At 59.0% G+C, this 229208-nt stretch carries 201 protein-coding genes, 1 tRNA gene and 4 pseudogenes (1 of these 206 running past the window's edge); 112 read left to right on the forward strand and 94 right to left on the reverse strand.

Features of this window, described 5'->3' with window-relative positions:
- Positions 1–34: 34 nt before the first annotated feature.
- Together rnt and pyrC are read right to left on the reverse strand one after the other, a co-directional pair.
- Entirely contained in the window at positions 35–712 is a 678-nt protein-coding gene (gene rnt / locus PMI27_RS01210) for a ribonuclease T (RefSeq protein ID WP_008155580.1), read from the reverse strand.
- Entirely contained in the window at positions 709–1755 is a 1047-nt protein-coding gene (gene pyrC, locus PMI27_RS01205; RefSeq protein WP_008155578.1) for a dihydroorotase, read from the reverse strand. Before pyrC ends, rnt begins: the two co-directional genes overlap by 4 nt.
- Positions 1756–1914: 159 nt before the next feature.
- On the opposite strand from pyrC, the gene PMI27_RS01200 reads away from it, so the two are divergent.
- Positions 1915–2823 carry a flagellar protein MotY gene (locus PMI27_RS01200; protein ID WP_008155576.1) on the forward strand — a complete coding sequence of 303 codons (909 nt, stop codon included), beginning with the start codon at positions 1915–1917 and terminating at the stop codon, positions 2821–2823.
- A 129-nt stretch (positions 2824–2952) separates the two neighbouring features.
- Positions 2953–4170 carry an argininosuccinate synthase gene (locus PMI27_RS01195; RefSeq protein ID WP_008155574.1) on the forward strand — a complete coding sequence of 406 codons (1218 nt, stop codon included), beginning with the start codon at positions 2953–2955 and terminating at the stop codon, positions 4168–4170.
- A 155-nt stretch (positions 4171–4325) separates the two neighbouring features.
- Here the strand turns inward: PMI27_RS01195 and PMI27_RS01190 are convergent, their stop codons facing one another.
- Complete coding sequence (locus PMI27_RS01190) at positions 4326–4958, reverse strand: hypothetical protein (RefSeq protein WP_008155572.1); 633 nt, start codon at positions 4956–4958, stop codon at positions 4326–4328.
- A 579-nt stretch (positions 4959–5537) separates the two neighbouring features.
- Here PMI27_RS01190 and PMI27_RS01185 point away from each other — a divergent pair.
- On the forward strand, positions 5538–6164 hold the full coding sequence (locus PMI27_RS01185) for a response regulator transcription factor (RefSeq protein ID WP_008155570.1): 627 nt from the start codon (positions 5538–5540) through the stop codon (positions 6162–6164).
- An 87-nt stretch (positions 6165–6251) separates the two neighbouring features.
- Here PMI27_RS01185 and PMI27_RS01180 read toward each other — a convergent pair whose 3' ends face one another.
- From PMI27_RS01180 to metG, 8 genes are all read right to left on the reverse strand, one after another.
- Positions 6252–6431, reverse strand: a complete 180-nt coding sequence (locus PMI27_RS01180; RefSeq protein WP_007898493.1) for a PA3496 family putative envelope integrity protein — start codon at positions 6429–6431, stop codon at positions 6252–6254.
- A 106-nt stretch (positions 6432–6537) separates the two neighbouring features.
- A complete protein-coding gene (gene nth / locus PMI27_RS01175; RefSeq protein WP_008155568.1) occupies positions 6538–7176 on the reverse strand; it encodes an endonuclease III in 639 nt (212 codons plus the stop codon).
- A 25-nt stretch (positions 7177–7201) separates the two neighbouring features.
- Positions 7202–7789, reverse strand: a complete 588-nt coding sequence (locus PMI27_RS01170; RefSeq protein WP_008155566.1) for an Rnf-Nqr domain containing protein — start codon at positions 7787–7789, stop codon at positions 7202–7204.
- A complete protein-coding gene (locus PMI27_RS01165; protein ID WP_008155564.1) occupies positions 7782–8393 on the reverse strand; it encodes an RnfABCDGE type electron transport complex subunit G in 612 nt (203 codons plus the stop codon). Before PMI27_RS01165 ends, PMI27_RS01170 begins: the two co-directional genes overlap by 8 nt.
- Positions 8390–9382 (reverse strand): RnfABCDGE type electron transport complex subunit D, encoded by a 993-nt coding sequence (locus PMI27_RS01160; RefSeq protein WP_008155562.1) that lies wholly within the window; start codon positions 9380–9382, stop codon positions 8390–8392. The genes PMI27_RS01165 and PMI27_RS01160 overlap by 4 nt, the downstream gene beginning before the upstream one ends.
- On the reverse strand, positions 9369–10379 hold the full coding sequence (gene rsxB / locus PMI27_RS01155; RefSeq protein WP_008155560.1) for an electron transport complex subunit RsxB: 1011 nt from the start codon (positions 10377–10379) through the stop codon (positions 9369–9371). Before rsxB ends, PMI27_RS01160 begins: the two co-directional genes overlap by 14 nt.
- Positions 10376–10945 carry an electron transport complex protein RnfA gene (locus PMI27_RS01150; protein ID WP_008155558.1) on the reverse strand — a complete coding sequence of 190 codons (570 nt, stop codon included), beginning with the start codon at positions 10943–10945 and terminating at the stop codon, positions 10376–10378. The genes rsxB and PMI27_RS01150 overlap by 4 nt, the downstream gene beginning before the upstream one ends.
- Positions 10946–11130: 185 nt before the next feature.
- Positions 11131–13182, reverse strand: a complete 2052-nt coding sequence (metG, locus tag PMI27_RS01145; RefSeq protein ID WP_008155556.1) for a methionine--tRNA ligase — start codon at positions 13180–13182, stop codon at positions 11131–11133.
- A 366-nt stretch (positions 13183–13548) separates the two neighbouring features.
- On the opposite strand from metG, the gene apbC reads away from it, so the two are divergent.
- The gene (apbC, locus tag PMI27_RS01140; protein WP_008155554.1) at positions 13549–14643 is read left to right on the forward strand and encodes an iron-sulfur cluster carrier protein ApbC; all 1095 of its coding nucleotides are present in this window, start codon (positions 13549–13551) and stop codon (positions 14641–14643) included.
- A gap of 117 nt (positions 14644–14760) precedes the next feature.
- On the opposite strand, the gene PMI27_RS01135 is transcribed toward apbC, so the two are convergent.
- On the reverse strand, positions 14761–15519 hold the full coding sequence (locus tag PMI27_RS01135; RefSeq protein ID WP_008155553.1) for an SDR family oxidoreductase: 759 nt from the start codon (positions 15517–15519) through the stop codon (positions 14761–14763).
- Positions 15520–15687: 168 nt separating this feature from the next.
- Here PMI27_RS01135 and PMI27_RS01130 point away from each other — a divergent pair, with 168 nt between their 5' ends.
- The 4 genes from PMI27_RS01130 (at position 15688) to groL (ending at position 19197) form a co-directional block, all read left to right on the forward strand.
- Positions 15688–16419, forward strand: a complete 732-nt coding sequence (locus PMI27_RS01130) for a HugZ family pyridoxamine 5'-phosphate oxidase (RefSeq protein WP_008155551.1) — start codon at positions 15688–15690, stop codon at positions 16417–16419.
- Positions 16420–16485: 66 nt separating this feature from the next.
- A complete protein-coding gene (locus tag PMI27_RS01125) occupies positions 16486–16962 on the forward strand; it encodes an FxsA family protein (RefSeq protein WP_008155548.1) in 477 nt (158 codons plus the stop codon).
- Between the two features lie 248 nt (positions 16963–17210).
- Positions 17211–17504, forward strand: a complete 294-nt coding sequence (locus tag PMI27_RS01120; RefSeq protein WP_008155545.1) for a co-chaperone GroES — start codon at positions 17211–17213, stop codon at positions 17502–17504.
- Positions 17505–17553: 49 nt separating this feature from the next.
- Complete coding sequence (gene groL / locus PMI27_RS01115; protein ID WP_008155543.1) at positions 17554–19197, forward strand: chaperonin GroEL; 1644 nt, start codon at positions 17554–17556, stop codon at positions 19195–19197.
- Between the two features lie 176 nt (positions 19198–19373).
- Here groL and PMI27_RS01110 read toward each other — a convergent pair whose 3' ends face one another.
- Both PMI27_RS01110 and PMI27_RS01105 read right to left on the reverse strand, forming a co-directional pair.
- Positions 19374–20117 carry a phosphatase PAP2 family protein gene (locus PMI27_RS01110; protein ID WP_008155541.1) on the reverse strand — a complete coding sequence of 248 codons (744 nt, stop codon included), beginning with the start codon at positions 20115–20117 and terminating at the stop codon, positions 19374–19376.
- Positions 20118–20171: 54 nt separating this feature from the next.
- Positions 20172–22121, reverse strand: a complete 1950-nt coding sequence (locus tag PMI27_RS01105) for an LTA synthase family protein (RefSeq protein WP_008155539.1) — start codon at positions 22119–22121, stop codon at positions 20172–20174.
- A gap of 204 nt (positions 22122–22325) precedes the next feature.
- Here PMI27_RS01105 and colR point away from each other — a divergent pair, with 204 nt between their 5' ends.
- The 5 genes from colR to PMI27_RS30870 all read left to right on the forward strand — a co-directional run bounded on the left by colR (position 22326) and on the right by PMI27_RS30870 (position 26055).
- Positions 22326–23009 (forward strand): two-component system response regulator ColR, encoded by a 684-nt coding sequence (gene colR / locus PMI27_RS01100; protein ID WP_008155536.1) that lies wholly within the window; start codon positions 22326–22328, stop codon positions 23007–23009.
- On the forward strand, positions 22999–24276 hold the full coding sequence (locus PMI27_RS01095; RefSeq protein WP_008155534.1) for a sensor histidine kinase: 1278 nt from the start codon (positions 22999–23001) through the stop codon (positions 24274–24276). Before colR ends, PMI27_RS01095 begins: the two co-directional genes overlap by 11 nt.
- Positions 24277–24438: 162 nt before the next feature.
- Entirely contained in the window at positions 24439–25107 is a 669-nt protein-coding gene (locus PMI27_RS01090) for a class I SAM-dependent methyltransferase (protein ID WP_033053711.1), read from the forward strand.
- Positions 25108–25111: 4 nt separating this feature from the next.
- On the forward strand, positions 25112–25825 hold the full coding sequence (locus PMI27_RS01085; RefSeq protein WP_008155530.1) for a lipopolysaccharide kinase InaA family protein: 714 nt from the start codon (positions 25112–25114) through the stop codon (positions 25823–25825).
- A gap of 2 nt (positions 25826–25827) precedes the next feature.
- Entirely contained in the window at positions 25828–26055 is a 228-nt protein-coding gene (locus PMI27_RS30870; RefSeq protein ID WP_081757450.1) for a hypothetical protein, read from the forward strand.
- Between the two features lie 155 nt (positions 26056–26210).
- Here the strand turns inward: PMI27_RS30870 and PMI27_RS01080 are convergent, their stop codons facing one another.
- From PMI27_RS01080 to PMI27_RS01050, 7 genes are all read right to left on the reverse strand, one after another.
- Positions 26211–29237: a multidrug efflux RND transporter permease subunit gene (locus PMI27_RS01080; RefSeq protein WP_008155528.1), complete on the reverse strand. Its 3027-nt coding sequence runs from the start codon at positions 29235–29237 to the stop codon at positions 26211–26213.
- A gap of 13 nt (positions 29238–29250) precedes the next feature.
- Positions 29251–30399 (reverse strand): efflux RND transporter periplasmic adaptor subunit, encoded by a 1149-nt coding sequence (locus PMI27_RS01075; RefSeq protein ID WP_008155527.1) that lies wholly within the window; start codon positions 30397–30399, stop codon positions 29251–29253.
- Between the two features lie 190 nt (positions 30400–30589).
- Positions 30590–31687, reverse strand: a complete 1098-nt coding sequence (locus PMI27_RS01070) for a DUF1513 domain-containing protein (RefSeq protein WP_008155525.1) — start codon at positions 31685–31687, stop codon at positions 30590–30592.
- A gap of 14 nt (positions 31688–31701) precedes the next feature.
- Positions 31702–32766, reverse strand: a complete 1065-nt coding sequence (locus PMI27_RS01065; protein WP_008155522.1) for an imelysin family protein — start codon at positions 32764–32766, stop codon at positions 31702–31704.
- Between the two features lie 26 nt (positions 32767–32792).
- Positions 32793–34220 (reverse strand): di-heme oxidoreductase family protein, encoded by a 1428-nt coding sequence (locus tag PMI27_RS01060; RefSeq protein ID WP_024164603.1) that lies wholly within the window; start codon positions 34218–34220, stop codon positions 32793–32795.
- Positions 34221–34543: 323 nt separating this feature from the next.
- On the reverse strand, positions 34544–35890 hold the full coding sequence (locus tag PMI27_RS01055) for an imelysin family protein (RefSeq protein ID WP_008156808.1): 1347 nt from the start codon (positions 35888–35890) through the stop codon (positions 34544–34546).
- 209 nt (positions 35891–36099) lie between these two features.
- The gene (locus PMI27_RS01050) at positions 36100–38151 is read right to left on the reverse strand and encodes a putative bifunctional diguanylate cyclase/phosphodiesterase (protein WP_008156811.1); all 2052 of its coding nucleotides are present in this window, start codon (positions 38149–38151) and stop codon (positions 36100–36102) included.
- A gap of 1146 nt (positions 38152–39297) precedes the next feature.
- Between PMI27_RS01050 and PMI27_RS01045 the strand changes: the two genes are divergently transcribed.
- Positions 39298–39561, forward strand: a complete 264-nt coding sequence (locus tag PMI27_RS01045) for a DUF6124 family protein (protein WP_008156086.1) — start codon at positions 39298–39300, stop codon at positions 39559–39561.
- A 171-nt stretch (positions 39562–39732) separates the two neighbouring features.
- Here PMI27_RS01045 and PMI27_RS01040 read toward each other — a convergent pair whose 3' ends face one another.
- The 3 genes from PMI27_RS01040 to PMI27_RS01030 form a co-directional block, all read right to left on the reverse strand.
- Positions 39733–40329, reverse strand: coding sequence for a superoxide dismutase (locus PMI27_RS01040; protein ID WP_008156084.1), 597 nt, complete (start codon positions 40327–40329; stop codon positions 39733–39735).
- A 176-nt stretch (positions 40330–40505) separates the two neighbouring features.
- Complete coding sequence (locus tag PMI27_RS01035; protein ID WP_008156083.1) at positions 40506–41108, reverse strand: LysE/ArgO family amino acid transporter; 603 nt, start codon at positions 41106–41108, stop codon at positions 40506–40508.
- 7 nt (positions 41109–41115) lie between these two features.
- Positions 41116–41517, reverse strand: coding sequence for an ACT domain-containing protein (locus tag PMI27_RS01030; RefSeq protein ID WP_008156081.1), 402 nt, complete (start codon positions 41515–41517; stop codon positions 41116–41118).
- Positions 41518–41613: 96 nt separating this feature from the next.
- On the opposite strand from PMI27_RS01030, the gene PMI27_RS01025 reads away from it, so the two are divergent.
- The 4 genes from PMI27_RS01025 to PMI27_RS01010 all read left to right on the forward strand — a co-directional run bounded on the left by PMI27_RS01025 (position 41614) and on the right by PMI27_RS01010 (position 45563).
- Positions 41614–42507: a LysR family transcriptional regulator ArgP gene (locus PMI27_RS01025; protein WP_008156078.1), complete on the forward strand. Its 894-nt coding sequence runs from the start codon at positions 41614–41616 to the stop codon at positions 42505–42507.
- 67 nt (positions 42508–42574) lie between these two features.
- Positions 42575–43567: an NAD-dependent epimerase/dehydratase family protein gene (locus PMI27_RS01020; RefSeq protein ID WP_008156077.1), complete on the forward strand. Its 993-nt coding sequence runs from the start codon at positions 42575–42577 to the stop codon at positions 43565–43567.
- 119 nt (positions 43568–43686) lie between these two features.
- A complete protein-coding gene (locus PMI27_RS01015; RefSeq protein WP_008156075.1) occupies positions 43687–44562 on the forward strand; it encodes a hypothetical protein in 876 nt (291 codons plus the stop codon).
- A gap of 152 nt (positions 44563–44714) precedes the next feature.
- Complete coding sequence (locus PMI27_RS01010; RefSeq protein ID WP_008156073.1) at positions 44715–45563, forward strand: cache domain-containing protein; 849 nt, start codon at positions 44715–44717, stop codon at positions 45561–45563.
- Positions 45564–45698: 135 nt separating this feature from the next.
- Here PMI27_RS01010 and PMI27_RS01005 read toward each other — a convergent pair whose 3' ends face one another.
- Together PMI27_RS01005 and pobA are read right to left on the reverse strand one after the other, a co-directional pair.
- Positions 45699–47216, reverse strand: coding sequence for an MDR family MFS transporter (locus PMI27_RS01005; protein WP_008156071.1), 1518 nt, complete (start codon positions 47214–47216; stop codon positions 45699–45701).
- An 80-nt stretch (positions 47217–47296) separates the two neighbouring features.
- The gene (pobA, locus tag PMI27_RS01000; RefSeq protein WP_177327891.1) at positions 47297–48481 is read right to left on the reverse strand and encodes a 4-hydroxybenzoate 3-monooxygenase; all 1185 of its coding nucleotides are present in this window, start codon (positions 48479–48481) and stop codon (positions 47297–47299) included.
- A gap of 188 nt (positions 48482–48669) precedes the next feature.
- Between pobA and PMI27_RS00995 the strand changes: the two genes are divergently transcribed.
- The gene (locus tag PMI27_RS00995; protein WP_008156068.1) at positions 48670–49566 is read left to right on the forward strand and encodes a helix-turn-helix domain-containing protein; all 897 of its coding nucleotides are present in this window, start codon (positions 48670–48672) and stop codon (positions 49564–49566) included.
- 8 nt (positions 49567–49574) lie between these two features.
- On the opposite strand, the gene PMI27_RS31920 is transcribed toward PMI27_RS00995, so the two are convergent.
- Both PMI27_RS31920 and PMI27_RS00990 read right to left on the reverse strand, forming a co-directional pair.
- Positions 49575–49751, reverse strand: coding sequence for a hypothetical protein (locus PMI27_RS31920; protein WP_008156066.1), 177 nt, complete (start codon positions 49749–49751; stop codon positions 49575–49577).
- Positions 49752–49972: 221 nt separating this feature from the next.
- Positions 49973–50878, reverse strand: coding sequence for a LysR family transcriptional regulator (locus PMI27_RS00990; protein ID WP_081757451.1), 906 nt, complete (start codon positions 50876–50878; stop codon positions 49973–49975).
- Positions 50879–51086: 208 nt separating this feature from the next.
- On the opposite strand from PMI27_RS00990, the gene PMI27_RS00985 reads away from it, so the two are divergent.
- Complete coding sequence (locus PMI27_RS00985) at positions 51087–51968, forward strand: MBL fold metallo-hydrolase (protein ID WP_008156062.1); 882 nt, start codon at positions 51087–51089, stop codon at positions 51966–51968.
- Between the two features lie 108 nt (positions 51969–52076).
- Positions 52077–52691, forward strand: coding sequence for an NAD(P)-dependent oxidoreductase (locus PMI27_RS00980; protein ID WP_008156060.1), 615 nt, complete (start codon positions 52077–52079; stop codon positions 52689–52691).
- A gap of 203 nt (positions 52692–52894) precedes the next feature.
- Here PMI27_RS00980 and PMI27_RS00975 read toward each other — a convergent pair whose 3' ends face one another.
- On the reverse strand, positions 52895–53776 hold the full coding sequence (locus PMI27_RS00975; RefSeq protein WP_008156058.1) for a LysR substrate-binding domain-containing protein: 882 nt from the start codon (positions 53774–53776) through the stop codon (positions 52895–52897).
- 159 nt (positions 53777–53935) lie between these two features.
- Between PMI27_RS00975 and PMI27_RS00970 the strand changes: the two genes are divergently transcribed.
- The 6 genes from PMI27_RS00970 (at position 53936) to PMI27_RS00945 (ending at position 61307) form a co-directional block, all read left to right on the forward strand.
- Positions 53936–55573, forward strand: coding sequence for a 5-guanidino-2-oxopentanoate decarboxylase (locus PMI27_RS00970; protein WP_008156056.1), 1638 nt, complete (start codon positions 53936–53938; stop codon positions 55571–55573).
- Positions 55570–57018, forward strand: coding sequence for an aldehyde dehydrogenase family protein (locus tag PMI27_RS00965; protein WP_008156054.1), 1449 nt, complete (start codon positions 55570–55572; stop codon positions 57016–57018). Before PMI27_RS00970 ends, PMI27_RS00965 begins: the two co-directional genes overlap by 4 nt.
- Positions 57019–57235: 217 nt before the next feature.
- Positions 57236–58339 carry an ABC transporter substrate-binding protein gene (locus PMI27_RS00960; protein ID WP_008156052.1) on the forward strand — a complete coding sequence of 368 codons (1104 nt, stop codon included), beginning with the start codon at positions 57236–57238 and terminating at the stop codon, positions 58337–58339.
- A 143-nt stretch (positions 58340–58482) separates the two neighbouring features.
- The gene (locus PMI27_RS00955; protein ID WP_008156051.1) at positions 58483–59391 is read left to right on the forward strand and encodes an ABC transporter permease; all 909 of its coding nucleotides are present in this window, start codon (positions 58483–58485) and stop codon (positions 59389–59391) included.
- Positions 59388–60236, forward strand: coding sequence for an ABC transporter permease (locus tag PMI27_RS00950; RefSeq protein ID WP_008156049.1), 849 nt, complete (start codon positions 59388–59390; stop codon positions 60234–60236). Before PMI27_RS00955 ends, PMI27_RS00950 begins: the two co-directional genes overlap by 4 nt.
- Before the next feature lie 15 nt (positions 60237–60251).
- Positions 60252–61307, forward strand: coding sequence for an ABC transporter ATP-binding protein (locus PMI27_RS00945; RefSeq protein ID WP_008156048.1), 1056 nt, complete (start codon positions 60252–60254; stop codon positions 61305–61307).
- 113 nt (positions 61308–61420) lie between these two features.
- Here the strand turns inward: PMI27_RS00945 and PMI27_RS00940 are convergent, their stop codons facing one another.
- Positions 61421–62350: an AraC family transcriptional regulator gene (locus PMI27_RS00940; protein ID WP_008156046.1), complete on the reverse strand. Its 930-nt coding sequence runs from the start codon at positions 62348–62350 to the stop codon at positions 61421–61423.
- A gap of 335 nt (positions 62351–62685) precedes the next feature.
- On the opposite strand from PMI27_RS00940, the gene PMI27_RS00935 reads away from it, so the two are divergent.
- Entirely contained in the window at positions 62686–63039 is a 354-nt protein-coding gene (locus tag PMI27_RS00935) for an antibiotic biosynthesis monooxygenase family protein (RefSeq protein ID WP_008156044.1), read from the forward strand.
- Positions 63040–63080: 41 nt separating this feature from the next.
- On the forward strand, positions 63081–63311 hold the full coding sequence (locus PMI27_RS00930) for a hypothetical protein (RefSeq protein WP_008156042.1): 231 nt from the start codon (positions 63081–63083) through the stop codon (positions 63309–63311).
- Here the strand turns inward: PMI27_RS00930 and PMI27_RS00925 are convergent, their stop codons facing one another.
- The 7 genes from PMI27_RS00925 to PMI27_RS00895 form a co-directional block, all read right to left on the reverse strand.
- Entirely contained in the window at positions 63312–63941 is a 630-nt protein-coding gene (locus PMI27_RS00925; protein WP_008156040.1) for a flavin reductase family protein, read from the reverse strand.
- Between the two features lie 246 nt (positions 63942–64187).
- Positions 64188–65507: an MFS transporter gene (locus tag PMI27_RS00920; RefSeq protein WP_008156039.1), complete on the reverse strand. Its 1320-nt coding sequence runs from the start codon at positions 65505–65507 to the stop codon at positions 64188–64190.
- Positions 65508–65902: 395 nt separating this feature from the next.
- Positions 65903–67234: a sigma-54-dependent transcriptional regulator gene (locus PMI27_RS00910; protein ID WP_008156035.1), complete on the reverse strand. Its 1332-nt coding sequence runs from the start codon at positions 67232–67234 to the stop codon at positions 65903–65905.
- Positions 67228–68994: a sensor histidine kinase gene (locus PMI27_RS00905; RefSeq protein WP_033053703.1), complete on the reverse strand. Its 1767-nt coding sequence runs from the start codon at positions 68992–68994 to the stop codon at positions 67228–67230. Before PMI27_RS00905 ends, PMI27_RS00910 begins: the two co-directional genes overlap by 7 nt.
- Positions 68995–69099: 105 nt before the next feature.
- On the reverse strand, positions 69100–71841 hold the full coding sequence (locus PMI27_RS0229960; protein ID WP_008156030.1) for an RHS repeat domain-containing protein: 2742 nt from the start codon (positions 71839–71841) through the stop codon (positions 69100–69102).
- On the reverse strand, positions 71838–76376 hold the full coding sequence (locus PMI27_RS00900) for a SpvB/TcaC N-terminal domain-containing protein (RefSeq protein WP_008156027.1): 4539 nt from the start codon (positions 76374–76376) through the stop codon (positions 71838–71840). Before PMI27_RS00900 ends, PMI27_RS0229960 begins: the two co-directional genes overlap by 4 nt.
- Before the next feature lie 235 nt (positions 76377–76611).
- Positions 76612–78135, reverse strand: coding sequence for a fumarate hydratase (locus PMI27_RS00895; protein ID WP_008156025.1), 1524 nt, complete (start codon positions 78133–78135; stop codon positions 76612–76614).
- A 362-nt stretch (positions 78136–78497) separates the two neighbouring features.
- Between PMI27_RS00895 and PMI27_RS0229965 the strand changes: the two genes are divergently transcribed.
- From PMI27_RS0229965 to PMI27_RS00880, 4 genes are all read left to right on the forward strand, one after another.
- Positions 78498–78698, forward strand: a complete 201-nt coding sequence (locus tag PMI27_RS0229965; RefSeq protein ID WP_033053704.1) for a hypothetical protein — start codon at positions 78498–78500, stop codon at positions 78696–78698.
- Between the two features lie 156 nt (positions 78699–78854).
- Entirely contained in the window at positions 78855–79961 is a 1107-nt protein-coding gene (locus tag PMI27_RS00890) for a GGDEF domain-containing protein (RefSeq protein WP_008156245.1), read from the forward strand.
- Entirely contained in the window at positions 79954–80889 is a 936-nt protein-coding gene (locus PMI27_RS00885; protein WP_008156243.1) for an iron-sulfur-binding ferredoxin reductase, read from the forward strand. Before PMI27_RS00890 ends, PMI27_RS00885 begins: the two co-directional genes overlap by 8 nt.
- A 27-nt stretch (positions 80890–80916) precedes the next feature.
- The gene (locus PMI27_RS00880; RefSeq protein WP_008156241.1) at positions 80917–81666 is read left to right on the forward strand and encodes an enoyl-CoA hydratase-related protein; all 750 of its coding nucleotides are present in this window, start codon (positions 80917–80919) and stop codon (positions 81664–81666) included.
- A gap of 191 nt (positions 81667–81857) precedes the next feature.
- On the opposite strand, the gene pyk is transcribed toward PMI27_RS00880, so the two are convergent.
- Both pyk and PMI27_RS31705 read right to left on the reverse strand, forming a co-directional pair.
- Positions 81858–83309: a pyruvate kinase gene (pyk, locus tag PMI27_RS00875; RefSeq protein WP_008156240.1), complete on the reverse strand. Its 1452-nt coding sequence runs from the start codon at positions 83307–83309 to the stop codon at positions 81858–81860.
- A gap of 75 nt (positions 83310–83384) precedes the next feature.
- Complete coding sequence (locus tag PMI27_RS31705; protein WP_150113586.1) at positions 83385–83672, reverse strand: hypothetical protein; 288 nt, start codon at positions 83670–83672, stop codon at positions 83385–83387.
- A gap of 392 nt (positions 83673–84064) precedes the next feature.
- Here PMI27_RS31705 and PMI27_RS00865 point away from each other — a divergent pair, with 392 nt between their 5' ends.
- Together PMI27_RS00865 and PMI27_RS00860 are read left to right on the forward strand one after the other, a co-directional pair.
- A complete protein-coding gene (locus PMI27_RS00865; RefSeq protein WP_008156235.1) occupies positions 84065–84451 on the forward strand; it encodes a tetratricopeptide repeat protein in 387 nt (128 codons plus the stop codon).
- A gap of 238 nt (positions 84452–84689) precedes the next feature.
- Entirely contained in the window at positions 84690–85049 is a 360-nt protein-coding gene (locus PMI27_RS00860; protein WP_008156233.1) for a PilZ domain-containing protein, read from the forward strand.
- Between the two features lie 287 nt (positions 85050–85336).
- On the opposite strand, the gene PMI27_RS00855 is transcribed toward PMI27_RS00860, so the two are convergent.
- Positions 85337–85708: a DUF6124 family protein gene (locus PMI27_RS00855; RefSeq protein WP_008156232.1), complete on the reverse strand. Its 372-nt coding sequence runs from the start codon at positions 85706–85708 to the stop codon at positions 85337–85339.
- Between the two features lie 455 nt (positions 85709–86163).
- On the opposite strand from PMI27_RS00855, the gene PMI27_RS0229970 reads away from it, so the two are divergent.
- From PMI27_RS0229970 to PMI27_RS00835, 5 genes are all read left to right on the forward strand, one after another.
- Positions 86164–89301, forward strand: coding sequence for a hypothetical protein (locus PMI27_RS0229970; protein WP_008147460.1), 3138 nt, complete (start codon positions 86164–86166; stop codon positions 89299–89301).
- A gap of 139 nt (positions 89302–89440) precedes the next feature.
- The gene (locus PMI27_RS00850; RefSeq protein ID WP_008147457.1) at positions 89441–93052 is read left to right on the forward strand and encodes a Tc toxin subunit A; all 3612 of its coding nucleotides are present in this window, start codon (positions 89441–89443) and stop codon (positions 93050–93052) included.
- Between the two features lie 71 nt (positions 93053–93123).
- Positions 93124–97227 (forward strand): neuraminidase-like domain-containing protein, encoded by a 4104-nt coding sequence (locus PMI27_RS00845; RefSeq protein ID WP_008147453.1) that lies wholly within the window; start codon positions 93124–93126, stop codon positions 97225–97227.
- On the forward strand, positions 97224–98984 hold the full coding sequence (locus tag PMI27_RS00840) for a hypothetical protein (RefSeq protein WP_024164605.1): 1761 nt from the start codon (positions 97224–97226) through the stop codon (positions 98982–98984). Before PMI27_RS00845 ends, PMI27_RS00840 begins: the two co-directional genes overlap by 4 nt.
- Positions 98985–99007: 23 nt before the next feature.
- Entirely contained in the window at positions 99008–101872 is a 2865-nt protein-coding gene (locus PMI27_RS00835; protein WP_024164606.1) for an Ig-like domain-containing protein, read from the forward strand.
- A 66-nt stretch (positions 101873–101938) separates the two neighbouring features.
- Here PMI27_RS00835 and PMI27_RS00830 read toward each other — a convergent pair whose 3' ends face one another.
- The 6 genes from PMI27_RS00830 to PMI27_RS00805 all read right to left on the reverse strand — a co-directional run bounded on the left by PMI27_RS00830 (position 101939) and on the right by PMI27_RS00805 (position 108786).
- Positions 101939–103270, reverse strand: a complete 1332-nt coding sequence (locus PMI27_RS00830; RefSeq protein ID WP_008147449.1) for a DUF58 domain-containing protein — start codon at positions 103268–103270, stop codon at positions 101939–101941.
- A gap of 130 nt (positions 103271–103400) precedes the next feature.
- On the reverse strand, positions 103401–104399 hold the full coding sequence (locus PMI27_RS00825; protein ID WP_008147446.1) for an AAA family ATPase: 999 nt from the start codon (positions 104397–104399) through the stop codon (positions 103401–103403).
- A complete protein-coding gene (locus PMI27_RS00820; protein WP_008147444.1) occupies positions 104396–105559 on the reverse strand; it encodes a DUF4350 domain-containing protein in 1164 nt (387 codons plus the stop codon). Before PMI27_RS00820 ends, PMI27_RS00825 begins: the two co-directional genes overlap by 4 nt.
- Positions 105556–107100 carry a DUF4129 domain-containing protein gene (locus PMI27_RS00815; protein WP_008147443.1) on the reverse strand — a complete coding sequence of 515 codons (1545 nt, stop codon included), beginning with the start codon at positions 107098–107100 and terminating at the stop codon, positions 105556–105558. Before PMI27_RS00815 ends, PMI27_RS00820 begins: the two co-directional genes overlap by 4 nt.
- Positions 107087–108064, reverse strand: coding sequence for a stage II sporulation protein M (locus PMI27_RS00810; RefSeq protein WP_008147441.1), 978 nt, complete (start codon positions 108062–108064; stop codon positions 107087–107089). The genes PMI27_RS00815 and PMI27_RS00810 overlap by 14 nt, the downstream gene beginning before the upstream one ends.
- A complete protein-coding gene (locus tag PMI27_RS00805) occupies positions 108061–108786 on the reverse strand; it encodes an RDD family protein (protein ID WP_008147438.1) in 726 nt (241 codons plus the stop codon). The genes PMI27_RS00810 and PMI27_RS00805 overlap by 4 nt, the downstream gene beginning before the upstream one ends.
- A 183-nt stretch (positions 108787–108969) precedes the next feature.
- Here PMI27_RS00805 and sbcB point away from each other — a divergent pair, with 183 nt between their 5' ends.
- Positions 108970–110400 carry an exodeoxyribonuclease I gene (sbcB, locus tag PMI27_RS00800; protein WP_008147436.1) on the forward strand — a complete coding sequence of 477 codons (1431 nt, stop codon included), beginning with the start codon at positions 108970–108972 and terminating at the stop codon, positions 110398–110400.
- A 99-nt stretch (positions 110401–110499) separates the two neighbouring features.
- Here sbcB and mvaT read toward each other — a convergent pair whose 3' ends face one another.
- Positions 110500–110877, reverse strand: coding sequence for a histone-like nucleoid-structuring protein MvaT (mvaT, locus tag PMI27_RS00795; protein WP_007933316.1), 378 nt, complete (start codon positions 110875–110877; stop codon positions 110500–110502).
- A gap of 339 nt (positions 110878–111216) precedes the next feature.
- On the opposite strand from mvaT, the gene purU reads away from it, so the two are divergent.
- Entirely contained in the window at positions 111217–112065 is an 849-nt protein-coding gene (gene purU / locus PMI27_RS00790) for a formyltetrahydrofolate deformylase (RefSeq protein WP_008147434.1), read from the forward strand.
- Between the two features lie 86 nt (positions 112066–112151).
- A complete protein-coding gene (locus tag PMI27_RS31925; RefSeq protein ID WP_008147433.1) occupies positions 112152–112328 on the forward strand; it encodes a hypothetical protein in 177 nt (58 codons plus the stop codon).
- Positions 112329–112399: 71 nt separating this feature from the next.
- On the opposite strand, the gene PMI27_RS00785 is transcribed toward PMI27_RS31925, so the two are convergent.
- The 6 genes from PMI27_RS00785 to PMI27_RS00760 all read right to left on the reverse strand — a co-directional run bounded on the left by PMI27_RS00785 (position 112400) and on the right by PMI27_RS00760 (position 118588).
- The gene (locus tag PMI27_RS00785) at positions 112400–113395 is read right to left on the reverse strand and encodes a lysylphosphatidylglycerol synthase transmembrane domain-containing protein (protein WP_008147430.1); all 996 of its coding nucleotides are present in this window, start codon (positions 113393–113395) and stop codon (positions 112400–112402) included.
- Positions 113392–114168 carry a DUF2334 domain-containing protein gene (locus PMI27_RS00780; RefSeq protein WP_008147428.1) on the reverse strand — a complete coding sequence of 259 codons (777 nt, stop codon included), beginning with the start codon at positions 114166–114168 and terminating at the stop codon, positions 113392–113394. The genes PMI27_RS00785 and PMI27_RS00780 overlap by 4 nt, the downstream gene beginning before the upstream one ends.
- Positions 114161–115282, reverse strand: a complete 1122-nt coding sequence (locus PMI27_RS00775) for a glycosyltransferase family 4 protein (RefSeq protein WP_008147425.1) — start codon at positions 115280–115282, stop codon at positions 114161–114163. The genes PMI27_RS00780 and PMI27_RS00775 overlap by 8 nt, the downstream gene beginning before the upstream one ends.
- A gap of 161 nt (positions 115283–115443) precedes the next feature.
- Positions 115444–116277, reverse strand: coding sequence for an IS3 family transposase (locus tag PMI27_RS00770; protein WP_008147424.1), 834 nt, complete (start codon positions 116275–116277; stop codon positions 115444–115446).
- Positions 116274–116570 carry a transposase gene (locus PMI27_RS00765; protein WP_008147422.1) on the reverse strand — a complete coding sequence of 99 codons (297 nt, stop codon included), beginning with the start codon at positions 116568–116570 and terminating at the stop codon, positions 116274–116276. Before PMI27_RS00765 ends, PMI27_RS00770 begins: the two co-directional genes overlap by 4 nt.
- Before the next feature lie 128 nt (positions 116571–116698).
- Entirely contained in the window at positions 116699–118588 is a 1890-nt protein-coding gene (locus PMI27_RS00760) for a methyl-accepting chemotaxis protein (protein WP_008147420.1), read from the reverse strand.
- A 189-nt stretch (positions 118589–118777) separates the two neighbouring features.
- Here PMI27_RS00760 and PMI27_RS00755 point away from each other — a divergent pair, with 189 nt between their 5' ends.
- Positions 118778–120265 carry a helicase HerA-like domain-containing protein gene (locus PMI27_RS00755; protein ID WP_033053716.1) on the forward strand — a complete coding sequence of 496 codons (1488 nt, stop codon included), beginning with the start codon at positions 118778–118780 and terminating at the stop codon, positions 120263–120265.
- Between the two features lie 107 nt (positions 120266–120372).
- Here PMI27_RS00755 and PMI27_RS00750 read toward each other — a convergent pair whose 3' ends face one another.
- Positions 120373–120828, reverse strand: coding sequence for a DUF721 domain-containing protein (locus tag PMI27_RS00750; RefSeq protein WP_008147416.1), 456 nt, complete (start codon positions 120826–120828; stop codon positions 120373–120375).
- A gap of 307 nt (positions 120829–121135) precedes the next feature.
- Between PMI27_RS00750 and secA the strand changes: the two genes are divergently transcribed.
- The 4 genes from secA (at position 121136) to PMI27_RS00730 (ending at position 126929) form a co-directional block, all read left to right on the forward strand.
- Positions 121136–123871 carry a preprotein translocase subunit SecA gene (gene secA, locus PMI27_RS00745; RefSeq protein ID WP_033053706.1) on the forward strand — a complete coding sequence of 912 codons (2736 nt, stop codon included), beginning with the start codon at positions 121136–121138 and terminating at the stop codon, positions 123869–123871.
- Between the two features lie 122 nt (positions 123872–123993).
- Positions 123994–125211, forward strand: coding sequence for a bifunctional glutamate N-acetyltransferase/amino-acid acetyltransferase ArgJ (gene argJ / locus PMI27_RS00740; protein WP_008147411.1), 1218 nt, complete (start codon positions 123994–123996; stop codon positions 125209–125211).
- A 138-nt stretch (positions 125212–125349) separates the two neighbouring features.
- Positions 125350–125982 (forward strand): glutathione S-transferase, encoded by a 633-nt coding sequence (locus PMI27_RS00735; RefSeq protein ID WP_033053707.1) that lies wholly within the window; start codon positions 125350–125352, stop codon positions 125980–125982.
- On the forward strand, positions 125979–126929 hold the full coding sequence (locus PMI27_RS00730) for a Nudix family hydrolase (protein ID WP_008147407.1): 951 nt from the start codon (positions 125979–125981) through the stop codon (positions 126927–126929). Before PMI27_RS00735 ends, PMI27_RS00730 begins: the two co-directional genes overlap by 4 nt.
- 105 nt (positions 126930–127034) lie before the next feature.
- On the opposite strand, the gene PMI27_RS00725 is transcribed toward PMI27_RS00730, so the two are convergent.
- From PMI27_RS00725 to PMI27_RS00715, 3 genes are read right to left on the reverse strand one after another with little or no spacing between them, the layout of a single operon-like run.
- Positions 127035–127616, reverse strand: coding sequence for a cob(I)yrinic acid a,c-diamide adenosyltransferase (locus tag PMI27_RS00725; RefSeq protein ID WP_008147405.1), 582 nt, complete (start codon positions 127614–127616; stop codon positions 127035–127037).
- A 2-nt stretch (positions 127617–127618) separates the two neighbouring features.
- Positions 127619–129655 carry a sensor histidine kinase gene (locus PMI27_RS00720; protein WP_033053718.1) on the reverse strand — a complete coding sequence of 679 codons (2037 nt, stop codon included), beginning with the start codon at positions 129653–129655 and terminating at the stop codon, positions 127619–127621.
- Positions 129656–129700: 45 nt separating this feature from the next.
- Positions 129701–130618, reverse strand: coding sequence for a putative 2-dehydropantoate 2-reductase (locus PMI27_RS00715; protein ID WP_033053708.1), 918 nt, complete (start codon positions 130616–130618; stop codon positions 129701–129703).
- Positions 130619–130759: 141 nt separating this feature from the next.
- Between PMI27_RS00715 and PMI27_RS00710 the strand changes: the two genes are divergently transcribed.
- Together PMI27_RS00710 and PMI27_RS00705 are read left to right on the forward strand one after the other, a co-directional pair.
- On the forward strand, positions 130760–131245 hold the full coding sequence (locus PMI27_RS00710) for a YajQ family cyclic di-GMP-binding protein (protein ID WP_007906601.1): 486 nt from the start codon (positions 130760–130762) through the stop codon (positions 131243–131245).
- A gap of 137 nt (positions 131246–131382) precedes the next feature.
- Positions 131383–132225, forward strand: coding sequence for a mechanosensitive ion channel family protein (locus PMI27_RS00705; protein WP_008147399.1), 843 nt, complete (start codon positions 131383–131385; stop codon positions 132223–132225).
- 64 nt (positions 132226–132289) lie between these two features.
- Here the strand turns inward: PMI27_RS00705 and PMI27_RS00700 are convergent, their stop codons facing one another.
- Together PMI27_RS00700 and PMI27_RS31820 are read right to left on the reverse strand one after the other, a co-directional pair.
- Positions 132290–133618 (reverse strand): OprD family porin, encoded by a 1329-nt coding sequence (locus PMI27_RS00700; protein WP_008147396.1) that lies wholly within the window; start codon positions 133616–133618, stop codon positions 132290–132292.
- Between the two features lie 94 nt (positions 133619–133712).
- Positions 133713–134075, reverse strand: a complete 363-nt coding sequence (locus tag PMI27_RS31820; protein ID WP_160171641.1) for a hypothetical protein — start codon at positions 134073–134075, stop codon at positions 133713–133715.
- Positions 134076–134532: 457 nt separating this feature from the next.
- On the opposite strand from PMI27_RS31820, the gene PMI27_RS00695 reads away from it, so the two are divergent.
- Together PMI27_RS00695 and PMI27_RS00690 are read left to right on the forward strand one after the other, a co-directional pair.
- A complete protein-coding gene (locus PMI27_RS00695; RefSeq protein ID WP_008147394.1) occupies positions 134533–134958 on the forward strand; it encodes an HIT domain-containing protein in 426 nt (141 codons plus the stop codon).
- Positions 134959–134961: 3 nt separating this feature from the next.
- The gene (locus PMI27_RS00690) at positions 134962–135168 is read left to right on the forward strand and encodes a SlyX family protein (protein WP_008147392.1); all 207 of its coding nucleotides are present in this window, start codon (positions 134962–134964) and stop codon (positions 135166–135168) included.
- 70 nt (positions 135169–135238) lie between these two features.
- On the opposite strand, the gene PMI27_RS32300 is transcribed toward PMI27_RS00690, so the two are convergent.
- Positions 135239–135841, reverse strand: a complete 603-nt coding sequence (locus PMI27_RS32300) for a cold-shock protein (RefSeq protein ID WP_008147390.1) — start codon at positions 135839–135841, stop codon at positions 135239–135241.
- A gap of 464 nt (positions 135842–136305) precedes the next feature.
- On the opposite strand from PMI27_RS32300, the gene PMI27_RS00680 reads away from it, so the two are divergent.
- The 18 genes from PMI27_RS00680 to nadA all read left to right on the forward strand — a co-directional run bounded on the left by PMI27_RS00680 (position 136306) and on the right by nadA (position 150765).
- The gene (locus PMI27_RS00680) at positions 136306–136644 is read left to right on the forward strand and encodes a ribbon-helix-helix domain-containing protein (protein WP_008147387.1); all 339 of its coding nucleotides are present in this window, start codon (positions 136306–136308) and stop codon (positions 136642–136644) included.
- A gap of 136 nt (positions 136645–136780) precedes the next feature.
- A complete protein-coding gene (locus tag PMI27_RS0229975; protein WP_010457489.1) occupies positions 136781–137002 on the forward strand; it encodes an FmdB family zinc ribbon protein in 222 nt (73 codons plus the stop codon).
- A 122-nt stretch (positions 137003–137124) separates the two neighbouring features.
- Positions 137125–138900 (forward strand): aspartate--tRNA ligase, encoded by a 1776-nt coding sequence (gene aspS / locus PMI27_RS00675; RefSeq protein ID WP_008147383.1) that lies wholly within the window; start codon positions 137125–137127, stop codon positions 138898–138900.
- 123 nt (positions 138901–139023) lie between these two features.
- Positions 139024–139770, forward strand: coding sequence for a YebC/PmpR family DNA-binding transcriptional regulator (locus PMI27_RS00670; protein WP_008147381.1), 747 nt, complete (start codon positions 139024–139026; stop codon positions 139768–139770).
- A gap of 169 nt (positions 139771–139939) precedes the next feature.
- The gene (ruvC, locus tag PMI27_RS00665) at positions 139940–140464 is read left to right on the forward strand and encodes a crossover junction endodeoxyribonuclease RuvC (protein WP_008147379.1); all 525 of its coding nucleotides are present in this window, start codon (positions 139940–139942) and stop codon (positions 140462–140464) included.
- Between the two features lie 116 nt (positions 140465–140580).
- Entirely contained in the window at positions 140581–141195 is a 615-nt protein-coding gene (gene ruvA, locus PMI27_RS00660; protein ID WP_008147376.1) for a Holliday junction branch migration protein RuvA, read from the forward strand.
- Complete coding sequence (gene ruvB / locus PMI27_RS00655; RefSeq protein WP_008147374.1) at positions 141196–142257, forward strand: Holliday junction branch migration DNA helicase RuvB; 1062 nt, start codon at positions 141196–141198, stop codon at positions 142255–142257.
- A 127-nt stretch (positions 142258–142384) separates the two neighbouring features.
- On the forward strand, positions 142385–142852 hold the full coding sequence (ybgC, locus tag PMI27_RS00650) for a tol-pal system-associated acyl-CoA thioesterase (protein ID WP_008147372.1): 468 nt from the start codon (positions 142385–142387) through the stop codon (positions 142850–142852).
- Positions 142842–143537 carry a protein TolQ gene (gene tolQ, locus PMI27_RS00645; protein ID WP_008147369.1) on the forward strand — a complete coding sequence of 232 codons (696 nt, stop codon included), beginning with the start codon at positions 142842–142844 and terminating at the stop codon, positions 143535–143537. Before ybgC ends, tolQ begins: the two co-directional genes overlap by 11 nt.
- 23 nt (positions 143538–143560) lie before the next feature.
- The gene (gene tolR / locus PMI27_RS00640; RefSeq protein WP_161807482.1) at positions 143561–144013 is read left to right on the forward strand and encodes a protein TolR; all 453 of its coding nucleotides are present in this window, start codon (positions 143561–143563) and stop codon (positions 144011–144013) included.
- Positions 144013–145092, forward strand: coding sequence for a cell envelope integrity protein TolA (gene tolA, locus PMI27_RS00635; protein WP_008147366.1), 1080 nt, complete (start codon positions 144013–144015; stop codon positions 145090–145092). Before tolR ends, tolA begins: the two co-directional genes overlap by 1 nt.
- A 17-nt stretch (positions 145093–145109) precedes the next feature.
- A complete protein-coding gene (tolB, locus tag PMI27_RS00630; protein WP_166675809.1) occupies positions 145110–146390 on the forward strand; it encodes a Tol-Pal system beta propeller repeat protein TolB in 1281 nt (426 codons plus the stop codon).
- 52 nt (positions 146391–146442) lie between these two features.
- Entirely contained in the window at positions 146443–146940 is a 498-nt protein-coding gene (pal, locus tag PMI27_RS00625) for a peptidoglycan-associated lipoprotein Pal (RefSeq protein WP_003178634.1), read from the forward strand.
- Between the two features lie 6 nt (positions 146941–146946).
- Positions 146947–147786 carry a tol-pal system protein YbgF gene (gene ybgF / locus PMI27_RS00620; protein WP_024164607.1) on the forward strand — a complete coding sequence of 280 codons (840 nt, stop codon included), beginning with the start codon at positions 146947–146949 and terminating at the stop codon, positions 147784–147786.
- A 167-nt stretch (positions 147787–147953) separates the two neighbouring features.
- The gene (queE, locus tag PMI27_RS00615) at positions 147954–148601 is read left to right on the forward strand and encodes a 7-carboxy-7-deazaguanine synthase QueE (RefSeq protein WP_024164608.1); all 648 of its coding nucleotides are present in this window, start codon (positions 147954–147956) and stop codon (positions 148599–148601) included.
- 1 nt (position 148602) lies between these two features.
- A complete protein-coding gene (gene queC / locus PMI27_RS00610; RefSeq protein ID WP_008146916.1) occupies positions 148603–149295 on the forward strand; it encodes a 7-cyano-7-deazaguanine synthase QueC in 693 nt (230 codons plus the stop codon).
- Between the two features lie 63 nt (positions 149296–149358).
- A tRNA-Lys gene (locus PMI27_RS0229980) sits at positions 149359–149434 on the forward strand.
- Positions 149435–149706: 272 nt separating this feature from the next.
- Positions 149707–150765 (forward strand): quinolinate synthase NadA, encoded by a 1059-nt coding sequence (nadA, locus tag PMI27_RS00605; protein WP_008146918.1) that lies wholly within the window; start codon positions 149707–149709, stop codon positions 150763–150765.
- Positions 150766–150899: 134 nt separating this feature from the next.
- On the opposite strand, the gene PMI27_RS00600 is transcribed toward nadA, so the two are convergent.
- From PMI27_RS00600 to PMI27_RS00565, 8 genes are all read right to left on the reverse strand, one after another.
- A complete protein-coding gene (locus tag PMI27_RS00600) occupies positions 150900–151388 on the reverse strand; it encodes an RDD family protein (RefSeq protein WP_008146921.1) in 489 nt (162 codons plus the stop codon).
- Positions 151389–151484: 96 nt separating this feature from the next.
- Positions 151485–151697 carry a cold-shock protein gene (locus PMI27_RS00595; RefSeq protein WP_003175786.1) on the reverse strand — a complete coding sequence of 71 codons (213 nt, stop codon included), beginning with the start codon at positions 151695–151697 and terminating at the stop codon, positions 151485–151487.
- 402 nt (positions 151698–152099) lie between these two features.
- Positions 152100–153224: a glycine cleavage system aminomethyltransferase GcvT gene (gcvT, locus tag PMI27_RS00590; protein ID WP_008146923.1), complete on the reverse strand. Its 1125-nt coding sequence runs from the start codon at positions 153222–153224 to the stop codon at positions 152100–152102.
- 38 nt (positions 153225–153262) lie between these two features.
- Entirely contained in the window at positions 153263–154639 is a 1377-nt protein-coding gene (locus tag PMI27_RS00585) for an L-serine ammonia-lyase (RefSeq protein ID WP_008146925.1), read from the reverse strand.
- Positions 154640–154818: 179 nt separating this feature from the next.
- Positions 154819–157671: an aminomethyl-transferring glycine dehydrogenase gene (gcvP, locus tag PMI27_RS00580; RefSeq protein WP_024164609.1), complete on the reverse strand. Its 2853-nt coding sequence runs from the start codon at positions 157669–157671 to the stop codon at positions 154819–154821.
- A gap of 11 nt (positions 157672–157682) precedes the next feature.
- Positions 157683–158066 (reverse strand): glycine cleavage system protein GcvH, encoded by a 384-nt coding sequence (gene gcvH / locus PMI27_RS00575; protein ID WP_008027813.1) that lies wholly within the window; start codon positions 158064–158066, stop codon positions 157683–157685.
- Between the two features lie 473 nt (positions 158067–158539).
- Positions 158540–160048: a sigma-54-dependent transcriptional regulator gene (locus tag PMI27_RS00570; RefSeq protein ID WP_008155836.1), complete on the reverse strand. Its 1509-nt coding sequence runs from the start codon at positions 160046–160048 to the stop codon at positions 158540–158542.
- Positions 160049–160326: 278 nt separating this feature from the next.
- Positions 160327–160692: a DUF5064 family protein gene (locus PMI27_RS00565; RefSeq protein WP_008155838.1), complete on the reverse strand. Its 366-nt coding sequence runs from the start codon at positions 160690–160692 to the stop codon at positions 160327–160329.
- A gap of 179 nt (positions 160693–160871) precedes the next feature.
- Between PMI27_RS00565 and PMI27_RS00560 the strand changes: the two genes are divergently transcribed.
- Positions 160872–161735 (forward strand): DNA-3-methyladenine glycosylase family protein, encoded by an 864-nt coding sequence (locus tag PMI27_RS00560; protein ID WP_008155840.1) that lies wholly within the window; start codon positions 160872–160874, stop codon positions 161733–161735.
- Positions 161736–161922: 187 nt separating this feature from the next.
- Here the strand turns inward: PMI27_RS00560 and PMI27_RS00555 are convergent, their stop codons facing one another.
- The 5 genes and pseudogenes from PMI27_RS00555 to gap form a co-directional block, all read right to left on the reverse strand.
- A complete protein-coding gene (locus PMI27_RS00555; RefSeq protein ID WP_008155841.1) occupies positions 161923–163266 on the reverse strand; it encodes a CoA transferase in 1344 nt (447 codons plus the stop codon).
- 206 nt (positions 163267–163472) lie between these two features.
- Positions 163473–164228: a methyl-accepting chemotaxis protein gene (locus PMI27_RS32600; RefSeq protein ID WP_443200792.1), complete on the reverse strand. Its 756-nt coding sequence runs from the start codon at positions 164226–164228 to the stop codon at positions 163473–163475.
- Between the two features lie 102 nt (positions 164229–164330).
- A pseudogene (locus tag PMI27_RS32605) lies at positions 164331–165611 on the reverse strand (PDC sensor domain-containing protein); the annotation flags it as partial.
- A 338-nt stretch (positions 165612–165949) separates the two neighbouring features.
- A complete protein-coding gene (locus PMI27_RS00545; protein WP_008155845.1) occupies positions 165950–166414 on the reverse strand; it encodes a methylglyoxal synthase in 465 nt (154 codons plus the stop codon).
- 160 nt (positions 166415–166574) lie between these two features.
- A complete protein-coding gene (gene gap, locus PMI27_RS00540) occupies positions 166575–167576 on the reverse strand; it encodes a type I glyceraldehyde-3-phosphate dehydrogenase (RefSeq protein WP_008155846.1) in 1002 nt (333 codons plus the stop codon).
- A gap of 220 nt (positions 167577–167796) precedes the next feature.
- Between gap and edd the strand changes: the two genes are divergently transcribed.
- The 11 genes from edd to PMI27_RS00485 all read left to right on the forward strand — a co-directional run bounded on the left by edd (position 167797) and on the right by PMI27_RS00485 (position 181507).
- A complete protein-coding gene (edd, locus tag PMI27_RS00535; RefSeq protein ID WP_008155848.1) occupies positions 167797–169623 on the forward strand; it encodes a phosphogluconate dehydratase in 1827 nt (608 codons plus the stop codon).
- Complete coding sequence (locus PMI27_RS00530; protein ID WP_008155850.1) at positions 169620–170570, forward strand: glucokinase; 951 nt, start codon at positions 169620–169622, stop codon at positions 170568–170570. The genes edd and PMI27_RS00530 overlap by 4 nt, the downstream gene beginning before the upstream one ends.
- 184 nt (positions 170571–170754) lie before the next feature.
- Positions 170755–171486 carry a response regulator gene (locus PMI27_RS00525; RefSeq protein WP_008155851.1) on the forward strand — a complete coding sequence of 244 codons (732 nt, stop codon included), beginning with the start codon at positions 170755–170757 and terminating at the stop codon, positions 171484–171486.
- Positions 171476–172945, forward strand: a complete 1470-nt coding sequence (locus PMI27_RS00520) for an ATP-binding protein (protein WP_008155853.1) — start codon at positions 171476–171478, stop codon at positions 172943–172945. Before PMI27_RS00525 ends, PMI27_RS00520 begins: the two co-directional genes overlap by 11 nt.
- A gap of 302 nt (positions 172946–173247) precedes the next feature.
- Positions 173248–174507, forward strand: a complete 1260-nt coding sequence (locus PMI27_RS00515; RefSeq protein ID WP_008155855.1) for a D-mannose isomerase — start codon at positions 173248–173250, stop codon at positions 174505–174507.
- Between the two features lie 117 nt (positions 174508–174624).
- Positions 174625–175932 carry an ABC transporter substrate-binding protein gene (locus PMI27_RS00510; RefSeq protein WP_008155858.1) on the forward strand — a complete coding sequence of 436 codons (1308 nt, stop codon included), beginning with the start codon at positions 174625–174627 and terminating at the stop codon, positions 175930–175932.
- A 158-nt stretch (positions 175933–176090) separates the two neighbouring features.
- The gene (locus PMI27_RS00505) at positions 176091–176999 is read left to right on the forward strand and encodes a carbohydrate ABC transporter permease (protein WP_008155860.1); all 909 of its coding nucleotides are present in this window, start codon (positions 176091–176093) and stop codon (positions 176997–176999) included.
- Positions 176992–177837 carry a carbohydrate ABC transporter permease gene (locus PMI27_RS00500; RefSeq protein WP_008155862.1) on the forward strand — a complete coding sequence of 282 codons (846 nt, stop codon included), beginning with the start codon at positions 176992–176994 and terminating at the stop codon, positions 177835–177837. Before PMI27_RS00505 ends, PMI27_RS00500 begins: the two co-directional genes overlap by 8 nt.
- 4 nt (positions 177838–177841) lie before the next feature.
- Positions 177842–179002 (forward strand): ABC transporter ATP-binding protein, encoded by a 1161-nt coding sequence (locus tag PMI27_RS00495; protein ID WP_008155863.1) that lies wholly within the window; start codon positions 177842–177844, stop codon positions 179000–179002.
- A gap of 196 nt (positions 179003–179198) precedes the next feature.
- A complete protein-coding gene (locus PMI27_RS00490) occupies positions 179199–180545 on the forward strand; it encodes a carbohydrate porin (RefSeq protein WP_008151103.1) in 1347 nt (448 codons plus the stop codon).
- A gap of 107 nt (positions 180546–180652) precedes the next feature.
- On the forward strand, positions 180653–181507 hold the full coding sequence (locus tag PMI27_RS00485) for a D-hexose-6-phosphate mutarotase (protein ID WP_008151105.1): 855 nt from the start codon (positions 180653–180655) through the stop codon (positions 181505–181507).
- Positions 181508–181602: 95 nt separating this feature from the next.
- Here PMI27_RS00485 and PMI27_RS00480 read toward each other — a convergent pair whose 3' ends face one another.
- The gene (locus PMI27_RS00480; protein ID WP_177318169.1) at positions 181603–182463 is read right to left on the reverse strand and encodes a MurR/RpiR family transcriptional regulator; all 861 of its coding nucleotides are present in this window, start codon (positions 182461–182463) and stop codon (positions 181603–181605) included.
- Positions 182464–182705: 242 nt separating this feature from the next.
- Here PMI27_RS00480 and zwf point away from each other — a divergent pair, with 242 nt between their 5' ends.
- The 4 genes from zwf (at position 182706) to PMI27_RS00460 (ending at position 186541) form a co-directional block, all read left to right on the forward strand.
- Positions 182706–184175, forward strand: a complete 1470-nt coding sequence (zwf, locus tag PMI27_RS00475) for a glucose-6-phosphate dehydrogenase (protein ID WP_008151108.1) — start codon at positions 182706–182708, stop codon at positions 184173–184175.
- Positions 184162–184875 (forward strand): 6-phosphogluconolactonase, encoded by a 714-nt coding sequence (pgl, locus tag PMI27_RS00470; RefSeq protein ID WP_008151110.1) that lies wholly within the window; start codon positions 184162–184164, stop codon positions 184873–184875. The genes zwf and pgl overlap by 14 nt, the downstream gene beginning before the upstream one ends.
- Positions 184876–184892: 17 nt before the next feature.
- Positions 184893–185558 (forward strand): bifunctional 4-hydroxy-2-oxoglutarate aldolase/2-dehydro-3-deoxy-phosphogluconate aldolase, encoded by a 666-nt coding sequence (locus PMI27_RS00465; RefSeq protein ID WP_008151112.1) that lies wholly within the window; start codon positions 184893–184895, stop codon positions 185556–185558.
- A 257-nt stretch (positions 185559–185815) separates the two neighbouring features.
- Entirely contained in the window at positions 185816–186541 is a 726-nt protein-coding gene (locus PMI27_RS00460; RefSeq protein WP_008151114.1) for an intradiol ring-cleavage dioxygenase, read from the forward strand.
- Between the two features lie 2 nt (positions 186542–186543).
- Here PMI27_RS00460 and PMI27_RS00455 read toward each other — a convergent pair whose 3' ends face one another.
- On the reverse strand, positions 186544–187725 hold the full coding sequence (locus tag PMI27_RS00455; RefSeq protein WP_008151115.1) for an aminotransferase class V-fold PLP-dependent enzyme: 1182 nt from the start codon (positions 187723–187725) through the stop codon (positions 186544–186546).
- Between the two features lie 36 nt (positions 187726–187761).
- Positions 187762–187998, reverse strand: a complete 237-nt coding sequence (locus PMI27_RS00450; protein WP_007949456.1) for a DUF3820 family protein — start codon at positions 187996–187998, stop codon at positions 187762–187764.
- Positions 187999–188201: 203 nt separating this feature from the next.
- Here PMI27_RS00450 and PMI27_RS00445 point away from each other — a divergent pair, with 203 nt between their 5' ends.
- The 4 genes from PMI27_RS00445 (at position 188202) to PMI27_RS00430 (ending at position 191949) form a co-directional block, all read left to right on the forward strand.
- Positions 188202–188669 (forward strand): ferritin-like domain-containing protein, encoded by a 468-nt coding sequence (locus PMI27_RS00445; RefSeq protein ID WP_008151117.1) that lies wholly within the window; start codon positions 188202–188204, stop codon positions 188667–188669.
- A gap of 227 nt (positions 188670–188896) precedes the next feature.
- Complete coding sequence (locus PMI27_RS00440; protein ID WP_008151118.1) at positions 188897–190885, forward strand: FUSC family protein; 1989 nt, start codon at positions 188897–188899, stop codon at positions 190883–190885.
- Complete coding sequence (locus PMI27_RS00435) at positions 190872–191078, forward strand: DUF1656 domain-containing protein (RefSeq protein WP_008151119.1); 207 nt, start codon at positions 190872–190874, stop codon at positions 191076–191078. Before PMI27_RS00440 ends, PMI27_RS00435 begins: the two co-directional genes overlap by 14 nt.
- A gap of 10 nt (positions 191079–191088) precedes the next feature.
- Positions 191089–191949, forward strand: a complete 861-nt coding sequence (locus PMI27_RS00430) for an efflux RND transporter periplasmic adaptor subunit (protein ID WP_008151120.1) — start codon at positions 191089–191091, stop codon at positions 191947–191949.
- A gap of 103 nt (positions 191950–192052) precedes the next feature.
- On the opposite strand, the gene PMI27_RS00425 is transcribed toward PMI27_RS00430, so the two are convergent.
- Both PMI27_RS00425 and PMI27_RS00420 read right to left on the reverse strand, forming a co-directional pair.
- Positions 192053–192523 carry a MaoC family dehydratase gene (locus PMI27_RS00425; protein WP_008151121.1) on the reverse strand — a complete coding sequence of 157 codons (471 nt, stop codon included), beginning with the start codon at positions 192521–192523 and terminating at the stop codon, positions 192053–192055.
- A 40-nt stretch (positions 192524–192563) separates the two neighbouring features.
- Positions 192564–193508, reverse strand: coding sequence for an alpha/beta hydrolase (locus PMI27_RS00420; protein ID WP_008151122.1), 945 nt, complete (start codon positions 193506–193508; stop codon positions 192564–192566).
- A 246-nt stretch (positions 193509–193754) separates the two neighbouring features.
- Between PMI27_RS00420 and fadD2 the strand changes: the two genes are divergently transcribed.
- Both fadD2 and fadD1 read left to right on the forward strand, forming a co-directional pair.
- Complete coding sequence (gene fadD2, locus PMI27_RS00415) at positions 193755–195443, forward strand: long-chain-fatty-acid--CoA ligase FadD2 (protein WP_008151123.1); 1689 nt, start codon at positions 193755–193757, stop codon at positions 195441–195443.
- 361 nt (positions 195444–195804) lie between these two features.
- Positions 195805–197505 carry a long-chain-fatty-acid--CoA ligase FadD1 gene (fadD1, locus tag PMI27_RS00410; RefSeq protein ID WP_008151124.1) on the forward strand — a complete coding sequence of 567 codons (1701 nt, stop codon included), beginning with the start codon at positions 195805–195807 and terminating at the stop codon, positions 197503–197505.
- 160 nt (positions 197506–197665) lie between these two features.
- On the opposite strand, the gene PMI27_RS00405 is transcribed toward fadD1, so the two are convergent.
- Positions 197666–198043, reverse strand: coding sequence for a hypothetical protein (locus PMI27_RS00405; RefSeq protein WP_008151125.1), 378 nt, complete (start codon positions 198041–198043; stop codon positions 197666–197668).
- A 198-nt stretch (positions 198044–198241) separates the two neighbouring features.
- Between PMI27_RS00405 and PMI27_RS00400 the strand changes: the two genes are divergently transcribed.
- From PMI27_RS00400 to def, 3 genes are all read left to right on the forward strand, one after another.
- The gene (locus tag PMI27_RS00400) at positions 198242–198433 is read left to right on the forward strand and encodes a CsbD family protein (protein ID WP_008151126.1); all 192 of its coding nucleotides are present in this window, start codon (positions 198242–198244) and stop codon (positions 198431–198433) included.
- Positions 198434–198604: 171 nt separating this feature from the next.
- On the forward strand, positions 198605–199561 hold the full coding sequence (locus tag PMI27_RS00395) for a YihY/virulence factor BrkB family protein (RefSeq protein ID WP_008151127.1): 957 nt from the start codon (positions 198605–198607) through the stop codon (positions 199559–199561).
- On the forward strand, positions 199558–200097 hold the full coding sequence (gene def, locus PMI27_RS00390) for a peptide deformylase (protein ID WP_008151128.1): 540 nt from the start codon (positions 199558–199560) through the stop codon (positions 200095–200097). Before PMI27_RS00395 ends, def begins: the two co-directional genes overlap by 4 nt.
- A 54-nt stretch (positions 200098–200151) precedes the next feature.
- On the opposite strand, the gene PMI27_RS00385 is transcribed toward def, so the two are convergent.
- Entirely contained in the window at positions 200152–200631 is a 480-nt protein-coding gene (locus PMI27_RS00385; RefSeq protein WP_008151129.1) for a GNAT family N-acetyltransferase, read from the reverse strand.
- A 335-nt stretch (positions 200632–200966) separates the two neighbouring features.
- On the opposite strand from PMI27_RS00385, the gene PMI27_RS00380 reads away from it, so the two are divergent.
- From PMI27_RS00380 to PMI27_RS00365, 4 genes are all read left to right on the forward strand, one after another.
- Positions 200967–201908: a fatty acid desaturase gene (locus PMI27_RS00380; protein WP_008151131.1), complete on the forward strand. Its 942-nt coding sequence runs from the start codon at positions 200967–200969 to the stop codon at positions 201906–201908.
- Between the two features lie 8 nt (positions 201909–201916).
- A complete protein-coding gene (locus PMI27_RS00375) occupies positions 201917–202708 on the forward strand; it encodes a phosphate/phosphite/phosphonate ABC transporter substrate-binding protein (RefSeq protein WP_008151132.1) in 792 nt (263 codons plus the stop codon).
- 225 nt (positions 202709–202933) lie between these two features.
- Complete coding sequence (locus PMI27_RS00370) at positions 202934–203476, forward strand: sigma-70 family RNA polymerase sigma factor (protein ID WP_008151133.1); 543 nt, start codon at positions 202934–202936, stop codon at positions 203474–203476.
- Positions 203473–204486, forward strand: a complete 1014-nt coding sequence (locus tag PMI27_RS00365) for an ABC transporter substrate-binding protein (RefSeq protein ID WP_008151134.1) — start codon at positions 203473–203475, stop codon at positions 204484–204486. Before PMI27_RS00370 ends, PMI27_RS00365 begins: the two co-directional genes overlap by 4 nt.
- Positions 204487–204628: 142 nt before the next feature.
- Here PMI27_RS00365 and gstA read toward each other — a convergent pair whose 3' ends face one another.
- The gene (gene gstA, locus PMI27_RS00360; protein WP_008151135.1) at positions 204629–205231 is read right to left on the reverse strand and encodes a glutathione transferase GstA; all 603 of its coding nucleotides are present in this window, start codon (positions 205229–205231) and stop codon (positions 204629–204631) included.
- Between the two features lie 99 nt (positions 205232–205330).
- Between gstA and PMI27_RS00355 the strand changes: the two genes are divergently transcribed.
- From PMI27_RS00355 to PMI27_RS32615, 3 genes and pseudogenes are all read left to right on the forward strand, one after another.
- Positions 205331–206203, forward strand: coding sequence for a LysR family transcriptional regulator (locus PMI27_RS00355; protein ID WP_008151136.1), 873 nt, complete (start codon positions 205331–205333; stop codon positions 206201–206203).
- A gap of 522 nt (positions 206204–206725) precedes the next feature.
- Positions 206726–207397 (forward strand): annotated as a pseudogene (locus PMI27_RS32610) (PAS domain-containing protein); the annotation flags it as partial.
- A gap of 111 nt (positions 207398–207508) precedes the next feature.
- A pseudogene (locus tag PMI27_RS32615) lies at positions 207509–207940 on the forward strand (methyl-accepting chemotaxis protein); the annotation flags it as partial.
- Positions 207941–207998: 58 nt separating this feature from the next.
- On the opposite strand, the gene PMI27_RS00345 reads toward PMI27_RS32615, so the two are convergent.
- The 4 genes and pseudogenes from PMI27_RS00345 to PMI27_RS00335 all read right to left on the reverse strand — a co-directional run bounded on the left by PMI27_RS00345 (position 207999) and on the right by PMI27_RS00335 (position 210729).
- On the reverse strand, positions 207999–208553 hold the full coding sequence (locus PMI27_RS00345) for a hypothetical protein (protein ID WP_008151138.1): 555 nt from the start codon (positions 208551–208553) through the stop codon (positions 207999–208001).
- 206 nt (positions 208554–208759) lie between these two features.
- Complete coding sequence (locus PMI27_RS00340) at positions 208760–209392, reverse strand: glutathione S-transferase family protein (protein ID WP_008151139.1); 633 nt, start codon at positions 209390–209392, stop codon at positions 208760–208762.
- Positions 209393–209486: 94 nt separating this feature from the next.
- Positions 209487–209570, reverse strand: a pseudogene (locus PMI27_RS32620) (PACE efflux transporter); the annotation flags it as partial.
- Between the two features lie 127 nt (positions 209571–209697).
- The gene (locus tag PMI27_RS00335; protein ID WP_008151140.1) at positions 209698–210729 is read right to left on the reverse strand and encodes a LacI family DNA-binding transcriptional regulator; all 1032 of its coding nucleotides are present in this window, start codon (positions 210727–210729) and stop codon (positions 209698–209700) included.
- A 213-nt stretch (positions 210730–210942) separates the two neighbouring features.
- Here PMI27_RS00335 and PMI27_RS00330 point away from each other — a divergent pair, with 213 nt between their 5' ends.
- Positions 210943–211476 (forward strand): gluconokinase, encoded by a 534-nt coding sequence (locus PMI27_RS00330; protein ID WP_008151141.1) that lies wholly within the window; start codon positions 210943–210945, stop codon positions 211474–211476.
- A gap of 82 nt (positions 211477–211558) precedes the next feature.
- The gene (locus PMI27_RS00325) at positions 211559–212911 is read left to right on the forward strand and encodes a GntP family permease (protein ID WP_008151142.1); all 1353 of its coding nucleotides are present in this window, start codon (positions 211559–211561) and stop codon (positions 212909–212911) included.
- Positions 212912–213035: 124 nt separating this feature from the next.
- Here the strand turns inward: PMI27_RS00325 and alaC are convergent, their stop codons facing one another.
- Entirely contained in the window at positions 213036–214247 is a 1212-nt protein-coding gene (alaC, locus tag PMI27_RS00320; RefSeq protein ID WP_008151144.1) for an alanine transaminase, read from the reverse strand.
- A 139-nt stretch (positions 214248–214386) separates the two neighbouring features.
- Between alaC and PMI27_RS00315 the strand changes: the two genes are divergently transcribed.
- The 3 genes from PMI27_RS00315 (at position 214387) to PMI27_RS00305 (ending at position 216405) form a co-directional block, all read left to right on the forward strand.
- Positions 214387–215049, forward strand: a complete 663-nt coding sequence (locus PMI27_RS00315; RefSeq protein WP_008151145.1) for a LysE family translocator — start codon at positions 214387–214389, stop codon at positions 215047–215049.
- 67 nt (positions 215050–215116) lie between these two features.
- The gene (locus PMI27_RS00310; RefSeq protein WP_008151148.1) at positions 215117–215602 is read left to right on the forward strand and encodes a GyrI-like domain-containing protein; all 486 of its coding nucleotides are present in this window, start codon (positions 215117–215119) and stop codon (positions 215600–215602) included.
- Between the two features lie 314 nt (positions 215603–215916).
- Positions 215917–216405, forward strand: a complete 489-nt coding sequence (locus PMI27_RS00305) for a GNAT family N-acetyltransferase (protein WP_008151152.1) — start codon at positions 215917–215919, stop codon at positions 216403–216405.
- A 138-nt stretch (positions 216406–216543) separates the two neighbouring features.
- Here the strand turns inward: PMI27_RS00305 and PMI27_RS00300 are convergent, their stop codons facing one another.
- Together PMI27_RS00300 and PMI27_RS00295 are read right to left on the reverse strand one after the other, a co-directional pair.
- Positions 216544–217149, reverse strand: coding sequence for a pyridoxamine 5'-phosphate oxidase family protein (locus tag PMI27_RS00300; RefSeq protein WP_008151155.1), 606 nt, complete (start codon positions 217147–217149; stop codon positions 216544–216546).
- Between the two features lie 7 nt (positions 217150–217156).
- A complete protein-coding gene (locus PMI27_RS00295) occupies positions 217157–217642 on the reverse strand; it encodes a GNAT family N-acetyltransferase (protein WP_008151158.1) in 486 nt (161 codons plus the stop codon).
- Positions 217643–217783: 141 nt separating this feature from the next.
- Here PMI27_RS00295 and PMI27_RS00290 point away from each other — a divergent pair, with 141 nt between their 5' ends.
- The 3 genes from PMI27_RS00290 (at position 217784) to PMI27_RS00280 (ending at position 219875) form a co-directional block, all read left to right on the forward strand.
- On the forward strand, positions 217784–218209 hold the full coding sequence (locus PMI27_RS00290; protein WP_008151160.1) for a YybH family protein: 426 nt from the start codon (positions 217784–217786) through the stop codon (positions 218207–218209).
- Between the two features lie 80 nt (positions 218210–218289).
- Positions 218290–218640, forward strand: coding sequence for a YciI family protein (locus tag PMI27_RS00285; RefSeq protein ID WP_008151161.1), 351 nt, complete (start codon positions 218290–218292; stop codon positions 218638–218640).
- Positions 218640–219875, forward strand: coding sequence for an RNA polymerase sigma factor (locus tag PMI27_RS00280; RefSeq protein ID WP_008151164.1), 1236 nt, complete (start codon positions 218640–218642; stop codon positions 219873–219875). The genes PMI27_RS00285 and PMI27_RS00280 overlap by 1 nt, the downstream gene beginning before the upstream one ends.
- 120 nt (positions 219876–219995) lie before the next feature.
- Here PMI27_RS00280 and PMI27_RS00275 read toward each other — a convergent pair whose 3' ends face one another.
- On the reverse strand, positions 219996–220850 hold the full coding sequence (locus PMI27_RS00275) for a LysR family transcriptional regulator (protein WP_008151166.1): 855 nt from the start codon (positions 220848–220850) through the stop codon (positions 219996–219998).
- A 91-nt stretch (positions 220851–220941) separates the two neighbouring features.
- Between PMI27_RS00275 and PMI27_RS00270 the strand changes: the two genes are divergently transcribed.
- Entirely contained in the window at positions 220942–221379 is a 438-nt protein-coding gene (locus PMI27_RS00270; protein ID WP_008151169.1) for a multidrug/biocide efflux PACE transporter, read from the forward strand.
- Between the two features lie 143 nt (positions 221380–221522).
- On the opposite strand, the gene PMI27_RS00265 is transcribed toward PMI27_RS00270, so the two are convergent.
- Positions 221523–223136, reverse strand: coding sequence for an inorganic phosphate transporter (locus PMI27_RS00265; protein ID WP_008151172.1), 1614 nt, complete (start codon positions 223134–223136; stop codon positions 221523–221525).
- A 199-nt stretch (positions 223137–223335) separates the two neighbouring features.
- Positions 223336–224358 carry a transporter gene (locus PMI27_RS00260; RefSeq protein WP_008145929.1) on the reverse strand — a complete coding sequence of 341 codons (1023 nt, stop codon included), beginning with the start codon at positions 224356–224358 and terminating at the stop codon, positions 223336–223338.
- A gap of 328 nt (positions 224359–224686) precedes the next feature.
- On the opposite strand from PMI27_RS00260, the gene PMI27_RS00255 reads away from it, so the two are divergent.
- Positions 224687–226309 (forward strand): methyl-accepting chemotaxis protein, encoded by a 1623-nt coding sequence (locus PMI27_RS00255; RefSeq protein WP_008145930.1) that lies wholly within the window; start codon positions 224687–224689, stop codon positions 226307–226309.
- 63 nt (positions 226310–226372) lie between these two features.
- On the opposite strand, the gene PMI27_RS00250 is transcribed toward PMI27_RS00255, so the two are convergent.
- From PMI27_RS00250 to PMI27_RS00240, 3 genes are all read right to left on the reverse strand, one after another.
- The gene (locus tag PMI27_RS00250; protein ID WP_008145932.1) at positions 226373–227557 is read right to left on the reverse strand and encodes a GAF domain-containing sensor histidine kinase; all 1185 of its coding nucleotides are present in this window, start codon (positions 227555–227557) and stop codon (positions 226373–226375) included.
- Positions 227558–227692: 135 nt separating this feature from the next.
- Positions 227693–227998: a PepSY domain-containing protein gene (locus PMI27_RS00245; protein ID WP_008145934.1), complete on the reverse strand. Its 306-nt coding sequence runs from the start codon at positions 227996–227998 to the stop codon at positions 227693–227695.
- Between the two features lie 109 nt (positions 227999–228107).
- On the reverse strand, positions 228108–229208 hold the 3' portion of the coding sequence (locus tag PMI27_RS00240) for a glycerophosphodiester phosphodiesterase (protein WP_008145937.1). It continues 27 nt past the right edge of the window; the window shows 1101 of its 1128 coding nt (coding positions 28–1128); its start codon lies beyond the right edge, outside the window — the gene reads right to left on this strand; it ends in the stop codon at positions 228108–228110.

Raw genomic sequence — 229208 nt, forward strand, 5'->3', positions numbered from 1 at the left:
TTTTTTATGGGCGGGGTAAACCCAGCGACCGGGATCAGTCGTTGAAGTCTTCCCAGCCGCCCATTTGTTTCCAGCGATTGACGATGCCGCAGAACAGCTCGGCCGTCTTCTCGGTGTCGTAGCGAGCCGAGTGAGCCTCACGACCGTCAAAGTCGATGTCTGCTGCCTGGCAAGCCTTGGCCAGTACCGTTTGACCGTAAGCCAGACCGGCCAGGGTCGCGGTATCGAAGCTCGAGAACGGATGAAACGGGTTGCGTTTCATGTCCAGACGCGCGACAGCGGCGTTGAGGAAACCCAGATCGAAGCTGCTGTTGTGCCCGACCAGAATCGCCCGTTTGCAGCCGTTGGCTTTCAGGGCCTTGCGGATGCCGCGGAAGATATCGGTCAGGGCCGTTTCTTCGCTCACCGCCATACGCAGCGGATGATCGAGTTTGATCCCGGTGAATTCCAGCGCGGCCGCTTCAATGTTCGCGCCTTCAAAAGGCTCGACGCGGAAGAAATAGGTGTGATCGGGATACACAAACCCTTTTTCATCCATTGCGATAGTGGTTGCGGCAATTTCCAGCAGGGCGTCAGTGGCAGAGTTGAAACCACCGGTTTCAACGTCGACAACGACTGGCAGGTATCCACGGAAGCGCTCAGCCATCGGGTGGCGCGAACCACCTCCGCCGCCTTGACCGTCCTGTTCGTCGTCGAAATGGTCTTCACTCACGCGTGTTCCTCCAGCAGGCGCCAGCGCAGTTTTTCACCGGCGCGCAGCGGGATTACGGTCAGCTCGCCAAATGGCAGGCTGGTTGGGGCGGTCCACTCTTCGCGGACCAGGGTGATGCGATCGGTGTTCACCGGCAGGCCGTAGAAACGCGGGCCGTTCAGGCTGGCGAAGGCTTCGAGCTTGTCCAGCGCGTTGCGCTGTTCGAAGGCTTCGGCATACATCTCGATCGCTGCATAAGCGGTGTAGCAACCGGCACAGCCGCAAGCGGCTTCTTTGGCGTGCTGGGCATGGGGCGCCGAGTCGGTGCCGAGGAAGAACTTGTCGCTGCCGCTGGTGGCGGCGTCGAGCAGGGCTTCCTGATGGGTGTTGCGCTTGAGGATCGGCAGGCAATAGAAGTGCGGCCGAATCCCGCCCACCAGCATGTGGTTGCGGTTGTACAGCAGGTGATGCGCGGTGATGGTCGCGCCAACATTGGCCGAAGCCTCGTTGACGAACTGCACGGCGTCGGCGGTAGTGATGTGTTCGAACACCACTTTGAGGCTCGGGAAGCGCTCGACCACACGACGCATGTGCTCATCGATAAAGATTTTTTCGCGATCGAACACGTCGACATCGCCACGGGTGACTTCACCGTGAACCAACAAGGGCATCCCGACTTCGGCCATGGCCTCAAGTGCAGGGAAAATCTTGTCGATGCTGGTGACGCCAGAGTCCGAGTTGGTGGTCGCGCCGGCCGGGTACAGCTTGGCAGCGTGAATGAAGCCGCTGGCCTTGGCCTCGCGAATTTCTTCGGGCTGGGTGCGGTCGGTCAGGTACAGCACCATCAACGGTTCGAAGCGGCTGCCAGCCGGGCGTGCAGCGAGAATCCGCTGGCGATAGCCGTCGGCTTCAGCGGTGTTACGCACCGGAGGTACCAGGTTGGGCATGATGATCGCGCGACCAAAGGTGCGCGCGACATCCGCGACTGTATTGGGCAACACAGCACCATCGCGAAGATGAATATGCCAGTCGTCGGGACGCAGCAGGGTCAGGCGGTCGGACATGAGGGGATTCCAGGCGGGTCAAACTGAGGGGAATGCTACCGGAAAAGACTCTTCCAGGCACTCGCTATCAAGTTTTGCAGGAAGCTTCCGATATCCAACAGGTATGCCGTAAACATCTGTGTGTCGGTCTTTTTGTTGTAGAAGCCAGTGGAGCCTCCCGTGCGCCAGCGTTATTTAGCCTTGCTCAGCGTGTTTGCCAGCCTTCCTGCGATGGCGCTCACTTTCCAGACCCGTCTGGAGAGCATTGAGTGGACGGTCGAAGGAGACAAGTTCGAGTGCCGCCTGACTCAACCGATCACCGATTTTGGTTCGGGTGAATTCGTGCGTCGCGCTGGCGAGCAAGCGACATTCCGTCTGAAGGCCTATAACTCGATGATCGGCGGCGGCTCGGCCACCTTGCTGGCGGCGGCTGCACCCTGGCAGCCGGGGCGTGGCGACATCAACCTCGGTTCTGTGCGAATCGGCAGCGGCAATGTGTTGTTCAACAGTTCGCAAGTTCAGGCGGGCCGTTTGATCAGTGGCCTGATGGATGGCCGCAGTCCGGTCGTTCGACATTCCTCGGGCGATGGCCGGGTGTCGGAAGTGCGTCTGTTGCCCGTCAAGTTCAGCAAGGCGTTTAACGACTATCAGGGCTGCGTGGCGAAGCTGCTGCCGAAGAATTTCGAGCAGGTCAAGCAATCGCAGATCGGCTTCCCCGGCGAAGGCATCGATCTCGACGCGCAGGCCAAGGCGCAATTACAAGTGATGCTGGAGTTCATGAAGGCTGATCCGACGGTCAACCACATCGAGCTCGATGGCCACTCCGATAACAGCGGCAACCGCCTGACCAACCGTGACCTGTCGCGGCGTCGGGCCCTGGCCGTCATGGAGTTCTTCAAGGCCAACGGCATTCAGGAATCGCAGATCACCGTGCGCTTTCACGGCGAGCGTTATCCACTGGCGCCCAATACCAATTCCGCCAACCGGGCGAAGAACCGTCGGGTCAATGTACACCTCGCGCGCGTTGCGCCCACCGAAAAGCCGGCCCCTCAGGCCACTGCATCGGCGAGCGCCGCGTCGACCTCCTGAACCCGCTGTTATCGTCGCTCACTCGACATAATCTGTCGCTTCGTCGTCATAAGCTGTCGCGCCTCTGTAAATTATCCTGCATGACCGGTAGACTTGACGGCTTTCCGTAGAACCCCGTGGAGTGATGGCATGGCGGACGTAAACAAGGTCGTTCTGGCGTATTCCGGCGGCCTGGACACTTCGGTGATCCTCAAGTGGCTGCAGGATACTTATAACTGTGAAGTCGTGACCTTCACCGCTGACCTGGGTCAGGGCGAAGAAGTCGAACCTGCACGCGCCAAGGCACAGGCCATGGGCGTGAAAGAGATCTACATCGACGACTTGCGCGAAGAATTCGTGCGCGATTTCGTTTTCCCGATGTTCCGCGCCAACACCGTTTACGAAGGCGAGTACCTGCTGGGTACTTCCATCGCTCGTCCGTTGATCGCCAAACGCCTGATCGAAATCGCCAACGAAACCGGCGCTGACGCCATTTCCCACGGCGCCACCGGCAAGGGTAACGACCAGGTTCGTTTCGAACTGGGCGCCTACGCCTTGAAGCCAGGTGTGAAAGTGATCGCTCCGTGGCGCGAATGGGACCTGCTCTCCCGTGAAAAGCTGATGGATTACGCTGAAAAGCACAACATCCCGATCGAGCGTCACGGCAAGAAGAAATCCCCGTACTCGATGGATGCCAACCTGCTGCACATCTCCTATGAAGGCGGCGTGCTGGAAGACACCTGGACCGAGCACGAAGAAGACATGTGGAAATGGACCGTCTCCCCGGAGAAGGCTCCAGATAAAGCGCAATACCTGGAACTGACCTACCGCAACGGCGACATCGTGGCACTGGACGGCGTCGAAATGACCCCGGCCACCGTGCTGGCGACGCTGAACAAGATCGGTGGCGAACACGGTATCGGCCGTCTCGACATCGTTGAGAACCGTTACGTGGGCATGAAGTCCCGTGGCTGCTACGAAACCCCAGGCGGCACCATCATGCTGCGCGCCCACCGTGCGATCGAATCGATCACCCTGGACCGCGAAGTGGCTCACCTCAAAGACGAGCTGATGCCTAAATACGCCAGCCTGATCTACACCGGTTACTGGTGGAGCCCTGAGCGTCTGATGCTGCAACAGATGATCGATGCATCCCAGGCCCACGTGAACGGCGTTGTGCGCCTGAAGCTGTACAAGGGCAATGTGATCGTCACCGGTCGCAAGTCCGACGAATCGTTGTTCGATGCCAACATCGCGACCTTCGAAGAAGATGGCGGCGCCTACAACCAGGCCGACGCAGCGGGCTTCATCAAGCTCAACGCGTTGCGCATGCGTATTGCGGCAAACAAAGGCCGGAAGCTTTTCTGAGATCTTTGAAACCGTAGAGTTGTGGCCTTGTCGGTGACAAGGCCACAATTTCTGAATAGGGGGGGAGTTTTCCTGCCGGACATCGTGTTATCAGCGCTCTTTTTGTATCTGTAATACCTTCCTTCTGTTTCCTCTCTCTGAATGCTCTTCAAGCGTTACCTGCTTCGTGTCAGGTAAAAAGAGTGATCAAGAATCGTCAGACCGTGTGAATTCAAATTGTAAGCAATGCAAAGCGTTGGGCCGTTGCGATTCTTTGCCTGTTTTGAATGCTTGCTTGCGCTTTCCTTCAGTAATGCCTCCGAATCGGTACAGGTGAGAAATACGATCACTTGTGCAGGGCTTCCCTGTGGGTGACGGTTTTTTTCAATCCAAGCGCCGAACTCCATTTTCTTGTTTAGCCACCGCGCATCGACGATGTGCAGGTTTTTTAGCTGCTCGGCCATGCAAACGTGCTGTAGAGCCGAGAGTCCCGTCTGAATACTGATCCCGGCGGGAGGATCCTTCAGGTTATCGGGCCGCTGACCGCGTTCAGCGTTGTCCATCACTTTTATAAATTGCTTTCCCTTGCCGTAATCGGATGGCGCGTACAGCGACCGGTAGTTGAAATTGAGAGTGGCGAAGAAAAGAAAAAGCAAATAAAAAGGGAAACTGATCAGGAACCAGACATAGAGCTCCCGCTCCTTGTTGTCGAGAAAGGGCAGTGAGACGGCGGCCGATGTTTCAGAAATAGCGGCAAATATCGCAATGACTGTCATGGGGTTGATGATTTTTTTCTTTTGTTTGTTCATGTTTTTTGCTCATAAAGTATTGTCTTTTCTCGAATTATTAGTGTTTTTGGTTTTGATTTTAATAACTAAGTGGTCGGTGTTTATATTGGTGTGGTACTCCTTTTTAAGTTTTGAATTTCGAAGGTTTGATAGTAACGGTATTGAGTGTGTGGCGGGTACCTCTGTTGTTGGGTTTTGGGAGGTGATGGGTTTGGTTTGTTGTTGAAGTGTTGCCTGGTGTGATTTTTTATTACAACCTTGATGTGCGGTGTTTGTGGTGTGGGGTTTCAAGTGGTAAATATCAGTTACTTTTAATGGTAGCTCAAGAGTCAGTATTCGTTGGATCGTCTTGCGACGAACCCTGCTATTTGGTTTTCTGGTTGTAAACAGAAACAAAAAACTGCGAATAATCGAAATGTTTTCAGGTTGATAAAGTTTTTACCCTGCCGGTATTTTTGGGAATTTTGTAAGACTATTCTCTAATGTCTGTAGGGAATGTCTCTCGGTGTGGGTGGCCGAGGGGGGCGGCATGCCATGGGTGAAACGACTAGGCTATCGTGCGGGCTCTAAAAATTCGAACAGCGAAAATTGGACTTGCCCATGAATAAAGTGCTGATCGTGGATGATCACCCCGTCATTCGTCTTGCGGTACGTATGCTAATGGAGCGTCACGGCTACGAGGTTATTGCAGAGACAGATAATGGCGTGGATGCGTTGCAACTTGCCCGTGAGCATATGCCGGATATTGTTATCCTGGATATTGGAATACCAAAACTTGATGGGCTGGAAGTCATAGCGCGTCTGACATCGACAGCAATGCCCATGAAAGTACTGATACTAACTTCTCAGGCGCCCGGGCATTTTTCTATGCGTTGCATGCAATCGGGTGCTGCAGGCTATGTCTGTAAGCAACAGGATCTCACCGAGTTGCTCAGTGCAATAAAGGCAGTATTGTCGGGCTACAGTTACTTTCCGAATCAAGCCTTGCATACCGTACGTTCCAGTTTGGGGAACGCCAGTGAAGCCGATATGGTGGATCGGCTGTCGGGACGGGAAATGATGGTCTTGCAGCAATTGGCCCGGGGCAAGACCAACAAGGAGATTGCCGATGGAATGTTCCTCAGCAACAAGACTGTCAGTACTTACAAGACGCGTCTGTTGTTGAAGCTCAATGCCCGCTCCCTGGTCGACCTGATCGAATTGGCTCAACGCAATGGTCTGGTGTGACGGTCCCGGCGTTTGACGAGACGCGATGACCGGGGGGCATCAAGCGGCACTTAGTAAAAAGCCTCCGTTTCGGGAGGCTTTTAGGTGTCATAGGTCAAAATCGTAATCGGCCAATTGCTTTTGCAGTCGGCGCTCCTCCAGCAGATTGTCGATGGTACGGCGTTTGCTCAGGTTGGTCTTCGCCACTTCAACCACTGGTTCAGCATCATCAGCCTCAACAGGGGTGAAGTCGTCTTCTACGTCCAATTGCTCTTTGCCAGTGCTCATAGTGTTACTCCAGGCTAAGGCTGCCTTTGGCGCTCCTTATATCGATAATCTCCCGGCGGGTAAAAAAGATTTTTTCAATCGATAAATTGAAAAACCTAATAGCGCCTCAATCGTCCGACGTCTTTTGCTTGTATTCGCACAAGTCTTCGATCCGACAGCTGCCGCAGCGAGGCTTGCGGGCCAGGCAAACGTAGCGTCCGTGGAGGATCAGCCAGTGATGGGAGTCGAGCAGATATTCCTTCGGCACGAACTTCATCAGTTTTTGCTCAACCTCGACCACATTTTTGCCGGGAGCAATGCCGGTACGGTTGCTGACCCGGAAAATATGCGTGTCCACGGCCATGGTCAGCTGACGGAATGCGGTATTGAGCACCACGTTGGCAGTCTTGCGGCCGACGCCGGGTAACGCCTCCAGCTCTTCACGGGTTTGCGGTACTTCGCCTCCATGACGTTCCATCAACAAGCGACAGGTCTCGATCACGTTTTTTGCTTTGCTGTTGAACAGGCCGATGGTCTTGATGTATTCCGACAGTCCCTCGACACCCAAGGCATAAATCGCCGCCGGTGTATTGGCCACCGGATAGAGTTTCGCGGTGGCCTTGTTGACGCCGACATCGGTCGACTGCGCCGAGAGAATCACGGATATCAGCAATTCGAACGGCGAGGAGTAGGCCAGTTCGGTCTTCGGTTCCGGGTTGTCTTCGTGAAATCGGCGAAAAATTTCCAGACGTTTTGCGGCATTCATGGGCAGTGCATTTCCTCGAAGGCGGTCAGTGTGAGGGCGTCGAGCGGGTCCAGGCCTGACGTGCGGCGATCAGCAGTCCCAGTAGAATGAATCCACCAGGGGCCAGGGTGGCCAGGCGCAAGCCACCGTCGGCAGTCAGCACCCAGCCTTGCCAGTCCGCTTGCGCAGTGCCAGCCAGCCATGGCAGATGGCTACCGAATGTTCCGTTGCCGATGAATTCGCGCAGCACGCCAAGGCCCGCCATCAACGCGCCGAACAGGCCACACAGGCGCAGGCGATCACGCCAGGCGCTCTGGAGAAAACCGGTGTGTTCCAGCACAACACATTGCAAGGCAATCAATCCTGCATAGAACCCTACATGGTGGTGCCATTGCAGCGACCATATTTGCACTGCGAATTCCGTGCAACTGGTCAGTGTGGCCGCTAGCAAGACGCTGGCAAGCAAACGTGTCTCTGGGACAAGTCGGGATCGCAAGGCGGCCATGCTCACTCCAAAGGCACTGATCACCACGATGAACATCAGCCACAAGCCCAGAGCGGACACCAATGAATCTGTGGCACCGATCAGCGGTGCAAGCATCAGCGAATTCTGCAGCGTCGATGACTTATTCATGAGCGCTGCTCCCGATCAACTGTTGTTGATGTTCGTCGAAATAGCGCAACGCGTCATGGATGGCGTTGATGACCGCTCGGGAAGTAATGGTCGCCCCCGCCATTTGATCGAATTGCCCCTGATCCTTTTTCAAGGCCCAGCCATTGTCGGCAGGTTCGGTTCGGGACTTTCCGGAAAAAACCTGAAGCCAGGCATTGGGCCAGTCGGCGAGTCGACCGCCCAGCCCCGGAGTTTCCGATTGCTTGAGCGTTTTGACGCCCAGCACCTTGCCGTTTGCGCCGATGGCGATCAGCAATTCGATGGAACCCTCGTAACCCAGGGTCTGGCTGCGCAGCAACACGGCGCTGGTCTGGCCTGTCTTGGTTGCCAGGTAGCCACCCAGCAGCGTGCTGTTGGCCAACCCAGTGTTGTCGAGGGCGAGTGGCTGTTCCAGTGGCTGATTGTCGTAGCTTTCAGCAGGGAGCAGGTCCAGCAGGTTACGAGTGTCGATCAGGCGCTGTTCGGCCGCAATGCGCGGCGCGCTGGTGTGCTGCACGAGGTAAGTCGCGCCAATCCCCAGGCCTGCCAGCACCACCAGAATCGCAACGCTCGACGCTCGGCTCATGGCGTCCCCCGTTCCTGTCTTGAGGTGGCAAACCGCTCCAGTGCCGGCACGCAGAGGTTCATCAACAGCACGGCAAAGGCGACGCCGTCCGGATAACCTCCCCAGGTACGAATCAAGTACGTCAGCAGCCCGACGCCCGCGCCGAACAGCAGTCGCGCGGCGGGGCTTTTTGCGCCGGACACCGGTTCCGTGACGATGAAGAATGCACCCAGCATGCTCGCGCCCGTGAGCAGATGAAACAGCGGCGAGCCATGGGAGTCGGAGCCCGAGCCGTTCCAGCACAGCAGGCTGATGACGAACAGACTGGCCAGCATGCCGACCGGCGCATGCCAGCTGAACACCCGTCGTTGCAGCAGAAACGCGCCACCTGCCAGAAAAGCCAGGTTGACCCATTCCATGCCGCGGCCGCCGAAATGACCGAACGCCGGGTTAGCGGTAAACAGTTCATCCATGGTCAGGCTTTTGTTGATCCGCAGGCTGTCCAGCGCCGTGGCCTGGACCCAGGCATCTGGAGTCTGGTTGAGGCTGAACCCAAACACCTGCTGCAAACCGCCGAGCAGGTCCAGTCCATGGGACGACGGCCAGTGGGTCATCTGTTGGGGAAAGGTCACCAGCACCAGGGCGAAACCGAGCATTGCCGGGTTGAACGGGTTCTTGCCAACGCCGCCATACAGGTGTTTGCCGAACACCATCGCGAACGCCGCGGCACAGACCGTCAGCCACCACGGGCAATAAGGCGGCAAGGCCAGCGCCAACAGCGTCGCGCTGACCAGTGCGCTGCCGTCGCTCAAGGTCGGCTTGAGCGGTTGCTTGCGCAAGCGCAACACAGCCGCTTCAACGGCCAGTGCGCTAACACCGGTCAGAACCAGGTTGATCAACACGCCCCAGCCATACAGCCAGAAAAACATCAGCATCCCCGGCACGGTGGCCAGCAATACCAGCTTCATGGCCTGCTGAAGACGCTCGTCGACCGATTCAAGGGGCGGCATAGGCATCCACCTGACGCTCGGCTTCATTCACCGCGAGTTCCAGGGCTTCAATCTGCTCAGCCGGCGCTTCGCTGGCTTGGGCTTTCTTGAGTTCGGCGCGGCGCATGGCCAACTGGATCTTTGCCCGATTCAGCTGCGCATTTTTCGCCGGAACGACGGGGGCTGCGACTGGCGGTGCAGTGCTTTCCAGTTGCGCCAACGCCTGTTCGGCAGCCTCGAATTGCTGTTGCAAGACGATCAGTTGCGACTGCTGTTCGAAGGTCGGCGGATGCCCGAACGCCTTGAGTGACTTGTTCAGTTGCGCCCGACTCATCGCCAGCTCGATCTTGGCCTTTTTCAACGCCGCATCGGCATTGGCTGCCTTCTGTGCGCGGACTCGCTCAAGAGCGGCCTGAACCGGGTCGAGTGTCGCTACCTCGCTGTGCTGGACGGCGCGCTGGGCCCGGGCCTGACGTTCGGCGATTTTCTGTTCTTCTTCGCGATGCAGGCGAGCATTGCGCTGTTCAAATCTGCGCCGTGCGTGATCGCGCTTGGCCGCCCGGGCGCGTTGTTCCTCAAGGCTGAACGCCAGGCCGCCGACAATCGGTAGCACCGTGTCCAGCGGCAACGGCCGCATCTCGATGCAATCCACCGGGCAGGGAGCCACGCACAGGTCGCAACCGGTGCATTCATCGATGATCACCGTGTGCATCAGTTTCGCCGCGCCGACAATGGCATCCACCGGGCAAGCCTGGATGCACTTGGTGCAACCAATACACTCGGCTTCACGAATATAGGCGATCTGCGCCGGGGCCGAACCGCGACTGACGTCCAGTTCCAGCACCGGCACTTTCAACAGCTCGGCCAGGGCGGCGATGGTTTCGCTGCCGCCCGGCGGGCACTTGTTGATCGGTTCGCCGCTGGCAATGCCTTCGGCGTACGGTTTGCATCCGGGGTGGCCGCACTTGCCGCATTGGGTCTGCGGCAAGAGGGCATCGATGCGTTGAATCAGACTCATGTTTTGATCAGTCCGCTGAATCCGAGAAAGGCCACTGCAATCAGTCCTGCGCCGATCAGGTCGATGGGCAGGCCGCGAAAGGGCAGGGGGATATCATTTTCGAGGGTGCGTTGGCGCAAGTCGCTGAACAGGCTCAATACCATCCAGAATCCCAGCCCGGCGCCTAGGCTCAGGGCCATGGCGTGGAAGAAGCCTTTGTCGTCCTGAACGTTGAGCAGCGTCAAGCCAAGCACGCCAGCATTGCCCAGCAGCAAGGGCCAGAGGCCATCGAACGCAAATTTTGGAAGTGACCGGGAAAGCACTTTCAGCAGCGGGCCAATCAGCAGAACGCTTAATGGCAGGAAGACGAAAAGGCGCAGCGACGTCAGCTCCAGCGGGACCAGCAACCAACGGTAGACCGAGTAGCCCAGCGTGCCGACGATCAGCATCAAACTCGTGGTCGCAAGGCCCAGCGCGTGGACTTGCCGATGCTCGTTGCCCAGCAGCGGATCGACGCCCAGCGGCCAGTGCAACACGAGGTTGTTGATCAGGGCAGTGCTGATAAGCGTAAGAAGCAGTTCGGTCATGATCTGTCTACCTGAAGCATCCGTATCCACACATCGTTGGGTTGCTGGGTAAATCTGTAGGAGCAGCCTCGTTTCACTCGACAGCTCCTACAAGGTGAGGCTGCAGTTGAGAGATAGTATGGGCCAGACATGAAAATCCCACAGTCGCGCCAGGCACGACTGTGGGATCGGTTTACTGCAGAACCTTACTTGATGCGCTGACCTGGCTTGGCGCCGCTGTCAGGGCTGAGCAGGTAGATTTCTTCACCGCCAGGGCCGGCCGCCATCACCATGCCTTCGGAGATACCGAACTTCATTTTCCGTGGCTTGAGGTTGGCGATCATCATGGTCAGGCGACCATTGAGCTTGGACGGGTCCGGATAAGCGCTCTTGATCCCGGAGAACACGTTGCGTTGCTCGTCACCGATGTCCAGGGTCAGGCGCAGCAGTTTGTCGGCGCCTTCCACGTGCTCGGCCTTGAGGATCAGTGCGACGCGCAGGTCGACAGCAGCAAAGGCATCGAACTCGATTTCCGGCGACAGCGGATCCTTGGCCAGTTCGCCATTGCCGGCAGGCGCAGCGTCGCCGGTGTCGGTAGCGCTGGCGGTCAGGTCTTCTTTCGAGGCGTCGCTCATGGCTTGCACTTTTACCGGGTCGATACGGGTCATCAACGGTTTGAACTCGTTCAACTGATGGTTGCTGAGCAAGGTCGCGTGATCGTTCCAGGTCAGCGGCGCGACGTTCAGGAACGCCTCGGCGTCGGCGGCCAGCAGCGGCAGCACCGGCTTGAGGAAGATCACCAGATGGCGGAACAGGTTGACGCCCAAGGCGCAGATGGCCTGGACTTCGTCTTGCTTGCCTTCCTGTTTGTTCAGCGACCACGGCGCCTTGTCGGCGATCCAGGCATTGGCACGGTCGGCCAGGCCCATGATCTCGCGCATGGCGCGGGCGAAGTCGCGAGCCTCGTAGGCTTCGGCGATGCTCGGCGCAGCGGCGAGGAAGGCTTCGGTCAGTTCCGGCGCGGCATTGCCCGCCACCAGTACACCGGCGTTGCCTTTGTGGATGAAACCGGCGCAACGGCTGGCAATATTGACGACTTTGCCGACCAGGTCGGAGTTGACCTTCTGCACGAAGTCTTCGAGGTTCAGGTCCAGGTCATCGACGCCACGGCTCAGCTTCGCCGCGTAGTAGTAGCGCAGGTATTCCGGCGACAGGTGGTCGAGATAGGTCCGGGCCTTGATGAAGGTACCGCGGGATTTGGACATTTTCTGACCGTTGACGGTCAGGTAGCCGTGTACGTTGATACCGGTCGGTTTACGGAAACCGGCGCCTTCGAGCATGGCTGGCCAGAACAGGGCGTGGAAGTTGACGATGTCCTTGCCGATGAAATGGTACAGCTCGGCGGTGGAATCCTTGCCCCAGAACGCATCGAAATCAAGTGTAGGCGTGCGGTCGCAGAGGTTCTTGAAGCTGGCCATGTAGCCGATCGGTGCGTCGAGCCAGACGTAGAAGTACTTGCCTGGCTCGTCGGGGATTTCGAAACCGAAGTACGGCGCATCGCGGGAGATGTCCCACTGTTGCAGGCCGGCGTCCAGCCATTCGGCGATTTTGTTCGCCACGGCTTCTTGCAGGGTGCCACTGCGGGTCCAGGCTTGCAGCATTTCCTGGAAGTCCGGCAGCTTGAAGAAGAAGTGCTGGGAATCCTTGAGCACCGGAGTGGCGCCAGAGATCGCCGACTTCGGATCCTTCAGATCAGTCGGGGCGTAGGTCGCACCACATTTTTCGCAGTTGTCGCCGTATTGGTCTTCGGTGCCGCATTTCGGGCAGGTGCCCTTGATGAAGCGGTCGGCCAGGAACATTTTCTTTTCCGGGTCGAAGTACTGAGTGATCGAGCGCGTGGCAATGTGCCCGGCGTCGCGCAGCTTCAGGTAGATCTGGCTCGACAGCTCACGGTTTTCTTCGGCGTGAGTGGAGTGGAAGTTGTCGAAGTCCACCAGGAACTCGGCAAAGTCGGCGCTGTGTTCAGCCTGGACGTTGGCGATCAGTTGTTCCGGGGTGATGCCTTCCTTTTCCGCGCGCAGCATGATGGCCGAACCGTGGGCGTCGTCGGCGCAGACATAAATGCATTGATTGCCGCGGTGCTTCTGGAAGCGCACCCACATATCGGTCTGGATGTATTCCAGCATGTGGCCAAGATGGATCGAACCATTGGCATAGGGCAGGGCGCTGGTGACGAGGATCTTGCGTGGCTCGGACATGGGGCTCGGCTACTTGATGAAACGGAGGTCGGCCACTATAAAGCGCCAGCGCATATTTTTCACCCCCGCGGCCCAAGGGCTTGTTGTTACAAACGTGCTTTTGTGGGAGGGGATTTATCTGTGGCGAGGGGATTTATCCCCGTTCGACTGCGCAGCAGTCGTAAAACCATCGAACACAATGTGCCGATATGCCGATGTAGACCATTTTTGGGGCGGCTTCGCCACCCAACGGGGATAAATCCCCTCGCCACAGATAAGTCCCCTCACCACAGGCAAGCTCTCCAGCCACAGTAATCTGTTCGCCACAAATGTGTGTCCGGCGTAGGATACCTGCCTGATTTTCCAGTCTTGCTATCGGAGTTGCCCATGAGCGCCGTCAATCGCGCAGCGGTGGAAGCCGTCCTTCGCCAATACACCGACCCTTATTTGAACCAGGACCCGGTCAGCGCCGGGTGCGTACGCGGCATCGACATTCAGGGGGATCGCGTCAGCGTCCAGTTGGAGCTGGGTTACGCCGCCGGCCTGTTCAAGAGTGGCTGGGCGCAGTTGCTGCAAATGGCCATTGAAGGGCTGGACGGCGTGACCATCGCGCACGTCGAGATCACCAGTGTCATTGCCGCGCACAAGGCTCAAGCGCAGATCCCGGGGCTGGCCAACGTCAAGAACGTGGTGGCCGTGGCGTCCGGCAAGGGCGGTGTGGGCAAATCAACCACCGCCGCCAACCTGGCGTTGGCCCTGGCCCGCGAAGGCGCCAAGGTCGGGATTCTCGACGCGGACATTTACGGACCGAGCCAGGGCATCATGTTCGGCATCCCCGAAGGCACCCGACCCCAGGTCAAGGATCAGAAGTGGTTTATTCCGATCGAGTCCCATGGTGTCGAAGTCATGTCCATGGCGTTCCTGACCGATGACAACACGCCGATGGTCTGGCGTGGACCGATGGTTTCCGGCGCCTTGTTGCAACTGGTCACTCAAACCGCCTGGGACGATCTGGACTATCTGGTCATCGACATGCCACCGGGCACCGGCGACATCCAGCTGACCCTGGCGCAGAAAGTCCCGGTGGCCGGCGCGGTGATCGTTACCACGCCGCAAGATCTGGCATTGCTGGACGCACGCAAGGGCGTGGAGATGTTCCGCAAGGTCAACATCCCGGTGCTGGGCGTGGTGGAAAACATGGCCGTGCACATTTGCTCCAACTGCGGGCATGCCGAGCATCTGTTCGGTGAGGGCGGTGGTGTGAAGCTGGCCAACCAGTACGGCGTCGAGCTGCTGGCTTCGTTGCCGCTGGCGATGGCCATCCGCGAACAGGCCGACGGCGGCAAGCCAACGGTGATCGCCGAGCCTGACAGCCCGATTGCAATGGTTTACCAGGAACTGGCCCGTCATGTCGGCGCGCGGATCGTGTTGCAGGAAGCGGCGACACCGGCGATGCCGAACATCACCATCAGCGACGATTGATCTGAGTCGACTGTTAAAAGATCGCAGCCTCGTTTCACTCGACAGCTCCTACAGGGGAATGCATAAGCCATGTAGGAGCTGTCGAGTGAAACGAGGCTGCGATCTCTTGATCTTGCTTTAGATCCGCAACCCGCCATCCAGCTCCAGAATCCGACCGCTGATGTAGTCGTTCTCGAAGATGTACGCCGCCGAATGGGCAATCTCTTCAGGCGTGCCCATGCGCTTGAGTGGAATCACGGACGTTATCTTCTCCAGCGCTTCAGGCTTCATGCTCAGCGTCATTTCGGTTTCGATAAAGCCCGGTGCAATGCCCGCCACACGAATACCGTAGCGTGCCAATTCCTTCGCCCAGGTCACGGTCATCGCGGCGACACCGGCCTTGGCGGCGGAGTAATTGGTCTGGCCGGCGTTGCCAGCACGGGAGATCGACGAGATATTAATGATCGTGCCGCTGTTGTTCAGCTCGATCATTTTGGCCGCGACTTCACGCGTGCACAGGAATACGCCGGTCAGATTGACGTCGATGACCGACTGCCACTGGGCCAGACTCATCTTGGTCATCTCGCCGTCCTTGACCTTGATGAGCAAGCCATCGCGCAGGATCCCGGCGTTGTTGATCAGGCCATGGATCGCACCGAAGTCCTCGGCCACCTGGGCGGCCATATGGGTCACTTGCTCTTCATTGGCGACATTGCACAGATAAGCGCGAGCCTCGACGCCTTTAGCCTTGCAAGCGGCGACGGTGTCGTCGAGCTTTTCCTGGTTCAGGTCCACCAGCGCCAGCTTCGCGCCTTTACCGGCGAAATACTCGGCCATGGAACGCCCTAAACCCTGGCAACCGCCGGTGATAATGATTACTTTGTCAGTGAGTTGCATTCGCATGCCCCCAATAGCAGGTCAGAGGAGTGGTTTCCTTTTAGAGAGTAGCCTCTCGATCTGCACCTGATGGCCTGGCTGCACATGAGAACTGCCCCGATGGCGTACTGGAACTTATTCCCAGGCGCCTGTCCGTTTTTATGACGGATTCTAATAAGGAGTCATAAATTGAGCGTTGAAGCGGCCAAGAATGCCCGAGAATTGCTTCTCAAGGAATACCGTGGAGTGCTCTCGACGCACTCCAAGGCGATGCCCGGTTTCCCGTTTGGCTCCGTGGTTCCGTACTGTCTGGACGAACAGGGTTGGCCGCTGATCCTTATCAGCCGCATCGCCCAGCACACACATAACCTGCAGAAGGATCCAAAATGCTCACTGTTTGTGGGTGAGCGCGGGGCCGAAGATGTGCAAGCCGTTGGTCGCCTGACCTACCTCGCCGAAGCAGAAAAGCTCGAGGACGAGTCAGCCATTGAAGCGGCGGCTGAGCGTTACTACCGCTATTTCCCGGATTCGCAGAGCTACCACAAGGCCCACGATTTCGATTTCTGGGTGCTCAAACCGGTACGTCACCGTTACATCGGCGGCTTCGGTGCGATTCACTGGGTCGATCAGTTAACGCTGGCCAACCCGTTCGCCGGCAAAGCCGAAGCGAGCATGGTCGAGCACATGAATGCCGATCACGCCAAAGCCATCGCCCATTACGTCGAACTGGCGGGCCTGCCGAAAACCGAGCCGGCGCAACTGGCGGGTATCGACACCGAAGGCATGCACCTGCGCATTGGTCAGGGGCTCTATTGGTTGCGGTTTCAAGCGCCGTGTAATACGCCGACACAAGTGCGCGAAGCCTTGGTTTTCCTGGCTCACGCCGAACATTGGCCGAAAAATGAAGTGGCCGACGCTTGAATTCACGAATCGGCGACGTCATCTAGGGAAGACTGGCAAGGCATTCTTGCGTTGAGGAACCATTTGATGCGCCCTTTTTTATTGCTCTTTGTACTGTTTCCGGTGTTGGAGCTGTTCGTATTCGTCAAGGTCAGCGGGGCGATCGGGTTTTTCCCGGCCCTGCTGCTGGTCATTCTCGGCTCGATGCTCGGCGTGTTCGTGCTGCGTATCGCTGGTCTGGCAACCGCATTGCGTGCTCGTGAAAGCCTGAACCGCGGCGAATTGCCGGCCCAGACCATGCTCGAAGGTTTGATGCTGGCGCTGGCGGGTGGTCTGTTGATCCTGCCGGGCTTCGTCACTGACGTGCTGGGTCTGATCATGTTGCTGCCGATCTCTCGTCGACTGTTGGCCAATAAAATGCGCCAGCGTGCCGAAGAGGCGGCAATCCGCCAGCGTGCATTCGCCGACGACCTTCAGCCTCGTGGCGGTCCTGCTCCACGCGAGCCGCTGGGCCGTGAGCCCAACGTGATCGAAGGCGAGTTCGAACACCGCGATACCAAGTAATCCGCACTACCGGCACGGCACCTTCGGGTGCCGTGTTCGTTTGTGGGGCAGCAACCTGAAAAAATTTGCTTCCTCACCCTTGTAATAAGCTTATGCGCCCTTATGTAACGGTCACCGCAAGGTTTCTGGCGATTGCGCCAGACAGACTTCCGCGGTTCGCTCGACGAACCGCACCCGGCACCGCCGGATTTGTTAAACCCGCCGGGAATACACCGGCCGATGAAAACCACAATTAGGAGAGATCGACAATGAAGCTTCGTCCTCTGCATGACCGCGTCGTCGTCCGTCGCAGCGAAGAAGAAAAGAAAACCGCTGGCGGTATCGTCCTGCCAGGTTCGGCTGCTGAAAAGCCAAACCAGGGTGAAGTTCTCGCCGTAGGTCCAGGCAAAGCACTGGAAAACGGTGAAGTGCGTGCACTGGCTGTGAAAGTGGGTGACAAGGTTGTGTTCGGCCCGTACTCCGGCAGCAACACCGTGAAAGTCGACGGCGAAGACCTGCTGGTAATTGGCGAGAGCGAAATCCTCGCCGTTATCGAAGGCTGATTCCCCGCTCATTTTCCCGCTACTACAAAGTATTTAAGGAATATCGATCATGGCTGCTAAAGAAGTTAAATTCGGCGATTCCGCCCGCAAGAAAATGCTCGCCGGTGTCAACGTCCTGGCTGACGCAGTAAAAGCGACCCTGGGCCCTAAAGGCCGTAACGTGATCATCGAGAAGAGCTTCGGCGCTCCGACCATCACCAAGGACGGCGTGTCCGTTGCCAAAGAAATCGAGCTGAAAGATCGCTTCGAAAACATGGGCGCGCAGCTGGTCAAAGACGTTGCCTCCCGTGCCAACGATGACGCAGGCGACGGCACCACCACCGCTACCGTTCTGGCTCAATCGATCGTCAACGAAGGCCTGAAAGCCGTCGCTGCCGGCATGAACCCGATGGACCTGAAGCGCGGCATCGACAAAGCGACCATCGCTATCGTCAAAGAGCTCAAAGCCCTGTCCAAGCCTTGCGCTGACACCAAGGCCATCGCTCAGGTCGGCACCATCTCGGCCAACTCCGACAGCTCCATCGGCGACATCATTGCCGAAGCCATGGAAAAAGTCGGTAAAGAAGGCGTGATCACCGTTGAAGAAGGCTCGGGCCTGGAAAACGAACTGTCGGTTGTTGAAGGCATGCAGTTCGACCGTGGCTACCTGTCCCCGTACTTCGTCAACAAGCCAGAGACCATGACTGCCGAGCTGGACGGTCCGCTGATCCTGCTGGTCGACAAAAAGATCTCGAACATCCGCGAAATGCTGCCAGTACTGGAAGCCGTTGCCAAAGCCGGCCGTCCACTGCTGATTGTGGCCGAAGACGTTGAAGGCGAAGCCCTGGCGACTCTGGTTGTGAACAACATGCGTGGCATCGTTAAAGTCGCAGCCGTCAAGGCTCCAGGTTTCGGCGACCGTCGCAAGGCCATGCTGCAGGACATCGCTGTTCTGACTGGCGGTACCGTTATCTCCGAAGAGATCGGTCTGAGCCTGGAAAGCACTACCCTGGAACACCTGGGTAATGCCAAGCGCGTGATCCTGTCCAAAGAAAACACCACCGTGATCGACGGTGCCGGCGTTGAGGCTGACATCCAGGCTCGCGTTCTGCAGATCCGTCAGCAAGTGGCCGACACTTCGTCCGACTACGACCGTGAAAAACTGCAAGAGCGTCTGGCCAAACTGTCCGGCGGCGTTGCAGTGATCAAGGTTGGCGCTGGTTCTGAAGTTGAAATGAAAGAGAAGAAAGCCCGCGTTGAAGACGCCCTGCACGCTACCCGTGCAGCCGTTGAAGAAGGCGTGGTACCTGGCGGCGGCGTGGCACTGGTTCGCGCTCTGCAGGCAATCTCCGAGCTGAAAGGCGACAACGATGACCAGAACGTTGGCATCCAGTTGCTGCGTCGCGCTGTTGAAGCGCCACTGCGCCAGATCGTTGCCAACTCCGGTGACGAGCCAAGCGTAGTAGTCGACAAGGTCAAGCAGGGTTCGGGTAACTACGGTTACAACGCTGCTACCGGCGAATACGGCGACATGATCGAAATGGGTATCCTGGACCCGGCTAAAGTGACTCGTTCGGCTCTGCAAGCGGCTTCGTCGATTGCCAGCCTGATGATCACCACCGAAGCCATGATCGCTGAGATCAAGGAAGACGGTCCAGCTGGCGGCGGCATGCCAGACATGGGCGGTATGGGCGGCATGGGCGGCATGATGTAAGCCAGCCTTACCCCGTACGAAAAAACCCCGCCTGCGCTAAGCAGGCGGGGTTTTTTATTGCCCGGCATTTACCCTATGCCTGTAGGAGCAAAGCTTGCTCGCGATGAACGATAACGCGGTGTAACTGATACACCGCGGTGCCTGAATCGCGAGCAAGCTTTGCTCCTACAGGTTCTTCAGGCGCTGACTGGCTCTGTCTCGGTCACGCGATCTGTCTTGGAAGCTGGGCGATACAGGATGTAGTAATACGCCCCCAGACAAATCAGCCAGCAGAAAATCGCCGTCCACACGTTGTGCGAGAAGAAGTGCGCCCCTTGCATCATCCGGCTGATGGAAAACACCGTGCCCAAGGCGAAAGCGAATACAAATGCCTTGCGCGCCAGACGCGGACGACGGTCACGCAGGACAAAGAACAGCGCAAACAGGGTGAAACCCGTCGCCGCATGACCGCCGGGCCAGCAACGGCCGGGTTTATCGGTGTGCGGGCGAGGGCTGAGCAGTTCGCTATAGGTTTCGTGACCACCGAACTGCTCAAGGCTCCACGGGCATTGAACGGCTGTCACCGCTTTGACTGGCGTGACAAAGGAGGTTGCCAGCGCCAGGGACAGCACCAGGCAGCCCAGTTCCCGTTTGATCGGTTTGAGCCTCTCCATGAAAAAGGAGGCGATGAAGCCGAAGATGGCCAACACCGAGAAGGCGATGACCACCTGCTTGGCGCGGTCATGCAGGATGTCTTCCAGGAAGTAACTGTGCCGCCCGATGAAATCCCCCGTGATCGGGTCATAGAGCAGTTTGGCAAGATCCATGTCCAGGGACGTCAGTTCGAGCAGCACCAGAACGATCGCCGCGAAGACGGGAACGCCCAGGCACACCCAGAAATTGAGTGGTCGGGAGGCGGGGCGGACAGCAATTGATGACATGGAGGATCCTGAACAAAGGAAAAAGCCCCGGGGCATCAGCCCGGGGCGATTCGATTAATGTGCGCTGACTTGGTCGGTGCCCTCCATGGGCGTCTTCCAGCCAAGTAGCTGTTGCTTGAAGCCATAACTGGCGGTTTGGTAATAGGTGATCGCACGGACAATAAATGGATCGCTGGCGGTGGCCTGGGATTCGCGGCTCTCGGTCAGTGCATCATCATGGCGCCGCAGCCCTTGGCGAGGGCTCAGGATCGCCAAATTCTTACCGTCGAACAAACCCAGATGCTGGTAATTACCAACGACCACGCGGGGCGGCAGTGGGTTGTCCTGCAGCAAGTTGCGGCCGAAGAAGGTCGATTGATAATCCAGGTTCAGCAAACCGAGCAAGGTTGGCGCCAGGTCGATCTGGCTGGCCAGTTGCGCGGTTTCCCGTGCCTCGATCAGCTTCGGTGCATAGATGAACAGCGGAATCTGATAGTTGGCGATCGGCAAGTCTTCCATGCCGGCGCTGCCGGCCGTGTGGTCGGCGACGAAGACAAAGATTGTATTGTCAAACCACGGCTTTTGGCGCGCCTGATCGAGGAACTGACCAATGGCATAGTCGGTGTACTTCACCGCACCGTCACGACCGTTGCCGGATTTGATGTCGATCCGGTTTTCCGGGTAGGTATAAGGACGATGGTTGGAGGTGGTCATCAATTGCAGCAGAAACGGCTGCTGTTTCGCGTAGTCAGCGTCGGCCAGTTTGAGGGTTTGTTTGTAGAGGTCTTCGTCAGCCATGCCCCAGGCATTTTTAAAGTGGATCTCTGATTCATCGACGCTGCTCTGGTCTACCACCCGGTAACCGTTGCCACTGAAGAACGCGTTCATATTGTCGAAGTAGCCGCGTCCGCCATAGACGAACACGCTGTCGTAACCCACAGCGCTGAGTTGCTGGCCAAGGCTGGCGAAACCGCTTTCACGCCCCACACGCTTGACGATCGAACGCCCTGGAGTTGGCGGGATCGCCAGGGTAATGGCCTCAAGGCCGCGATCGGTGCGGGTGCCGGTGGCATAGAAGTTATTGAAGTACAGGCTCTGTTTGCGCAAGGCATCGAGATTGGGTGTCAGGTTACGGGCGTCGCCGTTACTGCCCATGTACTTGGCGCTGAAGCTTTCAATCGTCACCAGCACAATGTTGGGTTTGCGCACAGTGCCCGGGTTGTCGATCATCCGGCGAATGTCCTGCGGATCCTCGCCGATGAAATGCGCGTTGGGTTCACTCAGTTCGGCACGAATTTGCTGAGCAACAATTGCCGGCGGCAGGCTGCTGTAGAACTGCGAGTAATCCAGTTCGTTGTTACGGAATGCAGCAAAGAACTGATAGGGCCCATTGCTCGCCAGTTCGTTCTGATAGGCGTTACCGCCCTGGGCGCGCGGCGAATCCTGGCTGAGCAGTTGCAAGCTCAGGCCTGCGACAATCAACAGGCCCAGCGCATTCAGCAGACGCTTGCGCAATGGCGGCAACGGTGCGTCCAGCGCGGCATTGAACGGTTTGCGCAATGCAACGCTCAGGGCGATGGCCAACACGGCGAGGATGCTCAGCAGTGTGCCGATCGGGTAGGACTCAAGGAGGTTGTTCAGCACTTCATCGGAATACACCAGGTAATCGACGGCGATGAAGTTGAATCGCACACCAAACTCATCCCAAAACAGCCATTCGGCCACGGAAGTGAACAACATGGCGAACAGGCTGACGGTCAGCAGCCCCTGAAGGAGCCAGCGGTGGCCACGGCGACGCCACAAGGCCGGTGGGCAGAGCAGCAAGTAAAGGCCCATCGGCAGCGCTGCATAGGCAATGAAGCCCAGGTCGTACAGCAGGCCGATGCCAAACACCGACAGAAATCCGCTACCGGCCTCGTCCAGATGGGTGAGCAGCAACACCGTACGGGTCAGCAAGAAAATGACCAGCCATGCGCCGGTCACGAGCAGGAGAAAGCGCATTGGCGCGGTCTTGAAGAAGTCCATTGTGTGTACATTCCTTAACAACAATTGCGCGGGATTTTCGCCCCACCCCTGTAGTCGGCGTGTGAATCGATAGTGAAAAACTTGTTAAGTCTATCATTTGGTTGAGCGGATTGATTCCAGGCACCGTAATCCTAGCCCTGAGCCACACTTGGCCTTAAGCTGCGCGGGCCAAGACGGCCGTTACTGTGTAGGCAGGAGATAACCATGCGAATTCTATTGGTTGAAGACAACCGCGATATCCTGGCCAACCTGGCCGACTACCTGGGGCTCAAGGGTTATACCGTGGATTGCGCGCAGGACGGTTTGTCAGGCTTGCACCTGGCCGCCACCGAGCATTACGACTTGATCGTGCTCGACATCATGTTGCCAGGCATCGACGGTTACACCCTGTGCAAACGCCTGCGTGAAGACGCGCGCCGCGACACACCGGTGATCATGCTCACCGCCCGCGATCAATTGGACGACCGGCTGCAAGGTTTCAAATCCGGCGCCGATGATTACCTGATCAAACCCTTTGCCCTGTCTGAATTGGCGGCGCGCATCGAGGCGGTCATGCGTCGTACCCAGGGTGGTGGTCGCCGTACGTTGCAGGTTGGCGATCTGAACTACGACCTCGACACCCTGGAAGTCACCCGCGAAGGTCGTCTGCTCAAACTCAACCCGGTAGGCCTGAAGTTGCTGGCCGTGCTGATGCAGAAAAGTCCCCATGTCCTGCGCCGCGAAATTCTCGAAGAGGCGCTGTGGGGGGATGACTGCCCGGACAGCGACAGCTTGCGCAGCCACGTCCATCAGTTGCGCCAGGTGATCGACAAGCCGTTCGCCAAACCGTTGCTGCAAACCGTGCACGGTGTGGGTTATCGCTTGGCCGAGGGCCGTGATGGAGTTTAAGCAGAGCCTTGCTCAACGGATCATCATCGCCTTTGCGTTGATGAGCGCACTGGTCGCGGGAACCTTTGCCATGGGCATTGTGGCGACTGTGCACCTGGTGGAAGAAAAACTGATTTCGGCAGGTCTGGGGGGCGATTTACAACGGCTGTTGCTCATGGACAGTGTCACGGACTGGAGCCATCGCCCTGAGCCGGACCAGCTGTTCTATTTCAGTGGCGGGCCGGGCGATTTTCAGTTGCCCAAGGATTTACGCCATCTGCAGCCGGGTTTTCACGAAGTGTTTCGCGATCACCTGTCGTATCACGCGATGGTCGAAGTCGTCGACGGCCGGCGTTATGTGCTGTTGCAGGATCAGAGCGATTTCGAAGAGCGTGAACGGGTGCTGTTTGCCGTGGTGCTGGTGGGCTTCGTCCTGAGTCTGGCGTTGGCGGTGCTTCTTGGCTGGGTACTGGCGCGCAAAGTGATGGCGCCCGTGGTGCGACTGGCCCGCCAGGTCCGTCACCGTGACCAATTGTTAGGTCTGGCGCCACCCCTGGCGCCGGATTACGCCGCTGATGAGGTGGGCGAGTTGGCCGTGGCCTTCGACGCCACTCTAGGGCGCTTGCGCCAGGCGTTGACCCGCGAACGGTTGTTCACCAGTGACGTCAGCCACGAGCTGCGCACGCCATTGATGGTGCTGGCCAGTTCCTGCGAGCTGTTGCTGGAAAACCCGGGCATTGATCAGCGTGGACGTGCTCAGGTCGAGCGTATCTCCCGCGCCTGTGAAGAGATGCGCGAGCTGGTGCAAACCTTCCTGATGTTGGCCCGCGCACAACGTGAAGACGCCAGCATGTCGCCCCAGCAGACCCTGAACCAGGTCGCCGATGGACTGCTCAATCAGTGGCGCGAGCCGATCGAGGAGAAGGGGCTGGCGCTGATCTTTGAACCGGGAAATCCGGCCAACACGAGCTACAACGCAACCCTTCTGCACGCGGTCATGGGCAACCTGTTGCGTAATGCGCTGCATTACACCGAGCGCGGGTTTATTCGCCTGACGCTGACGGCCACCGGTTTCATGGTCGAGGACAGTGGCGTGGGCATTCCCGAGGACAAACGCGAGGCAATGTTCGAGCCCTTTGTGCGGGGCAGTGAGAAACGCGGCGAAGGTCTGGGCCTGGGTCTGTCGCTGGTGCAACGGATCTGTGAAAACCAGGGTTGGAGCGTCAGCCTGACGAACATGGAACCCAACGGCTGTCGTTTTCAGGTGGAGTTGTCAACGAACAACTGATCGCCTTGTTGAAACGCATTAACCCGGTGCATTCGTTTTCGTCCTGTCAGTCCTCGAAACAATTCGGGGTTTTACATGACATATTTTTCACAACGGCATGACCTGTCGCTGACACGGCGCTACCTATCGTGGGGGCTATCAGCAGCTCAGGAAATCTTGATGATGGACGGCCCGGTCAAACTTGAATTTTCCGAAAAATACGACGATCAACACGCTCAACAATACCTGCTCAAACACAAGGATGGCCTTGGCCGCCGCCTGTCCCACTGGCGTGACGAGCAACTGGCACGCAAGGCGCTGGCACTGGCCGGTGACCCGGGGCTGATCCTCGATTTGCCCTGTGGTGCGGGACGTTTCTGGCCATTGCTGGCGGAAAAAACCAATCGTGCGATCATTGGCGCCGACAACTCCGAAGCCATGCTGAAGATTGCCATGCAGGCGCAACCTGCCGAGGTGGTGAAACGGGTACAACCCTTGCACACTTCTGCATTCGACATCGCTTTGCCTGATAACGCCGTCGACAACATTTTCTGCATGCGTTTGCTCCATCACATCGGTGAAGCCGAGCATCGACTGGCTATTTTGCGTGAATTCGAGCGCGTCACGCGTGATAGCGTGATCCTTTCCCTGTGGGTGGACGGCAATTTCAAAGCGTGGAAACGCAAGCGCCTCGAGAAAACCCGTGAGCAGGGAGGTTACCAAAATCGATTTGTGTTACCGGCTGCTACGGTTGAAAAGGAATTTGAGCAGGCGGGTTTTCTCATTCAGGAACAACTGGACTTTTTACCGCTCTATGCCATGTGGCGGGTCTACGTATTACGCAAGAGGTAACAGAATGGCAGTGCAATGTGCAGCAGAAACGGACGTCGCTCCTCAGGATCGCTTCGACTATTTCTGGAATCAGCGCGGTGAGTGGGTAGAAGAACCCAACGTCCGTCGCGGTGGAGAAAGTGGCGTACAGCGCGTCGTGAGCAGCAATGGACAGTTGCTTTACGTTAAACGTCAGACCGGGCATATCTATCGCAGCTTGCTGCACCCGTTCGGTCGGCCGACGGTGTTGCGCGAGCGCGATGCGCTCATCGGCCTGAACCTGCTCAACGTTTGCGTTCCGGAAATCGTTTTCTGCGGTGCACAGCGCGATCCGGTGCATAAATGGCGCGCATTGCTGATCACCAAGGCGCTGGACGGCTTCGAGGAAATCGAACACTGGTACGCTGGCGGCGGTCGTGAGCGTCACGGTGAGGCTGTGCATGATCGAGTGTTGAAGGAACTGGCCGAGAGCCTGGCCCGGATGCACAAGGGCCGCTGGCAGCACGGCTGCCTCTACTTCAAGCACGTATTCGTGGGCATCACCGGCGAAGGCGAGGCTTGCAAGGTTGAAGTGGCCTTGATCGATCTGGAGAAAGGCCGGCAGCGTTTGACCGCCCGGCAGGCGGCGACTCATGACATGAAGCAATTGCGTCGCCACTCGTCGTTCAGCACGACGGACTGGCAGAAACTCGTCTACTTTTATAAGACGGCGTTTGGCAGCGCTATCAAGGGTTTATAGCAATGAAACTCGAAATTGCACGAGGTGTATTTTTAATAGGAGCCTTGGCAGTTGCTTCACTAGCGGTGGCGGCTTGGGAGCAGCCCCGCACGCAAGTCCTCAGTTCAGTGAATGGCGACGCGCACTGTCCGTTGCCACGTGTTGCGAAGGCATCCGTGGCATCCCAACCCGATCATGATTTATTGCTGTTCATGTTCGGACTTTCTCAAGGATTGAGGCCACAAAGTTGAACAGATTGAAGCCAAAATAAAAGGCCTCGCTAATGCGAGGCCTTTTTGTTTTTCAACGGCAAAAGATCGTCCGAACGCGGCCCGAACCTTCGGCAGCTCCTACAGGATGTACCCCATTCAATGTAGGAGCTGCCGAAGGCTGCGATCTTTTGATCTTAGGGTTTATCGGGTTTAGCCAGCAACGTGTACACGCACGGCAGCACAAACAACGTAAACAACGTCCCGATCGACATCCCCGTGGCGATCACCATGCCGATGTCGAACCGGCTGACGGCGCCCGCCCCCGTGGCGATGATCAGCGGCACCATACCGAACACCATCGCAGCGGTGGTCATCAACACCGGACGCAGACGAATGGCCGCCGCTTCCTCCACGGCCTCGCGCGGCGTCAGGCCTTTGTCCTTGCGTAACTGGTTGGCAAATTCGACGATCAGGATTCCGTGTTTGCTGATCAGCCCGATCAACGTCACCAGGCCGACCTGGGTGTAGATGTTCATGCTCGACCAACCCAGGAACAGCGGGATCAACGCGCCACAGATTGATAGCGGCACGGTCACCAGAATCACCAGTGGATCGCGGAAGCTTTCGAACTGGGCCGCCAGCACCAGGAAAATGATCGCCAGCGCCAGGGCGAAGGTGACCCACAGCGCACTGCCTTCCTGGACGTATTGCCGTGAAGCGCCGGCATAGTCGAAGGCATAACCCACCGGCGCCTCTTCGTGAGCGATCTGGCGCACGGTGTCGATGGCTTCACCCATGCTGACCAGCGGCACCCCAGACAGAATGGCCGAGTTGAGTTGCTGGAACTGGTTCAACTGCCGTGGGCGCGCCCGGTCGGTCACGGTGATCAGGGTCGACAGGGCCAGCAGTTCGCCTTGGGTGTTCTTGACGTAATAATTGTTCAGCCAGTCGGGGTTATCCCGGAAGGGCCGTTCGACCTGCGCGATGACTTTGTAGCTGCGACCTTCAATGGTGAAACGGTTGATCTCCGACTCACCCAGCAATGTCGCGAGCGTCCCGCCCAGGACCTGCATGGAAACACCCATCTGTGCGGCCTTGGCGCGGTCGATATCGACCACCACTTCCGGTTTGTCGAAGGCCAGGTCGACGTCGACGAAGGCGAACTTGCCGGATTCCATCGCACGTTTTTTCACCCGGTCGGTCACTTGCAGCAGCGACTCGTAATCCTTGGCGGAGTTGATGACAAACTGAAACGGCAGCCCCTCGCCGGTACCGGGCAGGGAGGGCAGGTTGAAGCCGAAGATTTGCAATCCGGAAATGCTCTCCAGTTTGGCCTGTACCTCGGGCAGGATTTGCATCTGAGTGCGGCTGCGTTCGTTCCACGGCTTGAGCAGGAAGCCGCCGATCCCCGATTGCACGCCGTTGAAGCCATTGATCTGGAACGACGAGTAGTACTCGGGAAACGTCTTGAAGATCGTGACGAACTCGTCAGTGTAGGCGCTCAGGTAGTCGAGGTTGGCCGGTTGCGGGGCGTTGGCCATCATGAAAATGATGCCCTGGTCCTCGTCCGGCGCCAGTTCCGACTTGGTGAATTTGAGCAGCACTGGAATCAGGCACAGCACGATCACCGCGAACACCAGCACCACCGGCCGGGTGTTGAGGGTGCCGTGGAGTATGCTTTGGTAACGGCGCTTGAGGCCTTCGAAAATCAGGTCCAGGCGATGGGCCAGACCGCTGGGATTTTCGTCGTGACGCAGCAGGAAGGCGCACATCATTGGCGACAGGGTCAGGGCGACGATGCCCGAAATCACCACCGCGCCGGCCAAGGTCAGGGCGAACTCCTTGAACAGCGCCCCGGTGAGCCCCGTCAGGAAGCCGATCGGCGCATAGACCGCCGCCAGCGTGATGGTCATCGAGACCACCGGCATGGCGATTTCCCGGGCGCCTTCGATGGCCGCATCCAGCGGCGTCTTGCCTTCTTCGATGTGCCGGTGGATGTTTTCCACCACCACAATGGCGTCGTCCACCACCAGACCGATGGCCAATACCATCGCCAGCAACGTCAGCAGATTGATCGAGTAGCCCATCATCTGCATGAAGAACATCACGCCGATCATCGACAGCGGGATGGTGACGACCGGGATCACCACCGAACGCAGCGCGCCGAGGAACAGGAACACCACCACGATGACGATCAGCACCGCTTCGAACAATGTTTTGATCACCTCGTTGATCGAGGCCTGGATAAACAGCGTGGCGTCGTAGGCGATTTCACCTTTGAGGTTCGGCGGCAGCTGGGCTTCCAGGTCCGGCATGATCTTGCGCACTTCCTTGATCACGTCCAGCGGGTTGGCGCCGGGCGTGGCCTTGATGCCGATGTACACCGAAGGGGTGCCGCCGAAGGAGCTGATCGAATTATAGTTTTCCGCACCCATTTCAACCCGCGCCACATCGCTGAGCAGCACGCGACTGTCGCCCTCGACCTTGAGCGGAATCGCGGCAAAGGCTTCGGCGGACTTGAGCTCGGTATTGGCGTTGATGCTGGTGACGACGTACTCGCCTTTCACTTCGCCGGCGGCGGAGAGGAAGTTGTATTTGCGCACGGCATCGGTCACGTCGCTGGCACTCAGGCCGAAACCGGCCAGCTTGACCGGGTCCAGCCACAGGCGCATGGCAAATACCTGGTTGCCGAGAATCTCGGCTTCAGCCATGCCCGGCAGGGTCGCCAGTTTCGGCTGGATCACCCGCGACAGGTAGTCGGTAATTTGCGGGTTGCTCAGTTCCTTACTGAAGAAGCTGATGTACATCAGTGCCGAGGCGTCGGCGGCTTCCTTGCTCAGCACCGGGTCTTCGGCGTCCTGAGGCAGTTGGTTTTTCACCTCGTTGGCTTTGGCCAGCAGTTCGGTGAACAAGCGGTCGCTGTTGGAGCCGATGCGCGCGTAGATCGAGATCACCGAGAAGTTCTGGCGACTGACCGAGGTCATGTAGTCGATGCCCTCGGCGCTGGCCAGACTTTGCTGCATCGGTTGGGTGATGTAGCCCTGAATGGTTTCGGCGTTGGCCCCGGGATAAGCGGTGGTCACCGTGATCAGGGCGTTTTCCATTTGTGGATATTGGCGCAGCGGCAACTTGCTCCAGGCCTGGAAGCCCAGCAGCACAATCAACAGGCTGACCACGGTGGCGAGCACCGGGCGGCGGATGAACGGGTCGGTAAAAGCCATGGGGATTCCTTGATCAGTCCGCGCGCGGCGGGCTGTTCTTCTCGGCTAAGGTCTTGTCGTCGCTGATCGCAATGTGTGCGCCGTTGTCCAGTTTGATCTGGCCGGCGGTGACCACTTTTTCGCCGTTCTGCACACCTTTGGTGATCATCACTTGCCCATCGCGGCGCTCGCCGGTTTCGATGAAACGCCGTTCGGCGATCAGGATCGGTTGTCCCTTGTCGTCCTTTTCAACGCTGCCGTCTTCGGCTTTTTTCTGCGCGACGACATAGACCGAGTTGCCGTACAGCGTGTAAGTGATCGCGCTTTCCGGCACGACAATGCGCGGCTGCGGGTCGGGCAACAACACTTGCAGGCTGGCGAACATCCCCGGCAGCAGTTTGCCGTCGGGGTTGGCCAGGGTCGCGCGAACCTGGACGTTGCGCGTGCTGTTTTCGACTTTAGGGTTGATCGCACTGATGGTGCCGGGGAAGGTTTGTGTCGGGTAGGCCGCGACAATGATCTGCACCGGTTGGCCGAGGGCGATTTTCGGTACCGACTGCTCGGGCACGAAGAAGTCTACATAGAGGCTGCTGAGGTCTTGCAGGGTGGCAATCATGGTGCCGCTGGCGAGATAGTCACCGATGTCCACCTGACGAATGCCGATGGTCCCGCTGAAGGGTGCGAGCAAGCGTTTTTTGGCCAGCGCCGCCTTGAGCTGATTCACCGTGGCCCGGCTCTTTTTCAACACGGCAGAGAGCCGGTCGAATTCGCCTTTGGAAATGGCTTGGCTGCCCACCAGTTGACTGCCGCGACCGTAATCGAGCTGCGCCAGTCCCAGGTCGGCCTCAGCGGTTTCGAGCAGGGCGGTTTCTACCACGCTATCAAGCACAAGCAGCGGTTGGCCGACCTTGACCTTCTGACCTGACTCGAACTGCAAATCGATGACGGTGCCGTCGGTCTCCAGGCTCAGGTCCACGCCTTGCAGCGCCTTGAGCGTGCCGACGGTGGGCAGGCGGGCTTGCCACGGCCGTTCGGTGGCAGTGGCCACGGCGACACTGATCGCTGGTTTCGGCACGGCAAAGCCCTGAATCATCGTATAGATGGAGAAGGCTTTGTAACCGGCCAGGACCAGCACGATCAGCAAAACAACACCCAACATGATCAGCATGCGGCGACGCAGCATATTTCCACTTCCTTGGAGAAAATCAGGTGAGACAGTCGGGCACATTACTCCGAGTGTGCCGGGGATTCCAACTGGCAAGCGCAAAACCTGTAGGAGCTGAGCTTGCTCGCGATAGCGGCTGCACATTCGACATCGCGGTGACTGACACACCGCTATCGCGAGCAAGCTCGGCTCCTACAAAGGACCGTGGTTAGATGAGGTGAAGATGGTTGTCCCAGAGACCTGCCGGTAGATCGAGGGGTTTTGCAACAAGGCTTGTCTGGCGGCAGTCGTAGAACCGGCAACGCCCCTGACCCGAGGTCACGACAAAGCCATCGGCTACCGCGCCGACCCCGGCGCAATCGGGAAGCGGCGCGTCCAGGCGCACTTCACCGCTGTCCAGGTCCCAGATGAAAAAGCGGTTGCCCCGTGGCGCGGTCAACGCCACCAAACGCAGTTCGCTGTGCACCGCGACACTGGCGGTGTAATGCCCCATGGCCTGCAACTGATGCTCAGGCACCGGGAAGGCCACGAACGGCTGGCCGGGACGCTTGATCGCCAGCAGCTCCGACGACTCGTGAGACGGCCCCATGAACTGCTGGCCGGCGACGATGGTGCCGTCGCTGGCAATCCCCAAATGACGCACGCTGTTCATCTGCTGGGCCAGGGTTTCCTTGCTCAGCAGGGTGCCGTCGCGTTGCATCAGGACCAGGCTCGGTTCCATGGCGTTGAGGTTCATCTCGACGCGGCTTTCGGCCTCGGTGCGAATGCCGCCGTTGGCCACCACCAGGGTTTCGCCATCGGGCATCCACGACACCTGATGCGGGCCGACACCGTGGGTCGAAATCTCGCCGCTGTGCACCAGCCGCTCGCCTTCGAACTTATACACACCGAGCAAGCCGCGACCCGGATCGGAGGTGTCGTTCTCGGTGGCGTACAGCCAGTCGCCGCTCTGGTGAATCACCGCGTGACCGTAGAAGTGCCGGTTCGGCAGCGAGCTCACGGTTTGCAGCAGCGTGCCGTCGCGCAGGTCGATCAGGTAACTCTCGGTGCCGGGACGACGGGCGACGAACAGCGCAATCGGCAGCGTCGGGTGGTTGATGATGTCGTGGCAACGCTGGCCGACCTGGGTGGCAAACACCCGGGTGCCGTCCAGCCGGTAACCGACGGCGTAGTGCTTGCCGTCGGTATCGTCCCGCGCCGAGAGCAGCAGCGGGCTTTTGTCCTTCTGCTTGAACAGCGTCCAGCCGCCCAGTGTCACCGCACCCAGCAGCAAACTACCTAACGTCAGAGCCTGGCGTCGCAGCATGGAACTTGCCCTCATCAGTCACCGTCGTTGGCGTTGAAGCCCAGTTGGATGCCCAGCGCCTTGGCCAGTTCGCCTTCGTGCAGGCGGTGGACGGCGTTGAGGCTGTCATAGATGTCGTTGAGTTGCTGGCGACCGGCATCGTCGTTGAGCATCTCGGTCAGCGAGCGCTGGTTGCTGGCGAACAGTTTCAGGGACGCGGCATAAGCGGCGTCGATCTTGTCGGCCAACGGTTTCTGCTCGTTCGGCAACAGACCGCGCAGGCCTTTGTTGTCGACGCCTTCCCACACCGTTTTGGCGGCGGCGAGGCTGGCTTCCAGGCCAGTCAGGGACGACTGGCTGCGCCATGCATCGGCCTGGAACGGTTGCGGCACACCCTTGGTCTGACGACCCATCGGCGTACCGAGTTTTTTCTTCAGGCTGTCGAGGGCGGTGACTTGCACGCGCAACAGATCGGCGATGGCTTCGTGGGAATCGGCGTAACGCTGGTTCGGGAATTTGCTCATCTGCGCGAGCATGCCGTCGGTGTTGTTCCAGCTTTTCAGAATCTCTTCAGCCAGTTGTTTCTGACGCTCGCCAATCGCGATCAGCAGCGGGCAGTACTTGGCTTTCTGTTCGGCGTTGGCCACATCAGGCTTGCTGTCGAACAGGATGTATTCGTAGGCGGAAAGGCCTTGAACCACAACGCTGGACTTGGCCAGGGCAGCGGCATCGATCTGCGGCTGTGCGGTGACCAGTTGCTCGACCTGACGGCCGACGAGGTTTTTCTTGTCCGGCCAGAACTGCACCTGCCAGGCGCGATTGCCTTCGGCCAGCGGCCCGATCAGCAACGGTTGCAGCTCGGCCCAGGCTTTCTGCGCATGCAGGAAGTCGGCGCGGGCGGTGTCGAGGTTTTCCTTGCCTTCGCAGTAGGCCAGGGCGCTGACGGCCAGTTGGCGGTCGGCTTCAACCCAGCGCGTGTAGGTCGGCAGGATCACCGACTTGGCGATGGCTGCTGACGTAACGGCCTGCGGATCCTGCGGCGAACAGGCACCCAAGGCTAGTGCGGCAAGGCTGGTGAACAACAATTTGGGACGGAACATGTCGGGCTCCCGCTATGGAATACGTATTAAAGGGAATTCAAGAACGCCAGCAACGCAGCGCGCTGTTCGGCATTGAAAGACAAAACCTGTTGCTGCGCCGCTGCGGCTTCCCCGCCATGCCAGAGCACGGCTTCGAGCAGATTGCGGGCGCGGCCATCGTGCAAAAACTGGGTGTGGCCACTGACCGCCTGCGTCAGGCCGATGCCCCACAACGGCGGGGTGCGCCAGTCGCGGCCACTGGCCTGGAATTCGCTACGGTGGTCGGCCAGACCGTCGCCCATGTCATGCAGCAGCAGATCGCTGTAAGGGCGAATCACTTGATTGGCCAGTTCAGGTTCTGCGGCGTTGGCGGCGGTGGTGTATTTCGGGGTGTGGCAGGACTGGCAACCGGCCTGAAAAAACAGAGTCTTGCCGGCCAGCACTTCGGGGGCGCTGACATCGCGGCGGGCCGGGACGGCGAGGTTACGGCTGTAGAACAGCACCAGACGCAGGATGTTATCGCTGACTTCCGGCTCGCCATCCGGGCCATTGCCGTTGGGCGCTTGCTTGCAAGCGGTTTGCGCGTCGGTGCAGTCATCGACGGGGCGCAGACTGGTGGTGAGGCCCATGTCGCCGGAGAACGCATGGACGTTCTGTTGATTGAGGTTGGGTTGGCCGGCCTTCCAGCCGAATCGCCCGAGAACGGTTTTTTGCTGTGCATCATCCCAGACCCGGTTCGGGCGTCCAGCGATCCCGTTCTTCGCTTTTGCCTGAGCCTCGGCATTGGCCAGGATCGCCTCGTCAGGGATCGCTTCGAGCAGGCCCAGGCCAATCATCGGCGGTGCGACCCTGGCCGAGAAACGCGTGTCAGGGTGCATCGGGCCGTAGCCGAGCTGGGTGATCTGCAACGTCGGCTTGCGCAACTCGACTTCGGTGCCGTCCTTGAAGCGAATCGGAACGGGCGTGTAATCGACGCGCACTTTGCCTTCCGGCACGACACCCGGCACGGACATGTCCTGGAATTGTCCGCCGTAGACCGGTTCCGGGACGACACCGAGCTGCTCGATGACCTTGGCATAGGCCGGCGCATCGGGAATCGACAGGCGTACCAGCATCGACACGGCGTTCTGCGCATCAGGCGCGGGCGGATGACCGCGGCCGTCCTTGATGTGGCAGCCCTGGCACGCGTTGGTGTTGAACAACGGCCCGAGGCCATCCCGGGCGGTGGTGGTCGACGGGGCGATCACCCAGGGATTACGGAAAAAGCTGTTGCCGACACTGAAGTCCACGCGCCGTGACGGCGGCAGGTTGGCGGACGGCAGGGAAAATGAGTTCTGATCGGTCTTGCGCACGGTTGCGCTGCCACCGGACCGGGCTTCACCGGGTTCGGCCTGGGTAAAACGCGGGGCGTCATCGCAGGCACTCAGGCCCAGGGCCAGAAACAGTGCGGACAAGCGAAGAGGCAGCGAGGGCATCAGACATCCTGCAAGACGAGCAAAACAAGGGGCGCAAAGTCTAACAGGGCAGGGGAGATTGAATAAGAGGAATTATCGTTTGGTTGATTTGGCGCAGTCTTTCACGTGAGACCGAGTCGCGGCCATCGCGGGCAAGCCACGCTCCCACAGGTTCAGCGCAACCCAATGTGGGAGCGAGCCTGCTCGCGATGGCGTCATCACAGTCGACATTGATGTTGAATGTACGACCGCTATCGCGAGCAGGCTCGCTCCCACAGGGGACCGCATCAGGCAGGTATGAAAAAGGCGACCCGAAGGTCGCCTTTTTATTCAGCCAGCGTTGATCAGAACTCGTGATCAGCGTTGTCCGGGTTCAGGTCGCTGATGCCCAGTTTGCCAGCGGCGGCTTCGATCGAACCGGTCTGCTTGACCAGGGAAGCGATAGCGTCACGGACGATCTGGTTGCCAGCGGTGTTGCCGGCGGCGATCAGTTGGTCGTAGTGCTCACCCTTGTTGGCGTGATCGACCATGATCTGGATTTTGGCTTCGGTGGCGGCCAGGTCGGCTTTGAGCGCGGTGTCGGCAGCCGGGTCGGCTTTGGCCACCAGGGACGACAGGCTGGCGCCGGTCATTTTGGTGCCGTCGACGCGGGTGTATTCGCCCAGGTACACGTTACGAATGCCTTTGGCATCGTAGAAGTGCGAGTTGTGGGTGTTGTCGCTGAAGCAATCCTGTTCGTCTTCCGGGGAGTTCGCTTCCAGGGAAACCTTCATGCGCTCGCCCGCCAGTTCGCCCAGGGACAGGCTGCCCATGCCGAACAGCATTTTGCGCAGGCCGGATTCAGCTGGCTCGGCTTCCAGGGTGGCGCGGTAGTTGTCGGCCACGTTCGGCTTCCAGTTACCGACCATTTCTTCCAGGTCGCTGACCAGCAGTTGGGTCACGGACTTCAGATAAGCGCGACGACGATCGTTATGACCGCCGGTGGCGCCTTTGCCTTCCAGGTAGTCGGAAGCTGGACGGTTGCCGGCACCAGGGCCGGTGCCGTTCAAGTCCTGGCCCCAGAGCAGGAATTCGATAGCGTGGTAGCCGGTGGCGACGTTGGCCTCGGAACCACCCAGCTCGTTCAGGCTGGCAAGTTTTGCCGGGGTGATATCTTTCACGTCGACCTTGTCTTCGCCGACCTGAACCTGGGTGTTGGCGATGATGTTGGCCGTGGCGCCCGGGTTACCCAGTGCGTGCTCGTAGGATTTGTCGACGTAGTCGATCAGGCCTTCGTCCAGCGGCCAGGAGTTCACCTGACCTTCCCAGTCGTCGATGATGGTGTTGCCGAAGCGGAACACTTCGCTCTGCAGGTAAGGAACGCGGGCAGCGACCCAGGCAGCCTTGGCCGCTTTCAGGGTGTCGGCGTTCGGCTTGGCGAGGAAGGCGTCGACGGCGGTTTGCAGGGTCTTCGCGGTAGATTCGGCATCGCTGTAAACGGCGAAGACGATGTCGGCGTAATGCGCGACAACGGCTTTGGCGGCGGCCTCGTCGACTTTGCTGGCAGCGGCGGGTGCAGCAGCCGGGGCCGTGGTGCTGGCGGCCGGCGTCGGTGCTTGCGCAGCGACAGCTTTGTCTTTGCCTTCGCCACAACCGGCGAGGGAAATAGCGATGGCCAACAGACTGGCGGTAGCCAGAGGCATACGAATCATGGCGAACATCCTGCTTCGAGAGAGGTGGAAAGGCGCAGCAAGCGCGCAAAACTGCGACATAATGCAAATCTTTCGCATTATCTGTAAAGGGTTGTACCTGGAAATATTTCTTGTTCAGGCGGGGCATGGATCAAAAGATCGCAGCCTCGTTTCACTCGACAGCTCCTACTGTCCTACCGAGTGAAACGAGGCTGCGATCTTTTGATTTTTTACAAAATAGCCGCGTTACTGCGCTGGGCCTGTTTCAGATACGCGCTCAATTCCCGCGCCGGCAGCGGCTTGCTGTAGAGATAGCCCTGACCTTCGTGACAGCCCTCGGAGATGATGTAGGCCTCTTGCTCGGGGGTTTCCACGCCTTCGGCAATCACCTGCATGCCCAGGCTCTTGCCCAGCTGGATGATGGCCCGAACGATGGTCGCATCGTCGTCGTCATCGAGCAGGTCCTGTACGAAGCTCTTGTCGATCTTGATCTTGTCCAGCGGCAGGCTTTTCAGGTAGCTCAATGACGAGTAACCGGTGCCGAAGTCGTCAATCGCGATCAGCGCACCGGAGCGGCGCAGGCTCAGCAGATGCTGGGCAGCCGTGCTGATGTCTTCCATCAGGCCGGTTTCGGTGACTTCCAGCTCCAGGCTGCGCGGTGGCAGGCGGTACATCTGCAGCAGGTTGTTGACCACCCGTGGCAACTCGGCGTGGTGCAGCTGCACCGTGGACAGATTCACCGCCATGCGCAGATCAACGAAACCCTGGTCATGCCAGTCGCGCAATTGCTTGCACGCCTGATCCAGCACCCATTCGCCGATGGCGATGATGGTGCCGTTCTGCTCGGCCAGGGGAATGAACAAGTCCGGCGGAACCAGCCCGTGCTCGGGATGCTGCCAGCGAATCAGCGCCTCGACACCGACCACCCGGTGATCGCGATAGCTGATCTGTGGTTGGTAGACGAGGTAGAACTGACCACGGATCAGGGCGTCGCGCAGGTCTTTTTCCAGCTCGCGACGGCGGCGCATCTCGGTGTCGACGCTGGCGATATAGAACTGATAACGGTTGCGCGAGCGAGTCTTGGCCAGGGTCATGGTCTGCTCGGCTTTTTGCAGCAGCTTCTCGGTGCTGTCACCGTCCTCGGGGAACAGGGTGATGCCGATGGTGGCGCGCAGGCGAATCTCCTGATGATCGAGGGCAAATGCCGCTTCCAGGTCATCGAGAATGCTTTGGGCCAGTTCGGCCGCTTCGTAGGGTTGTTCGATATCGGCCTGAACCAGGGCGAACTGGTCGCCGCCGAGGCGGGCGAGGGCGCCAAGGCGTCCGCTGTGAGCTCGCAGGCGATCGGCCAGGGCCAGCAGCAGTTGGTCGCCGGTCTGGTAGCTGAATTGTTCGTTGATGCCCTTGAAGTCGTCCAGGCCGACCACCAATACCGCGACCCGACGTTGCAACTTGCCGGCGTCTACCAGGATTTTGTCCAGTTGCTGCTGTAATTGCTGGCGGTTCGGCAGGCCGGTGAGGAAGTCGTACTGGGCCATGCGTAGCAGGCTGTTTTCTGCTTCGTGGCGCAAATGGGTGTTGCGCTCGATGGACTCGAGCAACTGGTTGGCGGTGTTGATCCAGATTCCCAGTTCGTTCTTTTCATGCCCCTTGAGCAGCGGGATTTTGTGTGCGCTGGGGCGATCCGGATTGATTTCCGTGAGGTGTTCGATGATCCGCGACAGCGGCTTGGTCAGCAGCCAGTGATAGACCAGGTACAGCACCAGCCCCATGGCCATCGCACGCAACACGCCGGAGATGAAGATGATCACCGAACTGACGATGAAACCCTGGCCGTAGGTGGCGGTGTCGAGGGTGATGCTCAAGTCGCCGTAATATTCGCTGTAAGGGCCGCGACCCACCAGCTGGGTGGTGAAGGTGCGTTCCTTGCCGAGGATCAGGTCGGTCAGCCAGCGACTGTCGGAATGCTGCAGCTCGCGGGTCTTTTGCGCGAGCATGGCTTCGTTGGGATGGCCAATGGAGGCCTTGCGCACAGCATCGTCCTGAAACAGGCCTTCGATCACCTGCATACCCATTTCCCGGTCCAGGCTGTAGACGGCCTGGGTCGAGGGGTCGCGGAACATGTCGAGGATGCGTTGGGCATCGCTGGCCACGGCCTGGCGTGTTTTATAGGCATCGAAAACGATCTGCGCGCAGCTCAAGACCACGCCAACGATCAATGCCGACAGGAGCACGACCCGGAGCAACTTCACCGACAAGCTGTTCTTGAGTTCCAGCTTCAAAGAGTCATTCCTTGTTCCGTGCGGGTAGCGTCAAGTTGCCATGAGTATTGGCAATCCGGTGATGGCAGTCAAAGGGACAATCAATCACATGGGGTTTTGCCTGTAGCTTGGCCGAAATGCTGGCGTTTGGACTATTTGCGCTGTTTGTACTGTGTCGGTTGTTGGGGCCTTCAACTTGAGGGGGATTTGGACATATTTTCTGTTTGGTTGATGTTAGACGGCTGTGGCGTTGGGGCAAGGGTTCGCTGGGGGGATTTGGTCTGGTGTGTATATCCATTTCTGCGGTAACGGCTGCTTATGGTTTCGCCCTTACGGCGACTCCCTTTGGCAAACGCCGGAGTGCCGGCCCAGCCCAAAGGAAGCAAAGGTCTCGCCCCGAGCGTCCGGCCCCTCGCTTAGGCTCGGCGTTCCTTCGCTCCGGTATTCATCTGGGGGCATCGCCTCCGGTCGGCTTCGCTTCGACCTCCTCTCGATGTGTTCGACTGCGTCGAACGGCGCTGCGCGCCTACCCCCCAGATGAACACCTCCACTCAGCCTGCCGAAGGGGCGGGTGGATCAAGATCAAGAGCTGCAGGCGAGCTAACGCTCGGCCTGTTGAGTGGTGAGGAGCGAAAGGCGAACACCGATCCCTTGTGGGAGTGAGCCTGCTCGCGATGGCGGCCTGACAGCCGACCAATCTCTTCCTGCCAAACATCCAATCCCTGTGGGAGCGGGCTTGCCCGCGATGGCGGCCTGACAGCCGACCAATCTCTTCCTGCAAACATCCAATCCCTGTGGGAGCGCCTGCTCGCGATGGCGGCCGCACAGGCAACGGATGCGTTCGTTTAAACAGCAGTAAAAAAACCAGACCTTTCCCACGAGGTTTTCAGGTTGCCCGTAGGAAGCGGGTTCAATTACCTTTTGGCTGTCGCTGAAAATCAGCGATCGGGAGTGAGATCCCCGTCTAAGCAATTGGAAACCAGCGCTAGGCCCCCCATAATTGCCGCCAGCTCCAGGCTGTCAGCAATTGTTTTATGGCGGCTGTGTGCGGGCGGACTTCGGTCCGGCCGGGTTCCTTTTGCCGGTGATCTCACCCTGCACATAGCTGCCACCTCTTCTTCGAGTGAGATCGGGAATCGATGGCTCTAAACTCAAAAGGAAATGTAAGTGGATAAGTTAATCCCCGATCCCCCCTTCAACACCACCAAACCCTACAGTCCCAACACTATGTTCATGATCGCCCCCGACATGGATACCGAATCCCTCCTGGCCCACGCCTGTGAGTCATTGGCCTCGGCAAGTGTTCTGGCCAGTGATTTCGCCACCTACCTGACCGGCTCCCAGCGCAGTACGGCGTTGGCCATTGCGCAGATCGTCATGTTGGCGGACTTGGCCGTTAATCGGGCGTTGGATATCGTCGACCCGCAGTAGTCTGCAGGCTGACTGCGTTATCGTTCTTCGCGAGCAAGCCCGCTCCCACAAGGGGAATACATTTCAAATGTGGGAGCGGGCTTGCTCGCGAAGGCGGCCGGCCAGGCATCACATTTCCAGCGGCCATAAAAAAACCCGGCAAAAGCCGGGTTTTTTTGACTGGCGTCGATCTTAAGCGGTGAAGGTTTTGCCTTCGAACTGCTCAGCCACGAATTTCCAGTTGACCAGGTTCCAGAACGCTTCGACGTATTTTGGACGAAGGTTGCGGTAGTCGATGTAGTAAGCGTGTTCCCAGACGTCGCAGGTCAGCAGCGGGGTGTCGCCGTTGGTCAGCGGGTTGCCGGCGCCGATGGTGCTGGCCAGGGCCAGGGAACCGTCAGCCTTTTTCACCAGCCAGCCCCAACCGGAACCGAAGGTGCCGATGGAAGTCTTGCTGAATTCTTCCTTGAACTTGTCGAACGAACCGAAGGCTGCGTTGATAGCCTCAGCCAGTGCGCCGGTTGGTTGACCGCCGGCGTTTGGCGCCAGGCAGTTCCAGTAGAAAGTGTGGTTCCAGACCTGAGCGGCGTTGTTGAAGATGCCGCCCGAGGAAGATTTGACGATTTCTTCCAGAGTCTTGCCTTCGAACTCGGTGCCTGGCACCAGGTTGTTCAGGTTCACGACATAGGTGTTGTGGTGCTTGTCGTGGTGGTATTCCAGAGTTTCCTTGGAAATGTGCGGCTGCAGGGCATCGTGTGCGTAAGGCAGCGGCGGCAATTCGAAAGCCATGATGATTCTCCTAATCAGGTCAGTTGCGGTGAGCGCAAGGCCGATCACGGGCGGCCAGACAAGCGCCGGGGAGTTTGTACTCTTTGCGGCGCATCGGATCGGATCATAGCACCGGGGGTGCGGCATAACCACGCAACAACTGTGTGGAATAGAGGTTCCAGAGCCTTTTGGAATAATCAACCGGCGACGATTAATTGAAAGGCCACTGCAAACATCATGACCGCCACCAACAGATCAAGGATTCGCCAGGTACTTGGCCGCGCCAACCATGGCGCTAACCACGCCGCGCCGAGTGCCAGGGTGAAGAACCACAGCAACGACGCACTGGCCGCGCCCACGACATAAGCGCCGGGCTCGGTTTGTTGGGCGCCGAGGGAGCCAATCAGCAACACGGTATCCAGATAAACGTGCGGGTTAAGCAGCGTTACGGCCAAAGCACTGAGCATCACCGCGCGCAGCGAGCGCACGGTCTGGTTTTCACCTTGTTGCAGGCTCTGTTTCGAGCAGGCTCGGCGCAGTGCCTGGCTGCCATACCAAATCAGAAATACGGCGCCACCCCAACGGGCGACTGCCAATAAAGTCGGGTTCTGCGCCAGCACCGTCGCCAGGCCGAATACTCCGGCGGCCACGAGCAAGGCATCGCAGGTCACGCACAGTGCCGCCACGGGCAGGTGATGTTCGCGCCGAAGGCTCTGGGCCAACACGAACGCATTTTGAGTACCGATCGCCATGATCAGCCCCGCGGCCACCAACAGGCCGTTCACGTAGCTTTGCCACATAAGATGTTTACTCCGCGTTGGCCGCCAGATCCCGCAGCACGTGCAGGGCGCGTTCGGCATCGGCCTGGCCGACGAATAAATGGTCGTGGTAATAGCCGGCGATCACGTTGCAACTGATGCCAGCCTGGCCTAATGCCGTGGCGAACGCGGCGGTCAGGCCGACGGCTTCGAGGGCCGAATGCACGTTCAAGGTGATCCAGGCCGCGACGTAATCGAAACTGAAACCGGCCTTCTCGGCGTGGGAACGTTCCAGAATCACCGTCAGACCTTCCTGCTCGCGGAAACTGCCGACGATCTCCAGGCCTGCCGGCAACTTGCCGTCGCGCAGGGTGCAGAACACGTATTCGCCGGCGTTGAGTTGCGGGCTCATGCTGCGCAGCAGAGTTGCCAATGAAGTTTCGCCAGCCATGTCGGTGATCCTTGTTCAAGAGTTCTTGCTGGCCATTCTCCGGTGTCAGGCTGTATAAGAAAAACCAATCATGCTGATCGCTCATTAGGAAAACTGATGTTCGACTATAAATTGCTTTCTGCCTTGGCCGCGGTGGTCGAGCAGGCCGGGTTCGAACGTGCGGCTCAGGTGCTCGGCTTGTCGCAATCGGCGATCTCCCAGCGCATCAAATTGTTGGAGGCGCGGGTCGGCCAACCGGTGCTGGTGCGGGTGACTCCGCCGGCCCCGACCGAAATCGGCCGACGGCTGCTCAACCATGTGCAGCAGGTGCGTTTGCTTGAACGGGACCTGCAAACACTGGTGCCGGCACTCGACGAAGAAGGTCTGCCGGAACGTCTGCGCATCGCCTTGAATGCCGACAGCCTCGCCACGTGGTGGGCCGTGGCGGTCGGGGATTTTTGCGCGGAACAGCATTTGCTGCTCGATCTGGTGGTCGAAGACCAGACTGTCGGCCTCAAACGCATGCGCGCCGGTGAAGTCGCGGCGTGCGTCTGCGCCAGCGAGCGACCGGTGGCTGGCGCGCGCAGCGTTTTGCTGGGGGCCATGCGCTACCGTGCGTTGGCCAGCCCGGCATTTATCGCCCGGCATTTTCCTGAAGGTGTGCGCGCCGATCTGTTGTCGAAAACGCCCGCGTTGGTGTTTGGCCCGGACGATTTCCTACAGCATCGCTACCTCGCGTCCCTCGGCGTCGATGGCGGATTCGAACACCATCTATGCCCCTCGTCCGAAGGCTTCATCCGTCTCACGGAAGCGGGACTCGGTTGGGGCCTGGTGCCTGAACTGCAGGTGCGCGAGCAACTGGAGCGCGGTGTATTGGTAGAGCTTTTGCCCGATAAGCCGATCGATGTGCCGCTGTACTGGCATCATTGGCGCAATGGTGGTCAGTTGCTGGGGTTACTCACTGATCAGTTGGTGCGTTCGTCGAAGCAATGGCTGGTGCCGTTGGACTGACGGGCAGCGTCAAGACCTCACGCCTTACGCAATATGCAAACGCAAAACGAAATATTCGGAGCAATTCATGAAGATTCTGGTTACCGGCGCAAGCGGCTTCATCGGCGGACGCTTTGCGCGTTTTGCCCTGGAGCAGGGCCTGGACGTGCGGGTCAACGGTCGCCGGGCCGAAAGTGTGGAGCATCTGGTGCGCCGTGGCGCCGAGTTCATCCAGGGTGACTTGAGCGACCCGGAACTGGCACGCGACCTGTGCTCAGACGTTGAAGCCGTGGTGCATTGCGCCGGTGCGGTCGGTTTGTGGGGGCGTTATCAGGACTTCCATCAGGGCAACGTGCAGGTTACCGAAAACGTGGTCGAGGCCTGTCTGAAACAGCGGGTTCGGCGACTGGTGCACTTGTCGTCGCCGTCGATCTACTTTGATGGCCGCGATCACCTGGGGTTGACCGAAGAACAGGTGCCCAAGCGCTTCAAGCATCCCTACGCCGCGACCAAATACCTGGCCGAGCAAAAGGTTTTCGGCGCTCAGGAGTTCGGCCTCGAAACCCTGGCCCTGCGCCCGCGTTTCGTGACGGGGGCTGGCGATATGAGCATCTTTCCGCGGCTGCTGAAAATGCAGCGCAAAGGACGGCTCGCGATCATCGGCAACGGCCTGAACAAGGTTGATTTCACCAGCGTGCAAAACCTCAATGAAGCGTTGCTCAGCAGTTTGCTGGCCAGTGGTTCGGCGTTGGGCAAGGCCTACAACATCAGCAACGGCACGCCGGTGCCGTTGTGGGACGTGGTCAATTACGTGATGCGCAAGATGGATGTCCCACAGGTCACGCGCCACCGTTCCTACGGTTTGGCCTACACCGTGGCGGCACTCAACGAAGGGGTGTGCAAGCTGTGGCCGGGCCGCCCCGAGCCGACCCTGTCGCGCCTGGGCATGCAGGTGATGAACAAAAATTTCACTCTGGACATCAGCCGCGCCCGGCATTATCTGGACTACGATCCCAAAGTCAGTCTCTGGACCGCCCTCGATGAATTCTGCGGTTGGTGGAAGGCCCAGGACATCCGCTGACGCGCGGGTTGGCGCGGCAACACTGAACCGAGTTCGGGGTTGAGGGTCAATCGATGCGGCAGTGGGGGGTTATACTGCGCTGCATCAAGCCATCACCGCGTTCCACAAAGGTTGACTCAATGTCCATGCGTAACGATGCCAACGACGACTTCGATGTACCGAGCCTGCGTGCCGACAGCCTCGACGACGATGATTTTCCGACCACGGCTCGCACCTCCGTGCATTCGCGGACCACGCCAGTCGTCAAAGTCAAAAGCCCGAGCACCGGCCCGCTGTGGGCGCTGGTCGGCGCCTTGTTCTTTGCGTTCGCAGGCCTTGCCTGGTGGAGCTTTCAGCAGCTCTCGCTGATGGAACAGCAATTGGTGGCGACTCAGGAAAGTTTCGCGCGTATCAGTGAGGAAGCGGCGGGGCGCTTGCAGGACATTTCCGGCAAGGTTGTCGCCAGTCAGACCAACGTCAACAGCGACAGCGAAGCCTTGAAGCTGCAAATCAAGCAGCTGGAAAGCAAACTCCAGGATCAAGGCAAACAGCAGCAAGGCGTTGTCGGCCAGACCACCGATCTGGACAAACGCCTGGCGCAGATGAGTGCACAGACCACCGAGCTGGATAAGCGCCTGGCGCAGATAACCGAGCAAGGCACCGAACAACAGACCGCCACCATTCAATTGCAGGCTCAGGTCAAAGTCTTGAACAGCGATGTAGCCGTGCTGAAAAGCAACCTGACGGACACAGACAAATTCGACGCGCAACTTAAAAGCCTTGGCTCCGACATCGTTGCCCTGAAGAAACAAGGCAACCCGAGCGCCGCCATCGAGCGCCTGGAGCAGGACGTCATTATCCTCAAGAGCCAACAGGACAATCGCTCGGCCGCGACGTCAGGCGGGACCAATACCGCCGAATTCGACGCCTTCCGTAGCCAGGTCACCCGCACCATCAACTCCCTTCAGGCGCAGATCCAGAATCTGCAACAGCAGCTGCGCACCCGGGGGCAATAGTCCGGATACCCAATACCTGTGGTGAGGGGGCAAGCCCCTCACCACAAAAGCCCCTTCACATCACGACCCCGTCGCCACTGTTTCCTGAATATTCATACATATCCCCAAGCCGTCTACGCTCTTGAAACACCAACAAGAACGAGGGATGCGCAATGGGGTTTTTGCATAGGTTGGCCTTGCTGGGCGTGATGCTTTTGCTGTGCCTGGGCCAGGTTCAAGCCGCCGGCACGGAAAAGGACGACAGCCAGGCGGCCAAAGCCTTGCTGGAAAAAGCCCTGGCGTACTACCACGACCATGGCGACAAGGCCTTCGCTGCTTTTAGCCGTCAGGGCGAGTTTGTCGATAAGGATCGTTACGTGTTCGTGGTCGACACCAAAGGCGTGATGCTCGCCAGCGGCGGGCCGTCTTCGGCGTTGATTGGCCGTGATGTGTCCGATGTGCTCGGGCCGGATTTGCAGAAAGCCTTCAAAGACGCCTTGAAAGTGCCGGAGGGCAATGGCATCCAGCAGGCCGAATATCGCTGGCAGAACTGGTCCGACGGCAAGGTCGAACGCAAGCATGTGTTCTACCAGCGCGTCGGTCAGCGGATCCTGGCGGTCGGTTACTACTTGCCACGGGCCTCAGCGGAACAGGCGATGGCGTTGCTGAACAAAGCGGCGGCCGATCTGGCCAAGGACGAGAAGGGCACGCTCACGGCCATCAACTCCCTCAAGGGCGGTTACTTGCAGGATGACCTGTACGTCTTCGTCGTCGACCTGGATAACCAGCGTTATGTCGCCCATGGCACCAACCTGCGGTTGATCAATACCGATTTCAGCAAGATCAAGGATCCGGAAGGCAAGCCGGTTGGGGAGCCGATACTGGCGCTGATGGCCAAGCAGGACGACGGCGAATACGAGTACCGCTGGAAAAACCCGGTGACTGGCAAGGTCGAGGACAAGCATGCCTACCTGAAAAAGGTCGGGCATTTTCTGGTGGCTGTCGGGTATTACAGCCCTTGAATAGTGGTGCCTGACACACCGTAATCGCGAGCAGGCTCGCTCCCACATTGGATCTGCGTCGTACACAAATGCTGTGATCACTGGAGATCTACTGTGGGAGCGAGCCTGCTCGCGATTGCAGGCGACGCGGTCCTTCTACCGAACCTTATCCTCGCGCCCACGCAATATCCTATCCGGCATGGCAACCGCCGCCGCCAGCCCCAGCAGCGACACCGCCGCACTGACCATCAGCAAATGCCGGAACGTCAGCAGCAGCTCAGCGCGCAAGGCGTTCTGCGCATCCCCCGGCGCGGCGTTCAAACCATCGAGCAAGACATTCCCCGAACTGCCCTCGGCAATCATCGAAGAGCCGGCCAGGTGGGCAAAACTTGAGTCCTGCAACAACGCCAGCAGCAGTGCCGACATCAACGCCACACCCACCGCACCACCCAGTGAGCGGAACAGGTTGGTGGTGCTGGTGGCGACACCGATGTCCCGTTGTGCCACCGAGTTCTGCGTTCCGACCAGGGACGTCGGGAACTGCATGCCGCTGGCAATCCCGCTGAGCAACATGAACAGACTACTGAGTACAAATGCCTGGGGAGGACTGAACGCCATACCGAGAATCGAGATCGGCATGAGCAGGGCGCCGGTCAGGATCATGGGCTTGTAGCGCCCGGTCACCGAGGTTCGGCGGCCGGCGAAATACGCGCCAATCGGCAAACCCATCGCCAGCGGCAACAGGTGCAACGCGGCGCTGTCGGCCCCGGCGCCGGTCACGCTCTGGAAGCGCAACGGCATCAATACAATCAGCGAGATCGCCTGAAAACTGGTGAAGAAGATCGTGCACCAGCACAGGATCGCATTGCGATTGGCGAACAAATGCATCGGCAGCAGCGGCTCCCGCGTGCGGCGTTCATGCCAGACGAACAGCGCCAGTACCAACACCGCACAACCGAGCAGGCCCAGCACGTCGGCGCTTTGCCACGAATGGCCCTGGCCGACCTGGGTGATGCCCAGCAACAAGGCGGTCAAGCCGATGATCATCAGCACCGTACCGAGGTAATCGATGATTGGTTTGCGCTGTGGCACTGGCAAACCCACCAGCGTTCGATTGGCCACAAGCCAGGCACCGAGGCCCAACGGCAGGTTGATCAGAAATACCCAGCGCCATGACAGGTACTCGGTCATGTAACCGCCGAGTACCGGGCCGGCCACGCTGGCCACGGCGTACATGCTGCTGAAATAGCCTTGATAGCGGCCACGTTCCCGGGGCGGCACGATGTCGCCAATGATCGCCTGGCTGACCGAAATCATCCCGCCAGCACCGATGCCTTGAAGAATCCGCGCCAGCACCAGCTGTTCCATGCTCTGGGCCATGCCGCAGAAAAACGAAGCGACCGTGAACAACCCCATGCCAAACAGCATCAACGTGCGGCGACCGTACAGATCGCCCAATTTGCCGTAGATCGGCACGGCCACCGTCATCGCCACCATGTAGCCGGAAATCACCCAGGCCAGCAGGCTGACGTCCTTGAATTGTGCGGAAATGGCCGGCATCGACACGGCGACGATGGTCTGGTCCAGCGCGCCCAGAAAGATCGCCAGCATCAGGGCGATCAACACGCTGCGAATGGCCGGTTTTGGCGTTTCAGGCTGGTTGAGATTGGTCACGGGTTTGAACCTGCGGACAGTGATTGACCCGCAAGGAGCAAGGCGAGCGGGGATGCTCGCCAGTGTAAGTCGGTAGCAGGCTATTCGATAGCCTCGTATGGAAGGCCGACGTAATTTTCTGCAATGGTTTTTCGACCGGCCTCGGAGTCGACGAAGTACCCCAGTTCTGACTCGGCAATCCGCTGGCTGAAGGCGTCGTGATCATCGAAACGGTGCAGCATCGAGGTCATCCACCAGGAAAACCGCTCGGCTTTCCATACCCGACGCAGGCAGACCTCGGAGTATTTCTCCAGCAAATCCACACGGCCTTCTCGGTAAACCTTCAGCAGAATGTTGAACAACGTACTGACGTCGCTGGCCGCCAGGTTCAGGCCCTTGGCGCCGGTGGGCGGGACGATGTGCGCGGCGTCGCCGACCAGAAACATCTGCCCGTACTGCATCGGTTCGACGACAAAACTGCGTAACGGCGCGATGCTTTTTTCGATGGAAGGCCCCGTGACCAACGACGCTGCCAACGCGCCTGGCAGACGGGATTTGAGTTCATCCCAGAAGCGCTGATCAGACCAGTTCTCGACGTGCTCGTCGGCCGGCACCTGGAGGTAATAGCGAGTGCGGGTGGCCGAACGCATGCTGCACAGGGCAAAACCGCGCTCATGCCTGGCGTAGACCAGCTCTTCGTGCACTGGCGGCGTGTCGGCGAGGATGCCGAGCCAGCCAAACGGATAGACCCGCTCGAACACTTTCAGGCACTCGGCAGGAATCGACTGCCGGGCCACGCCATGGAAACCGTCGCACCCGGCGATGTAGTCGCAATCGAGTCGATACAGCTCGCCGTCCTTCTCAAAAGTCACGAACGGCTCTTCGGTTTTCATCCCGTGAGGAACGACGTTGCGTGCCTCGTAAATCGTCTGCGCACCGGCCTCCCGACGAGCGGCCATCAGGTCGCGGGTGACCTCGGTCTGACCGTAGATCATCACCGTTTTGCCACCGGTCAGGGCTTGCAGATCGATGTGTACGCGGCGTCCGTCGAGGGCCAGTTCGAAGCCTGTGTGGACCAGCCCTTCGGCGTCCATCCGCTGTCCCACCCCAGCCTGGCGCAACAGCTCTACCATGCCTTGTTCGAGGACACCGGCACGGATTCGACCGAGCACATAGTCCGGGGCCTGGCGTTCGAGAATGAGGGTGTCGATGCCGGCGTTGTGCAGCAATTGGCCGAGCAGTAAACCGGACGGACCGGCGCCGATGATGGCGATTTGGGTTTTCAGCATTTTCATTGTTTTTATGACTCGCAAGCTTCACACGACCGGGGCCTGTGAATAATTTTTATGGATCGAGTGCTTGCATTTTTCTCTCGCGAGTCTGTCAATTGAAGGGGAAAACTGAGCCGATACCTGTACATTCTGCCAATCGGTGCGATTATCGCCCGTCTACCTCTGAGGCCTGGATTGAAGTGATGAACAAGCCTGACCTACCTTCGATTCCAGTGTTCAAGCTCTACGGTGAAAGCCTGGATTGGCCGACCCCGGACTTGCTGCACTGTGAAACCATTTCCAAACGTAGCCGCGAACACCAGTGGGAAATCAAACCCCACCGCCACGCCGATTTGTGTCAGTTGCTCTTCGTATTCAAAGGTCAGGCAGAGCTTGAAATCGAAGGCAAACGTACGCAGCTGACCGAGCCGGCGATCCAGATCCTGCCACCGCTGTCCGTTCACGGTTTCCGCTTTTCCGAGGACGTCGAAGGGTTTGTCGTGACCCTTGCCGCACCGCTGGTTGCTCATCTTCAGGCGCAACTGGGCAACTCGGTGAACGCCCTGGCCCAGGCCGAAAGTTATCCGGCGGGCAAGGAAGGCGAATACCTCAACAGCCTGTTTTCAGCGCTGCAAGACGAGTACACCGGCCACCAGCCGGCTCGCGAAATGCTCATGCATTCGCTGGTCAGCGTGATCATGGTGTGGGTCAGCCGCCAGGTGATTTCCCGCCGCAACGCCAGCCAGCGTCCGCAACGTGCCCGGGAATACCTCAACGGTTTTATCCAGCTGGTGGAAGAGACCTATCGCCAGCACGTCAAGGTCGAGGACCTGGCCCATCGACTGGGGATTTCCGTGTCCCACCTCAACGGCACCTGCCGTGAGCTGGCGGGACAACCGGCGTTGCAGATCATGCACGAGCGTCAATTGCTGGAGGCCAAGCGCTTGCTGACCTACACCAGCATGACCATTTATGAAATGTCCGACGTGTTGGGGTTCTCTGATCCGACCAACTTCACGCGCCTGTTCCGGCGTCGAGTGGGGATCTCGCCCAAGGCATTTCGCGACCGCTTGAAGGCCGATCAGGACAACGAGGCCTGATCCCTTAGTTACTTGAGGGCGTTGAGGGTCGCGTTGTGGGGAATGCAGCGTTCGAAGTTGCAGCTTGCGTATTCACGGGGTACTTGTCGCAACTGCTCAACGCGCCAGGCCGCGGTGCCATACAGCGCGAGCGTGGCCGCGCAGGTGATGAAAATCGCGAGGTATCTTCTTGTTTTGATGTTCATGGCGTTGACCTCTGAACGAATACCCTTCGGTACTACTTTCAGCATAGGTCAGCGCCAGTGAGTTGCCAGCAACGCGGCTTGCGTATGTACCCCGGTATTCAGAGCACTGATGAACCCCTGTGGGAGTGAGCCTGCTCGCGAATGCGGTGGGTCAGTCGACATCATTGTTGGATGATCGACCGCTTTCGCGAGCAGGCTCGCTCCCACATTTTTTGATCCGGTTACAGGCCAATATCCCACTCCGGCTCCTCGGGGAATCTGAGCACCAGAAAATCCAGCATGCTGCGCAACGCCGCCGGCATGTGTTTACGTGAGGCATACACCGCGTAAACGTTCATCTGCCGGGGTTCGGCGTGGGGCAGCAGGCGGATCAGTTCGCCGCTGTGGATATGCACGCCGGCCTGATAACTGGGGAGCATCGCCACCCCTGCACCGGCCATCGCCGCACGCGCCAACGTGCTGGCTTCGTTGGCGCTGATGTTGCCCTGCACCGGCACTGACACCTGCTCACCGTCCTCCTCGAAATGCCAGAGGCTTTTGCCGAAGTAGGAGTGGGTCAGGCAATTGTGCTGGCTCAGGTCTTCGACCCGCAGCGGTGTCGGGTGTTCGAGCAGATACGCGGGGGAGGCGCAGATCACCGAGCGGCAGACCGTCAGCCGTCGCGCGATCAGGTTCGGGTCCAGGTCGTTGCTGGTGCGGATCGCCAGATCGATGCGCTCATCCACCAGGTTCACCGTGCGGTCGAGCATCTGCAGGTCGATGCTGACGCCGGGATAACGTTTGACGTAAGCGGCCATGGCATCCGCCAGTTGGGCCTGACCGAACGAAGTGCTGACGCTGATCCGCAACAGGCCGCGCGGTGCATCGTCCGGTTCGCTGACGGCGGCTTGCATGTCCGTGGACAGGTCGAGCATCTGCCGACATCGAGGCAGGATTTCACTGCCGGCGGCGGTCAGGCTTAACTTGCGCGTGGTGCGGTGCATCAGGCGTGCGCCGACCCAATCCTCCAGCTCCGCCAGATAGCGCGAAACCACTGGCCGTGACAGGTCCAGGTGATCGGCGGCGGCCGACTGGCTGCCGAGATCAACCACCGTGACGAACACCCGCATTGCTTGTAGACGATCCATGATTTGCCCGCTTTCAGAAACAAACTATGTTCCAGCATCGCATTTTTTGTACTGAGTCATGCAACTAAGCTCTGTCCCCTGTAGGAGCTGACGAGTGAAACGAGGCTGCGATCTTGTAAAGGCAAGATCAAAAGATCGCAGCCTCGTTTCACTCGACAGCTCCTACAGAACCATCGCCAAGCACGGCATTCGGACAACGGAGCAACAGATGATCGGCTTCACCTCGCTTAAACGTATTTTGCTGGCCACCGCCACCCTCGGTTTCGCCGCCCACGCAGCGGCTGCCTCGACCCTGACCCTGGACGTCTACAACCCGGGCGACAAGGCGATCTTCCCGGTAACCTCGGTGTTGGTCAGCGGCGAGAAAGACGCGATTTTGGTGGATGCGCAATTTGGCAAATCCCAGGCCGAGCAAGTGGTCGAAAAGATCCGCGCCAGCGGCAAGCAACTGACCACCATCTACATCAGCCACGGTGACCCGGATTACTACTTCGGCCTCGACACCCTGACCGCCGCATTCCCCAACGCCAAAGTGCTCGCTTCGCAGCCGACCGTGGACCACATCCAGAAAACCGTCGACGGCAAACTGGCGTTCTGGGGGCCGAAGATGGGAGCCGACGTGCCAGCCAAAACTATCGTGCCGGATGTACTCAAGGGCGACAGCCTGATGCTCGAAGGGCAGAAATTGCAGGTGGTGGGGCTGGACGGCAAGCAGCCGGATCGCAGCTTTGTCTGGATCCCGTCGATCAAGGCTGTGGTCGGTGGCGTCGTCGTCGCAGAAAACATTCACGTGTGGATGGCCGACACCCAGACGCCGCAGTCCCACGCCGATTGGCTGACTACGCTGCATTCCATTGAAACCCTGAAACCGAAAACCATCGTGCCGGGTCATTACCTCGGTGAGAGCGCCCGTTCGCTGGCCGCCGTGCAGTTCACCGCCGATTACATCAAGGCCTTCGACGAAGAAACCGCCAAGGCAAAAGACGCTGCTGCGCTGATCGCCGCGATGAAAAAACGCTACCCGACGCTGGGTGAAGAAAGCTCGCTTGAACTGAGCGCCAAAGTCGCCAAGGGCGAGATGAAGTGGTAACCCGCCGTACCTGAAGCTGAAGAGGCTTTTGTGGTGAGGGGGCAAGCCCCCTCGCCACAGCTCACTAGCTGCAAACCTCAGATACACCCAAGCCAACTGGAGAACGTCATGAGCAAAATTGCAATCATTGGTGCCACCGGTCGTGCCGGTAGCCAACTGCTGGAAGAAGCCCTGCGTCGTGGTCACAGCGTTACCGCGATCGCCCGCGACACCTCGAAGATCGGTCAGCGTGCCGGTGTGGTCGCCAAGAATGTCGATGCCCTCGATGCCGAAGCGTTGCAAGCGGCAGTCGCAGGCCATGACGTGGTGATCAGCGCTGCGCACTTCGCGACCCTGCCTGCCGGCGCTGTGATCGGACCGGTGAAACAGGCCGGCGTGAAGCGTCTGCTGGTGGTGGGCGGTGCCGGTTCGCTGTTGCTGCCGGACGGAACCCGCGTCATCGACAGCGAGGGTTTTCCGCAGGCATACAAGGCTGAGGCCAGTGCCGGTGCGCTGTTCCTGGAAAACCTGCGGCAGGAAAAAGAGCTGGACTGGACCTTTGTGTCGCCGTCGGCAGAGTTTGTCAAAGGTGAACGCACGGGGACGTTTCGGGTTGGCAAGGATGATTTGCTGGTCAGCAGTGCAGGGCGGAGTTGGGTTACTTTTGCTGATTATGCGATTGCGATGATCGATGAAGTGGAAGCGCCGAAGCATTCTCGGCAGCGGTTTACAGTCGGGTATTGAGCTGAAAACCACCCCTCACCCCAGCCCTCTCCCCAGAGGGGAGAGGGGGAAAGGGGGCAGATCCGGGGCTGTTCAAAACTGGAGTTCGACTCGATATCTCAGGTCGCAAAATTTCCACCAGACACTCGGTCAGTCCCCTCTCCCCTCTGGGGAGAGGGTTAGGGTGAGGGGGGGATCTAACTGACACACCTCGCCACACACATTCACCGCGCCTGAGCCTGCTCCACCAACCACCCCATCAATTCGCGCAACTTCGGCGAAGGCCCGGGTTTCTCGGGGAAAACCAGGTAATACGCCAACCCGGTCTTCACCTTCAATTCAAACGGCATGACCAGCCGCCCCGCACTCAAATCATCGCCGATCAACGACCAATCCCCGATCGCCACGCCTGTCCCTTGGGACGCCATCGACATCGCCAGGTCCAGCGTTTCGAAATGCTGACCCTTGCCGACATTGCTCAAGCGAATATCCGCAGTGGCCAGCCAGGCCTTCCAGTCCCGTTCATCCCGTGTCGGGTGCAGCAGCATGTGCTGTTCCAGATCCTCCGGCGTCATCAGCGGCACTGGACCTTCCAGCAGAGGTTTGGAGCAGACCGGCGTCAATTGCTCATCGAACAAATGAAAAGAGGCCAGCGCGCTGTCCGGCGGTGCGCCGTACATCACCGCTGCATCGAACTGCTCGCGATGAAAATCCACCCCGTGCTTGACCGTGGTGGTCAATTCCACCGGCACATCCGGGCGCTCCCGTTGCCACTGCAACAACCGCGGCAACAACCAGCGCATGACACACGTCGGGGCCTTGAGTTGCAGGGTTTCGCGCTTCTCGCCGATCTGCTCCACGGCTTCGTCGATCAAGCCGAAAATCTGCTGGACCCGTGGCAGCCATTCCCGTCCTTCGGCCGTCAGGTCAAGGCCGCGGGCCTGGCGAATGAACAGTTCATAACCCAGATGTTCTTCCAGCCCGGCGATCTGCCGACTCACCGCACCTTGGGTGATGTACAGCTGTTCGGCAGCGCGGGTGAAGTTGCAGCACTGCGCGGTAATCAGAAAAGTGTGCAGCGCCGGCAGGGGAGGCAATCGTTTCATTGGGATCCAAGGTATGACGTGAGGACATGGCTAGTATGACTTTTTATCCATTGTTGCGGCTACGTGTCGCCCGTTCCAATGAGGCCATCCCTGGACCTGCCCACTCATCATAAACACTGCGCAGGTCCGGCGTCTCAAACGAACAAGAAGGGCAAAGACATGGCGACGTGCGGCGAAGTATTGGTCAAGTTACTCGAAGATTACGGAGTTGAGCAGGTGTTCGGCATTCCCGGGGTTCACACCGTGGAGCTGTATCGCGGGCTGGCCCGTTCGAGCATCAACCACGTCACTCCACGTCACGAACAGGGCGCCGGTTTCATGGCCGACGGTTACGCTCGCACCAGCGGCAAACCGGGTGTGTGCTTCATCATCACCGGCCCTGGCATGACCAACATCACCACCGCCATGGGCCAGGCCTACGCCGACTCTATCCCGATGCTGGTGATCTCCAGCGTGCAATCGCGCAGCCAGTTGGGCGGCGGTCGCGGCAAGCTGCACGAGCTGCCAAACCAGAGCGCATTGGTCGGCGGCGTTGCAGCGTTCTCCCACACCTTGATGTCGGCGGCTGAATTGCCGGGCGTCCTGGCTCGCGCTTTTGCGCTGTTCCAGGCCGGCCGTCCGCGTCCAGTGCATATCGAAATTCCGTTGGACGTGCTGGTCGAAGAGGCCGATGACCTGCTCGCCAGCGTACCGGTGAACATCGACCGCGCCGGTGCCTCGCCGAGCGCAATCAGCCGCATGACCGCGTTGCTGGCCGGTGCCAAGCGCCCACTGATTCTCGCCGGTGGCGGCGCCATCGATGCGGCCGCTGAATTGACTGAACTGGCCGAACTGCTGGACGCCCCGGTGGCCCTGACCATCAACGCCAAAGGCATGCTCGAATCCAATCACCCGTTGCTGATCGGCTCGACCCAAAGCCTGGTCGCGACTCGTGCTTTGGTGGCTGAAGCTGACGTGGTGTTGGCGATTGGCACCGAACTGGCCGAGACCGATTACGACGTGACCTTCGCCGGCGGTTTCGAGATTCCAGGCGTGCTGCTGCGTGTGGACATCGACCCCGACCAGACCGTGCGCAACTACCCGCCGAAAGTCGCATTGGTAGCCGACTCGCGCAACGCCGCCCAAGCCTTGCTGAGCGAACTGTCCCACCACTCGCTGGCCGAGCGCCGTAACGATTGGGGCCAGGTCCGTGCCGCACGCTTGCGCGACGAACTGGCCGCCACCTGGGACGCGCCGACCCTGGCCCAGACCCGTTTCCTGGAAACCGTCTTGCACGAACTGCCAAACGCAGTCTTCGTTGGCGATTCGACCCAACCGGTGTACACCGGCAACCTGACCTTCAACCCGGAACGCCCGCGTCGCTGGTTCAACTCGTCCACCGGTTACGGCACCCTCGGTTACGCCTTGCCGGCTGCCATCGGCGCCTGGCTCGGCGGTAGCGTTGAAAACGGCGCACGTCCTCCGGTGGTGTGCCTGATCGGCGACGGCGGCCTGCAATTTACCCTGCCGGAACTGGCCAGCGCCGTTGAAGCGCGCACGCCGGTGATCGTTCTGCTGTGGAATAACCAGGGCTACGAAGAGATCAAGAAATACATGGTCAACCGCGCCATCGAACCGGTCGGCGTCGACATCTACACCCCGGACTTCATCGGTGTGGCCAAGGCGCTGGGCTGTGCAGCCGAAGCCATCTGCGGTGTCGAGCAACTGCGCAGCGCACTGCGCGCCGCCACCGATCGCCAGGGTCCGACCCTGATTGAAATCGATCAGACTGTTTGGATGAAGGCGGTGTCGAAATGACTTTCCCTACGACTCTGGATGGCCTGTTCATCGACGGCCAATGGTCTGCCGGCAACGAACACCTGCGCGTAATCAACCCGGCCACCGAAGCCCTGTTGACCACCGTGAACGGCGGCGATGAACGCGCAGTCGAGCAAGCCGTTACTGCCGCAACCAACGCCTTCGCCGACTGGTCGAAAACCACCGGCGCCGAGCGCGGCGCGATCCTGCGCAAAATCGCTGCGGGCGTGCAGGCCGGTCGCGAACAGTTGATGCATTTGCAATCGAGCAACAACGGCAAGCCGCTGTTTGAAGCCGCCATCGATGTCGACGACGTGATCGCCACCTTCGAGTACTACGCAGGTTTAGCCGAAGGCCTCGATGCCAAGCAAGACAGTAACGTCGAGCTGCCAACCGACGACTTCAGCGCTCGTGTGCGCCGTGAGCCGTGCGGTGTGGTCGGCCTGATCGTGCCGTGGAACTTCCCGATGGTCACCACCGCCTGGAAACTCGCCCCGGCCCTGGCCGCCGGTTGCTGCGTGGTGCTCAAGCCGTCCGAAGTCACGCCGCTGCCGGAACTGGAACTGGCGACGATCATCGCCGAGGCCGGCCTGCCCAACGGCGTGTTCAACCTGGTCTGCGGCACTGGCCTGGCGGTCGGTGCGCCGTTGTCGGCCGACCCGCGCATCGCCAAGATTTCCTTCACCGGCAGCAACGCGGTCGGTGTTCAAGTCATGCAACGTGCCGCAGAAACCGTGAAGGGCGTGAGCCTGGAACTGGGCGGTAAATCCTCGCTGCTGGTGCTCAAAGACGCAGACATCGAACTGGCCGTGGAAGTGGCCTGTGGTGGCGGCTTCTTCAACGCCGGGCAGATGTGTTCGGCCACCAGCCGCGTGCTGGTCGCCGATGAACTGGCGGACGAATTCCTCACCCGTTTGAAGGCCCGCGCCGAAGCCATTCGCGTGGCCGACCCGTTCGACCCGAACGTGGAAATGGGCGCACTGGTCAATCAGGCGCAATACCAACGCGTGCTCGGTCACATCGATCGCGGTTTGAGTGCCGGCGCCAAACTGGTTTGCGGCGGCAATCGTCCGGCAGACCTGCCACGCGGTTATTTTTTGCAGCCGACAATTTTCACGGACGTGCCCCCAGGCAGTGCGCTGTGGTGTGAAGAGATTTTCGGCCCGGTGATCTGCGTGCGCAGTTTTGCCACCGAGGCCGAGGCGATTGCCCTGGCCAATGACAGCCAGTTCGGTCTGGTGGCCAGCGTGGTCACCCGCGACGCCGAAGCGGCAGATCGGGTCGCCAACGCCTTGCAGGCGGGGCTTGTGTGGATCAACGCGCCGCAAGTGATCTTCCCGCAGACCGCTTGGGGTGGCTACAAACAGAGCAGCATCGGTCGCGAATTGGGGCCGTGGGGCTTGCAGGCTTTCCAGGAAATCAAACACGTGATTCGAGCGGTCTGACGGCACGAAAAAGGTGAGCGCATGCCTCGTGATGAGGCATGCGCTGGCGTCATGGCTTCAATGAGTTTTTATCGATAGTCAGGTGTTTTACACGACCTCAGGATGAACTCGCTGGCTCAGCCAAACCCCCGAAAATACGGGGGCTAATGCTGAATCGGTCGCGCGGATGCAACAGTTTCGACCTGCCTTATACCTACAAAAACAAAGGGAGTCCGTAATGGGCGAACATGATCTGAACAGACGTCAATTCATCAAGACCGTAGGCGTAGCCTCGGTGGCAGCGGCCGCCATGAGTTTGCCCTTCGTCAAGGCCAATGCCAGCGACACACGCTTCCAGGGTAAAACCCTGCGCTTGCTGACCTGGTCCGATGACACGGGCCTGGCCGCACTGCGTAACATCGCGGCAACCTTCGAAGACAAATACGGCTGCAAGGTCATCGCTGACCGCACTGGCAGCACCTCGGAAATGGTCGCCAAACTCAAGGCCGGCGGTGATCGTCCGCAGTACGACATCATCACCCTGGCAGGCGTCGGCGCCGAAGGTCTGGCCGCCGCCAACCTGCTGGAAAAACCCGACCTCAACCGCATTCCCAACCTGGTCGACGTACCGGAGAAATACCGCACCGGCGCCAATGGCCACGGCATCGGTTACCTGCTCTGGTGCAACAGCCTGGTCTACAGCACCCGCACCATCAAGGAAGCGCCGGACAGCTACGCGTCGCTGTGGGATCCCGAGCTGGCGCCGAACATCTTCCTGCCGCCGCCGAACTGGACCGAAGCGATGGACCTGATCATCATCGCCGCCAAACTGGCCGGTGGTGACGAACACAACATCGAACCGGGCTTCAAGAAACTCGCCGAGCTGAAAAGTCGCGTAGTGACCCTGGGTGAAAACCCGAACCAGATCGCCGAACTGTTCCGCACCGGCTCGCTGGACATGGGTGGCCTGTACGCTCCTGCGTTTTTCCCGAAACAGATCCGCGACCCGGCTTACGGTCTGGGTGCCACGTTCGGGATGAAGGAAGGTTTCTACACCGACCTGATGCTCTCGGTGATGCCGAAGAATCGTCCGGGCGATACCGACCTGGCCTACGCCTTCATCAACCACTCTCTGGACCCACTGGTGCAGGGCAAGATGGCTGAGGACATCTACAACGGTCCGGTCAACGCCAAGGCGATCATCTCCGCCGAAGCGCGCAAGAGCCCGTACATCCTCACGCCTGAGCAGATTGCCGAGAAGGCGATCATGCACGACAACGCCTTCCTGGCCTCCGTGCATGACCAATGGATTCGTCGTTACACGGAAATCTTTTCTTCCTGATCTGAATCGCCGGGAGGTTCTTCGAACCTCATCGCGGGCAAGCCATGCTCCTACAGGTAAGGCGCTGCTCTTGTAGGAGCAAGGCTTGCCCGCGATCGAGTGCGCAGCACTCGCCAAGATCTTCCATTGACGAGACCCTTGCTATGGAACACCAACCTCTGACTCATCCGGTCGTCGCCGCTCCAGTGCGCACCAATCGGGGTGTTTCGCCGACGACGCGTGCCTGGATTTTCCTCTCGCCGTCGATGCTGTTTCTGGGCGTACTGATCGCCGCCAGCCTGCTGGTACTGCGCATGAGCGTGGGCACCAAAGGCGCGGAATGGACCGGGTTCAGCCTGGCCAGTTACGCCCAACTGCTGGAACCGTATTACCTCAAATCCTTGCTGCTGACCCTGCGTCTGGCGCTGATCAGCGCGGTGATCGCGGTTGTGTTGGCGATCCCGGTGGCCTACACCATGTCGCGGCTGACCTCACCGTTTGTGCGCCGGATCTTCCTCGCTGCGGTGCTGCTGCCATTGCTGGTCAACCTGTTGCTGCAAAGCTATGGCTGGCTGGTAATTCTTGGCCCGGGCGGGATGCTCAATCAGGCGCTGATGGGCCTGGGCCTGATCAAGCGTCCGATCATGCTGCTCTACAACCAGAACGGCGTACTGATGGGCCTGGTGCAAACCGCGTTCCCATTGGCCGTGCTGCCGATTGCCAGCGCCATGCGCGGCGTCGCCCGGACTTATGAAGAAGCCGCTGCAACCCTGGGCGCCAGCCGTTTTCAGGTGTTCCGCCAAGTGGTGCTGCCGATGAGCATGCCGGGGATCATTACCGGTGCGACGTTGGTATTCGCCTACAACGCCAGCAGCTTCGTGGTGCCATTGCTGCTCGGTGGCCGACGCGTGCCGATGCTGGCCGTGATGGTCCATGACCAGATCGCCCCGCTGATGAACTGGCCTGCCGCCTCCGCTGCCGGTGTGGTGCTGATTGTCACTACGCTCGCGATCATGACCTTGTCCGAATACATCACTGGCCGTCGTCGGCGCATGCTGGAGGCTTCCCAATGAGCACCCTGATCAAGAAACGTTATGGGCTGCTGCCCGGCGAGACCGGCAAGTTTGCCGGCATCCTCTCGGGCTTCATCCTGCTGCTGGCGGTGTTGCCGATCCTGACCATGATCGTGATGTCGTTCAGCGGTGCGTCGAACCTCGACTTCCCGCCGAGCAGCTACAGCCTGCAATGGTACAAGGCCGCCTGGAACACCTTCGTGTCGCCGGATTCCAGCGATGTGCTGAGCCTCGGCAAAGCGATGACCACCAGCCTGATGGTGGCGTGCCTGACCATGGTGTTTGCGACGATTGTCGCGGTGCCGGCAGCCTATGCCCTGACCCGTTGCGAGTTCCGCGGCAAAGCCGTGGCGCTGCAACTGATGTCGCTGCCATTGGTGTTCCCGATGGTGGTGTTGGGGCTGGCGTTATTGCTGGTGTTTGACAGCCTGCCTTTTCAAATCACAACGTCGCGACTGGTGATTGCCCACGTGATCCTGGCGCTGCCGTTCGTGGTGAAAAACTGCACCGCCGCGATGCTCTCCATCGGCAGCGAAGTCGAAGAAGCCGCGCAGATGCTTGGCGCTTCGCCGACCCGGGCGATTATCGATGTGGTGGTGCCGTTGATGAAGTCGGGGATTCTGGCGGGGATGCTGCTGGCGTTCATCGTCTCGTTCAACGAATTCACCGTGACCTACTTCCTCTACACCATCGACGTCATGACCGTGCCGATCTGGATGTACAGCCGCACCGTGTCTTCGCTCGACCCAACCGTATTTTCGTTTGCCGTGCTGATCGTGCTGATCGACTTCGTCCTGATCTGGGCGTTGGAGAAGCTGGTTGGTGAAGGTGGCGTTTCGTTCTGATTCTTGAGGTGCAACATGACTGGTCTGATTCTGGAAAACGTCGAGAAACATTACGGCTCGGCCTGCGCGGTAAAGGATGTAAACCTGCATTTGCCTGAGGGCAAACTGGTGTGTTTTCTCGGCCCTTCGGGCTGCGGTAAAACCACCTTGCTGCGAATGATTGCAGGGCTCGAAACCCTGAGCGGCGGCGAGATTCGCCTGGACGGTGAAGACATTGGCCACACGCCGGCGCATCAACGTAATTTCGGTATGGTGTTTCAATCCCTGGCGCTGTTCCCACACATGACGGTGGGGGAGAACATCGCCTATCCGCTGAAACTGCGTGGTGTCAGCAAGGCTGATCAGCAGGCGCGGGTGGTGGAGTTGCTCGAACTGATTCAGCTGAGCGAGATGATTGATCGCCCGGTGGCCAAACTCTCCGGTGGTCAACGTCAGCGCGTTGCGATTGCCCGGGCGATTGCCTCGCGGCCGAAAATCCTCCTGCTCGACGAACCGCTGTCGGCACTGGACGCCAAGCTGCGTGAATCGATGCAGGTGGAGATCCGTCAGCTGCAACAACGCTTGAACATCACCACCATCATGGTGACCCACGACCAGCGTGAAGCCATGACCATGGCGGATATCGTCGTGGTATTGGGTGAGCATCGGGTGCAGCAAGTGGGCACGCCGATTGAGATTTATCGTCACCCGGCCAATGAATTTGTTGCGGACTTTATTGGCTCGGGCAATATTTTCCCGGCCACGGCGCTGGGCAACGGAAAGGTTGGGTTGCCGGGTGGCGATGCGCTGGAAGTGCCGATCTGCAGCAGCATTGTGGTCGGTGAGAAAGTGAAGATGCTAATTCGCCCTGAGGACCTGCAACTGTCGCATCCGCAGGCGACGGCGGGGAATCGGTTGCTCGGTAAGGTGACGTTCGTGCGTGATATTGGCGCGACGATTGAAACGACCGTGGAGTGTTCCGGGGTGTCGTTTACGGCGTTGAGTACGCCGTGTCAGGGGTTTGGGTTGAGCATTGGCAACCCGGTGTCGGTGACATTGCCGGCTGAGGCTTGCCGAGTACTCGGCGCCTGAAAACACCACCGTACCTGTAGGAGCAAGGCTTGCCCGCGATGAACGATGACTGGGTGTAACTGATACACCGCATCAAGCCAATCGCGGGCAAGCCTTGCTCCTACAGGGGGCTGTCAAACCGACAACCGCAACCGCGCCAAATCCCTTAACGGCGGAGCCCCAAACAATCGGCTGTACTCCCGGCTGAATTGCGAAGGACTTTCATACCCGACCCGATACCCCGCCGCCGAAGCCTCCAAGCCTTCCGCCAGCATCAACCGCCGCGCTTCTTGCAGGCGCAGTTGCTTCTGATACTGCAACGGACTCATCGCCGTCATCGCCTTGAACCGGTGATGCAACGTCGACACACTCAGGTTCACTTCCTTCGCCAGATCATCGATGCGCAACGGCTGTTCATAGTTGCCGTTGAGCCATTTGATCGCCTGGCTGATGCGATGGCTCTGGCTGTTGGCGATAGCGATTTCGTACAGCCGATGGCCCTGCTGACTGCGCAACAACCGATACAGAATCTCCCGGCGAATCAGCGGCGCGAGCATGGCGATGTCTTTTGGTGTGTCCAGCAAACGTGCCAGACGCAACACCGCATCGAGCATCGCGGTGTCGATCCGTTCGACATACAAGCCGCGTCCCGTCGGCCGGGTGGGCACACCGAGAGGACCGGCATCGGCAATCAGCGCGGAGATTTCCGCCGGGTCGATATCCAGCCGTACCGCGAGGATTGGTTCTTCAGACGTGACGTTCACCACTCGTCCGCTCAATGGCATTGAGACGGAGACCACCAGGTAATTCAGCGGATCGTAATTGAAGTATTCATCGGCCAGCCTGACCTCTTTACGGCCCTGCGCCATGATGCACAGCGCAGGTTGCGCCAGTACCGGGGCAAACTCATGGGACTGGCTATGGCGAGACATGAAGAGCGAGCCGACGGCAGTGGCATAAGTGCCATCCTCCGCCGTGTTATGGCGAATGATAGCGGCCAGTTCCGCGCGCTGTTTCTCCATGTCGGCGTCCAGCGGGGCTTGAAAATGATCGAGCGACGACATGCAAGGCATCCTCGGTGGGGCGTCAGTAATGAGGTGAGCTTAAGTTTGTGCAAGACGAAGCGGTAGACACATCCTGCCTCAACCTTGCCTGATTCTGCACAGAGTGGATTAACGGCGCCTCTATGACAGGCCAACCCAAGGAAAACTTGCTTGAAAGCCCTGTTTCATTGGCACCAAAGCTTTAACAGGTTGTTACAGGCTTTTCGAGAAGCCGCGCAGGATTGTGCAATAAGCCGGCAGGAATCGACTAACCGCGCTTCCACCGGCGCGCTTAACCTTGGATCCTGTCGCAGCCCGTCCCACGGCTGCCACTCGAGTACTTGGGAGGGTTGAACATGTCTACGCAGATCCCCGTCAGTCATATGGCCTTTGTCCGCGCCCGCGCCGGGCGTTCGACGGAACTCGGTGCGCGCCTCAGCGCCTTGATCGAGCCGTCCCGCAGCGCACCGGGTTGCCTGAGCTTTGCCTTGCAGCATTCGCAATGCGATCCGGAGTTGTGGCTGGTGTCCGGCTTCTGGATGAACCAGCAGGCGATGACCGCTTACTTCAGCACCCCGGCCATGCAGATTTTTGCCGGGTTGGTGCAAGACCTGGTGGTCAACAGCCTGGATTTTCATACCTTCAAGGACGTGTCGGCTGCCCAGGCGCAGGGGCAGTCCCAGTCGTGGGTACACAAAATGGCGGGTTGAGGGTTTAATGGCTCAATTCTCCATTCAGCAGGATCCGCGACATGGCACGCAAAGCCTTTGAAACCTTCGAAGCCGTATCTGCCGTAGTACCCCGTGAGGGCGGATATCACGCCGCAATTGCCACCAAGGCCATCGGTGGTTCGGGCGCACCGCGCTTTCACAAGCTGCTCGAAGAACAGACCTTTAAAACTGCCCATGAGGCCGATGAGGCCGCAGCCAAGGAACTGACCCGTCTCAGGGACGTCAGCGAAGACGGCGACCTGATCTGGTAATTACCTTTTCGCCCCCGGGCGATACATCTTGAACAACGCCTCAGGCCCCAGCTGGAAATAATCCGCTGGCCCGCCGCCGCGCAGAATCGGTTCTGCCGCGGCGGTGTCGTACACCCCATCCTTCAACAGCCACTTGGCGATATGCACGGCGACCACTTCGCCGAGAATCAGCCAGCTCGGCACCACGTTGCCATCGGCCCGCTGCAACTGAATGATCTGCGTGACCTTGCACTCGAAGGACACCGGGCTTTCGGCGACGCGCGGCACCTGAATGATTTTCGACGCTGCCGGGGTCAGCCCGGACAACTCGAACTCGTTGACCTCAGGCTCGACCATGGCAGAGCACTGGTTCATCTGTTCGGCCAGCGGACGGGTCGCCAGGTTCCAGGCGAACTCGCCGGTTCGCTCAATGTTATTCAGGCTGTCTTTGCGCCCGACACTGGAAAATCCAATGATCGGCGGAATGTAGTTGAAGGCGTTGAAGAAGCTGTAGGGTGCCAGGTTCAGGCGGCCATCGGCATCCTGGGAAGAAATCCAGCCAATGGGGCGCGGGCCGACGATGGCGTTGAACGGGTCATGCGGCAGGCCGTGGCCGTTGGCGGGTTCGTAGAAGTGGATGTCGTCGGGCATGGAAGGCTTTCCTGGGGCTTATTCGGAGATCGCGTCATAGTGCTGGGACGAATGGATAATTTCCAGCGATGAGATCCGAATAATGTGGGAGTGAGCCTGCTCGCGATAGCGGTGTGTCAGGCAACCAATTTGTTGTCTGACACACCGCTATCGCGAGCAGGCTCACTCCCACAGGGTTTGGGTTGAGGCAAATAAAAAGGGGCAGACCCGTTAAGGCCTGCCCCTGTTTTTATTGCGCGGGCGGACTTAGTCCGTCTCGATCCGCGAATGTTTGCGGGTGTCTTTCATGGTCACGTAGACCAGCAACGACACGGCAATACACGCGGTGACATACCAGTAGTAACCGGTTTCCATGCCGATGCTCTTGAACCACAGTGCGATGTATTCAGCGGTGCCGCCGAAGATCGACACGGTCAGCGCGTACGGCAGGCCGACGCCCAGCGCACGGATTTCGGTCGGGAACAGTTCGGCTTTGACCACCGCGTTGATCGAGGTGTAGCCGCTGACGATGATCAGTGCCGCCATGATCAGGAAGAACGCGCCCCACCAGGTCTGCACGGTGTGCAGGGTGGTCAGGATCGGCACGGTGAACAGCGTCCCGAGAATACCGAAGGCAATCAGGATTGGCCGACGACCGACTTTATCCGACAGCCCGCCAATGATCGGTTGCAGGCACATGAACAGGAACAGCGTGGCGGCCGAAATAGTGGTGGAGTCGGAGATGCTCATGCCGACGGTGTTCACCAGGTATTTCTGCATGTACGTGGTGTAGGTGTAGAACGCCAGGGTGCCGCCCATGGTCAGGCCGACCACGGTCATCAGTTCCTTCGGATGGCGCATCAAGGTGCGCATCGCGCTTTCCTTGGCCTTCTCTTTCTTGGTGAACGACTCGGTTTCTTCCATGCCACGACGCAGGTACAGCGCGACCACGGCACACAGCGCGCCAATGGCGAACGGGATGCGCCAGCCCCAGGCATACAGCTGCTCGGTGGTCAGGGTCTGTTGCAGCACGATCAGCACTGCCAACGCGATGAGCTGGCCGGAGATCAGGGTCACGTACTGGAAGCTGGAGTAGAAGCCGCGACGATCCTTGGTCGCCATCTCGCTGAGGTATGTTGCCGAGGTGCCGTACTCGCCACCGACCGACAAACCTTGCAGCAGGCGAGCGAAAATCAGCAGGATCGGTGCGCCAATGCCGATGGTTTCATAACCAGGGCTCAGGGCAATCAGCAGCGAGCCGAAACACATCAAATACACCGAAGCCATCAGTGCTTTCTTGCGACCGGCCTTGTCGGCGTAGAGGCCCATCAGCCAGCCACCGATCGGGCGCATCAGGAAGCCCACGGCGAAGATCGCGGCGGTGTTCAGCAGTTGTGCGGTGGTGTCGCCTTTGGGGAAAAAGGCCTTGGCGAAGTACAGGGAGAAGGCGGCGTAGACGTACCAGTCGTACCACTCGACCATGTTGCCGACAGAGCCGCTGAAGATCGATTTGATGCGACTGGCAGTGGTTCTTTCTTTGGCAGGCGCAGCTGCCGACCCAAGAGGCAGGGTTTGTGAGTTATCCATGACGGATCCTTCATTTAATTGTTTTTGTGGAGCGCGTTGAAACGCAGCCTGCTTGGGCTATAGCAGGAGATGTGCCAAGGGGAGGAGGGCCGGTTTAGAGGGGGTGACGGGAGTTTGTGAGCGGATGTTTGCTTACGGGGTGCGGGGGCGTGAGCGGAAATCCGCTTACTCAGGGAGAGCCACCCCTCACCCTAACCCTCCCGAAACGTCGGACCGCCCCAGGGGGGAGAGGGGACTGACCGAGGTGTTCTCTCGAGGTACATCGACCTGGAAAATCGAGTCGAACTCAGGTTTGAAAAGCATGGAGATCGGCTCCCTTTCCCCCTCTCCCCAGTGGGGAGAGGGCTGGGGTGAGGGGATGGATTTCAGCATCACTGAAAATCCAGAGTGAAAACTCACTCCCCCAAAAACATCTCGCGGGTCAGGCCATGCCGCTGCATCTTTTCATTGAACGTCCGGCGCGGCAGTTGCAGCTCTTCAAGCACCGCTTTCACATCGCCCTTATGCCGGGTCAACGCCGCGCGCAAACAATGCGCTTCAAACGCTTCCTGCTGCGCCGCCAGCGATTGCCCCGGGTCAATCCCCACCGGTTCCGGCTCACCTAGCCCCAACACTTGCCGCTCAGCGACGTTCGCCAATTCGCGCACATTGCCCGGCCAGTCGTGGCTCAGCAGATGGCTCAACTGCGGGCCGCTCAGCGGTGGAAAAGTGCGGCCCAAACGCTCGGCGGCATTTTGTGCAAACGACTCGAACAACAGCGGAATGTCTTCACGCCGCTCGCGCAACGGTGGCAGGCGCAACTCGGCCACGTTTAACCGATAGGCCAGATCCTCGCGAAAGCGTCCGGCCCGGGCTTCGTCCAGCAAGTCGGGTTTGGTCGCGGCGATGATTCGCAAATCCACGCGGATACTCTGATTGGAGCCCAACCGCTCCAGCTTCTGCTCCTGCAATACCCGCAGCAATTTCACCTGCTGGGCCAGCGGCATGCTTTCGATTTCATCGAGAAACAGCGTGCCGCCATCGGCGTATTCGAGCTTGCCGATGCGTTTGCCCGAGGCGCCGGTGAACGCGCCGCTCTCGTGACCGAACAGCTCGGCCTCGAACAACTGCTCGGGGATCGCCGCACAGTTCAATGCCACAAACGGTTTGTCGGCACGCGGACCAAAGTCGTGCAGGCAACGGGCAACCAGTTCCTTGCCGCTGCCGGTTTCACCGCGAATCAACACATTGACCGGCAGCGTCGCCAGGTCCAGCACTTGCCGACGCAGCGTCTGCAAACCACGGGACACGCCCAGCAACGTCGCATCGAGTTTGGCGCGGTTGTCCGCTTGCTCGTGCAGGGCGCGGTTTTCCAGCACCAGCCGGCGCTTGTCCAGCGCGCGGCGCAGACTGCCGAGCAGGGTTTCGGGGCTGAAGGGTTTTTCAAGGAAGTCGTACGCGCCATCGCGCATCGCTTCGACCGCCATCGGCACATCGCCGTGACCGGTCAGCAAAATCACCGGCAAGTCGGCATCGCGGCGCTGAACCTCGGCCAGCAGTTCCAGGCCGGTCATGCCTGGCATGCGCACGTCGCTGAGGATCACCCCGGGGAAATGCTTCGGCAGCTGCGCCAGGCACTCATCGGCGCGGCTGAACAACTGCACCTCGAAACCCGACAGGCTCAGCCATTGTTCGACGGCACTGCGAATACTGCTTTCGTCGTCGACCACCATCACTGAATTCAGCATGAGCCAGGAGCCTCCAGGTCGATGGGCAAGGTCACGGTGAACACCGCGCCGTTTGCATGATTGTCGGCGCTCAGGCGTCCGCCCGATTCGTGAACGATGGCAAAGGATACGGCCAGCCCGAGGCCCAAGCCATCACCCACCGGTTTGGTGGTGAAAAACGGATCAAACACATTGGCCAAGTGCTCTTCGGCAATGCCGCCACCGTTATCGGCGACGGTCAGGCGCCAGAGTTGTTCGTCGGCTTCGAGACGGATTTCCAGGCGTTTGCAGGGTTTGTCCTGCATGGCGTCCAGGGCATTGCGCAGCAAATTGATCAGTACCTGTTCCAGACGAATCGCATCGCCACGCACCCAGGCCGGGCGCGTCAGGTGCAGCACGGTGCTGATGTGTTCGTCACGCAGGCGCGCATCCAGCAACTGCAATGATTGGTCGACCACCGCCGCCAAATCCAGGCGTTCGCGCAGGCCGCTGGGGCTTTTGCGGGCGAAGGTTTTCAGGTGGCCGGTGAGGGCGGCCATGCGCGTCAGCATGTCATCCACCGGTTTGAGCGCCTTGTAAGCGTCGTCGACCCGACCGTGATCGAGCAGCAGCCTCAGCGTAGCAAGCTGCATGCGCTGGGCGGTCAGCGGTTGATTGATTTCATGAGCCAGCGCGGCAGACATCTGGCCGAGGGCGGCGAGTTTGGCCGACTGCACCAGGCCATCCTGAGCGGTGCGCAGGTCGCGGGTGCGTTCTTCCACCAGTTGTTCCAGCTCTTCGCGACTGCGCTGTCGCAGTTTGGCCAGACGCCAGCGCTGATTGAGGAACAGCAACAAAAACACCACGGCCAGCCACAACCCGGCGGCGGCGAGCCCGGCGTTGCGGCTGTCTTCGAACGCGATTTGCGGGCGGCGCAGCAGGTGCAACGTCCAGCCTTCAGTGCTCAGCGGCAGCGATTCCCACAGGTAATTGGCCGTCCCGTCAGGCCCCACGACCCGCGTCAGATCACTGTTGTCGTCGAAGCGCCGCACCGATTGATATTCGAGCGGTGTCAGCGGTTGTTTGTCGTATTGGCGGGTGGTCTTGAGTTCGGCGTGATCGCTGTCACTCAGCGGTTTCAACAGGCGATAGCGCCAGCCCGGCTGATTGGCGATGAAGATAATCCCGCGTGCATCGCTGACCAGCAGCGTGTCGCTGCCCTGACGCCACTCGCGCTCCAGTTCCGGAAATTCGAGCTTCACTACCATTGCGCCGAGGAACTGACCGTCGTCACCGGTGACCGCGCTGGACAGGAAGTAACCGGGAATCCCGCTGGTCACACCCACCGCGTAAAAACGCCCGGTACCCTGGGTGCGTGTTTCGCTGAAATAGGGGCGGAAGCCATAGTTGTGGCCGACGTAGCTGCTGGGCAAACGCCAATTGCTGGCGGCCACCGCCAGACCGGTGTGGTCGAGCAGTTCCAGGGTCGAGGATTGCGCCGCGCCGTTGATCTTTTCCAGTTTGCGGTTCAGTGCGTCCTGCTGTTCAGCAGATACCGAACCCTTGAGCGCGGCACGTAAATCCGGGTCCAGCGCGAGCACCGCCGGCAGGGCGCGGTAGCGATCGATCAGGGTGTGCAGGGAGTTGGCGTAGAGAGCCAATTGCTGATTGGCGCGGGCGGCGTCTTCCACCAGAGCCTGACGTTCTGCGTGACGAATGGCCAAACCGGCCGCGAGGGCCGCGCCGGTGAGGATCAACAGGGTATACAACGACAAGCGAACGGTACGGGAAGTCGGCAGCATGCTGGCGCAAACAGGTAGAAAGTCGGGCGGGCACCATAGCATGGCGTGCCCGCCGTAAGAGAAAAGGGAAACCAGAAGTTCTGGAGTCCCGAATGCTCTATTTTGTTATTCACGCGCGCTATGCATTGAACTGTTACTGGAGAGCCGCCGGGTCCGGTTTAGTTGTCTTTGGCGAAGGCTGTCATTAATGGAGGCTTGAGAGAAAGCCGAGCTTCGACGTGAGGACGCACCGCTCGCACTGTCGATTGCAGGCCTCAGTTTTTGAATTTTCTCGAGCATCTCCATGGTGTTCCACGTAATGCCGATCAAGCTTTCGACTTCCAGCACCTGCTCATGAAGCGAGTCCTGCGCCTTCTGGGTCACGTTCTCTAACAAACGTTGCTCGGCAATTAGTTTATTGATATTGGTGCTCATCTCACCGGCCTTGGCTTTTTTTTCAGCTTTTGCCTTTGTACCTCTGAGCTCGTCGACATAACCGCCGACTATCGGGCCCAGAATAGTCCCGGCCACCGCAAAGAAAGCGGTTACACCGATAGTGGTCATATTAAATATACTTTGGGTATTCTGGGTCACGTCTTTGTGAGGGATAGAGCCATCCCCGGTTGAATTCCAAGAACCAGGTGGTGACCAATTCGGGTTAAACAGAGTTGCGGACATTGAGAACTGTACGGCGGCGGTGAGAACCGTCGAAACGACCAATGCGCTAGCAGGACTCGAGGTCGCAACCGGAGACAAGGCTAACCCGACTTTCGAGTTAACAGCCCACAAAGTAGCTCGCTTCAACAGTGAACCCTCAGGCGCAGGTTCAGGCGGTAGCTTGCCGGGGGGATTTTCTCCCGGTTCGAATACCAGCGCATGGGAGCCAGAGGAACTCATCATATTGCTTTCGATTGAGGGATTACTGGACGACGACGAGGAGCCCATCGGAATGATGGTTTGTTGATGCTTTTGTAAAGCTGGGCTCATCATTCCCCCTTGGTCATCAACAAAGTTGATCGGGTTGTTCCCCACCATCCGGTACAGATTCAACCCGTCCACAGCCCCCAGCGGGTCCGGATTGATCCACCGCTGTAACCATGGCGCGTAATAGCGCAGCCCGTAGTAGTAAAGCCCGCTGTCATCCATTTCCTTGCCCGAATAGCGGATGGTTTTGTAGTCGACATCCACCTCTCTGCCCCGCGCATACCAGGCCGTGGCGCCGAACGGGTAATAACCTTCCTGGCTGATCACCTGTGCATTTTGATCGAGCTCCAGCGCGCAGGAACCCAGATGATCGTCGAGGCTGTAGCGCGCTTGATCGGCAGCGATGTTGACGGGTTTGCCAGTGACCCAGTGCAGGCAACGCACGCTGCCGTGTCCGCCGGGCAGGGTGATCACGTGCAGTTCTTCGCCGTTGTCGCGGGTGCGGATTTCCAGCCCCGGCAGGTAGACCACTTCCTGGAAATGAGTCAGCGAGGACGTGTGGGTTTCATGGCGTTTGTACACGCGAACGCCTTGGCTATAGCGGTAGAACTCTTCGTCATTGGCGGCGTTGGTGCGTTTGACCAGCGTGACCGATTCCAGTTGGTCCAGGCTGTTCCATTGCAAGGCTTTGCCCGGCTGCAAGTGCTGGAGGTTGCCATGAACGTCGAACAACTCGGGGAAAACCGGGGCAGGATCTCCGTCTTTCCAGCGCACGCCGCGATTGCTGGTGGGGTCGATGATCATCTTGTTGGTGTGAGAAGCACCCGCCCGCACGTGCCGCAGTTCGATCAGGTTACCGCCGTGATCGTAATCATAGTGTTGTTGGTAGTTGAGCCGATTGTTCGGGTCGCCGGGTGAAGGCCGGCCCGGAACATCCGACGGCAGCGCATCGTCGTAACCGCTGGCGCGGGTCAGCCGGTACAGCGAGTCATAGGTGAAATCGCGGTGGCCGTCGACGAGCTGGTTGGCGAAATAAATCGGCTGGAAGGTGTGGTCTTCGAGGCGGGTGATATTGCCGACGCGATCGTAGAAATATTGCAGGTCCTGCAGCGCCGGCTCGGCGGTTTTTTGTGCCCGTTGCATGCACAGGCGCCCATCGGCCGGGTCGTAGGTCCAGGTGCTAAGCACGTCATTGCCGGCCCGTTGTTCGGTGATCTGGCCAGCGGCGTTGTACTGCGCATCTTTGAGCACCGGCTGCCAGTTCGGGCTGCCTTTGATCCGCAACTGAACCTGCTTGAGCTGCCCGGCGATGTCGTAACGCGACTGTTGCTGGTGCTCACCGGCATCGGTCTGGCTCAACACTGTTCCGATTGGGCTATACATTCGGCTGCTGACGTAAGGCTTGCCCTCGGCCAGGGTTCGGGTTTCGCGCAGGGGTTGTCCGAGCAGGCTGTAGCTGTCGAAGCTCAAGGTGCCGGAGCGGTCGAGTTGCCTGGTCAATTGTCTGCGCAGGTTAAACGCGGGATCGGCAGCGGCATCGGCGTAGGTAAAGGTTTCGACGTTGGGTTCACCGTTTTCCTCGATGGCAATCGGGCGCAACAGAAGGTCGTAGGTGGTGCGCCAATGATTGCCGCGTTGGTCCCAGCGTTGCAGTGCTTCACCGGCTGGCCCTGGCAGGCTCAAACGCCAGCCGGCATCCACAGAGGAAACTTTAAGCGGCTCACCGGAGAGTCGGTAGACGGTGGCGAGGTTGGGGACGCCTCCGACCAGTCGCGGGTCCGATTGCTCGAACAGTCGCCCGGCGGCGTCGTAGCGCTGGCGGCCGATCAGGGGTTCCACGGGGCCGGCAGCGACCTTGCGCAAGTACCCGACCTGGCGAATCGGCAAGCCCCGACTATCGATGACTGTCAGGTTCGGGGTGCGCCAATTAACCGAAGTCGTCATGGCTTGCCTGCCTTCAACCCACTTTCAGGCGGCGCAACGTAGGTGTCATTGAAGTCCAGGCTGGAGGTGTACCAGGGATGGATGATCTCGAGCGCGACATCGCCTTTGGCGTTGATGACTTTGTTCTGGCGACCCAGCACGTCGTAAAAGTTCTGATCGTGATGGCCGAACTCACGGAAGGAATGGTCATTGATATAGCGATGACCATTGGCGAAGTAAGGGCGAAATGCCCGAACAGGCAGTCCTTTGTTGTTGTATTCCACACGTTCGCTGACACGCCAGCGCGGGTCGGCGTGCGCGACCTTGGGCTTGCCGTCTTCAATCACCAGCTCACCGTCTTCCACCACGAAAGCCTGCCCCGGCTCGACCAACTGTTTGGTCTGCAATGGCCGGCCGAAACCATCCACAAAGGCTTTGACGATCTGGATTTGTTGCAGCTCATCATCCCAATAGCGGTCGGCGGTGAGGACGACGCTGTGCACCGGTTCGCGGGGAACGGTGTTGATCAGGTCGAGCAGCGCTTGTTCAGGTGCGGTCAGGGATTTGAGCCGGGACAGGCGACGGCGGGCGCTGGCGCAAATGTGCAGGCTGGGTAGCACGTCACCCTGCGCGATCCAGGTGGCCAGCCAGTCAGGTGTCTGCCTGACGGAATCAGGGAGTTCGCCCATCCAGCTGAACAGGTCCTGGCGCAATACGCTGGCTGCATTTTTCAGGGCGCCTTTGGGATCTTCGATGGCAGTGTCGGGACGATGGTCAATGGGACGATCTTGTTCACTGAGGGGGCAAAAACCCACTTCTATGCCGTCTTCAGTGCCATAAAAACTGATGGCAAGGGGGTCTCCGGACGGCTCGTAAAGGGCTTCCTCGACATTGTCATTGGCATCGATGCTGCGCATGAGTTGCAGCGCGTGATAGTCATATTCGAAACGGGCTTCGCACAAGTCCGGCTGCGTGATGCTTTTGGGCAGCAGACAGTAGGCATCGTACTGGGCTGTCGTGATGCCATAACTGGTCGTTTCGTTGTACTCCATCACTTTGTAAAAACTATCGAGCTGGCCGTACCTGGCAAAACCATAGCGGGACGACCATAGGTTTCTCTCCTTGTCCTCTTCCTTGTCTGCCGCCTCGTCTACCCCCAGCACCAGAGGCATGGCCGAATAGCCGATTTTTTCCAGTTCTTCCCGAATATCCAGCGACTGCACCGTGTCGTAGGCTTGCAGTGCTGTCTTGTCCAGTTGTGCGAGTTCCAACGGTGCCCGCAGTGCCTCGAAATCGGCCTTGCCGTCGTCAAGCGGTGCTCGGCCGTCAGTCTTGACGTAGCGATACACCGACTGCGTGGTCAGTAGCCTCTGAGCGACCCATTCGGGCGTGGCGTACAGCTCGAGCAACCGTTCATGGGAGATATCTGCCGGGGTCAGTCCTGCGGGTGCCGTTCCCTTGGGCAAGACCATTGCGTTGCCCCGTTGCCGATAGGGCAGACCCAGTCGCCAGCCTTGCAGGTCCTCCTGCAAATGAATGTACTCGGCGCGGGTTTCGTTCAGGTAATAGGACTGTTGCGCCGGGTCATGGGCATCAAACCACCACTTTTTTTCATCAACGTCATCGAACGGTGGTTCGTCATTATCCGGGTTTCTGCGCCGGGCATAACTGATCGTGATGGCATGCACAGGCAGACCGAATTCGTCATGGCCCAAGGTGATTTCATGTCGGCACAGCGGGTCATTCTCGAAGCGTTCGTACTGGTAGCTGATCGTTTCCAGTTGCAAGGGCAGCATGATCGGGTAGGCGTCATGGTCTGCCTTTTTGCGCAGCTCGCGGACCTTGTAACGACTTTCCTCCACCGCGAACGGCACCGCCGTGGACAGGTCATCGTCGGCGGCGTAGGTCTCCACGCGCAACACCGAACCTGCAAGGGCGCGGGCGATTTCGTGGGCGGTGGCTTCGTCGGCGGGAGGGACGGGATCATCAAAATGATCGTTGCGGTGGTAGTGGCAAAACAGCGTGGGTTTCAAGGCAAGGGCTTCGGGATCGCGATTGAAATAGCCATCGCGAGGCAGGTCGATCAGCCGTCCGGTGTGAAACCAGGTGCAGACCAGCGCCGGGGCGGTAAAGCCGATGTCGTCTGCCCGTGCGGCCGTTTCGCTGTCGGTCTGGCGCAGCAGGCCAAAGCCGCGAAACTCGCGGTTCCGGCCATCGTAGTAACCCTGCGAATACTGGAAAAACTGGTTCAGGCAGTTGCCGGTGATTTCATCGAGCTGGCTTTGTTGCTTGACCACGGGTACCGGGAACGGCAGGTAGGAAATCGGCAAACGTTTGAACTTGAGTATCCGATTCTTTTCATCCAGCCATTCCTGCGCCGAACTGCGATACACCACCTGGGTGCTGCAGCCCATGTTGTTGTTACTGGCGACCAGCATGTAAGGCTTGGCGCTGACGAAATCGTAGCGCCAGTGTCGTGGCTTCATGTGCGGCACGGTCAAAATCAGGCTCGCGCACCCCAGGCCTTGCAGGTCGGCGAGGGTGACCTGGCACAGGTTGTCGTAACGAATGCCGTCGGGCCACGGGACCGTGACGGGGGGTTGCTCCAGACCATTGCCGCCGTGATTGAAATAGATCTCGAAACAATCGGACTTCAGATAAATCAGTGCCGGTGCGCCGGAGCCGTCGAGGTCGGCAATCCGCACCCGCGCCGCGTCGAATGTCGCGTAGTCGAAGGGCAGGGCACTCATGACAAAACCCTTGCCGAACCGACCGTGACCGAGGTTCGGCCAGCATTTGATTTCGTCGTGCCGGATGCGGCACAGCTCGGTCATGTCGCTGCCCAGCAAGTTGCCGAGCAACACCAGTTCGCTGCGTGAGTTGCTGAACAGTGGCAGGCGATCGCTGTCCGGTGTGTGCTCGACGTCCTGACCGGGGGCGAATCCTTCCTCACGCCGATTGGCGTACAGGCGTACGCTGCGCGGGCCGATCAGCGCCATCGAGCTGAGCCCGTCGCCCATCAAGTCGCCAGACTGTGAAAGCGTGTGGAAAAACTCTACCGGGAGTGCGGTAAAGGGAATGAACCCTGACCAGCTGCGATCGGGGTTTAGGGTGTGGAAACCACTCATGCCGGGTGAGGCGAGGATCCAGTCGAGCCGACCGTCGCCGGTCATATCGGTCAACGCCTGATAGGTCGGTTGATTGCGATCGGCCACGGGGATTCGGGACAGTTCTGTCCATGGACCGTAGTGGATGTCATCGATCCCCGTCAGTGCGCGCAAGGGTTCGCGGTAATACCAGCTCTGGTCGTAACGACAGAGAAACCCCGGCACGCCTTCACCGAACAAATCAACGCATTGATGGAGCGCGCCGTCCTCGATACCGGGCATGTTTTCGAACGGGAAAAACGGGCTCGACTGTTTGTTGAGTTCGAACTCTGAATAGTCGAACTCCACCGGCGGTATGTCTTCCACGGCGCCGCTGGCGTCATACGCCTGATAGTGCGCTTTTGCCAGTTGGGTGTACTCCAGGGGAGTCGTCTGGTATTGCAGCAACAATCGACGAACCAGCACAGGTTTCGGTCCCAACTGCTCGGGGAAATGGTGAAACATCAAGACCTGATGGCACAGGCGTCGGGTGCCCAGTTCGAATCCGTAGGTGTAACTGTGGAAGGGGTCGCTGCGCAGTTGCCACTCGCCATAACCCTCGCCGGTCGCATCGAATGGCGGGCCGTAGAGCGGTTTCTTTTCCAGATCGAGGGTGCGTTCGCCGTAGTCGAACACCAGGTGGAAATGCCACGAAGGCGGTGCCAGCTTCAGTACGTTCCAGCCATACAAGTGGCTGCTTGCCTCGAAGTTGCCATAAAGCACGCGGTGCAAGTAACGCTGAGCGCTGTAGTCATGTGCATTGCCTTGATCATGAGGGGCTTCTGGTTTGTACTCGAAGCACATGTGCTCGCCATGAGCATTCATGCTTTCCTGCAGAAGCCAAACGCCTACCCGGTCTTCGTCCTGAGGGTCTGCCCGCCGGGATGCTGCATTTTTGCCATAAAGATGCAGGCTTCCGTCGGCACCGTGCACCAGCCAGAATCCTTGAGGGTTGGCGTCTGAATTCCACAGCTCGATCAGATCGAACGAACTCTCTACACGTGGCCAGTAGCGCACAACATCGTGCTCACCAATGGGGAGGTCGCGATACCGGGTTTCTTTTCTGGACCTTGGCTTGCCCTCGTCATCCAGCTCGGGCATCAAATCCTCGCCACCGGGGCCGACCATGATGTCGGTGGCGAGGTAATCGGGCACGCCCTTGCTGGTCCGGCGAGTGATGGCACGGGTGCCCGATTGCCAGCCAATGCCGAACGGACCGTTACCGCCCTGGCTGTCATAGCCCAGCGCCATGGCGGGGTCGAAACCGCGCCCTGCTGAAAGGGGCAGCGGCAACTCGAACGAGGCACTGCCCGTCACGCCGATCGATCCCCAGCTTTTGCCAATCGTGGCAATGGAAGCACTCTTGGCGATGGAGGGTTCAGTAATGCTCAGGGAGGCTTGCTCTTCCATGGGGCTGATCCTGTGTCGGCTTTGCGCTCTCCCGTAGCAACGGTGTCGCGTGATAGAGCGACGCTAACAAAATCAGGGGAAGGTGTGACCTGTCAGATGTGACAGGTCAGGCCGGTATTTTTAGACCGAATAAGATGGACGACACGACGCTTTATAGCGAATGGGAAAAGTGGCACGCAAAAAAACGGCCGGGTCATCTGAAAGACGACCCGGCCGTGTTGGCAAGCTGAAGCGTTTACTGCACTTCTACCGCCAGGCTTTCACTGATCTTTTTCTGCCAGATGGCAGGACCGGTGATGTGTACCGACTCACCCTTGCTATCAACCGCCACGGTAACCGGCATGTCTTTCACGTCGAACTCGTAGATCGCTTCCATGCCCAATTCGGCGAAAGCCACCACGCGGGATTTCTTGATGGCTTGTGCCACCAGGTAAGCCGCGCCGCCGACTGCCATCAGATAAACGGCTTTGTGGTCCTTGATCGCTTCGATCGCGGTCGGGCCGCGCTCGGATTTGCCGATCATGCCCAGCAGGCCGGTTTGCTCGAGGATCTGACGGGTGAACTTGTCCATCCGCGTCGCGGTAGTTGGACCGGCAGGGCCAACCACTTCTTCGCGCACTGGATCAACCGGGCCGACGTAGTAGATGAAGCGACCTTTCAGGTCCACCGGCAGGGTTTCACCCTTGTTCAGCATCTCGACCATGCGCTTGTGCGCGGCGTCGCGACCGGTGAGCATCTTGCCGTTGAGCAGGACAGTTTCGCCCGGCTTCCAGCTCTGCACGTCTTCCGGGGTCAGGGTGTCGAGGTTGACGCGACGGGCCGATGGGCCGGCTTCCCAGACGATTTCCGGGTAGGCGTCCAGCGGTGGCGCTTCCAGGGAGGCCGGGCCGGAACCGTCGAGCACGAAGTGCGCGTGACGGGTGGCGGCGCAGTTCGGGATCATGCACACCGGCAACGAAGCGGCGTGGGTCGGGTAATCCATGATCTTCACGTCGAGCACGGTGGTCAGGCCACCGAGGCCCTGGGCGCCGATACCCAGTTGGTTGACCTTCTCGAACAGCTCCAGACGCATCTCTTCGATACGGTTGGACGGGCCGCGCTTTTTCAGCTCGTGAATGTCGATGGATTCCATCAACACTTCCTTGGCCATCACCGCGGCTTTCTCGGCGGTGCCGCCGATGCCGATGCCGAGCATGCCCGGTGGGCACCAGCCGGCGCCCATTTCCGGAACGGTTTTCAACACCCAGTCGACGATCGAGTCGGACGGGTTGAGCATCGCCATTTTCGACTTGTTCTCGGAACCGCCGCCCTTGGCCGCCACGTCCACTTCCACGGTGTTACCCGGAACGATGGAGTAGTGGATAACGGCCGGGGTGTTGTCCTTGGTGTTTTTACGAGCGCCCGCCGGGTCGGCGAGGATCGAGGCACGCAGGACGTTTTCCGGCAGGTTGTAAGCCCGGCGCACGCCTTCGTTGATCATGTCGTCCAGGCCCATGGTGGCGCCATCCCAACGTACGTCCATGCCCACGCGAACGAAGACGGTAACGATGCCGGTGTCCTGGCAGATCGGGCGGTGGCCGGTGGCGCACATCCGCGAGTTGATCAGGATTTGCGCCATGGAGTCACGGGCCGCTGGCGATTCTTCGCGCAGGTAGGCTTCGTGCATCGCCTGGATGAAGTCAACGGGGTGGTAATAGGAAATGAATTGCAGGGCGTCGGCAACGCTCTGAATCAGGTCGTCTTGCTTGATCACGGTCATGAGTCGCGCTCCTCTAAAAGACGGGAACATTCAATAAGGTGCTTGCAGCTTGGGTGCATCGGTCGGTTGCAAGCACCTTTACAAGGCACGCCGGGGCTGCTGGCGCGACGCTAAAAAGGCGCGGCAGTATAACGCGCCTCGGTTCCGGGCACACCCGCCGGTAGTCAATCGTTGGTCGCATAGGATTGGGGGTGGTTGGGGAGATCCACCCCTCACCCCAACCCTCTCCCCACGGGGGAGAGGGGGAAAGGGAGCAGATCGTGGGCTATTCAGATCCTGAGATCGACTCGGTAATTCAGGTCGATGTAGAGCTTTAATCACCTCGGTCAGTCCCCTCGCCCCTGGGGGGAAGGGAGCAGATCGTGGGCTTTTCAGATCCTGAGATCGACTCGGTAATTCAGGTCGATGTAGAGCTTTTAATCACCTCGGTCAGTCCCCTCGCCCCTTGGGGAAGGGAGCAGATCGTGGGCTTTTCAGATCCTGAGATCGACTCGGTAATTCAGGTCGATGTAGAGCTTTTAATCACCTCGGTCAGTCCCCTCGCCCCTTGGGGAGAGGGCTAGGGTGAGGGGAAATGGTTTGCACGCGGAGTCACGGCATTGACGCCAGTTTTCCGCGCTTAAAATTGAATGGTCATTTATCAGGCGCGCTACTAAAGTGGCATTCGGTCTGTAGAGTAGGACACTCAAGCAGCCTCCCTTCGCACGGTGAGTCAACGATTGACCCATAACGCCATCCAGCGCTTGTTGCTCAAACGCTTCGCCCTCGCAGCCGGCACCTACGCTCTGGCTTTGTTACTGTTGTGGCTGGCGTTTTTCACCGGTCATTACGATGAATCCCTGTCCAACGTGGCCATCGGCAGTGCGTTGGTGGTCATCAGCCAGGCCGCGTTGTTCGCGGTGTTTTACAGCGGCTGCAACCTGCGTTTTTCCGACCCCAGCCTGACTGAAGTACAAGTGTTGCTGGGGTTGGGTTGGCAAACCTGGCTGATCGCCCATCTGGACGAAGCACGCGGCGCGTTCCTGGTGTTCTACGTGCTGATTCTGCTGTTCGGCTTGTTTCACCTTTCGCGCTTTGCCTTCTTGCGGTGCGCGCTGTTGGTGTTCGTCAGTTTCAGCGCTATCACGCTGTGGGAGGGTTACCACTTCCAGTTACCCGACCCGGCACTGGCCGCGTTGCAGGTGTGTGTGCTGCTCATCGTGTTGGTCTGGCTGGAACTTTATGCCCGTCACGTCCAGGCCTCCCGTCAACGCATGCGTCAGCGCCGATTTGCCTTGCAGGCGCATCAGGACACCCTGCGCGGGATGATGCGTCAGCTCGAAGACCTGGTGGCCACCGACGAACTGACCGGGCTGTTCAATCGCCGGCATTTCCTGCGTCTGGCCTCCCGTGAGCTGAAGGCCATGGACGTCGATGTCATGCATGGCCTGGCGCTGATCGACCTCGACCATTTCAAACGCATCAACGATGTACACGGCCATGCCGCCGGTGATCAGGTGCTGCAAGCCTTTGCCGCCGTGGCCACCGCCTGCTTGCGCGATGGCGATGTTCTGGCCCGTTACGGTGGCGAAGAATTCGTCGTGCTGTTGCCCGATTGCAACCCCGAGCGCTTGACCTCCTGCTGCGAGCGGCTGCGCATTGCGTTCACCGATGTACAACTGATCGGACTCGACGTCGCCCATCTCAGCTTGTCGGCGGGCATGACGTTGCTCGAACTGGGCGACGATCTCGATGAAGCCTTGCAGCGCGCCGATCAGGCGCTTTATCGCGCCAAGCGTGACGGCCGCAATCGTTGCGCGGCCGCGTGGGAGAACGTCGATGCCTGAGTTACGGGTCGGCGAACGCCAATGGTCGGTGGCGGCGGGCAGCAACCTGCTCGATGCGTTGAATCAGAACGGCGTGTCTGTGCCCTACAGCTGTCGCGCCGGCAGTTGCCATGCCTGTCTGGTGCAATGTGTCCAAGGGCTGCCGAGCGACAGCCGCCCCGATGCCCTGAGCGCAGATCAACGACAGCAAGGCTGGCGCTTGGCGTGTCAGTGTCAGGTGGTCGAAGACTTGCAGGTGCACACCTTCGATCCTCAGCAGGATGGCCGCCCGGCCGAGGTGGCGGCTGTCGATTGGCTGAGTGCCAGCGTGTTGCGTTTGCGCCTGATCCCCGAGCGTCCGTTGCGCTACAGCGCCGGGCAGCATCTGGTGTTGTGGGCGGGCAACGTGGCGCGGCCGTATTCATTGGCCAGCCTGCCAGAAGAAGACCGCTTTCTGGAGTTCCACCTCGATTGTCGCCAGCCGGGTGAATTCAGCGACGCAGCCCGTCAGCTGAAAATCGGTGATTCGATCCGCCTCGGCGAACTGCGCGGCGGAGCGTTGCATTACGACCCGGACTGGAACACCCGACCGCTTTGGCTGATGGCCGCCGGCACGGGTTTGGGTCCGTTGTTCGGGATCTTGCGTGAAGCGCTACGGCAAGATCACCAAGGTGCCATTCGCGTCATTCACCTGGCCCATGATGCCGAGGCGCATTACCTGGCCAAACCCCTGCAGGCCATGGCCGCCAGCCGCCCTAACCTGAGTATTGAGCTGTGGACAACGGCCGAGTTGCCAGAGGCTTTGGCGCAACTGCGGCTTGTTTCACGGCAAACCCTGGCCTTACTCTGCGGGGCCCCTGACAGCGTCGACGCCTTTGCCCGGCGCTTGTACCTGGCGGGATTGCCGCGCAATCAACTGCTGGCGGACGTCTTTGTTCTGCGCGGTTGAGCGCTGATTTTCGATGCGAGACCGACCATGAGCGATGCCATCCAGTTTGAACGTGAGTGCGGCCTGCTGACCCTGCGCCTCAACCGCCCCGACAAGAAAAACGCCCTGACCCGCGCCATGTACAGCCACTTGGCCGAAGCGCTGAAACTGGCGGATTCCGACCCTGAAATCAACGCCGTGCTGATCACCGGTTCTACCGAGTGCTTCACCGCTGGCAACGACATCGCCGACTTCATCCAGCAACCGCCGAGCAACCTCGACAGCCCGGTGTTTCAGTTCATGCTCACCCTGCTCGAATGCCGCAAACCGGTGATCGCCGCTGTGGCCGGTGCAGCCGTGGGCATTGGCACGACGATGCTGCTGCATTGCGATCTGGTGTATGTCAGCCGCGATGCGCGCCTTCGCATGCCGTTCGTTAATCTCGGATTATGCCCGGAGTTTGGTTCCAGCCTGATCCTGCCACGACTGCTCGGGCAGGCCAAAGCGGCGCAATTGTTACTGCTGGGCGAAGGCTTCAGCGGTGAACAAGCCGCGCAGTGGGGCATTGCCACCGAAGCCTTGGACAGTGGCGAAGCGGCGTTGGCCAAGGCGCGGGAGATGGCGTTGCGTTTCGAGTCGCTGCCACCGGAAGCGGTGCGCATCAGCAAGCAATTGATGAAAGCTGCGGACCGCGAACAACTGCGCATGGCCATAGAAGAAGAGAGCGCACAGTTCACCCAACGGCTGCGCTCGCCGGAAGCGATTGCGGCGTTGACCGGGTTCATTAAACGGCATTGATTCTGCCGTGCCTGGGCGGGCCTCATCGCGAGCAGGCTCGCTCCCACATTGGATCTGTGGCGTGCACAAAACCAATGTGGGAGCGAGCCTGCTCGCGATGGGGCCCGGCCAGACAACACATCTTCCGGATCAGAAAGCAAAAAGCCCCGCCATTCACAGGGCGGGGCTTTTGTTTTTCAGCAACCGGTCATTCAGACCATCTTGTCGCCAACGTGCAGGATTTTCATCCCGTTGGTGCCGCCGATGGTGTGGTAGCTGTCGCCCTTGGTCAAGATGACCCAGTCGCCTTTCTCCACAACACCGAGTTTTAGCAACTCATCGATCGCGGCCTGGCTGACTTGCTCAGGTGGCAGTGATGCCGGGTCGAACGGTACGGTGTAGACGCCACGGAACATGGCCGCGCGGGCCTGGGTTTCGCGGTGCGGGGAGAACGCATAGATCGGAATCGAGGAACGGATGCGCGACATGATCAACGGCGTGTAGCCACTTTCGGTCAGGGCGATGATCGCCTTCACGCCCGGGAAGTGGTTGGCGGTGTACATGGCCGCCAAGGCGATGCTCTGGTCGCAGCTTTCGAAGACCTTGCCGATGCGGTGGCTGGAGGTCTTGCTGGTCGGGTGCTTTTCAGCGCCGATGCAGATGCGCGCCATGGCTTGCACCGCTTCCAGCGGGTACAGGCCGGCAGCACTTTCAGCCGAGAGCATCACGGCGTCGGTGTAGTCGAGTACGGCGTTGGCTACGTCGGACACTTCGGCGCGGGTCGGCATCGGGTTCTGGATCATCGACTCCATCATCTGGGTCGCCACGATCACAGCCTTGTTGTGGCGGCGTGCGTGCAGAATGATTTTCTTCTGAATGCCCACCAGCTCGGCGTCGCCGATTTCCACACCCAGGTCACCACGAGCCACCATGACGGCGTCGGAAGCCTTGATCAGCGCGTCGAGGGTTTCGTCGTCAGCCACGGCTTCGGCGCGTTCGATCTTCGCCACCAGCCAGGCAGTACCGCCGGCTTCGTCGCGCAGTTGACGGGCGTATTCCATGTCGGCGGCGTCACGCGGGAAGGACACGGCGAGGTAATCGACTTGCATCTCGGCAGCGAGCTTGATGTCGGCCTTGTCTTTTTCAGTCAGGGCCGGAGCGGTCAGGCCGCCACCGCGACGGTTGATGCCTTTATGGTCGGACAGCGGACCGCCGATCAGCACGGTGCAATTCAGTTCGGTGGCATTGGCGGTATCAACGCGCATCACCACGCGGCCGTCGTCGAGCAGCAGCTCGTCGCCTACGCCGCAGTCTTTAACCAGGTCCGGGTAGTCGATGCCGACGACGGTCTGGGTGCCTTCGGTCAGAGGATGGCTGGTGGAGAAGGTGAAGTGATCACCGATCTTCAGCTCGATCTTCTTGTTGGCGAATTTGGCGATACGGATTTTCGGGCCTTGCAGGTCACCCAGCAGGGCGACGAAGCGGCCGTGCTTGGCCGCGAGGTCACGCACCAGCTTCGCGCGAGCCTTGTGCTCGTCGGGGGTGCCGTGGGAGAAGTTCAGGCGGGCGACGTCCAGGCCAGCCAGAATCAGCTGTTCGAGAACTTCCGGCGAGTTACTGGCCGGGCCAAGGGTAGCGACGATTTTGGTGCGACGGACGGACATGCATAGACTCCTGAGTTCAAGCGCTGAGTGAGGCTACTATGGTCTCCGGTTGTAGTCATTGTTCATGTGCACTACTTATTCGTTTGTTTCTTGAAACGAACAATCCCGAAAGTTTTCAGCCGCGCGGATTTCAATAGACCTACCGTTTGTCGGCACTGTTAGTTCTATCAGGTAGGCAGGCGCTTGAGGGCGGGATTGAATGCGCTGGAGCTTCGTCAAATGGTGACGAGTCAGGGAGATGACAACATGACTATAAACACTCAGGAACTGGCGGCGCCGGTAATCGTTGAACCGAAAGAGCGCGACAGAGTAGATAACCAATTCAGATTCAGGGGGACCGGCGTTCCAGGTGCCATCGTTCATGTTGTATCGGTATTCGACAACAGTCCGGTATTGCGTGTCCCCGTAGCGTCGGACGGTACTTGGGCAAGTGGTCCTTCTGATCCCCTGCCTAATGGTCCGAATAAGGTTCGGTCATTCCAGATGCTTAACCAGGAGCGTTCGCATGATTCGCCGGAACTAACCTTCACAGTCCAATGACCGGAACGTCTTCGCTCATTTGCAAGCCCACTGAGCCTTGGTGGCTCAGTGGTTTTTTTCGCTCGGTCATGACGTTGAGTGCCACCTTGCGCCAATACTCAGAAGCGGGTGATTCGTTACCTCTTGTCTTATGCTGCTACACGCTCATTCCTGCACCCGATCATTGAAGATTTTCGTCAACGGGTCGATACAGAGCTCAAGACAGGAGAACCCCCATGCGATTCGTGCTCATTGCCGCCCTTGCCATCAGTGCCCTCAGCGTCACGGGCTGCACCCGTTGGTCGATGAACCATCATTTGAATAACGCCTACAGCGCCTATGACCGCGGCAACTGCGAGCAGGTCATGCTCGAATTGTCCAAAGTCGAACGCGCCAGCCGAGCTCGGCCTTACGTGTGGCCGGAAGCATCGATGATGCGCGGGTTGTGCCTGGAACGGCAGAAACTGTTTGTCGATGCGGCGCAAACCTACCAGTTCATCATCGCCGCGTACCCGCAAAGTGAATACGCCTACCGCGCCCGCGCCCGCCTGGAAACCTTGCAGTCGCTGGGCCACTATCCGCTGCGCAGTGCGGCTGCGGTCGTGCGCCCGACCCGGTTCTGATTGTCCTGGTCGTGCAAAGGCTGGCTCACCGGCGGTGGTGAGCTATAGTCGAATAGATCGGTTGAGAGCCTTGCCTCCAATCGACGCAACACCTGTGATCGGCAGGCGTAAGCGACAGCGGCTTTATGGACTGTCGCACCGGGATCGGGGAGAGCGCGCCTCCAGCCTTTATTAAAGGCAGGCCCGTTCCGAAGCATTAGTGCGACCCTGCTTAAGGGCCTTGCTGGGCCAATTGCGTATGTTCACTGACCGCCGGATCGAGCGGCATCAACTGCCGTATTTTCTAAGAGTGTTCAACAGCGTCACCGACAAACCCATCGGCTTTCTGGGCAACGTGTCCGAAGACGGGCTGATGCTGATCAGCCAGTTGCCGATGATGATCGGCGCCGATTTCGATTTGCGCCTGAAAATCCCCGCCAGCGATGGCTGCCTGCAGGTCATTGATCTTCAGGGGTGTTGTTTGTGGTGCCATGAAGACACGACCCCTCACCATTACGACGCCGGGTTCAGCCTGCAACGGGCACCGCCGGAGTATGGGCAACTGGTCAGCGCCTTGAAGCAATACTTCAGTTTTCAGCCGTTGCCTGCCTCTGCCTGAAGTGTAGGAGCACAGCTTGCTGGCGATGGCGATCTTGAGTCCGCCATCGCCGGCAAGCCGTGCTCCTACAGTCGCTATTAACATCAGTTTTCAGCCGTTGCCTGAAGTGTAGGAGCACAGCTTGCTGGCGATGGCGATCCTGAGTGCACCATCGCCGGCAAGCCGTGCTCCTACAGTCGCTATTAACATCAGTTTTCAGCCGTTGCCTGACGTGTAGGAACACAGCTTGCTGGCGATGGCGATCCTGAGTGCGCCATCACCGGCAAGCCGTGCTCCTACAGTCGCTATTACGTCGTCTTGATCGCCATCTCGTTCGCCAGCGACCGCTCCACCAGCATCAACCCCAACTCACTCAACTGATAAATCGCCATCGCCAGATGTCGCGGCTTGTCGTCCAGGCTTTCGGCCAGGTCTAGCAGCAGAATGCTGACCGACGAAAAGGTCTCGAAGGTTTCGATGGTCAAGGCTTCAGGATTGGCATCGGGGACAACGGTGAACATTTTCATGGCACGGTCCTGGGAAGAGCGGAGGTGGTTGGTGTCGGGTTTGAGGTAATGGTCCAGCGCCTTGTCGGCGGCGGCGTGGAGCTTTCTTGAATCGAGGGTGGCGTAGGGGGAAACCGGGTCGGTTTCGGGGGGATTGGGTGTTGCCTTGAACATGATCATTGTTCCTTTTAGTGGAGCTGCCACCGTCTCGCGACTAAACGAGGGGTGGCGGCTGTACGCAGGTTAGTCGACCGGGAGGAACATGAAAAAACCGGCGCGCCCGAGGGCGCCCTGCGCACAGCCACCATTGAGTGCGGGGATAGGGAATACCCGACTGAATGACGCTTATGCACCTTCATGTTACCTACCGGGCGACTAAACCCGATCGCTGATTGGCAGCGATGTGGATCAAGTTACGGGGCAATACCAAGGCGCACAAGCCGGCGGATTCTGGCGGATGTGTAGGCAAAGGCGCAAGGTGCTGTAGCCGCGGACTGAAGTCTTGAGGACACAGGGGGAAGTGATGGGGGGGGGGGGGGTTACCGTTTGTCGGGACTGTCAGTTTTTACAGGTGTCAGGCTTCGGAATAAGCAGTGATATTAGCTCATCAAAAAAAGGAGGCGGGAGTCATGAGCGACGATCTTGAGGCATCAACCGAACCCAAAATGCCGACACCCTATATGATTAGTCCCCTTCAGGGAAAAGGATATGTTCTTCCTTTGAAAGTTGAGGGTCTCGCGGATTTTGCATCGGTGGGCAGCGTCACCGCTACGTTCGAGGCCGCTTTCTACCCTGATTATCAGCCCTTCAGGGGTGGAGTCGGTCCCAGCCGTGTATTTGGCTTCTCTGTCGCAAGTTTGCCGCTGGGACGGAATTACTTACATTTGCGTTATAGCTGGATGGACACGTCGGTATGGCCTCCTGGAACCGGCCAGTCTAATTGGTATAACACGGGAAACTTCTATGTAATGACCAAACCGGTTATCCAGTCTCCAAGTACTGGACAAAATATCTTTACTAAACGTCCGGTAGTTAGTGGGAGTGGGCATGGAGGTACTTCGCTCAGGGTGGTAAAGGCAGACAGTCCTGGCACGGTATTGAGCACTACAATTACGATACCCAGCACAAAAAATTGGAGCGTTACGATCAATCAGGATTTACCTGGCGGCAGTAACTCGATTGTGGTTGAACAATCTGTTGCCGGTTATTCAGCCGTTCACTCTGATCCTGTGACATTTACGGTGGTCTATCCAGCCACTATCACTCAGCCGAGAACGAACGACGTAGTACGCGAGCGCAGACCGGAAGTCTCAGGAACGGGCTCTAACGGTACAACCGTCACGGTATATCGGCAGGGCGGCGTCGGCGGGGCCTATGGCAGCACTACGGTCGCCAGTGGTATTTGGAAAGTAAGGCTGACCAAAGACCTGCCTGAGGGTCCGTTTGTTTTTCATGCTGAAACAAAGATCGGCACGCAGCTTGTTGGCTGGTCAGACCCGGTACCCGTCACCGTGCGGCATCCGGCCCCCAATGCCCCGGTTATTACCGCACCAGGGGAAAACTCGGTACAGGATCAAACGTTTACGATTTCAGGAACGGGCGGTGCGGCAGGTGCCACGGTCGCGATTCTTAAGGATTTCGAGAACATCGTTCTTGACACCGGTTTAGTGAAACCTGGTGGAAGCTGGGACGTCACTCTCACTAAGCCCGTACCACCGGGACCTGCTCTCCTGGCGGCGAAGCAGTACATTGGCAGCGGTGACCATTCCGGGCGCACGCGGCGCGACTTCAATATCCGCCCACCCAGGGCCGTACTGCAGGAAGTCAAGGCTGACGACCTTGGCACCGTCACCATCAAAGGCGCAGGTTATGTCGGTGCGGAACTGGAAATTTTTTATGTAAATGATTCGAACTATTTGCACACGTTCAGGGTCACCGAAACGCCCTGGACCAAAACCTACCCTGACTGGTTACCGGGTAGCTACAGCATTAAGGCCCGTCAGTGGGTCTCGGGGATCGCGAACCAGAAAATCTATTCCGAGTGGACGCAGAGGGCTGTCGACTTTGTTGTAAAGGTCCCACCTCCCACGCTCACACCTCAAGTCGGTACCGACCAGAAACCGAAGTTTTCCGGCTCCGGTACCCGTTGGGCTGGCCACGCGCCGGCCAAAGTCGAACTGCGGATCACCAGTTTCTCGAACCCCATACTTCCTTCGATGCCGATCGTCGAAGTGAAAAGCAATGGTAGTTGGAGCAACGATGCGATTGAGCGGTGGGACCCGGGCACCTATTTTGTTGAGGCGCGGCAGCTGTTCACGCCCACCGGAAAACCACAACTCTCGTCGGAATGGACGGCGTCTGCGCAAGTGGTCATCAAGGCCCCGTTGCCCTCGATCGACACCATCGTCGAAAACGGCCTATCGCCGGACATCACCGGCACTTGCTGGAAGGGCGCAGTGGTCACGCTCATCTTCAGTGATGCCAACACAATGCCCCATTCCGTATCCGACAGCGACAAAGACGGTAAATGGATCTTCCGCCGCCCGGCGCTTTTCAAACCAGGTTCCTACACCGTCAAGGCGACCCAAACCTTCGGGGGACAGACCTCCAACGAGGTGACCAAACCCTTCACCGTGGCTGTTCCAAAGCCTGTCGTCACTCCACTGACACCGCCGGTAGGCTATGAGCCGAGCATTGCAGGCAGTGGCGGATATGTCGGTGCCGAGATGACGATTTACAATTACAGGACCGACCGGGTACTGGGCAAGGCGATGGTGATTGGAGAGGCTTGGTCGGTGCAGCTTCCGGAACTCGAGTTTCGCGACTATCAGATTTACGCCGTACAGTCGTTCGGCGCACTGCTTTCTGCCAACAGTGAGCGAATCAGCTTTGAAGTGGTGTTGTTGCCGCCCACGGTCGACACGCCGAAACCGGTAGATACGGTTGCCCGCACGTTCCGAATCGAAGGTCATGGCAGCCGCGCGTCGGGTTCGGACGTGGCGCAGGTGTGGGTGTGGCGGGAGGAGGATACGGAGCCTTGGGCCCGGATTTCAGTGAAGTACGACGGCACTTGGTACTACGACGCGACCTTGCCGTTGGGGACCGAAACTTTGCGGTTCAAACAGTTCTTCAAGGAGCAGGCGTCTGAATTCACGCTGGATCATGTTCTCGGCGTCGTGCCTGCTCAGCCGGTGATCGAAACACCGGCCAGCGGTGAAGCCATCGAGTCACGTGTGGCGATTTCCGGTTTTGGCTACTGGGGCGATAAGGTCAGCGTTGCCTTCGCTGACGCCCTCGAAGTGAACCTCGGTACCACGGAGGTCCTGGAAAACGGCACCTGGTCGCTCTGGCTGTTGCTTGACCGGCCGGCCGGTCATCCCTCGCTCGTGGTTCAACAACGCTTCGGGGACTATCTCTCTGGATGGACCGCGCCGCGACCGGTTGAACTACGGACCCGGCCACCGCAGTTTACCGCGCCGCTTCGCGGCCGATGGGTCAAATCCCAGCCGACGTTTGCCGGCACGGCAAGGCCGGGGGCAGAGATTCGGCTGCAGGCCTGGTCCAACCCGGACATAAACCTGATCACATCCCCTGCTGTCGGCCAAGACTGGGAAGCGATACCGCCGAACGAGTTACCCCAGAGCGAGCACTGGGTATGTGCGGTGCAAAGCGTGGAACAGGGTGGGGGACGGGTATCCGCCACAGCTGACAGCTCTCGATTTGAAATCATGCCCGCTCAGGACGGCGACGCCGATCTGAACCTCTAATTCCCCGACAAACGGTAGCGTCTACTGTCATTTGTGACAGTAGACGCTACGCCAGTCATGCCACCTAATAAAGCCATAGGGAATGACAGGCCCGTCATTCGTTTCATGTCGATGATGCCCAGGACACAGGAGTAACAGCATGACCCACTCCCCCATTCAAATCGCTCGACAGATGTACGAACAACTCTTCGACGGGCCTTTGCGCCAACAATTTTCAGTACTCGGTGAGTATCTGGAGAAAGAGGGTTCGGTGTGCGTTCTGGCGCAAAAGGGCGTGGGTGGACTGGTGTCCGAGTACGGGATGAGCGTTCAGCAGGCTCGCGCTTTTCAAGAGCGAATCAACGGTCTGGCGACGCAGGTTGTACGCCGGTTTATCGAGTACCGGCTGGCCGATGAAGAAGCACCGGTGCAACCGTCTGCAGGGCTCAACAGTGGTCCGAATTATTCGCTGTTGTTCAATCCCAAATTCCACGAAATGTGCCCACCCAGTGCTATTGAAGCGATTCATTCGCCCGCGGCTTATCTGGTTTGTCTGATGCATTGGGCGCTGCATCGGCTGGGGGCCGTGGATGGTACGGCGTTACCCCTGACAGAGCGGCGCCCTGACCTGGAGGCGCTGTGGGTTGACACCATAGCGGTCAATGGCACGGTGTCTTCGGTGGAGGTCATTACTCGCGTAATGGAAGCTTTCATCGAGAGCAAGAGCGGTGCGACGCAAAACATCGACAAGGACTTGAGCGAACGCTTTTTCCCCAATACCTTGCCGTTTCACACCCCTTGGGAAACGCTCGATTATGTAACGCGGCGATGTGCCGAGTCGGTCGGCAGTGTCGTGCGCCTGTGTGATCCGTCGTTTCCGTATTTCATTCGCCCGATACCTTGGGGTACCGGGTACGACAAGGCATTCACCCAGGCCGCGAGGCTTAGCCCTGCGCAGCAGGTAATACTGACCGAGGCGATACACGAGGGCGAGGACGGGATCGAGAGATTTTATCCGCGCTACTTTGGGCTATCGCAGTTGTTGGCAGGCAACCTCAGGCACGTGAGTGTGTTCAACGAGCGAACGAAGCTGGACTATGAGCGCCTGGAAGCGTTGTTGTCGATTGAGGGATTTTCTACCGGTTTGTCTGAGAACGTGTCAGGCCCCGGTTTCATGGACACATTCATACTGCCTGTATCGGGGGTGCATGCCGGATCGGTCTTCATTCATAAGGGAATCAATCCCCCTATATCCATTAAGTATGGAGAACAGGGTCAGCCGGATATTTTCAATTTCTTCGAGAACGTAACTCTCGACCGTTTTGACCGCATGAACCGAAAACTGCGTCTGGATACCTGGCTGGAATTACCCAGCCACGAAGTCGATGCCGTGATCGTCGCAGCCATGAACGCTGAAGAGAGATCCGTTGCTGCCCCAACGTACGAGATGACGGCCAACACCATTCGGGCACTGGGTCTGTTCCAGGAGTTGCGCGAGCAGTTTGCCTGTACAGCCGAGGATTTTGCGGCGTTCTTCGGGGTCATCTCGATTTTCGGTCGGGGCACTGAAAAGGCTCAGTTCGATCGCATTTTCAACGAGCACGCGGGTTTCCCGAAGCCTTTCAAAATCGACGATGTCGAGTTTCCGATCATCCCGGTATCTGATGCAGACTGGCTCACGGTCAAGCAGTTAAGGAGGGGGCTGGGCATCGACCTGGAGACCTATTTCTACCTCGCGTATTTTGTGGCCGGTGCCCATGAAGTCTCAAAGCTTGCGCGCAGTTTGCCGATAGTTTCCAGTTTCTATCGAATGGCCCGGTTACCGCGCCTGCTGGGGATTACGCCCATTCAGGGCGTCCTGCTGCTTGGCATTCTCGGCGGCGAAACCTGGGTCGCTTCGCTGGCCGGCGCCCCCCGGACTAACACTAATCGAAGTGTAGCAACACCGGATGCACTCACCGTGATTCACGGCCTCATGGACTGTGTTCGTTGGTGTCGCGACGCCGAGTTGCCGGTGCACTGGGTCATCGAGCAGGTGACGCCGATCATGGCGTCAGCACTACCGACAGACGCGCAACTCAACCTGTTTACCCAATTGCAAGTCCAGCTCCTGCCCGTGTTGTTTACCGAGCAAGCACTGATCATGGTGGGTGTACCGACCCTGTCGAATAATCGCCAATGGCTGGACGTGTTGCGGGCGCTGGTGGATAAGCACGGGCTGATCGTTCACTTCGCCGAAACGCCGGAACAATCGTATGAGTCCTATGCCCGGGAAATGATCGATCGAGCCGTGTCAGCCGCTATTGGCGGTATCGACGACGACGCGCGACTGATCATCGTCGAGAAAATCCTCGCGGTGATCCTGCGCAGCGAGGCCGGCCAGCGCAATGTCGTGCAAGGAAGCCTGGGCGCGCATGCCGAGCTTGCCTCGGAACGGGTCCTGCCGGTGCTGACATGGTCCGGGTCAACGGTGTACGGCGTATTGACCGAGGTGCTTACACGTTTGCCGGTCGCCGCAGACAGCACCACCCGCCGGCAGGCCGCCGAGGTACCGGGCGATCCGTTCCTGAGTATGCTGGCCGAGTTTGCGCGACGCAGTAACGTGGCCACGACGCTGGAGCTGAGTGCGGGTTTCCTCATGCATTTCACACAGGTGGGTTACCAGCGATGGTTCGGGTTGCAGGCTGTGCAGGAATTCTCCCTCTCGACCCTTTATTACCTCACGGTCTACAAGCGTGCGGTCAAGGCGGTCACGTTGACCGGCCAGTCGGAGGAAAAACTGCTCGATTACCTGACGCGCGTCAACGCTTTGCCCGACAACCTTGATGGCGACGGGAAAGTGCTGGTTCAGGAACGGGCGGCGAAAATGCTGGCGGAGCTTTTGGCCTGGAGTGTCCAGGAAGTGCGCGCCTGCGCGAACCACGTGAATCCAACCGAAGGTTTTATCCGCACATTGGCGCAGCTTGACGTGCTGACCCGTATTCGAGCGTTCGCGCGGCGAAGTGGTCTGGACGCCGAAACCATCCTGGACGTGGCCGGGCTGAACCCGGATAGCGCTTTCGAAGTTTACGAAAGCGTTGCGGATCGAGTCAGTGCCAGTTTGTCCGAAAGCGCCGACCCGACCCTGGCCGATGACGTCGAAGCGATAGACCTGGATGTGCAAGTCGAGTGCGTCGTTTCCAAACCACAGTTGGTGGCGAACCATCCTACAGATTTCGCCACGTACACCGTGACGGTACAGAACCGTGCGGGCGCGAAGCAGAAATCCGTCAATGTGCATTGGCGCTCCGGGCTGGGTCGATTTGAGTCGCCGATGGTTACCACCGACAACCTGGGAGTCGCGACGGTGAAATTTTACCCCGGCCCGCAGATGGGCACGGCTGTTCCATCGTTGGAGCTGGAACTGGAACTGGGTCTGGGCCAGGCCAAAAAACGCGTTGCGCCGAACGTCGTGATCGGTCCGGAACGGAGTTCGCTGGATCTTGATACGGACAACCCTTTTCCGGAGCCTCCCGGCCCTGTGCTGCTCGGAACACGGGTTACCTATAGAGCAACGGTGATGGACCAGTATAAGAACCGTTTTGTGGGTGAGCGGGTGGGCTGGAAAGTTGATCCCATTGCTCAAGTACCCATCGAAATTTTGACCAACAGCCAGGGTGTCGCTGAACTGACATTCACCAGTGACGAAGAAGCTGAAGTGAAGGTCGAGGCCAAGGTGGGAAACGCTTCCCTCTATTTCTGGCCCATTAAATTTGTTCAAGAGCTTCCTTAACCCGAATGAGTTCACTGGCTTGCTGCTAGCCATGGCGAACCGTGAAAACTTAACACTGAAAGGAGATGGTGATGGCCAAGCAATCGTTCGGTGAACTGGCGGCTCTGCGGCGCAATGCATTGATTGACCTCAGTTTGAATGCGAAACATACCGAGGAATACTTTCCCTATCCGATGGGGCTGCAAACGGCTGATGACTTGTTCGCATGGTTACGCTCAGACCCTCTGGATAGCGAGCAGGTCAACACTTCTTGGGTGGCGGAAGCCGTGAGCTGCCTGCAACAGTACATCCATGCGGTTTATCAAAAGCTCGAACCGGGCTACAGCGGCCGCCAATTTGACCCCGATGATCTGCAAGAGTGGGACATCGCCAGCAGCTACGGCCCCTGGTCGGCGAGCCAATTGCTCAAGTGCACACCGGAAGATTACATCACGCCTTTTGTGCGCATTGGCAAAAGCGAGTTGTTCAGGAAACTTGAGGGTCATCTGAATCAGGCACGCCTGACCGCAGACTCAGTGCAGCAAGGGGTGCAAGAGTACCTGCGCACCTTTGAGGAAACCTGCAATTTGAATGTGCTCACCTGTTATATGGACGGCTCCAACCCGCTGACGAGTGATTATTACTTTGTTGGCAGGGAACGTATCGCGCCCCATCGTTATTTTTGGCGCAAGGCCGCCATAAAGCTTGACGTCAACTCGCCCGCGGTGAACCCCACGGCGTGGGGAGAGTGGCAACAGGCGGACATCCCCACCGACGAGAGCGTACTGGACAGCCGACTGGTGTTCTGGGAAGGGCGTTTGTGCATGGTCTGGGCCGAATGGCGCACTGCGCTGATTGACAGGTCTGCGGACGGGGCTATGCACAAGCCTCATGAACTGGAAATCAAAGTGGCGTTTATTGCGTTGAATGGACGCTGGTCACCCCCCATCCGGTTACACCTGTCTCAGTTGGACAAGGACGTATCAAAGGACTGTCGGTTGGTGGCGGTGGTTTTGCGAGATGCACAGGACACCCGATACCCCGAAGGCCGGCTGGCCGTGCATGTCACCAATGGTACGGCAGTCGCGACGACGAAGCAGGACGGTTCCGTTGCGATCTACGAAACCCGTGATCTGCTGCTGCGCAAACTGCCGGACGAAGGGCCTGTCATGGATTATCTGGTCAATGTGTTGTTTGCCGAGCCTCTCAGCGTTCAGCGAAAGATAGTGCCAGGTGATTTTCCTTCTCTTTCCAGTGCCACCGCCACAGGTAAATTAGCCGATTATCTTGGTATCAAGGCTTACATCGTTGCTTTCGGTAACGAGTACAAATTGCGCGTTCAGGGGCATTGTGCACTTGTGGAACCTGGCAAAACGGGGAGCAAGGTGCCTTTCACGCTGACGGTGAAATACGCGACAGAAAACGAACTTCCAATCACCGAAACGCACTCCAGCAACGGAGGTTGGTCGACGAATTGGCTAGAATTGAAGAGGCCTTCGTTTACCAATGCCACGATTACTTGCACACTAACGAGTGCCACTCTTGGGGGGAAAACCGTTGTTTTGAAGCTCCCTGACACACTGCCTGCGCAGGGGCCCCTGCCAAGCATTCATAAACCCCAGGCAGGTGCGGAGGATAAAGGCGCGCAGTTTCTGGCCTTCAACCAACCGGAGTCTGTACTCAGGCTCAAGTACGTTCGGCTGAACACGCTGATCGGCGCCGACCTGGTGTTCCGTTCCAATATATCAATGGGGGCGGTGCTCGACTGGTCGACCCAGTTCCCGAACGAGCCAACGATTCCAGGTTTGACTGAACCGAACGGCCCGTTCGACAGCAGCAACGGTCGGTATTTTTGGGAGCTGTTCTTCCATTTGGCGCACTTGGTGGCGTGTCGCTTGCGTGATGAGAATCGTTTTCTCGAGGCCCAGCAGTGGTTGCATTACCTGTTCGACCCTCAGGCGCCCGCCAAGGCGGCTGAGGGGCAGCCTGCTTACTGGCGATGCCGGCCGTTGGCGGTGGGGCAGAGCACGATCGAGTACGAAGCCTTTGCGCCGACCGACCCTGACGCGATTGCCTACTCATCGCCCCGGCATTATCAAATCGTGATCTTTCTCGACTATGTGAACACCATCATTGCCTGGGGCGACTGGCTGTACCGCCAGCTGACGCGCGACAGCCTTGTGGCGGCCAAGTTGCAATACGTGCGGGCCCTGAACTTGATGGGCCGAGTGTCTGACAGCCGAACCCGCTACGAATGGTCACCCCAGTCACTGAAGGATCTGGTGTCTGAGCTCGAAACTCGATCGGCACTGGCTGACTTTGAAAAAACACTGTCACTGGAACCCGACCAGTTGCCCGTCACGACTGCCCGATTCGTGCATCCCGGCGTGTACGGCACGACATCCTTCAAATTGCCGGTGAGCTCGCGTTTGCTCGAGTCCTACGACCTGCCAGCCAAACGCATCTATAACCTGCGACATAACCTGACTATTGACGGCAAGGCTTTGTCGATTCCGTTGTTCACTGCTATGGACCCTAGAGCATTGTTGAACCATCTGGCGGCTGGCGGTACGGGAACCGTACGACCGATGGGCGGCCAATTGCGGGTGCCGGCGTTCCGCTGGCGAGTGTTATTTGAAGTGGCAATGCGTTCGGTGCAATTGCTACAGGAGTTTGGCAACGAGGTGCTGCGCTTGATCGAGCAACAGGATCGTGTCGAGCAGGAGGAAATACAGCAGCGGCATCTGACCGAACTGGGCGATTTTGCCCGCCAGGTGCAAGAAGAATCCCTTGCCCAACTGGAGGCCAGTCTGACCGCATTGCAGAGCAGTCGGACAATGGTCGAGGAGCGTCACTTACATTTCAAAGAGCTGTGTGAGGGAGGGGTCTCCGAAGACGAGTATGAAGTAATGACGTTAGTCGATGTGGCCATCGGTCTGGCGAGCGGCTCTACCGGATTCAGGAGCGTAGCGAGCATCTTTGACGCACTTCCCAACGTTTTTGGGCTTGCAAACGGCGGCCAAAGGCTGGGAGGTGTACCCGAGGCTGTCGCTTTGGGCCTCCAGATTGCAGCAGATGGCGTACGCCATGCCGCCGATAAAATGGCGACGTCCGAAAGCTATCGTCGTCGCCAGCAGGAATGGGGGTTGGCACGGGACCAGGCCAGCGCCGAAATAAATGCGATCAATGCTCAAATCACTGCTCAGGAGCGAGCCATCGATTCGGCCCAGGCCAGTCTGGATCAAACCCTCAAGGCCAATGCTCAGGCGCTGAGCCTCTTCAATTTCCTGAAAACACGGGCCACCAACCTGGAGTTGTATCGCTGGTTGATCGGCCAAATGAAGACCTTGCACTTTCAGGCCTACGACGCTGCTGTGTCGTTGTGCCTGAGCGCACAGGGGGCGCTCCAGGCAGAAACGTGTGAATTCACGTCAAGCACCATCCGGCCAGATGTCTGGCTCGATCAGCGTCACGGTTTGACGGCCGGCGCCTCATTGCGGGCGGACCTGTTGCGGATGGAGTCTGATTATCTGCAGCGTTATGAGCGACGCCAGGAAGTGGTCAAGACAATCTCCCTGAAACAGTTGTTCGATGACCCCACCAGCGGCCAAACGGGTCCCCGATCCTGGCTTGAAGCGTTCGATGAGTTGAAAGCAGAAGGCGTCCTGAACTTTGAGCTGCGTCAGTTACTGTTCGATCGTGACTACCCGGACCACTACTGTCGGCAGATCAGTTCCGTCGAAGTCACGCTGCCGGTGCTCAAATCCGCTTACGAGGATGCCAGGGCCACGCTGTTGCAGGTGGGCAGCTTCACGGCCACACAACCGTCGTACGAATCGCTGGATTACTTGCACGGTCATCGCGACGGGGTGGCGCCTGCGGATGTGCTGATCAACTTGAGCAGCGGTCAGCAAGTCGCCTTGTCTGTCGGGCTGGACGACAACGGCATGGCCGTCTTCAAGCCCGATGAAGGCTTGCTCAACCCGTTCGAGAACACTGGCGCGGTGTCGCGATGGAAACTGACTTTCCCCTGGCACAAGCGACCCCAACAAGCCGCCATGCTGGCCTCGATGACAGACATCGTAATCAAGATCAGTTACGCAGCCAAATTAGGCGACGCTGCGTTTGCCAACAGAGTCCGGGAGTTGGTGATCGCGGCCGATCCGAAGCTCGAACCGGGGGTGGAGCCATCATGAATACGCGACCAATCAACACGAACAGCAATCTGGTGCTCAATGGAGATTTTAAAGAGCCCTACACTATCTGGGAGGTAAATGGGCGAGATTACAGGGTGAAAGGAGGTGAGTGGGAGGGGAATCTCATCAACTATGCTCAACTCTGGAACGAGACTTCGAGTTTTCAAACGCTGAAAGTTGAGGTCGAACCCGCAGAGGGCGCGCGTTACCACCTCGGTTTTCTATACGCAAACACGCACACGGCAGCGCTGGGCAGAGTACTGATCGGCAAAAAAGGTGCTGAGGATAAAGATAAGCTGAGCATCGACTTGCCTCCCACGGGAGGGGCCAGCGACGCGGAGCTCAAATTACGCGAAGGGGGAGCCTATTTGCCGCTCGACCTCGACCTTCATAAGGGCGACGACCTTGACGTTACCCTGATCAGTCCGAGGAGAACGTCGAACGACCCCAATGCGGACATACGAATTACCCGCATTGAACTTCATGTAGAACTGCTGCCGTTGCAATTGCTGAAGTTGGTCAATGACACTCAGCGGATTGATCCTGGCCAAGTGCTGTATCTGTGTCTGGGGGCTACACGGGAACAACGTCATAAATTGAGTTTTGAAGTCCATTCCGACAGCCATTGGGTGGACACCGACGCTGCACTATGGGCCGATGACAACCCGCAGGAGGCAATGATTGCATCGCCCGAATTGGGGATTAACCAGCGGGTCGAACTTCCATGGTTGCTCGATTGTCCTGAGCTGGAAGGTGGGGGGCCTTACCCGTTCGAATTGAATATCTACAGTAAGTACACCGCCGATCCTTATCCGATTGCGGTATCGCTGGGGCACCATCGGTTGAAGCTGAACGTACTCAAAGGTGCCACCTTTTGGCCGGTTCTGGAACATGGCCAGACGGTGCCGCTGGAGGTCCAGGTGTTGTCGCACTACACCGGCAAGCCGGTTTCGGGTGTGGATGTTACCTGGCGCCTGGGTGAGAACGTTCTGCATATCGCCCCCTCCGATGGCGAAGGGAAAGCGGATTTCGACTACACACCCGACGGTGACGGGCTGCAGACAATTGAAGTATCGGTATCGAGTCCTTACTACGAAGACCTTACAGTGCAGGAGTTGCTTGAGGTCCGTGTGCTGAAGGACGATCCATTGAAGGCGGTGCAGGTCCGGTTTGAGGGGGGCGAAGCCGTTGTCTGGGGCGAAAAAACCGGCTATCCCGACCGTGGCAGTATCTACTCGGTTACCTTGATCATTCCAGCGGGTAGCCCGTTATTGGACACTCAAATTGCCGTGGGGTGGCGCGAGGGTGGGTACGGACCTGAAGACCTGGAGATTACTTCGGTGCCTGACTTTGGCGAGCTGAGGGATGTCCCGGGCACCGAGCTTGAATGGACGCTTGATTGCGGCGATGTGCTGGACGCGCCGTTCGGTCTGTTTCTCTCAAGTCCAATGCTTTTGCGCGACTCGCGTGATAATGCAATGTCGCTGGCACACAACAACCTCAAGATTGGCGAAGTGCGGGAGGCCAACAAGTCACCGGCGGTGGATGAGGGCGATAGTGTGTATTGCATGGTGCAGGTACTGACGCTCAAAAATAAACCGGTACTCAATATTCAGGTGGACTGGGTCTGGCCCCAAGGCAGCGTCACCACTTACACCGGCATCGACGGCTGGTCCAGTGCCTTCGATAAACCGACTAAGGCTGACTCGTACGAGATGGTGGCACATATCAAAGTACGGGAAGATGCCCCCCCCTGACACGTTCATTCCCGATCGTTGCGTTGGCTACCAGCGAGTGGAAGGATGACATTGATTTCTTTTTGGATACCAAGCCAATCGAGAACCAAAGGGCGGGCATTTTGTGCTGGCGCGGCAAACTCCATACCTTTGGCATTACCCCGAAACAGCTGGGCAGCCCGTTCATTGGCAAAATGATTACCCTGAATTGGCGGAACGGCGTCGACCCGGATCTGGGCCTGGTTTTCGATCCACCCCTGGGGAGTCCTGTTTTGCTGACCAACGAGGGTTTGCAATGGGCAATCACCTCCGGCAGCGAACGTAGCGGCATTTTTGAGCTGGAGGTTGAAAGCGCCTATCTGCCGCGCAAACGGGAACTGACAGGCCGTTTGATGGCTGAGAATTTCGATGATGAAGTGACGCTGGTGTTTGATCAAATGCCTTCGCCAATCGGTCGCAGCCCTCTATATCCTTGCATTGGTGCGATTCACCAGTTGACTCTGTTACCCAATGCATTCAGTCCGTTGCAGGGGATTGAAATGTTGTGGAGCAAGTCAATCACTGAGCCATTGCCGCAAAAGATAGAGATTACTCCAAACACTCAAACGTCCGCACTTGTCACGGCAGGCGGCGTGCGATACGCGTTTGACTGTTCAAAAAGTTCGGGAAAGGCACATTTCAAGCTTGTGTTCCATTCGCTCTGGATTTCTTCCTATGAGTCTTCTGAGCAGCTTTACCAACTGGATCACAACAAACTCAAGGTGGGTGCTGTGCGTCAGGCGGCGATTGATCCCGTGTTGAGTAAAGGTGAGCGCGCCTGGCTGGAGGTTCAGTACCTGTCATGGTTCAGTGGCTTGCCGGCCTCGGGAATGCCTGTGCAGTGGAGCGATTCGAAATCCCTACGGATGCAGTCCGAGACTGATGCGGATGGATGGGCTGGTCATGACTATGAACCGCTGGAACCTGAACTGATCCCTGTTGAGGCGCGGGTAGTGAACCTCTATGACGGTGGTTCTGCCAGTCAGGACTTCGAGGTCTTTGCTTTGGATCACGATCCCTGGCAGGACCTTGACGTTCAGACCGCGGACAACCCTGGCGCTCGTACATGGGCAGAGACGACGTTCTTCCCTCGACGCAACAGCCAGTTCGATTTTGTTCTATCGGCGAACGAGAACAGCTACCTGCGGAGTCAGCAACTGGCGCTTGGACTCGTGGGAACAGGGCCCGCTGAACTGGCGTTAACAATGGGCCCGGTTACGTTCGGCCAATGGCGGCCGTTGCAGGATAAATTGCCTTTCACGCTGACCGCCGGTGACGAGAAGGACGGAGGTTTTTCCTTCCGGCTCGCGGCCTCGCGACTGCTGGCGCTTTCGCCACTTAATGCAGTGTCACTGGGGGCGGGGTCGAGAGTTATCAAAATGTCCGCCATCAACAGCAGCTTCCAGGTGATTGACTGGGGTTCCGTGTTTGAGGCTGAGGTAACGGTTGTGTCTGCCTTGTCAGGCAAGCCGATCGTGGGGATGGCCGTTGTCTGGGAAGGTTCCGATCTGGAGCCTGTTTCTACCACCACTAATTTCTATGGTGTGGCCAAAGTCCGTCTTACACCGACAATCGTCGGGTTGGGGCAAGTGACTGCCACAGCCGGTGATGACTCTGCGTTGCAATCAAAGTCCCTTTCATACACCTTGAATGGACCACGGGAAATCCTCGAGATGGTCAGTCCTGATCTGGACGGTTACCCGGGCGATGAAGTCAGTGCATCTGTCATTGTGGTGAATAGTCAAACCGGTCAACTGCTGGAAGGTGTGGAAGTCGACTGGCGATTCAAGGGTTTAGAGCTGTTGCCTACCCTGACCGATAGTCAAGGGTTAGCAAGTATCAGCTTCAAGTTGCCACTGCTGGTGGGCGATTATGCTTTAACAGCTTCGGTACGTGGCGGTGAGTGGGGGCACAGTGCACAGCGGTTGATATTTACCGTGCTGGCCGACGAGAGCACCTGGTTACGGGAGTTCACGCTTTGGCTGGATGGCAAGCAAGTGGATCTGGCCGAGGGGAAGTTGAGCCTGCTGCACGAGAAATCCTATGATCTGGAGTTGAGGGCCAATTTAAATAACTCGTTGATTGGCCGGACCAGTATTGCTCTGGAAGACGTGTCAGGAGCTGAGGCGTTAGGCCTGGGATTTGTTCCTCCCCTGAAAGAGCAGCAGCCGTTGATGGAAGGGCCATTGCACTGGTCAATTTCTACCAATGCAGAAGAAAGCGGTGTTTTCGAATTGAAGTTCAGCAGCCCGGATCTGCCGGACCGGTCGTTGCCGGGACAGATCATTTCCGTTGCTAAGGAGTTGGTGCTTCACTTCGACAGTTTCCCGATGAGCTTGGGAAGCGATATGGCATATCCCTGTCATGGTACGACGCACACCCTCACATTGCGGCCAACACCCACCAGCTTGTTTTTGGGTATGGACGTAAGACTGTTATGGAGTGGTGAGGCAGCCGGAGATCTGGGTGTAGTGATAACGCCTGATCTGAATGAATGGAAGCCCTTGGGCCTGGAAGGATTGACGTGGTCGCTGAATTGCCTCAAGAGTCTCAAAGACGGGGACTTTTCATTGAAGCTGATGTTACGGGATTGGGAAGTGAATTTGTCGCCATTGCCTATGTCTTTGGGGCATAACCTGGTAACGGCTGAACATTGGAAAACGGGGCCACATTGGGCATTTCCAGATTTGGAGTATTTTATTATGTATGTTCGTGCCACCTCCGTATTTTTGAAGACCCCTGCACCTGGCGTTAAAGTAACATTCTACGATGGCAATCCGTCTGATACAGTTACTGGTAAGGACGGTGAGGCCCGTGCACGTGATAGATCTATGAAGATTGTCAATCGATACGACGGAAGTGTTGTCTGATATCCGCTTCTTGTTTCACTAAACAAAACGCCTTTTTTCAATGAGAAAAGGCGTGTTCCCCGCAACTTATAAATCTCCCGCTCTCTTCCATGCCAGATACCGCGTCACCAATTTAGCCCCCAACTCCCCGGGCCGAGCATCCACCACCGGCACTCCATGAGCACTCAACCGCTCATGGAGTTCGGCCCGTTCATTCAAGTAATCCACCGTCCCGCAATAGGCCAGCGCCTCCGGCAAGGTTTGCACCGGCGCATGCCGCAGATTGTCGAGCAAGTCTTCGCGCAGGCTCGCCACCAGCACCCGATGCTGTTTGCCCAGGCGTTTGACCGCGGTGAGCAGTTCTTCATCGTCTTCATCGCGCAAGTTAGTCACCAGCACCACCAGCGCCCGGCGTTTTTGTCGGGCCAGTAACTGGTTGGCGGCGGCCTGGTAATCAGCGGGGCGTTGGGTGCTGTCGAGGTCGTAGACGGTGTTGAGCAGGACCTTGAGTTGTTCAGTGCCTTTGACCGGGGCGAGGTAATGCGGCCGATCGCTGGCGAAGGTGCTCAGGCCTACCGCGTCGCCTTGGCGTAGCGCCACGTAGCTGAGCAGCAGGCAGGCATTGAGCGCATGGTCGAAGTGCGACAGTTCATCATCCTGGCTGCGCATCCGTCGCCCGCAATCGAGCATGAAGATGATTTGCTGGTCGCGCTCGTCCTGGTACTCCCGGGCAATGGGAGTGCGTTGGCGGGCGGTGGCTTTCCAGTCGATCTGGCGCAGGCTGTCGCCTTCGCGGAATTCCCTTAATTGATGGAATTCAAGGCCCAACCCGCGACGCTGGCGTTGGCGCACGCCGAGCTGGCTGAGCCAGTTGTCCACCGCCAGTAATTGGCCGCCGTAGAGGCGGGCGAAGTCCGGGTAGACGCGGGTGTTGTCGGCCACGTTGAGCAAGCGTTTGTCAGACCACAGGCCTAATGGGCTGGGCAGGTTGATTTCGCAGTGTTCGAAGGTGAAGTGGCCGCGCTTGAGCGGGCGCAATCGATAACCGATCTGGCTGTGCTGGCCGGGTTGCAGTTCGACCGACAGGGGCAGGTTTTCGAAGCTCAGGCCGTCCGGCACGTGGTCGAAGAGCTGAATGTGCAGGGGGTGGGCAAAGTCATGCTCGACCTCCAGTCGCACTTCACCCCATCGACCGAGTGCAAGGCTGCCGGGCATTTGTCGGTGGAGTCGGGGCGAGGGCAGTCGTTTGAGACGGACGGCGTCGAGTATCGCCAGGGCCAGCAGCGCCAGCAGCAACCCCCAGTTGATCGCGTGCAGGCTGGATGGAACCTCGATGTCCAATGCCCGCAACGCGCCCAGCACGATGCCGATGGCTAGCAGGATCGCGAGCCAGATCAGCAGAAGCCGGGATGGTTTCATGGCGTGACACCGTGTGGTCTGTTGAAAAGATCGCAGCCTTCGGCAGCTCCTACGCCGAGCGCGGGCCCCCGTAGGAGCTGCCGAAGGCTGCGATCTTTTCTGCTGTCGACGTGAATTTTGACCACGGCGTTCACACTCTTGGCGCCGGCACTTGATCGAGCAGTTGCTTGAGCACTTGATCGACGTCCAGCCCTTCGATGTCCAGCTCCGGGGCAATTCGCACCCGGTGGCGCAGTACCGACAGTGCGCAGCCTTTGATGTCATCGGGAATCACAAAATCGCCGCCACGCAACAAGGCGCGGGCTCGGGCGCAACGTACCAGGGCGATTGACGCCCGTGGCCCGGCGCCGAGGGTCAAGCCCGGCCACGTCCGGGTGGTGCGGGCCAGGCGTACGGCGTAATCGAGCACCTGATCGTCCAGCGGCAGATCGCTGGCAATGCGCTGCAAGGCCAGCACGTCCTTGGCTTGCAGGACGGTGCGCAGCGGTTGCACGTCGAGCATGTCGGCGCGGGTCGAGCGGCTGACCTGGCGCACCATGTTCAGCTCCTGATCGGCATCGGGGTAGTCCATGCGCACCTTGAGCATGAAGCGATCGAGCTCGGCTTCCGGCAGCGGGTAAGTGCCTTCCTGTTCGATGGGGTTTTGCGTGGCGAGCACCATGAACGGTTGCGCGATCGGCAGGGCGCGGCCTTCGAGGGTGACCTGGCGTTCCTGCATGGCTTCGAGCAGTGCGGCCTGGGTTTTCGCCGGAGCGCGGTTGATCTCGTCGGCCAGCAGCAGGTTGGTGAACAACGGCCCTTTGCGCAGTTTGAATTGCTCGGTTTGCAAGTCGTACACCGCATGCCCGGTGACATCGCTGGGCATCAGGTCCGGGGTGAACTGGATGCGCGCGAATTCACCGCCGAAGCAGCGAGCGAGGGCGCGCACCAACAACGTCTTGCCCAACCCCGGCACACCTTCGAGCAATACGTGGCCGCCAGCAATCAACGCGGTCAGGACGTCGTCGATCACGCTGTTCTGGCCGATCACGGCTTTCTGTAATTCGGTCCGTACCGCTTGGGCCAGCTGACTGGCGCGTTGGCGCTGCTGGGCGGCGTGGGTCTGTGTGCCGGGCTCGATCTCACTCATAAGGCGTTCCTCAAGGTTTGCAGGTGGGCGACCTGACGGCTGAATTCAGCGCTGGACAGCCGCTGCTTCGGTCGCGGGCTCATGGCCTGGCTGATAGCGCGTGTGGGTTGGCCGGTCAGGCGTGCGAGCACCAGCCATTGTTCGGCAACGCCGAGTTGTTCGAAACCGGGATGACTGCGCCGCACACGCCGCAAGATGTCGTGCTGCAAGGCGTGCACCAGGTGCTGCTGACCGTTGCGGCGCAGCATGAAATCGGCGCTGGCGCGCAGGTGTTCCTGAAGTTGACGGCGGGCTCTCGGGGCCGGTTCCAGCAGCGGACCCTGACGCACGCCGACGTGCCAGAAGCCAAGGCCGATCAGGGCAAGAAGGGCGACCAATGCTTGGGGGAAATAGCGCAGGAGCAAGGTCAGCAGACTGTCGTGATCGGTGTTGAACAGCAGGGTCACGTTCGTGTCCGCGGTCAGGTACCAGAGCAGCCAGGCGTTGTCGTACTGGTCGATGGCCGGGGTTTTCCACAGGTCGGCGTCGGTGACCACGGTGATCGAACCGAGCCCGTGATTGAGCTGCATCATGTGCGTGGCCTTGCCGCTGTTGGCCCAGGCCTGGGCGAGATTTTTCGGGTCTTCGAGGTGGAATGCGGTATCAAAACCGGCGTAGGCCGGCGCGTTTTCGTCTTCCAGATACAGCTTGGTCAGCTTGGGGTAAGGATCGTCATCGATAGCGGGCGGCGGGTCCTTGAGATCCTTGCTCAGCGACTGGTGCAGCTGCACCCGGTCAAGCAACAGGTCATTGCTTTGGCCGGTTTTTTCATCCCACAGCGACTGGGCAATAAACAAAAGTCGCCCGCCGGCCCGGGTCCAGTTCAACAGCTGATCGACCTGACGTGGGGTCATGTTGTAGCGGTCCCCGAGCAACAACAGACTGTGCTGACGCGGCTCCAGGGTGGGCAGGATGTCGAGGCTGTTGGCGTGGTTCACCGACAGGCTCTGTTTGCGCAGAAAATGCTCGGCAGCGAGGTAAGGATTGGCCTGGGCTTCGGGCGAGGGACCGTGATCGATGTCTGCCTGATAGGGCGTCGCCTTGACGTACAGATAAACACTCAGCGCGATCAACAGCACGGCGATGAACACGCCGATCGCCCGCCAGCGTTGCCGGTTCAATGCAACGCTCCCGGGCCGAACAGGGCTCGCCAGCCGTCACAGAGTTCCTGTTGCAAATGCGCGGGAGGCAGGCGATGCCCGTAGGCCATGTTCTGCCAGTGCCCGGTCAGGCTTTTACTGAAGGCCAGCAAGGCAGGTTGTTGCAGGTGTTCGATGCGCTCCAGGACCTGGCCTTCGGTGTCGGCGGGTTTGAGCAACAGGTTGAAGTCGTGCAGCAAATGGCTGAGCAGGCCGCGATAGAGCAATCCGAGGGCCTCGCGAGGGTGGGTTTGCCAGAGGCGTTCGGCGCTGGCGGCGATGTCGGCGGGCAGGGTTTCGCGGTTGAGGTCCAGGCCGAAAGCCTGTTGCGGTAACGGCCGCGCGACTTTGCTGTTCAAGGCCGGTCGACGCCTGACGAAGGCTTGCAACCAATCACGGTAATGCCAGATCAATAAACCAATGGCACTGATCACGACACTCCACAACAGCACTTCAATCAGCGTGGCCGCTGCGCCGAAGCGTTGGTTGTCCAGAAGCTTGAGCAGCGCCTCCAGCCATTCGGTTGTTCGGTCATCGTCCGCCGTGTCGGCGACGGGTTGGTCCTCGCCAAACCGATAGCGCGTGACCGATTCCTTGTTCTTGAACGGAGGCTGGTCGAGGATCGCCTTGATGCTGTCCCGGGACGCCTGACTGGTCAGTGGCTGGTCCAGCAGGCGTGGGCTGTCGGGTGAAATGACTGGCTCGGCGGCCCACACGGTTTGCGCTGTCGGCATCAACAGGAAGGCTGCCAGCAGCAGGGGGACGGCGGCGCTGCTCAAGCGTTGGCGCATGCGGCGGAACACCAGCTCGATATCCCAGGCCTCCAGCACCGTGCGCCGATTCAGATAAAGGCTGAAGCCGCAGGCGACATAAACCGGTTCCCAGGCAATCAGCACCAGTGCGTAAAAGGCGTTGGTCAGGTGTTCCAGCCATCGCCAGTCCTGTGTGGCGGCGGTGATCAAGGTCTGCCAGCTCCAGTCGAGTTCGACCTGTTGCGGCAAGAACATATAGAACAGCACCATCAGGCCGATCCATAACGCGCTTTCCAGGTGTACGCCGATGATGGTCAGCCACCGCGCGGCACCGGCGTTGCGCTGCAACAGCACCTGCAAGCGCTGTTGTCGTGGCTCACCACTCAGCCCTTCGAGTTGCACCACCGGCATCAGGAAACTGCGACTCAGGCTAAGGCGCCGCCAGGTCAGGCTCACCAGCAGTTGCGGTTGGAGCAGCCGCGGAAATTGGCGCAACGCCTGATTCAGGGTGGGCGTTTCGCCGAACATGGCTTTGGACAGGATGTACAGCGGCAGGCGGTCGAACGCCGGTTTCAGCCACCAGAAAATAAACACGGCGAGGGAGGGCGAATCCCACAGCACCCAGCTGAGCAGGACGAAAACCGGCAAGGTCACGATGGCCCAACTGGTCATCAGCAGACGCCGGTGTCGCTGGCTCAGCAGGACGCCCAGGTCCATGGCTTCCCAGGTTGTGCGCGGGCGGATGACAGCCGTGGCATCACTCAGGCGCATGGCGGGTCCGTCCGGCAAACAGCAGATAAGTCGCCACCAACAACCAGAGCGCTGTACCGACCAGGTATTTGGTCATGGGCGCGACCCCGATCGTGGACGACCAGTAAGCTTCGATAAACGCCGCAATCAGCAGAAACAGCATGACCCCGCAAATCAGCAATACGCTCTTGCGTGCCGCCAATCGCAGGGCTTCGGAGCGTGGCAGGCGTCCCGGCGCGATCAATGCCCAACCCAGTTGCAGGCCGGCGGCACCGGCCAGTGCGATGGCACTCAGTTCGAAGGCGCCGTGGCCAACCACGAATGACCAGAAGGTTTGCCCGTAGCCGATGTGCGTCAGGTGCCCGGCCACCGCACCAATCATCAAACCGTTGAAGAACAGGAAAAACGCGCTGCCCAGGCCAAACAGCAAACCGCTGGCGAAGGTCTGAAAGGCGATGCCGATGTTGTGCATGATGTAGTAACCGAACATCACCCAGTCTTCACTGGCCGCCCGTTCTGCCGAACGCCCCAGGTGACCGGCCTCGGGGTCGTACATGCCTTGCATCTCACTGACCTGCTCGGCCGGGATCAGGTTGTAGACCAGGTCCGGAAACAGATACACCAGCAACGCGAAGCCAATCAGGCTGCCAAAAAACATCAGGCTGGCGGCGAGCACGAAGCGCCACTGTTCGCGCACCAAGCGCGGGAAGTCAGCCAGGATGAAGCTCAGCACGTTGGCCCCCAGTCGACTGCGGTGGCGATAAAGCTGTTGATGCCCGCGCAGGACCTGTTGCTGTAATGAATCGATCAGAAAGCTGCTGTAACCCCGTTCCTGGGCCAGCGCCAGATGCTGGCAGAGACGACGATAATCGCTGGGGAAACCGGCAACTCGCTGTGCTTCCTTGCCTTGCTCCAGCTGTTCAAGCACGAGGGTAAATTGCTCCCATTCGGCCTTGTGGCGAGTTTCGAAAAGGCTTTGCTTCATGTGGGGCCCAACAAGCCGCGGGCGATGCCATTGAGTTCGTCCACGGCCCCTGGCGCTGACACCTGCAGCGGGTGCGAGAGTATCGCCGCCAGCTCTTTGACCCGTGCAGCAGAGAGTTCACCCTGACGCTCGGCAAACCCGAGGATGGCGCGTTGTTCGGTCAGCGTCAGCGCAAAGGCCGGGCGCCGGGGCTGGATGTCAGGCAGTGGTGGTCGGGCGAGCGGCTGTTCGCGGTAGATCACCAGCGTGCCGGCGGCCAGATCGCCGAGGCGCTTGAAGGTGGGATGTTGAAGGCAACTGATGGCCCCGAGGAAATAGCCGAACGGCAGCATGTCGACAAATCGCAGCAGGTTGCGCAGCAGCGAAGCAGACCAGCCGATCGGCGTGCCATCGTCCTGCACCACTCGCAGGCCCATCCATTGCTTGCCTGGCGAACGACCCTGGTTGAGCACTTCGAACAGCACCATGTACCACCAGCTCACCACGAACAACAGAATCGAGCCGAGCCCTGCACCGAGTTTCCCGAGGAACGCCAGGACAATAAACAGCAGGCCGACGATCAACCCGCGCAACCCGAGGTCGATGGCGAACGCCAGCGCACGAACCATCAACCCGGCCGGGCGCAGTGGCAGGTCGATGCCTTCCGGCGTTTCGACTTGATACCGCGTATCCAGTGGCGGGGCCAGCGTCGCTTTCCTTGGCAGTGCTGTGGTCTCGAGCATGGGCAACCTTGATGTGGCCTGTTCGGGATTCGATGTCCGTCCGATGCTAGCAGCCTCTCGGGGGAAAACGACATAACTATGTATTGCACGGCACGTGGCCAGAGGTGATTGAATGACAAGATTGCTGGCCGGGGCGGGATGTGAACGCCTAGACTTCGCCAATCTTCAGTTCAGGAATAGCCCGTGACCTCTATCTTCTGGTACGACTATGAAACCACTGGCATCAACCCCCGTTGCGACCGCCCGCTCCAGATGGCGGGGATTCGCACTGACTTCGATCTCAATGAAATAGACGAGCCGGTCAACCTTTACTGCCAGCCCAGTGAAGACATCCTGCCCCATCCGGCGGCTTGTGCGATCACGGGTATTACGCCCGGCCGACTGGCCGAGCAAGGCTTGAGCGAAGCCGATTTCATGACCCGGGTGCATGCCCAACTCGCTGCGCCCGGCACGTGTGGGGCGGGGTACAACACGTTGCGTTTCGATGACGAGATGACCCGTTACAGTCTTTACCGAAATTTTTTCGACCCTTATGCGCGCGAGTGGCAGGGCGGTAATAGCCGCTGGGACCTGATCGATGTGGTGCGTGCAGCCTATGCCTTGCGTCCTGACGGGCTCGTTTGGCCGACGGACGACGAGGGGCGGATAACGCTCAAACTCGAACGCCTGACCGCCGTCAATGGCATTGATCACGGAAATGCTCACGAAGCGCTGTCGGACGTTCGCGCCACCATCGCCCTGGCGCGTCTGATCCGGGAAAAGCAGCCGAAGTTGTATGACTGGTTGTTTCAGTTGCGCGGTAAACAAAAGGTGATGGATCAGATTCGTCTGTTGCAGCCGATGGTGCACATTTCCGGGCGCTTTTCGGCGGCGCGCAATTATGTCGGTGTGGTGCTGCCTTTGGCCTGGCACCCGCGCAACAAGAACGCCTTGATTGTCTGTGACCTGCACCTGGATCCTCAGGGCTTGCTCGATCTTGATGCCGATACCTTGCGTCAACGGCTGTATACCCGCCGCGATGACTTGGCGGAGGGCGAGTTGCCGGTGCCGCTCAAACTTATCCACATCAATAAATGCCCGGTGGTGGCGCCGTTGTCGGTACTTCGCTCTGAAGATCAGCAACGTTTGGAGCTGGATATGTCGCTCTACCAAGAGCGCGCGCTGCGGCTAAGTGACGCACAAACAGTTTGGCGAGATAAAGTTCAGGCGATGTATGCCAGCGAAGCTTTCACCTCGAGCCAAGACCCTGAACAACAGTTATACGATGGTTTTATCGGTGATCGGGATCGGCGTCTTTGTGAGCAAGTCAGGTCTGCCGACCCGGCTCAATTAGCGCAACAACAATGGCCTTTCGATGATGAACGACTGCCTGAATTGTTGTTTCGATATCGCGCACGCAACTTCCCCGATACGTTGAATTTCGAAGAGCAAGAACGCTGGAGAATATTCTGTCAGCAACGTTTGTCAGCACCCGAGTGGGGGGCGCCAAATACGCTGGAAACTTTTGCAGAGGCCGCAGCCCAATGGAGTATTACGGCTACATCGTTTCAGCGAGAGGTGCTGAATGAATGGCAGAATTATGTCGAAGGATTACGCAAACGTTTGAATCTTTGAAATCGAAAATGTTCGGGGCTGAATACCGGGCATAAAAAAACGCCAGCAGATGCTGGCGTTCTTTTTTGTCGCGGATGAGTCTGCGACAAGCGCTACGGCTTAGCCCAGCAGGGTAGCCCAGCCTTCAACCACGTCACCGCCCCACTTGGCTTTCCACTCTTTCAGCGTTTTGTGGTTGCCACCTTTGGTTTCGATGACTTCGCCGTTGTGCGGGTTTTTGTATTGTTTAACTTTGCGAGCACGCTTGGTGCCAGTAGTTTTTACTGCGCCGCCGCGTGGTGCTTTGGTTTTGGACTCTGGATCCAATAGCGCAATGATGTCACGCAGCGACTTGGAGTATTCGCCCATCAGGGTGCGCAGTTTGCCTTCGAATTCCAGCTCGGTTTGCAGTTTGTCGTCTTGGGACAGGTTCTTCAAACGGGCTTGCAGCTCTTTGATGGCTTCTTCGGTGGCGCGATATTCGTTGATCAAGGACATGAGGACTACCTTATGTTGGGGCGCTGGATGGCAGGTGACAGTGCGGCAATAATAGTCAGGGTGTTTCACCAAGTAAACATATAACCGGAGTTTTATTTAAATTAGTTACGGTGAATAGGCATAAATTACCGGTGTAGTTAAATAGTGTGATGCAGTCATCACGAATATTCACAATTGGGCACTTGAAGATTGGCAACAGGAACACCATCGCGCGGGTTGCAGGTGCTGCCAGAACCTGTGCCGCTTACCTTTGTGTCGGGCCAACCGTCATCAATACTGCAGTTTTGCTGCGCAATCGCTAGAATGGCCGCCTTTGCGAAGTTCTGGAGTTTGACCCTCATGCGCACTTTTCGGCTGGTGATTGCTTGCCCGGACCGCGTCGGTATCGTTGCTAAAGTCAGTAACTTTCTGGCGTCACATAACGGCTGGATCACTGAAGCGAGCCATCACTCGGACAACCTCAGTGGCTGGTTCTTCATGCGTCACGAAATTCGTGCCGATTCGCTGCCCTTCGGTATCGATGCCTTTCGCGAAGCGTTTGCACCGATTGCCGAAGAGTTCTCGATGAACTGGCGCATCACCGATACCGAGCAGAAAAAGCGCGTGGTACTGATGGCCAGTCGCGAGTCTCACTGCCTCGCCGACTTGTTGCACCGCTGGCACAGTGATGAGCTGGATTGCGAAATTTCCTGCGTGATTTCCAACCATGACGACTTGCGCAGCATGGTCGAGTGGCACGGGATTCCGTATTACCACGTACCGGTCAATCCGCAGGATAAAGAGCCGGCCTTCGCCGAAGTCTCGCGCCTGGTCAAACAGCACGATGCTGAAGTGGTCGTACTGGCCCGCTACATGCAAATCCTGCCGCCCGAGTTGTGCCGCGAATATGCGCACAAGGTCATCAACATTCACCACAGCTTCCTGCCGTCGTTCGTCGGTGCCAAGCCGTATCACCAGGCATCGATGCGTGGCGTGAAGTTGATTGGCGCTACTTGCCACTACGTGACCGAAGAGCTGGATGCCGGTCCGATCATCGAACAGGACGTCGTTCGCGTCAGCCACAGTGACAGCATCGACGACATGGTGCGTTTCGGTCGGGACGTCGAGAAGATGGTGCTGGCCCGTGGTCTGCGTTATCACCTGGAAGACCGGGTGTTGGTGCACGGCAACAAAACCGTGGTGTTCTGATAGCCATACAACACAGTTGAAACTCGAAGGGCCTGGGCGTTCAATCGCTTCAGGCCCTTCGCCGTTTCTGCACTGAGGAGATGACCATGGCCGACCCACTGGACAAAGCGACATCCAAGGCTCCCGCCACATTGGGTGAGGGGTGTCTGAGTCGTTACGACCCGGATGACATGAACCCCGAAGACGGCACGGAGTTTCCCGGTGCCGCCGAGTTGTGGGAACAGTTGAATCCGGAGTCCGACGATGAAATCGGGGAGGCCTAAAAGATCGCAGCCTGCGGCAGCTCCTACATGGATCGCGTACCCCTGTAGGAGCTGCCGCAGGCTGCGATCTTTCAGGCTTGTTTGAATTTCATCAGTTTTTTGAGCAGCGGCCGCCCGAGCATCAGTAAAAACACCGGGCCACCCACCAGCAAATAGAAGTAATAAGTCACCGCCCGCCAGATCAGAATCGCCGCCGCCGCAGTGGATTTTCCCACCATCGGCGCCAGCAGCGCCGCCGACGTCAACTCCGCCGCCCCGGCACCGCCCGGCAACAGGCTGAACTGCCCCGCGCTCAGTGAAAGCATCTGGATCAGAAAGCTCCAGGCCCACTGCAAATCCGCCCCAAGCCCACGCAATGCCAGATACAGCACGCTATAGCGCAAGATCCAATGCAGACAAGTCAGGGCAAACACCGTGATGAGCGTCTGAAAGGGCAGCTTCAGTGTGTCCGTGAACGCCGCCAGAAAGTGCAGGAGTTTTCGTGCCCAGCGCAGGCGCGTGGTGGTTTTGACATTCAGGCGAGCGAGCAACCGACCGCTCAGACGAATCAGCATTCGATGGTAGCGGGCGACCACCACGCAACTGAATAACCCGCCGAACATCGAAATGGCGCTGACGGTCAGCAGCCATTCCATGCGTTGGCTGAGGTGCTGGAACAACGCATAGATCAGGATCCCGCTCAGCGCGCAGAGAAAAAACAGCAAATCGCTCAGCTGATCCATGGCAAACACGGCGCTGCCCCTGGCCGGACGCACGCCATGGCGCGCCAACAACGCCATGATCGTCAGTGGCCCGCCGCTGCCACCTGGTGTGGCGCAATAAGCGAACTCGGCGGCCATCACCACCCCAAGACTTCTGAACGGGCTCACCTTGTCGCGCTGATCCCCGAGCAACAGACGCAGGCGCATTGTGTTCAGCACCCAGCACAGCAGGATCATGCCGAACATGATCAGTAACCATGTCAGCGGAAAGCTTTGCAGTCGAGACCAGGTTTCGGTACCGCCCAGCAGCGACGGAATCAGCACCGCAGCAAGCAGCGCGACGAGCAGGAGAATCCCGCGACTCATGCGGCGCGACCCAAACGGTCGCTTTGCAGCGCCAGCCAGCGTGCCTTGGTCATCGGCACACGTCCCTCGTCGAGCAAGCGCTTGAGGGTTTGCAGCCAATAAGTGCGCGAGAACTCGTGGCGCATATCCACTGGGTGCAGGCCGAGACGAATCACCGGTGCTTGCTGCCAGCGTTGTTCGCGTTGATCGCTGACGAGCTTCGACAGCCCTCGGCGCCAGGCACTGCGCGCACTCCAGACCAGTCCCGGCGCGTCGACCGCGGTGAAGTCCGGCAGGCGATACAGATGCTGAGAATCGCTGGTGTAACTCAGGGGCAACTGGCGCAAGGCCTGGCGCGTCCCTTCGCTCATCAACCAGGCCGGGGCGACGAAGCCCTCCAGCGGCCAGTGATAACGGTGGAACACTTCGATGCCGGCGCGCAGGCGGGTGAGGGCGGTTTCTTGAGACAGGCTGTAAAACTCGCCTTCGTGGGTGTAGATCCGGCGCATGAACCAGTCTCGTGGCGTAGTGGGAGTGGGCGCTTCATCGCAATGAAAGTAACCGTGCAATGCCAGTTCGTCACCTCGGACGATACGACGGGTGAGCAAACGTCGAAATCCTGGATGCTCCTCCAGATCGTTGTGTTTGTGGAAGTTGGGCACCACCAGCCAGGTCATCGGCACCTCGCCCAAGGCGTCGACGGCTTCGACAAAGGGTTGATAATCGGCCCAGGTTTGCGGTGCGACGTCGTGCAGCACGAGTAACAGGCTGGGCGGGTTCATGGGCTCAACCATTGGCCGTCAGCGGCCAGTGGCTGCGGAGCACGGCGTGATAGTGGCCCAGCAGGCTGTTGACCACCGTGTCCCAAGAGTAATGCCGTTCGACATGGCAACGGGCCTGTTTGCCCAAAACCACGCTACCCGAACTGAACAGCTCGCGGACCGCGTTGGCCATCGCCAATGGATTATTCGGCGGGCAGAGCAGGCCGCATTGATCGGTGATGATTTCCTGAAAGGACCCGGCCGCCACGGCCACCACCGGAATGCCACTGGCCATGGCTTCAAGAACCACCAGGCCGAATGTTTCCTGATCACCGGCGTGCAGCAGCGCATCGGCACTGGCCATTAATCGCGCCACCTGTGCCGCCGGACAGAACTCACCGATCACGGTGACGTTGTCTGGCACCACGGCGGGCATCGACGAACCTACCAGCAGCAAGTGATAGCGTCGGCCCAGACATTTCATGCAGTCGAGCAGTACCGGCAGGTTTTTTTCCTTGGAGCCGCGCCCGGCGAAGATCAGTAAATGAGTGTTTTCATCAATGCCCAATTCGGCCCGCAGGCCCGTGTCTCGTGCGGTGGGATTGAAGGTTTGCAAGTCGACGCCCAACGGTTGCACGAAAACGTTCTTCACCCCCAGCCCGATCAGTTTGTCGGCCATGACCTGGCTAGGTGCCAGAACCCGATCGAAGTTGCCATAGAGCTTGCTGACATAAGCTTCGACGTTGGTGGTGACCCAGTTGCCCATTCGATTGCTGACCAGCAGCGGCAAGTCCGAATGATAAAAGCCGATCACCGGAACATCGAGTTGCCGCCGGGCGTCGAGGGCCGCCCATGCGGTGAGGTAGGGGTCGCCGACCTCGATCAGGTCGGGCTGTAGATCCTGCAGAACATTGCGCCATGGCGCGAGACGGAGAGGGAATCGATAACCCTTGCCGAAGGGCAGGGCGGGGGCCGGAACCGTGTAAACGCCATCCTGTTCACTCAAGTAAGCCCCGGGGATCAACAGGCTGTGGCGAATGCCTGGCTTGATGCTCAGGCGACGGTGTTTTGCATCCAGATAAGTGCGCACGCCACCGCTGGCAGGGGCGTAGAACATGGTTATGTCAGCGATATGCACGATGAACATCCCTCCGGTCCGTTGTTCTCCCTTGGTTGACCTTTATGAAGGATAGATGTTCGGTTGGGGTTTTGTGGCGGGGTGTCAGTGAGGTTTATCGATGTTTGATAGACCGCCATCGCGGGCAAGCCTGTAGTGGTTCATTTTTTTTGAACCGCTCTGTAGGAGCATTAAGCTGCCTGTTGCTCATACAGCGCAGGCGGCAAGTTGTTCGAGGCAGAGTGGCAACGGCGATGGTTGTAATGGGAGATGAAGCCCATCACATCCTTCTCTGCTTCGAAATGATTGTGGTAGCCATCTTCCGGCATCCAATCGTGCTTCAACGTCCTGAAATAGCGCTCGACCACCGCGTTATCCCAGCAGTTACCCCGACGACTCATGCTCTGGACGATCCTGCTTTCTGCCAAGCATTCAACAAATCGCTCGGCGGTGTACTGGCAACCCTGGTCTGAGTGAAATAGCAATTGAGGCATCGGGCGGCGTAACGCTACCGCCAGTCTCAGCGCTTTGACAGACAACTCGGCATCAGCGGTTCGTGAGCAAGCCCATCCCACGATCCGGCGCGAAAACAGATCCATCACCACGGCCAGATACAGCCAGCCACTCCCCACCCGGATATAGGTGATATCGCCTGCCCACAGCGTGTCTGGCCGAGACGGGTTGAAGCGCCGATCAAGTATGTTCGGTGCAACCACCGCAGGCTTGGTAGCGCGCCGATAATGGGCGTAACGCGGTCTACGCCGGTGCAAGCCAAAGGATTTGATCAGCGTGCGCATTCGATAGCGTCCGATGAAAATGCCTTCTTTTCTTAACTCTTTGGATAGCCCGCGAGTACCTAGCGCTTCGCGATGTTCTTTATGTAACGCGCGCAGTTTGCGCTCCAGGCATCGCTGCTCAGATCGCCTGGGCTTGGGTTTGCGCTTGGCGTAATAACTGCTGCGGGCCACGCCCAGCACCGAGCACATACGCCGAATCGACATCTTCCCTTTGATGCCATCAATCATTTGGCTCGACCGAACAGAGCCTTCAGATGAGAGGGCAATTGCTTTTTTAGCACTTGGTTCTCGGCTTCCAGCAGCGCCAACTTCGCCTGCAATGACTCGATCAGCTCCTGATCCTGCAATCGGGTTGGCTGCAACATTCCCGTCTGCTCCCGACGCCAGCGCAGAACCCAGCGGCGCAGAGCCGTAGGGCCCACCCCGGTGGCCTCACAGGCTTTAGGTATGGAGTAATTCATCTCCACTACCAAGCGGATGGCTTCCGCTTTTTCCTCAGATGTAACAACCCGATATCCCATGATGCGTCCTTAAATCGATGCTCCTACATCATGGTCCAAAAATGTTCGACCACTACAGCCATGCTCCTACAGGGTTTAACGTGAACCCGTAGGAGCATGGCTTGCCCGCGATGGGGCCTTATCAGACGCTAAATACGGAAACTGCCCACCAACTGTTTAAGCCGCGCCGCCTGCTGCTCAAGATCCGAGCACGCCCGCAACGTCGACTGCAGATTCTCCACCCCTTCCTGATTCAGTGTGTTGATCTCGGTAATGTCCACATTGATCGACTCAACCACCGCCGTCTGTTCCTCGGTCGCCGTGGCCACCGACTGGTTCATCCCGTCAATCTCGCCGATACGCAACGTCACGCTGTTCAAACGCTCGCCGGCCAGGTTGGCGATTTCGACGCTGTCCTGACTGTGGCGCTGACTGTCGCTCATGGTGCTGACGGATTCGCGGGCGCCGACTTGCAGCTCCTCGATCATGGTCTGTACCTGTTGCGCCGATTCCTGAGTGCGGTGCGCCAGGTTGCGCACTTCATCGGCCACCACGGCAAAACCACGTCCGGCTTCACCGGCGCGCGCCGCTTCGATGGCCGCGTTCAGCGCCAGCAGGTTGGTTTGTTGGGAAATGCTGGTGATCACTTCGAGAATCTGCCCGATGTTCACGGTTTTGCTGTTCAGCGATTCGATGTTGGTGCTTGAGGCGCTGAGCATGCTCGACAGCTGATTCATCGCGACAATGCTGCGATCCACCACTTGCTGGCCATCTTCAGCCAGGCTGCGGGCATCGCTGGCCTGACTCGATGCTTGCGCAGCATTGCGGGCGATTTCCTGAGCGGCGGCACCGAGCTGGTTGATCGCTGCGGCCACGCTGCTGGTGCGCGAAGCCTGTTGGTCGGAGTTGAACATCGACGAGTTCGAGGCGGCCACTACACGCAGCGCCACTTCGTTGACTTGCCCGGTGGCCGACGACACTTCGCGGATCGAACCGTGAATGCGTTCCACGAAGCGATTGAACGCGGTACCGAGGACACCGAATTCGTCGTTGTTCACGATGGTCAGGCGTTTGGTCAGGTCGCCTTCGCCGTCGGCGATGTCTGCCATGGCGCGGGTCATCACGTGCAGCGGCTGGATCAGGATGCGGATCAGCATGCCCAGCAGCGCGATGATGATGGCCACGGCAATGACCGTCGCAACGAGCGCCGAGGCGCGGAATTCGCTGAGCTTGGAGAAGGCTTTGTCCTTGTCCACCGACAGACCGATGTACCAGTTGACTGAGGACAGCCCTTTGATCGGGGTAAAGGTCACGATGCGAGTCTTGCCGTCGACGTCTACTTCACTGAAGTCGCTGCTGATGCGCGGGGTGTTTTTCGGGTACGCCTCGCTCAGGGACTTCATCACCAGCGCTTTGTCCGGGTGAACCAGGATTTTTCCGTCGGCGCCGACCAGAAAGGCATAGCCCATGCCGTCGAAGTCCAGTGCGTTGAGGCTGTCGGTGATCACTTGCAAGCTCAAGTCACCACCCACCACGCCGATGTTTTGACCGTCCTTGAGTACGCTGTTAACGATGGAAATCACCAACTGGCCAGAAGCCAGGTCGATGTAGGGCTCGGTCAGGGCAGAACCGCTGGTACTTTGCGCGCTCTTGTACCAAGGGCGGGCACGAGGGTCATAACCGTCGGGCATCTTGCTGTCCGGGCGAATGATGAAGGTGCCATCTTTGTTACCCAGGTAGGCGCCCATAAAGGTCGACGACACGGCTTTCTGTTCCAGCAGGTTGGAGACATTGGCTGTATCTGCGTTCAAGGCAACGGTTTGCGACAGGTTTTCGATCAGCAGGCTGCGACCGGCCAGCCAGGTTTGAATGTTTTTCGCGGTGACGCTGCCCATTTCCTGCAAGTAGTTGTCCAGGTCGCGGCGTATCGCATTGCGCTGCAAATAGTCGTTGTACAGCGTGAACGAGGCGAAGGCGGCAATGACGATGAGGGCGGCGGCCAGCAGGATTTTATGGCTGAATCGCAGATTTTTGTTCATGGCTCGGGGTGTCCGCTAAGGTCTTATTGTTCGGGGCGCGTTGCTGCTAATGCGCGCAAAATGAGTGCGCAATGGAGCGAGTCGGTAATTCCTGCTCTCCATAGGGGAATGTCGGACCTTGCTTTCAATTGGGTCTCTCGCTTATTTCTATCGGCCGTGAAGGATCAAAGATTAACCATGGGTGACAAAATGCCTGACTCATTACAACTCGTTATCGGTGCCGACCTCGCCGGGCAGCCCATTGCCCAGGCCATGCGTCTGGCGAACCGTCATGGTTTGGTCGCGGGCGCTACCGGGACGGGCAAAACGGTCACCTTGCAACGGATGGCCGAAGCCTTCAGCGATGCCGGCGTGGCGGTGTTCGCCGCCGATATCAAGGGAGACCTGTGTGGTCTGGGCGCCGCCGGCAACCCTCAAGGCAAAATCGCCGAGCGGATCGCCGGGATGCCCTGGCTGAACCACACGCCTCAAGCGTATCCGGTGACCCTGTGGGACATTCACGGTCAGTCCGGTCATCCGTTGCGCACAACCTTGAGTGAAATGGGGCCGTTGTTGATTGGCAGCCTGCTGGAGCTGACTGACAGTCAACAGTCGGCGCTGTACGCCGCGTTCAAGGTGGCGGACCGTGAAGGGCTGTTATTGCTGGACCTCAAGGACCTGAAGGCACTGCTCAATCACCTGCGTGACAACCCCGAATTGCTGGGTGACGACGCCGCGCTGATGACCACCGGTTCCAGTCAGGCACTGTTGCGGCGTCTGGCGACCCTGGAGCAGCAGGGCGCCGAAGCGCTGTTCGGTGAGCCGGCGCTGCAACTCGAAGACATTCTGCAGCCGACTGCCGAGGGTCGCGGGCGCATTCACCTGCTCGATGCCAGCCGTCTGGTGCATGAAGCGCCGAAGGTCTACGCGACGTTCCTGTTGTGGCTGCTGGCCGAACTGTTCGAGCAATTGCCTGAGCGCGGGGATTCGGACAAACCGCTGCTGGCGTTGTTTTTCGACGAAGCGCATCTATTGTTCGCCGGCACGCCAAAGGCTTTACAGGATCGTCTTGAGCAAGTGGTGCGGCTGATACGCTCGAAAGGCGTTGGCGTGTATTTCGTCACCCAATCGCCGGGCGACTTGCCGGATGACGTGCTGGCTCAGCTCGGTCTGCGCGTTCAGCATGGCCTGCGCGCGTTTACCGCCAAGGAACAGAAATCCTTGCGAGCGGTGGCCGAAGGCTTCCGGCCGAACCCGGCGTTCGATGCCTTGTCGGTGCTGACCGAGCTTGGGATCGGCGAGGCGTTGGTCGGCACGTTGCAGGACAAGGGCACGCCGGAGATGGTCCAGCGAGTATTGGTTGCGCCGCCGCAATCGCGGATCGGGCCGCTGAGCGAGGCTGAACGCACAGCGCTGATCTCGGGTTCGCCGTTCAAGGGGCGGTATGACAAACCCATCGATCGTGAGTCGGCTTATGAAGTGTTGATGGGGCGCAAAGGGTTGGCGCCAGAGCCTGACGCTGTTCCGGACAAAGCTGCACCTGAAGAGCCAAGCTTCACCGACAAGGCCGGGGAATTCCTCGGCACCGCGGCGGGGCAGGCACTGAAATCAGCGATGCGCCAGGCGGCCAATCAATTGGGCCGACAGTTGGTACGCGGTCTGATGGGCTCATTGCTCGGCGGCAGCAAACGCCGCTGAACCCTGTAGGAGCATGGCTTGCCCGCGATGAACGATAACGCGGTGTATCTGTTGCACTGCGGAGCTTCCATCGCGGGCAAGCCATGCTCCTACAGAAATCGGTGATTTCAGGTCTTGGGTTTGGCGTGCGCCGCCAGCCGTTCCAGCGCTGCCCGAAGATTCGGATCGCTGATCCCGTCGGCCGTGGCCTGAATGGTCGCGCCTGCATCGGTCGACAAGCTGATGGTATGGCCAGCCGCCCCTTGCTGAACCGTAGGGGGTTGAACCTTGAACAGAATCCGCGTCAGGCTGGCGAACTCGTCGAACATCTGTAATTGCCGTTGCAGACGCTTTTGCTGATAACGCAGGCGGGTGGCCCAATGACCGTCGGTCACTATCAGCAACAAACTGCCTTCGCGCCACGACGCCACATGGCAATGCTCGCGGGCGGCGGGCTGCAATTGGCTTTCCAGCAGACGTTGTAAATGACCCAGGCGTTGAGCGTGGCCGAAGATGGCTTTCAGCGGTTTGGCTTCGCGAAGCAGGACGGCGGGTGCTCTGGCCGTAAGAGGGCGAAATGCCATGATCAGACACCTGAAGTAACAGAGCCGCCATGGTAGCAGAAAGCACCGGATGCACCCGAGCCATTGCTTTGCGAGCGCTTTACCCATTAAATCAACAAGTAACTTGTGCCGTGAATGGCTTGAAGTTCAGCAAAAAGCCCTTATTTTAAGTGAGCCCCGTTACAACGCTGTGCCAGCATCGTGGAATAACGCCACTTTCCTCACCATCGTTTCCGGGTAGAATGCTCGTTCGCATGCGGCCATGAGGGCTGCTCGGGCGACTCACGGGGCCGCCCTCCATCCCTTTAGTGTGGAAGATCCTGCCGATATGTTTGCGCCTTTGTTAAAGAAACTTTTTGGAAGCAAGAACGAGCGTGAAGTCAAACGCATGCTCAAGACGGTGCAACTCGTCAATGCCTTCGAAGAGCAAATGGTGGCCCTTTCGGACGATCAATTGCGTGCCAAGACAGATGAGTTCAAGGCCCGCATCGCCAAAGGGGAAACCCTCGACAAGCTGCTGCCAGAAGCCTTTGCGGTCGCCCGCGAAGCCGGTAAGCGCGTCATGGGTATGCGCCACTTCGACGTCCAGCTGATCGGCGGCATGACCTTGCATGAAGGCCAGATCGCGGAAATGCGTACCGGTGAAGGCAAGACCCTGGTGGCAACACTGGGTGTTTACCTCAACGCGCTGTCCGGCAAGGGCGTGCACGTTGTGACGGTGAACGACTACCTGGCCCGTCGTGACGCCAACTGGATGCGTCCGCTCTACGAATTCCTCGGCATGTCGGTCGGTGTTGTCACGCCGTTCCAGCCGCCGGAAGAGAAACGTCTGGCTTACGCTGCCGACATTACCTACGGCACCAACAACGAATTCGGTTTCGACTACCTGCGCGACAACATGGCGTTCAGCATGGAAGAAAAATTCCAGCGCGAACTCAATTTTGCCGTGATCGACGAAGTCGACTCCATCCTCATCGACGAAGCCCGTACCCCGCTGATCATTTCCGGTCAGGCCGAGGACAGCTCCAAGCTGTACATCGAGATCAACAAACTGATCCCGCAGCTTGAGTTGCACATCGAAGAAGTTGAAGGCGAAGTCACCAAGGCCGGCCACTACACCGTCGACGAGAAGACCCGTCAGGTCGAGCTCAACGAAGCCGGTCACCAGTTCATCGAAGACATGCTGACCCGCGTTGGCCTGCTGGCTGAAGGCGAGAGCCTGTACTCGGCGCACAACCTCGGTCTGCTGACTCACGTTTATGCCGGTCTGCGCGCTCATAAACTGTTCAATCGCAACATCGAATACATCGTGCAGGATGGCCAGGTTGTCCTGGTCGACGAACACACCGGTCGTACCATGCCGGGTCGCCGTCTGTCCGAAGGCCTGCACCAGGCCATCGAAGCCAAGGAAAACCTGAACATTCAGGCCGAAAGCCAGACCCTGGCCTCGACCACGTTCCAGAACTACTTCCGTCTGTACAACAAGCTGTCCGGCATGACCGGTACCGCTGACACCGAAGCGTTCGAATTCCACCAGATCTACGGTCTGTCGGTGATGGTTATCCCGCCGAACAAACCGCTGGCGCGTAAAGACTACAACGACCTGGTGTTCCTGACCGCCGAAGAGAAATACGCGGCGATCATCAACGACATCAAGGAATGCATGACCCAGGGCCGTCCGGTGCTGGTGGGTACTGCAACCATTGAAACGTCGGAACACATGTCCGGCCTGCTCGTGAAAGAAGGCATCGAACACAAGGTTCTGAACGCCAAGTTCCACGAAAAAGAAGCCGAGATCATTGCCCAGGCCGGTCGCCCAGGCGCATTGACCATCGCCACCAACATGGCCGGTCGTGGTACCGACATCCTGTTGGGCGGCAACTGGGAAGTGGAAGTGGCCTCGCTGGAAGAGCCAACCCCTGAGCAAATTGCCCAGATCAAGGCCGACTGGCAGAAACGTCACCAGCAAGTGCTCGAGTCGGGCGGTTTGCAGGTGATTGCTTCCGAGCGTCACGAATCGCGCCGTATCGACAACCAGCTGCGTGGTCGTGCCGGTCGTCAGGGTGACGCCGGTTCCAGCCGTTTCTACCTGTCGCTGGAAGACAGCCTGATGCGCATCTTCGCCTCTGATCGGGTGAAGAACTTCATGAAGGCCCTGGGCATGCAGCCTGGTGAAGCGATCGAGCACCGCATGGTGACCAACGCCATCGAGAAGGCTCAGCGCAAGGTTGAAGGCCGCAACTTCGACATTCGTAAGCAACTGCTCGAGTTCGACGACGTCAACAACGAACAACGTAAAGTGATCTATCACATGCGTAACAGTTTGTTGGCCGCCGACAACATCGGTGAAACCATCGCCGACTTCCGTCAGGACGTGCTCAACGCAACTGTCAGCGCACACATTCCACCACAATCGCTGCCTGAGCAGTGGGACGTGGCCGGTCTGGAAGCGGCGTTGCAGAGCGACTTCGGTGTGGCGCTGCCGATCCAGAAATGGCTCGACGAAGACGATCACCTGTACGAAGAAACCCTGCGCGAGAAGCTCATGGCCGAGCTGCTGGCCGCGTACAACGAGAAAGAAGAGCAGGCGAGCGCCGAAGCGCTGCGCACCTTCGAGAAGCAAATCGTTCTGCGTGTGCTCGACGACCTGTGGAAAGACCACCTGTCGACCATGGATCACCTGCGTCACGGCATCCACTTGCGTGGTTATGCACAGAAGAACCCGAAGCAAGAGTACAAGCGCGAGTCCTTCACGCTGTTCTCCGAGCTGCTGGATTCGATCAAGCGCGACTCGATCCGTGTGCTGTCCCACGTTCAGGTTCGCCGCGAAGATCCGATCGAAGAAGAACAACGCCTGCGTCAGGAAGCCGAAGCGCTGGCTGCACGCATGCAGTTCCAGCACGACGAAGCACCGGGGCTTGAGCAACCGGAACTGCTGGGTGAAGAGGTCGATGTCGCCCTTGCCACCGCGCCGGTACGCAATGAACAGAAGCTGGGCCGTAACGAACTTTGCTACTGCGGTTCGGGCAAGAAGTTCAAGCATTGCCACGGGCAGATCCAGTAAAACCCGTTTCATACGCTGAAATACCCGCGCCGCGACCGGCTTATGCCGTCGCGGCGTTTTGCCATTTAAACCACCGTTCTTCCTGAAAGCGGTGCTGACATCATTTATTAAGGAGCGCATTCATGGCTGTTGGTCTTGGTCCTTTGCCAACGTTGCACCCGGTTGCCGGTTTTGAACTCGGTATCGCCTCGGCTGGCATCAAGCGCCCGGGGCGCAAGGATGTTGTGGTCATGCGCTGTGCCGAAGGCTCCACGGTCGCTGGCGTGTTCACTCTGAACGCCTTTTGTGCGGCTCCCGTGATCCTGGCCAAGCAGCGTGTGCAAGGTCCGGTGCGTTACCTGTTGACCAATACCGGCAATGCCAACGCCGGCACTGGCGAACCCGGCCTTGCCGCTGCCGAGCGCACCTGCGCCAAACTGGCTGAGCTGACCGGCGTCGACGCCAGCCTGGTGCTGCCGTACTCCACCGGTGTGATCGGCGAGCCGCTGCCGGTCGAGAAAATCGAAGGGGCCCTGCAAGCCGCCCTCGACGACCTGTCGGTCAACAACTGGGAAGCTGCCGCCACCGGCATCATGACCACCGACACCCTGCCAAAAGGTGCCAGCCGCCAGTTCCAGCATGACGGCGTGACCATCACCGTCACCGGTATCAGCAAAGGCGCGGGCATGATCCGCCCGAACATGGCAACCATGCTCGGCTACATCGCCACCGACGCCAAAGTCTCCCGCGACGTGCTGCAAAACCTGCTGCTGGACGGTGCCAACAAGTCGTTCAATCGCATCACCATCGACGGCGACACTTCGACCAACGACTGCTGCATGCTGATCGCCACCGGTCAGGCAGCACTGCCGGAAATCACTGAAGCCAGCGGTGATTTGTTCGCCAAGCTGAAACAGGCCGTGTTCGAAGTGTGCATGGACGTGGCCCAGGCCATCGTTCGTGACGGCGAAGGCGCGACCAAGTTTGTGACCGTTGAAGTCAACGGCGGCGGCAATCACCAGGAATGCCTGGACGTCGGTTACACCGTGGCTCACTCGCCGCTGATCAAGACCGCACTGTTCGCCTCCGACCCGAACTGGGGCCGCATTCTGGCCGCCGTCGGCCGTGCCGGCGTACCGAACCTGGACGTGAGCAAAATCGACGTGTTCCTCGGTGAAGTGTGTATCGCCAGCCGTGGCGCTCGTGCATCGACCTACACCGAAGCCCAGGGCGCGGCCGTGATGCAGCAGGAAGAAATCACGATCCGTATCGAGCTGGGTCGCGGTGATTGCAGCGAAACCATCTGGACCACCGACCTGTCCCACGAATACGTGAAAATCAACGCCGAGTACCGCACGTAAGACCGAGTCGCCCCCATCGCGGGCAAGCCCGCTCCCACAGGATTTACGCTGACCCTGTAGGAGCATGGCTTGCCCGCGATGACGGACTGCCAGACGCTAGAGATTCTGGCCTGTACCCCTCTCCAAAAGGTCCCGAACATGAGCCTTCACCTGATCATCGGCGACAAACTGCATTCCTCCTGGTCCCTGCGTGCCGCGTTGGCCCTCGACCTGGCCGGCGCCCCTTACACCGAAGAACTGATCAAGCTGAACCAGCCGGATACGCGTGAGCGTCTGCTCAAGCACTCGCCGACCGCAAAAGTCCCGTTGCTGAAAACCGAACACGGCACCATCGCCGATTCCCTGGCGATTGCCGAGTATCTGGCAGAGCAGTTTCCCGACGCCGGCCTCTGGCCAGAAGACACCGCCGCCCGCGCCCAGGCGCGTTCGGCCTGCGCGCAGATGCACAGCGGTTTCTTCGCCATGCGCGGCAACATGCCGTTCGACTTGAGCCACGACGCTGCGCTGTCGCCGACACCGGCTGACGTCCAGGCCGACATCGAGCGTATGTTGGCGTTGTGGGCCGAGTGCCGCGCCGTCGCCATCGAAACCGGTCCGTACCTGTTTGGCGGCGCGACCCTGGCGGATGCCTTCTTCGCACCGATCGCCGTGCGCCTGCGCACCTATCAGGTGAGGCTGCCTGCAGCGGACGCGGCCTACGTCGAAACCATCTACCAATGGCCAGCCTTCAAGGCTTGGCAGAAGGCAGGCCTGGAGGAAGTAGAACGGTGAAACGAGTCCACGTAGCTGCCGCTGTTATCCGTGATGCCAGTGGCAAGATCCTCATTGCCCGCCGTGCCGACACCCAGCACCAGGGTGGCCTGTGGGAATTCCCCGGCGGCAAGGTCGAGGCCGACGAATCCGTCGAAACCGCCCTGGCTCGCGAGCTCCTTGAAGAGTTGGGCATCGTGGTCAACGCGGCTCGCCCGCTGATCAAGGTCCGGCACGATTACCCGGACAAGCAAGTGTTGCTGGACGTTTGGGAAGTGGCGGCCTTTACCGGCGAACCGCACGGCGCCGAAGGCCAGCCGTTGGAATGGGTCGCGCCCCGCGATCTGCTGAACTACGAGTTCCCGGCGGCCAACCAGCCGATTGTCGCGGCTGCACGGTTACCCGCGCAGTATTTGATTACCCCGGAAGACCTGGAAACGCCGGCCTTGCTGCGCGGTATTCAAAAAGCCATTGCCGGCGGCATCAAGCTGATCCAGTTGCGAGCACCCAACGGCTACGATCCGAAGTACCGTGATCTGGCGGTGGACGCGGCGGGGCTGTGTGCGGGCAAGGCGCAGTTGATGATCAAGGGGCCGTTCGAGTGGCTGGGAGATTTCCCGTCTGCCGGTTGGCACATCACCTCCGCGCAGCTGCGCAAACACGCGGCGGCGGGCCGCCCGTTACCGGCGTCGCGCTGGCTGGCGGCGTCCTGCCATAACGCTGAAGAGCTGGCGTTGGCCGAGCAGATGGGGGTGGATTTTGTGACCCTGTCACCGGTGCAACCGACCCTGACTCATCCGGGGGCTCAGCCGCTGGGTTGGGAACAGGCTCGCGCGTTGATCGAAGGTTTCAGCAAACCGGTGTTCTTGTTGGGTGGTGTTGGCCCGGCGGATCTTCAGAAAGCCTGGGAAGCAGGGGCTCAAGGTGTGGCAGGGATTCGGGCGTTCTGGCCTGATTCTTTGGTGTAGCGGGTGGCCTCTTCGCGAGCAGGCTCACTCCCACATTGGATTTGTGTACACCTCGATCCACTGTGGGAGTGAGCCTGCTCGCGATGGCGACCTGTCAGGCGCCGATTAAACCTCAGGCTTCGGCGCCGGCTGCCACAAAATCTCGGCAATCCCCTGCCGCTTGGCAATCAACCGCGCCACCACAAACAACAAGTCCGACAACCGATTGATATACGCCAACCCAACCCCGGCCAACGGTTCGACTGCATTCAAATGCTGACACCGCCGCTCGGCACTGCGCGCCAGGCATCTGCACACATGAGCCTGGGCAATCAACGCCGAGCCACCTGGCAGAATGAAATTTTCCAGCGGCCCCAGTTCTTCATTCCACACATCGATCGCCGCTTCCAGCCGTTCGACTTCTGCCGTGTTCAGTGCCTGATACACCGGCATCGCCAACTCGCCGCCCAGATCAAACAACCGATGCTGGCAAGGCGCCAAAACCTGGATGACTTCGTTCAAGCCCGGATACTCGCCACTTTCCGCCGCCAGCCCGGTCAATAGCACACCCACCTGACTGTTCAGCGTATCGACTTCGCCAATCGCTTCGATCCGTGGATGGTCCTTGGGCACGCGGCGGCCGTCGCCCAGCCCGGTTTCGCCTTTGTCGCCGGTGCGGGTGTAAATCTTCGACAAGCGAAAGCCCATGGTTACCTCGATAGCTGATTGAGTTCTTGAGAGACGAGCGGGGTGCCCGCCAAGGGCAGGCGCAAGGTGAAACACGTGCCTTGGCCCAGGGTCGATTGCACTTCCATCTGACCCTTGTGGTTATTGGTAATGATGAAATACGAGACCGACAGGCCAAGGCCGGTGCCCTGACCGATTTCCTTGGTGGTGAAGAACGGCTCGAAGGTGCGTTTGCGCACACTCTCGCTCATGCCGACGCCGTTGTCCTCCACCTGGATTTCCGCCCACGGCGGGTTCAGCTTGGTGCGCAGAATGATCCGTCCCGGCTCGCGGTCGTCTTCACGTTGGTGAATCGCCTGAGCGGCGTTTTTCAGCAGATTGAGCAGCACTTGTTCCAACTCGTTGGCGGTCCCGGGCACCGGGCCCAACGCTGGGTCGAACTGGCGAATAATCGCCTGGCCCTTGAAGTCGAAACCGATCGCCAGGTCGAAGTCGTTGCTGGCGATTTCCACTGCTTGATCGATCAGCGCCGGCAGGTCGCACGGGGCCATTTGCCGGGTACTGCGGCGACTGAAACTGAGCATGTGCGTGACAATCTTGGCCGCCCGGGCGCCAGCCTGTTGAATGCCGTCGAGCAACTGCGGCACTTCGCGCGCTTGCAGGTATTTGTTGACCGTTTCCAGCGCGATCCCGGATTGCTCGGCTTGTTCGAGATTCTTCGGCAGATCAGGCGAAAGGCGTCGGCGAATGTTTTGCACGTTGTGCAGGATCGCGCCTAACGGGTTGTTGATCTCGTGAGCCATGCCTGCGGCGAGGCCACCGACCGAGAGCATTTTTTCCGACTGCACCATCATTTCTTCCAGCGACAGGCGCTGAGTGATGTCGTCGATCCGGATCACCACACCGCGCCCGGCACCACCCATCAGCGGGTAAAAGGTCAGGGCGTAGTGCTTGGGTTCTTCGTCCTTGAACCACGTCACCCGTTCAATCTTGGCCACGGTGTGCTGCTCGACGGTTTGCTTGAGTTGCGGCAGAAACGGCTTGAGTGGTTCGAAAGCGAGAAAAATCGGCTGATTCAGTGCTTCGTCGAGGCGCGTGCCGGAGAGGGCGCTGGCCTCCTGATTCCACTGCGTCACGTAGAGCTGTTCATCAAGGGCGATCAGCGCCGAGGGCATGGAATCGATGATGCTGTTGAGGTAGTTCTGGAAACCGGTGAGCTTCTTCTCGATCTTGCTGCGGACCTGAACTTCGAGTTCAAGTTTGCGATTGGTATGGCGGGTTTCTTCGGCCAGGCCCTGAGCCTGGTCATACGCCGCCTGGGAGTCGTCCCGGGCCCGCTTGAGTTGCTGCTCCCGGGCTTCGATCCGCGAGAGCATGGTGTTGAACGCCTCGGCGAGGCTGCCGATTTCGTCATGGTTACCGCGAGAGGCGCGCAATGCGTAGTTCTCTTCCCGGGTCACTTGCCGGGACAGCTCTTCGAGCTGATGAATTGGCCGGGTGATCAGGCGTTTGATTTGTCGGGCAATCACCAGCCACAACAGCACACTGAAAATCAGAATCCCGAGACTGGCGGTCAGGGTCCCGGTGTAGAACGCCATCGGCAGCTCGCTGCTGGCGACCAGTAACAGGTGGCCAGGCGCGGTGCCGGGGCGGGGCAGGGTGATGATTTGATTGCTGCGAAACTCGGTGACTTGCCAGGATTCAATGTGCCGGTAATGCGTTGGCAGGCTCAGCTGCTCGCCATGCTGCAACTGCGCCAGACGCTCGCCCTTGCCGTCATAAAGGGCCGCCGCGCGCAGCGGTGAATAGCTGTTGAGTTCATTGAGCAGGCGTTCGGCGCTTTGCGGTGACTGCAAGGCTTCGGACACCAGGCTGGGGTTGGACACCAGGCGGCCGATGGTCTGCAAGGCCTGAGGTGCCATGCTTTCCTGGGAGATGTAGTACGCGGCGCTGATAAAGGTCAGGTTGGCGACCAGCAGGACGGTGGTCAACAGCACCAGCAGGGCGGCCAGCAATTTCTGGCCGACCGGAAGGTTTTCAAGGCGCTGGCGCAATGGCATCAGGTTCATCGCTGAAAAGGAACAAGTGGCCAGCGTAGCCGCTGCTCAGTCGCTGGGCAATCCAAGGCTGTGCAGATGGGTGATCAACCTTTGTTCAAGTTGATTAAGGTGCGGCAGGTTCAACTGATGCCTCGCGGCGACTTTGCAGGCATGACCCAATAGATAGCTGATCTCGGTTCGGCGCTGGTTCGCGACGTCCTGGTACATCGAAGAGTAGTTGGCGGCGGTCGCGTGAATCACCCGTTCGACTTCCTGTTGAAGGTCCTCGGCTGCTGCTGGCTGACCGCACCGTTCAAGCAATTCGGTCAATTCGACGCAGAGGGTGGCGACTTCACAGCGGTGTTCCTGTAAACCACCATTACGGCAATCGTGCAGCACGGTCAGCGGATTGATCGCACAGTTGAGCGCCAGTTTTCGCCACAGCCGGGTCAGAATATCGGTGCTCCACTCGTGGGGAATACCGGCGGCGCTCACGTCATCCAGCCAGATCGGCGCCACGGGATGCCCGGCATCTCCCAGCCAGGTGTAACCGTGGCCAGCGAATACCACGCGCCAGTCGCCATCGCGAAAGGCACCTTCGGTGCTCGACGCAAAAATGCAGCGCGCCTGCGGCACCTGTGTGGCGACGGCGTCCTGGCTGCCAAGGCCGTTCTGCAACAGGATCAGCTCGGCGTCGGGGGCCAGGCGCGGTGCCAATTGGGCCACCGCTTTCTCGGCATCGTAGGCTTTACAGGCCACCAGCAAGCGGTTGATCGGTTCATTGTTGTCGGGTGTCTCGGCGGGCACCGGATAGCATTTCGCTTCACCGTGTTCGACCAGCGTCAGCCCACCCGCCGCCTCATACGCCTCCAGGCGTGCAGCGTCCCGCACGATCAGCTTGACCGGCACGCCGGCCCGCGCCAGTCGAGTGGCCCATAAGGTGCCAAGGCTGCCGGCGCCCAGAACATGCCAGGTGGTGGACATCAGCTTTTTGCTCTGTTTATCGCGCGCATGGGAGGCTCGCAGTGAATGATGGGAAAGACCCGTTATAATCAGCGCGGATTTTAACCGCAAGCCAGGCGTGCTCCATCGTGATCGAGCATGCCCTTTTATTGGAGAGATTACATGCCGTCGTTCGACGTGGTATCCGAACTGGACAAACACGAAGTCACCAACGCGGTCGAGAACGCCGTCAAGGAACTCGATCGTCGTTATGACCTGAAAGGCAAAGGCACCTTCGAGTTCAAGGAAAAGGACCTGACCGTCAACCTGACCGCTGAAGCCGATTTCCAGCTCGAAGCGATGATTGAGATCCTCAAGCTGGCCCTGGTCAAGCGCAAAATCGACGTGCAGTGCCTTGAAGTCAAGGACGCCTATGCGTCGGGCAAGCTGATGAAGCAGGAAGCGGTCCTCAAGGAAGGCATCGACAAAGAGCTGGCGAAGAAAATCGTCGCTCATGTCAAAGACGCCAAGCTCAAGGTTCAGGCTGCCATTCAGGGTGAGCAAGTGCGCATTACCGGCAAGAAGCGTGATGACTTGCAGGAAGCCATCGCGGCCCTGCGCGCCAAGACGTTCGATATGCCGCTGCAGTTCAACAACTTCCGCGACTGACTTTCAAGCGGGAACCTCTCGATGTTTTCGACGTCCGAGGCCCAAGCAACGGCAGAAACGATTGAATCCCCCACGGGTTCGGTCTTTCTGCCGCTCATTTTTTGCGTGCCGGGTAGCCGGAAATCAGGAGAAAAAAGATGGATTTGAATGCTGAAGTGGACAACCTGGTCAAGGCATCCCAAGCCTGGATTCCGATGATCATGGAATACGGCAGCCGCGTGCTGTTGGCGGTGATCACCCTGGCAATCGGCTGGTGGCTGATCAACAAGGTGGCGCAAAAGCTCGGTGGCCTGTTGGCGCTGCGTAACGCCGACCTGGCGCTGCAAGGTTTCATCAGCAGCCTGGCGAACATTATTCTCAAGGTTCTGCTGATCGTCAGCGTCGCCTCGATGATCGGCGTGGAAACCACTTCGTTCGTCGCAGCCATCGGTGCGGCCGGCCTGGCGATCGGTCTGGCCTTGCAGGGCAGCCTGGCGAACTTCGCCGGTGGTGTGCTGATTCTGTTGTTCCGCCCGTTCCGCATTGGTGACTGGATCGAAGCCCAAGGTGTTGCCGGCACGGTCGACAGCATTCAGATCTTCCACACCGTCCTGCGCACCGGCGATAACAAAACCATCATCGTGCCGAACGGCAACCTGTCGAACGGCATCATCACCAATACCAACCGTCAACCGACGCGCAAAGTTGTGTTTGATGTGGGTGTTGATTACGAAGCGGACCTGCAGAAGGCCCGTCATGTATTGTTGGAACTGGCCAAAGATGAGCGTGTTTTAATTGAGCCGGCACCACAGGCAGTGATTTCGACACTGGGTGATAGTTCGATCACTGTTTCCCTTCGAGTGTGGGTCAAGACGGCGGATTACTGGGACGTGATGTTCATGTTCAACGAACAGTCCCGTGATCGTTTGAAAACGGCCGGTATCGATATTCCGTTTCCACAGCGGGTGATTCGAGTGGTTCAGGAATCTGCGGTGCAGTAAGCAACAAAAAAGGCCCATCCGAAGATGGGCCTTTTTTTGATTACCGCGAACTAACTTTCTGCAATTACAGAATGTTGAGCGGGTAGTCGGTGATCAGGCGGAACTCAGAGATATCGCCTTCGCCTTCGTCTGCGTTGGCGGTGTGCCATGCTTGACGGATGCGGAACGACAGATCTTTAGCTGGGCCGGACTGAATGACGTATTTAACTTCCACGTTGGTTTCGTGGTGTTTGCCGTCTGCACCGTACAGGCCAGCGTAAGGGCTGCCTGCTGGAGTGTTGGTGCCGTCGATGTCCCAACCTTTCACGTAACGGGTCATGAAGCTCAGACCAGGTACGCCGTATTCGGCCATTTTCAGGTCGTAACGGGCTTGTACCGATTTCTCGCCAGGGGCGTTGAAGTCAGAGTACTGGATGGAGTTGGCGAGGAAAATCGAGTCGCCACCGCGGTTGTTTTTACCCACACCGATGTAGTCGAACGGGGTGTCGCCGTTCACTTTCTGGAAGCCCAGGGTGAAGGTGTGCGCTTTCAGGAACGAGAAAGCAGCGGCCAGGGAGTAGGCGGTGTTACTGATTTCGCCTGCTTTAGCGTTACCAGTGTCCTTGGTGTTGTAGATGTTACCGTCGAAGTTGATCGAGTTGTCGCCACCCAATGCGAGGGTGTAGTTCGCGTTGGCGTAGTACTGGTTCCAGACGTCTTCGAGCTTGGCACCGTAGAGCGAAACGCTCAGGTCTGGGGTAATGCCATACTTGCCGCCGAAGTAGTCGATGGAGTTGGCTTTCACGCCAGCGTAGGTAGCCCACAGGTCACCGTCACGGGCATTGCTGTCCTGGCTGGTCGCCGAAGTGAAGTGACCGCCTTCGAGGTCAAGGTCTTTGACTTCGCTGCTCTGCAGTTGGATACCGGTGGCAGTTTGGTGAAGGATGCGGGAGCCGCCAACAGCGAACACTGGGGCAGTGCTTGGCTGCATGTCGCCGATTTTCAGCTCGGTCTTGGAGATGCGGAACTTGGCGGCAGCGCCGGCTTTGCCCTGGCTGTTGTTGACTTCGCCATCAGAGTCCACGGACATGTTGCCGGTACCGGCATATTTGTCGGAACCGTCCAGCTTAATGGCCAGTTGGCCCCAAGCTTCAACGCCGACACCGATCAGACCTTGGGTGTAGCCAGAGCTGAACATACCCTGGATGCCCTGGGTCCAGTCTTTGTCGTCGGTTGCGCCGTCTTTCTTGTTACGGTTGTAGTAGTAGTTGCGAACTAGCAAGTCGAGCTTGCTGTCTTCAACAAAACCTTTGGCTTCTGCCTGGTCGCTTACGAAAGGTGCGGCTACTGCCAACTGAGTACTGGCTGCTGCTGCAACTGCCAGTGCGATCATGCTCCACTTCATCACGCGCATCGTGATTTGCTCCTTTGGTTTTAGAAGAGTACTGCCGTCCCACCTGATTTATTATCTGGGCGGCTCTTTCTTTTTGTGTCGGCGCAAACTTATATCACGCCGACCATGTTGGCGATACTTGCGCATCTAACCTTTCAGCTTCTTTACGACCCTGTCGCAAACGGCTTGGTAGATGTCGCAAATTTACAGCCCCGACGCAAGCGGACTGACAACTTTTAACGTTGTTTTCCAGGGCCTGAGCATCGGTAAAAAGAGTCCCTGGTGAAACGCTTGAATCTCCATCGGGCAACCCTGCCACTGTTTTTATTTGCCTTAAGGCTTCCACTTCCAGCGGACGCTTTAGAGGCGATATGTGTGTGAATGCAACAAGCGTGCACAAATCAGAATCCTGCTGGTTTTTTTTCTGAATGCCTGCCCGCTGCTGTAAAAACCTCATAAAACCGGGGTGTTCAAGCACGTTTTGTTCGGGCTTGACGCCATGGTTTGCATCGTGTTGTACCCTTGTGGCCGACTGCGTGACAACCCAAAACGTTACCGGTTCACCCCACCAGTGAGTAAATGGCGGATGCCTGACCGACTCAGCGTAGACGCACTGTGCGGTTTTGGTGCAAAAAATTTTAATCGCTGTACGGAATTCATACAGTGCGGCCGTCTGCCAAATTCGAACGCGTCGTTGTTTATCAGTCAGTTCGGCGTTTTTTGTGTGGCTGCTGGTTCTGTAATGGTGCGGCCTGAACGAAAATGACTCATGTCGGGGCGCGTGACCGGTCGTTTGTAGTTTCTCGGTTTGGTTCGACCATGGATCATCGTGAAGCCAGCGGCGTTCGCAGGTATGCTGCCGTCCTGTCGCTTGGTGCGCCGTCTCTCGGGATGGACGCTAAGCTGAAATTGATGACCAGGCGGGAGTGCGCGCAGTGTTCGCTTTAGATCCACGACTTCAACAAGACACGTTACCGATTGGGGATTTCCCACTGTGCCGGTTGCTGCTGTCCAACGATTCGAACTACCCCTGGTTCATTCTGGTGCCACGTCGCGACGATATCAGTGAGATATTTCAGTTGGATGTCGCAGATCAGCAGCAGCTGTGGCGGGAAACAACCGCACTGGCGGAAATGCTCAAGGATTCGTTCGACGCGGACAAATTGAATGTCGCGGCCCTGGGTAACGTCGTCAGTCAGTTGCACATGCATGTGATTGTGCGCAAGCGTGAGGACGCCGCCTGGCCAGCACCCGTCTGGGGGAAACACCCAGCCAAGCCCTATGGCTCAGAGCAGATCGCGCTGATTCGCGAACGGTTGCGCCTGGTATTGACCGATGATTTTACGTTTCTGGAGGGTTGAGTCATGAGCCTGGAAGCACGCGTTACCGATCTGGAGAGCCAGCTGGCGTTTCAGGATGACACCATCCAGGCATTGAGTGATGTGCTGGCGACGCAGCAGCGCGCGGTTGAGCGCCTGCAACTGCAAATGGCCGCATTGCTCAAGCGGCAAGAGGAAATGGCCGGTCAGTTCGAGACGTTTGAAGAAGAAGCGCCACCGCCGCATTACTGAGTGCGACCAACTGACGGGCAATAAAAAACCGCGAACAGCCAGGCTGTTCGCGGTTTTTTTTAGCCTTGAATCAGCGACGCGGCAATGCGGCGATCACATCTTCGGCTTGCAGGCCTTTGTCACGGTTCATGACAGAGAACTCCACACGCTGGCCTTCGACCAGGACACGGTGACCCTCGCCACGAATGGCCCGGAAATGCACGAAAATATCATCGCCGGAATCACGGGAAATAAAGCCGAAGCCTTTGGATGTGTTGAACCACTTTACGGTACCGGTATCGCGGTTGCTCATGTCATAGCTTGGCGAGGCGGCGGCGGGTGAAGATTTGTAGAAGCTGATAGCCAGGTGCAGAAGAACGGCAATCAGGGCAGCGACCAGGCTGAACAGAACAGCAGGTTGACCGGCAATGACAGGCATTGGCGCGATCAGCGTCAGGGTTTGCAGGACGACGGTCAGAACCAGCAGGGCGCTGACCAGGTTTTGCAGTTGATGACGCGGGCCTTTGTTCCAGTAAGGGATGACAGGAGCGAGGGTAAGGTTGAGCAGGCCGAAGAAGGCCAGGTACAGCGCATCAGGTTGTTGCAGGTAAGGTACGGCTTCGGATCGCAGGCTAGGGATGAAGGACAACAGCAAGGCTGCTGCGCCCATTAGCAGGTGGACAATTTTCAACATTTTGAGTAACTCACGTTAAGACGGATCACAAGGAAGAGCTGATTGAGCGCGGTTCGCTTCAGAACAATAAGAGGCGTTGGACACGTACCCGGTATCAGCCTATGCGCAGCCCCCGGAAAATAGGCGGTAGCGACACACTGCCTATTTAACAGCAAAGCCTGCAGCTACTCAAATCAGGCAGTCCAGCGGTGCCTTGAGGGTCGATTTGTCGCAGATAACGTTCGTTGGCGTTATTCGCGTTCGACCTCTTGTCTCTTTAAACCCCTTTCACGCTAGTCAAATGGCGTCTGACTATGTAGGAAAATGGCCGGCCTAGGACGGTCTCCATGATCGCCCTTCAATTGTTGGCTTCTCCTACGTTGATGGTCATAAAGTCATCTGGATATACCTTTGCGCCTGCGCTTTTATAAGGCAACGGATATAGCTCTTAAAGAAGGCAAGGATGGCAAAGGAGTGTCAACGATATGGATGACGAAGACAGGAGAAGCGAGGGGAGGGTCGGTCCGGTCAAGGAGATAAGGATCGATCCATTTGTCAGCGAATTTGATATGGGGCTGGCCCAGCCTTTATCCCGGTCAGTGCGGTTGAATGGCTTTGCAACCTGTTTGCGGCTTGAACAGGTGTACTGGGATATTTTGGGCGACATGGCCAAGGTCAACTGCTGTACGGTCAGTGCGCTGTTGTCCCATGTGGACCGCGAGGTGCATTTGCGTCACGGTGGGGTCAAGAACTTCACCGGGCTGGTGCGGGTTGTGTGCGTCGTGCACAGCCTGAAGGAAGGCGGCTGCGTCGCCATGCCTTAGCCACGGGGGTGGAATGGGTCGAGTGTCGGTCTGTGCAGTCTTACGGCTGCACAGGCTGCATTTAATGGATATAATCCCGCTCTTTGCCGCAAAACCCAGCGTGTGCGGTAGCAATCTGATCGCCGAGACAACCCCCATGCCGATGTACGACTATCAATGTGCTTCCTGTGGTCATCAGTTGGAAGCCATTCAAAAGATCAGCGCAGCACCGCTGGTCGACTGCCCTGCCTGCCAGGCGCCAGAGCTTAAGAAGATGCTGTCCATGCCGGGCTTCCGCCTTAGCGGTACCGGCTGGTACGAAACCGATTTCAAGACCGGTTCCAAGAAGAATCTGGCCGGCGGCGACAAAGCTGACTAGGGTCTTGAACCTGAGTTGAACGACACGTGCGAGCTCTTGCATCATCTGGCGCCTTTCATTGGGACAGGATATGAGCAAGGTCTCCAACCGAATTTCGAATTACGAGAAGTGAAACTACGACCATGATGCGCAGCCATTATTGCGGCCAACTGAACGAAAGCCTGGAAGGCCAGGAAATTACCCTTTGCGGATGGGTTCACCGTCGCCGTGACCACGGTGGGGTGATTTTCCTCGATATCCGTGATCGTGACGGTCTGGCCCAGGTGGTGTTCGACCCGGACCGCGCTGAAACCTTCGCCGCCGCCGATCGCGTGCGCAGCGAGTACGTGGTCAAGGTCACCGGCAAGGTTCGCCTGCGTCCGGCCGGTGCCGGCAACGCCAACATGGCGTCGGGCATGATCGAAGTGCTGGGCTACGAGCTGGAAGTATTGAACGAAGCGGAAACCCCGCCGTTCCCGCTCAACGAGTTCTCCGACGTCGGCGAAGAAACCCGCTTGCGTTATCGCTTCATCGACCTGCGTCGTCCGGAAATGCTCGAGAAGCTGCGTCTGCGTTCGCGCATGACCACCAGCATCCGTCGTTACCTGGACGAGAACGGCTTCCTCGACGTCGAGACGCCGATCCTGACTCGCGCTACTCCGGAAGGTGCCCGCGATTACCTGGTGCCGAGCCGTACTCACGCCGGTTCCTTCTTTGCCTTGCCGCAATCGCCGCAGCTGTTCAAGCAACTGCTGATGGTGGCCGGCTTCGATCGCTACTATCAGATCGCCAAATGCTTCCGCGATGAAGACCTGCGTGCCGACCGTCAGCCTGAATTCACTCAGATCGACATCGAAACCAGCTTCCTCGATGAAAAAGACATCATTGGCATCACCGAAGGCATGATCCGCAACCTGTTCAAGGAAGTGCTGGATGTGGAATTCGGCGAATTCCCGCACATGACCTGGGAAGAGGCCATGCGTCGTTACGGTTCCGACAAGCCGGACCTGCGTAACCCGCTGGAACTGGTTGACGTTGCCGATCAGCTGAAAGAAGTCGACTTCAAAGTCTTCAGCGGCCCGGCCAACGACCCGAAATGCCGCGTTGCCGCCTTGCGCGTTCCTGGCGCAGCGAGCATGCCGCGCAAGCAGATCGACGACTACACCAAGTTCGTCGGCATCTACGGTGCCAAGGGCCTGGCGTACATCAAGGTCAACGAACGCGCCAAGGGCGTCGAAGGCCTGCAATCGCCGATCGTCAAGAACATTCCTGAAGCCAACCTCAATGTGATCCTTGATCGCGTGGGTGCGGTTGACGGCGACATCGTGTTCTTCGGTGCCGACAAAGCCAAGATCGTCAGCGAAGCCCTGGGCGCGCTGCGGATCAAGGTCGGTAACGATCTGAACCTGCTGACTTGTCAGTGGGCGCCGATGTGGGTGGTCGACTTCCCGATGTTCGAAGAGAACGACGACGGCAGCTTCGCAGCCTTGCATCACCCGTTCACCGCGCCGAAGTGCACCCCGGAAGAACTGGAAGCCAACCCGGCAACCGCTCTGTCCCGTGCCTACGACATGGTACTGAACGGCACCGAGCTGGGTGGCGGTTCGATCCGTATCCACCGCAAGGAAATGCAACAGTCGGTGTTCCGTCTGCTGGGTATCAGTGAAGCGGAACAGGAAGAGAAATTCGGCTTCCTGCTCGACGCCCTGAAATACGGCGCGCCGCCGCACGGTGGCCTGGCCTTCGGTCTGGATCGTCTGGTGATGCTGATGACCGGCGCCCAGTCGATCCGTGAAGTGATCGCCTTCCCGAAAACCCAGAGCGCCGCTTGCGTCATGACTCAGGCTCCGGGTGTAGTAGATGCCAAGGCACTGCGCGAACTGCACATTCGTTTGCGCGAAACGCCTAAAGCTGAGTAAGGCTGACCAGAAGGGCGCATCTTCGGATGCGCCCTTTCTTTATAGAATGGTCGAGATTTTTATTTGCCGGCTGGCGCGTCATGGCGTGGCGGGCAATGTTTCAAAGAGAATTCGGAGCGAGATATGGCGGGTCATTCCAAGTGGGCGAACATCAAGCACCGCAAAGAACGTCAGGATGCCAAGAAGGGCAAGATTTTCACCAAGTGGATTCGTGAGCTGACCGTTGCGGCCCGTCAGGGCGGTGGTGATCCGGGTTCCAATCCGCGTTTGCGTCTGGCGCTGGACAAGGCCCTCGGCGCGAACATGAGCCGGGACATTATCGACCGTGCGGTCGCCCGCGGCGCCGGTGCTGCCGATACCGACGACATGGTCGAGCTGACCTACGAAGGCTACGGCCCGGGCGGCGTGGCGGTGATGGTCGAGTGCATGACTGACAACCGCAATCGCACCGCCGCCGCTGTTCGCCATGCGTTCAGCAAATGCGGCGGCAACCTCGGTACGGACGGTTCGGTGGCCTATCTGTTCGAGCGCAAGGGGCAGATTTCCTTCGCGCCAGGCGTTGATGAAGATGCGTTGATGGAAGCGGCGATGGAAGCCGACGCGGATGACGTGGTCACCCACGAAGACGGCTCCATCGACGTGTTCACCTCGTTCTCCGGTTTCTACTCCGTGCGTAACGCGCTGGAAGCGGCCGGTTTCAAAGGTGATGACGCGGAAATCGTGATGCTGCCGACCACCAGTGCCGAACTCGACCTGGAAGGCGCCGAGAAGGTGCTCAAGCTGATCGACATGCTTGAAGACCTGGATGACGTGCAGAACGTCTACTCCAACGCCGACATTCCAGAGTCGGTGGCCGCTCAGCTCGGTTGATGCATTGATAAAGATCGCAGCCTTCCCCTGGCCCCTGTAGGAGCTGGCGAAGCCTGCGATCTTTTGATTTTTGGCTTTTTATTTAAAAGATCGTCCGAACGCGGCCCGAGCCTTCGGCAGCTCCTACACAGTTATCCTCAAGCCACCGCGATCTCTTTCTGCAGGCGTTATGACTTTAATTCTTGGTATCGACCCCGGTTCGCGCATTACCGGTTATGGCGTAGTGCGTGATACCGGGCGTGGATGCGTCTACGTGGCGTCGGGCTGCATTCGCACAGGTTCCGGCGAGCTGCATGAACGCCTGCAAATAGTCTATCGCGGCGTGCGCGAAGTCATCCAGACCTACGGCCCGGTGACCATGGGCATCGAAAAGGTCTTCATGGCGCGCAATGCCGACTCTGCGCTGAAACTTGGCCAGGCCCGCGGCGCAGCCATCGTTGCCGGGGCGGAAGAAAGCCTGGAAATCGCTGAGTACACGGCGACCCAGGTCAAACAGGCGGTGACCGGGACCGGCGCGGCGAATAAAGAGCAGGTGCAAATGATGGTCATGCACATGCTGAAACTGACCAGCAAGCCGCAAATCGATGCCTCGGACGCCCTGGCCATTGCCATTTGCCATGCTCACACCCGCTCCAGCCTGTTGCCTCATGGTCTGGGCACGGCACGCAGTCGTGGCGGACGCCTGCGTCTCTGATAGCATCAGCAATCAATTTTTTATGGAATGAGGGTTTTGCGCCTGTGTCGTCGGCGCAAAACCCTTGTTCTGTCAGTCGCCAGCACTGATCTGGCTAACGCTCAAGGATCTGAAACGTGATTGGACGCTTGCGCGGCACACTGGCTGAGAAACAGCCGCCGCACCTGATTCTGGATGTAAACGGTCTGGGGTATGAGCTGGAAGTGCCCATGACCACGCTTTATCGCTTGCCGTCGGTCGGTGAACCGCTGACCTTGCACACCCATTTGGTCGTACGCGAAGACGCGCAGTTACTCTATGGCTTCTTCGGCAAGCGTGAGCGAGACTTTTTTCGCGAGTTGATCCGTCTCAATGGTGTGGGGCCGAAATTGGCCCTGGCCTTGATGTCGAGCCTGGAAGTCGATGAACTGGTTCGCTGCGTGCAGTCCCAGGACACCTCGGCGTTGACCAAGGTGCCGGGCGTGGGCAAGAAGACCGCCGAGCGTTTGCTGGTGGAACTCAAGGATCGCTTCAAGGCCTGGGAAACCGTGCCGGCGATGTTCGCTTTGGTACCAAACCAGCCGGGTGGGTCAGATACGACGCCGGTCGCCACCGCCGAAAATGACGCGGTCAGCGCGCTGATCTCCCTGGGCTACAAGCCGCAGGAAGCCAGCAAGGCGATTTCTGCGATCAAGGAGAAAGGTTTGAGCAGTGAAGACATGATTCGTCGTGCCCTGAAGGGAATGATCTAAGTGATTGAAGCTGATCGTCTGATTGCCGCCACGCCCGGCCCTCGTGATCGCGAGGAAGTCCAGGACCGGGCGATTCGCCCTGTCAGCCTGGCCGAATACATTGGCCAGCCGACTGTTCGCGAGCAAATGGAGTTGTTCATCCAGGCGGCTCGCGGGCGCAATGAATCCCTGGACCACACGCTGATTTTCGGCCCGCCGGGTCTGGGTAAAACCACCTTGGCCAACATCATCGCCCAGGAAATGGGCGTGTCGATCAAGAGCACCTCGGGCCCCGTGCTTGAGCGTCCGGGTGATCTGGCTGCGCTGCTGACCAATCTTGAGCCACACGACGTGCTGTTCATCGACGAAATCCATCGGCTCTCTCCGATCGTCGAAGAAGTGCTGTACCCGGCCATGGAAGATTTCCAGCTCGACATCATGATCGGCGAAGGGCCGGCCGCGCGCTCGATCAAGCTTGATCTGCCGCCGTTCACCCTGGTCGGTGCGACGACGCGGGCGGGGATGCTGACCAATCCGCTGCGCGACCGTTTCGGCATCGTCCAGCGCCTGGAGTTCTACAACACCGCCGACCTGGCAACGATTGTCAGTCGTTCGGCGAATATCCTCGGCTTGCCGCTGGACCCGGAAGGCGCCTTTGAAATCGCCCGTCGTGCTCGCGGTACACCGCGGATCGCCAACCGCTTGCTGCGCCGGGTTCGGGATTTCGCCGAAGTTCGCGCCAAGGGCCACATCACCAAACCGATCGCGGACCTGGCCTTGAACCTGCTGGATGTCGACGAGCGTGGCTTCGATCACCAGGATCGACGGCTGCTGTTAACGATGATCGAGAAGTTCGACGGTGGGCCGGTCGGGGTCGATAGCCTCGCCGCCGCCATCAGTGAAGAGCGCCACACCATTGAAGACGTGCTGGAGCCGTACCTGATCCAGCAGGGCTACATCATGCGTACGCCGCGGGGGCGAGTGGTGACCCGGCATGCGTACCTGCACTTCGGTTTAAACATCCCGTCACGATTGGGTGAGATGCCCGTGGTAGACGAGTTCCTCGATGCCGTGGACGATTAATAACCTTTGCGCGCTGATTTATTCGGGGTTTGTGCGGTCTCAGGACCGTACTTTCGCCAGAAAGCCGTGAATCAATGAAAAACAGTTGCCTGGCCGGATTGGCAACCTGAGGAGTAAGCACTAGAGTATGCGCGCGCAAAACGGGCTTGAGCCTTTCGCACTTCGTTGTCGCGTTTATTACGAGGACACCGATGCGGGCGGCATCGTGTATTACGTTAATTACCTCAAGTTTATGGAACGGGCTCGAACCGAGCGGCTCCGGGAGCTGGGCTTTGCCCAATCCCAGCTCGCAGGTGAGGACCTGTTGTTCGTCGTGCATTCCAGCGAAGCGCGTTACCACGCGCCGGCGCGACTGGACGACGAGCTGTTGGTAAGCGCTGAAGTAATCGAATTGAACCGTGTCAGCCTGCGCTTCAAACAGCAGGTCAGGCGGGCTACGGATAATGCGCTGCTCTGCGAAGGGCAGTTTTTGGTGGCCTGTGTGCGCACTAACAGTTTGAAACCCCGGGCCATTCCCGAAGCTCTACGTGCGGCCTTTGCCGACGTGAGCGGCGCGGGTACACACTCAAAGCAGGAGATAAAGCGTGGAAGCTAACGTCGTCGACCATTCCTCCATGTGGAGCCTGGTCAGCAATGCCAGTATCGTGGTGCAACTGGTAATGCTGATCCTGGTAGCCGCATCGGTGACCTCATGGATCATGATCTTTCAGCGCAGCAATCTGCTGCGCGCCGGTCGACGTGCCCTGGAGAGCTTTGAAGAGCGCTTCTGGTCGGGTATCGACCTGTCCAAACTCTACCGTCAGGCCGGCAGCAATCCTGATCCGGATTCGGGCGTAGAGCAGATCTTCCGTGCCGGTTTCAAGGAATTCTCCCGTCTGCGCCAGCAGCCAGGCGTTGACCCGGAAGCGGTCATGGAAGGCGTGGCCCGTGCCATGCGCGTCGCCATTTCCCGCGAAGAAGAAAAGCTCGAGCAGAGCCTGCCGTTCCTCGCCACTGTAGGTTCCGTCAGCCCGTACATCGGTCTGTTCGGTACCGTCTGGGGGATCATGAACTCCTTCCGTGGCCTGGCCACTGCCCAGCAAGCGACCCTGGCCACCGTGGCTCCGGGTATCGCCGAAGCACTGATTGCTACCGCGATCGGCTTGTTCGCCGCCATCCCGGCTGTTATCGCTTACAACCGTTTTGCTGCGCGCAGTGAAACCCTGCTGGGCCGTTACTACACCTTCGCCGATGAATTCCAGGCGATCCTGCACCGCAAAGTGCACACCAGCGAAGAATAAGCAGGTAATTTCCAATGGCTTTAATCGCTCGAGCTCGCAAAAAGCGCAAGCCGGTTGCCGAGATGAACGTGGTGCCTTACATCGACGTGATGTTGGTGCTGCTGGTCATCTTCATGGTGACCGCTCCGATGCTCAATCAGGGCGTGAAAGTTGATCTGCCGAAGGTTTCCAGCGAAGCCTTGCCGCAGGACAACAACACCCAGGTCCTGACCATTTCGATCAAGGCTGACAAGACCTACTACTGGAACCTTGGCAGCGAAGTCGACACTGAAAAGCAACAGGACAAGGCCATGACCTTGCCGCAGATGACTGACGCCGTGACCAAAATCATTCGCGCCGGCACTGAAGGTGGCAAGCGTACCCAGGTGTTCATCCGCGGCGACAAGACCGTCGACTACGGTTCCGTCATGGGCGCCATGGGCGGGTTGCAGAAAGCCGGGGTCGGTAATGTTGGCTTGATTACCGAGGCACCCTGATGCAGCAAATGCGAGAGCCGTCCGCCTCGGAAAGCTACTTCTGGCCTAGTGTCTGGGCGCTTGTCTTGCACGTGCTGGTTTTCGGCATGCTGTTCGTCAGCTTCGCCTTTACGCCCGAACTGCCGCCGGCCAAGCCGATTGTCCAGGCGACCCTGTACCAGCTGAAATCGAAAAGTCGGGCGACCACCCAGACCAATCAGAAGATTGCGGGTGAGGCGCAGAAATCTGCTGCACGCCAGACCGAAGTCGAACAGATGGAACAGAAGAAGATCGAGCAGGAAGCGATCAAGGCCGCGGAACAAAAGAAGGAAGACGCGGCTCAAAAAGCCGAAGAATCCAAAAAGGCCGACGAGACAAAGAAAGCGGAAGAGGCAAAAAAGGCTGATGAAGCCAAGAAAGCCGATGAAGCGAAGAAGACCGCCGAAGCTAAAAAGGCCGAAGAGAAACAATTGGCTGATATAGCCAAGAAGAAGTCTGAAGAAGAAGCCAAGAAAGCAGCTGAAGAAGAGGCCAAGAAAGCGGCCGCTGAAGAAGCGAAGAAAAAGATCGTCGAAGACGCGAAGAAGAAAGCCGCGGAAGACGCCAAGAAGAAATCTGAAGCTGAAGAGGCGAAGAAGAAAGTCGCCGAAGATGCGAAGAAGAAAGCTGCTGCCGATGCTGCGAAGAAAAAATCGCAGGAAGCGGCACGTAAATCCGCCGAAGACAAAAAGGCTCAGGCCCTGGCAGATTTGCTTTCCGACACGCCGCAGCGTCAGCAGGCCTTGGCGGATGAGCAGGGTGACGAAGTCGCCGGTAGTTTCGATGATCTGATCCGTGCTCGTGCAGCGGAAGGCTGGGCTCGTCCACCTTCGGCACGCAAAGGCATGACGGTCGTGTTGCAAATCGGCATGTTGCCGGATGGTACGGTGACTTCGGTTGGCGTGGCCAAGTCCAGCGGCGATGGTCCGTTTGACGCTTCCGCTGTAGCGGCGGTCAAGAACATTGGACGTTTGACAGAAATGCAGGGAATGAAGCCGAGCGATTTCGCTCCGTATCGTTCATTCAAGATGACATTCACACCTGAGGATCTAGCCTTGTGAGAAACCTTCTTCGAGGAATGCTTGTCGTTATCTGCTGCATGGCAGGGATAGCGGCAGCAGATGAAAAAAACATTCTGGTCACCAGCGGCAGTGATCGGGCCACCCCGATCGCAGTCGTTCCGTTTGGCAACCAGGGCGGCAGCGTTCTGCCGGACGACATGGCCGAAATCATCGGTAACGACCTGCGCAACTCGGGTTACTACTCGCCGATTCCTAAACAGAACATGATCAGCCAGCCAAGCCAGGCCAGCGAAATCATCTTCCGTGACTTCAAGGCGCTCGGCGCCCAGTACGTCATGGTCGGCAGCATTGCTCCTGCGGGCGGTCGCCTGCAGGTCCAATACGCACTGTTCAACGTCGCCACCGAGCAGCAAGTGCTGACCGGCAGCGTGTCGGGCAGCGTCGATCAACTGCGCGACATGTCGCACTACATCGCGGACCAGTCGTTCGAAAAACTCACCGGTATCAAAGGTGCGTTCTCGACTCGTCTGTTGTACGTGACAGCAGAGCGTTTCTCCGAGAAGAACACTCGCTACACACTGCAACGTTCAGACTATGACGGTGCCCGTGCCGTGACCCTGCTGCAATCGCGCGAGCCGATCCTGTCGCCGCGTTTCGCACCGGACGGCAAGCGCATCGCTTATGTGTCGTTCGAGCAGAAGCGTCCGCGTATCTTCATGCAGAACATCGACACTGGTCGCCGTGAGCAGATCACCAACTTCGAAGGCCTGAATGGCGCGCCAGCATGGTCGCCTGATGGCAATCGCCTGGCATTCGTACTCTCGAAAGACGGCAACCCGGACATCTATGTGATGAACCTGGGTTCGCGTCAGATCACGCGTGTCACTAACGGTCCTGGCATCAACACCGAACCGTTCTGGGGTAAAGATGGTTCGACCATCTACTTCACCTCGGACCGTGGCGGCAAGCCACAGATCTACAAAACCAGCGCAGGCGGTGGTGGTGCGGAACGTGTGACCTTTATCGGTAACTACAACGCCAACCCTAAGCTTTCGGCTGATGAAAAGACCCTGGTGATGATCCATCGTCAGGAAGGTTTCACTAATTTCAAGGTGGCGGCCCAGGATTTGCAGCGCGGAAGCGTAAAAATCCTCACTGATAGCACTCTGGACGAGTCGCCTACTGTTGCGCCCAACGGCACCATGGTAATCTACGCCACCCGCCAGCAGGGCCGGGGAGTCTTGATGCTCGTGTCCATTAATGGACGCGTAAGGCTCCCGCTTCCTACCGCACAAGGCGAAGTCAGAGAACCTTCCTGGTCCCCTTACCTGAACTGACGCGGCGCTACACGTTGTACTTAACACATTGGGGTTCATTAGGAGTTTCACGATGGAAATGCTGAAGTTTGGTAAATTTGCTGCGCTGGCTCTGGCCATGGCTGTAGCTGTAGGTTGCTCGTCCAAAGGCGGCGACAATGCCGGTGAAGGCGCTGTAGATCCAAACGCTGGTTACGGCGCAAACACTGGTGCAGTTGACGGCTCCCTGAGCGAAGAAGCTGCTCTGCGCGCAATCACCACTTTCTACTTCGAATACGACAGTTCGGACCTGAAGCCAGAAGCCATGCGCGCTCTGGACGTTCACGCCAAGGACCTGAAAGCAAACGGCGCTCGCGTTGTTCTGGAAGGCAACACCGACGAACGTGGTACTCGTGAGTACAACATGGCACTGGGCGAGCGTCGTGCGAAAGCCGTTCAGCGTTACCTGGTACTGCAAGGTGTTTCCCCAGCTCAGCTGGAACTGGTTTCCTACGGCGAAGAGCGTCCAGTTGCTACCGGCAACGACGAGCAGTCCTGGGCTCAAAACCGTCGCGTCGAACTGCGTAAGTAATTCGTCATGCGAACGTGCCGTCGTGCTGTAACTGTTCTGGCTCTCAGCCTCGCACCGCTTGCGGTGTGGGCTGCGGTTCCTGTGGTCGATAATGACTCCGGCTATACCAATAGCGGGACTAATAATCCGCCTGCAGGTTACGGTACGAACGGCGCCTATGCCGGGGGAGGGGTTTCGGCCCCTGTCTCGGCACAGGGCGAGCTGTTCAACCAACTGCAATCGATGCAGGAGCAGATCTCGCGCCAACAAGGCATCATCGAAGTTCTGCAAAATGATGTAGCGCGCATGAAGCAAGAGAACCTGGAGCGATATCAGGATCTTGATCGGCGCATAGGAACCGGCGTTGCACCAGCCGCGACTCCTGATAATTCTTCCACCGGTGGCAGTTTGAATGCCCCCGGTGCAGCAGCGGGCGCAGCCGCAGGAGCGGCAGCCGCTCAGGCACCTGCCGCGGGTAGCGAGCCGGCTGATCCGGCGAAGGAAAAACTGTATTACGATGCAGCCTTCGACCTGATCAAAGCCAAGGATTTCGACAAGGCCAGCCAGGCTTTTGCCGCATTCCTGCGCAAGTACCCGAACAGTCAGTACGCGGGCAATGCTCAGTACTGGTTGGGCGAAGTGAACCTGGCCAAAGGCGATCTGCAAGGTGCAGGTCAGGCTTTTGCCAAGGTTTCGCAGCTGTACCCCAAGCATCCAAAAGTGCCTGATTCGCTGTACAAGCTGGCTGATGTAGAACGCCGCCTCGGTCATCCCGACAAGGTCAAAGGCATTCTGCAACAGGTTGTGTCCCAATATCCGGGCACTTCCGCCGCTCAACTGGCCCAGCGTGATCTGCAAAAAATGTAAGGGCGGCTTGACCCGTTTTGAAGAAACCCGCGCTTGTCGCGGGTTTTTTCGTTAGAATTCACGCCCTTTTTATGAAACACGCTTTTTGGGATCTGCGCGATGGCGGGGTTCCTTGAAGTGCCTGACGGAGGCGGACAGCCTGTTTAGCTGTTATGCCCGTGGCGACTATGCAAGACACATTGAGAATCACCGAAGTTTTCTACTCGTTGCAGGGTGAAACGCGGACTGCCGGGCTGCCCACTGTTTTTGTGCGCCTGACCGGTTGCCCATTGCGTTGCCAATACTGCGACAGCGCTTATGCATTCACTGGCGGCACCATTCGCGCGCTCGACGACATCCTCGAGCAAGTGGCCGGTTTTCGTCCGCGTTACGTCTGTGTCACCGGCGGCGAGCCGCTGGCACAACCCAATGCCATCCCATTGCTCAAGCAGTTGTGTGACGCCGGTTACGAGGTTTCGCTGGAAACCAGCGGTGCCCTGGATATCTCGGCGGTCGATCCACGGGTCAGTCGCGTCGTCGACCTGAAAACCCCGGGTTCGAAAGAAGCTCATCGCAACCGCTACGAGAACATCGAACTGCTCACGCGCAACGATCAGGTGAAGTTCGTCATCTGCTCGCGGGAAGACTATGACTGGGCCGTGTCCAAGCTGATCCAGTACGGTCTGGATCAGCGTGCCGGCGAAGTCCTGTTCTCGCCAAGTCACCATGATCTCAATGCTCGGGACCTGGCTGACTGGGTGGTGGCGGACAACCTGCCAGTGCGTCTGCAATTGCAGCTGCATAAATATCTTTGGAATGACGAGCCGGGGCGCTGAAATGACTGAACAACTGAACACTGCTGAAAAACGTGCAGTCATCCTGCTGTCCGGCGGCCTCGACTCCGCGACCGTTGTGGCCATGGCTCGTGCTGAAGGCTACAGCTGTTACACCATGAGCTTCGACTACGGTCAGCGGTCCCATGCCGAACTGCACGCCGCCGAACGTGTTGCACGAGACTTGGGTGTTATCGAACACAAGGTGATCGGCCTGAACCTGAACGGTATCGGCGGTTCAGCATTGACCGACACCAGCATCGATGTGCCGGAAGAAGCGGGCGAAGGTATTCCGGTGACTTACGTGCCAGCGCGCAACACCGTTTTCTTGTCCCTGGCGTTGGGCTGGGCTGAAGTACTCGGCGCTCGCGACATCTTTATTGGTGTGAACGCCGTGGATTACTCCGGTTACCCGGACTGCCGTCCCGAGTTCATCGAGTCTTTCGAGCGCATGGCCAATCTGGCGACCAAGGCCGGTGTAGAGGGGAATGGTTTCCGCATTCAGGCGCCCCTGCAGAACCTCAGCAAGGCGCAGATCGTCCAGGCGGGTGTGAAGCTCGGCGTTGATTACGGCCTGACTGTTTCCTGCTATCAGGCGGACGATAATGGCCGTGCATGCGGCAAATGCGACAGCTGCCGCCTGCGTGCAGAAGGCTTCGCGGCAGCCGGAATCAGCGATCCAACACCTTATTTTTGATTTATTTCAAATTAGGTGTTGAATAGTCCTTAAAAATCAGTATTATACGCGCCACCACACAGCGGGTCGTTAGCTCAGTTGGTAGAGCAGTTGGCTTTTAACCAATTGGTCGTAGGTTCGAATCCCACACGACCCACCATTTTTGTAGCAGTTTTAAAAGTCTGGAAGGCCCACGCAAGTGAGGATTTCCGGATTTTTTTTTGCCCGCGATTTAAGGTCGCCCAGGTTCTGGGCTGCACCGCGTGACGCAGGTCAGAATCATCTTTTGCATCCACGGGATATTCTGTAGCCTTGCGCAGCTTCAACGTTGTCCGTGCCTGATGATACTCACTCTCCCGGCGGTACCCTGAAGGGTCCGGAGCCGGGTGTATACTCGACTTTCGCGCGAAAGCGCCTGCAGGTCTTGCGAACATGACGCAGATTTCCGAACGCCTTCTGGTTCAAGCCCACCTCGACGCCAAGCAGCCCAAGCCGCTGACTGCCGAGGAGGAGGCCTATTACCGTGCCGCCATCGCTGCCGAGCTCAAGGCTCAGGACGCGGTGCTGGTTGCTCACTTCTATTGCGATCCGGTCATTCAGGCCCTGGCCGAAGAAACCGGAGGCTGTGTCTCCGACTCGCTGGAGATGGCTCGCTTCGGCAATGCTCACCCGGCCAAGACCGTGGTGGTCGCCGGTGTGAAGTTCATGGGCGAGACCGCCAAAATCCTCAACCCTGAAAAACGCATCCTGATGCCAACCCTGGAGGCGACCTGCTCGCTGGACCTGGGTTGCCCGGTGGACGAGTTCTCGGCATTCTGCGATCAGCACCCGGAACGTACCGTGGTGGTGTATGCCAACACGTCGGCGGCGGTCAAAGCCCGGGCGGATTGGGTGGTGACTTCAAGCTGCGCGCTGGAGATCGTCGAAAGCCTGATGGATAACGGCGAAACCATTATCTGGGGCCCGGATAAGCATTTGGGCACCTACATCCAGCGCCAGACCGGCGCGGACATGCTGCTGTGGGACGGTGCCTGCATCGTTCACGAAGAGTTCAAGTCCAAGCAGCTCGAAGACATGAAGGCGCTGTACCCGGATGCAGCGATTCTGGTGCACCCGGAGTCGCCGACGTCGGTGATAGAGTTGGCGGATGCCGTCGGCTCCACCAGTCAATTGATTGCGGCAGCGCAGAGCCTGCCAAACAAGACCTTTATCGTCGCCACTGATCGCGGCATCTTCTACAAGATGCAGCAGCTGTGCCCGGACAAGGTCTTCATCGAAGCGCCAACGGCTGGTAACGGCGCAGCCTGCCGTAGTTGCGCACATTGCCCGTGGATGGCGATGAACACCCTTGAGCGCACGCTCAAGAGCTTGAAGGAAGGGACTAACGAGATCTTTGTCGATCCAGCGTTGATTCCGCAAGCGATCCGGCCGCTCAAGCGCATGCTCGACTTCACACAGGCCGCGCGGATGAAATTGGCCGGCAACGCCTGAGGTCTTTCAGTTAAGTCACAAATCCTGTGGGAGCGAGCCTGCTCGCGATAGCGATCTGTCAGCCATATCAATATTGACTGATACATCGCCATCGCGAGCAGGCTCGCTCCCACAGTGGTTTGTGTATGGCTGGATTACTTGGTTTTCTTTGGAATCCGCACGAGCTGGGTGTTGGAGTAGATGTCATGCCAGCTGCGTTTCTGTTTGTCGAACAGCGACCAGAAGAAGCCCAGCCCGACGCACAGCAAGGACGCGATCGACACCACAAAGCGCAGCAACGCCTGCCACAGGCTGATGGATGAGCCGTCGGCGTTTTGTACGCGGATGCACCAGACCTGCATCCCCAGGGTCTGACCGGACCAGGTCCAGAACTTGGCGAAGAAGCCGAACAGCACAAACAGCAGCACCGTTGACAGCAATGGATCGCCGTCCAGCGCGCCGGCTTCGGTCAGGGTGCGCATTTTGTCTTCGCCGAGGATCGCCATCTGGATCATCTTGTAAATCCCGCTGGTGACGATCAGCAGGGCGGTACACAACAAGAAGTCGTAGAACATCGCTGCCAGGCGACGACCCAGGGTGGCGGCAGGAAAGTCGCCCTGGGGTTTGAGAAGATGTTTCGACATGGCAGCCTCTGGACGGAAAAAAGAAGCCATTTTACGGATTTACGCGCACAAAAAAGCCCCTGATGTCAGCATCAGGGGCTTTTTCGTTACAGAAGATCAGGCTTCTGCTTGTACTTCGTCAGCCTGCATGCCTTTCTGGCCTTGCACAGCAACGAAAGTCACTTTCTGGCCTTCTTTCAGGCTCTTGAAGCCGTTGCCCTGAATAGCGCGGAAATGCACGAACAGATCCGGACCGCTTTCTGGAGTGATAAAACCAAAACCTTTCTCGTCGTTAAACCACTTGACGGTACCGCTCTGACGTTGGGACATTTCTTATTTCCTTTGACGCAAAAATTAATGACAGCCTCCTTCTTGTGAAAGAGTACTGGGGCTGGTTGCAGGAGAGTAAGAAGACGTCGAACGGGATGTAGCTAACTTGTAGGCTACTGCCCAGGTCACGATTCCAAGCGACCCATGCAAACACAGTGAACAAACTCTACGCCAACTACGGGAGAAAAAACAAGCCCTGTGGAGGGCCCGGATTTGCTCGCGTTGACGTGTTGCACGTCAACTAGTGCGGGCTTATGCGATCACGGTGTTCAATTGTTTTCGATCGTTATAAGCAAAGTTCATAACCGAAGCTTACAGGTAAAGTGATGCACTGTTTTATGGCGGTTGCGTTACACATTAGTGCGCTGTTAACGCAACCGCGTTACTTATAGAAACAGTCAATCAGCCGCGGTAGTAGCGTTGTGGAACAAATGGCATTTTGCTTACAAGCAAAGGCACCTTTTTCCCACGAACAATCGCCCATACCGGCGTATCGAGAGCAATGTAAGCACTGTCGACGTAACCCATCGCCAAAGGGCCGCCCAGGGTCGGACCGAAGCCACCGCTGCAAACCGCGCCAATGATGTCGCCTGCTTCATTGACGATCTCTGCACCTTCGCGCACCGGCGTACGTTCCTGAGGCAACAGGCCAACGCGCTTGCGGCTGACACCGGCTTGTTGCTGTCCGAACACGGTTTCTGCGCCAGGGAAGCCGCCGGCACGTGCGCCATCAGCGCGACGAGGCTTGGAGATCGCCCACAGCAGGCTTGCTTCGATCGGGGTGGTCTCGGTGTTCATGTCGTGGCCATAGAGGCACAGGCCGGCTTCCAGGCGCAGGGAGTCGCGAGCGCCAAGGCCGATGGCCGCCACTTCAGGTTCGGCCAGCAGGGCGCGAGCCAGGGCTTCGGCGTTGGCGGCCGGGACGGAGATTTCGTAACCGTCTTCACCGGTGTAGCCCGAGCGGCTGACAAAGCAGTCCACGCCCAGCAGTTTCACGCGGGCGAACTGCATGAAGGTCATCTTCGCCACTTCTGGCGCCAGGCGTGCGAGCACGGTGACGGCGGCCGGACCTTGCAGCGCCAGCAGGGCGCGTTCTTCAAACAGCGGCTCGATGGTGCACTGGTCGCCGATGTGCTTGCGCAGATGCGCCAGGTCCTGGTCCTTGCAGGCGGCGTTGACCACCAGGAACAGTTCGTCGTTACCCAGGTTGGCGACCATCAGGTCGTCGAGGATGCCGCCGGTCTCGTTGGTGAACATCGCGTAACGCTGCATGCCCACCGGCAGGTCGATGATGTCGACCGGCACCAGGCTTTCCAGCGCCTTGGCGGCATTGGCGCCGGTCAGGCGGATCTGGCCCATGTGCGAGACATCGAACAGCCCGGCCTGATCACGGGTGTGCTGGTGTTCTTTCATCACACCGAGCGGGTATTGCACCGGCATGTCGTAGCCGGCAAACGGCACCATGCGGGCGCCGAGTTCGATGTGCAGTGCGTGCAGCGGGGTTTTTGACAGTTGTTCGGTGGACATATTCAGCTCCTGAAAAAGTGTGCAAATGCGCGTGAGCATCAGCACTCGATAATGTTGACCGCCAAACCGCCACGGGCGGTTTCCTTGTATTTGCTTTTCATGTCGGCGCCGGTCTGGCGCATGGTGCGGATGACCTTGTCGAGGGAGACGAAGTGCTGGCCGTCGCCGCGCAGGGCCATGCGCACCGCATTGATCGCCTTGACCGAGCCCATGGCGTTGCGCTCGATGCAAGGCACTTGCACCAGCCCGCCGATCGGGTCGCAGGTCAGGCCGAGGTTGTGTTCCATGCCGATTTCGGCGGCGTTTTCCACTTGCTGCACGGTGCCGCCGAGGACTTCGCACAGGGCGCCGGCGGCCATGGAGCAGGCCACACCAACTTCACCCTGACAGCCGACTTCGGCGCCGGAGATCGAGGCGTTTTCTTTATAGAGAATGCCGATCGCGGCCGCGGTCAGCAGAAAACGCACGACGCCGTCTTCGTTGGCGCCGGGGATGAAGCGCATGTAGTAATGCAAAACAGCCGGGACGATCCCTGCCGCGCCGTTAGTCGGCGCAGTCACCACGCGCCCGCCGTTGGCGTTTTCTTCGTTGACCGCCAGTGCGTAGAGGTTGACCCAGTCCAGCACCGACAGCGGATCGCGCAGAGACGATTCCGGGTTCTTGCACAGTTGCCGATGCAGGGCGGCCGCCCGACGTTTGACCTTCAAGCCACCCGGCAGGATGCCTTCGTTACGACAACCGGCGTCGACGCAGTCCTGCATCACTTGCCAGATTTTCAGCAGGCCGGCGCGGGTTTCCGCTTCCGGGCGCCAGGCACTTTCGTTGGTCAACATCACCTGGCTGATCGACAGACCATAGGTGGTGCAGTGACCAAGCAAGTCCTTGGCGCTTTTGAACGGAAAGGTCAATGGCGTGGCGTCTTCGACGATACGGTCGGCGCCGGCGGCGTCTTCATCGACCACAAAACCACCGCCGACCGAGTAGTACTCGCGGCTGCGGATTTGTATGCCCGCCGCATCGAACGCACGAAAGATCATGCCGTTGGGGTGATAGGCCAACGGTTTGCGGATCATCGCCAGGTGTTCTTTCTCATTGAACGCAATGCTGTGTTCGCCGAGCAGGTTCAAGCGACCATTGCCGCGAATCTCTTGCAGACGGGCGGCGACGGTTTCGGTGTTCACGGTGTCCGGGTGTTCGCCTTCCAGGCCCAGCAACACAGCCTTGTCGCTGCCGTGGCCTTTACCGGTGGCGCCGAGCGATCCGTAGAGCTCGACTTTGACGCAGGTGGTCGCGGCCAGCAGCCCTTCACGGCGCAAACCTTCGGCGAAGCGCGCAGCTGCACGCATCGGGCCGACGGTGTGAGAGCTGGAGGGGCCGATGCCAATCTTGAACAGGTCGAACACGCTTAAAGACATGGTTGTTCTCCGGTTTCTTGTTATAGGTGCAACGCGAACCCGTAGGAGCAAAGCTTGCTCGCGATGAACGATGACGCGGTTCATCAGATAGACCGTGTAACGGCTATCGCGAGCAAGCTTTGCTCCTACAGGGACTTGCAGTGTTCTTGAGTGGGGCGGATTAACCGCCCCACACAGTTTTAAGCGTAGCTTTCGATCGACGGGCAGGCGCAGATCAGGTTGCGGTCGCCGAACACGTTGTCGACGCGACCGACCGGTGGCCAGTACTTGCCTTCGATCAGCGACGCAACCGGATACACTGCTTGCTCACGGCTGTACGGATGCGTCCACTCGCCGACGATTTCCGCCGCGGTGTGCGGGGCGTTTTTCAGCGGGTTGTCGTCCTTGTCCAGGGTGCCGTTTTCCACCGCGCGGATTTCTTCGCGGATGCGGATCATGGCGTCGCAGAAGCGGTCCAGTTCTTCTTTGGATTCGCTTTCGGTCGGCTCGATCATCAGCGTGCCGGCGACCGGGAACGACATGGTCGGGGCGTGGAAACCGAAGTCGATCAGGCGCTTGGCGACGTCATCGACGCTGATGCCGCTGCTGTCTTTCAGCGGACGCAAATCGAGGATGCATTCGTGCGCCACCAGGCCGTTGCTGCCGGTGTACAGCACCGGGTAATGCTCTTCGAGGCGACGGGAAATGTAGTTGGCATTGAGGATCGCCAGTTGCGACGCGCGCTTCAGACCGGCGCCGCCCATCATCCGAATGTACATCCAGGTGATTGGCAAAATGCTCGCGCTGCCGAACGGTGCGGCGCAGACCGCGCCTTCTTTACGCTCCATGGTGCCGTGACCCGGCAGGAACGGCGTCAGGTGCGACTTGACGCCAATCGGACCGACGCCCGGACCGCCACCGCCGTGCGGGATGCAGAAGGTTTTGTGCAGGTTCAGGTGCGACACGTCGCCGCCGAACTTGCCCGGCGCGCAGAGGCCGACCATGGCGTTCATGTTGGCGCCGTCGATGTACACCTGGCCGCCGTGGTCGTGAATGATGCCGCAGATTTCGCGGATGCCTTCTTCGAACACGCCGTGGGTCGACGGGTAGGTGATCATCAGCGCGGCGAGGTGTTCGCGGTGCTCGATGGCCTTGGCCCGCAGGTCTTCGATGTCGACGTTGCCGCGGGCATCGCAAGCGGTGACCACCACGCGCATGCCGGCCATGTTGGCGGTGGCCGGGTTGGTGCCGTGGGCCGAGGACGGGATCAGGCAGATGTCGCGACGGTCTTCGCCACGGCTCTGGTGATAGGCACGAATCGCCAGCAGGCCGGCGTATTCACCTTGCGAACCGGCGTTCGGTTGCAGGCTGATCGCGTCGTAACCGGTGGCGGCGCAGAGCATCGCTTCCAGCTCGTCGGTCAGTTGCTGGTAGCCGGCACTTTGCTCGGCCGGGGCGAACGGGTGCAGGGCGCCGAATTCGGCCCAGGTCACCGGGATCATTTCGCTGGCGGCGTTGAGTTTCATGGTGCACGAGCCCAGCGGGATCATGGTGCGGTCCAGGGCCAGGTCCTTGTCCGCCAGTTTGCGCAGGTAGCGCATCAGCTCGGTTTCCGAGTGGTAGCGGTTGAACACCGGGTGGCTGAGGATCGGCGACTGGCGCAGCAGCGCGGCCGGGATCGTGCTTTGCACGGAGGCGGCGAGGGCGGCGAAGTCCGGCAGAGTTTGGCCGTCGGCCAGCAGGGCCCACAGGGTTTCTACGTCAGCTGGCGACGTGGTTTCGTCGAGGGACAGGCCCAGACGCTCGCCATCGACCACGCGCAGGTTGATCTGCTGGGCACGGGCCTTCTCGTGCAACGCGGCGGTGTGGGCGCCGGTCTTGATCGTCAACGTGTCGAAGAAGTTTTCCTGCTCGACCTTCAGGCCCAATGCGCTCAAGCCTTTAGCCAGAATCGCGGTCAGGTGATGCACGCGATTGGCGATCTGCGTCAGGCCTTTCGGACCGTGGTACACGGCGTACATGCTGGCGATGTTGGCCAGCAAGACTTGCGCGGTGCAGATGTTGCTGGTGGCCTTCTCGCGGCGGATGTGTTGCTCGCGGGTCTGCATCGCCAGGCGCAGGGCCGGCTTGCCGAAACGGTCGACGGAGACGCCGACCAGACGGCCCGGCATGTCGCGCTTGAACGCATCCTTGGTGGAGAAATACGCCGCGTGCGGGCCACCGAAGCCCAGCGGCACGCCGAAGCGTTGCGCGCTGCCGATGGCCACGTCGGCGCCGAATTCGCCCGGTGGGGTCAGTACGGTCAGGGCCAGCAGGTCGGCGGCCACGGCCACCAGCGCGTTGGCGGCGTGGAAGCGTTCGGTCAGTTCGCGGTAATCAAACACGTCACCGTTGCTCGCCGGGTATTGCAGCAGGGCGCCGAAGAATGGCGTCACGTCGCTCAGTTCACGCTCGTCGCCCACGACCACGTCGATGCCCAGCGGCTCGGCGCGGGTGCGCAATACGTCGAGGGTTTGCGGGTGGCAATGCACGGAGGCGAAGAACGCGTGGCTGCCCTTGTTCTTGCTCAGGCGTTTGCAGAAGGTCATCGCTTCGGCGGCGGCGGTGGCTTCGTCGAGCAAGGACGCGTTGGCGATCGGCAGGCCGGTGAGGTCGCTGATCAGGGTCTGGAAGTTCAGCAGCGCTTCGAGACGGCCCTGGGAAATTTCCGGTTGGTACGGGGTGTAGGCGGTGTACCAGGCCGGGTTTTCCAGCAGGTTGCGCAGGATCGGCGACGGCGTGTGGGTGCCGTAGTAGCCCTGGCCGATGAAGGTCTTGAACAGCTGGTTTTTGCCGGCGATGGACTTGATCAAGGCCAGGGCGTCGGCTTCACTGAGGCCGTCTTCGAGGCCGAGGACGCTGGTGCCCTTGATGCTGTCGGGAATGACGCTGGCGCTCAGGGCTTCCAGCGAGTCGAAACCGAGGCTGTTGAGCATGGCTTGCTCGTCGCCGGTACGCGGGCCGATGTGGCGGGCGATGAATTCGTTGGCAGTGGTCAGGCTTACTTGAGTCATGTCAGCGCTCCTCAGGCTTCGGCGTTGGCTTTGATCAGACGGTCGTAAGCGTCTTGATCCAGCAGTTTGGCGACAGCCGATGCATCGGTTGGCTGGAAGCGGAAGAACCAGCCTTCGCCCAGCGGATCTTCGTTGACCAGTTCAGGGCTGCTGTCCAGCGCCGGGTTCACTTCCAGCACTTCACCGTCCAGTGGCATGTACACGCCGCTGGCAGCTTTTACCGATTCCACGGTGGCGGCTTCAGCGCCTTTGTCGTAGGACTGCAGCTCAGGCAGTTGTACGAAAACCACGTCGCCCAGGGCATTCTGTGCGAAAGCGGTGATGCCGACTGTGACGCTGCCGTCAGCTTCGGTACGCAGCCATTCGTGATCTTCAGTAAAACGCAACTCGCTCATGGAAACTCCTAAGGGGGCCAGACTCGTCTGGTGGACGCGATTGAATACTCGGCAATGCCGTACTTTATGGATGGTTACTAAGCAAAAACGCGGCCAATGTTTTTTTATTGTTAAAAATCAATAAGTTATGTGTTTGTTCGAGGCGCGGCGATTTGCTGGCTGTAGCGAAATCGCTACAGGCCGAGGCGAAGAAAAAAGCCTAAGTGGATCAAAGCCTTGCACAGCGGTGTTCGGGAGAGGGTGTAGCGATATCATTCCACTGTAGCGCTTTCAGTACAGATGGAGGTCGCTTTTAAACATTGTTTAACGTTCAACACAGAACCCTGTAGGAGCTGAGCTTGCTCGCGATGGCGGTATGTCAGTCACTATTGATTTCGACTGATACACCGCCATCGTCGGAACGCCGCCCGGAGCAAGCTCGGCTCCTACAAGGGTTCTATGGTGTTAGGTGGATTGTGTTTTAGCCGCGAGATTTACGGCTTATTGGGAATGCCGTACTTGCGCAACCGATGGGCAATCGCGGTGTGGGAGGTTTGCAAGCGGCTGGCCAGTTGGCGGGTCGAGGGGTAGCTGACGTAGAGTTTTTCCAGCAGGGTCTTCTCGAACTCTTCCATCGCCTGTTCGAGGCTGTCGACGTCGCTGTCGCTCTGACGGGCCACGGAGGTGCCGGCGATATCGAGGTCGCCAATGTCGACCAGGCTGCTTTCGCAAATCGCAGCGGCGCGGAAGATCACGTTCTGCAATTGCCGCACGTTGCCCGGCCAGCGATTGCCCAGCAATGCCGGATAGGTGCCGGGCGCCAGGCGACAGACCGGGCGCTGGATCTGCGCGCAGGCCTGCTGCATGAAGTAGCGGGCCAGCAGCAGGATGTCCTGGCCGCGTTCGCGCAGGGGCGGGACTTCGACGTTGAGGACGTTGAGGCGATAGAACAGGTCTTCACGGAACGAACCTTCGCTGACCATTTTTTCCAGATCGCGGTGCGTCGCGCTGAGGATCCGCACATTGACCTTTACCTCACGATCCCCGCCCACCCGGCGGAAACTGCCGTCGTTCAAGAAGCGCAGCAATTTTGCCTGCAAGTACGGCGACATCTCGCCGATCTCATCGAGAAACACCGTGCCTTGGTTGGCCAGTTCCATCAGCCCGGGTTTGCCACCCCGTTGCGCGCCGGTGAAAGCGCCGGGGGCGTAGCCGAACAGTTCGCTTTCGGCGAGGTTCTCCGGCAATGCCGCGCAGTTCAGCGCCAAAAATGGCGAACTGTACCGGGCGCTGATGGCGTGGCAGGCACGCGCCACCAGTTCTTTGCCGGTGCCGGTTTCGCCCTGGATCAGCAACGGCGCATCGAGGGCCGCAACGCGCTGGGCACGAGCCTTGAGGGTGCGAATCGCCGGGGATTCACCGAGCAGCGCATCGAAACCTTCGGCATGGTCGTGGTGCAGCGCCGACAGGCGTTCGCCGATACGGTTGGGTTGATACAGGGTCAGCAGCGCGCCGGCGTCGGTAATCGGTGTGGCGTCCAGCAGCAACGTCTGGCCGTTGACGGTGACTTCCCGCAGTGGCAGGCGGAAGCCGTTTTCCAGCAGGGCTTCGAGCAGTGCCGGGTCGGCGAACAGGTCGGCGATGCTTTCGCCGTCAGGCTCGCGACCGTACAACGCAATCAGTGCCGGGTTGGCCAGCAACACCTTGCCGGCACTGTCCAGCGCCAAGACCGGGTCGGTCATGGCCGCGAGCAATGCATCAAGCTGCAGGTGCCGGCGCTGACCGGGAAGAATGTCGACCACCGTCACCGCTTGCACGCCGCGCACACTGAACAGCGCATCGCGCAGTTCTTCGAGGACTTCCGGGCTCAGGGTCGGGGCGTCGATGTAGACGTTGGGCGGAACCATTTCCACCGCATCCAGGTTGAGATTGCGCCCACCGAGCAGGGCCAGGACTTCCTGGGTAATGCCGACGCGGTCGATGAAGCTGACGTGGATACGCATGGGGCGTTTTTGGGTTCTGGAGTGCGGAGGGTGGCAAGTATGCCTTGGAGGAGGGCTGGGGTGAAATCTTGAGATTTATGGTGGATTCAAAAGTCACCCCTCACCCCAGCCCTCTCCCCAGTGGGGAGAGGGGGAAAGGGGGCAGATATTTGTCGCTTTCAAAGCCTGAGTTCAAGTTGGACTTTCAGGTCGATGTAACTCGAAAGAGCAACTCGGTCAGTCCCCTCGCCCCTCGGGGCGGTCCGACGTTTCGGGAGGGTTAGGGTGAGGGGGAGTCTTCAGATTCGATCCAGATGCTCAGGTTTTATCGGGTCGCCGGATTTGACGTGGAGCTGCGCCCGCACATCTTCAAACATGGCGTCGTACTCCTTGTGTATCGAGCCGATACTGGCCTCTTTGGGCATCCCGTACTTCTGCGCGATGCGCGTGGCATGTCGGGCGAAGTCGAAGGCCTGGTCCTTGGGCAGGAAGAATTCTTCCTGCAATGCCTTTTCCCCAACCGAACCATGCATCTTGAAGAGCATGCCTTCGCCTTCCTTGGGATCCTGGCGGATGGCATATTCGATGTGCAGGTTGTAACTGTAATCATCCTTGTTCAGCGCGTAGCGCTCGATGTGCAGGTGACCGGGCTCGAACGTTGCCATTTAGCGTCTCTCCTTCAAAAAGCCATTGAATCAAGGCAGGCCTCAGGCCTGCCCTCGGAGTTTCTTTTATTGATAGCTTATCCGGGTGTCGCCGTGTCCGAGAGTGGACCTATCGACGCGGCTTTTCCAGTCTGTCGGGCGAACCGGGTTCATCCTGGTCAGCGTGAATCGGAGGCGTTATGAAGGTGCTGCTGGAGTACGCACCGCCCTATGACTGGTCGGCGATGCTGGGTTTTTTGTCGGCGCGGGCGATCGTCGGGATCGAGGTCGTGGTCGATGGCGTTTACTCGCGCAGCATCGGGTTGAACGGTGTTCATGGCACGTTTTCGATCACGCCTGCGGTGGCGAATGCACTTGAGTTGACGCTGGATTTTCCTGATTCAGCGGCGGTGCCAGAGATCATCGCTCGGCTGCGGCGGATGTTTGATCTGGATGCGGAGCTGGCAACGATTCATCGGCAGCTGGCGGTTGATCCCTTGATGGCGCGGCTGATTGCCGAGCGTCCGGGGTTGCGGGTGCCGGGGGCGTGGGATGGCCTGGAGTTGGCGATTCGTGCGGTGTTGGGGCAGCAGATTAGCGTGGGCGCGGCGATCAAACTGGCGGGGAAACTGGTGGCGCAGTATGGCGAGCCGTTGGCTTCGTCGTTGCCCGGCGTGACCCATGTGTTTCCTCAGGCCGCCACTTTGGCGTTAGTGGATTTGGCGACGTTGGGGATGCCGAAAAGCCGTGGTCGAACGCTGTCGGGTGTGGCTCAGGCGTTGCTCGATGATCCATTACTATTTGAGCCGGATCGGGAGGGCGGCGTTACGCGACTGCTGGCGTTGCACGGGATTGGTGACTGGACGGCGCAATACATCGCCTTGCGGCAGTTGCGCGATCCGGATGCGTTCCCAATTGGGGATGTGGGGTTGATCAATGCGCTGGCGGCGCTTGAAGGTGAGGCGGTGACGGCTCGGCAATTGTTGCAACGAGCTGAAGCCTGGCGACCTTATCGAGGCTATGCGGCGCAGGTGCTTTGGACTTCTTTAAGTCGAGGTGATTGATGGGGATGTGATCAGCTTGAAATCGACCCCTCACCCCAGCCCTCTCCCCACGGGGGAGAGGGGAAAGGGAGCCGATCTTCATGCTTTTCAAACCTGAGTTCGACTTGATTTCTCAGGTCGATGTACCTCCAAGAAAACGTCGGTCAGTCCCCTCTACCCCCTGGGGCGGTCCGACGTTTCGGGAGGGTTAGGGGGAGGGGTGGATCCACTGCGCGCGATGGGAGCCCAATTCCGAAGCCGCACGTGCCCACTGCAACGGCGTCCCCGTAATCTTCAGCGGCACATGAAGTCGATGCGCCGGTCCCCAAGGCGTCTGCTCCACCAACAGTCCTTGATCGTTGTGATCCTCCGCCCGCAACGGCTCATCGGTTCCCGGGCCGTTTTCAATCAACAACTTCGCCGTACGCGCCAACGACAACCGTGCCGAGCCACCGCGCCCCAACAATCGAATCGCACTGGCCGCCATCAAATACCCGGTGGCGTGATCGAGCGCTTGCAAGGGCAATGGTGTTGGCTTGTCCGCGCGTTTCCACTGCATGCCGGCATCGGCGATCCCGCTGCTCATTTGTACCAGGCTGTCGAAGCCCCGGCGGTTCTGCCACGGGCCGCTCCAGCCGTAGGCATTGAGGCTGACGTCGATCAGGCCGGGCGCCAGCTTCTGGCGTTCGGCGGCGCCGTAACCCAGGCGTTCCAGTGCATCGGCACGGTAGCCGTGGAGCAGAATGTCGGCGTCCTTGAGCAGGCTTTCGAACACTGCGCGATCAGTCTTGTCGTGCAGGTCCAGGTGCGCGCAGCGTTTACCCAGGGTGACTTCCGGCACCACGCCCGGTTCGTTCCAGGTCGGTGGGTCGATCCGCAAAACGTCGGCGCCGAGGCCTGCCAGGAAACGGCTGGCGATGGGGCCGGCGAGCACTCGAGTCAAATCCAGCACCTTGATCCCGGCCAGCGGTTGCGCCACCGAGCCTTGCCACGGTTTCGCGCTCTGGCGGCTGTTGTCAGCCAACTGAATCAGCGGCTCGGCGTTCACCGCCTGACCTTGGGGGTGCGCCTGCCATTGCGCCCAGCTACGCATCTCGGCGGCGCAGCCACCGGCATCGACCACGGCTTGCTCCAGATCGCCTTTGGTCCATTGAGCAACCTTGCTCGCCATCGCTGCACGGTCGGCACAGTCGCCGAGCACTTTTTCGGCAGCGGCGCGGTGATGGGGGGCGTTGGTGTGCAGGCGGATCCAGCCATCCTGTGTGGCGTAGTCACCGGCGACCGGATCCCACAGCGGCGGGATGCTCCAGCCTACCGGGCGGATCGACGTGGCGAACCAGAAAGAGGCCAAGCGGCGGTCGACCTCAAGGGTGGGTAGGCGACCGGTTTGTTGCTGCAGCCATTGGCTGACAGCCTGGCCGGCAGCGGCAATGCTGGCGCACGCCAGGTCGGTGACGGCAAACGCCGAGGGCAAGGCGCCGCTCGAGGTGAGCTTGACCTGGGTGTGAGGCAAGCCGAGTTCGGCTTGAATGGACGTGAGTAAATCAGTCATCGAAGGCCCTCCGGAACGAGAGCCCGAGCATAGATCAAAAAACGGCTCTGTCAGATGAAAACGATGAGGCCAGCTGAACACAATCCCTGTGGGAGCGAGCCTGCTCGCGATAGCGGAGTGTCAGTCAACTTCAATGTTACCTGTCATACCGCTATCGCGAGCAGGCTCACTCCCACAGGGGACTTGCTGCGGTCATGGACGTTGGGTTACACCCGAAACTGATCCATCAATTTCATCTGGTGCGAGGTCAACGAGTTGAGGTGGCTGCTGATTTGCGCCGATTCGGTGGCCTGGCCGGTCAGGGTTTCGGTGACGGTGCGGATCGCCGAGACGTTGCGGTTGACCTCTTCGGCCACGGCGCTTTGCTGTTCGGCGGCGCTGGCGATTTGCAGGTTCATGTCGCTGATGACCGTCACCGCGTCGCTGATTTTGCTCAAGGCCTGCACCGCTTGCTGGATCTGCCCGGCGTTGCTGTGAGCCTGGGTCTGACTCGAATGCATCGTGGCCACCACGCCGCGAGTGCCGGTCTGGATGCGCTCGATGACAATTCGGATTTCCTCCACCGAATCCTGGGTGCGTTTGGCCAGGTTGCGCACTTCATCGGCGACCACTGCAAACCCGCGACCGCTCTCACCGGCACGCGCCGCTTCAATCGCCGCGTTGAGCGCCAGCAGGTTGGTTTGTTCGGCGATGCTGCGGATCACCTCCAGCACCGAGCCGATCTGCTCGCTGTTGACCGCCAACGCTTCGACTTCGGTCACGGCCTTGCTGACTTCGTTGGCCAGTTGATTGATGTCGCGGGTGCTGCGTTCGATGATCTGCATGCCGTCGCGGGCCGACTGGTCGGCACCCTTCGCCGCGTTAGCCGCGTTCGAGGCACTGTTGGCGACGTCGTGGGCGGTGGCGCTCATTTCGTTGGACGCGGTGGCGACCTGGTCGATTTCGCGGAACTGCACTTGCATGCCCTCGCTGGTCTGACGGGCAATTTCCGAAGACTGGTCGGCGGTGCCGCGCGCATCGGTGATGCTTTGTTTGATCTGCGCGATGGTCGGTTGCAGTTTGTCGAGGAAGCGGTTGAACCAGCTCACCAGTTCGCCCAGTTCGTCTTTCTTGCTGTAGTGCAGACGCTGCGTCAGGTCGCCGTCGCCGCTGGCAATCGCCTTGAGCATCTCGGCCACGCTGTTGATCGGCCGGGTCACGCCGGACGCCGTGAGCCAGATCAGCAACAGTCCGACCAGGCCGGCAATCACCGCCACCAAAACGGCTTTGATCGTGCCGCTTTGCTGGGCGTCATCGAGTACGGCTTGCAACTTGACCGAGTCGGCCAGCAATACTTGTTTCGGCAAGTCGATCACCACGCCCCAGGCTTTGGACTCGGCAATCGGACTGACCGGGTACACCGCTCGGATCAGGTCGCCCTGTTCGAGAATCTTCGGCGTGCCAGCGCTGAGCAATTGCAAAACGTCCTTGCCGTCTGCGCCCAGGGTGTCGCCGATGCTTTTACCGACCTTGCTGGCGTCCACGCTGTAACCGGCGAGTACGCCGCTGCCGGAGACGATCAGCATGTGCCCGGCGCTGTTGAACAGATCGCGTTGGGAGTCGACAGCCGCCGCTTGCAGCGCGTCGAGGGCGATGTCCACACCGACCACGCCGATGGGCTTGCCATCCACCAGCAGCGGTACGGAAATGGTGGTCATCAGCATTTCCTTGCCAGCGACGGTGTCGGCATACGGGTCGAGCAGGCAGGTGCGCTTGCTGTCGCGAGGGCAGGTGTACCAGCTGTTATAGGGCGTGCCGCTGAGGCTCAAGGTGGTTTTGGTCATGTCGTCTTCGACCATGATCGTGTTGATGCCGACACCGCCGGCACGGCTCCAGTAGCTGGCGAAACGACCGGCTTCGTTGGATTGGCGAGCGGCATCGTTGGCGAACTCGCTGTCCTTGCCGTCGAGGCCATTGGGTTCGAATGCCAGCCAGATGCCGAGCACTTTGCTGTTGCGTTCGAAGGCGGTTTTCAGGCTCTGGTTCAACTCTTCGCGCAGGGCGCCAGCGTCAAGGGAGCGCGTGCTCGCCATGTTGCGCATGTCCTTGATCTGATCGGCCAGGGCGGTCACCACCAGCAGGCTTTCACCGAAGGTCTTCTGCACCCGCACCGCTTGTTCGGCGGCCTTGGCCTGGAGCAGGTTCTGCACGCTGGCGGTGAGCATCTTGCTGCTGGAGGCGCTGACCAGTTCATCGTTCTGATCGGTCTGGTAGATGTTCATGCCGACGATCAGGACGACCACGCCCAGCAGGCACAGGCCGGACAGCAGGACGATTTTCAGGCGGATGGAGAGAGAGTCGAACATAGGACGAGCTCGCGAATGGATGAGGTGTTGGCTGTGAGTCGGGATCGACCCAATTCGCCAAGTCCATTCAGCGCCATTTAATGCTCATCGGCGTGGGCAGGGGTTGCATGAACGCGAAGCCGACGAACGGTAACAGGTGAACGTTTGCGCAGGAAAATGCCCTGAAAAGGACAGAAATTCAGGAAATTGTCGGCAACGATTCCGGCCGCGCGGCAGGGTGGGGCAGGAGGCTTGATCGGCAAGTCCTCCTGCAGGAACAAGCGCCCACAGGAGGGCGTATTGAGTCAGGCAAGTTACGGGGTGCTGGCGTAAGCCGGTTCCGGCAGCAGGGTGAAGCGTTAGGCGCGGCCCAGCAGATAGGTCGCGTAATCGGGGATCCGATGTTCGTGCGCCTGCTCCATCATCGGGCTGCTGAGCAGGTAGTCGGCGCTGCATTCGTTGCAGGCGACGGGAATGTTCCAGACCGCCGCGACGCGCAATAACGCCTTGATGTCCGGGTCGTGCGGCTGTGGTTCGAACGGGTCCCAGAAGAACACCAGCATGTCGACCCGCTGCTCGGCGATTCGCGCACCGAGTTGCTGGTCGCCGCCCAATGGACCGCTGATCATGCTCTCCACAGGCAAATCCAGGCGTTGTTGCAACAACAACCCGGTGGTGCCGGTGGCGACCAGTTCATGCTGTGCGAGCCTGTCTTTCTGCCGCTCGGCCCAGTCCAGCAAAAACACTTTGCAGTGGTCATGGGCGACCAAGGCAATACGCTTGCGCGCTGCCATGGTCTTTTGCGTAAAGCTGATACCAATCATCGGTGCTGCTCCAAGGCGTAATGCGTTGGCATAGGGCGCCACGCGAATACCTGTAGGAGCTGCCGCAGGCTGCGATCTTTTGATCTTGATCTTTTCGGGATCGCTGAAAATCGAGATCAAAAGATCGCAGCCTGCGGCAGCTCCTACTCGTAAGCTTCGCTTACTCTGCGTTGCACAGCGCCAGGCAGTTATCGAGCATGCGGTTGGAGAAGCCCCATTCGTTGTCGTACCAGGCCAGCACCTTGAGCAGCTTGCCGCTGGACTTGGTGTGGTTGGCGTCAAAGATCGACGACAGCGGGTTGTGGTTGAAGTCGCTGGAGACCAGCGGCAGGGTGTTGTAACCGAGAATCTTCGAATGCTGGCTGGCTTCTTTCAGCAGCGCGTTCACTTCATCAGCCGACGCTTCGCGCTTGAGTTGCACTGTCAGGTCCACCAGCGACACGTTGATTACCGGCACGCGTACTGACATGCCGGTCAGTTTGCCCGCCAGTTCCGGCAGCACCAGACCGACCGCTTCAGCCGCGCCGGTTTTGCTCGGGATCATGTTCTGGGTGGCCGAACGCGCACGATACGGATCGACATGATAGACGTCGGTCAGGTGCTGATCGTTGGTGTAGGCGTGAATAGTGGTCATCAGGCCGCTTTCGATTCCCAGCTCGCGGTGCAACACCTGGGCCACCGGGGCCAGGCAGTTGGTGGTGCACGAAGCATTGGAAATGATCTGGTGCGATTGGCGCAGAATGTCGTGGTTAACGCCATAAACCACCGTGGCGTCGGCACCTTTGGCCGGGGCGGAGATGATCACTTTGCGTGCGCCGGCCGTAATATGCGCGGCGGCTTTGGCGCGGTCGGTGAACAAACCGGTGCATTCGAATACGACGTCGATCTGCTCGGCAGCCCACGGCAGCTCGGCCGGGTTGCGAATGGCGCTGACAGAAATACGGTCACCGTTGACGGTCAGGCTTTCCATATCATGCTGGACATCGGCATCGAACGTGCCGTGAACAGTGTCGTACTTGAGCAGATGAGCGTTCATCGCGCTGTCGCCCAGGTCATTGATGGCAACGATCTGCAGATCCTGGCGATAACCTTGGGTATACAGTGCGCGCAGAACGTTACGGCCAATTCGGCCAAAACCATTGATTGCGATTCGAAGAGTCATTTAACTGGGCCGCCGTCGTTTTGTTGTTGGAATTACAAGATTATTCGCATAAAAATAGAAAACAAGCCTTTTTAATGGCAATATTTTGTTCAATCTACAACGAGTGACCTGAATCAACTGGTCCGACCGAACAAGAAAACCGTCTGTCATCCCATCGACAACGGCTCTTGTTCAGCATAGACAATCAGGTCGCCACATCCGTTAGCCTGGAGTTCTAAACATGCATCCCCGCGTCCTTGAGGTCACCGAACGGCTTATCGCCCGCAGCCGCGCCACGCGTGAGGCTTACCTTGCACTGATTCGAGGTGCTGCCAGCGACGGTCCCATGCGCGGCAAACTGCAATGCGCCAACTTCGCCCACGGCGTGGCCGGTTGCGGCACCGACGACAAGAACAGTCTGCGGATGATGAACTCCGCCAACATTGCGATTGTTTCGTCCTACAACGACATGCTCTCGGCGCACCAGCCGTACGAAGTCTTTCCAGAACAGATCAAAAAGGCCCTGCGCGAAATCGGCTCAGTCGGCCAGTTCGCCGGCGGCACCCCCGCCATGTGCGATGGTGTGACCCAGGGCGAGCCGGGCATGGAACTGAGCCTGCCGAGCCGCGAAGTGATTGCGCTGTCCACTGCCGTTGCGCTGTCTCACAACATGTTCGACGGCGCGCTGATGCTCGGCATCTGCGACAAGATCGTGCCGGGCCTGATGATGGGCGCGTTGCGTTTCGGTCATCTGCCAACGATCTTCGTGCCGGGCGGGCCGATGGTCTCGGGCATTTCCAACAAGCAGAAAGCCGATGTGCGCCAGCGCTACGCCGAAGGCAAGGCCAGCCGCGAAGAGCTGCTGGAATCGGAGATGAAGTCCTATCACAGCCCGGGTACCTGCACCTTTTACGGCACCGCCAACACCAACCAGTTGCTGATGGAAGTCATGGGCCTGCACTTGCCGGGCGCCTCTTTCGTCAACCCGAACACCCCGTTGCGTGATGCCCTGACCCGCGAAGCCGCGCATCAAGTCACGCGCCTGACCAAGCAGAGCGGCGACTTCATGCCGATCGGCGAAATCGTCGACGAGCGTTCGCTGGTCAACTCCATCGTGGCCCTGCACGCCACCGGCGGCTCGACCAACCACACCTTGCATATGCCGGCGATCGCCATGGCGGCGGGCATTCAATTGACCTGGCAGGACATGGCCGACCTCTCCGAGGTGGTGCCGACCCTGAGCCACGTCTACCCGAACGGCAAAGCCGACATCAACCACTTCCAGGCCGCGGGCGGCATGTCGTTCCTGATCCGCGAACTGCTGGAAGCCGGGCTGCTGCACGAAAACGTCAACACGGTGCTGGGCCACGGCCTGAGCCGCTACACCATGGAACCGTTCCTCGAAAACGGCGAGCTGGTCTGGCGCGAAGGCCCGATCGAAAGCCTCGACGAAACCATCCTGCGTCCGGTCGCTCGCGCATTCTCGCCAGAGGGCGGCTTGCGGGTGATGGAAGGCAACCTCGGCCGCGGCGTGATGAAAGTGTCCGCTGTCGCGTTGGAAAACCAGGTTGTCGAAGCACCGGCCATGGTGTTCCAGGATCAGCAGGATCTGGCCGATGCATTCAAGGCCGGTTTGCTGGAGAAGGATTTTGTCGCGGTGATGCGCTTCCAGGGCCCGCGCTCCAACGGCATGCCGGAACTGCACAAGATGACGCCGTTCCTCGGCGTGCTGCAGGATCGCGGCTTCAAAGTGGCGCTGGTCACCGACGGGCGCATGTCCGGTGCGTCGGGGAAAATCCCGGCGGCGATTCACGTCAGCCCCGAAGCGTATGTGGGCGGCGCTTTGGCGCGCGTCCAAGAGGGCGATATCATCCGCGTCGATGGCGTCAAAGGCACCCTGGAGCTTAAGGTGGACGCCGAAGAATTCGCAGCGCGCGAACCTGCCAAAGGCCTGTTGGGCAATAACATCGGCAGCGGTCGCGAACTGTTTGGTTTCATGCGCATGGCCTTCAGCTCCGCAGAGCAGGGCGCCAGCGCCTTTACTTCTGCCCTGGAGACGCTTAATTGAAACTGGCTTTGGTCGGTGACATCGGTGGGACCAACGCACGTTTCGCGTTGTGGAAAAACCAGCAGCTGGAATCGGTCCAGGTGCTGGCAACGGCCGACCACGCCAGCCCGGAAGAGGCGATTGCCCTCTACCTGAGCGGGCTTGGCCTGGCGCCGGGTTCGATCGGTTCGGTGTGCCTGTCGGTGGCCGGCCCCGTCAGCGGTGATGAATTCAAGTTCACCAACAATCACTGGCGACTCAGCCGCAAGGGTTTCTGCAAGACCTTGCAGGTGGATCAACTGTTGCTGGTCAACGACTTCTCGGCCATGGCGCTGGGCATGACCCGTTTGCAGCCGGACGAGTTTCGGGTGGTCTGCGAAGGCACGCCGGAACCGTTGCGGCCGGCGGTGGTGATCGGTCCTGGGACTGGCCTCGGTGTCGGCACATTGCTCGATCTCGGTGAAGGTCGTTTCGCCGCGTTGCCGGGGGAGGGCGGTCACGTCGATTTGCCGCTGAGCAGCCCGCGGGAAACTCAACTGTGGCAGCACATCTTCAATGAGATCGGTCATGTCAGCGCTGAAACGGCGTTGAGCGGCAGCGGTTTGCCGCGGGTTTACCGGGCGATTTGTGCGGTGGACGGTCATGAACCGGTGCTGGATTCCCCTGAGTCGATTACTGCGGCTGGCCTTGCCGGTGATCCGATTGCCCTGGAAGTGCTTGAACAGTTTTGCTGCTGGCTGGGTCGTGTGGCCGGCAATAACGTGCTGACCACGGGCGCGCGCGGCGGTGTGTACATCGTCGGCGGGGTGATTCCACGGTTCGCCGATTTCTTCGTTGAAAGCGGCTTTGCCCGGTGCTTTGCCGACAAGGGCTGCATGAGCGATTACTTCAAAGGCATCCCGGTGTGGCTGGTGACGGCGCCGTATTCCGGCCTTGTTGGCGCGGGTGTGGCGCTCGACCAGGCCTGAGACCGGGTCGCCTTCATCGCGGGCAAGCCTTGCTCCTACAGGATGGGTGTCGTTCACAAAAATGGCGACCACCCCAAAACCTGTAGGAGCCGAGCTTGCTCGCGATGCGGCCATGACAGACAACATAGATTTACGCACGATCAGGCATAATCCGCCCAATTCAAACAACAAGGATGCCGCCCCTGTGAGCTCAGTCAACAAGTCGATTTTGTTGGTCGATGACGATCAAGAGATACGCGAGTTGCTGGACACCTACCTGACCCGCGCGGGTTTTCAGGTGCGAACCACGCCCGACGGTGCGGGCTTTCGTCAGGCGATGAATGAGGCGCCGAGCGATCTGGTGATCCTCGATGTGATGCTGCCGGACGAAGACGGTTTCAGCCTCTGCCGCTGGATCCGTCAGCACCCGCGCCAGGCGCAGGTGCCGATCATCATGCTCACGGCCAGCTCCGACGAGGCCGACCGCGTCATCGGTCTGGAATTGGGCGCCGACGATTACCTCGGCAAACCCTTCAGCCCGCGTGAATTGCAGGCGCGCATCAAAGCCCTGTTGCGTCGCGCGCAGTTCGGTCAGGAACGTTCCGGCAGTGAAGTGCTGGCCTTCGATGACTGGCGGCTGGACATGGTCAGCCATCGCCTGTTCCACATCGACGGCGAAGAAGTGATTCTCTCCGGCGCCGATTTCGCGCTACTGAAACTGTTCCTCGATCACCCCCAGGAAATCCTCGATCGCGACACCATCGGCAACGCCACCCGTGGCCGTGATTTGATGCCGCTGGATCGCATCGTCGACATGGCCGTCAGCCGTTTGCGCCAGCGCCTGCGCGACACCGAAAAACCGCCGCGACTGATCCGTACCGTGCGCGGCAGCGGCTACCAACTGGCCGCCAATGTGGTTGCCAGCAATGGCCACTGAGTTTTTCCGCAAGCTCGCCGCACGGATTCCCGTGCCGCGCTCGCTGCTCGGGCGGATGCTGCTGCTGACGTTGCTGGCAGTGTTGTTCGCCCAGACGCTGTCGAGCGTGATTTGGGTCTCGCAACTGCGCGCCACCCAACTTGAAGGCCTGGTGACCAGTGCTCGTAGCCTCGCTCATTCGATGACGGCCAGCGTCAGTTACTTCCGCTCTCTGCCAGTAGCGTTTCGGCCATTGGTACTCGACCAGTTGCGCAGCATGGGCGGCACCCGTTTTGTGGTGACGCTCAACGACAAACCCTTGGGCATGGAAGTGCTGCCGATCACCCCGCGCAAGGAAGCCGTGCTCAAAGCGGTGGACGAAGTGTTGCGCCAGTCCCTGGGCCAGGACATTGATATCTCGGTGACCTTCGTCAGCCCCGAAGACCTGCGGATCTTCAACGGTGGCCTGAAGCTCGATGAATTGCCGCGCTCCTGGGCGCATTACGCGCTGACCCTGGAGCCGGTAAACCCGCCGGTATTGGTTACGCAAATCCAGATGGCGCCGGGCGAGTGGTTGTACATCGCCTCACTGTTGCCCGAGCCCTACACCAGTCTTGAAGAACAAGGCCTGCCGGCGCAGCAAGTCTGGTTCATCGTGCTCACCAGCGGCTTCTTGCTGTTGTTCATTGGCCTGCTGGTGCACTGGCAGAGCCGGCCGCTCAAGCGTTTGGCACGGGCAGCACGGGACATGTCCCTCGGCGCGGAAGTCGAACCCGTGGCCGAGGGTGGCGGTAGTGAAGTGATCGAGGTCGGCCGCGCCTTCAATGCGATGCGCGAACGCATCAGCCGTTACCTGACCGAGCGTAGCCAGTTGTTCAGCGCGATTTCCCATGACCTGCGCACGCCGATTACCCGCTTGCGGTTACGCGTTGAATTGCTCGAAGACGAAACGCTGCAAGCCAAGTTCGGCCGTGATCTGGATGAGCTGGAGCTGCTGGTCAAAGGCGCGCTGCAATGCGTGAAAGACACCGACATCCACGAAAACATCGAACCGGTGGACCTCAACCATGTACTAGATTGTCTGGTGGAGCCGTACCTGGCGCCCAACGGCAATGGTCGCGTTACTCAGCAAGGGCGTGCGCTGGCGGCGTATCCGGGGAAGCCGCTGGCGCTCAAGCGTTGCATCGGCAACCTGATCGACAATGCCTTGAAGTATGGGCAGAAAGCGCATTTGCACATTGATGACGACCAGAGTGCGTTCATCCTGCATGTGGACGATGAAGGGCCGGGCGTACCGGAGCAGCGGATGGAGCAGGTGTTCGAGCCGCACTTCCGTCTGGCCGGGCAGCAGCAGGGTTATGGGTTGGGGTTGGGGATTGCGCGAAATATTGCGCATAGCCATGGCGGTGAGGTCAGCCTGCAGAATTTGCGTGAGGGTGGGTTGAGGGTGACGTTGCATTTGCCTCGGTCGATTGATTAAGGTTTCGATATTTGCGTCTGGCTTGAAATCGACTCCCTCACCCTAACCCTCTCCCCAGAGGGGCGAGGGGACTGACCGAGTTGTTTAAAAGAAATTCGGCGACCTGAAATTCCGAGTCGAACTCAGGTTCTGAAAAGCGTGAAGATCTGCTCCCTTTCCCCCTCTCCCCCGTGGGGAGAGGGCTGGGGTGAGGGGTGGCTCTTTGTCACAATCCAGTGACAAAACCTGCCCCCTTCGTTACAAGCCCACCACCGCCCGTTGTTTAGACTGCCCTCAGTCATAACAACAAAAAAAGGCACCCCATGGACACCTTCCAACCCGCTTTCAGCAGTTGGCTGAACGCCCCCGCCCATCAGCAATGGCTTGCCGCCGAAGGCCTGCGCCTGCTGGCGTTTGCCAAGGCTTCAAAGCTTCCTGAAGGTTTCGGCAATCTTGATGAAAAGGGCTGCCTGCCAGCCAACACCCACGCCGAAACCATGAACACCGCGCGGATGACTCACAGCTTCGCCATGGCCCACATTCAGGGCTTGCCGGGTTTCGCCGAGCTGGTGGATCACGGCGTCAAAGCCCTCAGCGGCCCATTGCGTGACGCCGAACATGGCGGCTGGTTCGCTGCCCCCGAGCATCGCGACGGCAGCACCGACAAGGCGGCTTACCTGCACGCCTTCGTTGCCTTGGCCGCCAGTTCTGCAGTTGTCGCTCAGCGTCCCGGCGCGCAGGCCTTGCTCGACGATGCCATCCACATCATCGACGTGCATTTCTGGAGCGAGGAGGAGGGCGCGATGCGCGAATCCTTCAACCGCGACTGGAGTGAAGAGGAAAGCTATCGCGGCGCCAACAGCAACATGCACGCCACCGAAGCCTTTCTCGCGTTGGCCGATGTCACTGACGACAACCGCTGGCTGGTCCGCGCCCAGCGCATCGTCGAGCGCGTCATCCACGGTCACGCCGCTGCCAACGACTACATGGTGGTCGAACATTTCGACCGCGACTGGCAACCCTTGCGCGAATACAACCACGACAACCCGGCCGATGGTTTTCGCCCCTACGGCACCACGCCGGGTCACGGTTTCGAATGGGCCCGGCTGATGCTGCATCTCGAAGCGGCGCGGGTTAAGGCCGGGATGCTGACGCCGGGCTGGCTCGCCAGCGACGCGCAAAAACTCTTCGACCACAACTGCCGTCACGGCTGGGATGTCGACGGGGCGCCGGGGATTGTCTACACCCTCGACTGGGACAATCGCGCCGTGGTTCGCCATCGCCTGCACTGGACCCATTGCGAAGCCAGCGCCGCCGCCAGCGCGCTGCTTAAACGTACAGGCGATGCGCAATACGAACACTGGTACCGACTATTCTGGGAATTCTGCGACAGCCATTTCATCGATCGCGAAAGCGGTAGCTGGCGCCACGAGCTCGATCCGCAGAACCGCCCGAGCGCCGATATCTGGGCTGGTAAACCTGATCTTTATCACGCCTGGCAAGCCGTGTTGATCCCGCGATTGCCTCTGGCGCCAAGCATGGCGACTGCCCTGGCACAGTTATCCCAGAGCGCTCCTGTGTAACCATGTGGTGACATTCGAACGTCCCTTCGTTACCTGCGAAGGGATCACTCCTGTTTAAAATCCTATGCAGCGCAAGCACCAGACTTGCATGCATAACAACAAGAAAGGTACTACTAGATGAATGCGATTTCTCGCCTCGCTACTGTCATTTCTCTCGCTTCACTGCTTCCCCTGTCTGCATTCCCGCTGAGTACGCTTGCTGCCGATTCCAAAGGTTCGGTGGAAGTCGTTCACTGGTGGACCTCTGGTGGTGAAAAAGCCGCGGTCGATGTCCTGAAGGCTCAAGTCGAAAAAGACGGCTTTACCTGGAAGGACGGCGCAGTCGCCGGTGGCGGCGGCTCCACTGCCATGACCGTACTCAAAAGCCGCGCCGTCGCCGGTAACCCGCCGGGCGTTGCACAGATCAAAGGTCCGGACATCCAGGAGTGGGGCAGCACTGGCCTGCTCAGCACCGATACCCTCAAAGACGTTTCCAAGGCCGAAGGCTGGGATGGCCTGCTGTCGAAGAAAGTCTCCGACACCGTCAAGTACGAAGGTGACTACGTCGCCGTGCCGGTGAACATTCACCGCGTCAACTGGCTGTGGATCAACCCGGAAGTCTTCAAGAAAGCCGGGATCGAAAAAGCCCCGACTACCCTCGAAGAATTCTATGCCGCCGGCGACAAGCTCAAAGCCGCAGGCTTCATCGCGCTTGCCCACGGTGGCCAGCCTTGGCAGGACAGCACCGTGTTTGAAGACGTGGTGCTCTCGGTCATGGGCGCTGACGGTTACAAGAAAGCCCTGGTAGACCTGGATCAGAAAACCCTCTCGGGCGCCGAGATGACCAAGTCGTTCGCCGAGCTGAAAAAACTCACGGGCTACATGGACCCGAACCGTGCCGGTCGTGACTGGAACATTGCTGCCGCCGACGTCATCAACGGCAAGGCCGGTATGCAGATGATGGGCGACTGGGCCAAGAGCGAATGGACCGCTGCCAAGAAAGTAGCGGGCAAGGACTACCAGTGCGTGCCATTCCCGGGCACCGAAAAAGCCTTCACCTACAACATCGATTCCCTGGCGGTGTTCAAGCTCAAGGCTGATCGCAAAGGCGACATCGCCGCTCAGCAAGACCTGGCCAAAGTCGCTCTGGGCAAAGACTTCCAGAAAGTCTTCAGCATCAACAAAGGCTCGATCCCGGTGCGTACCGACATGCTTAACGACATGAGCGGTCTGGGCTTCGATTCCTGCGCTCAAGCGGCTGCCAAGGATTTCCTTGCCGACGAGAAGACTGGCGGCCTGCAACCGAGCATGGCGCACAACATGGCCACTTCCCTGGCCGTGCAGGGCGCGATCTTCGATGTGGTGACCAACTTCATGAACGACAAGAATGCTGATCCGGCGACGGCCAGCAAGCAACTGGCATCGGCCGTCAAAGCCGCCCAGTAATCCCTGACACCGCGTGTCCCTGTAGGAGCAAGGCTTGCCCGCGATAGCTGACTGACATTTAACACGGATGTCGTCTGTTACACCGCTATCGCGAGCAAGCTCGGCTCCTACAAGGGATCGCCGTGCGGATTTCATTTCTCTTCACCTGGATTATCCCGATGAGCTCTGTGGCGGTTTTCAGCAAAGCCTCACCGTTCGACGCACTGCAGCGCTGGCTCCCCAAACTGGTTTTGGCGCCAAGCATGCTGATCGTCCTGGTTGGTTTTTACGGTTACATCATCTGGACATTCGTTCTGTCCTTCACCAATTCGAGCTTCATGCCGAGCTACAAATGGGTCGGCCTGCAGCAATACATCCGCCTGATGGACAACGATCGCTGGTGGGTCGCGAGCAAAAACCTCGCGGTCTTCGGTGGCATGTTCATCGGCATCAGCCTGGTGCTGGGGGTGTTCCTCGCGGTGCTGCTGGATCAACGCATTCGCAAGGAAGGTTTCATCCGCACCGTTTACCTGTACCCGATGGCGCTCTCGATGATCGTCACCGGTACCGCGTGGAAATGGCTGCTCAACCCAGGGCTGGGCCTGGACAAGATGCTGCGTGACTGGGGCTGGGAAGGTTTCCGTCTCGACTGGCTGGTGGATCAGGATCGCGTGGTGTATTGCCTGGTGATCGCCGCCGTGTGGCAAGCCTCCGGGTTTGTGATGGCGATGTTCCTGGCCGGCCTGCGGGGTGTCGATCAATCGATCATCCGCGCGGCGCAAGTCGACGGTGCGAGCCTGCCGACCATCTATCTGAGAATCGTGTTGCCGAGCCTGCGCCCGGTGTTCTTCAGCGCCTTCATGATCCTCGCGCACATCGCGATCAAGAGCTTCGACCTGGTGGCGGCAATGACCGCTGGCGGCCCGGGCTACTCGTCCGACCTGCCCGCGATGTTCATGTATTCCTTCACCTTCAGCCGTGGCCAGATGGGCATTGGTTCGGCCAGCGCCATGATGATGCTCGGCGCGATCCTGGCGATCCTGGTGCCGTACCTGTACTCCGAATTGCGAGGCAAACGCCATGAGTAATCAACTCGGAAAACCGGCGATCAGCTTCAGCCGCATCGCCATCTACGCCACGCTGTTGCTGGCCGCCGCGATCTACCTGATCCCGCTGGTGGTGATGCTGCTGACCAGTTTCAAATCCCCGGAAGACATCCGCACCGGCAACCTGCTGAGCTGGCCGCAAGTGATTGACGGCATCGGCTGGATCAAGGCCTGGGACGTTGTCGGCGGCTACTTCTGGAACTCGGTGAAAATCACCGTACCGGCGGTTCTGATCTCCACCTTCATCGGCGCCATGAACGGTTACGTGCTGTCGATGTGGCGCTTCCGGGGTTCGCAACTGTTCTTCGGTCTGCTGCTGTTCGGCTGCTTCCTGCCGTTCCAGACTGTGCTGTTGCCAGCCTCGTTCACCCTCGGCAAGTTCGGTCTGGCCAACACCACCACCGGCCTGGTGCTGGTGCACGTGGTCTACGGCCTGGCGTTCACCACGCTGTTCTTCCGCAACTACTACGTGAGCATTCCGGATGCGCTGGTCAAGGCTGCACGCCTTGATGGCGCGGGCTTCTTCACGATTTTCTGGAAGATCCTGCTGCCGATGTCGATCCCGATCGTGATGGTCTGCCTGATCTGGCAGTTCACTCAAATCTGGAATGACTTCCTGTTCGGCGTGGTCTTCGCCAGTGGCGATGCCCAGCCAATTACCGTGGCCCTGAACAACCTGGTCAACACCAGCACCGGGGCCAAGGAATACAACGTTGATATGGCCGCCGCGATGATCGCCGGGCTGCCGACACTGCTGGTCTACATTTTCGCTGGCAAGTATTTCCTGCGTGGGCTGACGTCCGGCGCGGTCAAGGGGTAGAACAATGGCAACTCTCGAATTACGCAACGTCAACAAGACCTACGGCGCCGGTTTGCCGGACACCCTGAAAAACATCGAACTGAAGATCGATGACGGTGAGTTCCTGATCCTGGTTGGCCCGTCGGGCTGCGGTAAATCCACGCTGATGAACTGCATCGCCGGTCTGGAAAACATCAGCGGCGGCGCGATCCTGGTGGATGACGCCGATATCAGCGGCATGAGCCCGAAAGATCGCGACATCGCCATGGTGTTCCAGTCCTACGCGCTGTACCCGACGATGAGCGTGCGCGACAACATCGCGTTCGGCCTGAAGATTCGCAAAATGCCGGCCGCCGAAATCGACGAAGAAGTTGCTCGCGTGGCCAAGCTGTTGCAGATCGAACATTTGCTCGCCCGTAAACCCGGCCAGCTCTCCGGTGGCCAGCAACAGCGCGTGGCGATGGGTCGTGCCCTGGCGCGGCGGCCGAAGATTTACCTGTTCGACGAACCGCTGTCCAACCTCGACGCCAAGCTGCGCGTCGAGATGCGCACCGAAATGAAACTGATGCACCAGCGCCTGAAAACCACCACGGTCTACGTGACCCACGACCAGATCGAAGCGATGACCCTGGGCGACAAAGTGGCGGTGATGAAGGACGGGATCATCCAGCAGTTCGGCACGCCGAAAGACATCTACAACAACCCGGCCAACCTGTTCGTGGCGAGCTTCATCGGTTCGCCGCCGATGAACTTCATCCCCCTGCGTTTGCAGCGCAAGGACGGTCGTCTGCTGGCGCTGCTCGACAGCGGTCAGGCGCGCTGCGAATTGCCATTGGGCATGCAGGATGCCGGTCTTGAAGACCGCGAAGTGATCCTCGGCATGCGCCCGGAGCAGATCGTCTTGGCGGGTAGCGAGCCGAATGGTTTGCCGATCATTCGCGCCGAAGTCCAGGTCACCGAGCCAACCGGTCCCGACACCCTGGTGTTCGTCAATCTCAACGAAACCAAAGTCTGCTGCCGCCTGGCACCGGACGTTGCGCCGGCGGTGGGCGAGACCCTGACCCTGCAATTCGATCCATCGAAAGTGCTGTTGTTCGATGCCAAGACCGGGGAGCGCCTGGGGGTGGCCGGCCTGCCAAAAACTGAAGTTCACAGCGCCAACGTAGCCCAGTTCAAAGGCAGATAAAGATCAAAAAATGTGGGAGTGAGCCTGCTCGCGATGACGGACTGACATTCAACATCGATGTCGACTGATACACCGCTATCGCGAGCAGGCTCGCTCCCACAGGGGGGAATCCATGGCGGGCGGTCTGTTGCCCGTCGCAACCGATGTCACCGCGTTAAATAAAAACAGTTAATAACAATAAAACGAGGATGTAGGGATGAAGAAGAACAACAACGCTCAGCTTATCTGCCAGTTGTCAGCCATTGCGGCAATGATGTTGGCCGGTAGCGTACACGCGGCTGACGCGTTCAGTGCCGATTCCGAATGGATGACCGGTGATTGGGGTGGCGAGCGGACCAAGCTGATCGAGCAGGGTATCGACATCAAGATGGACTACGTCGGTGAAGTGGGCGGCAACCTCCACGGCGGGTTTAATGATGACAAGACCGCGCGCTACGCCGACCAGTTTGGCCTCGGCGTGGCACTGGACCTGCAAAAACTGTGGGGCTGGGATAACACCCAGGCCAAGATCCAGCTCACTAACCGTAATGGTCAGAACATCTCCAATGACCGTGTCGGCGACCCGCGTGCCGGCACCTTGAGTTCGTCCCAGGAAGTCTACGGCCGTGGCCATATGGTCCGTCTGACCCAATTGTGGATCAAGCACCAGTTCCTCGACGGTAAACTCGACGTCAAAGCCGGTTACTTCGGCGAAGGCGAAGACTTCAACACCTTCCCGTGCGAGTTCCAGAACCTGGCGTTCTGCGGTTCCCAAGCGGGTAACTGGGCGACCAACATCTGGTACAACTGGCCGGTCATGCAGGCTGCGGTTCGCGTGAAGTACAACATCTCGCCTGAGTTCTATGCGCAGATCGGCGCGTACAACCAGAACCCGTCGCAACTGGAGCACGGTAACGGCTTCAAGCTCAGCGGCAGTGGTACCGCAGGTACCGTGCTGCCAGTCGAACTGGTCTGGTCGCCGAACCCTGGCAACTTGCCGGGTGAATACCGTGTCGGTTACTACAAAAGCACGGCCAATGCCGATGATGTTCGTAAGGATGCCGACGGCAATGATGCAGCCACCAGCGGTAACGCCTATCGCAGCCACGATAGCAAGCACGGTTACTGGTTCGTGGCGCAGCAACAGCTGACCGACCACAACGGTGACAAGAGCCGCGGTCTGAACATTGCAGCCAACGCCACGTTCCACGACAAGGACACCAACTTCGTCGACAACTACCAGTCGCTGATGTTTGTGTACAAGGGCCCGTTCGATGCACGTCCAAAAGATGACGTCGGTATCGGTTTCGCCCGTATCCATGTCAACGATGACGTGAAGAAAAACGCCGAGCTGGTCAACGCCTCCAATGGTGTTACCGAGTACGAGGATCCACTGTTCTCGCCGCTGCGTACCACCGAGTACAACTACGAGATCAACTACGGCTTCCACGTTACCAACTGGCTGACCGTGCGCCCTAACCTGCAATACATCACTCACCCGGGTGGTGTTGATGAAGTTGACAACGCGCTGGTCGCCGGCCTGAAAATTCAGTCGGTGTTCTAACGTTGTTGCGATAAGCTCCTCTCTATGTGCGCATTTTTGCGGACAGCCCAGGCTGTCCGTTTTTTTTTGGGGCGGCGCACCCCGGGTGATTTTCAGGACCGTGGCACATGCATGAGCATCCGCTACAACGCTTCTTCAAATCCTTGCGCGAACGTCCGGTGTTTGCGTGGGAGCGCTATCAGAAGCGCGACGTGCTGGTGATCGACCATCCGCTGTGTCAGGCGGTGTTCAGTCGGCAGGGGGCGCAGTTGCTGCACTTCCAGCCAAAGGGTCAGAAACCCTGGCTCTGGTGTGCGGCGAAGTGGCCGCAGGTCGGTGCGATTCGTGGTGGCGTTCCGGTGTGCTGGCCGTGGTATGGCCGTCATCCGAGCGAAAACGCCTGGCCGTCCCATGGCTGGGCACGGTTGATCGACTGGAAGCTTCTGGACAGCAGCACTGATGACGATGGCGTGCGCTTGCACTGGCAACTTCAGTTGTGCGACTGGCAAGTGGACCTGCACGCGCACTTGGGCGAACGCATGGATTTACGCCTGAGCACCGAGCATCAGGACAGCCTGCCGTGCCAATTGAGTCAGGCGTTGCATGCGTATTGGCGTATTGGCGACGTCGGTGAGGTAGCGCTGTCTGGCCTCGACGGAGCGCAGGGTTACGACCAGTTGAACCGGCAGATTTGTCATCAGGAAGGCGAGTTGCGGGTAGAGGGTGGCTGTCAGCGGGTGTTCCAGCATGACGGCGAATTACAGCTCAAGGACCATGCCTGGCAGCGTGAGTTGTGCATCGATACCGGTGACCATGCAGACACGGTGGTCTGGCATCCGGGCTCGCGGCCGTTGCTGGGGGTGAGCTGGAATGAGATTTCGGAGTTTGTGTGCGTTGAAGCGGCGAGTGGCGGGACCGATAGCCTGAGCCTGGCGCCGGGGGAGAGGGCGCATTTGAGTTTGCAGGCGCGGGTTGGGGCTTAAGATCAAAAGATCGCAGCCTCGCTTCGCTCGACAGCTCCTACAAGGGATCGTGTAAACCTGTAGGAGCTGTCGAGCGAAGCGAGGCTGCGATCTTTTTAATTAAACTCATCCCCAATCGGATACCGACTGGCATTCAAGCTTTCCTTGATCTTGCGCAAATGCGGCTGGAAGTCCACGCCTCGGCGCAAGGTCATGCCGGTGGCGAGCACATCCAGCACGGTCAGCTGAATGATCCGCGACGTCATCGGCATATAGATGTCGGTGTCTTCCGGCAGCGGAATGTTCAGGCTCAAGGTGCTGGCCTTGGCCAGTGGCGAACCCTCGGCTGTCAGGCCCAATACCGAAGCACCGTTTTCCCGGGCAATACGCGCCACTTCCACCAGTTCGCGGGTACGGCCGGTGTAGGAAATGATCACGAACAACTCGCCGGTGTGCGCCACCGACGCAATCATGCGTTGCATCAGCACGTCCGCGTGGGCGGTGACCGCCAGGTTGAAGCGGAAGAACTTGTGTTGCGCATCCAGCGCCACCGGGGCCGAGGCGCCGAGGCCGAAGAAGTGGATCTGCCGGGCCTGGATCAACAGGTCGACGGCGCGGCTGATCAAGTTCGGGTCCAAGGCCTGCAAGGCACTGTCCAAGGAGGCGATGGCGCTACCGAAAATCTTTTTGGTGTACGCCTCGGGATTGTCATCGGCCTCGACCGCACGGCTGACATACGCCGCGCCACTGGCCAGGCTCTGGGCCAATTGAAGCTTGAGTTCCGGGTAGCCGCTGACGCCGAACGAACGGCAGAAACGGTTGACCGTCGGCTCGCTGACCTTTGAGGCCTGGGCGAGGGCGGCGATGCTGAACCGGGTGGCCTGCTGTGGGTTGAGCAGGATCACTTCGGCGACTTTGCGTTCTGCCTTGTTCAGGTCTTCAAGGCGATTCTGGATCTGTTCCAGTAAATTTCGCACGCGGTCCATATGGTTTCCTTGGTTCGCCTACAAGAGTGCTCTGCGATGCTAACAAGCGTGTTGCTATGCAAATTGGGCCTTTGATGCGGCCCCAAGCGGTGGCCTATCCTACTGATGGCTCCGACCGTCCACCACTCGGAATCTGTATTTTGCGAAAATGTTGTGGTTATTACTACATTTTCCCTTGAGTGATGCCTTGAAAAAAGGTATTTGTAGCTTAACTTGATAAAAGAACAAACATCATGCCTTCGATTACGGTTGAACCGTGCACCTTTGCCTTGTTTGGCGCCCTCGGCGATCTGGCCCTGCGCAAGCTGTTTCCTGCCCTTTATCAGCTCGATGGCGCAGGCCTCTTGCACGAGGACACGCGAATTATCGCGCTAGCCCGTGAACCTGGCAGCGAGCAGCAGCATTTGGCGTTCATCGCCTCCGAGCTTCGCCGCTACGTCGTCGCCAAAGAGCTGGACGAGGCCGTGGTCGAACGCTTCCTGGCCCGCCTGAGTTACCTGCACGTGGACTTCCTCAAGGCTGACGATTACGTCGCCCTGGCCGAGATGGCCGGTAGCGCCCAGCGAGTGATTGCCTACTTCGCGACACCGGCCGCCGTTTACGGCGCGATCTGCGAGAACCTGTCGAAGGTCGGCCTGACCGAAAACACCCGCGTGGTGCTGGAAAAACCCATCGGTTCGGACCTGGAATCCTCGCGCAAGGTTAACGACGCCGTGGCGCAGTTCTTCCCGGAGAACCGCACCTACCGCATCGACCACTACCTGGGCAAAGAAACCGTCCAGAACCTGATCGCCCTGCGTTTCGCCAACAGCCTGTTCGAAACCCAGTGGAACCAGAATTATATCTCCCACGTGGAAATCACCGTGGCCGAGAAGGTAGGGATCGAAGGTCGCTGGGGTTACTTCGACAAGGCCGGCCAGCTGCGGGACATGATTCAGAATCACCTGCTGCAACTGCTCTGCCTGATCGCCATGGACCCGCCGGCCGACCTGTCCGCCGACAGCATCCGTGACGAGAAAGTCAAAGTGCTCAAGGCGCTGGCGCCGATCAGCCCGGAAGGCCTGACCACTCAGGTCGTGCGCGGTCAGTACATCGCCGGTTACAGCGAAGGCAAATCGGTTCCCGGTTACCTGGAAGAGCCGAATTCCAACACCCAGAGCGACACCGAAACCTTCGTTGCGCTGCGTGCCGATATCCGCAACTGGCGTTGGGCCGGTGTGCCTTTTTACCTGCGTACCGGCAAGCGCATGCCGCAGAAGTTGTCGCAGATCGTCATCCACTTCAAGGAACCGTCCCACTACATCTTCGCTCCCGAACAGCGCCTGCAAATCAGCAACAAGCTGATTATCCGCCTGCAACCGGACGAAGGCATTTCCTTGCGCGTGATGACCAAAGAACAAGGCCTGGACAAGGGCATGCAGTTGCGCAGCGGTCCGTTGCAGCTGAATTTTTCCGATACCTATCGCAGCGCACGGATTCCCGATGCCTACGAGCGGTTGTTGCTGGAAGTGATGCGCGGCAATCAGAACCTGTTTGTCCGTAAAGATGAAATCGAAGCCGCGTGGAAGTGGTGTGACCAGTTGATCGCCGGGTGGAAAAAATCCGGTGATGCGCCCAAGCCGTACGCGGCCGGGTCCTGGGGGCCGATGAGCTCCATTGCATTGATCACGCGGGATGGGAGGTCGTGGTATGGCGATATCTGAATTGAAACTGCCTCAGGGCGTCAGCGCCCATGAGTTCAAAAGCCCGGTGTTGCTGGCCGAAGGCCTGGCGCTGAATGTGGCCAAGCAACTGAGTGACGCGATCGACGCGCGCGGCACCGCGACCTTGGTGGTTTCCGGTGGACGCAGCCCGGTGGCGTTTTTCCAGCACCTGGCCAAGCAGACGCTGGACTGGTCCAAGGTTGTCGTCACCCTGGCCGACGAGCGCTGGGTGCCGGTTGAACACGCCGACAGCAATGCCGGTCTGCTCAAGCGCTACCTGTTGCAAGGACCGGCGGCCAAGGCTCAGTTCCTGAGTCTGTACAGCGCCACGGCCAACCTTGAACTGGCCGCCGAGCAGGCGGATCGCTTGCTCGCCGAGTTGCCGCCAATCGACGTGCTGATACTCGGCATGGGCGACGACGGTCACACCGCCTCGCTGTTCCCGAACAGCCCGAACCTGGCCGACGCCTTGAAAGTCGACGGCACACGTCGTTGCTACCCGATGCTGGCGCCGACCGTGCCGCATCAGCGCTTGACCATGAGCCGTGCGCTGCTGGCGTCGGCCAAGACCACCGTTCTATCGATTTCCGGTCAGTCCAAGCTGACCACCCTGAGTGCCGCATTGGCCGGTGACGATGTCGCCGCCATGCCGATTCGCGCGTTTCTGCAACCTACGTTAGAGATTTACTGGTGCCCATGAGCCAAGGAACAGCCGCTATGACAACCCCATCCCCGACCGTTTCCATGGCGGACAAAGTTGCCCTGATCGACAGCCTCTGTGCCAAGGCGCGGATCCTGCCGGTGATTACCATCGCTCGCGAACAGGACATCCTGCCGCTGGCCGACGCCCTCGCGGCCGGTGGCCTGACAGCCCTGGAAGTGACCTTGCGTTCACAGTTCGGCCTCAAGGCTATCCAGATTCTGCGCGAGCAGCGTCCAGAGCTGGTGACCGGTGCCGGCACTGTGCTGGATCGCAACATGCTGGCGGCTGCCGAAGCGGCCGGTTCGCAGTTCATCGTCACGCCGGGCATCACCCGTGACCTGCTGGAAGCCAGCGTCAACAGCCCGATTCCGCTGTTGCCAGGCATCAGCAATGCCTCCGGCATCATGGAAGGCTACGGCCTGGGCTATCGCCGCTTCAAGCTGTTCCCGGCGGAAGTCAGCGGCGGCGTCGCGGCTATCAAAGCCCTCGGCGGCCCGTTTGGCGAAGTGAAATTCTGCCCGACTGGCGGCGTCAGCCCGGCCAACATCAAAAGCTACATGGCGTTGAAAAACGTGATGTGCGTGGGCGGTAGCTGGATGCTTGATCCCGAGTGGATCAAGAACGGCGACTGGGCCCGCATTCAGGAATGCACTGCCGAGGCACTGGCGCTGCTGGACTGATCGGCTTTACCAAACACTTCGTTGTGTGTTCTACGGCTTTACGGTGCGCTTGGTCGGTGCACCGTTTTTTTTTGCCCAAAAAAACCTGTAGGAGCATGGCTTGCCCGCGATGGCGACGCTGCGGTTTAACAAATACTGCGCGTTATCGTTCATCGCGGGCAAGCCATGCTCCTACAGAAACGATGCGATACATAGTTACCGCATCTCGCTTCTCGGCCAGCGTTAACCTGCGTTCATCTTATGGAAGAGAGAACGTCATGGAAGACAACACCCCGGTTTCACCCGCACCAGCGGTTTACCTGCTTTCACCCGAACAGATCGCCGGTCCTTATTTCCGAAATCCGAAATTGATCAGACGAAACATCAGCGAAGGGATGGATGGCATTCCCTTGGTGCTGAGGCTGACGATTGTCGATGCCATGACCGGTCAACCAGTGACTGACGCGTTAGTGGATATCTGGCACTGCAACGCGCGCGGTGCGTATTCGGGCTGGAGCAAGGTCAATCCAGACACGGAAGTCGATGCCGGCGACATAGGCTCGATCCCGCGAACCGACGACGACACTTACCTGCGAGGCGGACAATTTACCGACAAGAACGGCATCGTGCGGTTTACCACGATCTATCCGGGGTTCTACGCCGGCCGTGCCCTGCACATTCACGTCGTGGTACGCATTATGGAAGGCAACAACTACCTGGAAGAGCGGCATGTTGCCTGGGTCGGTCAGCTCTACTTTCCCGAGGTGGCCTCGCGCTCGGTACTCAACGCCAGGGAGTACCGCGGTCGAGCCGTTTCGCCGCTGACCAACGATCAAGACTTTTTCTATGAAAACATGGGCGGTGAAGCATCGACCTTGAACGTTCACACCCTGAGTCGAGACTCGAATAAAGACGGCTACTTCGGGCACACGACCATCGGCATCGACACCTTTGCGGTATCGACGCAGATCAAGCCCGAGGACTTCGACAAACACACGGTGTGACGTCAGCGCAGTTCGGTGAGCGCCCGGGTCAGCAAATCCATGTCTGCAGCGGTGTTAGTGAGCCCCGGGGTTATGCGAATGCACGGACCACTCGCGGCACCACTGCGCGCCACGGTAAACAGGTTGTAGTCCTTGAGCAGCCGCTCGACCATCGCCTGTTGATCGGCATGCCGGGTAAAGCGCATCGACGTGATGCCGCAATACAGTCGCGGGTCGTCCGGGGTCATGACTTCGATCCCCGGCAACTCGCGTACCGCGCTCACCCAGCGGTTGCGCAGGTAATTGAGCCGAGCGCCCTTGGCCGCGGAACCGCCCATCGCGCGATGCTCCTCGAACACCAGCGGCAGTGTCAGCAGCGCCGGGATGTTGGGCGTGCTGTACGGCGTGCGGGCGCGAATGTCGGTGACCGGGAAATGCATCTCGCCCATGTCCGGGTCGATGTCGGCCAGGCGCTCGGGGGCGATGTAAATGAAGCCCAGGGTCAGCGGTGCACCGATCCATTTGTGCAGGTTGTAGCCAGCAAAGGCGATGCCCAGTTCATTGAGATTGAACTCGAGCTGGCCGAGCGCATGCGCGCCGTCGAGGATCACGTCGATGCCATGTTCCCTGGCAGCTGCGGCAATCGCCCGCACCGGCATCACCAACCCGGAGCGATGGGTGACGTGGGTCAGGGCCATCAGTTTGAGTCGTGGATAACGCACGAAAGCTTCGCGGTAAGTGGCCAGCAAACTGTCGAAACTGGCGGGGTGCGAGTGTTCGATTTCGATCACTTCGACACCGCGATGACGTGCCAGCCAGCGCATGGCCCCTTTGACCGTGTCGTACTCCAGATCGCCTATCAGCACCTGATCGCCCGGCGTCAGACGGTTGTAGTTGCGGATCAGCGATTGCAGACCGTCGGAAGCGTTGCGGGTGAGGGCGACAGTGTCGGCGGGTACGCTCACCAGCTCGGCGAGCTGTTTGCGAATCTCCAGGCTTTCGCCCTGTTCGAAGCGTTGCCGCACATGCACCGAGTTGCTGCGATTGATCAGTTCGATGTTGCGCTGATACTCCTCGACCACCGTGCGCGACATGCGCCCGAAGTACCCGTTTTCGAGGTTGACCGGACCAGGTTCAACCGCGTATCGGTCGGCAAAGGTTCGCCAGAAGGCTTCATCACGGGCACGGCGAGTGTTATCGGGCATGGGCTACTCAATCTGGGGCCAGGTCTGGGTGTCGGGTCAATGGCGAGGGGCGGGTTTGCCATGTTTGGCGCGTAGCGGTTCGAGCAATTCCGACAGGCCGTTGTGATCGATTTCCTGCATCAAGGCCAGCAATCCGCCGAGTTCGCCATGGGGGAAACCTTCGCGGGCGAACCAGTTCAGGTATTGGCCGGGGAGGTCGGCAATGATCCGGCCCTTGTATTTGCCGAAGGGCATTTCACGGGTAATCAACAGTTCGAGCTTTTCAGGGTTCATCAATCAGTCGTCTTGATTCAAACAGTCTGGAAAATACAGGCATTCTGCATGCAGGCCAAATGACAGATCATGCAAAAAAAACGGATACAGATTTCGCGTTAAACGATAAGTAATTGAAATATAAGTAGTAAGTAGTCGGTTCATTGCTGGCATGCAGGATGCAACACCTATTGCATCTTTCATCAACCCGCGAGGAATTGAAAATGACTGACATGAATAAAGAAGCCATCTCTGTACTCAACGACCTGATTGAAACCAGCAAGGACGGTCAGGAAGGGTTCAAGACTTGCGCTGAAGACATCAAGCACCCAGAACTCAAAACCCTGTTCGTGCAGCGCTCGGCTGACTGCGCAACGGCTGCTTCTGAATTGCAGGCCGCCGTACGTTCGCTAGGCGGCGATCCGGAAACGTCCACCAGCGTCAGCGGTGACCTGCACCGTCGCTGGGTCGACGTGAAAGCGATGTTCACCGGCAAGGATGAAGAGGCCGTGCTGAACGAAGCCGAACGGGGTGAAGACCATGCACTGAAGGCTTACAAAGAAGCCATCGAAAAAATCAACAAATACAACCTGGTGGGCATTCGTGACCTGGTTGAGCGTCAGTACCACGGCGTGCAACGCAATCACGATCAGGTAAAAGCCCTGCGTAACCAGGCGCGCGCACGCTCGTAAGCGTTCGTCGCCTGTCAAAAACGCCAGCCAGTCTGGCGTTTTTTTGTGTCCGGCGTTCAACGATGAAATTAGCCTTGTAGGAGCTGCCGAAGGCTGCGATCTTTTGACGGTATAGAGGTCACCGGACAACAAGATCAAAAGATCAAAAGATCAAAAGATCAAAAGATCAAAAGATCGCAGCCTTCGGCAGCTCCTACCGTTAAATCGCCTTTCCAAGAGTCCTTTACGTGCCTATCACCTTGCAGGCTTTGTTTGCGCCTGACCGCCGCGCCTTACAGTTCGCGATCAAAACCTTGATCGGCGGCGGCCTGGCGCTGTGGCTGGCATTACGCTGGGGTCTGGAGCAACCGTCATGGGCGTTGATGACGGCGTTCATCGTCGCCCAGCCCTTGTCGGGGATGGTGGTGCAGAAGGGCCTGGCGCGGTTGCTGGGGACTCTGGTCGGGACGATCATGTCCGTGGTGTTCATGGGGTTGTTTGCCCAAACACCTTGGCTGTTTTTGTTGGCCTTGGCGTTATGGCTGGGGTTGTGTACGGCAAGTTCGACCTTGCTGCGCAGCGCCTGGTCCTATTCGTTCGTGCTGGCCGGTTACACGGTGGCGATCATCGCGCTGCCGGCCATTACTCATCCGCTGACGGTGTTCGATCAAGCCGTGGCTCGCTGCACGGAAATCTGCCTGGGCATTCTTTGCGCCACTGCCGCCAGCGCGCTGCTCTGGCCGATGCGGGTAGAACGGCAATTGGCGGATCAGGCGCGGGCAGCGTGGCAAAGCGGTATGAACGCCGCGCGTGCAACCCTGGCCGGTGATGGTCAGGCGCGTAAAGGCTTGCTGGAAATCCTCGGGAAAATCGTCGCCGTCGATGCCCAGCGCGAGCATGCCTGGTTTGAAGGAAGCCAGGGTCGCCAACGAGCGCGGGGGATCAGCGGCTTGAGCCAGAAGCTGTTGATGTTGCTGCGCATCGCCCGTTCGGTGCGCCGCCAGTGGAAGCAATTGGAACCCCAGGAAGCCGAGCAACTGTTGCCCTGGATGACCGAGGTTCAAGAGGCGCTCAACAGCCCGGATTCCGCGACCCTGCAAGCGCTGCGTCCGAGGTTGCTCGACGCTTCCCACGACCCGCACATCAGCTCCGCGCAAAGTTATTGCCTGGCCCGTTTTACCTTGTTACTCGATACCGCCATGGCGGCCAGCGCCGCGTTGAACGCCGTTGAGGAGGGCAAGGAAACGGTCGATCCACCGAGAACCCTGACACCGCACCGCGACCTGTCATTGGCGCTGATGTTCGGTGCCCGCAGTGCGTTGGCGTTTCTGGTGGTCTCGTGCTTCTGGTTGGCGACCGCCTGGCCTGCTGCCTCCGGCGCGCTGCTGTTGACGTGCGTGGTGTGTAGTCTGTTTGCCAGCCGCGAGAATGGCGCTCAAATCGGCATGAGTTTCATGCGCGGGATCTTCCTGGCGATTCCGTCCGCGTTTATCGTCGGACAGATTCTGCTGCCGCAATGGAGTGGTTTTGCCTTGCTGTGCATGGGCATGGGCGTGCCGTTGTTCCTCGGCGCGCTGGGCATGGCCAAACCGCAGATCGGTGCGACGGCTACTTCATTTTGTCTGCACTTCATCGTGCTGGTCTCGCCGCTCAATGCGATGAAATTCGATGTCGCGACGTTCTTCAACAGCGCTCTATCCATCGTGGTGGGTGTCGGCGCCGCCGTGCTGGCGTTCCATCTGTTGATCCTGCGCAACCCGACGTGGCATGGCCGGCGTTTGCTGGCGGCGACCCTCGACGATCTGGTGCGCCTGACCCGGCGCAATCTGCGCGGTGCCGAAAGCTGGTTTGGCGGGCGCATGGCCGACCGCTTGCTGCAATTGGCGCGGCACTATCCCGAGTTGCCGGAGCCGGCGCGCAGTCGCTGGGACGACGGCTTGCTCGGCCTGGACATCGGCGACGAACTGCTGCATTTGCGTTTGAGTCTGGCGGTGGCACAGGCACCGATCAGTGCGCCTCAGCGGCGTTATCTCGAACAGCTGGAAAAAATCCTCGAGCAAGGCCCGGCCGGCAGTCGTGCCGAGGCGTTGGCGCAGCCGAGCGAAGAATTCTTGAAGACCTTGTACGCGTTGCCCCCCAGCGATGCGGTGAAACTGGCCCAAGGCGCGGTGCTGCAATTGCAAAGCAGCTGGCGCGCCTGGTGCCGTCAACAGGAGCAAAGCCATGGGCTTGCGTGAGTGGTCGGTGGGTGGCGTGCTGCTCAGTCCGTTTCTGATTTATGTGCTGCTGGCGCTGCTCGTCACTGGCGCCTTGCGCATGCTCTTGCGCCTGACGCCGGTGGGCCGCTGGATCTGGCACGAAGCATTGTTTGATTGCGCCTTGTACGTCTGTGTATTGACCTTGATCACCGTCGTCCTCGGACCTTTATAAGGAGTTGAAAATGCGAACACCGATACGTGTCGCGGTGACCTTGTGCCTGGTGGCGGCGGCGATATTTGCCGGCTTCCATTTGTGGCAGTACTACATGCTCACGCCTTGGACTCGGGATGCGCGGATCCGCGCCGACGTGGTGGTGATCGCCCCGGACGTCTCGGGTTGGGTGCGTGAGCTCAAGGCTTTTGATAACCAGCAGGTCAAGGCCGGCGATTTATTGCTGAGCATTGATCGTGAACGTTTCGAAGCGGCGCTGGAGAAAGCCCAGGCGGTGGTGCAGACCCGCCAGCAGCAACTCAATCTGCGCGAGAAAGAAGCCAGTCGCCGCGCGGCCCTCGGTCCGCAGGCCATCAGCGCCGAACTGCGCGAGAACGCGCAAATCAACGCCGGCATCGCCCGTGGCGAACTGCGTGAAGCCCAGGCCGAAGCCAAGGTTGCGGAACTCAACCTCGCCCGTAGTCAGGTCCATGCGCCGCGCAATGGTCACATCACCAACCTGCGTCTGGCCGAAGGCAACTACGTGAATGCCGGGCAATCGGTGATGGCATTGATCGACGATTCGACTTTCTATGTGCAGGCGTATTTCGAGGAAACCAAGCTGCCACGGATTCGTGTTGGCGATCCGGTGAAGGTCTGGTTGATGAGTGCAGGGGAGGGGTTGCAGGGGCACGTGGAAAGCATCAGTCGCGGGATTACCGATCGCAATACCACGCCGGACGGGCAGTTGCTGGCAGAGGTCGAGCCGACGTTTAACTGGGTGAGGCTGGCGCAGCGGATTCCGGTACGGATCAAGATTGATAAGTTACCGGAAGGGATGAATTTGAGTTCGGGGATGACGGCGAGTGTGCAGGTGCAGGAAGGGCCGTAAGATCAAAAGATCGCAGCCTCGTTTCACTCGACAGCTCCTACAGGTATATGGCAAACCCTGTAGGAGCTGTCGAGTGAAACGAGGCTGCGATCTTTTGAGGCAATCAGCCGATACTGATCGCCGGCAACGTCGGCAACGTCACGGTCTGTTGCTTGCGCGGCGCCAGAATCTCCGCCTCGCCGTCCACTACCAATTCATCGCGCTGGTTAAACACGCGAGTGGCAATCCGCACACGAAACTTCGGCAGCTTCTCGAGGATCTCCAGACGCACGGTCAGCGTGTCGCCAATTTTCACCGGCTTCTGAAAGCTCATTTGCTGACCGATATAAATAGTCCCCGGCCCAGGCAACTCGCAGGCAACGGCAGCGCTGATCAGCGCACCGCTGAACATGCCGTGAGCAATACGCTCCTTGAACATGGTGCCGGCGGCGAATTCAGCGTCCAGGTGCACCGGGTTGTGATCGCCGGACATCGCGGCGAACAACTGAATGTCGCGCTCTTCGACCGTCTTGCTGTAGCTGGCGGTCTGGCCGACTTCAAGGGCCTCGTAAGGGGTGTTGGTAACCTGGGTCATCTGTTTCAATTCCTGTCACGAATAAATAAATTCAAAAAAACTATTCCGATCTGGGTGGCCGACGGTGGCTCAGCGCCTGGGCGATCCAGTTCAACACGTCATTGATCACTTCATCGCGATTGCTCTCGTTGAACAGTTCATGCCGTGCCTGCGGGTAAATAGTCAGTTGCAGGCTCTGGCTGCCGGCAGCGCGCAGCGCATGGGCCAGATCTTTCAGACGCTTGCCATCGCTCACCGGATCACATTCACCACCGATGACCAGCAACGGCAGGCCCGGATCAATCTGAGCGAGATTGGACGCTTTGCTGATTTGCTGCAACCCACCGAGCAAATCGATCCACAGCTGATTGGTGCAGCGAAAGCCGCAGAGCGGGTCGTTGTCGTACAGGTCGACCTCTGCCGGGTCGCGGCTGAGCCAGTCGAATCGCGTGCGCGCCGGTTTGAATTTCTTGTTGAACGAACCGAACGACAGCCATTCGATCAGCGCGCTGCGACCTTTCGGGCCCTGGCGCAAGCGTTCCAGCCGCGCAATCTGCCGCGCCGCGCGATAGAGCGCCACCGGTTGGAAGTTCGACCCGCTGAGAACGGCCCCGTGCAGGCTGGCGCTGTGGTGCAGCAGATAGGCCTGGGCGATGTAGCTGCCCATGCTGTGACCGAGCAGCACAATCGGCACTCCCGGATGTTGTTGGCCGATGTGCTGGTTGAGGCTCGCCAGGTCGCCGACTACCTTGCACCAACCGTCATTGTCGGCGAAATGGCCGAGCGTCCCGTTTTCGGCAGTTTTGCCATGTCCACGCAGGTCCGGCGCATACACGCCGTAGCCCTGATCACAGAGTTTTTCCGCCAGACGGGCGTAGCGGCCACTGTGTTCCGCCATGCCGTGGGCCAGCAGGATCACTGCTTTTAAAGGCGCGGCGGGCAGCCACTGGTTGACGAAGAGGCGGCTGCGGTCGCTCGCGGTCAACCAGAAAGTGTCGTGGATCATGGCGATTCCTTTGCATTGGGCTGCATATGGCATGGGCGTCGTTGCATTGTATAGCGCATCCAAAGCGTGCCGTCTGATCAGGCCACGCCACGGCAGCAAGATTCACACGATCAATGTCGACCGTGCGCATATTTGCCTGATTCGCCATAGCTGCTAGTGTCCGTGGAGCCCCGCTTTTTCGCTCTCTATTGTGAAGAAGGACAGAAAAGCGGCCCCGGATAGGTTCAGGTAAAGAGGACAAGAACAATGCAACCTGATTTCTGGAATGACAAACGCCCGGCCGGCGTGCCCCTGGACATCGATCAAGGGGCCTACAAGTCGGTGATCGAGGTGTTCGAGCGTTCCTGCAAGAAATTTGCTGACCGCCCGGCATTCAGCAACATGGGTGTAACCCTGACCTACGCCGAACTGGAACGCTACAGCGCAGCGTTCGCCGGCTACCTGCAAGCCCACACCGACCTGGTGCCGGGGGATCGCATTGCGGTGCAGATGCCCAACGTCCTGCATTACCCGATTGCCGTGTTCGGTGCCTTGCGCGCCGGGCTCATCGTGGTCAACACCAACCCGCTGTACACCGCGCGGGAGATGCGTCATCAGTTCAAGGATTCCGGTGCCCGGGCGTTGGTGTACCTGAACATGTTCGGGCAGAAAGTCCAGGAAGTGCTGCCCGACACCGACATCCAGTACCTGATCGAAGCGAAGATGGGCGACCTGATGCCCACCGCCAAGGGCTGGCTGGTCAATACGATGGTGAGCAAGGTCAAGAAGATGGTCCCGGCGTACGCCTTGCCGCAGGCCATTTCCTTCAAGAGCGCGCTGCGCCTGGGCCGGGGCCTGGGCATCAAGCCGCTGAAAGTCAGGCTCGACGACATCGCCGTGCTGCAATACACCGGCGGCACCACCGGCCTGGCCAAGGGCGCGATGCTGACCCACGGCAACCTGGTGGCTAACATGCAGCAAGTGCGGGCGTGCCTGGAGCAGTTCGGCAATGACGGCCAGCCGCTGTTGCGCGAAGGGCAAGAGGTGATGGTCGCACCGCTGCCGCTGTACCACATCTATGCCTTCACCGCGAATTGCATGTGCATGATGGTTTCGGGCAACCACAACGTGCTGATCACCAATCCGCGAGACATCAAGGGCTTCATCAAGGAGCTGAAGAACTGGCGATTCTCAGCGTTGCTGGGGCTCAACACCCTGTTCGTCGCGCTGATGGATCACCCGGATTTCAAGACCCTGGATTTCTCCAGCCTCAAACTCACCAACTCCGGCGGCACCGCGCTGGTCAAGGCCACGGCCGAGCGCTGGGAACAGCTCACCGGTTGCCGCATCACCGAAGGTTACGGCCTGACGGAAACCTCGCCGGTGGCCTGCACCAACCCGTACGGCGACAAGTCGCGCCTCGGCACGGTCGGCCTGCCGGTGCCGGGCACCACGCTGAAAGTCATCAACGATGAAGGTGTCGAGCAACCGCTGGGTGAGCGCGGCGAACTGTGCATCAAGGGCCCGCAGATCATGAAGGGCTACTGGCAGAAACCCGAAGCCACCGCCGAAGTGCTGGATGCCGAAGGCTGGTTCAAGTCGGGCGACATCGCAGTGATCGACCCGGACGGTTTTGTGCGCATCGTCGATCGCAAGAAAGACATGATCATCGTCTCGGGTTTCAACGTGTACCCGAACGAGATCGAAGACGTGGTCATGGCTCACCCGAAAGTCGCCAACTGTGCGGTGATCGGGGTGCCGGACGAGCGTTCGGGGGAGGCGGTGAAGCTGTTTGTGGTGGCCCGTGAAACGGGTGTCAGCCTTGAAGAACTGAAGGCTTACTGCAAGGAAAATTTCACGGCGTACAAAGTGCCCAAGCACATCGTCTTGCGTGAGTCGTTGCCGATGACGCCGGTGGGCAAGATCTTGCGGCGGGAGTTGCGTGATATTGCGTAAACGGTCGTAGATCGAGGCGGGCCCAAAAGATCGCAGCCTTCGGCAGCTCCTACAGTGGATCGCATTCCTTTGTAGGAGCTGCCGAAGGCTGCGATCTTTTGCTTTTAAACCCGTATTTATGGGGGTTTCAAGGTTGTATAGAATTTTTGCTCTAAAATGACCGCTTGCTATTCTTGAGTCATTAAAGTGACTGTAGAGGCGACTTTTGGCTCTAGTCGGCCCTTGGCAAAGCTGCTACTCTCGGCGCGCTTTTGTGACTTCTCGGCCTATATAAAAGCCAGATTCACCAATAAAAAACATACACCAATAATAATCGCATCAAATGCGGTGATGAATTCGCGTTGCTGAGGAGTGGGCTTCCATGATCGAAGACTTTTGGAAGGATAAGTACCCTGCCGGGATTGCTGCCGACATCAATCCAGACGAGTATCCGAATATTCAGGCAGTGTTGAAGCAGTCCTGCCAACGCTTCGCCAACAAACCGGCATTCAGCAACCTGGGCAAGACAATCACCTACGGTGAACTGTACGAATTGTCCGGTGCCTTTGCCGCTTACCTGCAACAGCATACCGACTTGCAGCCGGGCGATCGAATCGCCGTGCAGCTGCCCAACGTGTTGCAGTACCCGGTCGCCGTCTTCGGTGCCATCCGCGCCGGGCTGATCGTGGTCAACACCAACCCGCTGTACACCGCGCGGGAAATGGAACACCAATTCAACGACTCCGGTGCCAAAGCCCTGGTCTGCCTGGCCAACATGGCGCACCTGGCGCAGCTCGTCGTGCCGAAAACCGGCGTCAAACACGTGATCGTCACCGAAGTGGCCGACCTGCTGCCGCCGCTCAAGCGCCTGCTGGTCAACAGCGTCATCAAGTACGTGAAGAAGATGGTCCCGGCGTATCACTTGCCCAAGGCCATCAAATTCAACGACGTATTGAGCAAGGGCCACGGCCAGCCAGTCGCTGAAGCCAACCCGGCCAGCAGCGACGTTGCCGTGCTGCAATACACCGGCGGCACTACCGGCGTGGCCAAGGGCGCAATGCTGACCCATCGCAACCTGGTGGCGAACATGCTGCAGTGCAAGGCGCTGATGGGCTCCAACCTCAATGAAGGTTGCGAGGTCCTGATCACGCCGCTGCCGCTGTACCACATCTATGCCTTCACCTTTCATTGCATGGCGATGATGCTGATCGGCAACCACAACATCCTGATCAGCAACCCGCGCGATTTGACGGCGATGGTCAAGGAACTGTCGAAGTGGAAGTTCAGCGGTTTCGTCGGGCTCAATACGTTGTTTGTCGCCCTGTGCAACAACGAAGGTTTCCGCAAGCTGGATTTCTCTGCACTGAAAGTCACCCTGTCCGGTGGCATGGCCCTGCAACTGGCCGCCGCCGAGCGCTGGAAAGCGGTCACCGGTTGCGCCATCTGCGAAGGTTACGGCATGACCGAAACCAGCCCGGTGGCCACCGTCAATCCGATCCAGAACATCCAGATCGGCACCATCGGTATTCCGGTGCCGTCGACCCTGTGCAAAGTCATCGACGATGCCGGCGTTGAACAGCCGTTAGGCGACATCGGCGAGCTGTGTGTGAAAGGTCCGCAAGTGATGAAAGGCTACTGGCAGCGTCAGGACGCCACTGATGAAATCCTCGACAGCGAAGGCTGGTTGAAGACCGGTGACATTGCGCTGATCCAGCCTGACGGTTACATGCGCATCGTCGATCGCAAGAAAGACATGATCCTGGTCTCCGGTTTCAACGTGTACCCGAACGAACTGGAAGACGTGCTGGCGACCCTGCCGGGCGTGCTGCAATGCGCAGCCATCGGCGTGCCGGACGAGAAGTCGGGCGAGGCGATCAAGATCTTCATCGTCGCCAAACCGGGCGTGACGCTGACCAAGGAACAGGTGATGGAGCACATGCGCGCCAACGTCACTGGCTACAAAGTGCCGAAAGCCGTGGAATTCCGCGATGCGCTGCCGACCACCAACGTCGGCAAGATCCTGCGCCGCGAGTTGCGCGACGAAGAGCTGAAGAAGCTCGGCGTCAAGAAGGTAAGCGCGTAACCAACAAAAAGCCCCGCAGATGCGGGGCTTTTTGTTGTGGTTTGAAAGCAGATCAAAAGATCGCAGCCTTCGGCAGCTCCTACATGGATCGCGCATACCTGTGGATTACCGGGTGTACTCGGTCAATGTAGGAGCTGCCGAAGGCTGCGATCTTTTGCTCTTATTGCCGGAACTGCGCGAAATTGACGTTGGTACCCGCCGGGCGCATGTCCTGGAGGTACGAGTCCTTGTCGGCGCTCAGTTCCAGGCTCAGGGCCGCTTTGCGTTTACCTTCGTTGCGCACCACCAGACCTTCAAGCTTCTCGCGCAGGAACACCGTCGGCACTTTCAGGTGCAGCAGTTCGTCGGTTTCCGGAGTGTGCATCAGCAGGTGAACCCACTCGTACTGACCAACGGCCAGGCGCGCGACCGGAATATCGAACCACCAGATGTTGCGGTTGCGGTTCAATTCGGTGAAATGGCAGTTGTTGACGCCAAGCACAGCTCCGCCAAGTTCCTGGTTTCTGCGGGCAATGGCCTGCTTTTTATCGAGTTTCATAACATTCCTACGGGATTGGATCTTCAGCGCCATGGCCTGAATACGTTGCGCATTCTCGGGGGTTGGTCGGCAAACATAAAGCCCAACCTGCACTGAACGATGAAATGTCGCCGTGAAAATAAATGAAACTCCGCGCAAACGCCTCCGGTCAACCTTGTGTAACGACTTTCCCGTTGAATTGTTCACAGGAGAAACACCATGAGCAGCACTGGCGATAAAGTAAAAGGCATGGCCAACGAAGCCGCCGGCAACGTCAAGCAAGGTGTCGGCAAGGCCACCGGTAACGAAAAAATGCGCTCTGAAGGCGTCGCTCAGGAAAGGAAAGGCGAAGCCCAGCAAGCGATCGGCAAAGCCAAGGATGCTCTTAAAAAAGGCATCGACAAGGCCTGATCAGGCCTTTGATGAGCAACAGAAACGGCCATCCGCGGATGGCCGTTTTTGTGTCAGCCTGAACTTGCACAAGGAAATTGTTTCAAACTCGCCAAGTACGCTACTTTGATGTAGAAAACGGCCCCTGAGTCGCCACGACTTCAACCAAATTTGCGGCGAAAGGAGACGCTAATGTTTTTCCCACACATGAAGGGTCAGCGCCTGCACCGTGTCATGGTGCGCACGATCACCGAGTTCGTCGACGACGAGATGTCGACCTATGCCTCGGCGTTGGCCTATCAAATGCTGTTCTCGCTGTTTCCCTTCATTCTGTTCCTGATCGCCCTGATCGGTTTCCTGCACCTGCCGGACTTCTTCTCCTGGCTGCGCCTGCAATCGGAACTGGTCCTGCCGCCCCAGGCGCTGGAGCAGGTGAACCCGGTCATCGACCAGCTCCAGCAATCCAAGGGTGGCTTGCTGTCGGTCGGTATCGTGATTGCCCTGTGGACCGCGTCCGCCGGTGTGCGGCTGATGATGAGCGCGATGAACGCCGCCTACGACGTGGTCGAAGGCCGGCCGGCGTGGAAGCGTTTCCCACTGTCAATTTTCTACACCATCGGCATCGCCGGCATGCTACTGATCGCCGCCGCGCTGATGGTGCTTGGGCCGCAAGTGATGGAATGGATCGCCTCGCAAGTCGGCCTCGAAGACTTCATCGTGACCCTCTGGACCATCGTGCGCTGGCCGGTGGTCGTGATTCTGTTGATGATGGCGGTGGCGCTGATTTACTACGTCATGCCCGACGTCAAACAAGAGTTTCGCTTCATTACCCCTGGCTCGGTGCTGGCGGTGGTGGTGTGGATCATTGCGTCGCTGGGCTTCGGTCTGTACGTCAAGATGTTCGCCAACTACAACGCCATGTATGGCAGTATCGGCGCGATCATCGTGCTGTTGCTGTACTTCTACATTTCCGCCGCCGTGCTGTTGCTCGGCGCAGAGATGAATGCCGTGATCGAGCACATGTCGACCGAGGGCAAGGATGATGGCGAAAAATTCCCCGGCGAGCACAGCCACGAACCCAAACAACACGTGTCGGGACTGGGTCGGGACCACTCGATCAAGCCGACCACTGACGAAGTCATCAAATGATCCGTGAAATCCTCAAAATGGGCGACGAGCGCCTGCTGCGTATTGCCCCGCCAGTGCCTGCCGAAATGTTCGACAGCCCGGAACTGTGGCAACTGATTGACGACATGTTCCAGACCATGGAAAGCGTCGGTGGGGTCGGCCTGGCTGCGCCCCAGATCGGCGTCGACCTGCAACTGGTGATCTTCGGTTTCGAGCACAGCGAACGCTATCCTGACGCCGAAGCGGTGCCGCAGACGATTCTGATCAACCCGTTGATCACGCCGTTGAGCCCGACGCTGGAAGAGGGTTTCGAAGGTTGCCTGTCGGTGCCCGGCCTGCGCGGCGCGGTGGATCGCTATCAGCACATTCGCTACGAAGGTTTCGACCCCAAAGGGCAGCCGATTGTGCGCATTGCTTCAGGCTTCCACGCGCGGGTAGTGCAGCATGAATGCGATCACCTGATCGGCCGGTTGTACCCCTCGCGCATCAGTGACTTCAGCAAGTTCGGGTATACCGAAGTGATGTTCCCGGATCTCGATCCGAACGCAGATGATTGATTCGAAAACACCTCAAACCCCTGTGGGAGTGAGCCTGCTCGCGAAGGCGGTGGGTCATTCAACGATGATGTCGAATGACACACCGCCTTCGCGAGCAGGCTCGCTCCCACAAGTCGAACTCTCCAACGGTTTCAGGCCCATGGCGATCATCGGTTTGCTCCGCGCATAACGGTTCAAGCGTTCCGCCATGGAGTAGGGCAGTGGCGGGTCGAAGGTAAAACCGCGACGTTCATAAAACCCGCGCAAGTCCGGATGACAAAACAGCCACACCGGGCCTTCAAGGTCCTTGAGCGCCTCGGCGATCAACGCCGCCGCGATGCCCTGTTCACGGCAGGCCGGATCGACAAACAAACCCGTCAGCCAATGCCCGTCCGCCACCGGTCGCAAACACAGTGCGCCAATGATCTCCTCGCGCCTGGCCACCCAGAGTTGAGCGTCGCGGACGGCTTTCATCGACGATTGATGAGCGCGATAAAACTTGTTCATCAAGGGCCACAAAGGCTCGGGGAGCAAGGTGTATTGGGTGTTGGGCATGGTCTTCGACTGTCGGTGCGCAAAGCGGGCGATTATAAAAGAACGCGCGCGCAGCGATAGGTGTATACCTGATCTCACATCCCGTATGAGTGGAGTAAGTATCATGGCCAAAGGCATGGATTCAAAAAAAGCGGCAAAGAAGAAACCGGCAAAAACCGCCGATGAAAAGCGCGCGGACAAGAAGGCCAAGAAGGTGGATGTGTTCGGTCACTGATCCCGTGACAAGGGAGCCCGGCCTCGGGCTCCCGCTGCTTCTGACGAAATAACCAAATAATCTGCAAGAAAACCCTGCGCCATTGCACAGAAGGGGATTGGTCCCCGATCTGAGCAACGCCATGCCCCATTACTTCGATACCGCCCACCGTGAAGAAATCGACACCCTGCGCCAACGCCTGACCGCTCGCACCGAGTGGCCGACCTGGTTGCTGCTGATCGGCGTGTACGCTGGTTGGTTCAGCATTGTTTTGGGGAGCCATCGGCTGGGGCTCGGGTGGAGCACTGTGCTGTTGATTCCATTGGTGGTGCTCTGGTTATCGGTGCAACACGAATTGCTTCACGGTCACCCCACCCGCTGGACATCGCTGAACAAGATCCTCGGCTACGCGCCGTTCGCCGTCTGGTATCCCTACACCCTGTATCGCGACAGCCATTTGCTGCATCACCGCGATGAAGACCTGACCCTGCCGGGTCGCGATCCGGAAAGTCGTTACCTGAGCGCCGAGCAGTGGCAGGGCAGTTCACTGTTCGAACAGAGTCTGCACTGGCTAAACAAAACCGTACTCGGACGCTTCGCCCTCGGTGCACCGCTGGCCCTGCTGGCGCTGGCCGGAGAGGAGTGCCAGCGTCTGAAAGCAGGTGAGCGGCAGGCCTGGTTGATGTGGCTGACCCACGGCACGTTGACCCTGCTGATGTTGCTGTTTATCGCCCGCTACAGTGTGCTGCCGGTGTGGCATTACCTGTTGCTGATCAGCGTGCCGGCGCTATCGATTGCGATGATTCGCTCCTACTATGAACACCGTCCCCACGCCGAGCCCGAGCAAAGGACAGTCATCAATGAAGCCGCCTGGCCGTGGCGCTGGCTGTTCCTCAACCTCAATCTGCATTTGGTGCATCACGACTTGCCCGGGCTGTCCTGGTACGACTTGCCCCGCGCCTACCACGCGCGTCGCGAGCAATGGCTGGCGCGTAGCGGCGGGTTTCTGGTGCAGGGTTATGGGCAGTTGTGGCGTCAGCATGGGGTGAAGGCTATCGACAGCCCTCGGCATCCGTTCAGTTGAGAAATCCAATGACTTCAGCCTACGCAGAACTTTTGATGTACGTCGCCCCCGAACCAATCCGCGAGGCCAACGAGCGCTGGCTGACGGGAATGCTCGAGCGACTGGGGGCCACCCGCCGCAACGCCGAGGGCCTTTCGCTGATGGACCTCTGGCTGTCTCCGCACCTTCTGCTGAGCCAAACCTGCGGCTACCCGCTGATGACCGCGTTGCGCGGTCGGGTCCGGGTCGTCGGTCGTCCTCGCTATGAGCTGTCGGACGCTAACGGCGGCAACCATTGCAGCCTGTTGCTGAGTCGCGCCGATGACCCACGGCGCAGCCTGCCGGCCTTTCGCGACAGTCGTGGGGTGATCAATGGCGAAGACTCCAACAGCGGCATGAACCTGCTGCGTCATCGACTGGCGCTGCTGCATCAAGAGGGGCAGTTCTTCGCCAGTGTCGCTATCAGCGGCAGCCACCGCGAAAGCCTGCGCGGGTTGCGTGAAGGGACAGCGGACCTGGCGGCCATCGACAGCGTCACCTTCGCCTATCTGGCGCGGCACGCCGAAGAAGAAGTGGCCGGCCTGCGGGTCATTGCGCGAAGTGCGTTCAGTCCGACCTTGCCGTATATCACCGCCGCGACCGTCACCGATGAACAGGCCGAGGCGCTGCTGCAGGTGATGAATATGACGTTGCAGGAATTGCCCGAAGTCAGGGAAATCCTCGGTCTGCGAGAAGTATTGCGGGCCAGCGAAAGCGACTATCAGATTGTGCTCGACTATCAGCAAGAGGCTGAGGCGTTGGGGTATGGGCGATTGCGGTAGGCAAATCAAAAGATCGCAGCCTCGTTCCACTCGACAGCTCCTACAGGAGTATCCCGACATCCTTGTAGGAGCTGTCGAGTGAAACGAGGCTGCGATCTTTAGATGTTTAATTCCATAACGGAATATAAAAATGCTTTTTAAGTATTATTAATGAATAAGGCTCCTTGCTAGGATCGCGTCACCGGATCACCGGACATTCAGCGACCCCTAACCCTTGGAGCCTCTATGTCCGGCACCGACCTTTCCCATCGCAACGACGTGGGCGGATTGTTCCGCGCGCATTACCCCTGGCTGTGCGCACGGTTGCGCCGGCATCTGGGCGCCAGTTCCAGCGTCGAAGACATCGCTGCCGACACCTTTCTACAGCTGCTCGAATCGCCGGGGCTGACCCCGATCCGTGAGCCTCGTGCCTTGCTAACCACCATTGCCCAGCGGTTGATCTATCAGCTCTGGCGCCGCCGTGAGCTGGAACGCCAACAGCTCGATCAGTTGCAACACCTCGATCAGCCTCAAGCGATCTCGCCCGAAGAACGGCTGCAACTGACCCAGGCCTTGCATGGCCTCGACCGTACGCTGGAGTGCTTGCCGGGCAAGGTTCGCGCAACGTTCCTGTTGTCGCGAATCGACGGTCTGACCTACCCGCAAATCGCTGCCGAACTGGGCATTTCCCAGCGCTCGGTCAGCGTTTACATGACGCGCACTCAAGCCCTGTGCGCCCGGCACAGCGCCAACCAATCCTTGAATCCCCTGACCCGGAGGTCCGCATGAGATCGATCAAAACCCTGCTCGGCAGTTCGCTGCTGGCCCTGAGCCTTGTGGCAACCCACGTTCCCGCGGCAGAAAAAACCGCGCCGATCCACTTCGGCGACATCACCTGGGAAAGCGGCAGCCTGATCACCGAAATCCTGCGATTGATTGTCGAGAAAGGTTACGGCTACCCGACCGATACCTTGCCCGGTAGCACCGTCAGTCTCGAAGCAGCGTTGGCGAAGAACGATATTCAAGTGATCGGCGAAGAGTGGGCCGGGCGCAGTCCGGCGTGGGTCAAAGCCGCCTCGGAAGGCAAAGTGTTTGGCCTGGGCGACACGGTCAAAGGCGCCACCGAAGGCTGGTGGGTGCCGGAATACGTGATCAAGGGCGACCCCGAACGCGGCATCAAACCCCTGGCCCCGGAGCTGAAATCCGTCGCCGACCTGGTGCGCTACAAGGACGTGTTCCGCGATCCGGAAGACCCGAGCCGAGGACGCTTCCTCAACAGCCCGACCGGCTGGACCTCGGAGATCGTCAACAGTCAGAAACTCAAGGCCTATGACCTGACCGGCAGCTTCGTCAACTTCCGCACCGGCTCCGGGGCGGCACTGGATGCCGAGGTGGCTTCGTCGATCCGTCGAGGCAAACCGGTGCTGTTCTACTATTGGTCGCCGACGCCGCTGTTGGGGCGTTTCAAACTGGTGAAACTCGACGAGCCGGCCTTCGACGCCGACGCCTGGAAGACCCTGGCCGACGCCAACAACCCGAATCCGAAAGGCACGCGGTCGATGCCGGCGAATCTGGCGATTGGCGTGTCCGCGCCGTTCAAGGTCCAGTACCCGGACCTGGTGGCGTTCTTCGAAAAGGTCGACCTGCCAATCGATCTGTTGAACCACACGCTCGGCCAGATGAGCGAAAAGCGCCTGCAACCGCGTCAGGTGGCCGAAGCGTTTTTGCGTGATCAGCCGCAGATCTGGAAGGGCTGGGTTCCCGGTGAAGTGGCGACCAAAGTGAGTGGGAGTTTGTAGTTTTTTCTGATGCTTCAGCGGTGTTTGTCAGATAGCTTTCGCGAGCAAGCCCGCTCCCACAGGGGATCTCTGGTGTTCACAAAATCTGTGTTCACTGGATATCCCCTGTGGGAGCGGGCTTGCTCGCGAAGGGTCTTGCGCCTTACTCCGACTCCGCGGCCAATGCAGCCTTCACGGCTGGCCGCTGATCAACCCTCGCCTGAAACCGCACCAACGCCGGCCACTGATTCAAATCAATCCCAAACAGCGACGTCCAGCGCAACACCGTAAACAAATACGCATCGGCAACGCTGAACCCGTTAGCCATTAAATAATCCTGGCGCTCCAGCGTCTGGCTCAACACAACAAAACGCTTGAACAGTTTCTCCTTGATCAGCGCTTTCACCTCATCCGGGAACTGCGAACTGAACAGCCAGCCCAGCCCGCCATGAATCTCTGTCGAAACGAAATTCAGCCATTCCTGCAACCGTACCCGCTCGAACGTTCCGCTCACGGGTACCAGGTTCGCTTCGGGTCGCAGTTCTGCCAGGTATTGGAGGATTGCCGGGCCTTCGGTCAACACGTGTTCGTTGTCCAGTTGCAATGCCGCGACGTAACCCTTGGGGTTGATGGCGAGGAAGTCCTCGCCGTTGGCGGTTCGCTTGGTGGTGTTGTCGACGCGGATCAATTCGAACGGCAGATCGAGTTCGCGCAGCACGATATGCGGCGCCAGCGAGCAGGCGTGGGGGGCGTAATACAACTTCATCGGCAGGGCTCTGGCTGGGGATTTGCGCCAGTGTCATAGTGCGCGGCACCCTCGGTAAAATTAATCTTTCAGAAAAGCGCCATAAGGAAAGCTACTGCCATGATGAATCTGATGCATTGGCGAATGGTGGTGGCAGTGGCTGACACGGGCAACATTACCCGGGCTGCCGAGCGGATCGGCATGACCCAGTCCGGTGCCAGCCAGGCCTTGGCGTTGATTGAAGAAACCCTGGGCGTTCAGTTGTTCAGTCGGGAGAATCGCCAGACTTTGCCGACGGCAATCGGCTTGTCTGTGATCGAGCACGCGAGAACCATGCTCGGTGCCCTGGAGAACATCCGCAGCAGCGTCGATGCCACCAAAGACATTCAGCGCGGGACGATTCGCCTGGCCAGTTTCCCCATGGTGTTGGCGACTTTCCTGCCGCCGCTGTTGCGTCAGTTCAATCGGCTTTATCCCGGCATTCAGGTGGTCGCGCTGGAGGTCAGCGACGATGAAGTGGAAGCGCTGCTTGGTGCCGGGCTGGTGGATGTTGGCGTGGTGTTGAACCCGGCGCCTGAGCGCAATGCCGGTCGCCTGGGACGTGATGCCTGGATGGCGGTGGTGCCTGGCGGCCATCCCTTGGCTCGCCGTTCGAATGAAGAAGGCGTCTCCCTGGCGGAGTTGGCGGAGCAACCTTTTGTACTGGCCACGGGCGGTTGTTCGACCAACGCTCGCAGCCTGGCGGAGGATGCCGGACTGCAGCTGCGCGACGTTCGGGTCGAGGTTCGTGAGTGGAGCAGTGCGTTCACCCTGGTGCGGGAAAACATCGGCGTGACGCTGGTGCCGGAGATGACACTGCCGAGCCAACTTCAGGGGCTGCGTGTGGTGCCGGTCAAACCGCGTATCGATCGCGAATTTGCCTTGGTGGCCGCTGCGAACAAGCCACCCTCCGCGGCGGTGCAGGCGTTGATGGGCATGCTCGCTGAGAAATGACACATACCGATGCTGAACCGATTTTGTCCTCAATAGTGGCCGACTAGTGGCCTTGCTTACCTGCCTCGCCTGTCTATGCTGACTCGTAACTAACTATGTCGACCGCGATGTGAAGGCCGTCATACACGTGAAAAGTGTGCGCAACCCAAGGCACCGACGCTGAACAACACGGAGCTGTCCGGTCAATGGAATGTCTTTTCAGAACGTTAGGGCTGGCCCGATTCCGGGCTATCAAGAGAAGGATGTCTTGATAAGAGCGTTGCTGCATGGACTCTCCGATTAAACATCATTGATCACCTGACCAAGTCCTTCCTGTGGAGGGATGCGTGTGCCTGTTCCTTGGAACGTAGTGGTGGAGCTGTTGAAAGACCAAAGAACTTTCATCAAACAAAAGACCGCGCTGAAGGTGATATGACTATGTTTAACCGACGTCACAAGACCGATCTGCAGGAAATCGAACGATACAGTTGCGCGCTGGACGAGGCTAACGCGAAGTTGGCCGCAGTCAGTCGCTCGATGGCAATGATTGAGTTCACCCCCGAAGGCATCGTGCTCGATGCCAACGACAACTTTTGCAGTGTCATGGGTTACAGCGCCGAAGAAGTGCGCGGCAAGCATCACCGGATCTTTTGCGAAGAAGCGTTTTATCGCAGCGAAGCCTACGCCGGGTTGTGGCGTGACCTGGCCCGTGGCGAACCGGTGAGCGGGACCTTTTTACGCTTGGACAGGAACGGCAAGGATATCTGGCTTGAAGCCAGCTATATGCCGGTGTTCGGCGCTGATCGGCAGGTTCGGAGTGTGATTAAAGTCGCCACTGATATCACAGCCAGGACATACAAGGAGCACGAAAACGAGAGCATGCTCGCGGCGATCGGTCGCTCCATGGCGGTGATCGAATTCACCCCGGATGGCAAGGTCATCACCGCCAACGACAACTTCTTGAAGACGATGCATTACTCGCTCAACGAAGTGGTTGGCCAGCACCACAGCCTGTTTTGTCATCGTGCCGAAGCCGAATCCCAGGCCTACAAAGCGTTCTGGGCCTCGCTCAATCGCGGCGAATATCACTCGCACCGTTTCGAGCGCAAAGACAAGCACGGTCATACGGTTTTCCTGGAGGCCTCCTACAATCCGCTGTTCGACACCAAGGGTCGGTTGTACAAAGTGGTCAAGTTTGCCAGCGACATCACCGCTCAGGTGACCACCCTGCAAACCGCCGCGGAGTCGGCCCACAGCACCTCGGTTCAAAACGACGCCTGTGCGCAGAAAGGTTCTCAGGTGGTGCAGCAAACGGTGCAGACCATCCAGGACATTTCCAAAGACTTGAACGAAGCGGCGCTGAGCATTGATGCCGTCAGCAAACAGTCCGACATCATCGGCACCATCGTTCAGACCATTCGCGGCATTGCCGATCAGACCAACCTGCTGGCGCTCAACGCCGCGATCGAAGCGGCCCGGGCCGGGGAACACGGGCGCGGGTTCGCGGTAGTCGCCGATGAAGTTCGCAGCCTTGCGGCCCGAACGAGCCAGGCGACGGTGGAGATCGTTGAAGTGGTACGCAAGAACCACGATTTGTCATTGAGTGCAGTGTCGAGCATGCAGTCCAGTTTGAGTCGAACCGGGCTTGGGGTGGAACTGGCGAATGAGGCGGGTGCGGTGATTCTGGAGATTCAACAAGGGTCGCGGCATGTGGTGGATGCGATCAGTCAGTTCAACTCGACGTTGCAGATAAGTTGATAGCGGCACATTGAAAAGGGTCCCTCGAAAGGACCCTTTTTTATTGATTCCGGCACTGTTAAAGCGAAGCGAGGAACTTGTCGACCACCTGGCTGCTACCTTTTTCGTTGCTGCTGTTTTCTTTCTCGGCCTGCGCCAGTTTGATCTTGTCTTGCATGCGCTCGGCAATCTCTTTAGCGATCGCCAGTTGTTTTTCCGGCGGCATGGTTTTCAAGTCATCTTCCGTCAGCCCCATCTCTTCCAGGATGCTGTCGCGCAACCGCTGCTCCGGTGTTTTGCTCATGTACTCCTTGAAGGCGTCCGTGGCTGTTTCAACATCGGCGGGTAGTTGGGCGGACGAGGCTTGCAGTCCCACACGGGTTTTGGCGAACGCTTCATCGACGTTATCGCTGATCCGGGTCGCTTCGCTGACCTGTTGCGTGGCGATTTGGGTGGCGGAGTCCTGGACCTGCTTAGTGGTCTGCGCGGTTTGCGCCTGCACATTGTTTTGCAGGGCTTGCGTCATGGCGGCTTGCAGGCCGCCCTGAAGTCCGGCGGCGGCGTCCGTGATCGGTTCGTCGCCGGGGCGCTTGGGGAGGGGCGCCACCAGGTTTTGTTTTGCACTGACCAACATGATGAATAGACCTTGTAGGTATTTGCGGTGCAGTGCTTTCAGCAAATACTGTGCCTGATAAAAAACACTAATAAAATCAATTGGTTGTGGTTCTGCGGCTCAAGGGTGATCGAGGAGTTGAGGTCAACCTTTGCCGTCGGGCGGCAGAGGTCGACCGCTTGCCACTACGAATGTTTACCTTTTAGCGATTTGTAGCGCGGAACCGCTCAAGGCAGGCCGTTGCAGCCATGCTTCAGGAATCCCGGGCGTTGTGCCAACCGTTGGAAATACTCGTCGATGGCCGGGTAGTCGGGGCGCTCCATCGGTGTCATCAGCCAGCGGTTGATCGACAGCCCGATGACGATGTCCGCCAGCGTGAAGTGCGGCCCGGCGACATACGCTTTGGTGGCCGCGAGTTGATGCTCGATGATGCCCATTTTCTGATTCCAGCCGTGTACACCGGCGGCAATGTGATGCGGGTCCTGGAACTCCGGATCTTTGCGTACCAACGCCGTGAACGCATAGCTCCAGGAAGCATTGAGTTCAGTCGCTTGCCAATCCATCCACTGTTCCACCCGAGCGCGGGCCGCCGGATCGTGGGGTAGCAGATCGGTGTTGTGGTGTTTGCCGGCCAGATAGCGGCAGATGGTGTTGGACTCCCACAGCACGCCGGCCTCATCGATGATCACGGGCACCAGTGCGTTGGGGTTGAGCCTGAGAAACTCCGGCGTGTGGGTCGACGCATAACCGCCGCCCCAGTCTTCACGTTCGTAGGCAACACCCAGTTCCTCACAGGTCCACAGGACTTTTCTGACGTTGATGGACGAGGCTTTACCCAGAATCTTCAGTGCATGTTCCATTGAGCTACTCCGTTAGCGATTCGACGCTTCAGGAATCTAACAGACATTCAGCGTTTTCAAACCGGATCCGGCCGCGCCGAAGTTGGCGAAGTTGGAACACTATCAAGGTTAGTTGAAAACCTATGGCATGGGCGATGCGCCGTTTAACGGTGCGGGTTCGCGAAGGCTGACGACTTTCGTGGAGTTGATGGGGCGTTGAGCGGTGATCCTCTGTGGGAGCGAGCCTGCTCGCGAAAGCGGAGGGTCATTCACCTATGATGTCGAATGACACACCGCTTTCGCGAGCAGGCTCGCTCCCACATGGGTCAGGTACTCTCGCGCACCTTCAACTCAAACCCCATGTCCTGCACGGGTTTGGCCACCGTATTACCAGCCATCAGCGTCAACATCTGCTCCGCTGCGCGGCGGCCGATGGCTTCTCGCGGGGTGCTGATGCTGCTCAGGCGCGGGACCATGTGGGCCGAGGCCGGCAGGTCGTTGAAGCCGAGGATCGCCACTTGTTCGGGGATCTTGATCCCGCAGCGCATGGCTTCGAGCAGTGCGCCCTGGGCCAGGTCGTCGTTGCCGAAGAAGATCGCGTCGACATCGGGATGAGTGGCGAGCAGTTGCAGGAACAGTTCGCCACCCAGGCCGACGGAGGAAGAACGAGGTGTCAGCACTTCCAGGTCCGGGTCATACAAACCAGCCTTTTGCAGGGCTTTGCGGAAACCTTCGCCGCGCAGCAACGTTCGTTGATCCAGTTGCGCGCCGATGTAGGCCAGACGCTTGCGACCGCGTGACAGCAAATGCCCGGCCGCAGTCTCGCCAGCCGCGAGTTGCGAAAAGCCCACGCAATTGAGCCCGGCGGCGCTGTCCAGTTCCATCATGTACACGCACGGAATGTTGCTGGCCTCGATCATCCGGCGCGAACTTTCGGTGCGGTCGAAACCGGTCAGTAGCAAACCGCGAGGCTGATACGCCATGTAGTTGCGCAGCAGGTTTTCTTCTTCATCACGTGAGTAATGGAAGTTGCCGATCAACACTTCGAAGCCCTTTGGTCGCAAAACCTGATGAATGGCTTCCAGCGTGTCGATGAACAGCAGGTTGGACAATGAAGGCACCAAAACCACGACGGAATGGCTCTGGGCCGAGGCCAGGGCACGGGCGGCGGGGTTGACCACGTAGTTCAGGTCGAGGGCGGCTTTCTGCACTTTTTCCACCAGTTCGGTGGCCACCGTGCTGACCCCGCGCAGGGCGCGAGAGGCGGTGATCGGGCTGACACCGGCCAGGCGTGCGACTTCGTTCAAAGTGGGGCGGCCAGTGGTGCGCGTATTTTTATCGTTTTTAGGGGAGATCATCGGACGGCTTGCCAAACAAAATTCGAGGCACTAAGGTAGCGCTGTCTCGACGCAGCTGCAAATGCGTAAGCGGGGTTTGCCTGATCCCCGTTTTTTGGCGTTGGGAACGAACATGCTGCAACCCACAAAAATGACAAGAAGGCGTCGGCAACTTCTGCTTTTTCTGGTGTCATAACTGGCAAAGGTAGCGCTGTCTGCGCGCTGAGGTGTTACATGAATCATCCCATCACCGCCCTGGTCATCATGGGCGTTGCCGGTTGCGGCAAGACTTGCGTCAGCGAGGCCTTGTGCCAACTCAGCGGCGCGACCGCCATTGAAGGCGACACTTTCCACCCTGCCGCCAATATCGAAAAGATGAGCGCGGGTATCCCCCTGAACGACGAAGACCGTGCTGGCTGGCTCGACAGCCTGTGCGATGAATTGCGCCGCATCGACGCCAAGGGCGAACGCCCGGTGCTGACCTGCTCGGCCCTCAAACACATTTACCGCGAACGTCTGCGCAGTGCCTTGCCAGGCCTGGGCTTTGTGTTCCTTGAACTGACCCCTGAAGTTGCCGCCGATCGTGTCTCCCATCGGCCGGGCCACTTTATGCCGTCAACGTTGATCGACAGCCAGTTCGCCACCCTTGAATCGCCTGTTGGCGAGCCCCTGACCCTGGCTCTGGACGCGTCGAACCACAGCGTCGACCAATTGGCGAAGCAAGCTCATGACTGGTGGCAGGCTCATGGCCTGAAACACGCCGTATGAGTTTTGCCCGAAGAGATAGCGCTGTCCTGTTGGCCTGCGAATTACCCGCTTTAATAACAACAACAACCAGGAGACACCCCTAATGTTTGGCATGTCCCACGAGACGTTCCTGCTGCTTGATGCAGTGGTCACGGTGATCGGGCTTATCGTCCTGATCACCAAGTTCAAGTTTCACCCGTTCATTGCCCTGATCATCGCCGCAGCCTTTCTCGGGCTGACCTCCGGCATGCCGATCGGCACCATCATCAAGGCGTTCCAGGACGGCTTCGGTGGGGTGCTCGGCTTCGTCGGGATCATCCTCGCGCTGGGCACGATGCTCGGCAAAATGATGGCCGAGTCGGGCGGGGCGGATCAGATTGCCCAGACCCTGATTCGCGCGTTCGGCAAGGACAAGGTGCAGTGGGCGATGATGTTCGCGGCCTTCCTGGTCGGCATTCCGCTGTTCTTCGAAATCGGCTTCGTGCTGCTGATCCCGCTGGTGTTCATCGTGGCCCGGCGTACCGGCGTGTCGATCATCAAGATCGGTATCCCGCTGCTGGCCGGTCTGTCCGCCGTGCACGGTCTGGTTCCGCCGCACCCGGGTCCGTTGCTGGCCATCGGCGTGTTCGGTGCCGACATTGGTAAAACCATTCTCTACGGCCTGATCGTTGCGTTGCCGACGGCTATCATCGCCGGCCCGATCTACGGCACGTTCATTGCCAAGTACATTCCGGGTCATCCTAATCAGGAACTGGTCGATCAACTGGCGCGTGATAACGAGTCTGCCGATCTCCCGAGCTTCGCCATTACCTTGATCACCGTGCTGTCGCCGGTGTTCCTGATGCTGCTCAAGACCTTTGCCGATGTGGTGCTGCCGGACGGCAACTTCTTCCGCACGTTCATGGACCTGATCGGTCACCCGATTTCGGCGCTGCTGTTGGCGTTGCTGCTGTCGCTGTACACCTTCGGTTACAAGCAGGGCATTGGCTCTAACCAGATGCTCAAATGGCTGGATGCCAGCCTTGCGCCAACCGCCGCAATCATCCTGATCATCGGTGCCGGCGGTGGCTTCAAGCAGATGCTGGTGACCAGCGGCGTGGGTAATGTCATCGGCAACATGGCGGTGGCCGCGCAGATCTCGCCGATCCTGCTGGCCTGGCTGGTAGCAGCGGTGATTCGTATCGCGACCGGTTCGGCAACCGTGGCGACCATTACCGGCGCGGGCATTGTGGTGCCGGTGGTAGGGATGATTCCAGGTGTGAACCGTGAGCTGCTGGTACTGGCGACCGGTGCCGGCTCGTTGATCCTGTCTCACGTGAATGACGCGGGTTTCTGGCTGGTGAAGCAGTACTTTAACATGACCGTGGCGGAAACCTTCAAAACCTGGACCGCGATGGAAACCATTCTGTCCGTGGTGGGTCTGGGCTTCATCCTGCTGTTGTCGCTGTTCGTTTAACCACACCGCAAAACAAATGTGGGAGCGAGCCTGCTCGCGATGACTGACTAACATTCAACCTCTTCGTTGAATGTTAAGCCCTCATCGCGAGCAGGCTCGCTCCCACAGTGTTATGTGCAGGCCGTCAAGATTTGCTAATTAACCCATCCGCCCGGAACATCCCGCGAATTCCGCGAATGGCCTGACGAATCCGGTCCTGGTTTTCGATCAGCGCGAAGCGCACGTGATCATCCCCATACTCACCAAACCCGACACCCGGCGAGACGCAAACCTTGGCCTCGGCCAGCAGTTTTTTAGCGAACTCCAGCGAGCCCAAGTGCGCATAAGCCTCGGGAATCTTCGCCCAGACGTACATCGACGCTTTCGGATTCTCGACCATCCAGCCTAGCTCATGCAGGCCTTTGACCAGCACGTTGCGACGCTGCCGATACTGCTCGGCGATGTCTTTGACGCACTGCTGATCACCTTCCAGCGCCGCAATCGCCGCGACTTGCAGCGGGGTAAACGTGCCGTAGTCGTGATAACTCTTGATCCGCGCCAGGGCGTTGACCAGTTCGGCGTTGCCGACCATGAAACCGATGCGCCAGCCCGCCATGTTGTAGCTCTTGGACAGGGTGAAAAACTCCACTGCGATGTCCTTGGCGCCCGGCACTTGCATGATCGACGGGGCTTTCCAGCCGTCGTAGACGATGTCGGCGTAAGCCAGGTCGTGCACCACCAAAACGTCGTACTGCTTGGCGAGGGCGATCACTCGCTCGAAGAAATCCAGTTCCACGCACTGGGCGGTGGGATTCGAAGGGAAACCGAGGATCATCATTTTCGGTTTCGGGATCGAGCCGCGAATGGCGCTTTCCAGTTCGGCGAAGAAGTCCACGCCCGGAATCAGCGGCACCGAACGCACCTGAGCGCCGGCAATCACCGCGCCGTAGATGTGAATCGGGTAGCTCGGGTTCGGCACCAGAACGGTATCGCCCTGGTCGAGGGTGGCCAGCATCAAATGCGCCAGGCCTTCCTTGGAACCGATGGTGACGATGGCTTCGCTTTCCGGGTCGATATCGACCTCGTAGCGATCCTTGTACCAATTGGAAATCGCCCGGCGCAGACGCGGAATGCCCTTGGACGTCGAATAACCGTGGGTGTCTTCGCGCTGGGCGACAGTCACCAGTTTTTCGACGATGTGCGGCGGAGTAGGGCCATCAGGGTTGCCCATGCTGAAGTCGATGATGTCTTCGCCACGACGACGGGCGGCCATCTTCAGCTCGGCAGTGATGTTGAATACGTAAGGGGGGAGTCGATCTATGCGCGCAAAGCGGCGCGGCGAACCTGGGTTAGCCATTGTTGCCTCGGATAACGTGAGCGCCCGGAACCGTCCGAGCGACGCTGGTCACTGCGGTGACCTGTGGCGGAATGTAAGGGTTGATGTGGCAAACTGTCCAGCGACTATGTAAACAAATTTGTCCGAAGGAAATCGGTTGATGGAATTTACCAGTGGCTTCTTGCTGAGCCTTTCGCTGTGCCTGGACATCGGCGTGGCCAACATCGCGATGATCACGTTGGCGATGCAGCGTGGCTATTTTCAAGGCTTTGCGCTGGGTTTGGGGACCTGTGTCGGCGACCTGATCTACGCCGTGCTGGCCTTGGCCGGGATGACCGTTTTGCTGCAATACGAAAGCGTGCGCTGGGTGCTGTGGATCGGAGGTTCGGCGCTGTTGGTGTACTTCGCGGCGAAAATGATCTATTCGGCGATTCACCATGAGGCGGTACTCGCGCAGGCCGAAGACGTGGGGCAGAACTCACATCGGCGCGAGTTTTTCCGCGGGATCTTCCTCGCCATGTCGTCTCCCAGCGCCATTCTCTGGTTCGCAGCGGTGGGCGGCACATTGATCGCTCGTTCCGGCGGCGGTGGCGCACTCAGCTCGGCGCTGTTTCTCGGCGGGTTTCTCTGCGCCGGGGTGCTCTGGTGCGTCGCTTTGTGTTTCGCGGCGAGTCACGGCGGCAAGTTGCTGGGCGACAAGTTGCTGCGTTACTCCTACATGGCATCGGCGGCGATCTTCTGCTATTTCGCGGTCTACGTGATCCTATCGGGGTATAACGAGTTCGTTGGTGCGGGTGCTGTCGAACCGTTGAATGCACTGTAATTGGGCGAATTCGGTTTGGGTTCTATACTCCCAGCCGAACCCACTTTTTTGTTCCAGGAGTTGAGCCATGGATGAGCAAACAGGCGTCGAAACCGCCAAGCCACGCTTCGAGCACGGGCACTTCCTGCTCATTGCAGGGCTTGGCGGTCGATTTACCCAGGAAACCTCCAAGAAAATCCCCGATCTCTGGCAGAAATTCATCCCCGAGATTGGCAAAATTCCCGGTCAAAAAAACGAAGTGACCTACGGCATCTGCTGCAATCCGGATGGTAAGGGCGGCTTCGAATACATCGCCGGCGTTGAAATCAGCAAACTCGACGACCTGCCGGATAAATACCGTTGGGTCGAGGTCCAGCCTCAGCACTATGCGGTGTTCGAGCACAAAGGCTCTCTCGATCAGTTGCCCCAGACCTTCCAGTACATCTGGAAAACCTGGCTGCCGCAGTCCGGTTATCAGGCGGCGGACGCGCCGGAATTCGAACGCTACAGCGAAGACTTCAACCCGAAGCTCAACACCGGCGTGCTGGAAATCTGGCTGCCGCTCAAGCCTTGATTTTCGCGGGAGGCGGACTCTGCGTCCGCCTCCATCTCGTTACTTGCCTTGCTTCATCCGTCGCGCCCGCAACAGGTCAATCGTCAGCGTGATAAAGCCGAACGAGCTGATGCCCAACAACATAAGAAGTCCGATCTGAACGCTGCTCATGGTGTATTCCCCTTATTGATGGCCAGAGACAGGACACATCAATAATCCGCACCGACAAGCAATGACAGCACCTATACGCAGGCTTTACGGCGCCTGCGGTGATCGATATGAACACCTTATTAATCTATGATCCCCAGCCTTCCTCTCGCTGATTTCGAGCTGCCATGAACACCGTCATCCGCCACGTCACACCTGCTGATCTGGACCGCTGCTACGCCATCGAAACCGTTGCCTACGAAGGCGACGAAGCCGCCACCCGCGAAAAAATCGCCACGCGCATTGCCACTTGGCCCGAAGGTTTTATCGTGGCCGAAGTCGATGGCGTCGTAGCCGGTTTCATCAATTCCGGTGCGGCGTTTCAGGTGGAAATGTCGGACGAGGCGTTCAAGGAACTGATCGGCCACGACCCGGCCGGCCCGCACGTGGTCATCATGTCGGTGGTGGTGCACCCGGATTTTCAGGGGCAGGGCCTGGCGAAACGGTTGATGGGCGAATTCATCGAGCGGATGCGCGCGCTGGGCAAGACCAACATTCATCTGATGTGCAAGGAGCGGCACATTCCGCTGTATGCCGGGTTTGGCTTTGCTTACATCAAGCCTTCAGCGTCTGACCATGGCGGGATGGCGTGGCATGAGATGATTCTGAGCCTGTAAATACGACCCCTGTAGGAGCTGTCGAGTGCAACGAGGCTGCTATCTTTTGATCTTGATCTTCAGCCGCTTCAAAACCGCCAAAGTCAAAAAATCGCAGCCTCGTTGCACTCGACAGCTCCTACGGGGGTTGTCGTTGTGTCAGTAGAGGCTGTCACGCACCCGAGTCGGCGCTTCCCGGTCATACGTCTCGGCATCGAACTGCCCATCGTTCAACCGCTTGTGAAACGCACCTGCTGTCGGCAGGGCAGAGCGGTCCAGGTGTTTCTCAGGGTTCCATAAATCCGAACGAACGATGGCCTTGGAGCAGTGGAAGTACGCCGCTTCCACCGTCACCAGCATCACCGTGCGCGCCGGTTTTCCGTTCACCGCAAAGCTCTCCAGCAACCCCGGTTCGGCGCTGATCTGTGCTGTGCCGTTAACCCGCAACGTTTCGCCAATCCCGGGAATGATGAACAGCAGCGACACCCGCGAGTCGAGCACGACGTTACGCAGGGTGTCGATGCGGTTGTTGCCCGGCCGATCCGGGATCGCCAGCGTGCGTTCATCAATGATCCGCACGAAACCCGGCGTGTCGCCGCGCGGTGAACCGTCCATCCCGTCAGGCCCCACCGAGCTGACGATCACCAGCGGCGAGGCGCGGACCATCGCCTGATAATCCTCGTTCAGAAAGGGGATCTGCTTGCGCACGGCGCGGTCGTGGGGCTGGCCGTAGAGGGCTTCCAGTTCTTCGATGCTGTTGAGCATAACCACCTCAGAAAATCAGGCCCATGCGCCGTTCGTAACCGATCCGGCCCCTGTAGGCTTCGCCGCTGTCGACCCAGCCGAATTTTGCGTAAAGCGCGATGGCCGATGCGTTATCCGCATCCACCGACAACTCCAGCCCCTTTATTTCCGGAAACGCCTGACGCGCCACGTCGGGCAGGGCTTGCAGACAGGCTTTGCCATAGCCTTTGCCCTGAGCCCGATGATCGACTTGCAATGCGTGAAGGGTGGCGCTGTGTTCATCGGCCCACGCCGGCAATACGGGCGGGCGCTTGAGCAGCAGAAAGGCCACGGGAACATCCTCGACCAGTAGCGCAAATCCTTTGACGCCGGGGCCGGGTTTGGACAGCAAGGTGTGCAACGCACCGTGAATGTCGCCGGAGAATCTGATTTGTTCTTTGTGAACTTCAATGGCCTCGACCTGCTGGCGCTGGAGTGCGTTCAGGCTGTCGTAAGGCACGAGTCGGGCTGTCACTGGAGTGTCCTTTTTCCAACATAAATGTGTTTCGGATTCTAACGAGTTTGCGTCCATGGATTATTTTTATTTGGACTGTCGATTTGGCTTTTCGCCAGACGACTAAGGGTGTCTTCACAACAAAAAACACGGAGAACCACCATGAACGCTACCCACGAAATCCAGACCCTGATCGACACCTATCGTCAGGCGGTCATCGCCAAGGATGTCGAGAAACTCATGCCCCTGTATGCCGAGGACATCGTCTCCTACGACGCGGTCAAGGCCCTGCAGTTTCGGGGCAAGGCCGCCTACCGCGCGCATTGGCAGGAATGCATGGAAATGTGCCAGGGCGCGCACAAGTTCGACTTCGACCATATGAACATCGTGGCGGACGAGCACATCGCCTTCGCCCATTGGCTGGCCCATTGCGGCGGCACCAACGAGAAGGGCGAAACCCAGGCCTGCTGGATGCGCGTGACCGCCTGCTATCGGCGCGACGATGGGCAATGGCGCATCGTCCACGAACACTGGTCGGCCCCGTTCGACATGATGAGCGGCACGGTGCTGTTCAACCTGGAACCCTGAGCGTCGTGCTGATTCGTCGGGAATGTCGCGAAAGCGTCAATCTGCAGCCATAGTTGATCCGTTCGATTCAGGAGAGCCCCATGAAGTATTTATGCCTGGTCTACAGCAACGAGCACGAGTTGCACTCGCTGCCCGAAAGCCCGAATGACGCTGAATGCATGGCTTACGCCGAGGCGATCCAGGGCAGCGGCCGAATGGTCGCCGCCGAGGCGCTGGAATCGGTGCAGACCGCGACCACGGTGCGGATGCGCAACGGGAAAATGTCGATCACCGACGGCCCGTTCGCCGAAACCAAGGAGCAATTGGCCGGCTTCTACCTGATCGATGCCAAAGACCTCAATGAAGCCATCCAGGTCGCCGGCAACATCCCGGCGGCCCGGGTCGGCTGTGTCGAGGTGCGTCCCGTTCGTCAGTTGAATCCCGGCGCCTGATGTCGGCCGAGTCGGTACGAGCGCAGGTCGAGCAGGTTTACCGCGAAGACTCGCGGCGGATTCTGGCGACCCTGATCCGTTTGCTCGGCGATTTCGATCTTGCCGAAGAGGCCTTGCACGAGGCGTTTTTCGTCGCGGTCGAGCGCTGGCAGCGTGACGGTGTGCCGGACAATCCGCGTACCTGGCTCGTGTCCACCGGGCGTTTCAAGGCCATTGATGTGTTGCGGCGGCGCGCACGCTTCATCGCGTCGCAACCGATGTTGATCGCTCAACTGGAGGCGCTGGAGCAGGCCGACTGGAGTGACGAAGACGTGGAAGACGATCGCTTGCGCCTGATCTTCACTTGTTGTCACCCGGCACTCGCGGCGGACGCCCAGGTGCCGTTGACGCTGCGCGAAGTCTGCGACCTGACCACGGAAGAAATCGCCCGGGCTTTTCTGTCGGCGCCAGCGACCATCGCCCAGCGCATCGTGCGTGCCAAGGCGAAAATCCGTGACGCAAAAATTCCTTATCAAGTGCCGACCCTGGCGGAATTGCCCGAGCGTCTGGACAGCGTGCTGCGGGTGATTTACCTGGTGTTCAACGAAGGCTATTCCGCGTCCATGGGCGCGGAACTGACCCGTGAGGATTTGACCCGCGAGGCGATTCGGCTCGGTCGTTTGTTGATGGAACTGCTACCCGAGCCCGAAGTGATGGGGCTGCTGGCGCTGATGCTGCTGCACGAGTCCCGACGCCCGGCCCGGACATCGGCGAGCGGGGAGTTGATCGTGCTGGATGAGCAGGACCGTTCGTTGTGGGACGCCGAGATGATCGCTGAAGGTTGCGCACTGGTAGAGCGTGCACTGACAACTCGGCAATTCGGTCCTTATTGCCTGCAAGCGGCGATTGCGGCGTCGCATGCCGAAGCGCCCACGGCGGCGGAAACGGACTGGCTGGAGATTGTGGGTCTGTATGACGTGCTGTTGCGGGCGGCGCCTTCGCCAGTGATCGAATTGAACCGTGCGGCGGCGATCTCCAAACGGGATGGGCCGTTGGCGGGGCTGACATTGATCGAAGGGATTCTGGCGCGCGGTGATTTGCTGGATTACCACCTGGCGCACGCGGCGCGGGCGGAGTTTTGTCGGCAGTTGGGAAGGATTGAGGAGGCGAGGGCGGCTTATGAACGGGCGTTGGAGTTGACGCAGCAAGTGCCGGAAAGACGGTTTATTGAGACCCGGTTGCGGGAGCTGAAGTGATGATCAGGGCTTGCGAGGTTGGTTGTCTGTGCTGACGCCATCGCGAGCAAGCTTTGCTCCTACAGGTTTAGCGAATACCTGTAGGAGCAAGGCTTGCCCGCGATAAGGGCCGAAGGACCTTCACTCCAACATCTTGCCCAACAACCAACTCCCCGCCGGCCCTGGCGGATGCAGCCGCGACCACAGCGCATCAACGAACACCGGTTTCGGCCAGCCGCGCACGTCCAGCTCCTGCAACGTCCCTGGCCCAAACCGCTCCACCAGCCACCGGGGCAACGGCGCCCAGCCAAATCCGCCCTGAGCCATTTCCAGCAGCATCAGATAACTCGGCGCCGACCAGACGCGCCCCTTCGCACGGCTTTCATACGGATTGACGATCGTCGCCAGACGCAGCTCCCGGTGTTGTTGCAACACGTCTTGATCGATGTGGCTCAGCGCCGCCAGCGGATGCTCGCGGGACACGAACAGGGCAATCTCGGTCCGTTCTTCCATGGTCGAACTGACCAGGTCCGGCGGGTAACTGTCTTGTTTTTCAGCGAAGGCCACCTGCGCCCGACCCCGTTGCACCAAGGCCACCAGGTCATCGCACTCGGCGATCAGGCATTCAAGTTCCAGGTCCGGATAACGCTGCTCAAAGGCGCTGAGCGCCGCTTCGAATCGGTCGGACTGATACGTATCGGAAATCGCCACGGTCAGCTTCGGCTCGACGCCTTGGGACAGTTGGCTGGCGGTCATTTCCAGTCGGCTGGTGGCGGCCAGAATGTCCTCGGCCCGTTGCAGCATCACGTGCCCGGCCGGGGTCAGGCTCGGTTTGCGGCTGCTGCGGTCGAACAGCGTCAGGTTCAAGTCGATTTCAAGGCTGGCCACGGCGGCGCTGATGGTCGACTGACTGCGACCCAGTTTGCGCGCCGCGGCGGAAAACGAGCCTTGAGTCGCGGCCTGAACGAAGGCCTGCAACACTTCTTGAGAGGCCATGAACTATCGCCTTGATCGATGGTTATTGGTTATGAAGTATCGGTGTGAAGAAGGGATCATGGCAACCACAGTCACTCAGAGGAGTCTGGCCATGAGCGCCAACAAATCCATCACTGAACGTATTTTCCAGGCCATTGGTTTCGAATTGTTGGCCATCCTGATCTGTACCCCGTTGCTGGCATGGATCATGGACAAACCCATATTGGAAATGGGCGCCGTCACCATGGTTATCGCGGCATTGGCGCTGGCCTGGAACGTGGTGTTCAATGGCCTGTTCGACCGGGTGCTCAAGCGTTTCGCCATTGCGCACAACGCCTGGGTTCGCGTAGTGCACGCGCTGTTGTTCGAAGGCGGACTGGTCGCCCTTGGCGTGCCGTTGATTGCCTGGTGGCTGAACGTCAGCCTGTGGCAAGCGTTCCTGCTGGATATCGGCGTGCTGCTGTTTTTCCTGCCGTACACCTACGTTTATCACTGGGTGTACGACGTGGTGCGCGAGCGAGTGCTGATGCGTCAGGCTATCTCGGGATAAAGCACAGAGACTGGCTCGTGCAAGTGATCCAATCAGCCCTGCAGGAGCAAGGCTTGCCCGCGATGAACGATAACGCGGTTTCAACTTATAAACCGCGGCGTCTGCATCGCGGGCAAGCCTTGCTCCTACAGGTCATGCGTTAATCAGAAGAGTTGGGTGAACAGCCAATACAAACTGCCCGACAACAGAATCGCCGCCGGCAAGGTCAGCACCCAGGCCATCAACAGGTTGCGAATAGTCTTCATCTGCAAGCCGCCGCCGTTGGCGACCATGGTCCCGGCCACCCCCGAAGACAGCACGTGAGTGGTCGACACCGGCAGGCCGAACATGTCCGCCGCGCCGATGGTCAACATCGCGACGGTTTCCGCCGAGGCGCCTTGCGCATACGTCAGGTGGGTCTTGCCGATCTTCTCACCAACCGTCACCACGATACGTTTCCAGCCGACCATGGTGCCCAGCCCCAGAGCGATGGCCACCGCGATTTTCACCCACAGCGGAATGAACCGCGTGGCGTTGTCGATCTGCTGCTTGAACAGTTGCAGCTTGCCGTTGGTATCGGCGTCGAAGTTGCCGACCTTGTTTTTGTCCATCAGGCGAATGGTTTCGCTGGTCAGGTACATGTCGTTACGCACGTTGCCCATGGCCTCGGCCGGGACCTTGGCGAGCGAGCCGTAGCCCTTCACTTCGTTCCCGATATTGCCGGTCAAGGCGGCGAGGGCGGGGATCAGTTGCGGCGTGGCTTCCTTGCTGCGCACGTATTCGGACAGCACCGGACGCGGGTCGACCGGTGCCGGCAGCGGCGCACTTTTGACCAGCGCTTGCTGGGTGACTTCGGCCACGGCGGCAAACTGCAGCGCCTGGTCCGCCGGCATGGTGCGGTTCAGTGCGTAAGCCATCGGCAGCGTGCCGACCAGAATCAACATGATCAGGCCCATGCCTTTTTGACCGTCGTTGGAACCGTGGGCGAAGGACACGCCGGTGCACGTCAGGATCAACATGCCGCGAATCCACCACGGTGGCGGAGTATCGCCCTTCGGTGCTTTATACAGCGCACGATTCTTGACGAAAGCCCGCAAGGCCAACAGCAACAGCGCGGCAAACGCGAAGCCGATCAGCGGCGACAGCAACAGCGCGTAACCGACTTTGGTTGCCTGCGCCCAGTCCACACCGCTGGTGCCGTCGCGGCCGTGCATCAGGGCATTGGCCACGCCGACCCCGATGATCGAGCCGATCAGGGTGTGCGACGAAGACGCCGGCAAGCCCAGCCACCAGGTGCCGAGGTTCCACAGGATCGCGGCGATCAACAGGGCGAAGATCATCGCGAAACCGGCAGAGGAACCGACTTGCAGAATCAGCTCCACCGGCAGCAGGGCGATGATGCCGAACGCCACCGCGCCGCTGGACAGCAGCACCCCAAGGAAGTTGAAGAACCCGGACCAGGCTACCGCGAAATTCGGCGGCAAGGAGTTGGTGTAAATCACCGTGGCCACGGCGTTGGCGGTGTCGTGGAAACCGTTGACGAATTCAAAGCCGAGGGCAATCAGCAGCGCCACGCCCAACAGCAGAAACGGCGTCCAGGTAGTCACCACGGTGCCGAGTTCGTTCATGTCGTGCATCAGGCTGTAGGCGGTGAACAACAGCCCGCTACCCAGCACCGCGAAGAAAATCACGATGGTCAGCAGGCCGGGCTTTTTATCGAATTGCGGTTTGGCGCTACTGGCGGGCGCCTGGGCGGCGGAGAAGGAAGGAGTAGCCATGACGGACAATCCTGAGGAGGAAGGAGTGTCGCTCATGATCGTTGCTGAATGTTACAGAGAGGCTGCTTTGGATCAGTGTTTGGGGTTTTTAAAGGCAGAATCAAAAGATCGCAGCCTCGTTTCACTCGACAGCTCCTACAGGGTTGCGCATTCCAAATGTAGGAGCTGTCGAGTGAAACGAGGCTGCGATCTTTTGATCTTAGTAATCCTGGCGCTTACGAAACGCCCAACGCCCGGCGATCACGGTAAACGTCGCGACCAACGCCACCAGAATCCAGAACCCTTCCGGGTCGCCGGAAAGCGGTACGCCACCGACGTTCATGCCAAAGAACCCGGCGATGATGTTGATCGGCAACGCCAGCACCGTGACCACGGTCAGGGTGAACAGCGTGCGGTTGCTCTGTTCGTTGAGGTTGGCGGCGATTTCTTCCTGCAACAGCTTGATCCGTTCGCCCAGCGCCGTGAGGTCGTTGATGATCAGCGCGAACTCCTCGGTGGACTTGCGCAGCTCCTTCACGTCTTCCTTCTGCAACCACTGCGGCGGGCGATTGAGCAGGCGCAGCAACGAGCCCGGTTCCAGCGCCAACAAGCGTTGCAGGCGCACCAGCACCCGTCGGTTGGCACCCAGTTCAGCCCGGTTGGTCGACAGCCGCGAGGACAGCAACTCATCTTCGATCTGATCGACACTGAGGCTGGTCTTGCGCACGATCTGGGTCAGCACTTCGCCCTGATCACGCAGCAAATGCACCAGCAATTCCAGCGGCGAGCGAAAGCACTCACCGGCCTTCACCGACGAGCGCAGCTTGTCCACCGAGTGCAGCGGTTGCAGGCGTGCGCTGACGATCAGCCGACTGCGGGCGCAGACCCACAGCGTCGAAACATCTGAAGAAACCATGCTGCTGAGGTTGAACACCACGTCGTTGACCACCGCCAGCAACGCTGAATCCACATGCTCGATGCGCGTCGAACGCGAACCTTCATGCAGCGCTTCGAAAAACTCGTCGGGCAATTCCAGATGGCTTTTCATCCAGCGCTCGCATGCGGCGTGGGCCAGGTTGAGGTGCAGCCAGAGAAATTCGTCGTTGTCACCAGGTTGTTGCAAGCACTGCAAGGCCTTGGCCGAATCGAGCTCCCGGCCGCGCTCGCCGGGGCGAAAACTGAAACCGTACAGCAGACCGAACAGGTCCGTGTCGCGATGACTTTGGTCGATGCTGTGGTTCATGAGGTCTCACTGAAGGAAGCGCCGACGGTCACTTTGTGTAGCAGCTGGCGAAGCCTGCGTTCGACTCGGGCCGCGTTACGGCGGGTTTCACAGGTTCACTTGAGCCGCATCATCGCAAGGAGTTTTGACGGTTTTGTGACAGAGCAGTAGAGGCGAAATAGTGGCACTACCGACGGTCGGAATTGATTAAAGAACCGCTCTGTCACGCCGATCTTGCCTACGTTAACTTGCACGGCTTTGGCCACTGGCCGAGGTCGCAGACAGGGATGTCCAGACACCTTTCACGCCTGTTCGCGGCGTGTCTCATCCTTGTCATGAGTATCACTCGATGTTGCAAAAATCCCTGAGAGCACAAATCCTCGCGTTGTTGAGCGGCAGTCTGTTCGCGATGCTGTTGATCGCCCTGGCCTGCTTTCACTTTCTGTCCAGCGGTGTTCAGAGCTACACGAATCTGATCGAAGGCCCGCTGCACACTTCGCAATTGATCGATGAAGCCAACCTGCAATTCAAGGTGCAGGTACAGGAGTGGAAAAACGTCCTGCTGCGCGGCAAGCAGCCTGCGGATCTGGACAAATACTGGAAGCAATTCGAAGACCGTCAGCGCGACGTGCAGGGCATCCTCGGTGAACTGGCCGGGCAGAAGGGTATCGAGCCGTCACTCAAGACGCGCATCGAACGCCTGCGGGACGAACATCGTCTGTTGGGCGCGGCTTATCAGAAGGGCCGTGACGCCTACGTGGCGGCAGGCGCCGACCCCACGGCTGGCGACACGGCGGTCAAAGGTGTGGACCGCGCAACCAGCGATCAGATGAGCGAGTTGGTCAGCGAACTGCGCAAGGGGGGGGCCGAGCAATCGAAGCTGATCAGCGCCGACGCCGACCGCACTGTGTTGCTGGGGATCATAGTGATGCTTGCCTCGGGTCTGTTGATCGGGTTGTTGAGCCTGTGGCTGGTTAACCGCAACCTGGTGGAACCGATTCGCAAACTGATCGAGTACGTGGCGCAACTCAGCCAGGGTCGTTTTGCCGAACGCGTGGCCAGCACCCGTCAGGACGAATTGGGCAAACTGGCGATGGCCGCCAATACCCTGCGCGATTTTCTTGCCGAAACCTTCAACCGTTTGCAGCGCAGCGCCTCGGATCTGGACAGTGCCAGCGGTGAGCTGAACTCCATCGCCACCCTGATGGCCAGCGGCACTAACGAGCAGTTCAACCGCACCGATCAGGTGGCCACGGCGATGAACGAAATGTCCGCTACCGCGCAAGAAGTCGCACGTCACGCTGCCGATGCGGCACGAGCCGCCGATGATGCCGACCAGTCCGCCCAGCAGGGCGAAAAGGTCATGCAGGGCACCATTCACACCATCACCCAAATGCGCAGCGAAATTGCCAATACCGCCACGGTCATTCGTCGTCTGGAAACCGACAGCGGGCGCATCGGCAAGGTGCTGGAAGTGATTCGCGGCATCGCCGAGCAGACCAATCTGCTGGCGCTCAACGCCGCCATCGAAGCAGCCCGTGCCGGTGAAGCCGGCCGTGGTTTTGCGGTGGTGGCCGATGAAGTTCGCAGCCTGGCCCAGCGCACGGCGGCGTCGATCATCGAGATCAACCAGATCATTCAAACGGTGCAAACCGGTGCGGTGGACGCCGCTCAGGCGATTGAAAGCGGTCAGTCGCGCAGTGAGGAAAGTGTCGAGCAAGTGACTCAGGCCGGCGCCATGCTGGAGCGCATCACCCTTGCCGTGGAAGCCATTCGCGACATGAACCGTCAGATCGCCACCGCCGCGGAAGAGCAGACGTCCGTGGCGGAAGACATCTCGCGCAACCTCACCGAAATCACCAGCATCGCCAGCACCAATCTGGACAACGTGCAGCGCACCGAAGCGGCCAGTCACAACCTGCACGGGTTGTCGGGGCAATTGAATGAAGTGACGGCGCGTTTAAGCGCGTAACGGGAATGACTGTGTACCGGTTTGCTTACCGAGTCGGTACACAGCGGCGGACGTCGCGGCGGCTCATTCGCAGATGGTGACTGGAAGGCTGAAAGTAAACGTCGTGCCCTGTTGCTCGGTCGAGACCACGTCCAGTTTTCCGCCATGGGACTGCGCAATCTGACTGGCAATGTACAACCCCAACCCGAGGCCGGTCCGCGGTGTTCCGCTGGTCGGTCGCGAGTAGGGCCGGAACAGATGGGGCAGCGCATCCTCGGCAATCAGCCCCTGATTTTTCACGCTCAGCACGAACTGTCCTTTATTGATTTGCGCGCTGATTTCAATCGGGCCGTCGGGATCGCCATGAGCAACCGCGTTCGCCACCAGATTGGAGAGTAACTGCGCGACCCGCTCGCGATCGCAATGAACGCTGTGCAGGTCGCCGATGGACGATTGAATGGAGCGGCCGGGATGGATGCTCTGAACCTCTGAAATCACATGCCGCAAGGCATCCGCAAGATCGGGGCACGGCTCGATGTTCACTGGAATGCCACGGCCCAAAGAGCCGCGAGCGAAATCCAGAACGTCATCGACCAGTTTGGTCGCACGACGGGCGCTGGTGAGGATGTGCCGGGCCCGCTGCAGATTCGCCTCATCGGGTAGTTTGCGCAGGAGCATTTCGGCGCCGGCGCTGATGGCGAACAAGGGGTTGCGCAGATCATGCCCGAGCACGGCGATGAACTGTTCGCGCAGTTCGGCGGTTTCCCGTTCCTGCTTCAGCGCGGCTTCGGTCTTTTGCAGGTTTTCTTCGGCCTCGATCTGCAGCGCCAGCATCCGGGCGAAGGATTCCATGGTGCTCTGGATCGTGCTGGATTTGAGGGGCGCAGGGGTGGGGTCAAGGGCGCAGATGGTGCCGAAAAAGCGTCCGTCGGTGCGGAAAATCGGCACGGCGATGTAGCTTTCGAACTGATAGAGGCGAGGGGTGTGGTGATCGCGGTAACGCGGGTCTTCACTGGCCTTGTCGATGACTACCGAATGATGCGCCTGACGAATTTCGTGGCACAGGGTTGTGACAAGATCCAGTTCACCGCCGACCTGTAAACCGAAATTCAGTTGGTCGAGCACCGCACACGCCGTCCACGAATCTTCGGTGACCCGGGCCACGGCGACGAAGCGCAGCCCCGTCAGTTCACGGACCACTTGAAGAATCGCCGGCACCGCCCTGATCCGACCGATCGTGGCGATGTCTGCTGCCGCTGCTTGCCCCATTTCAAACTATCCCTGCATGAAAAGTGTGGTGGAATTCTAGCGGGCTGACGCGGCGTTGGCGCGACTTGATTTGCCTGAATTTGATGTGCAAAAAAGCCGCACGATCCGAAGATCGTGCGGCTTGGTGTTTGTGCATCAGGTGTCTTGTTTGTTGCTCAGAACTTTGCCGGTGGTGGCATCGAAGTCCACGTCAAATTCTTTGCCATCGGCGGTGCGCAGTTCGACTTCGTACTCGTAGCCATTGAAATGGTTGTCCAGATCCGTGTCGGTGATGGTCGCGCCTGGATGCAATTTCAGAGCAGCCTGGTTCATTTCTTCCAGTGGCTTGATCTTGCCGCTTTTGACCAGCTCAGGGATCTGGTCGACGCGGACATCAGCCTGGGCCAGGCCAGCGGTGAAGGTCAGGGCAGCGGCAGTGAACAGGGCAGTCAGGGTTTTCATGAAGTTCTTTCCTTGGGTGATCCGTTTAAGTGGGATCAGGTTATCCGGCGCAACTTAATCCACCCTTAATTCCCCGAACGCGACTGGGTATAGATCATTCACATGTTCATCAGTAACCGTTGTTCTGCAGCAATTGAGCAACACTGGCCGCCGCCGGGCGTTTGTAGAAGTTGAGCAGTTCGCTGGCGCGGTTGGTGAAGATGCCGTCGACACCGGCGTCCATGACTTTCTGGTAATCCACGTCATCGTCGATGGTGTAAACGTGCACCAACAAGCCCTGATCGTGGGTGTACTGGTTCATCCACGGTTGCACCAAGTCTGAGTAACTCTGATCACCACCCTTGGTCAGCGCAGCAGAAGGGCCGGTGCCGATCGCGCCCTGGGCTTTGGCGTACTCGACCCATTGCTGGAATTCGGCTTTGTCTTTCGGTTGTTGTTTGGCGTAATAAGTGGCTTTGTCCTTGTCGCCGGACTCGGCAAACGTCACCTTGGATTTCGGCTCGATACTGCCTTCACCGACCCACAGCAGGAGGATTTTCGGCACTTTCGGCATTTCCTTCTCGAGCAGTTCGAGGCTGCTCTTCTCGAAGGTTTGCAGCACGACTTTACCTTTGCCCTGGCCAACCGCCAGATCGCTCTTCGCCAGTTTCGACCCCGCCGGGCTCAACCAGCCGCGATCCTGGAGTTTTTCCTTGAGGTCGTGCTCGATCCCGGGAAACTGCTTCGGCTCTTTGGTTTCGATGTACAGACCGGGCTTGTGCAGCGGATTGCCTTGGGCAATGTCGATGATTTCGTCGAGGGTCAGGATCTTCAGACCGACGTACGAAGGACGCGCGCGATCCGGGTAGGCAGTGTTGAACCAACTGCCGGCATCGAGGGTTTTTAGCTCGGCGATGGTGAACTCGTTGGCCGGGCGGTCCTTGCGCTCAGGGAATTTACTGGCGACATCGGTGGTGCGTTGCAGGTTGTTGTCGTGCAGGGCGAACAGCACGCCATCCTTGCTGCGTTGCACGTCCAGTTCCAGGTAGTCGGCGCCCAGATCGCGGGACAGTTTGTAGGCGGCGGCGGTGGATTCCGGGGCATCGAAGGACGCGCCACGATGAGCGATCACGGCCGGATGCGGGATGCCCGTACGGGTTGCCAATGCGGTGGGGCTTGGCTCGCTGGCGGCCTGTGCCTGGCCGAGGCCCAGCATCAGACTCAGCAACAG

Source organism: Pseudomonas sp. GM41(2012) (assembly GCF_000282315.2).
Taxonomy (GTDB): Bacteria; Pseudomonadota; Gammaproteobacteria; order Pseudomonadales; family Pseudomonadaceae; genus Aquipseudomonas.

Excerpts from the sequence above, each read along its gene's own strand:
- secA (WP_033053706.1), top strand. The coding sequence starts at position 121,136 with ATGTTTGCGCCTTTGTTAAAGAAACTTTTTGGAAGCAAGAACGAGCGT.
- PMI27_RS00855 (WP_008156232.1), bottom strand. The coding sequence starts at position 85,708 with ATGTTCAAGGCAACACCCAATCCCCCCGAAACCGACCCGGTTTCCCCC.
- PMI27_RS00965 (WP_008156054.1), top strand. The coding sequence starts at position 55,570 with ATGACTTTCCCTACGACTCTGGATGGCCTGTTCATCGACGGCCAATGG.
- PMI27_RS00990 (WP_081757451.1), bottom strand. The coding sequence starts at position 50,878 with ATGGATCGTCTACAAGCAATGCGGGTGTTCGTCACGGTGGTTGATCTC.
- groL (WP_008155543.1), top strand. The coding sequence starts at position 17,554 with ATGGCTGCTAAAGAAGTTAAATTCGGCGATTCCGCCCGCAAGAAAATG.
- PMI27_RS00720 (WP_033053718.1), bottom strand. The coding sequence starts at position 129,655 with ATGCCATTGCGCCAGCGCCTTGAAAACCTTCCGGTCGGCCAGAAATTG.
- PMI27_RS01180 (WP_007898493.1), bottom strand. The coding sequence starts at position 6,431 with ATGAGCACTGGCAAAGAGCAATTGGACGTAGAAGACGACTTCACCCCT.
- PMI27_RS01195 (WP_008155574.1), top strand. The coding sequence starts at position 2,953 with ATGGCGGACGTAAACAAGGTCGTTCTGGCGTATTCCGGCGGCCTGGAC.
- PMI27_RS00355 (WP_008151136.1), top strand. The coding sequence starts at position 205,331 with ATGATGAATCTGATGCATTGGCGAATGGTGGTGGCAGTGGCTGACACG.
- PMI27_RS01150 (WP_008155558.1), bottom strand. The coding sequence starts at position 10,945 with ATGACCGAACTGCTTCTTACGCTTATCAGCACTGCCCTGATCAACAAC.
- PMI27_RS00495 (WP_008155863.1), top strand. The coding sequence starts at position 177,842 with ATGGCAACTCTCGAATTACGCAACGTCAACAAGACCTACGGCGCCGGT.
- PMI27_RS00940 (WP_008156046.1), bottom strand. The coding sequence starts at position 62,350 with ATGTCGTCGCTCGATCATTTTCAAGCCCCGCTGGACGCCGACATGGAG.
- PMI27_RS00460 (WP_008151114.1), top strand. The coding sequence starts at position 185,816 with ATGGAAGACAACACCCCGGTTTCACCCGCACCAGCGGTTTACCTGCTT.
- PMI27_RS00500 (WP_008155862.1), top strand. The coding sequence starts at position 176,992 with ATGAGTAATCAACTCGGAAAACCGGCGATCAGCTTCAGCCGCATCGCC.
- argJ (WP_008147411.1), top strand. The coding sequence starts at position 123,994 with ATGGCTGTTGGTCTTGGTCCTTTGCCAACGTTGCACCCGGTTGCCGGT.
- PMI27_RS01040 (WP_008156084.1), bottom strand. The coding sequence starts at position 40,329 with ATGGCTTTCGAATTGCCGCCGCTGCCTTACGCACACGATGCCCTGCAG.
- PMI27_RS01120 (WP_008155545.1), top strand. The coding sequence starts at position 17,211 with ATGAAGCTTCGTCCTCTGCATGACCGCGTCGTCGTCCGTCGCAGCGAA.
- PMI27_RS00700 (WP_008147396.1), bottom strand. The coding sequence starts at position 133,618 with ATGCGCGTGATGAAGTGGAGCATGATCGCACTGGCAGTTGCAGCAGCA.
- PMI27_RS32300 (WP_008147390.1), bottom strand. The coding sequence starts at position 135,841 with ATGTTGAAAATTGTCCACCTGCTAATGGGCGCAGCAGCCTTGCTGTTG.
- PMI27_RS00490 (WP_008151103.1), top strand. The coding sequence starts at position 179,199 with ATGAAGAAGAACAACAACGCTCAGCTTATCTGCCAGTTGTCAGCCATT.
- PMI27_RS00710 (WP_007906601.1), top strand. The coding sequence starts at position 130,760 with ATGCCGTCGTTCGACGTGGTATCCGAACTGGACAAACACGAAGTCACC.
- PMI27_RS00595 (WP_003175786.1), bottom strand. The coding sequence starts at position 151,697 with ATGTCCCAACGTCAGAGCGGTACCGTCAAGTGGTTTAACGACGAGAAA.
- PMI27_RS00425 (WP_008151121.1), bottom strand. The coding sequence starts at position 192,523 with ATGACCCAGGTTACCAACACCCCTTACGAGGCCCTTGAAGTCGGCCAG.
- PMI27_RS01025 (WP_008156078.1), top strand. The coding sequence starts at position 41,614 with ATGTTCGACTATAAATTGCTTTCTGCCTTGGCCGCGGTGGTCGAGCAG.
- PMI27_RS00555 (WP_008155841.1), bottom strand. The coding sequence starts at position 163,266 with ATGACTGATTTACTCACGTCCATTCAAGCCGAACTCGGCTTGCCTCAC.
- PMI27_RS01105 (WP_008155539.1), bottom strand. The coding sequence starts at position 22,121 with ATGGACTTCTTCAAGACCGCGCCAATGCGCTTTCTCCTGCTCGTGACC.
- PMI27_RS00750 (WP_008147416.1), bottom strand. The coding sequence starts at position 120,828 with ATGGCATTTCGCCCTCTTACGGCCAGAGCACCCGCCGTCCTGCTTCGC.
- fadD2 (WP_008151123.1), top strand. The coding sequence starts at position 193,755 with ATGCAACCTGATTTCTGGAATGACAAACGCCCGGCCGGCGTGCCCCTG.
- metG (WP_008155556.1), bottom strand. The coding sequence starts at position 13,182 with ATGTCCGAGCCACGCAAGATCCTCGTCACCAGCGCCCTGCCCTATGCC.
- gcvP (WP_024164609.1), bottom strand. The coding sequence starts at position 157,671 with ATGACTCAAGTAAGCCTGACCACTGCCAACGAATTCATCGCCCGCCAC.
- PMI27_RS00765 (WP_008147422.1), bottom strand. The coding sequence starts at position 116,570 with ATGGGATATCGGGTTGTTACATCTGAGGAAAAAGCGGAAGCCATCCGC.
- pgl (WP_008151110.1), top strand. The coding sequence starts at position 184,162 with ATGGCGATATCTGAATTGAAACTGCCTCAGGGCGTCAGCGCCCATGAG.
- PMI27_RS31920 (WP_008156066.1), bottom strand. The coding sequence starts at position 49,751 with ATGAACATCAAAACAAGAAGATACCTCGCGATTTTCATCACCTGCGCG.
- PMI27_RS00975 (WP_008156058.1), bottom strand. The coding sequence starts at position 53,776 with ATGAAACGATTGCCTCCCCTGCCGGCGCTGCACACTTTTCTGATTACC.
- PMI27_RS01035 (WP_008156083.1), bottom strand. The coding sequence starts at position 41,108 with ATGTGGCAAAGCTACGTGAACGGCCTGTTGGTGGCCGCGGGGCTGATC.
- PMI27_RS00780 (WP_008147428.1), bottom strand. The coding sequence starts at position 114,168 with ATGGTTGAGCCCATGAACCCGCCCAGCCTGTTACTCGTGCTGCACGAC.
- PMI27_RS00735 (WP_033053707.1), top strand. The coding sequence starts at position 125,350 with ATGAGCCTTCACCTGATCATCGGCGACAAACTGCATTCCTCCTGGTCC.
- PMI27_RS01135 (WP_008155553.1), bottom strand. The coding sequence starts at position 15,519 with ATGCAACTCACTGACAAAGTAATCATTATCACCGGCGGTTGCCAGGGT.
- PMI27_RS00255 (WP_008145930.1), top strand. The coding sequence starts at position 224,687 with ATGTTGCAAAAATCCCTGAGAGCACAAATCCTCGCGTTGTTGAGCGGC.
- PMI27_RS00600 (WP_008146921.1), bottom strand. The coding sequence starts at position 151,388 with ATGTCGAAACATCTTCTCAAACCCCAGGGCGACTTTCCTGCCGCCACC.
- PMI27_RS31705 (WP_150113586.1), bottom strand. The coding sequence starts at position 83,672 with ATGAACGATGGCACCTGGAACGCCGGTCCCCCTGAATCTGAATTGGTT.
- PMI27_RS00300 (WP_008151155.1), bottom strand. The coding sequence starts at position 217,149 with ATGCTCAACAGCATCGAAGAACTGGAAGCCCTCTACGGCCAGCCCCAC.
- PMI27_RS00865 (WP_008156235.1), top strand. The coding sequence starts at position 84,065 with ATGCGATTCGTGCTCATTGCCGCCCTTGCCATCAGTGCCCTCAGCGTC.
- PMI27_RS01170 (WP_008155566.1), bottom strand. The coding sequence starts at position 7,789 with ATGAATAAGTCATCGACGCTGCAGAATTCGCTGATGCTTGCACCGCTG.
- PMI27_RS0229970 (WP_008147460.1), top strand. The coding sequence starts at position 86,164 with ATGAGCGACGATCTTGAGGCATCAACCGAACCCAAAATGCCGACACCC.
- fadD1 (WP_008151124.1), top strand. The coding sequence starts at position 195,805 with ATGATCGAAGACTTTTGGAAGGATAAGTACCCTGCCGGGATTGCTGCC.
- PMI27_RS00955 (WP_008156051.1), top strand. The coding sequence starts at position 58,483 with ATGGAACACCAACCTCTGACTCATCCGGTCGTCGCCGCTCCAGTGCGC.
- PMI27_RS00805 (WP_008147438.1), bottom strand. The coding sequence starts at position 108,786 with ATGCTCGAGACCACAGCACTGCCAAGGAAAGCGACGCTGGCCCCGCCA.
- PMI27_RS00260 (WP_008145929.1), bottom strand. The coding sequence starts at position 224,358 with ATGAACCACAGCATCGACCAAAGTCATCGCGACACGGACCTGTTCGGT.
- PMI27_RS00585 (WP_008146925.1), bottom strand. The coding sequence starts at position 154,639 with ATGTCTTTAAGCGTGTTCGACCTGTTCAAGATTGGCATCGGCCCCTCC.
- PMI27_RS00395 (WP_008151127.1), top strand. The coding sequence starts at position 198,605 with ATGTTTTTCCCACACATGAAGGGTCAGCGCCTGCACCGTGTCATGGTG.
- PMI27_RS00290 (WP_008151160.1), top strand. The coding sequence starts at position 217,784 with ATGAACGCTACCCACGAAATCCAGACCCTGATCGACACCTATCGTCAG.
- PMI27_RS00810 (WP_008147441.1), bottom strand. The coding sequence starts at position 108,064 with ATGAAGCAAAGCCTTTTCGAAACTCGCCACAAGGCCGAATGGGAGCAA.
- PMI27_RS01080 (WP_008155528.1), bottom strand. The coding sequence starts at position 29,237 with ATGGCTTTTACCGACCCGTTCATCCGCCGCCCGGTGCTCGCCACCGTG.
- PMI27_RS00900 (WP_008156027.1), bottom strand. The coding sequence starts at position 76,376 with ATGGAAGAGCAAGCCTCCCTGAGCATTACTGAACCCTCCATCGCCAAG.
- PMI27_RS00725 (WP_008147405.1), bottom strand. The coding sequence starts at position 127,616 with ATGGGCTTTCGCTTGTCGAAGATTTACACCCGCACCGGCGACAAAGGC.
- PMI27_RS00250 (WP_008145932.1), bottom strand. The coding sequence starts at position 227,557 with ATGGGGCAAGCAGCGGCAGCAGACATCGCCACGATCGGTCGGATCAGG.
- nth (WP_008155568.1), bottom strand. The coding sequence starts at position 7,176 with ATGAATGCCGCAAAACGTCTGGAAATTTTTCGCCGATTTCACGAAGAC.
- PMI27_RS00705 (WP_008147399.1), top strand. The coding sequence starts at position 131,383 with ATGGATTTGAATGCTGAAGTGGACAACCTGGTCAAGGCATCCCAAGCC.
- PMI27_RS01165 (WP_008155564.1), bottom strand. The coding sequence starts at position 8,393 with ATGAGCCGAGCGTCGAGCGTTGCGATTCTGGTGGTGCTGGCAGGCCTG.
- aspS (WP_008147383.1), top strand. The coding sequence starts at position 137,125 with ATGATGCGCAGCCATTATTGCGGCCAACTGAACGAAAGCCTGGAAGGC.
- PMI27_RS00405 (WP_008151125.1), bottom strand. The coding sequence starts at position 198,043 with ATGAAACTCGATAAAAAGCAGGCCATTGCCCGCAGAAACCAGGAACTT.
- PMI27_RS01030 (WP_008156081.1), bottom strand. The coding sequence starts at position 41,517 with ATGGCTGGCGAAACTTCATTGGCAACTCTGCTGCGCAGCATGAGCCCG.
- PMI27_RS00755 (WP_033053716.1), top strand. The coding sequence starts at position 118,778 with ATGCCTGACTCATTACAACTCGTTATCGGTGCCGACCTCGCCGGGCAG.
- purU (WP_008147434.1), top strand. The coding sequence starts at position 111,217 with ATGCGCACTTTTCGGCTGGTGATTGCTTGCCCGGACCGCGTCGGTATC.
- colR (WP_008155536.1), top strand. The coding sequence starts at position 22,326 with ATGCGAATTCTATTGGTTGAAGACAACCGCGATATCCTGGCCAACCTG.
- PMI27_RS01060 (WP_024164603.1), bottom strand. The coding sequence starts at position 34,220 with ATGCCCTCGCTGCCTCTTCGCTTGTCCGCACTGTTTCTGGCCCTGGGC.
- PMI27_RS00860 (WP_008156233.1), top strand. The coding sequence starts at position 84,690 with ATGTTCACTGACCGCCGGATCGAGCGGCATCAACTGCCGTATTTTCTA.
- PMI27_RS00930 (WP_008156042.1), top strand. The coding sequence starts at position 63,081 with ATGGCACGCAAAGCCTTTGAAACCTTCGAAGCCGTATCTGCCGTAGTA.
- PMI27_RS00485 (WP_008151105.1), top strand. The coding sequence starts at position 180,653 with ATGCATGAGCATCCGCTACAACGCTTCTTCAAATCCTTGCGCGAACGT.
- edd (WP_008155848.1), top strand. The coding sequence starts at position 167,797 with ATGCATCCCCGCGTCCTTGAGGTCACCGAACGGCTTATCGCCCGCAGC.
- PMI27_RS31925 (WP_008147433.1), top strand. The coding sequence starts at position 112,152 with ATGGCCGACCCACTGGACAAAGCGACATCCAAGGCTCCCGCCACATTG.
- PMI27_RS00265 (WP_008151172.1), bottom strand. The coding sequence starts at position 223,136 with ATGGCTACTCCTTCCTTCTCCGCCGCCCAGGCGCCCGCCAGTAGCGCC.
- PMI27_RS00430 (WP_008151120.1), top strand. The coding sequence starts at position 191,089 with ATGCGAACACCGATACGTGTCGCGGTGACCTTGTGCCTGGTGGCGGCG.
- PMI27_RS00310 (WP_008151148.1), top strand. The coding sequence starts at position 215,117 with ATGGATGAGCAAACAGGCGTCGAAACCGCCAAGCCACGCTTCGAGCAC.
- PMI27_RS01015 (WP_008156075.1), top strand. The coding sequence starts at position 43,687 with ATGTCCATGCGTAACGATGCCAACGACGACTTCGATGTACCGAGCCTG.
- PMI27_RS00845 (WP_008147453.1), top strand. The coding sequence starts at position 93,124 with ATGGCCAAGCAATCGTTCGGTGAACTGGCGGCTCTGCGGCGCAATGCA.
- PMI27_RS00925 (WP_008156040.1), bottom strand. The coding sequence starts at position 63,941 with ATGCCCGACGACATCCACTTCTACGAACCCGCCAACGGCCACGGCCTG.
- PMI27_RS01065 (WP_008155522.1), bottom strand. The coding sequence starts at position 32,766 with ATGTTCCGTCCCAAATTGTTGTTCACCAGCCTTGCCGCACTAGCCTTG.
- PMI27_RS00560 (WP_008155840.1), top strand. The coding sequence starts at position 160,872 with ATGAAGGTGCTGCTGGAGTACGCACCGCCCTATGACTGGTCGGCGATG.
- PMI27_RS00345 (WP_008151138.1), bottom strand. The coding sequence starts at position 208,553 with ATGTTGGTCAGTGCAAAACAAAACCTGGTGGCGCCCCTCCCCAAGCGC.
- alaC (WP_008151144.1), bottom strand. The coding sequence starts at position 214,247 with ATGGCTAACCCAGGTTCGCCGCGCCGCTTTGCGCGCATAGATCGACTC.
- PMI27_RS00325 (WP_008151142.1), top strand. The coding sequence starts at position 211,559 with ATGTTTGGCATGTCCCACGAGACGTTCCTGCTGCTTGATGCAGTGGTC.
- PMI27_RS00840 (WP_024164605.1), top strand. The coding sequence starts at position 97,224 with ATGAATACGCGACCAATCAACACGAACAGCAATCTGGTGCTCAATGGA.
- pyk (WP_008156240.1), bottom strand. The coding sequence starts at position 83,309 with ATGTCCGTCCGTCGCACCAAAATCGTCGCTACCCTTGGCCCGGCCAGT.
- PMI27_RS00570 (WP_008155836.1), bottom strand. The coding sequence starts at position 160,048 with ATGCGTATCCACGTCAGCTTCATCGACCGCGTCGGCATTACCCAGGAA.
- PMI27_RS00315 (WP_008151145.1), top strand. The coding sequence starts at position 214,387 with ATGGAATTTACCAGTGGCTTCTTGCTGAGCCTTTCGCTGTGCCTGGAC.
- queC (WP_008146916.1), top strand. The coding sequence starts at position 148,603 with ATGACTGAACAACTGAACACTGCTGAAAAACGTGCAGTCATCCTGCTG.
- PMI27_RS00340 (WP_008151139.1), bottom strand. The coding sequence starts at position 209,392 with ATGGAACATGCACTGAAGATTCTGGGTAAAGCCTCGTCCATCAACGTC.
- PMI27_RS00670 (WP_008147381.1), top strand. The coding sequence starts at position 139,024 with ATGGCGGGTCATTCCAAGTGGGCGAACATCAAGCACCGCAAAGAACGT.
- ruvC (WP_008147379.1), top strand. The coding sequence starts at position 139,940 with ATGACTTTAATTCTTGGTATCGACCCCGGTTCGCGCATTACCGGTTAT.
- rsxB (WP_008155560.1), bottom strand. The coding sequence starts at position 10,379 with ATGAGTCTGATTCAACGCATCGATGCCCTCTTGCCGCAGACCCAATGC.
- PMI27_RS00885 (WP_008156243.1), top strand. The coding sequence starts at position 79,954 with ATGCCTGAGTTACGGGTCGGCGAACGCCAATGGTCGGTGGCGGCGGGC.
- PMI27_RS00420 (WP_008151122.1), bottom strand. The coding sequence starts at position 193,508 with ATGATCCACGACACTTTCTGGTTGACCGCGAGCGACCGCAGCCGCCTC.
- PMI27_RS01110 (WP_008155541.1), bottom strand. The coding sequence starts at position 20,117 with ATGTCATCAATTGCTGTCCGCCCCGCCTCCCGACCACTCAATTTCTGG.
- gap (WP_008155846.1), bottom strand. The coding sequence starts at position 167,576 with ATGACTCTTCGAATCGCAATCAATGGTTTTGGCCGAATTGGCCGTAAC.
- PMI27_RS00995 (WP_008156068.1), top strand. The coding sequence starts at position 48,670 with ATGAACAAGCCTGACCTACCTTCGATTCCAGTGTTCAAGCTCTACGGT.
- PMI27_RS00815 (WP_008147443.1), bottom strand. The coding sequence starts at position 107,100 with ATGCGCCTGAGTGATGCCACGGCTGTCATCCGCCCGCGCACAACCTGG.
- PMI27_RS00245 (WP_008145934.1), bottom strand. The coding sequence starts at position 227,998 with ATGAAAACCCTGACTGCCCTGTTCACTGCCGCTGCCCTGACCTTCACC.
- PMI27_RS01055 (WP_008156808.1), bottom strand. The coding sequence starts at position 35,890 with ATGATTCGTATGCCTCTGGCTACCGCCAGTCTGTTGGCCATCGCTATT.
- PMI27_RS32600 (WP_443200792.1), bottom strand. The coding sequence starts at position 164,228 with ATGCAAGTGCAGTTCCGCGAAATCGACCAGGTCGCCACCGCGTCCAAC.
- PMI27_RS00545 (WP_008155845.1), bottom strand. The coding sequence starts at position 166,414 with ATGATTGGTATCAGCTTTACGCAAAAGACCATGGCAGCGCGCAAGCGT.
- PMI27_RS01085 (WP_008155530.1), top strand. The coding sequence starts at position 25,112 with ATGGCAGTGCAATGTGCAGCAGAAACGGACGTCGCTCCTCAGGATCGC.
- PMI27_RS00520 (WP_008155853.1), top strand. The coding sequence starts at position 171,476 with ATGGCCACTGAGTTTTTCCGCAAGCTCGCCGCACGGATTCCCGTGCCG.
- pyrC (WP_008155578.1), bottom strand. The coding sequence starts at position 1,755 with ATGTCCGACCGCCTGACCCTGCTGCGTCCCGACGACTGGCATATTCAT.
- PMI27_RS00445 (WP_008151117.1), top strand. The coding sequence starts at position 188,202 with ATGACTGACATGAATAAAGAAGCCATCTCTGTACTCAACGACCTGATT.
- ybgC (WP_008147372.1), top strand. The coding sequence starts at position 142,385 with ATGCGCGCGCAAAACGGGCTTGAGCCTTTCGCACTTCGTTGTCGCGTT.
- PMI27_RS01125 (WP_008155548.1), top strand. The coding sequence starts at position 16,486 with ATGCGCCCTTTTTTATTGCTCTTTGTACTGTTTCCGGTGTTGGAGCTG.
- pal (WP_003178634.1), top strand. The coding sequence starts at position 146,443 with ATGGAAATGCTGAAGTTTGGTAAATTTGCTGCGCTGGCTCTGGCCATG.
- PMI27_RS00465 (WP_008151112.1), top strand. The coding sequence starts at position 184,893 with ATGACAACCCCATCCCCGACCGTTTCCATGGCGGACAAAGTTGCCCTG.
- PMI27_RS00450 (WP_007949456.1), bottom strand. The coding sequence starts at position 187,998 with ATGAACCCTGAAAAGCTCGAACTGTTGATTACCCGTGAAATGCCCTTC.
- PMI27_RS01070 (WP_008155525.1), bottom strand. The coding sequence starts at position 31,687 with ATGCTGCGACGCCAGGCTCTGACGTTAGGTAGTTTGCTGCTGGGTGCG.
- PMI27_RS00370 (WP_008151133.1), top strand. The coding sequence starts at position 202,934 with ATGTCCGGCACCGACCTTTCCCATCGCAACGACGTGGGCGGATTGTTC.
- PMI27_RS01185 (WP_008155570.1), top strand. The coding sequence starts at position 5,538 with ATGAATAAAGTGCTGATCGTGGATGATCACCCCGTCATTCGTCTTGCG.
- PMI27_RS00950 (WP_008156049.1), top strand. The coding sequence starts at position 59,388 with ATGAGCACCCTGATCAAGAAACGTTATGGGCTGCTGCCCGGCGAGACC.
- PMI27_RS00400 (WP_008151126.1), top strand. The coding sequence starts at position 198,242 with ATGAGCAGCACTGGCGATAAAGTAAAAGGCATGGCCAACGAAGCCGCC.
- gcvT (WP_008146923.1), bottom strand. The coding sequence starts at position 153,224 with ATGTCCACCGAACAACTGTCAAAAACCCCGCTGCACGCACTGCACATC.
- PMI27_RS01160 (WP_008155562.1), bottom strand. The coding sequence starts at position 9,382 with ATGCCGCCCCTTGAATCGGTCGACGAGCGTCTTCAGCAGGCCATGAAG.
- mvaT (WP_007933316.1), bottom strand. The coding sequence starts at position 110,877 with ATGTCCTTGATCAACGAATATCGCGCCACCGAAGAAGCCATCAAAGAG.
- apbC (WP_008155554.1), top strand. The coding sequence starts at position 13,549 with ATGAGCGCCGTCAATCGCGCAGCGGTGGAAGCCGTCCTTCGCCAATAC.
- PMI27_RS00335 (WP_008151140.1), bottom strand. The coding sequence starts at position 210,729 with ATGATCTCCCCTAAAAACGATAAAAATACGCGCACCACTGGCCGCCCC.
- PMI27_RS00375 (WP_008151132.1), top strand. The coding sequence starts at position 201,917 with ATGACTTCAGCCTACGCAGAACTTTTGATGTACGTCGCCCCCGAACCA.
- PMI27_RS01095 (WP_008155534.1), top strand. The coding sequence starts at position 22,999 with ATGGAGTTTAAGCAGAGCCTTGCTCAACGGATCATCATCGCCTTTGCG.
- PMI27_RS00505 (WP_008155860.1), top strand. The coding sequence starts at position 176,091 with ATGAGCTCTGTGGCGGTTTTCAGCAAAGCCTCACCGTTCGACGCACTG.
- PMI27_RS00365 (WP_008151134.1), top strand. The coding sequence starts at position 203,473 with ATGAGATCGATCAAAACCCTGCTCGGCAGTTCGCTGCTGGCCCTGAGC.
- PMI27_RS00980 (WP_008156060.1), top strand. The coding sequence starts at position 52,077 with ATGAGCAAAATTGCAATCATTGGTGCCACCGGTCGTGCCGGTAGCCAA.
- PMI27_RS00970 (WP_008156056.1), top strand. The coding sequence starts at position 53,936 with ATGGCGACGTGCGGCGAAGTATTGGTCAAGTTACTCGAAGATTACGGA.
- PMI27_RS00830 (WP_008147449.1), bottom strand. The coding sequence starts at position 103,270 with ATGAAACCATCCCGGCTTCTGCTGATCTGGCTCGCGATCCTGCTAGCC.
- nadA (WP_008146918.1), top strand. The coding sequence starts at position 149,707 with ATGACGCAGATTTCCGAACGCCTTCTGGTTCAAGCCCACCTCGACGCC.
- PMI27_RS00275 (WP_008151166.1), bottom strand. The coding sequence starts at position 220,850 with ATGGCCTCTCAAGAAGTGTTGCAGGCCTTCGTTCAGGCCGCGACTCAA.
- ybgF (WP_024164607.1), top strand. The coding sequence starts at position 146,947 with ATGCGAACGTGCCGTCGTGCTGTAACTGTTCTGGCTCTCAGCCTCGCA.
- PMI27_RS00280 (WP_008151164.1), top strand. The coding sequence starts at position 218,640 with ATGTCGGCCGAGTCGGTACGAGCGCAGGTCGAGCAGGTTTACCGCGAA.
- PMI27_RS00850 (WP_008147457.1), top strand. The coding sequence starts at position 89,441 with ATGACCCACTCCCCCATTCAAATCGCTCGACAGATGTACGAACAACTC.
- gcvH (WP_008027813.1), bottom strand. The coding sequence starts at position 158,066 with ATGAGCGAGTTGCGTTTTACTGAAGATCACGAATGGCTGCGTACCGAA.
- PMI27_RS00565 (WP_008155838.1), bottom strand. The coding sequence starts at position 160,692 with ATGGCAACGTTCGAGCCCGGTCACCTGCACATCGAGCGCTACGCGCTG.
- PMI27_RS00510 (WP_008155858.1), top strand. The coding sequence starts at position 174,625 with ATGAATGCGATTTCTCGCCTCGCTACTGTCATTTCTCTCGCTTCACTG.
- tolA (WP_008147366.1), top strand. The coding sequence starts at position 144,013 with ATGCAGCAAATGCGAGAGCCGTCCGCCTCGGAAAGCTACTTCTGGCCT.
- zwf (WP_008151108.1), top strand. The coding sequence starts at position 182,706 with ATGCCTTCGATTACGGTTGAACCGTGCACCTTTGCCTTGTTTGGCGCC.
- queE (WP_024164608.1), top strand. The coding sequence starts at position 147,954 with ATGCAAGACACATTGAGAATCACCGAAGTTTTCTACTCGTTGCAGGGT.
- PMI27_RS00775 (WP_008147425.1), bottom strand. The coding sequence starts at position 115,282 with ATGTTCATCGTGCATATCGCTGACATAACCATGTTCTACGCCCCTGCC.
- PMI27_RS00910 (WP_008156035.1), bottom strand. The coding sequence starts at position 67,234 with ATGCTGAATTCAGTGATGGTGGTCGACGACGAAAGCAGTATTCGCAGT.
- def (WP_008151128.1), top strand. The coding sequence starts at position 199,558 with ATGATCCGTGAAATCCTCAAAATGGGCGACGAGCGCCTGCTGCGTATT.
- PMI27_RS00880 (WP_008156241.1), top strand. The coding sequence starts at position 80,917 with ATGAGCGATGCCATCCAGTTTGAACGTGAGTGCGGCCTGCTGACCCTG.
- PMI27_RS00515 (WP_008155855.1), top strand. The coding sequence starts at position 173,248 with ATGGACACCTTCCAACCCGCTTTCAGCAGTTGGCTGAACGCCCCCGCC.
- PMI27_RS00770 (WP_008147424.1), bottom strand. The coding sequence starts at position 116,277 with ATGATTGATGGCATCAAAGGGAAGATGTCGATTCGGCGTATGTGCTCG.
- PMI27_RS00435 (WP_008151119.1), top strand. The coding sequence starts at position 190,872 with ATGGGCTTGCGTGAGTGGTCGGTGGGTGGCGTGCTGCTCAGTCCGTTT.
- PMI27_RS01020 (WP_008156077.1), top strand. The coding sequence starts at position 42,575 with ATGAAGATTCTGGTTACCGGCGCAAGCGGCTTCATCGGCGGACGCTTT.
- PMI27_RS00920 (WP_008156039.1), bottom strand. The coding sequence starts at position 65,507 with ATGGATAACTCACAAACCCTGCCTCTTGGGTCGGCAGCTGCGCCTGCC.
- PMI27_RS00985 (WP_008156062.1), top strand. The coding sequence starts at position 51,087 with ATGATCGGCTTCACCTCGCTTAAACGTATTTTGCTGGCCACCGCCACC.
- PMI27_RS00690 (WP_008147392.1), top strand. The coding sequence starts at position 134,962 with ATGAGCCTGGAAGCACGCGTTACCGATCTGGAGAGCCAGCTGGCGTTT.
- PMI27_RS00305 (WP_008151152.1), top strand. The coding sequence starts at position 215,917 with ATGAACACCGTCATCCGCCACGTCACACCTGCTGATCTGGACCGCTGC.
- PMI27_RS00760 (WP_008147420.1), bottom strand. The coding sequence starts at position 118,588 with ATGAACAAAAATCTGCGATTCAGCCATAAAATCCTGCTGGCCGCCGCC.
- PMI27_RS01010 (WP_008156073.1), top strand. The coding sequence starts at position 44,715 with ATGGGGTTTTTGCATAGGTTGGCCTTGCTGGGCGTGATGCTTTTGCTG.
- PMI27_RS00960 (WP_008156052.1), top strand. The coding sequence starts at position 57,236 with ATGGGCGAACATGATCTGAACAGACGTCAATTCATCAAGACCGTAGGC.
- PMI27_RS01090 (WP_033053711.1), top strand. The coding sequence starts at position 24,439 with ATGGACGGCCCGGTCAAACTTGAATTTTCCGAAAAATACGACGATCAA.
- PMI27_RS00330 (WP_008151141.1), top strand. The coding sequence starts at position 210,943 with ATGAATCATCCCATCACCGCCCTGGTCATCATGGGCGTTGCCGGTTGC.
- PMI27_RS30870 (WP_081757450.1), top strand. The coding sequence starts at position 25,828 with ATGAAACTCGAAATTGCACGAGGTGTATTTTTAATAGGAGCCTTGGCA.
- tolB (WP_166675809.1), top strand. The coding sequence starts at position 145,110 with ATGCTTGTCGTTATCTGCTGCATGGCAGGGATAGCGGCAGCAGATGAA.
- PMI27_RS00715 (WP_033053708.1), bottom strand. The coding sequence starts at position 130,618 with ATGTCCACCACCTGGCATGTTCTGGGCGCCGGCAGCCTTGGCACCTTA.
- PMI27_RS00680 (WP_008147387.1), top strand. The coding sequence starts at position 136,306 with ATGGATGACGAAGACAGGAGAAGCGAGGGGAGGGTCGGTCCGGTCAAG.
- PMI27_RS00935 (WP_008156044.1), top strand. The coding sequence starts at position 62,686 with ATGTCTACGCAGATCCCCGTCAGTCATATGGCCTTTGTCCGCGCCCGC.
- PMI27_RS01190 (WP_008155572.1), bottom strand. The coding sequence starts at position 4,958 with ATGAACAAACAAAAGAAAAAAATCATCAACCCCATGACAGTCATTGCG.
- PMI27_RS0229975 (WP_010457489.1), top strand. The coding sequence starts at position 136,781 with ATGCCGATGTACGACTATCAATGTGCTTCCTGTGGTCATCAGTTGGAA.
- PMI27_RS00945 (WP_008156048.1), top strand. The coding sequence starts at position 60,252 with ATGACTGGTCTGATTCTGGAAAACGTCGAGAAACATTACGGCTCGGCC.
- PMI27_RS00455 (WP_008151115.1), bottom strand. The coding sequence starts at position 187,725 with ATGCCCGATAACACTCGCCGTGCCCGTGATGAAGCCTTCTGGCGAACC.
- PMI27_RS01075 (WP_008155527.1), bottom strand. The coding sequence starts at position 30,399 with ATGCTGCGTCGCCGCATGCTGATCATGTTGGGTGTTGTTTTGCTGATC.
- PMI27_RS00380 (WP_008151131.1), top strand. The coding sequence starts at position 200,967 with ATGCCCCATTACTTCGATACCGCCCACCGTGAAGAAATCGACACCCTG.
- PMI27_RS00385 (WP_008151129.1), bottom strand. The coding sequence starts at position 200,631 with ATGCCCAACACCCAATACACCTTGCTCCCCGAGCCTTTGTGGCCCTTG.
- PMI27_RS00785 (WP_008147430.1), bottom strand. The coding sequence starts at position 113,395 with ATGAGTCGCGGGATTCTCCTGCTCGTCGCGCTGCTTGCTGCGGTGCTG.
- PMI27_RS00285 (WP_008151161.1), top strand. The coding sequence starts at position 218,290 with ATGAAGTATTTATGCCTGGTCTACAGCAACGAGCACGAGTTGCACTCG.
- PMI27_RS00895 (WP_008156025.1), bottom strand. The coding sequence starts at position 78,135 with ATGACCGTGATCAAGCAAGACGACCTGATTCAGAGCGTTGCCGACGCC.
- PMI27_RS00905 (WP_033053703.1), bottom strand. The coding sequence starts at position 68,994 with ATGCTGCCGACTTCCCGTACCGTTCGCTTGTCGTTGTATACCCTGTTG.
- PMI27_RS0229960 (WP_008156030.1), bottom strand. The coding sequence starts at position 71,841 with ATGACGACTTCGGTTAATTGGCGCACCCCGAACCTGACAGTCATCGAT.
- gstA (WP_008151135.1), bottom strand. The coding sequence starts at position 205,231 with ATGAAGTTGTATTACGCCCCCCACGCCTGCTCGCTGGCGCCGCATATC.
- PMI27_RS00825 (WP_008147446.1), bottom strand. The coding sequence starts at position 104,399 with ATGAGTGAGATCGAGCCCGGCACACAGACCCACGCCGCCCAGCAGCGC.
- PMI27_RS00270 (WP_008151169.1), top strand. The coding sequence starts at position 220,942 with ATGAGCGCCAACAAATCCATCACTGAACGTATTTTCCAGGCCATTGGT.